Raw genomic sequence first — 230,686 nt, forward strand, 5'->3', positions numbered from 1 at the left:
GCGCATGCTCAGACATCGGTCCATAAGCCAGATTTTCAATGGTGTAGGTTGGCTTGCGTAAAGAGGCGGTCTCACCTTCAGAAAGATCAATCTTGATCTCTTCATAGGTGATCTTCATCTCACCTTCTCCGGGCACGCCCGGCACGCCAAAGTTCTGCAGCTGGCCACCATAGGTCGGCTCGGGAAGGAGAGGCACTTCACCGCTCTCAATCAGAGCCCGCTCTTCCGGCGTGGAAGGGGCAACTGAGAGGCGCATGAAGATGGAAACTGGGCGTTCGTCATCAACCGGCGGGAGACGGCCCTGCTTTCGGGTGACAGCTTTCGCAGGCGCGGGCATTAAACAGAGGGCCAAGACCATCAGAGGCGCGCGTAGAACTCGGGGTCGACACCCAGAATTTCTGGAACAGGCTCTCGCCCAAACGGAAGTCCTGATGCTGCTCGAAAGGGAGGTTGGCACTTGGGTAGGTAAAGACAGCGCGATTGAGAGGCTTCCGGGTCGTTGTTTTTCCCGCTTGCATCAACTCAAAATTTTCAGCTTTGGAGAAATCAGTCGGCGCCTTCAAAACCCGGTTGACTTTCGCTTTATCCCCGTCACTGAGATCGGTTCGCTGGTTCAGATCAACAGCAGAAGCGGCGGGAATGAGGAAGCTGGTAAAAGCGGCGGTAGTGGCTATCACTCCTGCACGACGGCGAAGTGTGGCTGGAACCATTCCTGGCATAACGGGTGCCTGTATTTACATAGGCCTTCGCAAAAACGCTAAAACACGCAAATGAACGCACATAACAACGCAAACAAAAGGCGAGGGGGATAAGTCCCGCACGAGGTGTCTCGTGCGGGACTGGATATCTTATTCGAATACTGCAGAAGGGTTGTCGAGGCTGTCGGAGCCTTCGAATGCAATATTTTCAAGCTTCAGCACCTGAACAGCACGCTGAATGGAAGATGTCTGGTCAACCAGACTATCGATAGCAGCCTGTACCACTGCGTTACCCTCTGTGTTTCCTTCACCAATCATCTGGTCGTAGGATTCAGTGGTTTCAGCGCGGGTTTTCATGGCTGTAAAGGTGCCGAGGGAAGCATTCAGCTTGCCTTCCAGCTCAGTTGAAACAGCAGAATCTGCCTTTGCAAGCAAGTCCTTAAGGGAAGCGCCTTCAACAACAGAACCGTCAACGCGGGTGTATTTACCCTGGAATACGTTGTTGATGCCAACCACGTCGTTGTAGTGAGACATGTGTGTGTTGTCAGAGAAGCAATCATGCTCTTCTTCAGGATCGTTCAGCATCAGGCCGAGCTTCATGCGCTCACCAGCCAGTTCACCATAAGACAGGGAACCCATGCCGGTCAGGATGGTTGCGATGCCTGCAGCTTCGCCTTTGTCAGCCAGCTCTTTACGTGCTGCGCCGTCGGTTTTCCATGCTGCGACCATCTCTTCCAGATCGGTGATAAGCAGCTTCGTTGCAGCCTGAAGGTAGTCTGCTCGGCGCTCACAATTGCCGCCGGTGCAGTTTGCAGCGTCGAAGTCAGAAGCAGGACGGTTGCCAGCACCTTTCCCCGTTCCGTTCAAATCTTGTCCCCACAGCAGGAATTCAATTGCGTGGTAACCGGTCGCAACGTTTGCTTCCACTTCACCAGCTTCCTGAAGCTGTTCAGCAAGCAGCGCAGGGGTGATTACAGTGGCGTCGATTTCTTCGCCAGCAACAGTCAATTTAGTGTTTGCAATGATGTTCGCTGCGTAAAACGGGTTCTCTTCGGACTCATTGCCGTAGGCTCCATCAACGTAGTCGATCAGACCCTCGTCAAGCGGCCAGGCGTTGACCTTGCCTTCCCAGTCATCAACGATCGCATTACCAAAGCGGTAAACTTCTGTCTGCTGGTATGGGTTACGAGCTGCAATCCATGCGCGGCGTGCGGCCTTCAGGTTGTCTTCAGTTGGCTCTGCGACAAGCGCGTCCACTGCACCCTGAAGGGTCTTCGCAGTTGTCAGAGAGTCTTCAAACGCTGCCTGGGCGATGTCGCCGTAGGTTGCAAGAACGTCAGAAGGAGTTGCAGCGACAGCAACAGTAGAAAGGCTGCCGAGTGCTACAGTGCCGAGCAAAGCGCCACGGATAAAGCTCATTGTAATCCCCTTAAATGTGCAGTGAATTCGCCTCGCGCTGCGAGCGGAAAATCCGGGCTGCACGAATTCAGTTTGCCAAATGTTGTCACGCCCTAAAGCGTGAGAAAACTGCGGCTATTTCATATTCCTGACTATTGTTGTCAAGTTTAAAAACGTGCACTTTCAGTAGTTTAGAGTATTTCTAAATATGAGTTTCAGTTGCAACTTATTGTCATTAAAAGCTTTTCCGCACTTTTGCAGTTGCAAATCATTCGCATAAATAAATGGGATAATATTGGGAAAATACGCGAATCCCTCGCTCAACTGTTACCGTTTGTTTGGCATATCTTGACTTCGCAGCACCTATGCGCTCTTACGGAACCTTCTTCAGGTACATTGCATTTAATTGGCATCAATCAGCCAGTCTGTCTGCACCAACAACGATAAGAACAGGGTATGGCAGCTCGATTAAACACGCTTGCTCAATTGATACTTCGTGGCTGGAAAGCAAACGCATTTCGCTTGCTGCTGGTTCACTATGCCTTTGTTTTTCTCGGTGCAGTTGCAATCACACCTATTGTTGCTGGTATCGGCAACTTCGTTATTGGCCTTTCCGGCAATGCAGTGCTGGCCGATTATGAGATCGCGTCTTTCTTTCTGTCGCCGATTGGGCTGCTCGGTGCGTTCTTCTTTGTCGTCGTCTTCATCGCCATGGCACTGCTTGAGCAGGTCGCTCTGCTCGCGGTGCTGGATAGGCAGGAAAGCGCGTTCCCTGCTGCACGTAATGCCCTGTTTTCAACGCTCAGCATGTTTCCCCGCCTTGGTATGTTTACATGGCGGCTGACACAACGCTTAGTGATGGCAATGATCCCGGGTCTTGTCATTATCGCACTGAGTATACTGATCTTTTTGCAAGAGCATGACTTCAGCTACTACCTCCAGTTTCAACCCGTTGAGTTCTGGATGGCTGCCTTCTTCATCGGAATTGGGGTGGCACTGGTTATCGTTATGCCACTCTACGCGATCCTCGTCTGGGGGCTGTCTTTGCCGCTCGTGGTGCTGAGAGATCATCCTGTTGGCTCCGCCTTTTCGCGGGCCCGGTTCCTCTCGCGTGGCCTCCGTCCTGTCTTTGCAGGTGCCGTCTCGCTGTGGTTGCTTCTGGACATCCTCATCCATGCGTTCTTCCTGATCTCGCTAGAACTGATCGGCTCCTACGCCATTTCGTTTGGGGAGAGCTCCCCCGAGACATTGGCAGCGATCCTGGGCAGCCTCGTCGTGCTTCTGTTGGTGGGCAATACGCTGATCAGTGGCGTGATGTCTGGCACTATGGCGTTGCTTTTCAAGGCAGCTTTGTTCGTTGCCGATGGAAAAGGGCACACGTTTTCCGAGGTGCCGCATACGCCAAAGCTGGAGAGTAAGTGGGCCAACCCACTGACACCTATGCGCCTTGCCGCTCTCATTGGAGTGGTCGGAACCATCGTGGTGCTGACAGGGACGTATTGGGTCTCAGCTGATCTGCCGCAAAAAGATGTCCTGATCATCGCCCACCGCGGGGCCTCCGCGCACGCGCCGGAAAACACCATAGCAGCGCTGGAGCGAGCAATTGAGGACAAAGCCGACTGGATTGAGGTCGATGTTCAGGAAGCCGCGGACGGCTCCGTGGTCATCGCCCACGACAGCGACTTCATGCGCCTCATCAGCAAGCCAGCCAATGTCTGGGACCTAACACTGGAAGAAATCCAGGCTCTCGATGTGGGCGGATGGTTTGGGATGGAGTTCCAGGGTGAACGCGTCCCAACGCTTCGTGAGGCGCTTGAGATTGTGAGGGGGAAGGCAGTTCTCCTCATTGAGCTCAAATATTATCCCCGCAGCCGCAACGAACACCTCGAAAACGAGGTCGCCCGCATCATCACGCAGGCTGACATGGAAAACGACATAGCAATCATGTCGTTAGAACGATCAGCCCTCTCAAGAATGCGAAAATTAGAACCAAATTGGAACATCGGCCTTCTTACCGCCACATCTATCGGTAATTTCTCCGAACTCAAAGGAAACTTCGTAGCCGTCTCCTCCGCCTCCGCCTCTTTGAACTTCATAAGAAGAACACAAGAGACCAATAAGCAGGTTTTCGTCTGGACGGTTAACAATCCGTCTACCATGTTGCGCTACATCTCCATGGGCGTAGATGGAATTATCACGGATGATCCTGCACTGGCGCGTAACACCTTGGAAGAATATAAAGAAATGAACCAGTTCGAGCGGTTATTACTTCATACTTCTGTCCTGTATAATCTGAGCTTGAACTGACACTTAGACCGTAAGAATCTAGTATATGCCGTATCTTCTAGTAGTGTTTATGGGCGCGTTGCTGACTGCCCTCTCGATGACCAATTCTGCGACTTCCAAGCCGCCAGTATTGCTGCTGGGAGACCGCGACACTGTCAATGCGATCGTTGCCGAAGTTAATCTTCCTGACGACCGTCGCGGCCTCGTGCATGTCATTTTGGAAGATGCTCGCGTCAAAGCAGAGCGCCTAGATAGCCCAATTCTGCCGATTTCTGCCAGTTCTGAACCTCTCGTAGAGCTTCCTGCAGAGAAATTTACACTTGAGCAGCTGGATGTAGAAACGCGCAGTGAACTTGTTGAAGTCCTCGACGAAGACCAAATGTCCGAGTTGCACCGCGCAATAGAAGTGGTTTTGGCGAGCACTGAAACCGTTAGCGTAGATTGATTTAAATACTACGCTATCCATCTGAAGTAACAGGCCTATTACTCATCGTCTTCGTTATCGTCCGGAATAGCAAGATCCACCGCTCCTCCTACGACACTTGTTCCAACCTTTGCAGTTGTTGTTACTGCAGTTGTGGCAACAGAGACCGCAGCTCCCCCGACTGAAACCACAGCACACCCAGAAATTCCGAGTAATACTGCAAAGATACTGGCTGTTATCGCGGTAAGTTTCATTCATTCCCCTCAAAAAACTGTCGTGAACCTCCTCAAAGGTCACCCATTTCATTTAAATTTGAGGGGTAAGAATTACGATTTCCCTACTTAATCCCTGCCCGCATGAAGCTCTGCACAAATTGTCTCTGAAACAGTAGGAACGCGATCAACAGCGGACCTGATGTCATGAGCGTTGCTGCGTTGATAACGCTCCACTCCACACCCCCATCAACCGCGGCAAAGATAGAAAGCCCAACAGTGACGGGACGCGTCTCTACCGAATTGGTGATAATCAGAGGCCAGAGGAAATTGTTCCAGTGGTGGCTGACTGAAACAAGCCCGTAAGCGAGGTAGGTCGGAATTGCCAGCGGCACGTAAACCTTCCAGAGCACCAGTAAAGGTCCGGCACCCTCAACGCGTGCGGCTTCATCCAACTCACGTGGAATGGTCTTAAATGTCTGTCGCAGAAGAAAGATTCCGAACCCAGATGCCATATAGGGCAAGCCAATTGCTACGATGGTGTCTATCAGGCCAAGGTTTCGGATCATCTTGTAGTTCTCGACAATCAGGATATCTGGCATCACAAGCAGCTGTAAAAGCACCAGGGTGAACAGGATATTTGAGCCGGGGAACTCGAAGCGCGCAAAGGCATAAGCTGCCAGAGTGCCCAAGACAAACTGCGCTATCAGAATGATTGTCACCAGCATGGTTGTGTTCAGGAAGTACTGAGCAAATGGAGCTGCCGACCATGCTTTGGTGAAGTTCTCCAGCGTGAGTGGAGCAAGTAGCTCAAAGTTGGCTTCATAAGCCGCAGGATGGAATGCAGTCCAGATCGCATAGAGAAGAGGCAGGGCCCATAAGATCGCCAGTGTCCACGCTCCGAACGTGTTGAGAGCATGATCAAAATCGAACTGGCGTGGACGGGCTGATTCAACAGTGTTGGAAAGAGATAAGTCGCTCATCTGTAGTGCACCCGACGATCCATGAAGAAGAATTGGCCGATCGCAATGATCGAAAGAAGCGCCAGCATCACGACAGTCAGCGTGGCGGCATAAGAGGTTTGCCAGTACTTGAAGGCGACCTCGTAAATATAAAAGAGCAGCAAAGACGAAGCGTTATCTGGCCCTCCGCCTGTCATGGTGAAGATGTGATCCACCAGGCGGAAGGAGTTGATAACAGCATTGATAGATACGAACAAAGTTGTTGGCATAAGCAAAGGCCATGTGATTTTCCAGAAGAAGGTCCAACGGCTCGCCCCTTCAATATCGGCGGCTTCTTTGTAAGAGGGAGGTATAGCTTGTAAGGCAGCCAAGTAGAAGATCATGAAGAACCCGGCTTCTTTCCAGATAGTCACAACCATCATGCAGATCAGTACAGTTTCCTGCTGGCCAAGCCATGAGTTCTCGGGGAGACCAAAAACACCCATGCGTATCTGGTCGATCAAACCAAAGCCCGGCGTATAAAAGAACAGCCAGATATTTGCGACCGCGATCAGAGGCAACACAGTGGGCGCAAAGAACGACATGCGCACAAGGCTGCGCCCTTTCAGCTTGTCATTCACCCAGATTGCCATCAGCAGAGAGATGCCGATGGAAGCTGGAATGGTTGCCATCGCATACCAAAGGTTATTGACCAGCACTTTCCAGAAGGTTGGGTCCGCCATTAGCTCTTCGTAGTTCCGCAGCCCAACAAACTTGGCAGGTCTGCGCCCACGAGGCGTGGAGAAGAAACTATTGATGATGGTGGTGATGGCCGGGAAGTGGGTGAACGCGAACAGCATCACCATTGCTGGTGTCAGCAACAGCCACGCGTAAGTCCACTGCATACGTTTGGTCATCTGGTAACCTCTTGGAAAATGCTGGAGCGAAGCGCAGCAGAACTGCGCCTCGCTGGATCACGTGAAATCAGAGTGGCTTAGCGGTATTCAGAGAGAATACGGTCTGCTTCTGCCTGAGCACTTTTCAGGGCTTCTTCCGGTGTTTTCTTGCCGGTGATCGCAGCATGCAGTGCATCGTTGAAGATACGGGTGACACGCTGGTTCTGGTATGTGGAGAGTTCAGCAACAGCGTGGTTCAGCTGCTCACGAGCAACCAAAGCAGGTGGGAAGTCAGCTGCATAAGCCTTCATCTCATCAGTTTCCCAAGCGGCTGGAGACGGCGCAACATAACCTGTTGCCATCGACCATTTAGCAGCCTGCTTTGGAGCGGTGATCCACTTCACGAAGTCAACGGAAGCTTTCTTCTGCTCATCACTGGAATCTTTAAAGATGTAGAAGTTACCGCCACCAGTAGGTGCGCCGCGACGTTTGTTTGCTGGCAACATAGCAACGCCGAAGTCGAACGGTGCGTTATTGCGTACGTTGGTTAGGTTGCCAGTTGAGGTCCACATCATAGCGGTGTTGCCTTCGAAGAATGCCTTCGGAGTTGCACCCCATTCGATGATACCGGGAGCCATCACGCCATGCTTGCCAGAAAGGTCGACAAGGTACTGCAGAGCTTCAACAACTTTTGGGTCGTCAAAGTTGGTCTTGTTGCCATCAGCGTTTGCCAGAATAGCGTCGTTCTCGGTGGTCAGGCCCTGGAACAGCCAGTAAGGGAAACCAGAGGAAGGAATACGCACACCCCACTGGGTCACGTTGCCGGAAGCGTCTTTCTTGATCAGCTTCTGGCCCATGGAAACCATCTCTTCCCATGTTGCAGGTGCTTTTTCTGGATCCAGACCCGCCGCTTTAAAGGCTTCCTTGTTCCAATAGAGAACCGGAGTAGAGCGTTGGAATGGAATACCGTAAGTCTTTCCGCCAGTCTGCGAGTTCTCCATGAAGGCAGGGTAGAAGCTATTCAGCCACTTCTTGTCTTCATCTGAGTTAGCAACATCATCAAACGCAATGATCACGTCTTCATCAATGAGAGTGAACATGTCGACTGACAGGATCACGGAAAGCTGTGGAGGGTTGCCGCCACGCGCTGCGGTCAGAGCTTTGGAAACAGTATCCTGATAAGAACCCGCATAAACAGCATTGATATTCACGTCAGGATGAGCAGCCGCATACTCTGCTGTCAGCTCTTCAATTGTTGTTGCGGCCGTACCGCCAACAGCCACAGGAAAATAGAATTGCAGATCAACCGCATGAGCGCTGATCGCAGTACCAAGGGATAGAGCAGCGGCAGAAGCTGCCAGACCTAAAGACTTGAAAATGGATTTCATAGGTTTATATCCTCAAATTGCCCTAGTAATTGGGGCACTCCAATGCGCTGATGCGCGTTTTTCAAGCCGGCTCGAATTGCACCTCGACCGGCTTGAATTCTTCCCGGCGTTTGCCGGTATCTCGCTGAAAACTTGCAGGAATTTCTTCATCCCAGGTCAGGCCAATGTTCTGCCCCGGGCTTAAGTCAGTGCTGCCTTTCACGCGAACGAGCAACTTTTCACCACCGACAGAGCAGTTAGCCAACGTATCTGCTCCCATGTATTCAAGGCTCAACACTTGGGCGGGAACACCGTTTTCACCAGTTAATCTGATGTCCTCTGGACGCAGGCCTAATAGACATCCCTCAGGCGCATCAGGCAGCAAAGACTGAGCAGTGGTGGGGGTAACAGCACGAACTCTGTCCAGCTCCACGATGTTCATCGGAGGCACGCCAATGAAACGCGCTGTAAACACACTGGCAGGGCGCTCATAGATGACTTTCGGTGTTGCGACCTGCTCAACTTTGCCCTTGTTCATCAGCACCACCTGATCAGCCATGGTGATAGCCTCGGTCTGATCGTGGGTTACGTAAACCATCGTCAGGCCAAGCTGCTGCTGCAGTGCTCTCAGCTCAACGCGCATTTCTTGCCGCAGCTTTGCATCAAGGTTGGAGAGCGGTTCATCCATCAGGCAAACAGGCTTTTGAGAAACGATGGCGCGGCCTAGAGCAACCCGTTGTTGCTGCCCTCCAGAGAGTTGGGATGGCTTCCGGTCCAACAACTGAGAAATCCCGAGAAGATCAGCTGCAGTCTTCAGCCGCTCATCCCGCTCCGCTCTGCCTACTTTGCGCACTTTGAGCCCGAACAGAATGTTTTCAGCCACAGAGATATGCGGAAAGAGTGCATAGTTTTGGAACACCATAGAGATGTCGCGCTGGGCGGGGGAATGGTACGTCACATCTCTCCCGCCTATTGTAATTTGCCCGGAAGTTGCCTCTTCCAGTCCGGCAATCAAGCGCAACGTTGTGGATTTACCGCATCCACTAGGCCCCAACAAAACCGTAAAACTTCCACCATCCACGGACAGGTTGACATTGTTGACTGCCGTTGAGTCTCCCCAGGACTTGGTCAGGTTTGAGAGTTCTAGGCGAGCTGGATGGTTCAGGTTGCTCATAGAGTAGGCTCCTGTTTGCAGATTATGAGCTCTGCAGATGACTTCTCAATTATTGAAAGGATTGAAGCTGGCGGGGTTTCTTCGCAAAAGATCTTCGAAACATCAGTCAGGAAGCCAGCGCGGACATGGGCGAGGCGACCGAACTTGGAATGGTCCAGAACAAGAAACGATTGACGGCAGTTCGCCAAAATGGCCTGACGGGCAGTGGCTTCATCCTCATTGAAGTCCAGAAGGGTGCCATCGCTATCCACGCCAGCAACGCCAAAGATGCCGACGTCAAACTTGTAGTTTTTGAAAAAACCTTCTGCGCTTGAACCAAGAACGTCCAGATCGCCATGACGCAATCGGCCTCCTGCAATCGTAACTTCGCTGGAAGTGTTCCGTAGTGCTGCAATGGCTACGTTCATGTTGTTCGTGAAGATCTTCAAACCTTCATGGGTATCAAGAGCCTCTGCAACAATCTCGGGCGTCGTGCCGATGGAAAAAGCAAGTGTTGCACCATCGTCGATGTACTCCGCAACAGAGTTCCCAATCGCGTTCTTTGCTTCAAAATTGAGGATCTTTCGGGCTTTGTAGGTGATGTTGCCCCGGTTTGCCGGAACCTCGACGCCACCATGAACCCGTCTCAAAAGCCCCAGCTCGCTCAAGCGATTTATGTCTCGACGGATCGTCTGGGTGGTAACCGCAAACTGCTCCGACAACGAGTCTACGCTCGCGAAACCATTGGACCGCACGAGAGAGATGATCTCTGATTGCCTTGTACTGAGCGCTGTTTCCATCACAAAAGTCTGCTTCAATCTGCAAATATGCTGTTCATATGAACGTCTACTATGTTCATATGAAACTTATGTGATATCTCAGGCTAATAAAAGCGAAGCTTGTTTTGGCTGGTTTTCTAGGTACTTATACCGACTCATTTAAACAAAAAGCGCGCCCTGTTAGCAGAATGCGCTCCAAATCACCCAGATTTTTACAAGACTCAGGTGAGTTGAGTGAAGAATTTTAGGCGAGCCTTATGGGCTTCTGCTATGTGGTGACGTGCAGCTTTGTCAGCACGGTCACAATCCCGCTTGGAAATTGCATCCACAATCTCAGCATGTTCTTCAATCGCAAGACGACGACGGTCATCATCCGTCAGGGTCGTGCCCGCAAGCAGCAGCAAAGATAGGCGCATATGATCAATTTGCTCAACCAGATAGCGGTTGTGGGAAGCGAGGTAGAAGCGGCGATGGAACTCGCGGTTGGTCTTGATCAGGCGCTCCGCATCCGCAAGGTTTTGCATGTCGGATTCGACCATTTCCTGCAGAATTTCGATCTCAGCGCTCGAGGCGTGCTGCGCAGCTAGACGACCAGCAGTTCCTTCCAGCACTTCGCGCAGATAGTACAGTTCGCTGATCTGGTTGTGGTCCAGGCTAGGAATGACCATGCCGCGGTTCGGTTCATGAACAGCAAGCCCTTGCGCCTCAAGGCGCTTCAGGCCTTCCCGGATAGGTGTGCGGCTGACACCGAATTTCTCTGCCAGTTCAGCTTCTCTCAAGCGACTGCCGGGTTTCAGCTCACGGCTCTCAATCGCTTTAATGAGACGGCGGTAAATCTCAGCTCCATTGGGTGAATTGGCAGTCACATCTTATTCCCGGGATTAGTAAAGGCTTAGTTTGTAGCTTCTACATGCCAGCCTTCTTAAGGACGGGCAGGGCCACATAGGGGTCCTGCCAGTTTCTGTATCAAATTTCAATCAGGCATAGCACAGCCTAGTTAATAACTAGCATGCCTAAGTTGTATCTGGCTTACGCGCCACCAGCAGGCCAAGGGCCATGGTAGCCGGAACCTTCTTTGTCCGTACGTTCAAAGCCATGCTGACCAAAGAAGTCCCGCTGACCTTGAATCACATAGGCAGCAGTCCGCTTCTGACGGATCATGTCAAACGAACCAAGCGCTGCTGAAAGAGCAGGCGTAGGCACGCCGTTGGTGATGCTCAGGCTCAGCATATCGCGCAGACCAGGAACAGCATCTTTCATACGTTCAGCAATAGCAGGAGCCAGGTAGAGAGATTTCAGGTCAGGATTTGCATCATATGCCTGCGCAATCTCATCCAGGAATCGTGAGCGGATAATACAGCCCTGACGCCAGATGCGAGCGATGTCACCCATTGGCAGATCCCAGCCGTTTTCCTTGCCGCCAGCAGCCAGCACAGCAAAGCCTTCAGCGTAGGCTGCAATTTTGCCGGCAATCAGAGCACGTTCACAGGCATCAATGCCTTCCTGCTTGAGTTCCCAAGTCAGCACTGCATCAGACTGCGGATATAGTTCTGCAACTTCCTGACGGAGTGCGCGACTTGCAGACATGCAGCGAGCTGCAACAGCTGCATCAATACCAGTTGCGGGAACACCAAGCAGATGCGCTTCGACAGCAGACCAGCGACCAGTGCCTTTTTGACCAGCAGTATCCAGAATAACATCCAGAATTGGCTTGCCGCTCTCTTCATCAATCACACCCATAACGTTTGCGGTGATCTCAATGAGGTAAGACGCCAGCGGGCCTTCATTCCACTTGGAGAAGATCTCGGCTTGCTCCTGAATGCTCAGGTGAAGAGTCTCGGTGAGAACTTCGTGCACTTCAGCAATCATCTGCATGTCAGCGTATTCAATACCGTTGTGCAAAGTCTTCACAAAGTGGCCAGCGCCTTCAGGACCCATCAAAGCAACACAAGGTTCATCATTGTGCTTTGCTGAGATCGCTTTCAGGATAGGCTCGATACGCCCGTAAGCGGCTTCAGAAGCACCAACCATGATGGATGGGCCAAAGCGAGCGCCTTCCGCACCACCAGAAACGCCCATACCAACAAAGGTGAATGGCGTGTCGGCCAATTCTTTGTAGCGGCGATTACTGTCGTGGAAGTCGCTGTTGCCTGCATCAATCAGAATGTCACCGTCTTTCAGATGGTCTTTCAGAACAGAAATCTGCTGATCAACTGGCTCGCCTGCGGGAACCATCAAAATGATAGGACGAGGGGCTTTGATGTTCGCTACCAGCTCTTCTGTGCTGTAGCAGGGAATAAACATGTCTTTGAGGTGTCCAGCCTTCTCCATGAAAGCTTGGGTTCCCTCTGCAGTACGGTTGAACACCGCTACTTTATAGCCATTGTCTGCGATATTAAGAGCCAGATTGGCTCCCATGACGCCTAGTCCAACAAGGCCGATATCCGCCTGTGTCATCAATACTCTCCGCGCTGCAAGTGGTGCACAGACGCGCGCAACAAACCTAATCCAATAGCTAACTTGGCGATTGTATGCGCTTGTGCATCAGAAACTAGGTCTGTGGCATAGGTGAAAAACAGGTTTTTGCCAAGGTGAGAATAAGAAAATTCCGCAAAAGCCTAATAAAACTGCCGAAATAAAGCTATTGCGGGATCAGCACTATTTCAGGTGTTTGGAAAGCACTTCTTTTGCCGCTGTTTCCAAAGCCACTGCGGACGCTTGCAGCTGACTGCGTTCCAACTCATCCATACTAGGGAAGAGGGTAGCTTCAATACCATCAGCACCCAGCACTCGCGGCACTGAAAGAGCTGTATCCCTCACCCCAACAATCTCTTCATTGACGATGGAAAGGCTGATGACAGCATGTTCATTTGTCACAATAGCCTTCACAATGCGGGAGAGCCCTGCGCCAATGCCATAGTTGGTTGCACCCTTGCCTTCGATGATCGAATAGGCAGCGTAACGAACACCATGGTCAATACGGTCACGAACATCTTGAGTGATTGGCTTGTTGATCTGCTCGGCAAAGGTAAACAACGGCGTGTTGCCTGCCTTCGCGCCAGACCAGACAAGCACTTCACTGTCACCGTGCTCACCAAGCACATCTGCATGTACAGAGGTTGGCGTGATGCCCAGATGTTTACCCAATAAAGTACGGAAGCGTGCAGTATCCAGAATTGTACCTGAGCCGATAACGCGATTGCGCGGCAGACCAGAAATCTCGGTCGCAACCTGAGTCATGATATCAACCGGATTGGTTGCGATGATCAGGATCGCATTTGGTGCATATTTCAGCACCTCAGGAATGACTTTTGCAAACACACCAGCATTGCGTGCCAACAGCTCAATCCGGGTCTCTCCCGGTTGCTGGTTGACACCAGCTGCAATCACGACGACTGCTGCATCCTTCAAGTCACTGTAATCGCCACCAATAACACTCATCGGGCGCGCAAATGGGGTCGCGTGAAGAATATCTTCTGCTTGGGCAATAGCGAGTTTCGGATTGTAATCGACGAGCACAATTTCGTTGCCCACACCGTTCATGGCCATGGCGTAGGCTGCAGTACTTCCAACAGCGCCAACACCAACTACACCGATTTTCATAGGGCCATCCTTTTCTCGCCGTTTGCAGGGCATCCTGCTGGCTTTTATAATATTATGCCTGTCTCCTAGACAGTTGCTCTAGGGAATGCAATTCCCTCAAGCGTGACATATCAGCTCGCATGCTTACTTCTGGCATTTCGGACAAAAGAATGTTGAGCGCCCATTCTGGACCTTCCGCTCAATGACGCCAGCACACTTGGGAGTTCGGCAAGCTTCTCCCTCACGATCATAGACAGAGAAGTTGTGCTGGAAATATCCGAGAGAACCATCCGCTTGTCGGTGATCCTTCAGGGACGAACCGCCGGATTTTATCGCTTCCTGCAAGACTTCCCGAATGTGATTGGAAAGTTCATCAGCCTTTTTAAGCGGCTTGCCGGATTTGCCTGCAAGTGTGGATGCGCTGTTGAAAGGACTTAACCCCGTTCTCCAGAGTGCTTCACACACATAAATGTTACCCAGTCCTGCGATGAACTTCTGATTGAGCAAAGCTGCTTTGAGAGAGGTTTTCCGGTTCTCAAACAGCTTGGCTAGGTAAGCTCCATCCAGCTCATTGCCAAGTGGTTCGATCCCCATATCGACAAACATCGGGTGTGTCGCCAGCTCGCTGCGAGGGATGAGCACCATAAATCCAAAGCGCCGCGGATCATTATAAATGATCTTTACGATCGTCTCCTGATCAGCTGGGCGAACATGGAAGACGACATGGTCATGCTGAGGATGCTTGCCTTTTGCATGATATATTTCAACGGCTTGTGTTGGTTCTCGATCATCAGTTTCGATCCAGCGGAACGAGCCTGACATGCCAAGGTGCATCACCAAAACATCACCACTGTCCAGATCAAGCAGTAGATATTTCGCACGGCGGCTGAAGGAAACAACTCTGCGATTTTCCAGACGGTCTATGAAATCATCGCCAAAAGGAAAACGAAGATCAGGTCGGCGTTGTTCAACTCTGCAAATTGTTGCATTGTCAAAAAAAGTTGCTAGTCCGCGACGGACTGTTTCAACCTCCGGTAATTCAGGCATAAGATATCCGTTGGTACAGTGGTTTGCTGCTGGGCAAAGATTACGTTCAACAATAGCGCTTTGTAACAAGCTGTACTATGTTCGCCCGCGAAATGGAGTGATTTGATTATGGCGCGTGAGTTCTCAACCCCTGAGCAGGCATCCGTAACAGACCCGACTGAAATGGCAACTAGCTTCGGGTTTCGCACAGTTCGCGAAGGTGAAAAGCAGGATCTGGTGGATGATGTTTTCCACAAAGTGGCGTCTCGCTATGACCTGATGAACGACCTCATGTCTGGTGGAATGCATCGTCTCTGGAAAGATGCGATGGTGTCCAGCATGAACCCACCAAAGAATGGCGCCCGTGAATGGCGACATCTGGACGTGGCTGGTGGGACTGGAGACATCGCAACCCGCGTTGTTGAGCGTTCTAACCGGACAATCAAATCAACCGTCTGCGATATCAACGGATCGATGCTGGGTGTTGGCAAAGACCGTGCGAGCGCTGCTGGCCTTTCAGAAAACATCGAGTTCATTCAGGGGAACGCAGAAGAGCTGCCTTTCCCGGACAAGCACTTCGATGCCTACACCATCGCATTCGGTATCCGTAACGTCCCACAAATCGAAAAAGCACTGCAAGAGGCTCACCGTGTACTTAAACGCGGCGGTCGCTTCATGTGCCTTGAGTTCTCTCAGGTAGACGTGCCAGCACTTGATAAGGTCTATGATCTGTTTTCCTTCCACGCCATTCCAAAAATCGGACAGGCGGTGACAGGTGACGGAGACCCATACAGCTATCTTGTAGAATCTATCCGCAAGTTTCCAAATCAGGAACGTTTTGCGCAGATGATACGTGATGCAGGTTTTGAGCGTGTCACCTATCGAAACTACACCGGCGGTATCGCTGCACTTCACTCCGGCTGGAAAATCTAACCAGTTATGATCGCAAATATTGTGCCATTTATGCGTCTGGTTTTCGCGGGTTATGTTATGGCCCGCGAAGGTGTGTTCGGACTCGTTTCTCTGCCAGATCTCCCTCCCGGACCGCGCTTGGCTATTGGCGTCGCACGTATGCTTGAGCGTCGTGGCATTGAGAAAAAAGATGCTGCAGCACGCCTGACAGATGCGCTGAACCGCCTTGGTCCCTCCTACATTAAGTTGGGGCAGTTTCTTGCGACACGCCCGGATGTGGTTGGTAAGGAAGCGGCAAAGGAACTATCTGCACTTCAGGACAATGTTCCGCCATTTCTGACGCAGTACGCACGCAAAACAGTCGAAGAACAGCTCGGCAAAACAGTCGAAGATCACTTTGAAGAGTTTGGTGAACCAGTCGCCGCTGCGTCGATTGCACAAGTACACCCTGCGTACTTCCGAAACCGCGATGGCGAACTGGAAAAAGTAGCTGTTAAAGTGCTGCGCCCCGGTGTCGAGCGCGGGTTTAAGCGCGACTTGAAGAGCTTTTACCTTGCAGCGCGGCTTGCTGAACGCTTCAGTCCGGCAAGCCGCCGCCTTCGTCCGCTTATGATGGTTGAGACCTATGAGCACGCTGTCATTTTGGAAATGGACCTGCGTATGGAAGCCGCAGCTCTTTCTGAAATGGGTGAAAACAGCAAGGACGACAAAGATTTTCGCGTTCCCAGTGTGGACTGGCCCCGCACCTCTCGTTCCGTACTCACCATGGAATGGATTGACGGTGTAAAGCTTTCCAATCTGGAAGGTATCGAAGAAGCTGGCCATGACCTGGCTGAACTAGGCAATAAAGTGATCCAGACTTTCTTGCGCCATGCCGTACGTGACGGTTTTTTCCACGCGGACATGCATCAGGGCAATCTCTTCATTGAACCGGATGGAACTCTGGTAGCAGTCGATTTAGGGATCACAGGGCGTTTGGGGCTGTCTGAGCGCCGCTTCCTGGCAGAAATTCTCTATGGCTTCATAACTCGCAATTACCTGCGAGTTGCCGAAGTTCATTTTGAAGCTGGGTATGTGCCTGCAGATCAGGACGTGAATATATTCGCGCAAGCAATTCGGGCGATTGGTGAGCCGATCCATGGGCATGATGCCAGTGAAATCTCAATGGCGCGTTTGCTGACACAGTTGTTTGAAGTGACTGAGATGTTCAACATGCACACTCAGCCTCAGTTGATCTTGCTACAGAAAAACATGGTTCTGGCAGAAGGTGTCGCCCGCTCGCTGAACCCGCATCTGGATATGTGGAACACGGCTGATCCTGTTGTAACCGGTTGGATTCAGAGAAACCTTGGCCCTATGGGACGCATCACAGACCTAGCAACAGGCGTGACTGTTTTGGGTCGTCTGGCAAGTGATTTGCCGATTATTGCTGACCGTGCGAGCAAGTTTTCCAATCAACTGGAGTCGATGGCAAACAACGGCCTGAGATTCGATGAGGCAACCGCAGATGCGATTGGCAGATCGGAAGCGAAGCATAGCCGGTCTGGACGTGTCGCACTTTGGGTCATTGCAATCGCTCTTTCAGCAATTGCTTACGGCATCCACCTCTAAGACATTCTGAGTTGAAACTATGAAAAGCGGGAGTTGTTACGCTCCCGGTTTTTATTGGTTAGCCGGCTATATGTGAAAAATCTAGAAATAATTGGATCATACTAAGTTACTGCATAAATTTATCTAAGTTTTATATAGTCATTGCAATTGATGATATGAATTGTAGGCGGGTTGTTGCTCAATAAAACGTGCTAAAAGCAAGATAGCTTAAGAGAAGTATTTGAGATTTCTAAGGGTCTACTCAAAACCTTTAGAGAGTTCTCAAAACAATTGTAAACTATCTTCCTGGAGGTGCCGCTGTGCCAGACAGTTCTGAACTGGGGACCCGTGAACGGTTACTTGATGCCGCAGAACGCTTGCTCGCTGAACATGGTCTTGCGGAAACTTCTGTAAGAATGATCACCGAAAAAGCCGATGCCAATGTTGCTGCAGTCAACTATCACTTTGGCAGCAAAGATGATCTCGTCAGGGCAGTCTTTATGCGCCGCCTTCGCGAAATTGACGATATGCGCATGCAGCGTCTGGATGCGCTGGAAGTTGGCGGGCGCGAACCCGATCTAGAAGAGATAACCCGAGCATTTATGGAGCCCTTGATTGTACAAGGGATCTCAAGAGACACCGGAAAGCTGGTGCCGTTTGTTGTTCTCATTCGTCAGGTCTTCTCTGATCCAGAGTCCGGCCAGAAGATCATGCACTCATGGGAGCCACCGAGGATTATCCTTCGCATCACAAAGGCTCTGGCAAAAGCCACGAAGAGTGACATCCCAACAGGACCTCGTGCTCAGTTGTTGATGATGCTCATGCACAGCGCAACGTTAGAGGCGCTTTACGTTGTGACCGGAGCTTCCAAAGGCCCTTACGATGAAGAAATGGATCAGGACGAGATAGTCGAAGGCACTATTCGTTTCGTGTCCAGCGGCATTCGTGCCTTCTTTATGGCTGGTGCGCTCGAAGAGGCCTGATGCTCTAGCTAAAATGGCGAGATGCGGCGGAGAGTCAGATTTAATCTGCCTCCGTCCTTAAGGAGGCTTGAGCTCCCACCCTGGATACGGTCAATGCCGTGGTAGCACAGTCGCGCTTCTCCTCCGAGTACAACAACGTCTCCTGAATTAAGCTTGAGTGATTGCGTCGGGCCCCCGCGCTTCACACCGCCGAGCCGGAAAATTGCTGTGTCTCCGAGGCTGACCGAAACAACAGGAGCTTCAAACGTTTTTTCATCTCGGTCTTGATGCAGGCCCATTTTTGCTGTTGCAGCATAATAATTCACGAGGCAGGCTTCTGGCGCTGCTGGGCAGTCGCCAACCTTGTTCCAAAGATCCTGCAGGACCTCAGGGATAACAGGCCAGGGCTGACCAGTCTCAGGATGTTGAGATTGGTAGCGATAACCACTCCTGTCAGACACCCAACCCAATGTTCCAAGATTGGTCATCCGAACAGAAAATGGCTTTCCTGTTCGTGGCATCACGGGAGTGAACAATGGAGCTTCTTTGACGAGATATCTGAGTGTATCGACAAGTTCCTTTTGCTCTTCCGAAGAGAAATATTCGGGCAGGTATTTGAAACCTTTAGGAAAGTCATCGCTCAATCGCATCTCGATATCTCTTTTAAGCCGGGCATATCTGCTGAAAAGACCGCTTATAAAAACGGAAAACTTGGAGAGATTTGCCGAAAGTGAATTTAACCCATATTCCTCAAAATAGTGGTTTCCCGGTTAAGGAGAACCACAAATGCACCTTCTACCTCCACTGCTTTCGGCTGTACTAAATATTTTTGCAGCATTTGTTTCACTCCTAATTCTGCTCGCGGTCATTGTAGCCATCGTTCTTTATGTAGTTGATCGACGCCAACACAAAGACGCGATTCGGCATAATTACCCTGTTGTGGGCCGCTTCCGATCACTCTTCGCGTATTTAGGTGAATTCTTTCGCCAGTACTTCTTTGCAATGGATAGAGAGGAAATGCCGTTCAACCGTGCCGAACGAACTTGGATAGATCGCGCATCCAAGGCTGAAGGCAACACAATGGCATTCGGGTCCACAAAAAACCTCAACTTGCCGGGAACAGCGCTGTTTGTGAATGCTCCTTTTGCAAAACTGGAGAAGGAGATCGACGAACCAGAACCGCTTCTCATTGGTCCATATGTCGAAAATCCATATGTGCCACCCAGTTATTTTAATATCTCCGGCATGAGTTACGGTGCAATTTCCCGTCCTGCGGTTCTCGCCCTCTCGCGAGGTGCAAAGATGGCAAAGTGCTGGATGAACACCGGAGAAGGCGGCTTGTCTCCCTACCATTTAGAAGGTGGCGCCGACATCGTCTTTCAAATCGGAACGGCAAAAAATGGTTGTCGGAATGATGACTCCACGCTCAATGAAGACAAGCTGAAAAAAATAACGGACAACGCTCAGGTCAAGATGGTCGAGATCAAACTCGCTCAAGGCGCCAAACCTGGGAAGGGCGGCCTCTTGCCTGGTGGAAAGGTGACACCTGAGATCGCAGAAATTCGGGGGCTCAAAGTCGGGCAACCCTCGCATGCCCCAAATCGTCACCCTGAAATCAGCAATACAGGTGAGCTTTTAGACTTCATCAGTCGCGTTCGCAGCATTGCCAAGAAGCCAGTTGGATTCAAGACCGTGATTGGATCAAGCCTTTGGGTGGAAGAGCTTTGTCGTGAAATCAATCACCGTGGAATCGAGCATGCACCTGATTTTATCACCATCGATTCGGCAGATGGAGGTACTGGTGCAGCGCCAATGCCCCTCATGGACAACGTAGGCCTAAGGATCTCAGAGGCCCTTCCAATCGTGGACCATGTCCTGCGAAAGCATGATCTGCGTGATCGTATTCGTATCATTGTTTCTGGAAAGCGAATTACGCCCTCAGCCGTTGCTTTGTCACTGTGTGAAGGTGCCGATTTTACGGTTACAGCTCGCGGTTTCATGTTCGCGTTGGGCTGCATTCAGGCTATGCGATGCAACAAGAACACATGCCCAACGGGTATCACCACGCACAATGAAGCGCTTCAGGCCGGCCTTGATCCAACAGAGAAGAGCCACCGTGTTGCTGCCTATTGCCATAGTGTGCGGATGGAAGTCGATATGATTGCCCATGCATGCGGCGTCGACGCGGCAAGGCAGCTTTCACGGGAGCACGTGCGCATCGTCCAGGAAAGTGGGCACTCTGTCTCTCTTGAAGAGCTCTATCCACAAACACCCTCTTAGAAATGGGGGTAACGTAGAAAACCGGGATGCAATAGAGGTGTTTTCTGTGGTTTTCCAAAGAAAAGTTCATTTTCTTAACTCAGAAAATGGCTTCGGGTAGATCTTGTGTCGATATATCGGGTCCTGTCCCTTGCAGGGGCAAGGGACCCCTCTTATATAGCCAATTGAAGTTTTCTTGCGTGTTTGCGACAACTCACGCAAGTGCAATGTATTGGGGACCGGTCGGATGTTGATCCGACATTATCCGAAGGCCTTTGGGGTTCGGGCGGTCTGCCGAAAGGAGAGTGAAAACATGGCAAAGGTCATCGGTATCGACCTCGGCACGACAAATTCGTGCGTATCTGTAATGGACGGCAAGGACGCCAAAGTAATTGAGAACGCAGAAGGTGCGCGTACTACCCCTTCTATGGTTGCGTTTTCTGACGATGGTGAGAAGCTTGTAGGTCAGCCAGCGAAACGCCAGGCTGTAACCAACCCAACAGACACCTTGTTTGCTGTTAAGCGTCTCATCGGTCGCCGTTTTGATGATCCGACCGTTGCAAAAGACAAAAAGCTCGTCCCATACGAAATCGTAAAAGCCGACAACGGCGACGCATGGGTTGAAGCTGAGGGTGAGAAGTACTCCCCATCCCAGGTTTCTGCTTTCATCCTGCAGAAGATGAAAGAAACCGCTGAAAGTTTCCTTGGTGAAAACGTCACCCAGGCAGTTATCACCGTTCCTGCATACTTCAACGATGCTCAGCGTCAGGCAACCAAAGATGCCGGTAAGATCGCTGGCCTTGAAGTTCTGCGTATCATCAACGAACCAACTGCAGCTGCCCTTGCATACGGCATGGACAAAAACGATGGTAAGACCATCGCAGTTTACGATCTTGGTGGTGGTACTTTCGACGTTTCCGTATTGGAAATCGGCGATGGCGTATTTGAAGTGAAGTCCACCAACGGTGACACCTTCCTCGGTGGTGAAGACTTTGACATGCGTCTGGTTGACTACCTTGCGGGTGAGTTCAAAAAAGAGCAGGGCATCGATCTTAAGAACGACAAGCTCGCATTGCAGCGCTTGAAAGAAGCTGCTGAAAAAGCAAAGATCGAGCTGTCCTCTTCTTCTCAGACTGAAATCAACCTGCCGTTCATCACAGCAGATGCTTCTGGTCCTAAGCACCTTACACTTAAACTGACCCGCGCTAAGTTTGAGCAACTCGTTGACGATCTGGTTCAGCGTACTGTTGCTCCAATGAAAGCGGCTCTTAAAGACGCAGGCCTTGCAGCTGGTGAACTCGATGAGGTTGTTCTCGTCGGTGGCATGACTCGCATGCCTAAGGTTCAGGAAATTGTTAAGCAGTTCTTCGGCAAAGAACCTCATAAGGGCGTAAACCCTGATGAAGTTGTTGCAATGGGCGCGGCAATTCAGGCTGGCGTTCTGCAAGGTGATGTTAAAGACGTTCTGCTTCTCGATGTTACTCCACTGTCCCTCGGCATCGAAACCCTTGGTGGCGTGTTCACACGTCTGATCGATCGCAACACCACAATCCCTACCAAGAAGGGCCAGGTGTTCTCTACAGCTGAAGACAATCAGACTGCAGTGACCATCCGTGTCTTCCAGGGCGAGCGTGAAATGGCTGCGGACAACAAGATCCTCGGTCAGTTCGATCTGGTTGGCATCCCACCAGCACCTCGCGGCGTCCCACAGGTTGAAGTAGCCTTTGATATTGATGCCAACGGTATCGTGAACGTGTCTGCAACCGATAAAGGCACAGGTAAAGAGCAACAGATCCGTATTCAGGCATCTGGTGGTCTGTCCGACGCTGACATTGAGCAGATGGTGAAAGACGCAGAATCTCACGCTGAAGACGATAAGAAGCGTAAGGATCTGGTTGAAGCCAAAAACCAGGGTGAAGCACTTCACCATTCAACAGAGAAATCCGTCAAAGAGTACGGCGATAAGGTTTCAGACGAAGACAAGTCTGCAATCGAAGGCGCTTTGGCTGCATTGAAGGTGTCTCTGGAAGGTGAAGATCTGGAAGATATCACTGCGAAAACCCAGTCTCTTGCAGAAGTTTCCATGAAACTTGGCGAAGCTATGTACAAGGACGCTCAGGCAGAAGAAGCCGGAGAGGGTGCTGAAGACGATGGTGAACCAAAGCCAGTTGACGATGTGGTTGACGCAGACTTCGAAGAAGTTCGCGACGACGACAAAAAGTCCAGCTAACTAATACTTTTACCTCGCAAGCTCCTATGGGCTTGCGAGGTAAACTTTATTCAAGTATTTCCCGACTGTATGGAAGATTTTAGTCGAAGAGAACCTTTTGGGTGCAATTGCATTTGAGAGAGCTGCTTCCTACATATGGGTAGTTGGTAATGTGTGCGCTGCGCTTAAAGCTGCACCTCAATCACCGACTGAACAGTAAACAGTTTTGTTTTGAAGATGAGTGCAGTTCACGAGTGAGTTCGTTGCGAAGCAAGAATTAAACTCGACTGCCCACAGTGACCTCAGACTGAGCTGATGTTCTCCTGAGGCTTCAAAACGCAAATAGACATCACGTCTTTGGAGCTTATTTCATAATGTCTAAACGCGACTACTATGAGGTGCTGGGGGTAGCACGGGAGGTCGACGAAAAGGCACTTAAGAGCGCTTATCGCAAACTCGCGATGAAATTCCATCCTGACCGAAACCCTGGTAATGATGAAGCGGAAGCAAACTTTAAGGAAGTAAGCGAAGCTTACGAAACCCTGAAAGACCCGCAAAAGCGCGCTGCCTACGATCGATTTGGCCATGCAGCCTTTGAAAACGGCGGCTTTGGTGGTGGCGGCGGAGCAGGTCCGGGCGACTTTGCTTCCTCCATGGCAGACATCTTCGATGAGTTCTTTGGTGGCGGTGGTGGACGTCGTGGTTCTGGTCGTGAACGCGGCGCAGATCTGCGCTACAACTTGGAAGTCTCTCTTGAAGAAGCTTACGAAGGTAAGTCTGTCGAGATCGAGGTTCCAACCTCAGTAACATGTGAGCCGTGCAGTGGCTCCGGCGCAAAGTCCGGAACCCGTCCGTCTACCTGTCCAACCTGTGGCGGTGCTGGGCGTGTCAGAGCGGCTCAGGGCTTCTTCACCATGGAACGTACCTGTCCGACCTGTCAGGGTCGTGGTGAGATCATTACAGATCCATGTGACAGCTGTGGCGGTACTGGCCGGACAACGAAAGAGCGCACGCTCTCCGTGAATATTCCGTCAGGCATCGAAGATGGCACGCGTATTCGCTTGTCAGGCGAAGGTGAAGCCGGTGCTCGCGGTGGTCCCGCAGGCGATCTTTACATCTTCCTGTCCATTCGTCCGCATGAGTTCTTCCAGCGTGACGGTGCTGATATCTTCTGCCGCGTGCCAATTTCAATGACAACTGCTGCTCTGGGTGGTCAGTTCGAAGTTCCGGCATTGGATGGCAATACAGCGCGCGTGAAAGTTCCTGAGAGCACTCAGACCGGAAAGCAGTTCAGACTGCGCGGTAAAGGTATGCCGATTATGCGGTCTAGCCAGAAGGGCGACATGTATATTCAAGTTGCCGTGGAGACACCAGCAAATCTTACGAAGAGGCAGAAAGAGCTTCTTTCAGAATTTGAAGGTGAATCCTCTGGAGAAAATCATCCGGAATCTACTGGCTTTTTTGCAAAGGCAAAAGATTTTTTGGAGAATTTCAAGGCATAGCTCTTTAAATTGCCACCAATCAGTAATATCTCAGTAGTACCCTTTGTTGATGCTACGGAGAGTTGAATGTTTCACGAAACGAGGTCACGGGCAGAAAATGCCTTGAACAAATTTCGTGAGCCTTCCAAATTTCTTCGGGCGTGGGTGGAAGCACCACTCACGACCGGAGCGGTCGCCCCGTCAGGCCCTGTTCTCGCCCAGAGAATGGCAGAATTCGTTCCCGTTGAGTCAAATAATCCGGTTTTAGAGTTGGGACCTGGCACAGGCCCGGTCACAAAAGCTATTCTTGAAGCAGGTATCTCTAAAGACCGTCTTACCTGCTTGGAGTACAGCACAGACTTCTGCGAGCATCTCAGTGACAAGTTTGAAGGATTGAACGTGGTTCAAGGTGACGCTTACAACATGCGTCCCAGCCTTGAGCATATCGCGCCAAACTCACTGTGTGCTGTGGTTTCGAGCTTGCCACTTGTGTCCAGACCGATGGAGTTTCGCTTAAAGTGCATTCGTGATGCCTTCGCTCTTATGAGGCCCGGTGCTCCCTTCATCCAATTCTCTTATTCCTTCGCGTCTCCGGTAACACTGAAATCCAAAATGTTCAGCTGGTCGAAAACCGGATGGATCGTGAAGAATATTCCGCCAGCTCGTGTCTGGATTTTCCGAAAGCCCTTTTGATTTCTCAAAGGCAGGCGTTTAGCGGTCAATCACCTAAAAACACACATCTTCCATAAACCTTACGCTTGGGTAGTATAGGGTACTCTTCGTGCCGACTTTACCAGAGATCATGCAGCTCTTGAACGAGAGGTTGCAGAGCCATGTCGTGAGGATAGCCCTATGAAGCCAAAGATACTCGTTTTTTCAGGTTCAACCCGCAAGGGATCCTACAATAAAATGCTGGCAGAGCTGATGGCGAAACACCTGACGATCGCCAATGCAGAAGTAACCACAATCAGCCTCGCCGACTATCCTCTGCCTATTTACGATGGTGACCTCGAAGATGATACAGGTATCCCTGAAAATACATTCAAGCTCAGGAAGCTCATTGAGACCCATCATGGGATCTTCATAGCCAGCCCGGAATACAACTCCTCAATCACCCCATTGCTGAAGAATACACTGGACTGGATCAGTCGCATCCAGTTGCCAGAGGAAGAACCGCTTCAGCTCTTCCACAAGTCGATCTATGCTGTCGGCGGGGCTTCTCCCGGTGCGCATGGCTCTTTGAGAGGTCTCATGCACCTGAGAACGATCATGGAAGTGTCTTTAGGGTGCCTTGTCCTGCCAGAAATGGTCTCTATTAATTTTGCGGGCAAGTCCTTTGATGAAAATGGCGACCTTACAAAAGACCATCAGATCAAGCGATTGCATAAGCTTGTTGACCGCTTCGTCAGTGAGGCAAGTCACGTAAAGCTACAGGATAACTGAGTTTTTTTGGCTTGCTGCATTGGCAATGCGGCAAGGACTACATACATAATACCGCAGACACAAATTTGAAATTGAGTTGCGCGGGAGTTTGCTCCGTTGCCGATAGAACTCTGGAGAAAAATGAATGAGTGAACCTGAACAGTGGCACGGCACAACCATCTTGACCGTGCGCAAGGGCGGCAAAGTCGTAATTGCTGGAGATGGTCAGGTGTCTCTTGGATCAACGGTCATTAAAGGCACTGCACGTAAGGTCCGCCCACTGGCAGGCGGTAAGGTTATTGCCGGCTTTGCAGGCGCGACTGCTGATGCGTTCACGCTGTTTGAGCGCCTTGAAGCCAAGCTTGAGCAATACCCTGACCAGTTGATGCGTGCATGCGTTGAGATGGCAAAAGACTGGCGTACAGACCGCTACCTTCGCCGTCTGGAAGCCATGATGCTGGTTGCCGACAAAAAGCATTCTCTGGTGCTGACAGGTACCGGCGACGTGCTTGAGCCGGAAAATGGTGTGATGGGTATCGGCTCCGGTGGCAATTTCGCGCTGTCCGCAGCACGTGCACTGGTTGATATGGACCTGACCGCAGAAGAGGTTTGCCGCAAGTCCATGACAATCGCAGCAGACATCTGCGTCTACACAAACAGCAACGTTACCGTCGAAGTGCTCGACGAAGAGTAAGGATAGCGACAAGATACGACTGGAGATCAATAATTTTCGATCTCCAGTTCTGCGTTCAAGACACTTTTAGATCAGCTTAATTTGCTAAGCCAAGGATACTTGAAGCTTTTAATGTTCCATTTGGATTTGACGAGGAACTGATGATATCAAGAGCATCTCTTACTGGAGCCATCTCCGCAGGAATTATCAGCGCAGATCAAGCTGATAAGCTCGTCTCCTATTTATCTCTTCAAGCAGAAAACATTCAGAACCAACAAACGACTGATAGCCTCCATGATCCGGAAGAAGTTCGGTTTACACGCGGCTTTCATGATATTTTCATTAGCCTTGGTATCCTAATTCTTTTTGCTGGCTACGGTGTTGGGTTTGGGGACACGCTCACTCAAGGCGGGCTTCCTACAGCTGCTGTTGCTGGCGCAGCTGCCATCATCACATGGGTGCTGGCTGAATGGTTTACCAAGATCAAGAAGCTCGCGCTTCCTTCAATTTTACTGACAGGATTGTTTGGAGGTTCAATTGCGCTTGTTGGATTTGGCCTGTTCACACCTGATGTTCTGAACAACGACTCCGAAGCCATTCAGGTCATTCTGAGTTCCATCTTCGCTTTAGTGGGCGCTTCGTTGTTTTACTGGCGCTTTAAGGTGCCAATAACACTGACCGTCATTGTTGCGGGGATCATGGGCTTGATCGTAGGCGCATTGACACTAGTGACTGACACGAAAATTCTTGACTATCTGTCCTGGGTTTCGCTGGTCTGCGGTCTGTTTGCATTCGGTTGCGCGATGTATTTTGACACCAAAGACACCAAGCGGGAAACACTCAACACAGACAAGGCCTTTTGGCTTCACCTGCTTGCTGCCCCGCTTATCGTTCATTCCATCTTGAGTGGAATGTACTTTGAACAGCAGACAGAAGCTTATGCCTTGGTCTCCATTGCTGTTGTCCTGGCATTTGGTGCGGTCGCTCTCATCATCGACCGTCGTGCAATGCTGGTTGCAGCGCTGAGTTACCTAGGCTTCGCATTAGCCTATTTGCTGGAGTCTGCCGACTTTTCTGCATCGCAGCTAACTGCTATCTCCCTTGTATTACTTGGGAGTTTTGTTTTGCTACTCGGTTCAGGCTGGAACGTGGCGCGACGGATCGTTATGCGCCCTCTTGCAGGAACCACACTCACTACATATCTGCCACCTATCCGGAACTAGAAAGTAAGAAAATGACAAATTTCTCTCCTCGGGAAATCGTTAGTGAACTCGATCGCTATATCATCGGCCAGCATGACGCGAAACGCGCAGTGGCAATTGCACTGCGCAACAGATGGCGTCGTCAGCAGTTGGATGAAGAGCTGCGCGAAGAAGTTCAGCCAAAGAACATTCTCATGATTGGCCCAACCGGTGTTGGTAAAACTGAGATCTCTCGTCGCCTTGCTAAGCTTGCGAATGCTCCTTTCACAAAAGTTGAAGCAACCAAGTTTACCGAGGTGGGATACGTTGGCCGTGATGTAGAGCAGATCGTTCGTGATCTGGTCGAATCCAGCATCGCACTTGTGCGTGAGCAAAGCCGCAAAGAAGTCGAAGCAAAAGCACATGTTCTTGCTGAAGAGCGTGTTCTGGATGCATTGGTCGGCAACAATGCAAGCCCGGCCACCCGTGATACATTCCGCAAGAAGCTGCGCGAAGGTGACCTCGACGACAAAGAAATTGAAGTTGAGGTGCGTGCCAACCCACAGATGCCAAGCTTCGATATTCCTGGCATGCCAGGGGGCAGCGTCGGTGTCATGAATATCTCTGACATGCTGGGTAAGGCATTTGGCGGTCAGACCAAGCCGAAGCGCACAAACGTCAAAGATAGCCACAAGCTTCTTCTGGCAGAGGAGTCCGACAAGCTTCTCGATGAAGAGAAGGTTGTTCAAGAGGCCATCGAGCTGGTTGAAAACTCCGGCATCGTTTTCCTCGATGAGATCGACAAAATCTGCGGGAAAGATGGCCGTAATGGTGGCGATGTTTCCCGTGAAGGCGTTCAGCGTGACTTGCTGCCACTGATCGAGGGTACTGTTGTTTCAACAAAACATGGCCCGGTGAAAACAGACCACATTCTGTTCATCGCATCTGGTGCATTCCATGTGTCAAAACCATCAGACCTTCTGCCTGAACTTCAGGGTCGGCTTCCGATCCGTGTTGAGCTGAAAGCGTTGACGAAAGAAGATTTTGTCAAGATCCTGACAGAAACCGAAGCCAGCCTGATCAAGCAATATGTTGCATTGATGGCGACGGAAAGCGTGAGCATCGAATTTACCGAGGACGCAATCGACGAGATTGCGACAGTTGCTGTTGATTTGAATGCGACGGTCGAAAACATTGGGGCTCGCCGCTTGCAGACTGTGATGGAGCGCGTGCTGGATGAGATTTCCTTCGTCGCACCAGACAAGTCTGGTGAGCAGGTCACAATTGATGCAGCCTACGTGAAGTCGAATGTGAGTGAACTGGCCAAGAATGTCGATTTGTCTCAGTTCATCCTCTAACTGACGAAAAAATCAGTCGGAAAAAGAAAACCTAACGGAATGTGGCAAGGAAAAATACTTGCCGCATACCACCTCAAGTGGCAGCATGCCGACATGGTAGCTATTCGCAAAAGTAATGAAGAAGGTCACGACCGAAAGTTTCTGGTTGTAGTCGATGACACTCCAGAATGTGGTCGAGCCATCGTTTATGCCTCAAAGCGTGCGGCCCGTACCGGCGGCGTCGTTCTCTTGCTCTTTGTCATTGCACCCGGAAACTTCCAGCATTGGCTAGGGGTTGAGGATATCATGCGCCAGGAAGCGCGTGATAATGCAGACACCATTTTGGCCAAAGCTGCCGAAAAGGTGAGAGCTGCTGCACGGACAGAGCCAGAGCTGGTTGTGCGCGAAGGTCACCAGTCAGATGAGATCATTGACCTGATTGAAGAAGATGCAGACATTGCGATTCTTGTATTGGCAGCAGGAACCAGCAAAGAAGGCCCAGGGCCTCTTGTTTCATCCATTGCGGGCAAATCGGCAGGAACATTCCCGATTCCGACAACCATCGTACCAGGTAATTTGGACGATGATGCACTAGATGCTCTTGCCTGATCAGGTTTACCTATCATATAGAACTTGAAAACAGTCATTGCTGAAGCGTTAAGTAGTGTAAACTGTGCTGCGACTGCTTGCGAAAGCTCTTTGGCATAAAAATCGGAAACAAAACCATGTTCATTCAGACCGAAGCGACACCAAATCCGGCAACTCTCAAGTTTTTGCCTGGCCGCGTAGTCTTGTCGGAAGGCACACGCGATTTTCGCTCGGCAGGAGAAGCCACAATATCGCCGCTGGCGGAGAAGCTTTTTACTATTCCAGGCGTTGTTGGCATCTTCTTTGGTCATGACTTTATCACCGTAACCAAGGATGAGACTGACTGGCAGCATATGCGCCCGGCTATTCTTGGTGCGATCATGGAAAACTTCATGGCCAACACCCCGATCCTGAAAGGTGAGGAAGCTGGTGATGGCGATACAGGAGAAGAGTTCTTCGACGCAGAAGACGAAGAAACCGTAACCATGATCAAAGAGCTCCTCGAGACCCGCGTACGCCCTGCAGTTGCTCAAGATGGTGGTGACATAACATTCAGGGGATATCGTGAGGGTATCGTTTATTTGAGCATGCGCGGCGCCTGTGCAGGTTGCCCATCCTCAACAGCGACACTGAGCCATGGCATTCAGAACCTGATGCGGCATTTCATCCCAGAAGTTCAAGAAGTTAGACAGATGTAGTTTCTGCTAATGTAAATCTTCTGAAACAGGGCAGCACCAGCTGCCCTTTTTGCTGCAAGGCCAAAAAATACTCCGGGTGTTAAACGAATTGGTTGCTCGACAACCAGCTGCCCTAACGATAAGCCGAACTTATGAAGTTGCTTGCTATTGATACCGCACTAAGTACCTGTGCTGCCGCCGTTTTAACCGATGAAGGCGGTACGCCGGATATTGTCTCCCAATGCGAAGATCTCGGACGGGGTCATGCCGAACGCATTATGGGCATGGTTGCGAGTGTCATGACGGACTCCTCGACAACGTTTAACTCACTGGACCGCATTGTTGTGAATGTTGGTCCGGGTAGTTTTACAGGTCTGCGTGTCGGTCTTTCCATTGCGCGTGGGTTTGGTCTCGTTCTCGAAAAGCCTGTTGTCTCGGTCACAACATTGGCTGCAATCGCACACGAGTCTTTGGACGCTGCTCCCGTCAGAAAACCAATTCTGGTGGTTCTCGATGCGCGTCGTAATGAAGTCTACTGCCAAAAGTTTGATGAAGCTGGCGCTCCGATTGGAGAGGCCCGCGTTTCAACCGTCAAGGACCTAGCACACAGTCTCGATGCTGAGACCATTCTGGCAGGCTCTGCTGCACAGGCTGTCGCCAATGCTGCAGGCGTAGATAAGTCTCGCGTTTGCAATGATGCCGCTGCTGCATCGATTGACTACATCGCAAAGCTCGGTAAAGGTGCAAAGCGTCAGGATAAAGCTCCGATGCCACTCTACCTTCGGGCTCCTGATGCTATTCCGGGTGAGAAAGGAAAGGTTCGTCGTCAATGAAGTCCTGGTGGACATCAGAAAAGCCGCCGGTTATCGAGCGCGCTGAGAAAGACGACCTGCCTAAACTGGCGAAACTTCATGCCGAGTGCTTCAAGCTGAATTGGGGTACAGCAGAACTTGCCGCAATCTTTGAGCAAAAAGGCGTTTTCTTCCTGTCTGCCCGCACATCTGGTGTGACTGGAATAGCCGATCTGGGCTTTGTCGTGATCCGTTCGATTGCAGGTGAGGCCGAAGTTTTGACTATTGCAGTCTCCCCGAAGCATCAAAAAAAGGGGATAGGGCGGAAACTTATGGAAGCCGCCATCTTCCAGCTTTACTCTGATCGTACCGAAGCACTGTTCTTGGAAGTGGATGACACGAACAGCTCCGCACTGAAGCTTTATAAAAACTTGGGCTTCAAGCAGGTTGGAGAAAGAAAAGCGTATTATGCGGCTAGCGAAGGCAGTGGAACAGCGCTTGTTATGCGTTGCGATCTCGTTTAAGCGACACTACGCATGTGAGATGAGGCTTTTAGCTCACGCTCAAACCGCGTAACAGTGAAACTGGTTCTTTTCTCTCACAGTGTTGAGGGCTAGGATACCAACGCAGACTGGAACTGTGGTGCCTGTGTGATTTTGAGGAATTGGGGCAAATGACGGCAGAAGAAAAAATGACGCTGATTGAAATGTGTGCTCATAAGGGTATGCGGATGACAGAACAGCGCCGCGTGATTGCTGATGTAATTCAGTCTGCTGAAGACCACCCAGATGTGGAAGAGCTTTACAGAAGAGCCTCCAAGATCGATCCGAAGATCTCTATCTCAACTGTTTATCGCACAGTGAAGCTTTTCGAAGATTCCGGTATTATTGAACGTCATGATTTCCGCGATGGTCGCTCCAGATACGAAACCGTTTCTGATGAACACCACGATCACCTGATTGATTTGCGCACGGGCGACGTGATTGAGTTCCGCAGTGAAGAAATCGAAAAAATGCAGGAAGAAGTCGCGCGTAAGCTGGGCTTCAAACTGGTTGATCATCGCCTGGAGCTTTACGGTATTCCGTTAGACGAAAAATAGGGGCCGTGCATGGCAACTGTCAGAGCAATTTGCATACTTGCCGCACTAACACTCTTAACGCTAACCCTCGTTCCCCCTCAGTGGGTCGCAATGAAGTTAGATTGGCCCATTCAGCGGCAAATCCCTCTGCTCTGGCATAAAATCGCGTCTCGTCTGATTGGACTGCGCATCCAGCAGCATGGGGAAATGGCGTTGGAACGCCCTCTTCTTGTAGCGTCCAATCATTGCTCCTGGCTGGATATTGTCGTTATCGGATGCACCAAGCCACTGAGCTTTATCGCTAAGTCTGAAGTTGCTGGATGGCCGATATTTGGTCAGTTTGCTAAGCTTCAACGGACAGTCTTTGTCAATCGACAGCGCAGAACTGATACCGGTCGTGTCGCTAAGGAAGTCGCTAAGCGCATGGCTCAAGGCGATGCGATGGTGTTGTTTGCCGAAGGCACATCCAGCAATGGCAATGAAGTACTGCCATTCAGATCTGCACTGGTTGGTGCCGTTCATCACGCAATGAATGTCGGTGAAAAAGATGTTGCTTATGTGCAGCCACTCTCAATTGCCTATACGCGCCTGCAAGGCATGCCAATGGGACGTTTCTGGCGCGCTCATGTTGCCTGGTACGGCGACATGGAACTCGCTGGGCATCTCTGGTCTGTCATTAAAGAAGGCGGGTTAGATGTTGATTTGACATGGGGAACTCCCGTTCCTATCGAAAAAGCAACTAATCGCAAACGCTTAACGCGCGATTTGGAAGAGCAAGTCAGAGGGATGACCATAGAAGCATTGCAGGGAAATGGTCCCAAACAAGAAGAGCAGGCTCAAACCTGATCAAGACAAGGCTTCTCTTTCGGCGTAAAACAGAGTAAAGCTCTCCGAAATTCTGAAAATGACGAGCTGGCGTTGCTGATGAAACAGGCAGGTGCGCTCGAATTGCTGGGCATTAGAAAAAGAAGATACTCCGGCAGCAGATCCACTTGAGGATTTAATGGATAACCTAGTAGAAAACGAAAACCTGAGCCAATCCGAAAACACTGCGGAGGCGCTCGAAAAAACCGAAGCGACCCGTAAAGTTTTCATCAAGACCTATGGCTGTCAGATGAACGTTTACGACTCCGATCGTATGAACGACGCGCTGAGCAACGATGGTTACGTTAAAACAGAAAATCCGGATGATGCGGATCTGGTTATCCTGAACACCTGCCACATTCGCGAGAAGGCGGCAGAAAAGGTCTACTCTGAACTTGGCCGAATCCGTAAGTTGAAAGAAGCGAAAGCTAAAGACGGCAAGCAGATGATGGTGTCTGTCGCTGGCTGTGTCGCTCAGGCTGAAGGTGCGGAGATTTCCCGCCGAGCGCCTATTGTTGACCTTGTTGTTGGCCCGCAGTCTTACCACCGCCTTCCAGAGCTGTTGAACCGTGCATCGAACGGATCAAAGGTCGTTGAGACAGAGTTTGATATTCAGGAAAAATTCAAGCACCTCGCGACACCTTCCAAGGAAGCAGTACGCAAGCGTGGTGTCACAGCATTTGTGACCGTTCAGGAAGGCTGCGATAAGTTCTGTACCTTCTGTGTGGTGCCTTACACTCGCGGTGCTGAAGTCTCCCGTAAGGTAGAGCAGATTGTCATGGAAACCGAGCGCTTGGCAGCTGCTGGTGTCCGTGAAGTGACCTTGCTCGGCCAGAACGTCAACGCATGGCACGGTGAAGGTCCAGATGGCCGTGAATGGGGCCTTGGTGAACTTCTGTTCCGCTTGGCAAAGATCGACGGCATTGAACGCCTGCGCTACACCACGTCCCACCCAAGGGATATGGAAGACAGCCTGATTGCAGCTCATCGCGATCTTGATATTCTGATGCCTTATCTGCATTTGCCAGTTCAGTCTGGATCTGATGCGATCCTGAAGGCAATGAACCGCAAACACACCCGTGATGACTACTTCCGTCTGATCGACCGCATTCGCGAAGCGCGTGATGATATCGCACTCTCCGGCGACTTTATCGTTGGTTTCCCGGGTGAGACTGATCAGGATCACAAAGACACTCTGGATCTAATCCGCCGCGTCACCTATGGCTCTGCATTCTCCTTCAAATACAGCCCGCGTCCGGGTACTCCGGGTGCAACACTGGAAGAGCAGATCGACGAGCAGGTGAAGTCCGAGCGTCTGGCAGAATTGCAAGATCTGCTCAGCACCCAGCAAAAAGACTTCAATGCGTCATTGATTGGCAAAACAATTGATGTACTGTTTGAGAAGGAAGGCCGCAGAGAAGGTCAACTTGCAGGTCGTTCACCTTGGCTCCAGCCAGTTCATGTAAATGCGCCGTTGGACCTGTATGGTGAAATCAGATCAGTAGAAATTGTCGCTGCCAGCGCAAATAGTCTGGAAGGCCGCCTTGTTTAGGTGCATGATGCTCCCAGATTCTCGCGTAAAAGCGAACGGAGGCATTATTTGAAGGGCAGAGCCCAGACAACGTCCGCTTCAAGGACGGCCATGCGCCCCATTGCGGCATCAGATATGATGCATGTGGTATTGGCATTCGAAGACAATAGGCTTGTGAGCGATCTGTTCGGTCAGTTCGACCAGAACCTTGCGCTGATTGAACAGCGGTTGGGGGTTGAGGCAGTTGCACACGGCAATCAGGTCACCATTCGCGGCAATAAAACGTCAACAGAGCAGGCTAAGCTTGCTCTGGAGTCGCTTTATACGCGTCTTCAGGGTGGTCACGACATCACACCTGGTGATGTTGATGGCGCAATCCGTCTGGCAGAAGTCGCTGAAGCGCAGCTTTCTCTGCCAACGATGGAACCCAAGTCCCGTATGGCATTTGCGCAGATCGCCACGCGCCGCAAAACACTGGTCGCCAGAACAGCCGCTCAGGATGCTTATGTCCGGGCAATGGACCGTTCTGACCTTACCTTTGGCGTTGGCCCTGCTGGTACAGGTAAAACCTTCCTTGCGGTTGCATACGCAGCTGCATTGCTGGAGCGTGGTGAGATTGATCGTATGATCCTGTCTCGCCCAGCTGTTGAAGCTGGCGAACGTCTCGGCTTCTTGCCGGGCGACATGAAGGATAAGGTCGATCCGTATCTGCGCCCGCTTTACGATGGCCTCAACGAGATGATGGCACCGGAAAAGCTGGAACGCGGCTTGGAAAGCGGCATGATTGAAGTCGCACCCCTCGCATTCATGCGTGGTCGTACGCTCTCCAACGCGATCGTTATTCTCGATGAAGCCCAGAATACGACGACGATGCAGATGAAGATGTTCCTGACGCGCTTGGGTGAAAACTCCAAGATGATCGTGACAGGAGACCCGAGTCAGGTCGACTTGCCTCCGGGCCAGATGTCCGGCTTACGTGAAGCCTTGAAAATTCTGAGTGGCGTCGAAGGTATCTCTCGCGTGGATTTCACAGAGAGCGATGTTGTTCGTCATGAGCTGGTGGCACGTATCGTAGGCGCTTACGACAATGATAGCCGCCGCCGGTTGGAAGCCAAAGAACGCAGGCAAGCTGAAGAGATTGCCAAGGCAAATGAAGAGCAAGGCTCCCAGGAATGAACACAGCTTGCCCGGTACACATTGACCTGCTGATTGAAGCAGGCGATTGGGAGAGTGAAGAACTATTGGAAGCGATTGCTGAAAAAGCAATCGCCGCCGCTTTTGAAACAAGTGAGCTGAGTGTAATAGAAAACACAGAAGTTTCTCTTGTCTTCACCGATGATGCCCATATTCAGGAACTGAATAAGGTGTGGCGCGAGAAGGACAAGCCAACGAACGTCTTGTCTTTTCCGGGAGACGATAGCGAAGAGCCGCCATTCGGCCCGCTATTAGGTGATATTATTATTGCAAAAGAGACGGTAAAGCGCGAAGCTATAGAGCTTGAAATTCCATTTGAACACCATCTGATTCACCTTATTGTTCATGGAACCCTTCATCTTTTTGGATATGATCACCAGATAGATGAGGAAGCGGAAGAAATGGAAGCGGAAGAACGCCTGATTTTGGCGAGCCTACAAATCCCCGATCCATACAAAGATGCGCCATTATCGGCAGATAAATAACCCCTGGTATTCACGGTGAGTACAGGGAACAACGAGAGAGAGATGAGCCCGGAACCTCGAAGTACAGAAGGTGCAAGCACCTCCGCTCAGGCCGAAACTGCAGAGCCTGCAAGTAGTACCGGCACAGCTGTTGCCGAAGATACCTCTGAGCCACAAGCGATGAAGCCTGGTGTCCTGACCAGGCTGAAATCAAAACTGAACCCGTTTAGAGGTTTCCGAAGAAGCGCGGCTGTTTCATTGCGCGAAGATTTGGAAGATGAACTCGCCCGCGATAGTGAAGGTGCTGATGCTGCTTTCACGAAGGAAGAGCGCGAGTTGCTGACAAACATCCTCCAAATGCGCGAATCTCGAGTTGAAGATGTCATGATCCCACGGGCCGATATTGAGGCCGTGGAAGATACAACGACAATCGGCCAGGTGATGGCCTTGTTCAGGGCATCCGGCCACTCTCGCATGCCTGTCTATCACGACAATCTGGATGATCCGCGAGGCATGGTCCACATCAAGGACTTGATGTCCTACTTCGTCGAGTTGGCTGTAAAAGCCAAGAAGACTGATGTGCCTTTGACTTTGGTGAAACCAGAAAAGAACTCCTCTGAGAAGTCGACAGAAGAAAAGTCGCTGCTCGATTTGTCTTGTGTTGATCTCTCAACACCGTTGAACGCAACAGGCCTGATCCGGCCTCTGCACTTTGTGCCTCCATCCATGTCTTCCTCTGACTTGATGAAGAAGATGCAGGTAACCCGTGTGCAGATGGCGCTTGTGATCGATGAATACGGCGGAACCGACGGCCTCGTGTCACTTGAGGACATCGTTGAGACAGTGGTCGGCGACATTGAAGATGAGCATGATAAGGACGAAGAAGAACTTATCATGAATGTCAGCCCGGGTGTTTGGGTAGTTGACCCTCGAATTGATCTGGAAGACCTTCAGAAAGAGCTCGGAGCGGATTTCAAGCTCGTCGAAGAGCAGACGGAAGAAGTGGACACGCTTGGTGGTCTGCTGTTCTCTATTCTGGACAGAGTTCCGGTTCGCGGTGAGTTGATCATAGATAAGACCTTGCCAGCTTTCGAGTTCGAAGTAATTGATGCTGACTTGCGCCGCATTAAACGCCTTCGTATTTCCAAGCGCCGGATTGATCAGCGCGTGGCAGTTCAGAGAATACGCCCACGCAGGCCGGAAGCTGCAGAATAAGCAGCGTAAATTTGAATTTTTACCTATGATATTCGGGAGTGGGGAATGGTCTCTGCCATTGATAAGTCTCGAACTCTGATAAGCAGTCTTCGGGAATTATCAGGGTGGAGACGTGGACTTCTTGCTTTTGCAGGGGGAATAGCATCTGCCTTTGCGTTCCCTCCCTACGGTGCCTTTCCCATCCTTTGGGTGACGCTGCCACTACTGATCCTTCTTCTTGATGGGGCAAGGGATCAAACCGCAGCTCGACGTAAAACCCGTTTTTTTGCGTTCTTTCGTGTTTCCTGGGCGTTTTTCTTCGGGTTCTTCCTGATCGGATTGTTCTGGATTGCCGAAGCGTTTCTCGTCGACGCTAAGAGCTACGCTTGGATGATCCCTTTCGCGCTGGTCATACTGCCCGGTGGTCTTGCATTGATCCCGTCATTGGTGCTGAGCGGGGCTTCCTTATTCTGGACGCATGGGGTCTCTCGTATTCTGCTTTTTGTGGTTGCTTTGGCTCTTTCCAACTGGCTGCGTGGACACATACTCACAGGCTTTCCATGGAATGTGTGGGGCTATGCTTTTGCCGAAAACCTGACGCTGATGCAAAGCTTCTCTGCCTTGGGAATTTACGGTGTCGGTTTTCTTGTGTTGTTCCTGTTTTCGATGCCTGTTGTGCTGATTGACCAGAGGCGTAAGGCTGCTGCTGCCTATATCTCCGCGTGTGTGCTGGTATGGGCCGGCGTGGTTGCATACGGAACGAATAGGTTGCAGGCTCCTCAACAGACGGTTGAAGGGCTTCAGGTGCTGGTAATACAACCCAATGTACCTCAAGCGGACAAGTGGAAGCCCGAGAACAGACAAAGACTTCTACCGCTCTATCTTCAGCAAACACAGCAGGCGCTTTCCGAGCTGAAACTGGATACCGAGACCCTCATCTTCTGGCCTGAATCAGCTTTTCCATTCCTGCTGGATGAGGAACCAGGGGCTCTGGAGGCTATCGGAGCCACGCTTCCCCAAAATACTATGTTGATTACAGGTGGTATTCGCCGCGAACTGTCCGAGAACGGGAATCTCTTTTTTAACAGTACTTTTGTTGTGTCGGACGAAGGTGCACTCATAGATATCTATGACAAAGTGCGGCTGGTTCCGTTCGGGGAATATTTGCCAAAGCGCTGGCTTCTACAATCCATTGGTGTGGAGCGTCTCGTTCCGGCTCCAGCAGATTTTACTGCAGGGACGCGGCACAAAAAAATAGATTTAAAAAATTCACTTAGTTTTCAGCCCCTGATTTGTTATGAGGCAATCTTCCCGCAAACTGTTCTGCCTGTATCTGAGCGACCTAACTTGCTCGTAAATCTAACGAATGACGGATGGTTTGGCGAAACAGCAGGTCCATACCAACATTTGGCACAGGCAAGAGTTAGAGCAGTTGAACAAGGCGTGCCGTTGGTGCGAGCTGCAAATACTGGTATTTCCAGTCTAGTAGATTCCAATGGTAGAATACTCGCAGAAGTTGTTCTAAATAAAAAAGGTAGTTTCAATAGTGAATTGCCTAAAATACTAAGACCCACGCCTTACGTGAGGGTGGGTGATTCAATTTTTTGGGGAATTATTCTAGTAGTTGTTAGTATCCTATTGGTGATGGAGAAATTATTACCTACCCGTAGAGATTGACGAATGCACGCAAATGTCGTCATCTAATACACGTAAAGGTTTTCGTCTGGATCGTCAGATTTGGCCTCAAAAAAACCTTATGGGCCTGCCACCGATGCCTCTGTCAGAGGTTGTTTTGGCAATAGTCGAAATGCAGGTTTGATGAATTGCGTTCTTGCGAGAGTTGCTGAAATGCGCTCTCGTTTAAATAAAAACCCACGGTAAGGCACCGTAAAAAACCAAAGAAGAGGGCCTTTGATAATGCCCAGCAAAAAAGCACCAAACCCTATCGATATTCATGTCGGCAGCCGTGTACGTTTGCGCCGCATGATGCTTGGCATGAGTCAGGAAAAACTTGGCGAAAGCCTTGGTATTACATTCCAGCAAATCCAGAAGTATGAAAAAGGGACCAACCGGATTGGTGCAAGCCGCTTGCAGCACATTGCGACCATTCTGAAAGTGCCTGTCGCCTTTTTCTTCGAAGATGCTCCGGGAACCCCGGATGAGACGCCTGGTGTTGGTGATAATCCACAAACCACATACGTCGTCGACTTTTTGTCATCTTCTGATGGTTTAGCTCTCAATAAGGCTTTCGTTCGCATAGAAAACCCGAAAGTTCGCAAAAAGGTTGTAGAGCTCGTCAAGAGTCTTGCTGGGGATGAAGATTAAGTTTGTGATCCGTAAAATTTCGCAATTCTCCGGCAATTTTGATCTAAATCTCTTGACGTAATCGACATTCCTTGTTTGATGTAACACCAGAAGCGACGGATATGCCGTCGCTTCAATTATATTTTTCTTCCCAGAAGGACGTTTGCCAATGGCTCGTCAGAACTACGTGTTCACGTCGGAATCGGTTTCAGAAGGCCATCCCGACAAAGTCTGCGATCGCGTTTCAGATACGATCGTAGACGCATTTCTAAAGGAAATGCCAGAAGCCCGTGTAGCGTGTGAAACGCTTGCAACAACAAATAAGCTTGTTATTGCAGGTGAGACCCGCGGCCCGGCCTCTCTCACAAAAGAATATTTGGCTCACATTGCCCGCCTTGCTGTAAAGGATATCGGGTATGAGCAAGCCGGCTTTAATTGGAAAGACCTGGATGTTCAGGTTCTTTTGCATGGCCAGTCCGCTGATATTGCTCAGGGCGTAGACGCTGCTGACAATAAGGACGAAGGCGCCGGCGATCAGGGCATTATGTTTGGTTATGCATGTCGCGAAACTGAAGAGCTGATGCCTGCTCCAATCTTATACTCCCATAAGATCCTGCGTTTGCTGGCAGATGCTCGCAAATCTGGCAACGAGCCGATGCTCGGCCCAGATGCGAAGAGCCAGGTTTCCATTCGCTATGAGGATGGTAAGCCGGTAGAGGCAACATCCATCGTGCTGTCCACTCAGCATCTGGATGAAACCATGACCTCTGACGATGTGCGTGCTGTTGTCGAACCTTACATCCGCGCAGCACTGCCGGGTGACTGGGTGACCAGCAACACCATCTGGCACATCAACCCAACCGGCAAGTTCGTGATCGGTGGTCCTGATGGCGACTGTGGTCTCACAGGTCGTAAGATCATCGTGGATACATACGGCGGCGCTGCTCCACACGGTGGCGGTGCGTTCTCGGGTAAAGACCCAACCAAGGTTGACCGCTCTGCCGCATACGCTGCTCGCTATCTCGCGAAAAACGTTGTGGCCGCTGATTTAGCAGACAAGTGCACCATTCAGCTGGCTTATGCAATTGGTATCGCTGAACCGCAATCTGTCTTCGTCAATCTGCATGGTACAGGCCGTGTTGAAGGCGAGCGCGTTGAAGCTGCAATCCGTGAAGTCATGAGCTTGACCCCGCGCGGCATTCGCGAGCACCTCAATTTGAACAAGCCAATCTACGCACGTACAGCAGCCTACGGCCACTTTGGCCGCGAAGCTGAAGGTGATGGTGGTTTCTCTTGGGAGAAAATCGACCTTGTCCATAACCTACGCGATGCTGTAGAGAAAGCCTACGCTTAACCTCTAACGCTAGAGAATGAACAGCTGGCCGGGGCAACCTCTGGCCAGCTTGTGTTTATGAGAACGATGGTAGATCACTACAAAGGCTCTTTTTTCGGCCGCCGCGTCGGAAAGCCAGCAAGTCCGCGACAATCGCAGTTGCTTCAGGATGTTATGCCACAAGTGGCGTTGGACCTGACACAAACACCTCCAGAAAATCTGGCAGAGTTATTCCCCGTCCCAGTAAAAAGCGTTTGTCTTGAAATTGGCTTTGGGGGATCTGAGCACCTAATTCATCGCGCCAGAGAAAATCCTGAAATCGGATTTATCGGGTGTGAGCCGTTTAGCTCTGGCATTATCAAGGCTGTCTCCAGCATTGAAGAACATGGTCTCAAGAATATCCGCTTGTTTGATGATGACGCGGGTAAGTTGCTCGACTGGCTTCCGGCTGCATCATTGGATATGGCTTATCAGCTTTACCCAGATCCATGGCCAAAGAAGAAGCATTGGAAGCGTCGCTTTGTGAACCAGATCAATCTGACGCGCATTGCACGTGCTCTAAAGCCGGGCTGTGAATATCGATTTGCCAGCGATATCGACACCTATGTGGATTGGACGCTGTCCCATTGTCGCAGGCACCCGGCTTTTGAGTGGAGTGCCGAATGTGCTTCTGACTGGCGTACACCATGGAACAATTGGCCAGGTACGCGGTACGAATGCAAGGCACACCGTGAAGGTAGAATTGGCCGTTACCTGACATTTTTACGGGTTCAAGAGACGAAAACCTAAAGGGGACTCGCTTTTGTCTGCGTTCATCTTTGATTTTCTGTTGCATACAGTGGTCAAATGACTATATTGCAGAGCAAGAGTTCTCTATCGGCTCAGTTAAGAGCATTGAGGAGTGGGCCCCGAAAGGACCCGCTCTTTTTTATTAGCTAAGTCGGTAGTGATGCCTGACTGTCGAAATTCAGGTATCCGAAATAACTGCCAAAGACACTAAGCATGTCTTTGCATTAAGACGATAGGTACCAAGTGGACGAAACCGATCCCCGGATTATAAAGGAAAAGGGCCTAGAAGCCCGCGTAGCTGAAATTGTCGAGCCGGTCGTTGCTGATCTGGGCTATCGGCTGGTGCGCATCCGTGTAAACGGAAACAATGGCTGCACCCTTCAAATCATGGCAGAGCGCCCGGACGGGACGATGGCTGTTGAAGATTGTGAAGAAATCAGCCACGCAGTTTCCCCGGCGCTGGATGTGGACGATCCAATCTCTGGTGCCTACCATCTCGAAATTTCATCTCCAGGTATTGACCGCCCGCTCGTTCGCGCAGGCGACTTCGAACGCTGGGTCGGACATGTTGCGAAAATCGAAATGTCTGTGCCGCAAGCTGGGCGTAAGAGATATCGTGGACACATCATCGGTGTGGAAGATGGATGCGCACTTATCAGAATGACCGATGTACAGGAAGGTCAGGATGAGGCAGCTCGTCTTCCGTTGGATGAGATTGGGTCAGCCGTATTGGTTTTGACTGATGAACTGGTCGATGCGGCATTGAAAGCCGATAAAGCCGCAAAAGCAGCCCGTGGGGAGCCTACGGACGACGACAGTTACCTCAATCACTGATTAGCTGTTCTTGTTGCGCAATGGGTTATGGGCGGTTCCGGTTTTAAAGAGCCACCCTTTTGTTTTGATGTTCCTGCTGGTGTGAAGGAAGGCAGGGCGTGGAAGGAGTTGACGAGGAATGGCTATCAGCGCAAACCGTTTGGAGCTGCTGCAGATCGCTGAAGCGGTCGCCCGCGAAAAGTCGATCGACCGTAGCATTGTGATTGCTGCTCTTGAGGATGCAATCCAAAAAGCCGCTCGCTCCCGTTATGGCACCGAGACTGAAGTTCGTGCCGAGATTAATCCGAAAACCGGTGAAATCCGCCTTCAGCGTTTGCTGCAGGTCGTTGATGTTGTCGAGAACATCTCAACTGAAATTGCTCTGGTTGATGCGCAGGAGCGCAACCCGGATGCAACAGTCGGCGATTTCATGGCAGATCCATTGCCGCCGCTCGACTTTGGACGTATTGCTGCTCAGTCCGCTAAGCAGGTCATCGTTCAGAAGGTCCGTGAAGCTGAGCGTGATCAGCAGTACGATGAGTTTAAAGACCGTATTGGTGAAGTGCTCAACGCTGTTGTGAAGCGCGTTGAATATGGCAATGTTGTTGTCGACACCGGTAAGGGTGAAGCAATCGTTCGCCGTGACGAACTGATCCCGCGCGAAATCTTCCGCAATGGTGATCGTATTCGTGCGCTGATCTTTGATGTGCGCCGCGAACAGCGTGGTCCACAGGTCTTCCTGTCTCGTACACACCCTCAGTTCATGGCAAAACTGTTCGCGCAGGAAGTGCCGGAAATCTATGACGGCGTTATCGAGATCAAGGCTGTTGCCCGTGATCCAGGCTCCCGCGCTAAGATCGCAGTCCTGTCTAACGACAGTTCTATTGATCCGGTTGGCGCGTGTGTTGGTATGCGTGGTTCCCGTGTTCAGGCTGTTGTTGGTGAGCTTCAGGGTGAGAAAATCGACATCATTCCTTGGAATGATGATGCGGCAACCTTCATCGTAAATGCACTTCAGCCTGCTGAAGTTGCTAAGGTTGTTCTCGACGAAGACTCCGAGCGCATCGAAGTTGTTGTTCCTAACGATCAGCTGTCCTTGGCAATTGGTCGCCGCGGCCAGAACGTACGTCTTGCTTCTCAGCTCACCGGCTGGGGCATCGACATTATGACAGAAGCGGAAGAATCCGAGCGTCGTCAGAAGGAATTCCAGGTTCGTTCCGATCTCTTCCAGAATACCTTGAATGTTGACGAGATGGTTTCTCAGCTTCTCGCATCAGAAGGCTTTACTTCTGTAGAAGAAGTCGCGTACGTTGACCTCGACGAAATCTCGTCCATTGAAGGCTTCGACGAAGAAACAGCCGACGAAATCCAAGCTCGTGCACGTGAGTACCTGGAAGAGCAGGAAGCAAAACTCGCAGAAGAGCGTCGTCAGCTTGGTGTTTCCGATGAGCTGGTTCAGGTCCCAGGTCTTACATCCGCAATGCTTGTTGCATTGGGTAAAGACGAAATCAAAACCATGGAAGACCTCGCAGGCTGTGCAGCTGACGACCTTGTTGGCTGGACGGAACGCAAGGATAAAGAAACCATTCGCGTGGAAGGTACTCTGAGCAGTTTCGATCTGTCTCGTGCTGATGCGGAAGCTGTCGTGATGTCAGCACGTGTTGCTGCTGGATGGATCTCTGCGGAAGACCTTGTGGAAGTCTCTGAAGAAGAGCTGGAAGTCGAAGAAGAAGACTTCGAAGGCGAAACATTTGAAGAGACTGTGGTTGACGCCGACGAGGAATTGGCGCAAGAGAGCGGTGCAGAAGACGCAAAAGGCGAGCAGTCCTCTGAATAATCTGTAGCCGCTTGACTGCAGAAAAAAGTTTTATACGGGGGTGTGTTGAAGTTGCAGCATAAGGCTGCGGGTTTCTACATCCCCGTAACTGAATGAAAAATAACAACAATAGTAGGGTTGGGAATACGAAGTGCCGAGAAAAAATGAGCCGACAGAACGAACCTGCGCGGTCACGCGTGAAGTTCTACCGGTGACAGACCTTCTCAGATTCGTTATGGCTCCTGACAAAACTGTTGTAGTTGATGTGAAAGGCACCCTCCCGGGACGTGGGGTTTGGGTGTCGGCAAAGAAGTCTGTTTTGCAGGAAGCGATAAAAAGGCGCGCTTTCTCGAGAGGCTTTAAGGAGCAGGTAAACGCTGAAGACGGTTTGGCCGACCACACCGACAAACTGCTGGAGCAGGCAGCTCTGGGCGCACTGTCCATGAGCCGAAAAGCTGGCAACCTACATGTTGGCTTTTCGAAAGTCGAGGCAGCTCTCAAAAAGGAGAGTGTTCTTGCTCTGGTGCACGCCACTGAAGCCTCTGAAGATGGTGTGCGTAAGTTGGCGGCCCTAGCCGCTTCTAGATTTGGCAAGGTGGATCGTCTCAGCGTGATCCGCCTGTTTAACTCGGAACAGATGAGTACGCATCTGGATCGGGATAACGTTATACATGCTGTACTGCTGGCCGGCGAGGCAGGCAGAAACTTCGTGAAGCACGCGCAACGCCTTGCGCAATTCCGGGAAGTTTCTGTCATGGCTGACGACGACGGTACAAAGGGTGCAGTGGCGCAGGACTGAAGGCAATATGAGCGATACCAAAGACAACCACGACAATCCCACCGGCGGGGAAAAGAAAACGCTGGGCCTCAAACGCGGAGGCAGTGTTGAGAAGGGCACTGTTAAGCAGAGCTTCTCCCACGGCCGCTCCAAGGCAGTCGTCGTGGAAAAGAAGAAGCGCCGTGTAGTTGTGCCGGGCCAAGAAGGCTCCGCGGCACCTGCACCTGCTGCAGCTTCCTCTTCAACTCCTGCAGCCTCCCAGTCACGCCCGGAAAAGCGTCAGGGACAGCAGCAAGAGCGCGGTCCTCAGCAAGCTCGCCGTGGTGCGGGTGATGCTCAGAAGCGCGGTGAAGGCGGCGGTCGCGGTGGCAACCGTAACAACAATAACAATCAGCGTGGCGGTCAGCGTCGCGGTGGTGGTGGCGGTCAGGGCGGTGGTGCCGTTCTGAAAACCTTGACCAAGGGTGAAGCAGACGCACGTCTCGCAGCACTTAAAATGGCTAAGGTTCGCGAAGTCGAAGATGCTAAACGCCGCGCTGAAGAAGCAAAGCGTCAGGAAATCTTGGCTGCACAGCGCGCTGTAGAAGCAGAAAAACAACGTGTAGAAGACGAAGCTCGCGCTAAGCGTGAAGCTGAAGAAGCTGCTGTACGTGCTAAGGCCGAAGCTGAAGCGAAAGCGAAGCGTGAAGCTGAAGCGGCTGCAAAAGCTGCTGAAGCTCCAAAGCCGGCACAGCGCGAAGAGCGTCCGGCACGTTCTGGTGATCGCCCTCAGCGCAGTGGCGATCGTGGCCCTCGTCCAGGTGGCGACCGTGGTCCTCGCCCAGCAGGTGATCGTGGTCCACGCCCGGCAGGTGATCGTGGTCCACGCCCGGCAGGTGACCGTGGTCCACGCCCGGCAGGTGACCGTGGTCCACGCCCAGCAGGTGATCGTGGTCCTCGTCCAGGTGGTGATCGTGGTGGTCGTCCACCAATGCGTGATGGCAAGCCGCCAAACCTGAATGGTCCTCGTCCAGGTGGCGGGCGTCCAGGTGGAATTTCTGCAGCTCCGGCAGAAAGCATGGAAACTGGTAAGGAAGTGAGCAAAAAGGCTCTAAAGCCTGCGCTACGTCCTAAAAAGCCTGTTGTGGCTGCTAAGCCAACACCTAAAGGCAACGATGACCGCCGTAAGTCAAAACTAACGATTACCCGCGCCACTGGTGGTGATGAAAGTCGTAATCGTTCACTGGCATCCATGCGCCGTCGTCGTGAGAAAGAAAAACGTAAGGGTCAAAAGGTTGTTCGTGAGAAGGTAGCGCGTGAAGTTGTGCTTCCGGAAGTGATCACCATTCAGGACCTTGCTCAGCGTATGTCTGAACGTGCTGTTGACGTCATCAAGCTGCTGATGAAGCAGGGCCAGATGATGAAAATCAACGACGTGATCGATGCTGATTCCGCTGAACTGATCGCCGCAGAGATGGGTCACACCGTAAAACGTGTGTCTGAAGCTGACGTGGAAGAAGGTCTCTTCACCGTTGAAGACAACGACACTGATCTGTCCAACCGTCCACCGGTTGTTACAATCATGGGTCACGTTGATCATGGTAAGACGTCCCTTCTCGATGCGCTCCGCAAGGAAAACGTTGCTTCCGGTGAAGCTGGCGGCATTACACAGCATATCGGTGCATACCAGGTCGAGCAGAATGGCCAGAAGGTCACCTTCATCGATACCCCTGGTCACGCAGCGTTTACTCAGATGCGTGCTCGTGGTGCTAAGTCCACTGATGTTGTGATCCTCGTGGTTGCTGCTGATGATGGTGTGATGCCACAAACCAAAGAAGCTATTGTTCACGCAAAAGCTGCTGGCGTTCCGCTCATCATCGCGATCAACAAAATGGATAAGCCAGGCGCTGACCCTTCCCGCGTTCGCAACGACCTTCTTCGTGAAGATCTGGTTGTAGAAACCATGGGTGGTGACGTTATCGATGTTGAGGTCTCTGCTAAAGAAGGCACTAACCTAGATAAGCTGATCGAAATGATCCTGCTGCAGGCTGAGGTTCTTGAGCTGAAAGCTAACCCTAACCGTGCCGCTGAAGGTACCGTTATCGAAGCTAAGCTTGACGTAGGTCGCGGTCCAGTTGCTACTGTTCTGGTTCAGAAGGGTACACTCCGGGTTGGTGATGTTGTCATTGCTGGTTCCGAATGGGGTCGTGTTCGTGCGATGCTTGATGAGAATGGCAAGCCAGTTAAGGAAGCTGGTCCTTCCAAACCGGTTGAAGTTCTTGGCTTCCAGGCGACACCATCCGCTGGTGACATGGTTGCAGTTGTAGAAAACGAAGGCCGTGCTCGCGAGATTTCCGAATATCGTCACCGCCAGAAGCGCGACAAGATGGCAGCACGTATTGCTGGGTCTCGTGGTTCTCTGGAAGCGATGATGAAGGGCTTGCAAGAAGAAGGCAAAAAAGAATTCCCGCTCATCATCAAATCCGATGTGCAGGGTTCCGCCGAAGCAATCCAGGGTGCGCTTGAAGAACTTGGCAACGACGAAGTCGGCGCACGTGTTGTGGCAGCTTCCGTTGGTGGTATCACCGAGAGCGACATCACTCTGGCGATTGCGTCCAAAGCACCAATCATGGCGTTCAACGTTCGTGCAAACAAACAGGCTCAGGAAGCTGCACGTCGCGAAGGCGTCGAAATCCGCTACTACAGCGTGATTTACGACCTCATCGATGATGTGAAGTCCACTATGTCTGGCATGCTTGCTCCAGAACGTCGCGAAACCTTCCTCGGTTACGCAGACATCAAAGAAATTTTCAACATCACCAAAATCGGTCGTGTTGCAGGTTGTCTGGTCACCGAAGGTGTCGTTCAGCGTGGCGCACAGGTTCGCTTGCTGCGTGACAACGTCGTCATTCACGAAGGTGAGCTGGGTACACTTAAGCGCTTCAAAGACGAAGTCAAAGAAGTTGAATCCGGTGTTGAATGCGGCATGAACTTCACAAACTACAAGGATATGCGCGTCGGTGATGTCATCGAGTGCTTCCAGGTAGAAGAGATCGCTCGCTCCCTCTAACAGAGTGAAGAGCTAAACGAGCGAAATGAACATTCAGCAGCGCCGGCGCGGATTTATCCCCGTCGGCGCTCTGTTGTTCCAAACTCAAAGCAAATTGAGAGATAAAAATGGCAAAAGCACGCGATGAATTTGCAGGTCAGCCGTCTCAGCGCCAGTTGCGTGTAGGTGAGATTGTCCGCAAGGAACTGTCAGACATTCTGACACGTGGTCGGATCACCGATCCGGACCTCGATGGTGTTATTATCACGGTCCCGGAAGTACGCATGTCGCCTGATCTGAGATGGGCTGACGTTCTCGTCATGCCTATGGGTGGTCGCGATATTGATGTTGTCCTCACTGCACTTAAACGCAACGCGAAGTACCTTCGTGGGCAGGTCGCTCGACGCGTCACAATGAAATATACTTGTGATCTACGTTTTGTAGCCGATACGCGTTTTGATGATGATGATCTGATTACTCGACTGCTGCATGAGCCTAGCATCCGCAAGGACTTTGCTGATGGCGGCATCGATGACGATGATGATCAAGGTGATGACCGCGACTAAGCTTTACAGAGCAGATTGCCAAAGAAGAAGTCGTGGGTTTCAGACCAGAGTACGCGCTCAGAAGCGCAACGCATGCAAAGAATTAAGAGCTGAGAAGTATGGCGCGCAAACAGCAGCGACGTAGACCCCGTTTCCCTGTAAACGGATGGCTTGTGTTGGATAAACCTCTAAACCTGACCTCTAATGATGCATTGGGGCAGTTGAAGAGGATTTTTCATCCTGAAAAAGTCGGACATGCGGGAACGCTTGATCCGCTTGCGACCGGCTGTCTGCCTATCGCTTTTGGTGAGGCCACCAAAACAGTTCCATACATCATGGATGGACGCAAGGTTTACCGCTTTGAGGTGACCTGGGGCACGCAAACCACCTCTGATGATGCTGAAGGCGAACCGGTCAAGACCTCCGATGTGCGCCCAACGCAAGATGAGATCCTCGAGGTTCTGCCTGAGTTCCGTGGTGCCATTGAGCAGGTTCCACCAATTTTCTCCGCAATCAAAGTTGACGGGAACCGCGCTTACGATCTTGCCCGGGAAGGCGAAGACGTAAAGCTGGATGCACGTAAGATTGTGGTGCATCGCTTGGATCTGGTCGAGTGTCCAGATGTAAACCGTGCGGTTTTTGAAGCTGAATGCGGCAAGGGAACCTATGTTCGCTCACTGGCCCGTGACCTTGGTGAGCGCCTTGGTACATGTGGCTATGTCACTGACTTGCGCCGGTTGCTGGTAGGACCCTTCGGTGAAGAGCAGATGGTTACCCTGGATGAACTTCGTGCTGCTAAAGAAACTATGGCGGTAGAAGTTGAAGAAGGGGAAGAACCACCAGTTCTCGACCCTCACGAAAATTCAGAACTGATCGGACACATCAAGCCAGTTGAGGTCGCACTCCACCAGTTTGCAGAGGTGCCAATCACCTCTGATGCTGCTGCGAAGGTAAAGCGTGGTAATCCTGTTTTACTACGTGGTGCGAATGCACCGATTGGGCCCGAGGAAATCTATGTGGTTTCTGGAGGCAAGCTGATTGCTTTTGGTGAAGTCTCAAAAGGTCAGTTCAAGCCAAAGCGAGTTTTCAATCTCTGAAGCCTTTCTGAAAGTGGAGCGCCACACGTGAATGTAAATCATCGCGGGGCGCAATCGCTGAAAGGCAAACTGTTCTACTGGGATTTATGGCTGCAAGCCTCTTAAGATTCTTCTGGTTTTTTGATAGTTTTTCAGTCATAGTCCCGCCGCTGGGAAGCTACTGCTTACCCGGTTATTATGTGTTGGCCTGACCCTGCTAGACGACATCTTGGCACGGCCCGAGCTCAATACATAGCTCTGTAAAAGAGCGCATGCCTTTTGGGCATTTAATAAGAGGCAGTATGACTGCCATTAGATAAGGAAAAATCGATGTCGATTACGCCTGAAAAAAAAGCTGAACTGATCAAAGAATTTGCGATCAAAGAAGGCGACACTGGCTCTCCGGAAGTACAGGTTGCTATCCTTACGCACCGCATTACAGTTCTGACTGACCACTTCAAGGGTCATAAGAAAGACAACCACTCACGTCGTGGTCTTCTTAAAATGGTTGCACTTCGTCGTAAGCTCCTTGACTACGTTAAGGGTAAAGACGTTGCTCGTTACCAGTCCCTGATCGAGCGTCTGGGCATTCGTCGCTAAGACGAAGAATTCAAAGCGCGGCAGCGAAAGCTCGCCGCGTTTTCCTTACCCTCTCCTATTTCCAAGGTATTTCGGGAAATTGCGAGAGGTATATTCTGGATCAGATCGTTCTCTTCCAGAATGAACGCAGGCGAATGAAGACCTGGCAGGATTGCCAGAAGCTTACAGCGTATCTCCCAAAAGTGGAGACCGGTTTTTGGTCAAAGGTACGCACAATCAAACAAAAGCTTCTCGCTGTCTTGCCTGCAATCGTTCGACCTGAAAAGGCATCGCGCCCTTGGTACTCAAGGAGTTGGTGCGCGCATTGCCGGCAAATGACAGCCTCAAGTTTGATGACGACCATCAGGCACTGAGGCGAACGTTAGGATAAAGATATGTTTGATATACATCGCGTGGAAGTAGATTGGGGCGGACGTCCGCTCATCCTTGAAACCGGCAAGGTTGCCCGTCAGGCAGACGGCGCAGTCATCGCAACATACGGCGAGACAAAAGTTCTCGCGACAGTCGTGTCTGCGAAGACCGCAAAGCCAGGTCAGGATTTCTTCCCACTTACCGTAAATTATCAGGAAAAGGCATACGCTGCTGGCCGCATTCCAGGTGGCTTCTTCAAGCGCGAAGGCCGTCCTTCCGAGCACGAGACCCTGACATCCCGTCTGATTGACCGTCCGATCCGTCCGTTGTTCGTAGATGGTTACAAGAACGAAACTCAGGTTGTTCTCACTGTTCTGTCTCATGACCTCGAGAACGCTCCAGACATTCTGGCAATGGTTGGTGCATCCGCAGCACTCACCATCTCCGGCGTTCCATTCATGGGCCCAATCGGTGGCGCTCGTGTTGGTTACATCAACGGCGAATACGTTCTGAACCCAACAGTTGACCAGATGGAAGAAACCGATCTGGACCTGATTGTTGCAGGTACCAACGACGCTGTTCTGATGGTTGAGTCCGAAGCTCAGGAACTGACCGAAGAAGTAATGCTCGGCGCTGTGATGTTTGGTCACAAAGGCTTCCAGCCAGTGATCGACGCTATCATCCAGCTTGCTGAAAAAGCTGCTAAAGAGCCACGTGAACTGAACCTGCCAGATCATTCTGAGCTGTTCGGAAAAGTTCAGGAACTGGCTGCTGAAGAACTCGGCGCTGCTTACTCCATCACTGTTAAAACAGAGCGTAAAAACGCTGTTGATGCTGTGAAGGCGAAAGTTGTTGAAGCTCTTGTAACCGGTGAAGAAGGCGCTCCTGAAGCGACTGTCATCTCTGACCTGTTCAAGAAAGCTGAAGCTGCAATCGTTCGTGGCCGTATCCTGGATACTGGTTCCCGTATCGATGGCCGTGATCTTTCCACTGTTCGCTCTATCGTTTCTGAAGTTGGCATGCTGCCACGTGCACACGGTTCTGCCCTGTTCACACGCGGTGAAACTCAGGCAATGGTTGTTGCAACACTGGGTACAGGTGAAGACGAGCAGTTCGTTGACAAGCTCGAAGGCACCACCAAGTCTGCATTCATGCTGCACTATAACTTCCCTCCATACTCTGTAGGTGAAGCTGGTCGCATGGGTTCCCCAGGACGTCGTGAAATCGGTCACGGTAAACTGGCATGGCGCGCTGTTAACCCAATGCTGCCTGCACACCATGATTTCCCATACACCCTGCGTGTTGTTTCCGAAATCACTGAGTCCAATGGTTCTTCCTCCATGGCTTCCGTTTGTGGTGCATCCCTGTCCCTGATGGACGCTGGTGTTCCTCTGAAGGCTCCTGTGGCTGGTATCGCAATGGGTCTCATCAAGGAAGGCGAGCGCTTCGCAGTTCTCTCCGATATCCTTGGCGACGAAGATCACCTCGGCGATATGGACTTTAAAGTTGCAGGTACTGCAAACGGCATCACTGCGCTGCAGATGGACATCAAGATCGACGGTATTACCGAAGAGATCATGACTGTTGCTCTGGAGCAGGCTAAAGGTGGTCGCGTTCACATCCTCGACGAAATGGCAAATGCAATCACCGAAGCTCGTTCTGAGCTGGGTGAGCATGCTCCACGCATCGAAGTGATCAAGATCCCAGTAGATAAGATCCGTGAAGTGATCGGTTCTGGCGGTAAAGTTATCCGCGAGATCGTTGAAAAGACCGGCGCGAAAGTGAACATCGAAGACGACGGCACCGTTAAGGTGGCTTCTTCTGACGGTAAAGCGATTAAAGCTGCTCTCAACTGGATCAACTCCATCGCTGCTGAGCCAGAAGTTGGCGTAATCTACGAAGGCACAGTTGTTAAGACTGTTGACTTCGGTGCATTCGTAAACTTCTTCGGCGCACGCGACGGTCTGGTTCACATCTCCCAGCTGGCTCCACGCAAAGTTGCGAAAGTAACTGACGTGATTAAAGAAGGCGACAAAGTCTTCGTTAAGCTGATGGGCTTTGATGAGCGCGGTAAAGTTCGCCTTTCCATGAAAGTTGTCGATCAGGAAACTGGCAAGGAAATTCCTCGCGAAGAAGCTGCTCCAGCTCCTGCAAAAGACTAAGCTTTCCTAGCTAAGTTCAAAAAGGCCGGTCCAGAAATGGATCGGCCTTTTTTTCGTTTTAAGCTCGCTCCCTCAACTCCTTAGAGGTCTGCGCTTTAAGTCGTGAATGACCTGCCAGAATATACAGCCCGCTCAATACGATAATCGCGGAGCCTGCCAGTGTCATAGCGTCTGCGGTCTCATCAAAAATCAGGAACCCAAGCAGGAGGCCGAAAAGCAATCGGGAATATCGGAAAGGGGTGACGACGGACACCAACCCGGTGCGCATGGCAACAGTGAGCGAATAATAAGCGCCAATGCCGACAAGAGTGCCCGCAGCGATGACCAATCCGCTGAAGAGATCCGGCCAGACAAATCCGCCAGACCAGAATGAGTAAGCTGCACCAGTTGGGATAAGCACCGCAAAGCCGTAAACACCAAGCTGCATGTTGGAAAGGGCTGGAGGAGCCGCTCGTGTTGCCAGGTCACGACCAGCAAAGCCGATCATGCCGATGATGGCGAGGATTGAAGTCACCTGAAAGCTCTCTGAACTTGGTTGGATGATCATCAGCACGCCGATGAACCCGATCAGGATCGCAAGCCACCGCTGCCAGTTCACGCGCTCCCCAAACAACACGGCAGCGCCCAGAGTGACTGTAATTGGAGTGGCCTGAAGAATAGCAGAGGTGCTGGAAAGTGTGTTCAGTGCCAATGACAGCAGGAAAAACAGCCGCCCCGTAATTTCAAAAACCGCACGCGTGTAAAGTGTCGCCTTCAACGCTTCCGGTGTAAAAGCCCGTTCACCGCGTCTCCAGGTCAATAGCAAAAAGCCGAATGTGCCGCCGATACCAAACAACATCAGTGTTTGCCCAACGGGTACTGAAGCCGTCGCCGTCTTGAGCAGCGTATCTTCAATGGCAAACCCCAGCATTGCAAGCACCATCCAGGCGCTGCCGCGAATATTATCCATAATAGTATCCCCTTGCGGGAGCAGCTGCCTGGGTCTCGGAAACGCGTGAAAACGCAACCCTGCTGCATTTTTAAGTTCTGTAAAGATGAGAGCGCATTCTCGAAAACAGATCTTGGTTTTCGAGCAGGAGTACGCGTTAAAACAAAGATTTAGAGTCTGATGCGTGCATGGTGTGAACACACCGTACTCTGAGTAAGCTATCTGCTATCTTAGCGCAAGAATATGAGTTTCACGCGGGTTTCTATTCAGGTGGACTTGAGAATTCCTCATAGCTGGAGCGATTTTAGCACCGCGCGGCTTTGCCGGCGGTGTTGAGTTGAACCCCGAAAGTTCGGGAGTGAGCAAGGCGAGCAGGCAGTGCCTGCGCATTGTGAGTAAATTAGTTTCTTCGGCATTGGCTGCTCGCCTTGCCCGGGCGTTTTTGTATGAAACAAGATCTCCTCCGAAAGGCATTGGGAGCAGGCACTGTCAACGATGCACACACTTGCCAGAGACAGGTGTGATTGTCGGTGATAGCTAAACGCCTGCCAGTGTAGACGCCCATCGGGTGACCAGCTTCCGCTTGGTCCCTGCACTAAAGACTTTCAAGGGGTGTTTCAACGAACCCGCCGGGTGATGCGTTACTTCACCCGGTAGCTCCGCCCAGCCCACGCCGCACTGATGGACGGTCCACCAGCTGCCCGAATACGTGAGCACAGCACTGAGAATAAGCGGGCTTGAGGGCAGGGGGATAAGTTTTTTCAGATTTTTACGCACGTCAGGCTGTCTGCGAACATGCATAAAACGAGAACCAGCTGCGCGAGACAGAGCAAACTCTGGGACACCAACTGCCATATGAGTTTGAAACTCTTTAGTGCGCCTGCTATACCCCTCCACACTATAATTTGAGGGGCTTTCGTAGGCTTGGGGGACGTGATGAGTGACATGCGACTGGTTGTTGTAGGTGCAGCAGGCCGAATGGGGCGTGCGCTGGTACGCACAGTGACCGAAATGGACGGGGTTGTGGTGTCAGCCGCGATCGAGCGCAAACACTCCCAGTTTCTTGGCACAGATGCTGGCGAACTCGCAGAATGCAGTAAACTCGGCGTTGCAATCACCGATGATCTTGAGGCTGCATTTGCTGATGCTGATGGCGTGCTGGACTTCACCGTGCCAGAGGCAACGGTTGAATTTGCAGAAGCTGCAGCGCGTCATTCTATTGCGCACATTATCGGCACAACGGGAATGACGTCTGCCCAATCTACCGAACTTGCTCACGCCGCGACATCAGCCCGCATTGTAAAATCAGGCAATATGAGCCTAGGTGTTAACCTGCTCGCATGCCTCATTAAAAAGGCCGCTGCAGCTCTGGATGAAGATTTCGATATCGAAGTCCTGGAAATGCATCATCGGCATAAAGTTGATGCCCCATCAGGAACAGCATTGCTGTTGGGTGAGGCGGCTGCTGAAGGCCGGGGAATTGATCTTGAAACCCATAGTGTTCGCACACGAGACGGCATTACGGGTGAACGGAAAAGAGGCGACATCGGCTTTGCAACATTGCGGGGTGGATCTGTCGTAGGTGAACATACGGTGATGTTTGCGAGCGAGGGAGAGCGTATAGATCTCTCACATATCGCAACGGATAGACAACTGTTTGCTCGCGGTGCCGTGAAAGCAGCCCTCTGGGCGCACAATCAGCAACCGGGCCTGTACTCAATGGCTGATGTTCTCGGCCTGAATGATGAGTGACACACAATGCATGCTTGCTAGAGCGTGTTCTGTTTGATTGGGTCCAATCAAATGACAAGACTTCGCTCCAACAAAGATGTTGGAGCGCGATGCGCAAACGTACATGAACGCGACGTGCTCTGATGAGCGATGAGCAAGACATGTGAAATGAGACTTGAAACAGTCCTTCCAAGACAACTGTTTTCAAGCAAACATAACCTCCTTAGGAGAGCTTAATGGAACGCCTTTTGGTTCTCGTCCGTCACGGACAAAGCGAATGGAATTTGAAAAACCTGTTCACCGGCTGGAAAAACCCAGACCTGACAGAACAGGGTGTTGAAGAAGCAACAACAGCTGGTAAAAAACTCAAAGAAATGAACCTGACATTTGATCTGGCGTTCACTTCTGACCTGCTGCGCGCTCAACACACTCTTAAGCTGATCCTTGGTGAGCTTGGTCAGGAAGACCTACCAACATCAAAAGATCAGGCTCTGAACGAGCGTGACTACGGTGACATCACCGGCATGAACAAAGACGAAGCTCGTCAAAAATTTGGTGAAGAGCAGGTTCACATCTGGCGTCGTTCTTTCGACGTTCCTCCTCCAGGCGGTGAAAGCCTGAAGATGACTGCAGAGCGCACCCTGCCTTACTACCGTTCTGACATTCTTCCTAAAGTTCTCGAAGGTAATCGCGTGATTGTTGCTGCACACGGCAACTCCCTGCGTTCCCTCATCATGGAACTTGAAGGACTTTCACCTGAAGAAATCCTCAAGCGCGAGCTCGGCACAGGCAAGCCTGTTGTTTATCGCCTTGATGAAGAAGGTAAGGTTCTTTCTGTTGAGGACCTGGCAGAAGTTTAAGCCACCCTCAAAATTCAGAATCATAAAAAGCGGCTCTTCGGGTCGCTTTTTTATTTGGCTGAGTTGAGTTGCTCTGGAATGGCTGAATTAGAATTGTAAAAATATAAATATTATTCACACAAATAGTCTTTGTTAAAATACTAAGTATGTGAAATTAAATACACTTAAAATTATCAATAATAGATAATGCATGCGTCATTATTATTTGCCTTGCGCTACGTAAGATTCGATGCAAGCCTCTCCATGCATACAGAAAATGTATGACCGCATTAATATATTAATTGAGAGGACAACCTATGAAGTTTTCAGTAGCAAACGACGGTCGCCCAGCATCTGCTCAAGCAAAGCCAGCAAAGTTGAATGGTGGTCTTGCTCCAAAAGATGAAGAGAAAAAACCAAAATAATTTAATGTGTGAGGCAGTTTAGGCTGCCTCGCTTCATTTTTGCAGAGTGTTTTATCTGCGAGGGAATTCCTGTGAAGTTTGTAAGAATGGTCAAATCTGCCCCGGACGTTGTTAAGGCAGATGGAACGAACCTTGGCATGATGCCAGCCCGGGCAATGAAGTATTGTGAACCCCTCCTTACTGCTTCTCGTCAGGGCTACTATGTTTACCCGCCAGTAGATTTTTATCTGATGTGGACCGGATCTGAGGTCCTCTATCGGCTTGGCGCCGACGGCGAGTGGACCCTGCTGGATCGGTTGTATCTTACAGACTTCGTGGAAGACTACCAAAACTCCTGTCCGGAAGGGCTAGAGGACTACTACCCCCCATTTCTGGATGTGTTCCCTGAAGGTGACATCGTTCAGATCGGCGCTGGCTACAGCCTGATCGGTGATGAAGGCCAGTGCCATTGGGTCCGCGGCCCAATCAACCTGCCGTCCAATGCAGGCTATGATTGCTTTGAAGCGATGATTGACTCCAGCTGGTTCTGTTCACCGCTGTTCATCAATATAAAGCTGCGCAAACAGGACGTCCCAATCAGCTTCCCACGCCACCGGCCTTTGTTGCAGGTTTTACAATTGCCCAACACGATCTTGCCGAAAACACCGATTGTCCAACCGGAAATCACCGAGATGGACGGCAGCTCCCAAGAGTTCTGGCAGGCCTGGGCAAGAAGTTACGACAAACGCAATGGCGGACGTTCTGGCAGCTACGCCAGCGAACAGCGCCGCATCAACACCCAATATGCAGTCGCCGACTAGTCGCTCCTGAAAAGGCATCAGAAAGCCGATGATCGTAGCCAAAAAACTGAACCGCAGATTTCGTCAGCACATCGAAGAGCAATCAATGTTCTTCGTCGCAACAGCTGCTGCCACAGGGCACATCAACCTGTCCCCCAAAGGCATGGATACGCTCAGAGTTTTAAGTGACGAGCGCATCATCTGGCTGAACCTGACCGGTATTGGCAATGAGACAGCCACCCACGTGCAAGATGATGGCCGCATGACGCTCATGTTCTGTTCGTTTGGCGAGCAGCGCCTCACGCTTCGGGTGTTCGGAACGGCAAAGGTCATTCATCCAAGAGATGAGGACTGGGCCAAACTGGTCGCTCAGTTCCCCGACCTGCCGGGGTGCAGACAAATCTTCGACCTTGATATCGAACTCATTCAGACCTCATGCGGCTCAACAGTCCCGCGCATGGATTTGGTTGATACGCGCGTTGAAAAAGAATTCCTGCCCTACTACGAGACGATGGATCGTGACGAGTTGGAGAACTACTGGCGCAAGCACAACGCCACAAGCCTGGACGGCCTGCCCACCAACATTCTGGAGCCGGCCTGAAATCATCATTGGATGTTTTAACGAAAGTCGGGTTTAGAGCTGCAATTGAACCTATATAAGACACGCACACAAAGAAGATCTGAGAGGCGTGTTTTATGGGATTGTTGGTGTTGGTGCGCCACGGGCAAAGCGAATGGAATGCGCTGAAGGTTTTCTCAGGACAGGCCAATCCTGAGCTGAGTGCCAAGGGCATCGATGAAGCCCGAAACGCAGGTCGTACTCTCAACTCTCAGGCAATCCAGTTCGATCTGGCCTATTCATCAGGCCTTAGGCGCGCCCGCAAAACACTGGATCTCATCCTTGAAGAAGCTGAGCAATCTCATCTGCATGTCATTGAGGACAAGCTCTTCAATGAAAGGGCCTACGGTGATCTCACAGGCCTTCCTATCGAAAGCGCAGTTCAGGAACACGGCGTGGAGCAAGTGCACCAATGGCGCCATTCATTGCACGCTGTGCCACCCGGTGGTGAAAGTGTGGAGATGACGGCCAACAGAGCCCATGGTGTGTTCAAGCACCGTGTTCTGCCTCAGCTGATGAATGGAAAAAACGTCATCATCTCCTCGCACAGAAATACAATCCGGGGACTGATCTCTAAGATCTGCAAGCTTAATCAAAAAGAGACCGAGCGCATGCACATCGGCACCGCACAGCCGCTCTTCTTTCAGATAAACAGCGCAGAAGATATTCAGCAGATCAGCAAATAAAAAAGGCGGCCCGCAAGCCGCCTGAATTAAAATTTGCAATTCGCTCGAGCGTATTCCCGAAAAGTGGTTCCGGTTTTCAGATAAGAATACGCATGAAAATAAAGGGCTAGACCTTGAGCGTGAAGCCAGTCTGCTCTGCAATCTGATTAAGCGGCTTTTCAGGGCGCGCACCAACGTGGCTGATAACTTCACCAGCACAAAGGCAACCCAGCTCGGCACAATCGCTCAGGCTGAAATCACGCGCCAGACCAAAGAGGAAGCCAGACGCAAACAGGTCTCCAGCGCCTGTCAGGTCACGCACACCGCCAATAATAGCGGAAGCTGGCACATGTACAGTTTCCTCGCGAGAAATCGCCATAGCGCCTTCTGAGCCCAATGTCAGCGCGGTCAGTGTGCAATCCTCGCGCACCATCGCAATCGCAGTTTCAATGTCAGAGGTCTGGTAGAGCGCTTTGAGCTCATGCTCATTGGCAAACAGAATGTCGACTTTGTCTTCGCGGATCAGCTCCAGGAACTCATCCCGGAAACGATCAACGCAGAAACTGTCTGACAATGAAAGCGACACCAGCTGCCCTGCTTCATGGGCAACCTTGGAAGCTTCAAGAAACGCATTTTTCGCCGCTTCTTCGTCCCAGAGGTAACCTTCCATGTAGGTGATCGCAGAATTGGCAACCACGTCGCGGTCGATATCAAACGCAGTCAGCTTGGTCGCTGCACCCAGATAGGTGTTCATGGTCCGCTCACCGTCCGGGGTGATCAGGATCATGGAGCGGCCAGATGCAAGATCATCCCGCAGCGGGCCTGTGTTGAAGTGGGCACCAATGCTGTTCATGTCATGGCGATAAACGTCCCCAACTTCATCAGCTGCGACTTTGCCGATAAAGGCAGGCGCACCACCAAGCGAAGCGATACCAGCAGCAGTATTGCCTGCACTGCCACCGGAGATGCGCGTTGTTTGACCCATCAGGTCATAGAGGCGCAGCGCTTCGTCTGTATCGACCAGGCGCATGGAGCCCTTTACCAAAGACTGCTCAACGAGAAAGCTATCTTCTACATGAGAGAAGACGTCAGTGATTGCATTGCCGATGCACAATGCATCAAACTTGAATTCAGACATGTAAAGTCCTTGTAACTAGCCCGGATCACAAGCGCCCGGAACGATACATAGGTGACTCACCGTTGGAGCAAGGCCTACAACTGTTATTTCCCTGGTGTAGGACGCAAAGCACGGTTAGCCTCAGGTTCCCGAATTTTTTCGCGGAACGGGCTAGCGTTGTACACCCCAAGAATATTCAGTTCAGTCGAATAAAACGCCAGCTCCTCAAGTGCAAGGGCTACGTTGGGTTCTTCTGGGTGTCCTTCAATATCTGCGTAAAACATGGACGCGAAAAACTGACCTTCAAGCTGATAGGATTCCAGCTTCGTCATGTTGACGTTGTTGGTCGCGAAACCGCCTAACCCTTTGTAAAGAGCAGCAGAAACGTTTCGAACACGGAAAATGAAGGTCGTGATGATCGGTTGGCCAGTGTTCGCAGTCTGTTTTTTCTCGCGAGAGAGGATCACGAAACGGGTCGTGTTATGGGCAGCGTCTTCACAATCACGTGCGAGGATATCCAGACCATAAACATCAGCTGCAAGCTCTGGAGCAAAGGCCCCGATTGTTTTGTCGCCACCTTCAACAACCTGGCGTGCGGATCCAGCTGTGTCAGCGCCAATAATCGGCTTAAGGTTATGATCGCGAATGAAGTTTCGGCATTGTCCAAGCCCCATGATATGGCTTTGAACACTCTTCAGCTCTTCCAGCTTGGTGCCTTTGATGCCCATCAGCTGAAACCGAATCGGCATGAAGTATTCGCCGATGATGTGCAGATTGCTGCGAGGAAGCAGGTGGTGAATGTCTGCAACGCGTCCTGCAACCGAATTTTCGATCGGGATCATGCCAAGTTCTGCTTCTCCGGTCTCGATCGCGTGGAAGCAGTCTTCAAAAGTCGCGCAAGGGATAGCTTGGTACTCTGGGTAAACGGCGTTGCACGCCATATGGGAGTTAGCTCCCACTTCTCCTTGAAACACGACTTTGCGCTGATCTGACATCACTATACTCACGGCAATTTAGAAACCTGATACATTTGAGGCTTCGCCAACAATCGCGAAAAAGCCCCTCGCACAAATTGCCCTAGATGTGAGGGATTGCAAACCTTAATAATACTCAGAGGCGAAACTTAAGGTGAAAAGACCTCAAGAATGAACGCGTTTACGGTCCTGTTGAGTGCTCTGCAATGAAATCCCCAGATCTAAAAGCGCTCTGGTGTGATATTTTGTCGCATTCTCTTGAGTTCAGGTAAATTGGTTGTTCTGCGCCTTCACTGCAATCTGAATTGGCCTGAGCGGGATATCCTCGAATAAATCAGTAGTTTATAGCCATTTTAAACTGCTGACCGGCGAGAGTTGTTGTGTTCCTTGGTTTTTTGAGCTCTCAAACATCAACCTGTGGTCCACATCACTGCAAAAGACCTAGGAAAAACACTAATTAAATTATGGACAAGTGCCCGAAAATAACTGTAGTTTCCCAGCAAAATACACATATCGAGTTAGGTGCCGTGCCTGCTGCATGAAGGCTAGCCTAACCAAATATTCGGAGCGTGTGAGCTATGAATTCGTTTGAACTGAACAAAATTGCCGGCGCAATTCTGTTCGCCTTGGTTGTATTCATGGGCCTGAATGTTTTGACGGAAGTCATCTTTGCGCCTCATGGAAACGAGAAACGCGGTTTTGAGATTGAAGTCGCTGGTGCCGACAACGGCGCAGGTGATGAAGCTGCGGAAGAAGTCAAGGTTGTCTCAATTGAAGAGCTGCTCACCACTGCTTCTGCGGATGCTGGTGCGAAACAAGCTAAAAAATGTGCAGCTTGTCACACCTTCGATCAGGGTGGAAAAAACAAAGTTGGCCCGGGTCTCTGGGGTGTTGTAGGTCGCGCACCTGCATCTCATGATGGCTTCTCTTATTCCTCAGCGATGCAGGAATTTGCGGCAAACAATCCTGAGTGGTCCTTTGAGCAGCTCAACGAGTTCATCAAAGCACCTAAGAAACATGTTTCTGGTACATCCATGGGCTACGCTGGTCTGAAGAAAGACAAGCCACGCGCTGACCTGATCGCTTACCTGCGTTCACTTTCAGACAACCCAGTACCGATCAATTAATATTGAATTGATATCTCTCCCACATATGTGAGGGTAGAATTGTTAAAGAGCCGGGATTTGATCCCGGCTTTTTTATTGTCTGAATTTGCGTGAATGCTAACCTTTTCCTCGTTTCTTCCAGTTAAATTTTTGTCATCTTGGCAAAAGACGTTGTAGCGGAAGTGTTTTCAGCCGTAATCTTAGTTTAAGTTTGGCTGAAAGCTGCAAGAAAAGTTCAATTTTCAGCGCGTGGTGTTTTTTCTACGCTAGAACTACTGATTGTATTTATGGAGGAATGCTGTGCGTACCAGACTATATAGCTCACTGACAGGTTTGGCGCTTGCCATTGCAAGCCTGACATCCTCCGCAGCAATTGCTGAAACCAGTGAGCCTGGATGGCGGTATGCGACCTCGCTCATAGGTGAGCCGAAAATGCCCGAGGGATTTGAGCAGTTCCCTTATGTAAATGCTGATGCTCCTAAGGGGGGCAGAGTTCGTATGGCTTGGACAGGGACTTTCGATAGTTTGAACCTTGTTCCTAATAAAGGTGTGACACCAGTTGGCCTTGGTCTGATCTATGACACGCTGACAACTCCCTCTGATGATGAAATCTCGACGGAATATGGCTTGATCGCCGACGCGCTAAAGTATCCTGAGGATTTCTCCTGGGTTATTTTTCGCTTACGGTCAGAGGCTCGCTGGCAGGATGGCAAACAGATTACCGCTGAGGATGTTGCGTGGTCCTTCGATAAACTGCGAGAACTGAACCCAATTTATAAGAATTATTATGAACATGTTACTGGCTATGAGATTTTAAGCCCAACAGAAATCAAGTTCAGTTTTGATGAGCCTGGAAATCGAGAAGCACCACAAATTATGGGACAGCTCGCTGTTCTGCCAAAGCATTGGTGGACAGCAAAAAACAATGACGGTGAGCTGCGAGACGTCTCAAGAGGCACACTAGAAGTACCGTTAGGTTCTGGCGCTTATAGAATTAGCGATGTCGTACCTGGACGGTCTATTTCATATGAACGTGTGAAAGATTACTGGGCCAAAAACCTGAACGTAAATGTTGGAAAAAACAACTTTGATCTGGTTACTTTCGAATTTTATCGAGATGAAACTGTAAAACTGGAAGCGTTTAAAGCTGATCGGGTTGATTGGCGCACAGAAGCTACTGCCAAGAATTGGGCAACAGCCTACGACATTCCGGCGGTTAACCGAGGGGATATTGTAAAAGAGAAGTTTCCGCAAACCTTCCGTGGGATTGGTTTGATGGCGGGCTTTATCCTCAATACTCGGAAAGAGAAGTTTCAAGATCGACGTGTGCGTCGGGCACTGAACTATGCCTTAAATTTCGAAGAAATGAACCGCACGATCTTTTTTGATCAATACAGCCGGATCACAAGCTTCTTCAATGGAACAAATCTTGCCTCGTCGGGCCTACCAGAAGGTCGTGAATTGGAGATCTTGAAATCTCTGAAGTCGCCCGTGCCTCAAGAGATCTTTACTGAACCCTATGTGAACCCGATTTCAGAAGATTCTCGGCAGGAGCGCTCAAATCTGAGAACGGCGATTGGTCTACTGAGAGAAGCCGGATATGTACAAAAGCAAGGCAAGCTCGTCCATAAAGAAACTGGAAAACCATTTACTATCGAATATCTGATGAATGGTGGCCGCTTTGAGCGTGTTGCTCTTCGCTATAAGGCCTCGCTGAAGAAGCTTGGCATTGACCTGCAGCTGCGCGTCGTCGACAGCTCACAATATGTCAACCGCGTTCGTAGCCGTGATTTCGGTATGATTTACAGCAGTTGGGTGCAAACTCTTTCTCCGGGTAATGAACAACGAGGTTATTGGGGATCTGAGTCTGCTGATGATCCGATCTCACGCAACTATGCAGGAATTAAGGAACCCGCAATTGATGAGTTGATTGAGATCATTGTCAATGCAAAAGACCGCGATGAGCTGACAGCAGCAACTAAGGCACTGGACCGTATTCTGATGTGGGAGCAATACGTTGTTCCAGGGTGGACATCGCCATTTAGCCGAGTTGCCCGTTGGGATCGCTTCTCTCATCCAGATCAACTTCCTGAGTACGCCGTCGGCTTCCCGACCATCTGGTGGTGGGATGAAGAAAAAGCCAAGAAGATAGAGGAGGCCGATTGATGACGCTTAGCCAAATCAGTAGACGTAGCTTCCTGCACTTCAGCGCGGCCACTGCGGCAGCCTTTCTGGTGCCCGGTGGAGCCCTGCCGGTTCAGGCGGGAACCTTAAGCCACGGCCTCTCTGTCTTTGGTGATCTGAAGTACCCAAAGGATTTCACGGCGTTTGACTACGTCAATCCCGAAGCTCCGGTTGGTGGCAAAATCGCCATGACTGCGCCGAGCTGGGGCTACAATCAGAACCCGCAGACCTTCAACACGTTCAACACCTTCATCCTCAAAGGAGATGCCCCACCGCGTATGGAGCTCTGTTTTGATAGCCTGATGGTGCGTGCCTATGATGAGCCGGATGCCGTATATGGTCTGGTGGCCGAGAGCGCTCTGGTCTCTGAAGACGGCAACTTCGTCACCTTCAAAATTAGGCCAGAAGCCCGGTTCCATGACGGATCAATGCTTAATGCAGAAGATGTTGCCTTCAGTCTGAACCTTCTGAAGGAAAAAGGGCACCCGATTATCAGTCAGTCCATCAAGGAAATGGTCTCTGCGACCGCACCGGATGAATACACTGTCACGGTCGCTTTTTCAGGCAATCACAGCAGGCAACTTCCCTTATTGATAGCAACTCTCCCTATCCTCTCAAAAGCGTACTACACCCGCTACAACTTCGAGGCGTCAACGCTGACACCGCCGTTGTCCTCGGGACCATATATGGTCGGACGCTATGAGATTGGCCGGTACATTGAGTACAAAAAAGTAGAGAATTACTGGGCAAAAGACCTGCCAGTCAACAATGGCCACCACAATTTCGAGATCATTCGCCTCGACTTCTTCCGTGATCGACAAGCAACATTTGAAGCCTTCAAGAAAGGCCGCTTAACGTTCCACGAGGAGTTCTCCTCCAAAACCTGGGCGACGGAATACAACTTCCCTGCATTGACAGAGGGACGTGTTGCCAAGAAGGAATTTGCCATCCGCCTCCCATCAGGAGCGCAAGGCTGGTTCCTCAACACGCGCAAAGAAAAGTTCTCCAATCCCAAGGTCCGTGAAGCGCTCGGCTATGCCTTCGATTTTGAGTGGTCAAATTCCGCGCTGTTTTATGATCTGTACACCAGAACCCAGTCGTTCTTCGAAAACTCGGAGATGAAGGCTGTTGGTCTGCCAAGCGATGCCGAACTGGCCCTGCTTGAGCCTTACAAGAAAGACCTGCCAGATGGGGTCTTTGGCGAAGCGATCACGCAACCGGTTTCCAATGGTTCAGGTCAGGATCGCAAACTCCTCAGAGAAGCCTCGCTTCTGCTCAAAGAGGCAGGCTACTACAGACGCGGCGAGCAATTGATCGGGCCTGACGGAAAGCAGCTGCAAATGGAATTCCTTTCCAACTCGCCTGCTTTCGAACGAATTGTACTGCCATATGTCAAGAATCTCAGACTGTTAGGCATTGAAGCAAGCTTCCGCGTCGTTGATCCGGCACAGTTCCAGAAGCGTGTAGATGATTTCGATTATGACATTGTCGGGCACCGTTTTTCTCTGACACCAACACTTGGGCCGAGCATCCGTAACTTCTGGACATCGGCCTCTGCTGAAACCTTCGGATCTTACAATCTCTCGGGCATCAAGGTGCCTGCTGTCGACGATTTGGTGGATAAGGCGCTGAATGCCTCCTCGCGTGAGGAAATGATAACCGCTGCTAGAGCATTGGATAGAGTTCTGCGCGCAGGCTATTACTGGGTGCCGCAGTGGTTCAAAGCCTTCCACACAGTAGCTGTCTGGGACATGTTCGGCATTCCGAATGATATGCCGGCATATGCCTTCCCCGTAGAAGCGACGTGGTGGGTGGATTCAGAAAAAGCCGCTCGCATCGGCAAGGAAAATTAGGGACAAAAGAAGCCCATGGGCGCCTATATTCTGCGTAGATTGCTTTTGATGATCCCGACCCTTATCGGCATCATGGCAATCAACTTTGTCATTATTCAGTTCGCACCAGGCGGACCGATTGAGCAAGTTATCGCTCAATTGCAAGGGGATAGTGTATCCGCAACCAGCCGCATTTCGGGTGGTGGAAGTGATTTTGGAAGTTCTGCTGCAGCCAATCAGGGCGGCGGAGACAGTGCAGGATCGAAATATCGAGGAGCACAGGGCCTTGATCCGGAGTTCATCAAGGAACTCGAGGTTCAGTTTGGCTTCGATAAGCCTCCTCTGGAGCGTTTCGGACGCTTGATCTTGGATTACGCGACCTTCAATTTTGGTGAAAGCTATTTCCGTGACATTGCTGTTGTTGATCTGATTGTCGAAAAGCTACCGGTATCCATTTCGCTGGGCCTATGGATGACGCTCATCTCCTATGGCATCTCGATTCCCCTCGGTATTCGCAAAGCAGTAAAAGACGGCACCTCGTTCGATGTCTGGACGTCCAGCATCATCATTGTTGGCTATGCAATCCCGGGCTTCCTGTTCGCAATCATGCTGATTGTTCTCTTTGCCGGTGGCTCCTTCTGGGACTTCTTCCCGCTCCGAGGCCTCACCTCAGAGGGCTGGAGCGATATGTCATGGCCACAACGTATCCTCGACTACTTCTGGCATCTGGTTCTGCCGCTGACTGCAATGGCACTCTCCGCTTTTGCAACAACAACGCTTTTGACGAAGAACTCTTTCCTCGATGAAATCCGAAAGCAGTACGTTCAGACTGCTCGCGCCAAAGGCCTGACAGAGCGTCAGGTGCTTTACGGTCACGTCTTCCGCAATGCAATGCTCATCGTGGTTGCTGGCTTCCCGGGTGCGTTCATCTCGGCGTTCTTTGCAGGCTCGCTCCTCATTGAGACGATCTTCTCGCTTGATGGCCTTGGCCTGTTAGGCTTCGAGTCAGCGCTCAACCGCGACTATGCAGTTATGTTCGCCACGCTTTATATCTTCTCGTTGATGGGTTTGATTGTGAATCTGGTTTCAGACCTCACCTACACCTGGATTGATCCCCGGATCGATTTCGAAAGCCGGGAGGTGTAACGAGCAATGGACACACAACTCGAAAAACGCCTTCAGGATCAGGGCTACGAAACAATCAATCCGCTGCCAGAGCAGACGCAACCGCCTGAAAAGCGGCAAAAACTGTCACCGCTCAACCAGCGTCGCCTGCAAAACTTCAAAGCCAACAAGCGTGGATACTGGTCCCTTTGGATTTTCCTCGTCCTGTTTGTGCTCGCACTGGGCGCAGAATTCATCACCAACGACCGCCCAATCCTGGTTTCCTATAAGGGCGAGCTGCTCATGCCGGTCTTTACGGACTACCCGGAGGAAAAGTTCGGCGGTTTCCTTGCAACAACGGATTATCGTGATCCATTCATTCAGGAAGAGATCGACGCCAACGGCTGGATTCTCTGGCCTCCGATCCGCTATTCCTACCAGACGGTCAACAACGAAATCCCGGTCCCAGCACCAGCTCCTCCAAGCTGGATGATGGATAAGGAGCTGCGCTGTGAGCGTTATGCTGAGGGTGTAAACGACCCAAACTGTACAATTGGCAACTGGAACTGGCTCGGCACTGATGATCAGGGCCGTGATGTCCTCGCTCGCCTTGTCTACGGTTTCCGTATCTCCGTGCTCTTCGGCCTAGCGCTAACACTGGCATCCTCCGTCATCGGCATTGGGGCCGGCGCCGTGCAAGGCTTCTACGGTGGTTGGGTTGACCTCGGTTTACAGCGCTTCATTGAAATCTGGACGGCAATGCCGACGCTCTACCTCATCTTGATTATTTCGTCGGTACTGACGCCAGGATTCTGGATCCTGTTCTCAATCCTGCTCGCCTTCTCATGGGTGGCCTTGGTTGGTGTCGTCCGGGCGGAGTTCCTGAGAGGCAGGAACTTCGAGTACATCTCCGCTGCGCGAGCTTTAGGCGTTTCCAATGGTACGATCATGCGCCGCCATCTGCTGCCAAACGCGATGGTCGCAACGCTTACATTCATGCCGTTCATCCTGAATGGGTCTATCTCCACGCTGACAGCGCTGGACTTCCTCGGCTTCGGCTTGCCTCCGGGCTCCGCCTCGCTGGGTGAGCTGCTCAAGCAGGGCAAGAACAACCTTCAAGCGCCATGGCTTGGCATGACAGGCTTCTTCGTCCTGTCGATTATGCTCAGCCTGCTGATCTTCATCGGTGAAGCAGTTCGCGACGCCTTTGATCCACGTAAAACGATGAACTGAAGAAGGGAGGATCGCATATGACTGATAATCAAACGCTCCTCTCTGTTGAGGACCTTTCCATCGCCTTCCAGCAAGGCGAAAAGGAAAATCTCGCCGTTGACCAGATCTCTTTCGACATCAAGGAAGGCGAGACCGTTGCACTTGTGGGCGAAAGTGGCTCAGGCAAATCTGTTTCAGCACTGTCCGTGCTCAAGCTTTTGCCTTATCCGTCTGCGAGCCATCCAACTGGCAAGATCGTCTATCAGGGCGAAGACCTGATAGCTGCGACCGAAGGTGAAATGCGCCGTGTGCGTGGCAACAAGATCTCTATGATCTTTCAGGAGCCTATGAGTTCACTGAACCCGCTACACACCATCGAACAGCAGATCGCGGAGATTCTGAAGATCCACCGTGGCCTCGGTGAGACGAATGCACGAAAGCGGGTACTAGAACTTTTGGATCAGGTCGGTATTCCAAATCCGGAAGAACGCCTGAAGTCCTATCCGCACCAGCTCTCCGGTGGTCAGCGTCAACGTGTCATGATCGCCATGGCATTGGCAAACGAGCCGGACTTGTTGATTGCGGATGAACCGACAACAGCACTCGATGTCACGGTTCAGGCGCAAATCCTGCAGCTGCTGAAAGACCTGCAGAAGAGCACAGGCATGGCCATGCTCTTCATCACGCACGACCTCGGCATTGTTCGCCGGATCTCTGATCGTGTTTGTGTGATGACACAAGGCAAAATTGTCGAACACGGCGATACCGAAGATATTTTCGAAAGCCCTCAACACGAATACACCCAGCATCTGCTGGCAGCAGAACCTAAAGGGCATCCACCTGCCGGCGATACCAGTCAGCCAATTGTCATGGAAGCCAAAGACCTCAAGGTCTGGTTCCCCGTCAAACGCGGCTTTCTGCGTAAAACAGTCAGCCACATCAAAGCAGTTGATGGCATTGATGTGACCGTTCGCGCTGGGCAGACACTGGGCATTGTGGGCGAAAGTGGGTCAGGCAAGACCACGCTGGGCCTCGCGATCCTGCGTATGATCTCCTCAAACGGTCAGATCAGCTTCAATGGCTCTGATATTCAGGAACACTCCTGGAAACAGATGCGTCCGCTGCGCCGGGATATGCAAATCGTGTTTCAGGATCCATTCGGCTCCCTGTCGCCGCGTATGTCAGTCTCGGAGATTGTTGGCGAAGGCCTCAAGATCCACATGCCCAACCTCACGGCCAAAGAACGGGAAGCCAAGGTTGCAGGTGCGCTGGAAGAAGTGGGGCTGGATGCTGCTACAAGGTTCCGTTATCCGCATGAATTCTCAGGCGGGCAGCGTCAGCGTATCTCGATTGCGCGGGCAATGGTGCTTGAGCCAAAGTTTGTAATGCTGGACGAGCCAACGTCAGCGTTGGATATGAGCGTTCAGGCACAGGTCGTCGACTTGCTTCGCGATCTGCAAAAGGCTCATGGCTTGGCGTATCTGTTCATCTCGCACGACCTCAAGGTCGTCCGCGCACTTGCCAATGATGTGGTCGTTATGCAGCATGGCAAGGTGATGGAAGCGGGGACGTCAGACGAGGTCTTTGACAATCCGCAGACCGAGTACACCAAAGCCCTGATGGCTGCTGCATTCCGTCTGGAAGCAATTGAGGGCGTCATTAGCTCTTGATGCGCTGCTGCCTCAGCTCAATGAGCAATAAAAACTTACCCATGGCCGAATGTTCGGCCATGGTCACAGCAAGTCTACGGTGGAAGTAAGGAACTAGGTTCCGACAACAACATCCTTGCCGACTTTTAGCGTAACCTTACCACTCGCTTCCATCAGCTGGATTGGCGTCCGCTTTGCAGCTTCCTTCAGTGCTTTTGTGAAGCCGCCATCCCCTTTTAAAGATTCAGCCTTGAAGTTCTTAATTTTGGAGTCGTTGTTCACTTCATCCAAAAATTTGCCTTCCGCACGTTTCTTCTTCTGGTTCAGCTCTTTCATGAAAGCATCCTCGGTCTTTTCGTCAACCTTGGCTTTCTTCAGGTTTGCTTTGATTTTGCTGGTTTCTTTGTAAACCTGATCGATATCATCAAACTTCATAAGCACGGCCATCAGGATCTCCCTTTTGTTGTTTCTTTTGGATCAACGGCCAGTATCACGCTAGGGACACTACTTGTGCATTCTTACCATAGGGTAACAAAAGGAAGTGGAGGTTGAAGCATTTAAAGCAAAGCGCTTGTGCATCGTGCGGAGAACTTACATCCAGCGCCGGACGCGTGCTTTGTAGGCAAGGTACTCTTGACCAAAGTTCTCTTCTAAAAGGTTTTCTTCCGGTTTGATCTGGAACAGGGTGATATAGACAGCAAAACCCAGAGCAACTGGAATAGCGAACAAGTTCCCCTGAAAGACGGCCCATCCCAACAGAATGAACTGCAAGCCCAGATACATCGGATTGCGTGTTTTGGAGTAAATTCCGTCAGAAACAATCGCGCTCGCATTTTCAGGATGTGTAGGGCTTGTTGTTGTCCGCGCTCTGCGGAACTCAGAGAGCCCGGTCACTCCAAAATAACCACCAGCTCCGATGCCAATCACAAGAAATGCTGTCTCTGCACCATGCAGATTGATATCTCCGGGAAGCAGTGTTGCAACCATCCAGATGATAACCGCAAAGCTAAAGAAGACAGCCACAGGCGGGAACCTGAGTTTTAAATTTTCCATTGTGTTCCAGTAGTTTGTTGTTCCAGAAATGCAGGAAGCCTATCAGTTCTCAGAAAGTGCCAGCTTAACACCAAGCGCGCCAAACGTAGCTGCAAAACCTCGTTTGAGCCAAGCCATAACTTTTGGGCGGTTGATCACATAATCGCGGGCCAGCGACGCCATTGCGCCGTACCCAATGAAAACAACAAATGTAAGTGCCATAAAAACAAAGGCATGGAAGAGCAGAGCAGATGTTGTATTTTCACTGCCAGGAGAAACGAACTGAGGGAGGAAAGCGAGGAAAAACAGCGACAGCTTTGGGTTCAGCACATTAAGCAGAATACCGTCGAGTGCGGCGCGATAAAGAGTTCTCTCGCGGCTTTCACCACTCACTTCCAGCGCGCCACCACCGCGCAAAATGCTCCATGACATGTAAAGCAGATAAGCAACCCCAAGATACTTCAGGATCTGAAAAGCAAGGGCGCTGCTATGAAAGATCGCTGCCACCCCAACAATACTTGCCAAAGCCGCAGGAACAATCCCGAGCGTACAACCAAACGCAGCAGCAACACTTGGCTTAAGCCCTTTCCCAAGCCCGATAGCAATCGTGTAAAGCACACCTGTGCCGGGCAACAGAACAACAATGAAGCAGGTCAGAAGATACTCAAGTGTCATGGAAGAGCTCACAAATTGATAGCACGGCAACAGAAGCACCAGTCTATCTGATTGCCCTGGCGTGTCCAATGAACTTGAAGAAAATGACCTGAAAGTAGGTAGGAGTGGAAAGGCGAAGGACGCCTTCCCAAATCACACAGCTTAGTTAGTCTTGCTCGTGGTCTTTGCCAGCAATCGCTGCTGCAAAGTCTTTTGCTGAGAATGGCTCAAGGTCTTCTACGCCTTCACCCACGCCAATGAAGTGCACTGGCAGGCCGTATTTACGGGCAATCGCCACCAGAATACCGCCGCGGGCTGTACCGTCCAGCTTGGTCATTACAAGACCAGTTACACCAGCAACCTTGCCGAAAATCTCTACCTGAGAAAGAGCATTCTGGCCTGTGGTCGCATCAAGGGTTAGCAAAGTGGTATGCGGTGCATCAGGAACACGCTTGCGGATCACGCGAATGATCTTCTCAAGCTCATCCATCAGCTCAGCTTTGTTCTGCAAACGGCCAGCGGTATCAATCAGCAGCACATCAGTATCGTTGCTGAGAGCGGCATCAACGGCATCGTATGCAAGGCCAGCAGCATCTGCGCCAGTATCGCGCGCCACAACTTCAGCACCAGTGCGCTCACCCCAAATTTTCAGCTGTTCAACAGCTGCAGCGCGGAATGTGTCGCCCGCTGCGAGCATCACTTTCTTACCCTGCTCATGCAGCAGAGATGATAGCTTACCGATTGTGGTGGTTTTGCCTGTACCGTTTACGCCAACCATCAAGACGATGTGTGGTTTATGACCGCTTTCAAGGTCCAGCGGTTTAGCAACAGGTTCTAAGACGCTTTCAATTTCTTCAGCAAGGATACTGCGGACTTCCTCGCCTGAAATTTCCTTATCATAGCGACCATCAGATACACGGTCGGTAATCGCAATCGCTGTATCAATGCCAAGGTCTGCTTGAATCAGAATATCTTCCAGCTCTTCAAGAGTATCTGCATCCAGCTTGCGCTTGGTGAAGATCGAGCTGATGCCCTCGGATAGGGCATTAGAAGAACGGGAGAGGCCAGCTTTAAGACGCTGGAACCAGCTCGTCTTTACTGGAACATCTTCTCCAGTTTCCGCAATTCCCGGAGTTTCTCCAGCTTCTTCAGCCTCTCGGCTCTCTTCGACCGCTCCAGTTTCCTCGTCTCCTCCGGATCCTCCGCTTTCCCGAACACTTTCAGAGCTTCCTGCTTCTTCAGGTCCTTCCGCTGTTCCTGATGCTTCAGTGATCTCATCTGTGAGAACGGGTTGTCCATCGGCAGTATCCTCAGCAACGGGCGCAGCATCATCGCTGACCTTTGGGGAAAGTATATCTTGCTCAGGCTCAACGTCTGCTGAATTTTCTTCATGCAGATCGTCATTGTCCAGGTAGGCGGTCTCTTCTAGGGCTTTGGTTTCTGCCTCATCCAAATCATGAGGCTTATCAGAAACTTTCTCTTCAGTCGCAGGCTCCAACTCAGGTGTGAGCTCTGGATTTTCCAGATCAAGAGTTTCATCTGCGATTGCTTCAGCCGTTTCTTCAAGGCCTTTAACAGGGTCAAGCGGAACGGATTGAACGCCTTCTAAAGACTCACGCAGCTCTGCACTGTCAGGAGCTTTTTCCTCCTGAAGGCTCTGTGTTTCTTCTGAGGAACCGCCAAACAGGCGACTGAAAAAACCGCGCTTCTTTTCGCTCATGCTGGAAAGATACCTTTGAAATGTAAAAGCTTAAGCTGCTTTGCCAAGTGGCACTGCAATTAGATGTCTTTCGGTATGCCCTGTAATGCGTGCGGAGACAAGGCTTCCGGCAACATCCGCATCCAGTTCAACCTGAGTAAATTGCTCAGTGCGACCAAGTCCCTCACGCTCAATCAGGATCTCGCGCTTCTTGCCCACTTCGGCACGAAGGTGAGCCAGCAAAGCTTCCTGACCTTTTTCACGAAGGCGTGCAGCGCGCTCTTTAATGATCTTGCGATCGAGCTGCGGCATACGGGCCGCTGGAGTACCTGGACGTGGAGAAAACGGGAACACATGCAGATGTGTCAGCCCACACTCATCAACGATGCGCAGGGTGTTCTCAAACATCTCATCGGTCTCAGTCGGGAAACCGGCAATAATGTCAGCGCCAAAGACAACATCCGGACGCATCTTACGCACGTCTTCGCAGAACTGGATCGTGTCTTCGCGGGAATGACGGCGCTTCATGCGCTTGAGGATCATATTGTCGCCAGCCTGCAAGGAAAGGTGCAGATGCGACATCAGGCGATGATCATGCGCGATTACGTCCATCAGCTCATCATCAGCTTCAATGCTGTCGATGGAGGACAGACGCAGGCGCTTGAGATCAGGCACCATCTTCAAAATCTTGGAACAAAGCGTGCCAAGTTTAGGCGTTCCCGGCAAATCTGCACCGTAGGACGTAATATCAACGCCAGTCAGAACAATCTCGCCATATCCGTTGTCGACAAGGCGTTTGATCTGGTCAATGACAACACCCATCGGCACAGAGCGGGAGTTACCACGGCCATAAGGGATGATGCAGAAGGTGCAGCGATGGTCACAGCCGTTCTGAACCTGAACAAACGCACGAGAGCGTCCTTCCAGCCCATCAATCAGGTGACCTGCGGTCTCGCGCACGCTCATAATGTCGTTAACGCGCACCTTCTCGGTTTCTTCAATGCCAAACTGAGCGACACGGCCATAAGAGGCGCGTTCCAGCTTTTCAGAGTTACCAAGAACCAGATCCACTTCGCCCATCTCGGCAAAGGTTTCAGATTCTGTCTGTGCTGCACAGCCAGTCACGATAATACGTGCATCTGGATTTTCGCGGCGGGTTTTGCGAATGGTCTGTCGTGCTTGACGGACAGCTTCGTTGGTCACGGCACATGTGTTGATCAGCACGGCATCCTTAAGGCCCGCGGCCTCTGCTTCGCGCTTCATCACTTCCGACTCATAAGCGTTCAGTCGGCAGCCAAATGTCACAACATCAATGCTCACTGCGTAGGCTCCATTGCCGCGTCCCCCGAAGCGGTCTTTGTGTAGGTGAGGGTGTCGAGATTGAGCTCGCCCTCGAATTCAATTGCGGTTTCACCGGTCATCATGATGTGGTCGTTGTCCTCACGCCACTCAATACCCAGCGGTCCTCCCGGCAGATGGACGGTGCACTTTCGTGCGGTCCGGCCTGTCCGTGCTGCTGCAACACCTGTTGCGCAGGCTGCAGTGCCACAGGCTCGCGTCAAGCCAACACCACGTTCCCAGACCTTCAGGCGAATTTCGTTTTTGCCGATGATCTGAGCAAGAGAGATATTCGCCTTTTCAGGGAACATCGGATGACACTCAAGCAAAGGTCCAAATCGCTCAAGGTCGTGGGCTTCAATATCATCCACCCAGAAAATCGCATGCGGATTACCAACATTCACAACGCTTGGCGAGTGCAGAACCGGAGCATCAATCGGCCCGATCTGTAGCTCAATGGCGCGCGTATCAGCAAACTCTTCTGCCAGTGGAATCTGATCCCACTCAAGGCGAGGCCTGCCCATATCAACGCTCACCAGCGTCTCTGTGTCAGAAGCATGTGCAATCAGCAAACCAGCGTTGGTCTGAATAGGAACGCTTGGAGTGCTTGCTTCACCCATTAGCAGACGGCCAATGCAGCGTGTTGCGTTACCGCAAGCATCGACTTCGCTGCCATCGCGATTGTGGATGCGCATAAAGGCATAAGCATCAGAACTTGCAGGCTCGACCGTAATCATCTGGTCAAAACCAATACCCTTTTCGCGGTCTCCGATAGCTGCAATTTGCGCCGGAGTTAAGACAACCTTCTTTGCGCGGCCATCAAACACCACGAAATCATTGCCTAAACCGTTCATTTTCAAAAAGGGAACCAGCGTATCCGCCATGAGCTTGCTTCCATTCATGCGTAATCCGTCAAGAAGGCACTATATGGATTAAATTACTTTAGATTACTAGGGAAAATGCAGGGAAAAACCTTGTCTGAGACGATTGTGAGGCCAGCTTTAAAGCCTCTCTAATCGAATTCTCTGGTTTTGCACTAATCCGCACAGACTTCCAGCATGTCACCGGGCGCCATTTCCTTCAGGATTTCGCGCATCACTTCCGGATAAACCGCAACGCATCCCTCTGTCGGTAAAAAGCCTTCTCGTGCCACGTGAAAGAAGATTGCGCTGCCTTCGCCTTTGACCGCCGGATACATATTGCAATCCAGCACGACAACAATGTCGTAAAGCCGGTCATCTCGCCACATCTTCTCATGGCTGGGCTCAAACGGCAGATCGACGGGGCGGTTATAAAGAGCAACCTGAGGAGAATCACACCACCCGTCGCTTTGAGACAGGGGTGAAACTGGCAAATATGTGACTGGACAAGAGCTGCGATCCGAGCGGTAATACACATTCAGCAGTTCAAAACGCCCAATCGGAGTTGCGCCGTCACCTTCGCGCTTTGTGTGCGTCAAACCAGATCGTCCAAGTGCACACGCAAATGTTACTGCGCCTAGCGTCAACGTTCCTGAGTGAGGCTCATCACCTGTATGCCGCACAAATAGGGTCTTCTGGGTCTTCTTAAGTAGCTTTGCGGGGGGAGTGGGTACTGCGAGAGGAAGCATCTATGAACCTGTTGTCCTGCGGAAAACACCGGGAGAAACACTCCCAAATAAAGCGGGGGTCACTTACGCGTGAAGTAGATTTTACGAAAAACTTTGAGATTTACCACGTTTTTGCTCGCCTTTTTTTCGGCAACCCTTCATGTATTTATGTGAGATAAGTTTTAGGGCTAGCACCAAAGATTGGTGATTGGGTGAGAATATGACTGCACGTAAAATTCTGCTTGTAGATGACGATAACGATCTGCGCGAAGCGCTCGTTGAGCAGCTGTCGCTTTATGATGAATTTGAAACCACTCAAGCTGACAGTGCTGCGACTGGCATCAAAAAAGCAAAAGAAGATCACTTCGACCTGGTTCTGATGGACGTTGGTCTGCCGGACATTGATGGCCGTGAAGCTGTGAAGTTGCTGCGTAAAGCAGGCTTTGGCGCTCCAGTCATCATGCTCACCGGTCATGATACAGACAGTGACACAATCCTTGGTTTGGAAGCTGGTGCAAACGACTACGTCACCAAGCCATTCAAGTTCGCTGTTCTGCTTGCTCGCATTCGTGCGCATCTGCGTCAGCATGAACAGAGCGAAGATGCTGTGTTCACCATTGGCCGTTATTCCTTCCAGCCTGCTGCAAAGTCCATGCAGGACGATAATGGTGGGAAGGTTCGTCTGACCGAAAAAGAAACTTCTATCCTGAAGTTCCTCTACCGTGCAGGTGAAAAGCCAGTGACACGCGACGTGCTGCTGCATGAGGTTTGGGGCTACAACTCCGGCGTCACCACACACACGCTGGAAACTCATATTTACCGTCTGCGTCAGAAAATTGAGCGTGATCCGTCCAATGCGGAGCTGCTCGTGACAGAAGCTGGTGGATATAAGCTTGTGCCTTGAGGCATAAGCAGCTAATCCAAGAACTATGAGTCTAGCCCGCGACATCGAAATCTTAAGACGCGTTCCTCTCCTCTCGCAATTTTCAGAGGACCAGTTGCGCCTGCTCGCATTCAGTGCGGAAACCATGCAGGTGTCTAAAGGTGGAACGATTTTTAATGAGGGTGAGCGGGCAGACGGTGGCATTGTGCTGACAATCGGCAAGGTGCAGCTGGAAACCGGTATGGGGCGCGACGCGCGTCCCAGAGGCACCTACGGCCCCGGTACTCTGTTCGGCGAAAACGCGCTGATGGCTGAGGGCAAACGTCCGGCCCGCGCTGTCGCACTTGAAAATTGCGAATTGATCCGCGTCCTCCGCTCACTCTTCTCCCGCATGCTGCAGGAATTCCCAGAAACGGCACAAAAGCTTTATGTCGATAAAGCTAACCAGTTTACGACAGCTGCTGCCGCTTTGGCGCGCGTTGGTCGCAAGTTGGACGAAGTGGACGCTCTCAATGAGCGCCATAAACAAGAAGTTGCTGCTAAGCGCAGTTAAGCCAGCAGCCCTTTAAAGCGGCTTCTGCACACGGCTCTCTTTAAAATCATAGATAATCGAGCTTTCGATCTTGGTGATGTAGGCCCGCTTTGTGAACTTCTCAAAGGCAAGGCTTTTCAGGTGATCGATATCGCGAACACGCAGATGGGCGACGATATCGTATGCTCCACTGATGAGCGTGACGGATTTTACTTCCGGTAGCCCAACAACCTCCTGCATGAATTCCTCCACCAGAAGTGCTTCGTGTCTGTCCAGCTGAATGAAGAACATTGCCTCAAAGCCCACTCCATAGGCTTTCGGGTCCACAACCGCATGGCTACTCTGTAAAATACCACTGTCTTTCAAGCGCTTAATACGCTCATGGCAAGCAGATGGGCTCAGGTTAACCTCTGCAGCTACCTGTTTATTGGGAAGCAGTGCATTATTCTGCAAAATTTCCAATATGACGAAGTCTGTTCGGTCGAGATGGTGAGAAGAAGTCATTTTTCGGAATCAATTCGATATTCGGAGGATATGCGCCGCAGTATATTCGGAGAAAATTTGGAATAAAACCTCTCATAAGAAAATACTCTCAATGGCAGCGAATACCCTTCTCTTTTTGATCACCATCCTAAGTCTGATTATCGTGCCCGGCCCGGATATGCTGTATGTCACCAGCAGGGCACTTGCGAGCGGAAAAGCCGCTGCCCTCAAAGCATCTCTCGGAATTTCAGCAGGCTATCTCGTGTTTACCGTTTTGGTTGCTGCGGGCTTTCAGTCTCTCTTTCTGGCGGAACCAAGGCTGTTTCAGGCAATCCGCTGGGTAGGTCTGGCCTACCTTATGTACCTGGCCTATCGCCTCTTCTTCGCAAGCGGCATGTGGACTTCAGAAGATGAGCAACAAGCACCAGCAGATACCAATGATCTGAAGTTCGGCTTCCTCACCAGTTTGCTGAACCCAAAGGGAATGCTCTTCTATTTCTCCCTGCTGCCGCAGTTCTATGTGCCGGAGGTTATGCCTTTCTGGCTCTACGCGTTGGTTTTCGGCATGGTGGCAAGCCTGCTCTGCCTGATTGTTTACTACGGCGTTGGCAGCCTCGTTTCCGGCCCTGCCCGCGTGTGGCTGGCAAACAGCAACAACGGCAAACGCGTCTCCATGCTCGCCAGCCTTTGCGTGTTTGCTGTCGGCATCTCTATGGTCGTTGCCGATATAGCGTAAACACATCTGCACGATCTTTTGAAAAGCGCATTGTAAATCAAGCCGTCCGCTTGTGATATGACTGCATGTCGCCTTCATGCAGTCATAGTTTGCCGCTTTGACTGAGCCAACCAACGTCTCACTCAAAGAGGAAATTGCTTCCATGCCAAACACAGTCAGTAAAGTACTTGCAGGAGCCGTTGTGGCTACACTGCTCACGCTGGGTGGGCTAAACTCTTCTGCGCTTGCTCAAACTTATACAGAGCAAGACGTTTTTGCTGCAGTAGAGGCGAATGACATGAAGGCATTAGACCAAATCGCAAAAGCCGGAGCGTCGCTGGATGCCCGTGACAGATCTGGTGATACAGCGGTTATCGTTGCAGCCAGACGTGGAGACCTTGAGCTGGTCGAGCACTTGGTCAAACTCGGCGCTGATATCAATCTAATGGACGCCAAAAAGCGTGATGTGCTGAACATCGCGATCACCACGAGTAACCCTGAACTGGCACGGTTGGCTCTGGACTTAGGGATCGACCCTTCCATGGTGACATCTGTCTATGAAGGCTCTGCACTCATCTACGGCAGCCATCAGGGGTCTGTCGAGATTGTTTCCATGCTGATTGATGCTGGCGCACCGCTTGATCATGTCAACAATCTGGGCTGGACTGCCCTTCTTGAGGCCACCATTCTTGGCGACAGCAGTGAACCTTATCAGACGATCGTCAAGAAACTCGTTGATGCCGGAGCTGATAAAACCATCGCTGACCGTAACGGCGCCCTCCCAATCGACCACGCCCGCAACAAAGGCCACACAGCAATCGTGCAGCTCTTGGAAGACTAGGCTGGTTAAGCTGACAGAGATTGGTGAGGAGACAAGGCTCTTTAGCTTAAGCCTCTTTAAGCAGCTTTTCCCAGTTGGACCAAGCTTTGGAAGCTGGGTCCTCACTAATCAACCGCAAGATCAGCCCTTCAAATCGCTTTCTGCTAGAATACCCAAGAGATGAAAGAGGGGATCGAGTGAGCTTTTGGCCTGTGCGCTTATGGAAGAATTCCAGAAAGTCGTCATTAGCTTCAATGCGCTGAGCCAACTCAGGTAATGGAATGCCGGTAGCCTTCTCTATCGCGAGCCTAAAGTCCTCAATTGCTTCTTGCGAATGATCGAGGTGACTAAGTGCAATGCCGCGTTCTAAGTACAACATCGCAAGTTTCTTTTCTTCAGATGCGATGAGGGTATTCAAGAAACCTGTTGTGATGGAAATGCTGCAGGCGCGGACTTTTCTCTCTTCATCAATACCAGGCTTCTGACAAGTTCCGGCAAAAATGCTGGCAGTGAAGCCTAGAATCCAGACTGGAAGGAATAAGGCTGCGAAACTCCAAATAAATGTCGCCTTCAACGAGAAGCTCTTGCCAGCGTCTTTATTCATTCAGATCTCCAAGGATTGCACCGTGCGGAGTCCATATAGCAAGGGCGCCACAAGGGCGCCCTGAAAAATTTGCTTTATACCAACTTAATCAGTGCCAAGGATGGCTCAGTCCCAGTTTGTCTTCGTAGCTGTCGATGTGGTGGGTCTTTTCAAAAGTCTGACCAATGTCGTCAAGGCCGTTCAGCAGGCAGTGCTTGCGGTGTGGGTCCAGATCAAACTTGATTGAGCCGCCATCCGGGCCGCGAACTTCCTGTTCTTCCAGATCAACTGTCAGAGTCGCATTCGCACCGCGGGATGCATCGTCCATAAGTTTGTCGAGATCTTCCTGACTCACCACGATCGGCAGAATGCCGTTTTTAAAGCAGTTGTTGTAGAAGATGTCAGCAAAGCTGGTGGAGATCACACAACGAATGCCGTAATCCAGCAGAGCCCACGGCGCGTGCTCACGGGAAGATCCGCAGCCGAAGTTGTCGCCAGCAACAAGGATCTGGGCATTCTCGTAGCTTGGCTTGTTCAGCACAAACTCTTCGTTTCTGGAACCGTCGTCGTTGGTACGCATCTCATGGAAAAGTGCAGTGCCAAGGCCTGAACGCTTGATGGTTTTCAGAAACTGCTTCGGAATGATCATATCGGTGTCGATGTTGACCAGTGGCAGCGGCGCAGCAACGCCTGTCAGTGTACTAAACTTTTCCATGGAATACTCTCCTCGGATCTCTGGAATTCTCTAATTTTTATTAGGCTACAGCGAGATCAATGCTCTCGTTCAGGCCCATCATAATATTCAGGTTTTGGACGGCTGCGCCGGAAGCGCCCTTGCCAAGGTTGTCATAGATTGCGACCAGCAGAGCTTGGTGCCGGTCATCATTGGCAAAAACGTGCAGCTGCATTTTGTTTGTACCGTTGAAGATTTCCGGGCTCAGGTCCTCAATTGCGTTGACGCTTTCAAACGGTGCGACCTCCACATCGCCAGCAATGCTGGAGAAATGATCATCAAGCACAGCGTGCAGGTCTTTGCCTGTCGATGCGTTACGCAGTTGTCCCAGCTGCAACGGCACAAATGTCATCATGCCCTGCGCATAGTTGCCAACTGCTGGCTGGAACAATGGTGCATGGGCAAGGTCAGCATACAGCTGCATTTCCGGCAGATGCTTGTGTCCAAACTGCAAGCCGTAAGGCCAGTAAGAAGACGGCTTGTCGCTGGCCTCATACTTTTCAATCATCTGACGGCCACCGCCAGTATAACCGGAAACTGCGTTCACAGTGAGTGCGTGGGTGGACGGAATAACCCCAGCTTCCAGCAGTGGCCGCACAGTCGCGATCACGCCTTGCGGGTAACAACCCGGATTGGAAACGAAACGCGCGTTGGAAATGATCTCCGCCTGATCCTTCGTCATCTCAGGGAAGCCATAGGCCCAATCTGGATTAACACGGTGCGCAGAAGATGCATCAATTACGCGGGTGCTGTCATTCTTGATGAGTGACACGCTTTCCAGTGCAGCTGCATCGGGCAGGCACAGGATTGCAACATCAGCAGAATTCAAAAGCTCGGCACGAGCTGCCAGCTCCTTGCGGCGCTCCGGAGCGATGCTGAGGATCTCAATGTCACGGCGCCCGGCCAGACGCTCGCGGATCTGTAGACCCGTCGTTCCGGCTTCTCCATCAATGAACACGCGCACTGACATTTTCGACTCCTTGGAGCTTGTAGTTGGAATTAGGTTCAGGGGTTGTACAACGTCCATCACCCATTGTCACAGAATAGGGCGCGTTTTTTTAGGCCTCTGTCCTCAATTGGCAGTTGAGGGGGGCTCAAGCAACTTCAGGTTCACAGGAAGAGCTTTTCGAATATTACAAGAATTCCCGTATGTCGCTCACATCCGAACACATTCTACTGAAAACGATGTTTTTGCGGGATTCTTGTCGCGTTTCGCATTGAAATATTGAGTAAATGCACCTTAATAGGTTTCAAAGGCATAGGCCGCGTCCATGTGGCATGTTCGCGCAGCCTGTGCCGACTATAATGTTGGATGAGGAACGCCTGAATGTCTGTAACGACAGCCGAGGCTAAAGCTGGGCTTATTGCCGATACCTGTGCACTGCTAATTGACGATAACGAAGACGAAGCAAGGTTTGCTGAAGACCTCTTCTCTCACGCCGATGCAGAAGATCTCCTGAACTATACCCCATCAGAGCTTGCGGTCGTATCGCAGGAAGCCTGGGCTGATTTCGCAAATCACCCGCTGGGGACCCATCGTATTCGTGTGTTCAACCCGCAGCCAAACGCTGACGGTAAGCAGCTCGAAGACATTACCATCGTTGAAATCGTCAACGATAACATGGCCTTCCTCGTTTCCTCCGCGATGGGGGCAATCCAGACAGCCGGCTACGAAGTCCGCCTCGTACTACACCCGCTCTTCATCGTAGAGCGTGATGATGATGGCGGCCTTCAAAAGTTCCACGGCACGGTTGGTCTTGGAGGACCATCTGTTCGCCGCGAAAGTCTCATCCACATCCACCTTACACGTTTGAATTCTGATGAGGACATCAAGAAACTCGAAGAGACTCTTGACCTTGTTCTCAATGACGTCCGTCAGGCCGTGCAAGACTGGCGCCCAATGCGCGATAGAATCCAGCTGGCGGTTGAAGAATACCAGCAGGTTCGCGCAAAGGCAGACAACAAGCAGTTTGACGAAGCAATCGCCTTCCTTGAGTGGATGGCGGCTGATAATTTCACCCTCTTGGGGATTCGCGAATTCATTTTTGATGACACCAGTGAAAACAGCGAACTCTCTCTGATCGAAGGCTCTGGTCTCGGCATTCTGACCGATCCGAAGGTCCGCGTGCTCCGCAAGGGTTCTGAATTCGTTGTTATGACACCGGAAATCAGAGAGTTCCTGCTGAAGCCGGAACCACTGATCATCGGTAAAGCCAACATCCGCAGCCGCGTTCACCGTCACGTGCACATGGACTATGTTGGGGTGAAGCTGTTTGATGATGAAGGCAAGCTTCGTGGTGAACTGCGCGTTGTCGGTCTCTTCACCGCAACAGCATACACCCGCTCAACCAGCTCTATTCCTTACATTCGCCATAAGACCGCGAAAGTAATGAAGAAGCACGGCTTTGATCCGGAAAGCCACAGCGGTCGTGCACTTCGCAACATCTTGGAAGGTTATCCGCGTGATGATCTGTTCCAGATTGATGTTGAAACCCTCTCCAACTTTGCAGATGCGATTCTTCAGCTCAATGAGCGGCCACGTGTCCGTGTTCTGTCCAGAACCGACAAGTTCGACCGTTTCGTATCGATCATCACCTACATCCCGCGTGATCATTTCACCACGAGCATTCGTGAGCGGGTTGGTAAGTATCTGGCAAATGTCTACGAAGGCCGTCTGTCAGCTTGGTACGCAACATTCCCTGAAGGGCCTCTCGTCCGCGTCCATTATATTGTTGGCCGTTATATCGGTGATACGCCTCAACCGTCTCAGGCAGAGCTGGAAGCCTCCATTCAGGTCATTGTCCGTACCTGGACAGACAGCCTGCGAGAAGCGCTCCGCTCAGTCTATGGCAACGCCATCTCTGGCGCACTGTTGAAGCGGTATGGCTCTGCGTTTGATGGTGAATACACCTCCGCGACACCAGCGGTGACCGCGACCAAGGATATTCGCCGCGTTGAACAGCTGGGTGAGAAGCGCCCGCTTGTCATCAGCTTCTACAAGCGCGAGCGTGAAGGCAAGGGCCAGATTTCTCTGCGCGCCTACCACCTCAACAAACCGATTCCGCTATCTGCTCGTGTGCCGATGCTCGAAAATCTCGGGTTCCGCGTCATCAATGAGAGAACCTACCGGATTACACCGTCGGATCGCGAACTCAGCTACCTGCACGACACCACGCTGCATCTGGATGAAAACCGCTTCCGCAACTTCACAGAAGCAGACATCGAGCGCCTTGGTGCATTGTTCCTCGCAGTCTGGAACAAACAGGCTGAAAACGATGGTTATAACGCCCTCGCACTGACAGCAGGATTGGCATGGCGCGACATTGCTATGATCCGTGCGCTCTCCCGCTACTTGCGTCAGGCTGGAATCCTCTATTCTGAAGATTATATGTGGGGAACTCTTAACCGCTATCCACAGATCGCTCAGCAGCTGGTGCACCTGTTCCATACACGCTTCGATCCTACACTCGGAACGTTTGAACGTTCGGGTAAGGAGGGGCGTCTGATTGATGAGATTTCCGCAAGCCTTGATGAAGTAACGAGCCTGGATGATGACCGTATTCTCCGTCGTTTCCAGAATTTGATCCTGGCGACACTGCGCACCAACTTCTTCCAGTTGGATGATGCTGGCCAGCCAAAACCAACCTTTGCATTCAAACTTGACCCACATAAAGTGGAAGGTCTGCCAAAGCCGCTGCCGTACCGCGAGATCTTTGTGTACAGCCCACGCGTTGAAGGCGTGCACATGCGCTTTGGTCCGGCTGCTCGTGGTGGCCTGCGTTGGTCCGACCGCGCTCAGGATTACCGCACAGAAGTGCTGGGCCTTGTGAAAGCACAGCAGGTCAAAAACGCTGTGATCGTTCCTGTTGGCTCAAAAGGTGGTTTCCTGCCGAAACAGCTTCCAAAAACAGGCAGCCGTGACGAGTGGATCGCAGAAGGAACTGAAGCCTACAAGATCTTCATCTCCTCCCTGCTGGATCTGACAGATAATCTGGACGCTGACCTCATCCTGCCACCAGAGCTGGTTGTTCGTCACGATCAGGACGACCCATACCTCGTTGTGGCAGCTGATAAAGGCACCGCGACCTTCTCAGACACCGCAAACGCGATCTCAGAAAGCAAAGGCTTCTGGCTGGGCGATGCATTCGCGTCCGGCGGCTCCGCTGGGTATGACCATAAGAAGATGGGCATCACCGCACGCGGCGGTTGGGAAGCTGTGAAACGTCACTTCCGCGAAATGGACCGTGACATCCAGAAAGAACCATTCACCGCATGTGGTGTTGGTGACATGTCTGGAGACGTGTTCGGCAATGGTATGCTGCTTTCAAAGGCAACCAAACTCGTTGCTGCCTTCGATCACCGCGACATCTTCCTTGACCCGAACCCGGATCCAGCTGTGACCTGGGAAGAACGCAAGCGTATGTTCGATCTGGGGCGTTCGTCCTGGCAGGACTACAACAAGGAACTGATCTCAGAAGGCGGCGGCATCTACCCACGTTCTTCCAAGTCTATTCCTCTGACCATTCAGGTTCAGAAGATGCTCGGCCTCAACAAGTCGAAAGCATCTCCTCAGGAAGTCATGACCGCTATCCTGAAGATGCAGGCAGACCTGCTGTGGTTCGGTGGTATCGGCACATACATCCGCGCTTCTGATGAAAACAACAGCGATGTGGGCGACCGCGGCAACGACGCAATCCGTATCACAGCAGCTGAAGTCGGTTCGAAAGTCATCGGCGAAGGTGCAAACCTCGGCATCACTCAGAAAGCTCGTATCGAGTTCTCTCGTGCCGGTGGTCGCTGTAACTCCGATGCGATTGACAACTCCGCTGGTGTGAACTCCTCCGATATGGAAGTGAACATCAAGATTGCGCTGGGCGCTGCAGTTAAGAAGGGTACGCTGACCACTCCGGACCGCAACGTTCTGCTGGCAGATATGACAGACGAAGTTGCTCAGCTGGTGCTGCGTAACAACTACCTGCAAACTCTGGCAATCTCCCTTTGTGATCGTCGTGGTCTTGAAGATTTGGGCTATCAGGTCCGCATGATGCGTCAGCTCGAATCTCAGGATCTGCTGGATCGTGTTGTTGAAGATCTGCCAGATGATGTGACCATTGAAGAACGTGAAAAAGCAGGTCAGCACCTGTCTCGTCCAGAACTGGGCGTGCTGCTGGCATATGCTAAACTCACGCTCCATGATGAGTTGCTGAACAGCTCCGTTCCTGATGATGCCTACCTCGCGAAAGAGCTGTACCGCTACTTCCCGAAACAGATGGCAGAGACCTACACTCAGGAAATCGAAGGACACCGTCTGCGTCGCGAAATCATCGCAACAATGCTGGCGAACTCCATCATCAACCGGGGTGGCCCTGCATTCCTGACCCGCATCATCGATCAGACCGGCGCGTCTGTCGCTGATGTAGCACGTGCCTTCGCCGTAGTGCGTGATGCCTTTGGGCTGACCCAGCTGAACGAAGAGATCGACCGTCTCGACAATACCATCTCCGGTGATCTGCAGCTAGAACTCTACACTCTGGTTCAGGATTTGGTGCTGGGTATGGTGATCTGGTTCCTGCGCAACGTCTCCTTCGAAGACGGTTTGGAAGCAGCGATCAACCGCTTCCGCGATACCGTCAAGCGTCTGTCTCCACGTCTGGAAACATTCCTTTCCGAAGAACGGGCAGCGACGCTCAAAGCGGAAACTGATCGTCTGGTGGAAGCTGGTGTTCCAATCATGATCGCGGCTCGCATCGCCCGTCTCATCGGCGAAATGGTGATCCCGGATATCGTTCTGGTCTCTGAAAAAGCCAACCGTGACGTGGATGAAGTTGCAGCCTCCTACTTCCGCGTGGCCGAGCACTTCAAGTTCGGTGCGATTGAAGAGCTGGCTCGTGAGTTTGTCATTCGTGATTACTACGACGGATTGGCACTCGACCGTTCCCGCTCCATCCTGGCAAATGCTCTGCGTGATCTGGCTGCTCAAGCCCTTGCGGACGAAAAAGGCTTTGATGGCTGGCTGGAACGCAATGGCGGTAAAGCTGAAAGAACACAGCAGGCAACCAACGAGATTCTGGAGAAGAACCTGTCGGTTTCCAAGTTCTCTGTGGCAGCTGGCATGCTGGCAGAGCTTGCAAACTAAGCTCTGCGAACAATACAAAAAACAAAACCCCGGTGCAGCACCCTGCACCGGGGTTTTTCTTTGCCTGAGATCAGAATTATCTGTTCTTGGCGTTCTTCTCTTTTTCCATCGCCAGCCGCATTTCAAGGTCGGAGATATGCTTCATTGCGGCCTTTTTGTCCTCATCGCCGGTAGCAGCGCGGTACTTCTCACGCGCTGCGGCAATATCATGGGTCAGCTGCACTTCGCGAGGGGCGGCAGCACGATCAAGCACACTCTTGTCTACGCCTTCGATGCGCTCTTCTTCGACCTTGGTTCCTGACTTTGAACGGAGCGCTTCCAACTGCGCTTTGAGTTCCTGTTGGGCGGCGGCGTTCTTATTGTTTTTATTGAGGTCGAACATGCTGGTTCCTTCTCACGTGTCAAAACATATCGTCCCCATAGATATGAATTTAAACCAGCGTCTCTGTCTATTACGTCCTGAAAGGTGTGCTGAACCTGAGCTTAATGCTGTGGGCCTCTATCTATTCAAATCCGACCATTCTGTGCGCGACCTCATTTATAGATCAGCTTGGCGGTCACAATCGCACCAACCGCGATAATGGAGATGATATTGCCAACAACAAGCGGCCAGGCCTCCATCATGATGCCATAGACAAACCAGAGCACTACAGTGCTCAGCACAAGAAGGTTTGCAGCAAGGGAGAGGTCTTTTGTCTCGCGAGACCGCCACGTTTTCACGGTCTGAGGAAGCCAGCATAAGGTGCCAATAATGGCAGCGAGATAGCCGATGTAATCTGCATAAACGAGCATAGTGATAATCGCATTTGTAATGTGAGATAAGAAAAGCTTGGGTAGGTGAAAACAGAGTAGCACAACATGAAATCTAGCGTAATAGGTGCGTGTGCGGCAGGTCTTCGCACAAAAAAGCCTCGGGCGCACCGAGGCTTCATCATCATTAGATCGGCTAAGAGGTCGTTAAAAGACTCGGACCTCTTCTCGTGCAACCAGTTCGGACAGCGTTTTGATGCGCGCGCCGTTTTCCTTGAAATTCGCAGGCGAAAGCCATTTTTCAAAGGAGGCACGCAAAACGGGCCATTCGCTATCAAGCACTGAGAACCAGGCCGTATCCAGGTTCTTGCCTTTGACAACGGATGCCTGACGCAATGTTCCCTCGTAGCTGAAGCCAAGGCGTACAGCTGCTTTGCGAGACACTTTGTTCAAGGCATTACACCGCCATTCATAACGACGGTAGCCCCATTTATCGAACACTCGCTGCATCATCAGGAACATCGCTTCCGTACCACCGCACTTGCGTTGCAGCAGGGGGGAGAAGTGGATGTGCCCAACTTCAATGCTGCCAGTTTCAGGCACAATGTTCATATAACTCGCAACACCAAGAGCTTTCCCGCCTTCTTGTTCAATGATAGCAAATGAAAACGGGTCGTTCCCGGCAGCCAACTCCTTGATGTATTGCTCAAAGCTTTCAAAGTCTGGAAAAGGGCCTTCATCCAGATAGGTCCAGTTGCGGCCTTCTGTATCAACGCTGAACGCCTCATACAGGTCTTGCGCATGCTTTTCGGGATCCAATCGCTCCAGTCTGCAAAAGTGACCGACCATCGTCTCGTCTGTCGGCAGCTGAGCCGGAGCCCAATCCAACATATCTTCGCCCACGACCTGCCCCAGTTCATTCTGGTTTTGAGAGGGATCCTTTTCGGATTTCTCTGCGGATTTCAGTGCAGCTAGATATGCAAGCATTTTAGGCCTCCTCGGAATGTCCCGATCTGGAAAGTTTAAAGCACCAAAATGACAAAACCCCGACCTTTCAGTCAGGGTGTCATCATCAGGTATTAAAGGCGTTCAGAAGGATCGTTCTTTCTTACAAGAGCAGAACTTCCGCGTTCATTGTCGTCCTCTTCTTTCCTCGAAGACGTAAACGCCCAGAAACTCCGCTTAATGTCACCTTTGGCAAAACAGTCGTAAAAGTCGCGACGTCCATACATGGAGTTCTTGCTACAGCCGTAGCCGTACCAGTAGCAGGTATCGCTTTTCTTCACTTCAATGTGGCCGTGGCGATTGCGTTTGTCGCGGTTATAAACGCAGATCGAGCCATCTGGCGCACGATCAGGGCTGCTCACGCGCAAGCGTTTGAAGCCATATTTCGGGAGAGACTTGATCGCCATGTAAGCCGAGCCACCCGGAATGTAGGTGTCTACCAGACCTTCAGAAATCAGATGCTTCTTCACATAGCGGTAGCAGTAGGTCATGCCGCGGCGGCGACGAGCAGAGCGAACAGTGCCAGAGCTTGCAGCCAGCACTGCGCCAGCATAGCCAATATAGCTGTCTTCTTCGCTACCGGCGATCTTGTCTGCTTCGTCACGGCTGAGTTTGGCAACTTCAGTCAGCGTGTAAGTAGAAAAATCTGCTTTGGAAACGTAAATGTCAGAGGTGATGCTGCCGTCTTCATCTGGCTGGTCAACACCCAGACGAACCAGCTCGCCTTTGGTTGGGTCAGTCGCCCAGTCCAATACGCTCAGCTGTGCACCAACAGGTAGGATTTGTTGAAGAGAGGAGCCTGCCTTGCCGTCTTCAGCTGTCACCCAGCCCTTAGCAAGAATTGGCTTGGCAACATTATAGTTGCCGGAGGTGGTCATCTTGTTTTGCGGAAGAGTATCTTTGCCGGAGAGCAGAGAAATTGGTTCCTCAGACAAGGAAAGATCACCAAAAGAAGCGTTTGGCCCTGCAGCAACTGCTGTAGTGAGAACCAGAAAACTAAACCCTGCATACGCGGATACTTTTGCAAGCTGTAGCATAATTCCTCCGAAAGCCCTTTTTAGGCACAGCGGCACCGGTTCCCGCGCGCGTTGCATGCGAGATTGCTGGAACTTGGCAATAAGAAACGGTCGAGGCGCTCACACGCTTCGTGGTTCATGCCAGTCTGATGATGGTGCGCAGCTGTCGTTTTACTGACGCAAGCTCCTGCTCGGGGGCATCTTGCACGCCGGCAGGCAAAACTTTCCAGCAAGCTTTCCGGGGAAGGCCTGCAGGCACTCAACGCTCAAACACATGCAATACAGGCTGGCGCCTGCCTCTCGGTGCCAGTCTGTCAGTCAGCAATGTAAGAGCGCGTTTGCTCGTTTAGATCTTGCGCAGCGCCACGGTTTCGATGCTGTGGTCTGTTCCCTTTGTCAGGATCAGATCAGCGCGTGGTCGCGTTGGCAAGATGTTCTGGCGAAGGTTCTCCAGATTGATGTTTTGCCAAAGGTCCTTCGCGATCTCTTGCGCCTTATCATTCGAAATTGTGGAAAATTTATGGAAATATGAACCGGGATCTCGGAATGCCGTCTCACGCAGACGCATGAAACGCTCCAGATACCAGCGTTGCAGCACTTGCTCTTCCGCATCAATGTAGATGGAAAAGTCAAAGAAATCAGAGACAAAGGGCACTGCCTTTGCCGCTTTTGGCTGATGTGAAGTCTGCAAAACGTTCAGCCCTTCGACGATCAAAATATCTGGCTGTTCGACTGTGACATGCTGTCCCGGCATCACATCATAGAAGAAATGAGAGTAAATCGGGGCACGAACTTTGCGCTCTCCGCCCTTGATGTCTGTCAGGAATTTGAGCAGTGCAGAGCGGTCATAACTCTCAGGAAAGCCCTTCCGACGCATCAATCCTTCTGTTTCCAGAACAGAGTTGGGATACAAAAAACCATCAGTGGTGATCAGGTCAACTTTCGGACTGGCAGGCCAGCGTGAAAGCAGTGCCTGTAACAGGCGGGCCGTCGTTGACTTGCCGACAGAGACCGAACCCGCAATACCAATGATGAACGGCGTTCGGGTCAGCTGCATGCCCAAAAAGCGCTTCGTTGCAAACTGAAGGCTTTGGGAAGCTTCCACGTAATAGGCAAGCAGACGAGACAGAGGCAGGTAAATATTCTTCACCTGCTCCTGAGACACAAAGTCATTGAGCGATTGCAGGTCTTCAATTTCCTGCATGCTCAACGTCATTGGTGTGCCTGCGCGTAAAGACGCCCATTCAGTCTCTGTAAAGACAGAGTAGGGGGACAGGTCCAGCTCTTGCACTGGAGCGATTTCTTTATGCATAGCGTTAGCGCTCAAGGCCCCTCGTGCCTCCCACTTCGCGTGACTGGAAGAAAACTAGTCGTCCGTACGAGACGCTTTTTCTTCCAGTCCGGTTTGGCCGGTGCGTGCTGCAAGCTTAGCTAGAACTTCATCCAGCGACACATCGGAAACCTTCATAACAACAAGTAGATGATAAAGCAGGTCAGCTGCTTCAGAAGCAACGCCGTCCCTATCACCTTCTACGGCTGCAATCGCAGTTTCAACGGCTTCCTCTCCAAGCTTCTGTGCACACTTGGAAACGCCCTTTGAAATGAGTTTGCGGGTATATGACATTTCATCGTCACTGTTCGCACGTGCAGCAACAATAGCCTCTAGGTCCGAAAGGGTAAAATTGGTCATTTGGCTAGCCTTGTTGAGGCCGCTTCAGGATTACTCTGAATACCTGAGCGAAATTTACTTATCCAGACGCATAGGAATTCCAGCATCTGCCATGTGTTGCTTGGCTTCTTCAATGCTGTAAGTCCCAAAATGGAAGATTGAAGCAGCAAGCACAGCAGTCGCGTGTCCATCACGAACACCCTCAACCAGATGATCCAGAGTTCCAACCCCACCGGAAGCGATCACAGGTACATGTACAGCATCCGCAATTGCACGGGTAAGCGGCAAATTGTAGCCCTCTTGCGTGCCGTCACGATCCATTGATGTAACAAGCAACTCACCAGCGCCAAGGTCCACTGCCTTACGCGCAAATTCAACAGCATCAATGCCGGTTGGTGTACGGCCACCATGGGTGAAGATCTCAAAGCGCTCTTCTTCGCCTTCAGCAGAAACGCGCTTAGCATCAATGCTGACAACAATACATTGGCTGCCGAATTTCTGGGCTGCTTCCCGAATAAATTCAGGATTTTTCACCGCTGCGGTGTTGATTGAAACTTTGTCAGCTCCGGCGATCAGCAGCTTGCGGATGTCTTCAACAGTGCGCACACCGCCTCCAACAGTCACTGGCATAAAGCAAGCTTCAGCAGTGCGTCGCACAACATCATAGATCGTGTCGCGATTGTCGCTGGAGGCTGTGATGTCAAGGAACGTCAGCTCATCTGCACCAGCTGCGTCATAAGCTTTGGCTGCCTCAACAGGGTCGCCAGCATCAATCAGGTCAACAAAGTTGACGCCTTTCACGACACGGCCATCCTTCACATCAAGGCATGGAATAATGCGAGCCTTCAGGGTCATGCGAGGCCCTCACGGCTTTTCTTGATCAGATCAAGCGCTTCAGCAGGGTCAAGACGACCATCATACAACGCACGACCAGAGATCGCGCCCTCAAGAATATCGCAGTCTGTTTGCACCAGACGCTCAATGTCCTTGATATCTGCCAAGCCACCGGAAGCAATAATCGGAATGCTCACTGCATTCGCCAGCTCCAGTGTACTCTCAATGTTCAGGCCCTTCAGCACACCATCACGGTCAATGTCGGTGTAGATGATCGCTGCAACGCCAGCATCTTCAAACTGCTTCGCCAGCTCAATCACGGTCAGCTCAGAAGTCTCTGCCCAACCTTCAACAGCAACCTTGCCACCTTTTGCGTCGATACCAACAGCAATGCGGTCAGGGTACTTCTTGCAAGCTTCCTTCACCAGCTCAGGGTCACGGAGAGCCACGGTACCAAGAATGACGCGTGCAACGCCTTTCGCCAGCCAGTTGTCGATGTGTTCCATGCTGCGGATACCGCCGCCCAGTTGAACCGGGTTGGTGGTGTTGGCAAGGATCGCATCAACAGCTTCGCCGTTCTTAGTCTCACCGGCAAACGCACCATCAAGGTCAACAACGTGCAGCCATTCAAAGCCCTGGTCCTGAAACGCCTTCGCCTGTGCACCCGGATCATCGTTAAACACGGTTGCCTGATCCATGTCGCCCAGTTTCAAACGAACGCACTGGCCACCTTTAAGGTCAATCGCTGGAAAAATAATCATAATTCTGTCCTTGGACTTGTCTGTGTCACTGAAAGCGGGCAGCCGTTACGGCGCCCAGCTCAGGAAATTGGAAATCAAAGAGAGACCGAGCTTCTGGCTCTTTTCCGGGTGAAACTGCGTACCAACCATGTTGTCTCGTCCCACCATCGCAGTGAACTCACCCGCATAGTCAAAGCTTGCCAAACGGTGTTCAGGGTTCTCGGTCGCAAAGTGATAGGAGTGCACGAAGTAAGCGTGCAGGCCATCACCGCCGGTTTTGATGCCTTCAAGCACCGGATGTTCATCGCCGATGACGTTGATGGTGTTCCAACCCATGTGAGGAATTTTCAGCTCAGGATTAGCTGGTTTCATCGCGGTGACATCACCACTGATCCAGTCCAGCCCTTCCGCCTTCTCAAATTCAAGCCCACGAGTCGCCAGCAACTGCATGCCTACGCAAATCCCCATGAAGGGCTTGCCGTTGGTGAGCACAGCTTCCGCCAATGCCTCTTCCATGCCATCCAGTGCCAGCAGGCCACGGCGACAATCTGCAAATGCACCAACACCGGGCAGAACGATACGGTCAGCCTTGGCAACAACTGAAGGATCAGAAGTCACCGTAACCTCATGAGCATGATGATGGTTATGGGCTGCATGCTCAAACGCCTTTGCCGCGGAGCGCAAGTTGCCAGAACCATAATCAATAATTGCCACACTCATGAAGAAACCCCTGTTATCGCTTGAGTGTCATTCCAACGACGTCAGTGTCGCTGGTGTGTGGGGCCACTGGCCCCTGTGGAAGCCGCACTTCACTTTTAGTTTTGGAAATGCGGTCGAAGAAACGAATTTCTGCCTCATCCAGATTGGCAGCAGAGATAAACCCGACAGTCTGCCAGTTTTTGCGGCGCAGGCTCCAGCTTTTCAGGAACCCGGCTTCCATCGCAAAAAACAAAGTGGCGAGCACGGTGATAAAGCCGCCAGTGGTAGACCCAAAGGCTTCAGCTACAAACACCAGTGCAATGATAGCTGCCAAGTAACCGAGGAAGACCAGCCACATCCGGTTGTACAAAGACCAGAGCAGCGGGAAGAGCATCGCCCACCACGAGAAACCGTCTTTCACGAACTTGATGTTTCGTGCGTCCTCGTCCTTCAGGTGGTCAAGTGAAACCCCTGGTTCGGTCATGACATAATAGACAGCCAATTGCATTCTCCCTGAACAAGCAGAGCTGCGGGCCGAAAAGGTTAGCCGCCAAGCTGACCTTTTGTAGTTGGCACGCGTCCACTCTGACGTGGATCTGGTTCGATAGCTGTGCGTACAGTACGCGCAACTGCTTTAAAGCATGTTTCCGCAATATGATGGCAATTGGTGCCATAAAGGTTTGCAATGTGCAGAGTAAAACCTGCATTCATGGCAAACGCACGGAAGAACTCCTCAAAAAGCTCAGTATCAAACGTGCCAACCTTGTCCCGTGGGAAATCAACCTGCCAGACAAGGAAAGGACGACCGGAGACATCCAGAGCCACACGGGTCAGGGCTTCATCCATCGCAAGGTGCGTGTCTGCATAGCGGGTGATGCCACTCATGTCGCCAAGCGCTTCTTTAAACGCTTGTCCCAGAGCAATGCCCACATCCTCGGTGGTGTGGTGGTCGTCAATATGGGTGTCACCATCTGCGCGGATCGTCATGTCCACGAGCGAATGTCGGGAAAGTTGTTCCAACATATGATCAAAGAAACCAACACCGGTTTTGATGTCGTACTTGCCTGTGCCATCCAGATTGATGGAAACAGAGATCGTCGTTTCTTTTGTGCCGCGGGCAATAGTGGCCTGACGCATGGGATGTCCCTTGATAAGTTTATAGTCCTTATACTCATGCAAAACCCCTGCACAAGCATTTAAAGACGCGCCGTTTTAACAGGCTAAGGGATCGCTGAAAATACCCAAAGATGAAAAAGCTAGGATCTGCTACTCCCTCTGGTATTTCTCGGCACAAACTGTTAGGAACTGAGCCGTTTATCTAGCAGATATTTGGAGCCTCGCATGTCTTATCGCCCAGCAAGTGCAGTCGATCGCCTGATCCTCCCTCTGGATGTTCCAACAGTTGATGAGGCCCGCCAGCTCGTCAAACAAACACAAGGACTTGTCGGCACTTACAAAATTGGCATGCAACTCCAGTTCGCAGGTGGTCTTCAGTTTGCTGAAGAGATGGCGAAGGAAGGGCATTCCATCTTTCTGGATGTGAAGCTTCTGGATATCGACAACACCATCACCAGCGCAGTGAAAAACGTTGCAAAAATGGGCATGAAGTTCATGACCGTGCACGCTTACCCGAAAAATATGCGCGCAGCCGTAAAGGCACTGGAAGAAGTCGGCAACAAAGACCTCTGCCTGCTGGGTGTCACCGTGCTCACTTCGATGGATGAGCAAGACCTCAAAGACGCGGGCTACGTCGGCCCTACAGCAACCTTGGTGGATCAGCGTGCGCTTGATGCGGTAGCTGCTGGCGTCGGTGGCATCGTCTGCTCGCCAATGGAATCCGCCGCCATGCGTGCCAAAGTTGGCGACAAGCTCTGCATCGTGACACCAGGCGTACGCCCTAAAGGCGCAGATGCAGGCGATCAGCGCCGTGTGATGACACCTTACGACGCCATCAAAGCTGGTTCCGACTACCTCGTCATCGGCCGCCCAATCTACCGCGCCGAAGATCCACGCGCAGCAGCCGAAGCTGTCGTGGCAGAAATTGAAAGCGCTCTATAAAGTCACAAACTAGGGAGCCTCTGTCATGCAGAGGCTCTTTTTGCTTCATCTGTCTTTGTCTCTTGAACAAAGGCTTAAGCTGCTCTGGGTACCATTTGCGCGATCTGAACGAGAGGGAGCGCATTTTATGGAAACCATTCTCATCACAGGCTTTGGCGCCTATGCCAATACGCCCACCAATCCGGCAGAAAAGCTTGCGCTGGCACTGGATGGTGAAGAGATCGCTGGTGCTAAAATCGTCTCCCGCATCGTCTCTGGCAGCTATTTTCACTGCATAGAAGAAACCGTTGCTGCCATGGAAGAGCTGAAACCCAGCTCTGTCCTCATGCTGGGCGAATATGGTGGTCGCTCCATGATCACTCTGGAGCGCCTCGCACAAAACCTCAACGACTGCGCTCGCTATGGCGTAACCGATACCGCAGGTGTCACACTTCAAGGTGAGCTGACCGTGCCAGATGGGCCAGTTGGCTACTACGCAACGGTTCCTCTTCGGGCTATGACGCAAGCCATGCGTGATGCTGGGGTGCCAACGGATATCTCGGATTCAGCTGCCACGTTCTGCTGCAATCATCTCATGTACGGCGTCCTGCACCACATCGCGAAACACAATCTCCCGGTTCGGGCCGGTTGGGTGCATCTGCCTCATTTGCCGGAGGTTGCCGCCATGATCCAGAACCTCGGCGCACCAAGCATGTCAGTCGACACTCTGGTCAAAGGTATGCGAGCCGGAATTGAGGCGTTACAGGCCAATCATCAGGACCAGAACATCAACATCATCTCCAAGATGCTGATCTGAAAAGGACACACCCGAGCACCAAAAAAATGACACATCGGGCATAAAAGCGTCTCTCAACACTTATCCATACCCTCTGACGCCGAGTTCAGCAGATGTGATCAAGTTGGGTTGTGTTTTGCAAATTTCACAACTCATATGACTGCCTTCGCAGTTTTGCGGGTCAGCCCAGATCACAGCGGCGTTATTTAGGTGGTAAGACTGACGATTTCTGCACGCACATCACGGCTTTGTGTCTCATAGAAGACAGTTTCTGCCCTTATTCCAATTCATAGTGGTCACTGGAACTTCCTGCCTCAAAAACGGGGAGCTCTTAGGAGAATATTCGATATTTTCCGCCACTATAGAAACAAATGGATTGGATGGTTTGTCTTGCAGAATATGACACCGCAAACACTTATGAATAAGGTTGCATCGGATGGCGGCATGGAAGCGCCTGTCTTTAATACAGACGGTGAGTGTACGCTGAATGCTGATGATATTGAGATCCACATGCGGGCCTGCGACAAGCGCCTGAAGATGATGGCTTACCTCTCAGAGGATGCCGATGTACCGCAACATGTCATGGTTCAGATGCTGCACGAGAACCATACCGCAAAGAACCGCTTTACCTTCATTCGTGTTGCCCTTGGCCAGCCTGCCGTTGTTTCCTGCATCGCTCTTGAAGAGCTTGATGCCGCAGAACTCAAACTGTTCCTCGCAGAATTTAAAGAAGTTGTCCGTGCGTGGAAGCCAAAGTTCACCCCTGCCTCCCAACGTCAGTGCGAGCGCAAAATGAAGCGCGATGGTGTCTGTCACTCGCAGGATAGTGCCAAGGCAAAGTTGGAACTGCATTAATAAGCAGCCAAGCTGACAATCCATCCCCCACCATAAAAGAAAAGGGCAGAAAACTGCCCTTCGATGGATCAATCCAGCTGCGCCAACCATCCCTTAATGTCGGTGATGACTTGCTCGACCATGCTGTCCCCTCCGGCCCCCTTAAAGGAGTGGGTCATGTCCGGATAGGATTTGTAAGTAATATTGGTCTTGCTCAACTCCGCGAGTTTCGCAATCTGTTGATCAACAGCTTCAGGTGAAACATTGATGTCTTTGCCTCCTTGCACGATCAGAAGTGGATTATCTACCTGCGCAAGAATTTCCAGCTGGTCAGAATCAAGCATATATCGCCACCAAGCATAACCGTGATCGCCCATGTTTAATTCGAATGGCTCACTGTTCATCACGTGCATCGCAAAGCCGGTAAAGCCCTCTGTATCTTCTTTTTCCTGCTCTTTTGAGTTGGAAGTGTGTTTGATATTATAAAGGATTGTATCCAGAAATTTACGGCCACCACCATTCAGAGCAACACTGGCCGTCACAAAATCAGTTTTTGCGGCAATCATGTTGGCGACCATTGCGCCTTCACTTCCGCCAACTAAGAACACACGCTCGTAAATCCCGCCTTCTTTCAGCTGATTGATAGTCTTGATGTAATCTGCTGTCCGACGTTCCGGTGAGTCATTTTCGATGTAATCCGCTGGGCAGTCCGTACGCTTATCGCTGCGATCCCATGAAAGATCCGAGGTGATGCCGTATTTTTCAACGGTCAACACATCCGCTTTTGGCAGCACCTGCGAGAATTCCTCATTGATCAGCTTGTTGTTCGCAACGCTGTTGCAGTCAGAACCCTGAATGAGAACAAGGAGGTCTGTCGCGTCCTTCGGGCTTTGGGATTTCAGATAGATTGTGATCTCACTGCCGTCTTCACGCACAAGATAAAGGCCTGATGCAAAAGCGGCCTGAGCAGTGAAGAGAACGGAACACCCAATAGCAACACGAAGCAAACTAGATTGCATAAATTCCCCCATGAGCAGACACAGCAAGCGCACAGAGCCATACAGAAAAGCCTGTCTTGCTGTACCTCACACTCAACGTGATCTGCCCGTAATATAAAAATAGAAACACCGAACTGGTGCAAGGAAAAGTGTGCTGCAATCATAAGGCGAGAGTGTGGCGCCTAAGATATATAATTATAGTTTCAGGCAAGCTGCGTAACAGGATCTAATCCGTTGTCTATAAAAGTACTTTAGATTATTCTAAAGAGATGGTCACATTAGTCATGGCTGCATTGAAGGAGCATCAGAAATGCCGGAAATCTCATCCCTCCCGGTCCCTCAATTGGTTGCTCCACGCGAAGAGCTTAACTTCTATCACGCCAATTCTTTGAAGATAAGCGCACAGCCAACCGCATTTGAAGTCTACCGTGCGTTGTTCAGCAAACGCTCCGCTTGGCTCAGTGCTGCGTTTTGGGTGAGAGACCAAATCTCCGCATTAGCGGGCGTCACAAAGATAAAAGGATTTGGAGACAAACGTGCCGCCACACCGCCAGATGTGGGAGATCATCTAGACTTCTTTTTGGTGGAACATATCGAGGATCGCGAGTTAGTGCTCACCTCAAGAGACAAGCACCTCTCAGTCATGACCACCCTTAGTGTCGATGCCGCTAATGAAGGGACGCTGGTCCGCATCACGTCCTCAGTCATCACCCACAACTGGTTCGGCAACCTCTACATGCTGCCCGTTGGTCCGGCCCACAAGTTCATTTCCTGGCGCATGCTACGTAACGTAAGTCGTGCATTTTGCTCGTCTAAGTAAAGCGCTTAATCAGAGTGTATTAATCTCTTGAATGAGGCGTTTTATTTCGAATCTCTGCTCTGATTTAAGTTTGCCTGCGAATAATTGTTGATCTGATTAATCAGTTTACTGATATATCTAATGTTTGTTTTTAAAGAATATACGAAATAACTAATGTTTTTATCTGATTAACAAAAGGACTTTATTTCCAGAAAAAGAATTTCTGAACAAGGCTCTATCAAAAGTGTAGCTTTCACACGATTCCAAATGCTACTCGCATGCATGAAATCGGCCCTGTATCGTTAACTGGCCGTAAATAAACAAGGGAAAATGCTTAGCTAGATTTCAGCGGACCCATATTATCATGTTTGCATATTTAGCTAAGCTCAGAATTGTTCATACCATTACACTGCTCTCAATTATTCCAAGTATTGCAGCTCTCGTTTTTCTCTATCAGCTCATCAAGGTGGATACTGAGGATGAGCAGAAGCTGGCAGCACTGTCTCAGCTCACGCGCCTATCGGTCAAAATCGGCAGTCTGGTGCATGAGCAGCAAAAGGAGCGCGGAGCCACTGCCTTGTTCCTCGCCAGCAAAGGCCAGCAGTTTGCAGTTGACCTGAAAGAGCAACGCCGAGCAACCGATACAGCGCGCATCGACTACCTGCAGTTCCTAAAAGCCTTTGACCTGACCATCTATCAGCCAGAATTTGCAGCAGACCTGGAAGGCATCAACGCGCAACTGCAAAAGACACCAGCCATGCGTTCTAAAGTAGATGACCTCAACGCGCAGATTGGAGAGGCTGTCAGTTTCTACACCCAACTAAACTCCGAGAAGCTGGATATCATCGGTTCCATGAGCGAGCTCAGTCCCAACGCGGAAATTGTAGATCGCATTGTGAGTTATCATGCCTTCCTTCTGGCAAAGGAGCGGGCAGGGTTGGAGCGGGCGGTTGGTGCTGCTGGCTTCGCAAGCAACGCGTTCCCACCTGCAGCTATGAAGAAGTTTCAAAAGCTGATCGTGGAACAAGAGGCCTTTACCCATATCTTCCAGACCTATGCCACACGTGAAATCTTTGCAGACTTCACAAAGGTGCAGGAAGGGGCTGCCAACACGAAGCTGAACACCTACCGCAGCATCGCGCTGGATGATGCAAACTCCACAACTGACCTGGAAGCAATAAGCGGTCCGGAGTGGTTTCAAACAGCTTCCCAGAAGATCAATCAGCTCAAGACACTGGAAAACACCATCGCCGCAAGCCTGATCACAGATACGGAGCACCTTCAGGCCAATGCCAACGGACGTCTGACACTGCACATGAGCATCGCAGCAGCTGCCTTCCTACTGGTGTTCCTGATGTCTTTCATCCTTATCAAATCCATCCAGCGCTCCTTCGCAGGTATCATTGAGGCCATGGAGAAACTTGCGAGTGGCAATCTGAACATCAAGCTGCCGGAGCCTGCTAAAAACGAAGTGGGCCAGATGATCAAGGCGGTATCCGTATTCCAGGAAAACATGATCCTGGCGCGTGATCTGAAGCACGAGCAAGACACTCAGCACGCGGTTCAGCTTGAGCGTGGCGAGTTTCTGGAAGGGCGTATCGCCGATTTTGAGCAGGCCGTCTCATACGTGCTGGAGACCATGGGCCGCAACTCGCAGACCATGCAGCTCTCCTCTCAGGAAATGTCGAATATCTCCGAGCTCACAAGCTCCCAATCCAAAGCCGTGGCGTCGGCAGCTGAAGAAGCGTCCCGCAGCGTCCAGTCCGTCGCCTCAGCAACGGAGGAACTCGACAGTTCTGTCGCTGAAATCGGTAACCAGATGCACCATTGCCGAAAAGCAGCCTCAGAGGCCGTAGAGCAAGTGCACAGCGCCAATTCCGACGCAGCAGAACTGCGCAAGGCTGCGCAAAGTGTGGGGGATGTGGTCAGCATCATCACAGATATTGCCGAGCAAACCAATCTGCTTGCGCTCAACGCCACAATAGAGGCCGCGCGGGCAGGGGTGGCAGGCAAGGGCTTTGCAGTGGTGGCAAGCGAGGTGAAGTCGCTGGCAGAGCAGACATCTCAGGCCACCGCACAGATCCGCAACGAGATTGCAGATATCCAGCGCGCAACAGAGGGCTCTCTCACGGCAATGGAAGACATCGACAAGATCATTCGTGAGATCGACGAACGTGCCAGTGCTGTCTCCAGCGCAATCAGTGAGCAAAAGTTCGCCACGCAGGAAATTGCAACCAACGTCAGCGAAGTTGCAGGTGGAACGGCGGAGGTCACGGAAAACATCTCCAAGGTCAACGAGGCTGCCATTCAAACCGGCGTAACCTCCAAGCAAGTCCTCATCGCTTCCGAAGAACTCCGCACAGAAGCTGACCACCTCCGCACGGAAATCGACCAGTTCCTTGGTGACATAAAAGCGGCTTAGGGAGACTGAAACAACAAACCAAAGGCAGTTTGCACATCAGTGTAGGCTGCCTTTTCCGCTGCCCAACACATCATGAAAACCGCCTGCACAGAAACTGCACAAATCTGCACGCGATCTCATGTGTTTTGCCCAACTCCCTGCAATCGAGGTCTCTAGATCTCCCCCAACTTCATTCTTTCAAGTGATTTTGGGGCAAAATCAATGTTATCGACCTTTCGCAAACAACTGCCATGGATGCCTGTCCTTGGCATTCAGGCGCGTCTTATCCTCGGCCTGGGGCTCTGTCTGCTCGCAGATTTCTTATTCTTTGGCCACCGCGCAGAAATTGGCTTCAGCATCTTCATCGTGGCCGTTGCCTTTGCAATTATGCTGGCGGGTGCGGGCAGGGTAAGTGCTCACCGTGCATGGATCGCAGGACTGACAGTGATGGCTGGCGTTGCTCCAAGCGTGCTCCAGTGGGATTTCCTCAGCGGCCTTATTGCGATCCTATCATTAGCCATAAGCGCACTGATCATGAACTTGCGCATAAACGCCTTCGACCTGAAGTTACTAAGAGTGCTGCTCATTTTCCTGCGCCGCTGGCCGCTGGGCTTTGTAAAGGACATGATCACCCTAAGTCGTGTGAAGCGTCGCAAGCGGCCATTCTCCAACTACGCAAAACTGGCGTTCACCTGGTTCTTGCCGCTAACGCTGTTCCCGGTCTTCCTCTACCTGTTCAGCTCATCAAACCCGGTCATTGAGCAGTGGTTGCTCAACATCAATCCTGGAAAGTTCTTCGAAAAACTGAACATGGCACGCATCGTGTTCTGGTCTATTGCCTTTGCTCTGGTCTGGCCGTTTCTGCGGGTCAAGTTCAGAAAAAAGCTGAAGAAAGAGAAAACTACTGTGCCGAGTGTCAAAACACCGGAGCAGGAAGTCGTTCAGGCCTATCAATCAGTGATGGATGATCTCTTTGGCTACAAGGCAGTGGTTCGCTCACTGGTCCTCTTCAACGGTCTCTTCGCCCTGCAAACGGTGTTGGATGCTGTCTACCTGTGGGGTTCTCAAGAACTCCCAGCAGGAACCACATACGCCAATTACGCACACTCAGGCGTTTATACGCTCATCATCGCCGCTCTGCTTGCTGCAATCTTTGTGTTGTTTGCCAGCCGTTCAGGGGCTGCGACCGCAAAATCCAAGCTCGTGCAGGTGCTGCTGCTCGCATGGACAGTTCAAACCACTCTGCTTGTGGTCTCCTGTCTTGCGCGCCTTGGCAATTACGTCAGCGAGTATTCAATGACTTACCTGCGCTTTTACGCGTTGATCTGGGTGATGCTGGTGCTTATCGGGGTGCTTAGCATTGTTGTGAAGCTCGCGCTGAAGCGTGACAACAGCTGGCTTGTTCGGGTGAACATGCTTGTGGTCGCGGTGATCCTGTATTCCCTCAGCCTCACAAATACAGCCGCTTTCATCGCAAACTACAATGTGACCTACGCCGAGGGCACCAAGTTTGACCATTGGTATCTGATCAAGCTTGGTCCGCAGGCAATCCCCGCAATTGATGCTAAGATCAGAAGCGAGTTGGACCGCGAAAGTGAAGGCAAAAGTAAGTATCTGATAAAGTTGCAGTCCTCCCGGCGTTATATGGCTCTCCACGTGCGGCTCGACGCAAGGGACTGGCGCCTTTGGAGCCTTAGAAATCAGTTGCTGCTCGATTATCTGCAAGAGAATGAGGTCCCGGTCGAATTGCAAACCCCGACTGAGTTGCAAACGGCACCAAGCGACAGTAAAACTCGATATCGTGACGATCCGGGCCTCTGAAAATGCAAAATATTCTCGTAGTTGATGATGACGCTCATATTCGCGACGTCATCACCTTCGCAATCGAAAAAGCCAATTACAAAGCAAGCGTTGCTCAAGATGGGTTCGAAGCTGTCGCCCGTTTCAGGAACGAGCCGGTAGATCTGATTGTTCTCGATATAGGCATGCCTGAAATGGATGGCTTTGAGGTATGCCGGGAAATCCGCAAGCACTCAGAAGTACCAATCCTGTTCCTGTCAGCGCGCGATGAAGAAATTGACCGGATCCTCGGTTTGGAGATGGGCGGTGATGACTACGTCACCAAGCCATTCAGCCCAAGAGAACTGGTCGCGCGGATTGGTGCGATCCTGAAAAGAACGAAAGGCCCCAAGCTCGCAGAACCGGCAAGCTCTGCTCAACGAGAAGCCGGAGGCGTGCAACTGGATGCCGCGTACCGATCCGTGACGTATCGCGGGCAACCTGTGGAGCTGACGTCAATCGAGTTTGAGATCCTGAAACTGTTTCTCGACCGTCCAAGAATAACGTTCTCACGCGACAAGATCATAGATCTGGCATACCCGCCAAATATCCATGTCTCCGATCGCACCATCGACAGCCACATCCGCAATCTGCGCTCGAAGCTGACAAATGCAGGGGCTCCCAATCTCATCGAAACCGTTCATGCCGTCGGGTTTCGGTTAGCAGCCATGTCTGCTGCAACATGAAGGCTGCCACAACCCGCAAAAAGTGGCGCCCGACCCTGAGCATGGTTGTCGTTGCCGTGTTGCTAAGTGTGCTTCTGCTGCCATTCGCCATCATCTTGTTCTTCCGCATCTTTGAGCATCAGATTTTCCAGCAAACAGAAAATGCACTGATTGCCCAAAGCGCTGTCCTGTCTGCTGTCATGTCTCGCATGGTGGCTGAGCAAGAGGAGATAGAGCTCGGTGAGTTTGCAGCCATTGAACAAACCATCTCCATTGAGAATGGTCCATACAAGCCAATCGCCCCCCGCACCTATCTGTTTTCTGCAAAAACATACCCACGCCGGGCAAAAGCACGTCCTTCAGACGATCCTTCGAGCAACATTATGCAAGAGATCGGGAGCCGCTTGTCTCCCTTGCTCGTAGAAACTCAAAAGGTCACTTTGGCCGGTTTCCGGGTGCTGGACCACAAAGGAAATGTCATCGCTGGGCGCAGCGAACTGGGGCTCTCTCTAAGTCACATTGAAGAGGTTCAGGCAGCTCTTTCGGGTGAATACAAGAGCGTTTTACGAGAACGCATTTCAGATGAACCCGCTCCAGCTTTCTCATCCTTAAGCCGCGGAACGGCAACGCGTATTTTCTCCGCAATGCCAGTCATCTTGCACAACAAGGTTGTCGGCGTGATTTATGCGTCCAGAACCCCAAGCAACACAATGCGACAGCTCTTCAAGCAATGGGAAATTGTTGCCATAGCAAGCGCATTCACATTGCTGGTGACAGCGCTGATTGGCTTTGTCTTTCTGCGGGTAATCACGAAGCCAATCCATGAGCTCATAGAGCGCACGCAGCGAATCAGTACGGGTGATGCAAACGCAATCGCCCCGCTCAAACACAACGGCACACGTGAGTTTGCATCGCTGGCAGATAGCTTTCTGTCTATGGCGCGCAAGATATCCGAGAGAGCAGATTACATCTCAACATTTGCCTCACACGCCGCGCATGAACTGAAGTCTCCGATCACAGCAACCAAGGGCGCGGTAGAGCTGCTGATGGAGTCTGGTGAGGACATGTCGAAGGAACAGCGAAACCGCTTCCTGAATAACATCCTCAAAGACTCCGACAGGGTGACAGCTCTGCTGGATCGCTTGCGTCATCTGGCGCGTGCAGACAACCCGAAATCAACGGGTCAGTTGGATCTGGAAAACCTGCTCAACCACCTTCAAAATCAATACGCTAGTCTTGAAGTGAACTGTAAGAGCCAATCTTCGGTCCAAGTGCCGATCACGCTTGAAAATGCAGAAATCATCTTCTTCAACCTGGTGGACAATGCGATCAACCACGCGGCCACGAAACTTACTATCCAAATCGAAGAAACGCCGACAACACTGCGATTCTACATTTGCGACAATGGAAGCGGTATTTCTGAGGGGAACGCAGGGAAAATTTTTGACCTGTTCTTCACAACCCGTCGCTCAGAAGGTGGGACCGGAATGGGCCTTGGCATCGTGCAGTCCATGGTGAAATCTCACTACGGCTCTCTCACCTTTTTAGCGGATCGTGCAGAAACAACCTTCTGTGTTGAGCTGCCCAAAGTCCTGCCACAGGACGCATAATCCCGAATCTGTGCGTGACTTCCCCCTGCTTCGCGGGGAGCGTCTAGCCTAAAAAAAAATCTTGCGCTGTTCTTTATAGGACAGCTTGTTTCATGGATCCGCGCGACACTCATCTAAAGCAGCTGCAAAAACAAGGCTGCCACACCGAATACGGTATTGCAGCACTGCATTCGGTTAAAAAATAGGTGAGCGTCACCACTTCGGTCAGACAGCAAATTTACCGAGTGGATAAGCCTCCCGAGGTCTTTGAAGTTGCCTCAACACAACAACACTTCAAAGACATCTGGCCGACCTGCGGAAACTGCCAAATTCGTGGGTCGGCTCCCCCTTGGAAATATAAAAAAACGCAAGAAACCGCCCTTATGCACTCCCGCAAACTTACATCCACGAGAGTGCATGTCATGAGTGTCAGGCGTCGCCTTTCATATGTCGGTTACCGCTTTGTACGCGTTTGATCATTTTTGAGAAGTTTTTTGAACGGGACCGGGACTGCGCAACAGTCTCAGTGTTGTATTGCTCTTCCCGCACCAGCTTCTGCCAGCGTTTCAACCGGGCAGCATCCAGCTCACCCGACTCAATCGCAGCCTGAATGGCACACCCAGGCTCTGCATCATGGCTGCAATCACCAAATCGGCAGTCCTCAGCAAGATCAACCAGATCCTGAAACACCGCCGAAACGCCTTCGGAAACCTCATAGAGCCTCAAGGCACGCATACCCGGCGTGTCCATAAGCCAGCGTCCTTCACCAATCGGGTAAAGGCAGCGTGCGGTCGTTGTATGCCGGCCTTTGGCATCATCTTCACGAATGCCAGAGGTTTTGGCGGAAGACCCGCTCAAGCTGTTGAGAATAGTAGACTTACCAACACCAGATGACCCAACCAAAGCTGCCGTCTGTCCGGCTCTCCACCAGTCAAAGAGCGGCATGATTTGAGAGGCATCGCGGGTATCAAGAGCTATGACCGGCAACAAAGGATCGATCTTCTGTACTTGCACTTCAAAGTCCCGCGTGTCCTCCACCAAATCGGCTTTTGTCAGCAGCACAACAGGTTGAATGCCGGCTTGCTGGGCAACAGCCAGATATCGCTCAAGGCGCGCAATGTTGAAGTCTTTGTTGCAAGAGGTGGTTATGAACAGCACATCCAGATTAGCCGCAATCAGCTGCGTCCGTGCATCTTCCCCCGCGGCCCGTCGTTCCACGACAGTAAGGCGGTCAAGAACACGCGTAACCTGAAACTGAGAATCATAGATCACCCAGTCACCAACGGCATAAGAGCCGGTAGAACCATGGCCTGGGACGCTCAAAGAAAACTCTCCCTCACTGCTGATGGCGACCATCTGGTTCCTATGAACCTGAGTAATACGCGCAACAGAAAGGGTTTGCAGCTCGTCATCGCGAAGCTGCATCATAAAATGAGCCGACCAACCCAGCTCAATCAATTTATGGGACATTTATCTGCCTGAAATAGAACAGCACCAAAGGGTCGCCGTAGCCATCGCATACGGACCCCAAAGTGGGTCAGGCAGGTAAGGCGTGTTGCCTATTTAAACGAACCTGCCTGAGGCACCTTTATTACAATCATCAAACACCTCCTTTGGTTACGTTTCGGGCATCACACTCTTGTGCAACATCTATGAGCTTATAGAGCTACCGGGTGTTTGGCAAGCAGGATTCCCGTGCGGCATAATGGCCAAAGCCCGTTGTGTCTGATTGGCTTCAGTCAAACTACAAGAAGTCGCTGCACTAAAGATTTTGGAGCGCGATGTGCTCTAAGAGTTCGACATGGCTTCGAGCGCCAGATGGATCATTTTCGCCACGTCCAGCACGTCATCATTCAGCGCTTGCTCAACCAAGCTGATGTCCACTGTCATGTCATAAAGCTCGCCAAACTCGTCTGTAAACGGACTGTTCTTGTATGTGTGGCTGACAACAAATGCACACGGGGAGCTGACCTTCAGCTCGCACGCCTTCTTTTTCTTCTTCAAGCTGATAAAGAAGCCATGCCCCCAGTCATTGGTAAAGGGAAACACAATTTGCCCCCGCAGCTTGGTATTGAGATAAAGCTGGGCCGGGATCGTTGTTGTGCCATAGCAAAGGTAGACCCGGTCTAACGGCGCACCTTTGTAATCTGCATGAACGTTCGCAATGGACGCCAGATTCTCGCGACACGGATCATGCAGTTTGTCATGCGGTTCATCGAAGTAGACAACGCCTTCAGCGCCAACCACATGAGCAATGATGGCAGTGAAATAGCCAAGGCCAGAACCTGACTCAAAAACCGCCATACCCGGCTTGAGGTCTGACCAGTTGAAGATCTGCGCCCATAAAGACGGCTGACCAGTATTGATATTGGCCTCGTGCACAAGCTCTACCAGCATGTCCTGATAAAGGTCCTCTGGATCCTCCAGAACCGCCCTGCGGCCATATCCCTGCGTTGTGATAGCGACACGCCAGGGAGGAGGAAAGAGGAAATCTTCTTTGCGAACAGTGGCAAACGCATCCATCAGCAATGCCCGGTTCCCACCGCGCAAATTGTAACAAACTTCTTGCGCGTATGCGTTTTCAGACATCGCAGAAAAACCGCCGCCTCAAGAGAAGAGAGAAAGTATGACCCATGCGACCGGATTCAATCAAACCGCATCGGTCTACTCAAATCAAATAATAGAGCGCAGCACGTGAGTGCCACAAACTCCAGGACAGACTAACTTTTCCCAAGAGCAATTGAAGACCAGTTGAAATAAGGGTCCAAACTTTAACGGAGCCCTATTGCGCGGAGCTGGTCCCAAGGCTTGCAAGCTTCTTCGCAGAGGGAGCCCGCCAAACTTGGTAAAGGCCATATCCAATCAATGGGATATAAATAGAGTTTTCAACGAAAGGAGAATTGAGAAGCCAGTTTATTACCTGATCTTTTTCCAAAAGAAATGTAAGCGTAAGCGGATAGTACAATGAAAAGAGTAAGCCGTAAAAACCGATGGTAAATGTAATTCCAAAATAAATAAAGACAAATATTATAAGACTTATTTTCTTTGGTGCAGAAATAAATCCTAGAAAAGAAAATATAATTACACAGGAGAGGAGGATTTTTTTAATAAGTAGATCGAATATTTCTGTCTCAGTAACGATTGAGATGACGTATTCATGTAGTAAAGCTAGCAGGGCCTTTGAGGACAGGACAATAAAAGCATAGCATAGGTATGTGCGGATTAGTTCAGCACGGCTGACACTGAACATTGCGATGTCAGGACGAGGCTGTCCTGCTGGTTCTTCTGGTGTTTTCATAAATCAATATTTCAGTCTGATAAATGCAAATTGACCGATGAGACGGTCCGTGAAATTGCGGACCATCTTATGTTCTATACATGCATATGCAACCTAAAGTGCAAAATCTAAGACTTATGGTAGTAATAGGAAGCGCAGAACCCGGCTCGCCTGATCAGAGGCTCCGTATTTTGCACAATGCTTACTTGGGTACAATATGGAGTTTCTTATCTAGGCATTTCATAGCTGTAAGAAGCGCAGAAATTGGATTGGCTTTCCATGCCTTCTACCGTCATAGGCGGCATATCACCGTCAAAAACATCGATTGCCAGCATGTTCTTGCTTGGGTAGCTGAGAACGAGATAGCCATCTGTCGTGTCTGGCAAACAGAGATTGTTGTCACGGATCAGCATGAGCATATCAGCGCCCGTAAAGCGGTAGAGATTGGGAACTTCGCTGGTTACAGGCTTAATATGCAGTACACTTCCTGTTGCCATCGTGATGGAGGTCATCCCCACGACGATGTCACCGGTAATACTCGTCGCGGTGGTGCTGGAGGCACCCCATTTTTTATCAGGAGCCTCGCCAGCATAAGCAAGCGGAATAGAAGCAAGAGACAAGCCCATAAAGACAGAAGTAATCTTGATTTTCATTTGGAACTACCTTGATTGAAACAGTCAGGGCGTAGGTTGCCCTACGACTTGTTGTAGGTAAACGAGCCGCAGAACCCGGCTTGCTGATCAACGCTCTTGCCAGCTTCAGGCGGCACATCACCTCCGAAGACATCAATCACGAGAAAATCTGGCTGCGACCGGTCGATGATCATGAAACCTTTATCGACGTCTTTCTCGCAGAAAACTTTGCCCTCTGGCAGGTCGAGAGACGTTGCGCCAGTGAAGGAGAAGAGGTTGGGGGTATACCCTTCAACGCCCGTGATTGTCAGAATTCCAGATTTGCCCATCTCGATCGTCCCGGGAGCCAGAATAATGTCTCCGGTGATCTGCTCAGCTGAAAAGCTGTAGGCGTGCCAGTCTTCAGGGCCGGCAATTTCCGGCTCGTCCTGAGCAAGGGAACCAACAGGTGTCATCATGAGGGCAACAATGCCCAGAGCACCAGCGATACTTCGTAAGTTTGGATGCCGCATCTTAAGTCTCTTGAGGCCTCTCTCCGTTTATCGCGGAGATCCTAGGCGGCGAAAATAAATATCTTCCTAGATCGAAATATCGAATTGCAGGCAAAACAAAAGCCACGCTGGAAACCAACGTGGCTTTGTCAAAGTACCGACGGAATGCCGGAAACTTAAAATTCTTAGTTTGGCTTCGCTTCGCCGTTTTCGCCTGCAGCAGGTGCCTGCTGAGCAGCAGCAGCCTGAGCGAGGTTCTGACGGTACAGAGCTGCAAAGTCGATTGGATCGAGCAGCAGTGGTGGGAAGCCGCCATTGCGTGTGGTGTCTGCAAGGATGTTGCGAGCAAACGGGAACAGCATGCGTGGGCACTCGATCAGGATGAACGGGTGCATATGCTCCTGAGGAACACCGGTGATCTGGAATACGCCACCGTAAACGAGTTCAACAGCAAACAGAACCTGCTCAGGAGTGTTCGCTTTTGCGTTCAGAGTAATAATAACTTCGAACTGGTCTTCGCCAATTGGGTTCGCACCAACGTTTACGTTGATGTCCAGCTTTGGCTGTTCACCTGGCTGAAGAGACTTTGGAGAATTTGGGTTTTCAAAAGAAAGGTCTTTAATGTACTGAGCCAGGATGTTCATGCCTGGTGCAGCTGCTTCACCCTGTTCACCAGCAGTATTAGCTTCACTCATATCGTTTTTCCCGTGTCGCAATAACAATCACTGGTACAACACACTGTCACTCTTAAGTGTTTGTTTGCCGTACCTGCGCAACTAGATGGTGGCTAGCATGCCCCAGAGGCGGATACAAGGCTATGCTAACATTTCAGCGGCAAAACAAGATAGTTCTGCCACATAACCCATTGGCAAGTGGATCACCTGTGATTTATGAAGGGCATCTGTGACATATTGGAGCAAGATTAAATGATGAGCACACCGGAAGGGCAGTCGCGACTGTTAGACCCGCAGATCAAGCTGGATACGCTTGTGCGCCTGCGTTGGTTGGCAGTGGCAGGACAAACTGTCTCTTTGCTTGTGGTGCACTATCTGCTCAACTTCCCGCTGCCCATCGGTTACAGCTACGTTCTGGTGGCCGCATCCGCCTGGCTCAATGTCATTCTCAAAATTCGCTGGCCATCAAGCACGCGCATTTCCAAAAATGCAGCAGCAGCTCAGCTGGCCTACGATATCATTCAGCTCGGTGGCCTGTTCTACCTCACAGGTGGTCTGGGCAACCCGTTCTGTTTCCTCATTCTTGCACCTGTTGTCGTCTCTGCAACCGCGCTCTCTTCCCGCAACACCATCATTCTCGGCGCGCTGGCCGGAGCAGTCGTCACGCTGCTCACCGCGTTCCATATGCCGCTGCCATGGTATGATGGCACGCAGATTGATCTGCCGCCGCTCTACCTTGTCGGCGTCTGGTTCTCGCTCATGTGCTCCATGTTCTTCATGGCAACATACTCTTTGCGGGTTGCTGAAGAAGCTCGCCAGCTCTCCAATGCATTGGCAGCCAGTGACATGGTCCTGGCGCACCAGAAGCACCTGTCCGCGCTGGACGGCCTTGCAACAGCTGCCGCGCACGAACTCGGCACACCGCTGGGCACCATCTATCTGACGGCCAAAGAGCTCTCCACCGAGTTTGAGAAGGGCGACCCACTGCGTGAAGATGCTGAGCTGGTTTATTCTCAGGCCGCGCGTTGTCGTGAGATTCTGAAGAAGCTCACAAGCCTGTCCAGTGATGCCGATCAGGTGTTCCAACGCATGCCGATTTCGCTGCTGCTGGCAGATGTATCTGAGCCGCACCGAGGTCTCGGCATTGAAATCAATATCAAGGCTGAAGGCGTTGGACCGGAACCTGTCGGTGTCCGTGATGCTGCCATCAGCTATGGCCTCGGCAACTTGCTCGAAAATGCCGTAGACTTCGCAGAAACCACCGTTCTTTTTGAAGCGAAGTGGGATGAAAAGCACGTCGAAATCTTCATTCTGGATGACGGCCCAGGCTTTGCGCCGGACGTGCTTGCCAGAATGGGCGAACCCTATGTTTCCAAACGCTCTGCGCCTGCAATTTCAGAGGATGGCGAGGAAGAATTTGACGACGAAGCAGAACGCCAATCAGGCGGTGGCTTGGGTCTTGGCTTCTTCATTGCCAAAACATTGCTGGAGCGCTCTGGCGGAAGAGTGAATTTTCATAATCGAAAAGATCCTGATCGCGGAGCTTTGGTTCATATACGCTGGCTACGTGAAACTATGGATCAGGGAGCGCAAACTCCAGAATCCTGAGAGTAAATCTCTAGGTATCCTAGTAAAAATACTTTAGCGAAATCTGGCTATAAAAGCCCATGGGAACTTCCCTTAACTGAAAAATATACTAAAGTGTCCTGTGAATACCGTAGATTAATCGGACCTGCAAAATGACAGAACCAGAAGTTGCACCTCTTGGACGCCTTCTAATCGTTGATGACGATCGTGCTTTCCAGCAGCGCTTGGAACGTGCGATGCAGAAACGAGGGTTTCACACGGAAACCGCTGACGGCGTAAGAGAAGCGCTGAGTAAAGTTGCAGCACAGGCACCTGATTATGCTGTCGTAGACATGCGCCTCGAAGATGGCAGCGGTCTGGACGTGGTTGAAGCCATCCGCATGAAAAAGCCGGACGCGCGCGCAATCATCCTGACCGGCTATGGCAACATCGCAACTGCTGTAACAGCAGTAAAGCTTGGTGCCATTGACTATCTCGCAAAGCCAGCTGATGCTGATGATATTCTGGCAGCGCTGACCCGCCGTCCAAACGATAAAGCCCCACCACCAGACAATCCAATGTCTGCTGACCGGGTTCGTTGGGAGCATATCCAGCGCGTTTATGAGCTGTGTGACCGCAACGTTTCAGAGACAGCCCGTCGCCTGAACATGCACCGCAGAACGCTCCAGCGCATCCTGGCAAAGCGCGCACCGCGCTAATCCAGAGCTTAGACTACAGAAATACAAAAGCGCGGCTCAAACCGCGCTTTAATTTTGTCTGTACTTGGGAAAGTGAGAGAGCTTTAGCTCTTCTCTTCGCTCTCTAAGCTGTGCTTTTGGATCAGCGGAAGCTGCATCATGGTGAAGACCATGGTGATTGGCATGAAACCAAAGACCTTAAAGTCCACCCAGAAGTCCGTTGAGAAGTTGCGCCAGACAAACTCATTGATCAGCGCCAGCACAAAGAAGAACAGACCCCAGCGCATAGTCAGCTTGCGCCAGCCTTCCGCATCCAGCTTGAAGGCGCTGTCAAACACATATCCCAGCAGAGATTTACCGAAGAACAGCCCACCCAGCAGGATGGAACCAAACAGGGTGTTCACGATGGTTGGCTTGAGTTTGATGAACAGATCGTCCTGCAAATACAGCGTCAGTGCGCCAAACACGAGCACCACAACACCAGACACCACCGGCATCACCGGTAGATGACGGGTGAGGATGTAAGATACGGTGAGGGAGATGGTGATTGCCACCATAAAGGCAGCTGTTGCAATAAAGATCGGCTGACCAAGAGCACCCAATGCAGGAAACATCTCGGCAAGCTGTGCGCCTCTGGAGTTGGCGATGAAGAAAACGCCCAATGGACCGAGCTCAAGGGCCAGTTTCAAAAGTGGCGAAACGTCTTGGCGCTCAGTTGTCTGCGTAGAGCGTTCTGAATTCATCTGCAAAGGCTTCCTTTTGTTGCTTTTCTCCCGACCTGAGAGATTTAAGCAGCAATTTTGCTATTAAAAGGGCAATTAAGAGCGAAATTGCAAAATCGTCAAGTTTTATGGCACCGATATAGCCGTTTTGAGGGGCTATAGCCTTAATTATGCGTTCATCTTGCAAAACGCGAGGTGTTACAGCCAACTAGGAAGTAGCAGTTTGTTTGCTAGTTAGTGCTGAAATTTGGATTGCATTAGGTATTCTAAGCAATTTATGAGTGTTTTGTAACCACATTTGATGTGTCTATTTGATTTTACTCATGAATTACAAATGGCAAAAAGCAAAATTTATCAATTAGTTCGCGATGAGTTTTCGTCGACAGAGTGTTTTGAATCTCATATTTATTAAAATGCTGCACATGTTGATGTGTAGTGACGATATATCCAAATTCATCTGGAACTAAATATTATGAAAACCACTCTCAAATGCCTCGCAGCTGCACTTCTGCTTAGTGCTTCTACACAGTCTGCCTTTGCTGGCCCTATTAAAGATGCAATGATCAAGCACGCCACCATCGCGAGCTTCATTGGAGCAGAAAAAAGCTGCGGACTCATTATTCCTGATGCAAGGGGCAAAGCACTGCTCGACGAAATCAAGAGTGAAGATGAAGGGTTTGTTATGAGTGTAGTCATGATGTCTATGGTGCATGAGCAAGTTGTTCAGAAAATCGAAGATCCTGCCGCTCGTGAAAAATATTGCTCTGAGCTCATCGCCGAAGCGCGCGAGCAGGGCGTGATTGACTAAGTCAACATTTAAGCGCTTGCTCACCAGATCATATGTTTGAGGCTGGGAGCACTTGCAAGTCAGTCGTGATTGAGCATTCTAAGGCGGCGCTTGGATTAATCCTCAGCTCCGCCTTTGCTGTTTCTGATGACATGTTCAGAGTTGCAGAGCAGCCTATCTGATTTCAAATGCAAACCTGGAAGAGATGCGAACAGATTGTGTCGCACTCTAAACACTAGAATTTCATTTCGCCCGCAACCTCTGAATGAGTTATGCTTTGTGCAAGTGGGAAATCCGGGAACGATGATATTCAAAGGTCTTTCTAAAATGGCTGTTATTGCAATTCTTCTGGTCGCGCTTGTGGTTGGCGTCACTGTAAAACTTATTTGGCAAAACTCTAGAGTGCCGGATTATGTTGGCGTGCATGATGGTCAGTTTGCAGCCCTGCCCAACTCCCCCAATGCCGTCTCTTCTCAAACAGAAGATACAGCCCGCCGTGTAGAGCCTCTGTCCATGCTCTCCTCCTTTGAGATCACACAGGCAGCTCTCACCAACACCTTACAGGAGATGGGCAAGAACAAGATCAGCAAGGTAGAAGGATCATACCTCCACGCCGTCTTCACGAGCTCAAGCATGGGTTACAACGACGATGTAGAGCTCTGGATCGATGAAGAAGCAGGCGTCGTGCACTACCGCTCTCAATCCCGCGTTGGCTACAGCGATATGGGCGCCAACAAGGCTCGCTACGAGCGTTTCAGAAGCATTTATTCCACATTCACTGACACTGAGAATTGACTCAGAGGCAACTAACACACCTGTGAGTTTCGCAGAGTCAATATCTCCTTGAAATGACTCATGAATCTACCCGACTGCATACAGCGCACTGACTCTGCGGGAGATAAACCGCAGAAACATTGAGACTCACAAAACTGTAAGTAGCCAGTGAGTCTGAAGCGAGTCAGGAGGGCGGCCTACTTGCTGCAGTGGCTCTGGCATTTGAAAAAGATGAAGCTCGGATTCTTCTGCAGCTTCTCATAGTGGATTGGAGATTTTTCCTTCATCTCGGCAGCTGGCATCCCTTCGCGCAGGTCCACAACACACATTCCGGCAGCTGAGAGCCACCCAAACAGCATGGAGAGTGGGCGGCGATAAAAACTCACCTTCACCGGCATACCAATGGTGTTCCATTCCTCCGTCACATGTTCCTGACGCAGATAACTACCGCTTGGAGAGCACTGTGCATCCACCAGCGGATGATGGGTTGAGAACACGAAGTAACCACCCGGCTTCAACACGTTCCCGATGTCTCTGAAAAGCTTGTTCAGGTCTTCGACGTAATGGATCATCAACGGACAGATCACGATATCAAACGTGCCTTCCAGTTTCTCCGGCAACCCATTAGACAGGTCAGAGGTGTAGCACTTTACGTTGTCGTCCAGCTTCTCTTTCACCAGCTTCAGCATCTGCTCGGATTCATCAATGCAGGTTACATCAGCTCCGTGATCATAGAGAAACTGCGCATACACGCCGGGGCCGCACCCAAGGTCCAGCACCTTCAGCCCTTGCAGCGGCGGCAGCATGCCAAGCAGGGTGGGGCGCTCTAAAAGAGCGTTGTAGATGTTCTCCTGAATGGCCTCATCATACTGCTCGGCAAAATCGCTATACAACCGAGATGTCATTCACGTACTCCGCATCAAACACATGTTCCCGAACAAGACCTCTGATCAACGCCTAGGAATATGCGACAAAACCATAATTAAAAGCAGCCGAAACCAACTGGAATAAAGGTAAATACCTTTCAAAATCCGTGTTTCTGCCATGCTGCCAGATGGGCCTTGTATGAGTCTAACGCGAAAAAACTGTGTCGTGATGACGGCAAGCTCAAGCTCATATCGCAGCGACAACGAGGTGTCAGAACCCCTGAAAAACGGCAGAGCTACCGCTTTTCCCGTAAGAGCCAGATAAAGAAAATCCCGCCAATAAGCCCGGTAATGATGCCAATCGGCATGTCTTCCGGCTTCATCAGCGTCCGTGCAGCAGCATCTGCAAGCAATAGGAAGATCGCCCCAAACAGCGCTGAAACAGGGATCAGGCGTCGATAATCGCCGCCAACAAACAGCCGCACAATATGAGGCACCATAAGCCCCACAAACCCGATCATGCCGGAAAACGCGACCATAACACCCGTAATCAGCGCACCAATCACAAAGGTTTCCAGCCGGAAGGCACCAACGGATATGCCAAGTGTTGTCGCCGTCTCATCGCCAATTGTCATCGCGTTGAAATGCCCTGCGCGAAACCACAGCCAGAGCCCGCACAAAGCAAGCACCACCAACGGGTAGGCGAGATGTGCCCACTGCGCCAGCCCCAATCCGCCCAGCATCCAGTAAACCACAGTATGCGTCGCCCGTGGGTCTGCCAAAAAGATGAGGATATTGGCGCCTGCCATCAGCACAAAGCTCACAGCTACACCCGTCAGCACCAGACGGTCGGCACTGGTAGCGCTTGTAAACTTCGCCACCCCAATCACCAGCAGCGTTGCCCCAAGAGCACCCAGAAACGCCAGCAAAGGTACGGTGAGCATCCCCAAAAACAGCCCCGTATGCAGCAGAGCCAACACCGCCCCAAACGCGCCACCAGCTGAAATGCCGATCAAATGCGGGTCAGCTAGCGGGTTGCGGGTGACGGATTGAAGGCAAGCTCCCACGATGGAAAGCCCGGCCCCCACCATGATCGCCAGCAGCGCACGGGGCAGGCGGATCTCCCAGAGAATGCTCTCCCGCCCCAGCGACCAGCTCGGCTCAACCGTGCCCGGCACCAGTTTGTTGGCAAGAACACCCCATACAGTCTCCATGGAAATGGAAACCGCCCCAACGGAGACCGCAAGGCAGACAGAAAGAACCAGCGCAGCCAATCCCACGCAGCAAATCTGCAGCAAATGATGAGAAGAGCCCTCTTTGGGGGCTACAACAACGCCGGTTCCTTCGCTCATTGTTAGTTACCCCAGAATGCGGTTGCGAGTTTCTTGATCGCCTTGATGTTCCGTGGTCCCGGAGTTGCTTCAGCATATTCCAGCGTCACGAACCGGTCATTCTTCACCGCATCCATATCCGCAAAGGCGGGGTTGTTGAGCATGAACTCACGCTTCTGCGCAGCAGTCACTTCGCCGTAGTTGATAATCACGATCACTTCCGGGTTGGTCTCAACCACAGCCTCCCAGTTCACGCGCACCCAGCTCTTATCCAATGTATCCGTCACGTTGGTGCCGCCAGCAGCCTCAATCAGCGCGGTTGGCATCCCATAACGACCAGCAGTGAACGGAGAATCTTCACCTCCGTCATAAACAAACACACGCAGAGGTGTGTCAGCAGCCTTCAAGCCAGCTTTGAACTGCGCAAGGTCTTCGCGATAAGCCTGCACCAACGCTTCCGCCCGCTCTTCAACATCAAAGATGCGGCCAAGGTTCAAAAGATCATTGTACATGTCATCCATGGAAACCTTTGGCTTCTCGCCAATATGGATGCAGCTCTCGGTCAGCTCATAAACCTTGATCCCGAACGGTGCCAAAGTTTCCGGCGTAACTGGGCCGCCAACCTTCATGCCGTAATTCCATCCGGCAAAAAAAAAGTCTGCATCAGCCCCAATCAACACTTCTTTGCTTGGGTATTTGGGAGCAAGCTCCGGCAATACAGCCACCTGGTCTGTCAATTCAGCATCCAGCGTTTTCCAGCCAGAAATGCCAGTGTAACCCGCCATGTTGTCCTGCAATTCCAACGCTAGCATCATCTCGGTGAGATTGGAATCGTTGGAAATGGCCCGCTGTGGCACACCATCAAATGTGACGGTGCGGTTACAGCTCTTGACGGAAACCTCTGCCAGCGCAGCAGAAGAGGAAAGCAGCGCCACAGCCAGCGCCAAACCAAGTTTTTTCATGAAAAAATACCCTTAAGAATGAAGATCGAATGTCAGAAGAGAGTGTTGTCGGTCCATCAGCTGATCGCGTGTCGTACGCACCTGAAAAGCCTTGGAAACCAAAGCGGGGGAGAGGATTTGCTCCGGCGCCCCAAAGCCAAGCATCTGCCCGTGGTCCAGCAACAGGATCTGGTCACACACCTGCGCCGCCATGTTCAGGTCATGCAAGCTGGTGATGATCGTCAGATTCAGCTCTTCAATAAGCTTGAGGATTTCCAGCTGATGGCGAATGTCGAGATGGTTGGTCGGCTCATCCAAAATGAGCAGCTCCGGCTCCTGCGCCAGTGCCCGCGCCACCATAACCCGCTGTCGTTCCCCGCCAGAAAGCGTGCCAAACAACCGTCCGGCCAGCCCATCCAGCTGCAAAGCGCGGATAGCACGGTCCACCACCTGCCGGTCCCGTTCGCCAGAAGCCGCCAATCCACTGCGATAAGGCGTGCGCCCCAGCTCCACGATCTCACGCACCTTCAGCGCAAAGTCCGTCGGCTGCTCTTGCAGCACCGCCGCCACCCGCTGCGCCGTCACTTTGGCGGAGAGGGACCAGATATCATCGCCGGCAACACAAATCTGCCCGCTCATCGGCTTGTTGAACCGATAGAGCAGCCGCAACAGCGTAGACTTGCCAGCCCCGTTCGCGCCAACCACGCCAAGCACTTGCCCCGCAGCCAGCTCAAAACTCAATGGCTGTAAAACCAACGAACTCTTACGATCAGGCGCCCACGAAACATCGCGAACAGAAACAAAAGCCGCGCTCATGCCAAAACACCCTTGCGCAGCTCAGCCCCAATCGGGCAACTGAAGGTGCCTAAATGATGAGAAACAGGATCCAGCATCGTACCAACCCACCTGAGTGAAACGCTACACATCATCAATGTAACGTTATAACGTTACATTGATTGTCGAATCCTGAGGCAAAAGTCAAGCGCACACGCGCGTCGACTATCAGCGGTTCGCCAAACGATCCGGGATAAAGTTTAAGTCTTGAGGAAACAGGTAACATAAGGCCCTCCGCGCAAAGGCAGGGGCAAACAGAAACCGGATATGTGACAGGCTTTCGCCGATTCAACCATTATGGCCTCCTTCCGGGACGCCCCGCCCGGGTTGAAGTGAAACATAATGGCAGGTCTCCTGACTCGCGGGTCTGTGCTCAGCCAGCCTTCCCGGATCTCTCCAGTGGCATGCTTGGCCTCGCTCTCCGCTTACAGTTGCGGGGGCAGTCACGGAATTAGCGCCTGTTGGCTACACTTCACCGTGTTCCCTTTTAATCCCGAGGCCTTTCGCACCTCAGAAACCATAGGTGCGCATACTGAGTATTGAGCCCCCCAATTGCAAGAGGTTTCGCAAACGAACTCGAAACACTGTTGATAGCAGCCTTACCCACCCACCGTCATCCCGCACTCGATGCGGGATCCAGATCGGCGAGCGTCAGAACCGCTAGCCCTTCACTATCCTGTTCTTGATGACTTCACCGTGCATCCAATGTGTGTCGCTCTGAACGTGATCAGCTCGCACATATTTGGCCATATGTGTTGCCATATCAGTCTCTTGGAAACTCGCAGTGGTTCTGACGACAAAGCCTTCCTGCTTGTTCAGATCCAACTTATTCAACACAGCTTCGACGCTGGTTGGAGTAAACAAACCCCTGTGCAGCACCGGAACAGGGGTAATGCCAAGCTCTGCAAAACGGCCCAATGTCGCATCCCAGCTTTGTGTGACGCCATCAACGATCCAGGCAAAACCCAGAAAGTAAGTGGGTAAGCTGTCATAGATGACGGAGTGCTGTGCGAAGAGATACTCACCAACAATCCGCTCATCTTCAGCAAGGCATGGCGAAACACCTGCCGCAAAAGCTTTCATCCAATCACGGGAAGGGTGATACCCACTGTCAGGACTACGCGCATGGCATCCATTCTGCAGAATAGTTGTGTTCTCACCGTCCATCTTCTCGGTAAAGACAACTTCTGCGGCGCTTGCCAGAGCCGTCGAATCCTTCAGGATCTTGTCATCGCTCATAACACCGGGAGAGCTGGGCAAGTGATAGGTGCGGCCATACTTTTTCATCAATCCCGCAGCTCCTTATCTTCAAAGCTAATAAGGGAACTCTGATTGTAATTCCTATGCTCATTGAGCCAGGACATTGCCCCTTCTTCTTATCGGGAGGTGATTACAAGCTTTAACGAACAACCACAACCACCCACCGTCTTCCCGAACAAGCGCGACTAACTACATCCTTGTCAAAACTACCAGTTTGACAGGGTAATTACCTCATCCCATCCTCATGCATGAAGCGCACAAGCCCTTTGTTATGGGCGGGAGGGTGGTGAATAAAATACTCTTTCGAGGGGAATAAACTCGCCTGTCTGTTTGCAGGTTTCTAGCCTCCCGCCCGCCAAAGGGTTCTCACGCCACCCTCCGTCTTCCCGGACAAGCGCAGCGCAGATCCGGGATCCAGAGCGACACGCTCAGACATAAGCCACGACACAAACACCTCGCTAACCCCGCCATCCACATCCTTGTAAAAACTGTCAGTTTGACAACCGTCGGTTTTCATTCCACATTCACCTGTGAGGCTTCGAAACCTCCTTTAGACAGCGGTAACCGCTCCCGTTAACTAGCGGATTTTTTGTGCCTTTTTTCTAAGGGCGCAGACCCTTTGCTATGAGCGGGAGGGCGGTGAATACAATACCTCTTTCGGGAGGGAATAAACTCGCCTGTCTGTCTACAGGTTTCGAACCTCCCGCTCGCCAGCGGGCCGTCGAAAGCCTTGTTGTCGCGCGGTTGTTCAACACCCTATAGACAGAGGGATTGAGAATGACCGACTCCGCATGCGCCTGTGGCGCCACAAATACTTTCCAAAATGAAATTGACGAAGTCATCGTCGCTGTTTCGGATTTGCAGAACCTCTCGTATATTCAGCACCTTGTGCTGACAGAGAGAATGCAGCACTCCAGTGAGCGCGATGCCCTGTTCACTTTGCATCACGCCTTCCACGATCGCCTCGAAGCGCTGGGAAAAAGCTGCGGAATGTTAGAGCGAGTCGCTCATCCGCAGCCAATAAACACAAAAACTCCGCTTCCTGATTAAGCCGTATGACGCTTTGCTCGCAGGCACCCTCCCGAAAACCCCATCGGTTTTCGATCAGGGAGATGCACAGGAGCAAAGAAAAAAGCCAGCCTCGTAAAAAAGGACTGGCTTAGAAAATGGCTTAATCGTGCAGCGCGCTCTACGTGATCGGTACCCCTGACCACGCAGAGCTCGTTCAACAGCACTGTGATGGGTAAATGGCACAAACCCGTGCCACTTGCCTCCGGTACCAATGGCGAAACGCAAATCCACCCCGCATCCTCGCCAATCGGTGCCCTGCTGGTCTGCGGCTATACCACCCGCCGCAGGTCAGCGCCTCCTTAAAAATACCAGTGCCAACAGCAGCGCGTCTACCCCATGAAAAATCAGGGGTAGTATTCCTTCTACCGCCCCACCCACTGGATCCCGCATCAAGTGCGGGACGACGGCATTGAAGCAACCGCAACAACCTCACCAATACATTATAGTTACATCAGATAATCAAAACGCAGATCTCAACGTCTCTTTTGCTCGGACTGGGTACGTGGGCTCTATGAGGCATTCACAGAGGTAAGGCGTGATTTCGATAAACTGAGCTAAGTAGTAATGGCCAGTTAATTTACTTCCCCAATAACGTGTGATATCCGCCGGTATATTACCTATGGGGAAGTGTTATGAAAAAGCAATTGTTCGCTTTATGCGCTGCTTCTATGTTGATTGCTGGCTGTTCTAGCAGTGGAAGTAATAGTGTAGAAGTCCGCGCTCGAAAGGCTGCCAACCTTTCTATCTGGAAAACCCGTCAGGAGGTTCGCTTTGCAGGGAAGCCATTTGAGGTGGCCGTTGCAAAAGATAAAGCCTTTTCATTTGTTGCTCCCAAAGGCTCAGGATTTCCTTATTCGCCTGCTGAGGTTGAAGGCGTTGCACGCGCTGTAACTGGATGTAAAGCAGAATTTGGGGCAGGAATACTGGCTTTTGTTGGTGGCTTCTCAAAGAAGTCGGATCTGCGAGAGATTCAATCTAAATATTCAGGCTTTGATTATTGGCGTGTGGATCTCAAATGTTAAAAATATTGAAAGCGGTGAGCCTAACTGTTCCATTTATTATGATTGCAGGACTAGTTGGGTGTTCTAATCAATCTCGACCAGCCTTTGAAGATGTGGTGAACCGCGAGATAGTATTTCCTGAATACCCGAGTAGTGGTTGGACTTATTTAAGTTTCTCTCAGGCTCATGGATATCAGGTCAACTATCTTGGCAAAAATGGTCGTGCTTGGTTATGGTATCCGGGGAACTCAGTGGTAGTCCCGGAGGAATGGAAGCGTGATACTGTTGCAGGACAAAAAGCTGTTTGTTGGCGGCATCCAGCGAAGAGCTATAACCCAGTAACGAAGCGATATGGTGGGTCTTTTGCATGCCAGTCGCTGGCATTGTCGCAACGAAGAATCATCGCAAGACTAAAGGGTGATCCTTTCGCGCTTTCTTCTGACAAAATTCCTTATCGGCTCTCGAAGTGTTCCGCACCTAAAGAGTTTGACTTCAATCGTGACCAGTTTCGATGCTGATTAGCGATTGAGCTCTGTGTTTCTGGCTGCAGGTTGGTTTAGGTAAGCGCAAATAATCCAGCACAACCTGTTGCCAACTCACCCCAAATCAAACCGCTTACAAATCCGGTCTACCGGTGTCCCATCAGAGAGCGGCACGGCTTCCAGCACTTTGTAGTCTTTGAAGCCGCGGGAGGTGTAGTAGGCGAGGCCGCCGGTGTTGTCGGCGCGGATGGTGGCGTTGATGGTGGTGAGGCTTTTGCCTTCCAGATTGGCAAGTGTTGTTTTGAACAGCGCACTGCCGATGCCGCTCTTGTGCAGCCCTGGTTTTACGAAGGTGCCGATATCAACCCAGTCAGCGGGGATATCTCCGTAATGGCTGGCGATTTGAAAGCCAAGCGGCTCGCCGCTCTCACGATCAATCGCGCAAACAGTGCTCTCCAGAATATCCGCTTCAAGAAACCACTCGATGAACTCACCTTTGTTCAACGGCTTCTCAAGCGCAGTTGTCCCCCCGGCCTCAATAATCCGGTTGAGCAGAGCGAGCAGTTCGTCCACATCGTTGCGCTGGGTTTTGCGGATGAAAAACTGGGTTGGTTTGGCGGAAGACGTGTCCATTTCTAAAAATCCTGTTCAACGCAATAAATACGCAAATCTTTCAAATCAACGCACATAGCAACGCAAACGACTTATGTGACGGAAATACCCGCATAAGTGCCGAGCAAGAAACCTGCTAAAACTTTGTTCTTGCTCGCAAAGCCTGCGCCAGCGTGCCCTCGTCAAGGTAGTCCAATTCGCCGCCAACCGGCACGCCATGGGCAAGACGGGTCACTTTCACATTCTCAAATCGCGCAAGCTGGTCCGTAATGAAATGTGCAGTGGTCTGTCCTTCAACGGTCGCATTAACAGCGAGGATAACTTCGCTCACCACACCGCCTTCAATCCGCTCAACCAGCTTGGAAATGTTGAGGTCATCCGGCCCAATCCCGTCCAGCGGAGACAGAGTGCCACCGAGGACATGATAATGCGCGCTCACAGCGGATGCCCGCTCTAGCGCCCAAAGGTCAGAGACGTCCTCAACCACCACAATGGTTGCTCCATCCCGGCGCGGATCAGAGCAAATGGTGCAAGGATCACTGGTGTCGACGGTGCCACACTCAGAGCAGATGCCGACCTGATCAACCGCCACGCCCATGGCTTCAGCCAGCGGGATAAGCAGTTGATCTTTCTTCTGAACCAGATGCAAAGCAGCACGTCTGGCCGAGCGCGGGCCGAGGCCGGGCAGCTTGGACAGCAGCTGTATCAGGCGTTCAATTTCGGGACCAGCAACCCTGCGTGTACTCATCTAAAATCTATGCTCTCTGCGAGAAAGAAAAGGCACCCGCAAAGCAGTTTTGCGAGACAATGCCAGATAAACTATGCCCGCCTGAAGAGGCGGGCAAGAGGGAATAAATCCGTTTCAGGTCTACCGCCAAATCTGCGCAGGGCCGCGGTGATTTGGCAACAGATAGCCTTGAAGATATTAAGAGCCGAACGGGAGTTTCATGCCAGCTGGCAGACCCATGCCGGACATCATGTCCTGCGTACGCTCCTGCACCAAAGCCTCGCCTTTTCCCTTAGCATCGTTATGCGCAGCGAGGATAAGATCTTCCAGGATCTCAACTTCATCCGCATTGATGAGAGAAGGATCAATCTTCAAACCAGTCATTTCACCTTTACCATTCAGCGTAACGGTGACCATGCCTGCGCCTGAGGTTCCCTCAACGGAAAGGTCGTTTACAGTCTCCTGAAGCTCGCCCATCTTTTCCTGCATCTGCTTGGCTTGCTTCATCATTTTAAGAAAGTCCATCGACTCGCTCCTTAAACGTCTCTTGAGCACACATCAGCGCTCTTTCAATTCGGTTCATAAGGTTTCATAGCACAGAAACCTTAGAAATCTTGGGTGAAATCCATAGAGTCCATGTCTTCTATGTCGACAGACTCGGACGCCGCTTCAAGGGGGAGATCTTCCTCCTGCTTCAAAATGCGCACGTCAACAACCTTAGCTCCGGGAAAGGCAGAAACAAGTTTCACCACTTCCGGATCAGAATGTGCATCAGAAACCAACTGTCTTTGGTTAGCTTCTTTTTCCTCATGCAAAGTCGGTCGGCCTTGGTCACGACTAACCGCAACAATCCAGCGACGACCCGTCCATTCTGTCAGTTTTCGGCCCAGTTCTCCAGCTGCATCAGCTGTCGCAATCTCAGTCGGCTGTACTTCAATACGGCCCGGTTGGAAGTTGACAAGACGCAGCGCGCGTTCAACTGAAACCTTGACTGGAATGTCCTTCATGCGGGCTGCAAGTTGAGCAACCTCAGCCCAGGAGCGGATCGCAATCTTCTCTTTAAGTTCCTCGGCCTGCCGCATCTGAGGGGCTGATTGCGGTGCAGCGCCAATAGCTTGTGCCATCGGCTGGCCACCAGCCACAGCACGTAACTGAGGGGCTGAGCCGCCACCGGATGGAACAGCGCTGGCGCTTGATCCGCCACCGCCCTGCGGCGCGTTACCCGCAGGCGCATTGCCGCCAGCAGGGGAGAACTTGCCAGCCTTCAGCAGCTTCAGCGCCTCTTCCGGATCAGGAAGATCAGAGGCGTAGCACAAGCGCACCAAAACCATGTCAGCCGCAGCCAATGGTTTCGGCGCATTCTGTACTTCGTTAATTCCCTTCAGCAATATCTGCCATGTCCGGGAAAGAACACGCATCGATAGCTTTTCTGCAAAGTCCCGCCCACGCTGCCGCTCACTCTCAGTGACAGAGTTCTCTTCACCCGCCTTCGGCACTGCTTTCAGGCGAGTCACCAAATGGGTAAAGTCTGCAAGGTCAGAGAGGACAACTGCCGGATCGGCGCCGACATCGTACTGGGCTTTGAGCTCATCAAGAGCGCTGGCAATGTCGCCGCGCATCACGTGCTCAAACAAATCTATCACCCGGCTGCGGTCAGCAAGGCCCAGCATCTGGCGCACTTCGTTCGGCTCAATGCGACCCGCACCATGCGCAATAGCTTGATCCAACAGAGATAAACTGTCTCGCGCAGAACCTTCACCAGCGCGGGCAATCAGAGCCAGCGCCTCATCAGAAATTTCTATGCCCTCTTTACCGGAGATCTCGCGCAGCAGAGAAACAAGCGTAGAGCTCTCAATCCGGCGCAGGTCAAACCGCTGACAACGGGAGAGGACAGTCACAGGAACCTTACGGATTTCTGTAGTCGCAAAAATGAATTTCACATGCTCCGGCGGCTCTTCCAGCGTCTTCAACAACCCGTTGAATGCCGACTTGGAGAGCATATGCACCTCATCGATGATGTACACTTTGTACCGTGCACTCGCCGGACGGTACCGCGCTGCTTCGGTAATCTCGCGAATGTCGTCAATGCCAGTATGAGACGCAGCATCCATCTCGATCACATCGACATGACGGCCTTCCATGATCGCCTGACAGTGAACGCCGGGTTTGTCTAAGTGTATGGTAGGTTTATCAATTTCGCCTGAGATCTCGTAGTTTAGGCCACGGGCCAGAATACGCGCAGTGGTCGTTTTACCGACACCGCGAACCCCGGTCAGCATCCAGGCTTGAGCGATACGTCCAGTCTCAAATGCATTCTGCAGAGTCTGAACCATCGGCTCCTGACCATAAAGATCATCGAACGAACTAGGTCGGTATTTACGGGCGAGAACGCGATATGCACCATCGCTGCTGGAAGAATTATCTTCCGCGCCTGTTGTTGTCTGGTGCTCGTCTTGAAGGTCTATTCCGTCCATATCGCCCAAATCCTCAGCCACTTCAAAGGCAAGGTAAAACTTACTCCCGGCCATTCAAGACGAAGACCGGCCGCTTGTCGAGTATGGGCGCGGGGAAAATTAGGTGGGAGGCTGGCACGATGACCCGTGCCATGGACTCGTTAGGGCTGCTTCCTTCCGGATCTGACCCGGTTGGCGAGTGGCTCGTCCACCACCAACCTCCCGATCGTGTATATGGTCGCTTTACCTGTATTTTGCAAGCGTTCATTGATGTTTACCTCTTGCTACTGTGGACGAGACTGTGAATCTTCGAAGAGTTCTACCAAATCCGAATTCAGAAAATGTCGCCACAACATTGCATTTCAGTGCTATCTCGGGTTCACTTTACATAAGTTTATAATTTAAGGAATTCGAAATGCTGGCCGAAACAGCTGAGGTGTATGACGCCTCTGCAGCTCTTTGTTATTCTGCCAACTCGCTTAATCGCTGTGGTGAAAAACGTAAAGATACTGAATGGGTTAACTCGCTAAAGACGAGTCCGGGTGCCCGCTTTTTAATTCAGTCAAACGACGCTTTCATCTTCAATAAAGAGGTCATGACTGAGCCTTTCATCCATCCCGTTGAGATGCTCAGAACTCTGAATGTCACTGATCCGACAACCATCTTTCTTGGCATTGACGAAACTGACGGAGACCGCCCATACTTTGGCGTGCGTTACACAGTGGATGCTGAAACGCTTGAGGAGGAACTGGAAAAACTCGGAGCATTCGCGGCATACGGACTGCGCGGAATAGCGATGAAACGAGCAGCCAGTCAGGAAGTGCTTGGAATGATGGCACAGGCTGCTTCTGTAGGCCGCTGGCATTCCTCCCATAAGATGTGTTCTCAGTGTGGACAGCCAACGGAACTCGCCGAATCTGGTTATCGGCGAGATTGTCCGTCTTGCTCTGCGCAGCACTTCCCAAGAACGGACCCAGCGGTGATAATGTTGATCACCCACGGGGACAAATGCCTGATGGGGCGTCCTTACCATCTGATGGAAAATGTCTACACAACACTCGCCGGGTTTGTGGAACCAGGCGAAACCTTTGAAGACGCCGTCCGCCGAGAAGTTTTTGAAGAAGCAGGCGTTAAAGTCGGCAAAGTGGAATACGTCGCCAGCCAGCCTTGGCCATTCCCATCAAATATTATGATCGGGTTCCACGGTGAAGCGCTGACGACTGACTTGAATATCGACTATGAAGAAATGGAGGATTGTCAGTGGTTTTCTAAAGAGGAGACACTGAAGATGCTCCAAGGCGAAGCAGAGTCGGGATTAATTTGCCCCCCTGACATCTCTATCGCGCATCATTTGATCAAGAAATATATCGAGGAAAAATGACCCATGGACGAGTAGAGCCAGTGGTTATTTAACAGGTGCCTGATGGCACCGGGGAGGTGCCATGACTTACTGTATATATTTGACCCACCCAAATGTTGACATCGACCCGGCAACCCCAGTTCCGCACTGGGATTTGTCGGATAAAGGTCGCGAGCGTTTAGAACAAGGTCTACGCCAACCGTGGCTTTTGGAAATTGACCATGTCATTTCCAATCGCGAAAAAAAGGCCATCGAAACTGGTCAGATTATCGCGAGCCACCTGGGTATGGAGCTGATCACATCCGCAGGCCTTCACGAAAATGATCGCAGCTCAACCGGTTTTCTTGAGCCAGATGAGTTTGAGCTTGTCGCTGATGAGTTCTTCAGTCGCCCCGCAGTGAGCGTTCGTGGCTGGGAACGGGCGCTGGATGCGCAAAGTCGTGTCGTCACTGCAATTAAACAGGCGCTCACCGCGATTCCAAGTGGCGAACCTGTTCTATTTTCTGGCCATGGAGGCGTGGGAACGCTGCTCAAATGCCACCTCGCCAACAATGCAATCGACCGCGCCTTCGATCAGCCTCCAAATGTTGGAGGTGGTTGCTGGTTCCGGTTTGATCCAGTCGATCTTGAGAAGTGTTCCGCTAGTCTCGAGAGCCTGAAGTGGCAGCTGATCGATGAGATGGAGCTCGCGCAGTAAACTTGGGAACGTTCCGGCGCAAAGAACTGAAGCAGCCTGTTGATCCTGATGGGTGGCAAGCTGCTTTACAAGCGTCAGCTCTTGTTGCGGCTCGGGGAAATGCTTATCTAAGTGCCATCTGTTTTCATAAATTTGGCACAAGAGATGTTATCGGCAGCAATAAAATCATTTTCGCAGGTTTTTGAACCGCATTTCAGAAGCATCTTTTTCAAAGCCTTAGGGTTAACATTGCTTCTTCTTCTTGTCGTCTGGATCGCTATTCAAGGCGTAGTCGGGTATTTCATAGACTTACCACAAGACTGGCAGGACACGACGGTCAGTATCGTAACAGGCATCGGCGCATTAATCGGTCTCGGCTATATCCTGGCTCCGGTTTCAGCGATGGTCGTCGCCTTCTATCAAGATCAGATTTCCGAACTTGTTGAAGAGCACTCTTATCCCAATGAAAGGCGAGGCAAAGCGCTGCCGCTTGGCGAGTCTATTGTAACAGCTCTCCGTTTTGTCGGCGTTATCATTGTCGCCAACATTTTCGCTCTGATGCTGTTCTTCATTCCCGGTATCGGCCAAATCGCATTTTTGCTCGTGAATGGCTATCTGTTGGGCCGTGAATATTTTGAGTTTGTGGCAATGCGCTTTATGTCGCCGCAAGAAGCAAAAGCTTTTCGTAAATCGCAAGGCGGAACCGTATTTGCAGCCGGACTGATCGTTGCGTTTGTTCTAGCAATTCCAATCGTGAACCTGATCACTCCACTCTTTGCGACGATCTTTATGGTGCACGTTTTCAAGACATTGCGAACAAAACGCAATCTATCCGTCTAGACTCAATAATAACTACAATTTTAAGAAATAACAGGAAGTAGCTGCGTTGCCTATTCGAAGCTTTATTGCTGACGATCTAACCTGGACGCACGCTCTGAACGAAGAGCATGCTGTCGAATTGTCCTCTATGACACGTGATGGCTTTGCAGAGCTGATCAAGAAAGCAACCTATGTAAGGATTGCTGACAAGGAAGCTGGTCTTCTCATCACATACGATCAGGGCGGCGAGTATTCTTCAGTTAATTTCAAATGGTTCTGCGCAGGCTATGACAACTTTCTCTATGTCGATCGGATTGTAATTTCTAAAGCTGCACGAGGACAAGGCATTGCAGGCAAACTCTACGATGACCTGTTCAACTTCGCGAAGGCAAAGGGATACGAGCGCATTGTATGTGAAGTAAACTCAGATCCTCCCAACCCGGCATCAGACGCATTCCATGCTTCACTAGGCTTTCAAATCGTCGGGGAAGCTAAGCTGGAAGGAAAAGGAAAGACCGTCAGATACATGGAAAAAGCGCTCTGAAGAGTGTTGTTCTATGAGATTTAAGGGAGCGAAGCTTGGCTGTCCTTTGTTACTCAAACATCACATCAACTCTCTTTTCCCCCCATTTGACTGCTCTTCGTTTCGTGCAGGTTGATCCGGAGAGAAATCTGTTTCAGCATGTAATCCGGCAATGAGGAGGACTCTGTCGGTGAACAACTAAGGCAACTCAATTCTGTTGAACAGCACTCCCACAATCAACGTGGGTGGTGTTTGATGCCTGTCTGTTTTTGATGGAGTCTTTATGAGACGCGTTATCTATGACGTCGCCGTTAGTCGCGACGGTTTTATTGCTGGCCCGAATGGCGATGTTTCAATCTTCCCCCATACTGGTGATCATGTAGACGCTTACAAAGAGCGATTAGCGACCTATGATACTGTGATCATGGGACGCCATACCTATGAGTTTGCCTACCAGTATGGTCTTCCCGCAGGCGCTAAAGCTTACCCGCATATGCGGCATCTGATTTTCTCAGAAGGAATTCAGCTGCCTGAAGACACTCAGGTTGAGGCAGTGCGAGCAGACTTCACCACGCACATCTCTGCGCTGAAGAATGAGCAGGGTGGCGATATCTACCTGTGCGGAGGAGGGATGTTTGCAGGTTTGCTGGCTGCGTCTAAACTAATCAATGTCCTACGCCTGAAAGTTGCACCTGTCATATGCGGGGTGGGGACACCGTTATTTGCAAATGTCTCTGAGCTGATCGATCTCAAATGCACCTCTTCAACGCTGTATGATAGCGGCGTTGAGTATTGTGAGTTTGATCTGCAGTAGCTTATTACCAACACGGGGCAGGCCATACCTGCTCCGTCTCTTTTTACCAGTGAATAGAGCACGGGATAGGTGCCTAAACTGGAAATCAAGATCGGCTGCTCTAGATTTGAAGTAGAGGGTCGCGTCAGCTCGCTCACATTAAATAAAGTTTACGTAAACGTAATTTGACTTTAAGTGATTTTCTGAAAAATTTCGCACAATTTCAGTAAATTAAAATATGACTACAAAACTCAAGATAATAAGCTACCAGATTCTTGTTACTTGATCGGGTAGAAACCAACAAAATTTACACCGCAAAATCTAATCATTTCGGCCAATTTTAAGGGCAAACCTAGTAGAAAAAGCATTTAGTCGCATAGGATGCTTTGACGCACCCCGAAACTGAAGGTATTAGAACCTCATACAACGCCTTGTTTTGTTACGTTTACGTAAGCGTAACTGTAACCAGGGACGGGAGAGAGATTTATGGCGAACGCTGACCTCAAGGCCAACCGGCCATTATCGCCCCATCTTCAGATCTATAAGCCGATCGTGACGATGGTGATGTCCATTCTACATCGCATCACCGGGGCGGCGCTTTATTTTGGAACGATTTTGATGGCGTTCTGGCTCATCTGCGCAGCAGCAGGTCCTGAGTCCTATCAATTCGCAATGGACGTTTTCGGTTCCTTCCTGGGCCGTCTGGTCCTCTTCGGCTTCACATGGGCACTTGTGCACCACATGATTGGCGGATTGCGTCACTTCATCTGGGACATGGGGCATGGCTTTGAATTGTCTGCAGCGAACTGGATGGCTCGCGCGACAATCGTAGGCTCTGTTGCTCTTACCGTGATCCTCTGGATCATCGGTTTCATCGTCGCTTAAGGAGAGATCAATGACCGATATGCGCACTCCGCTCGGGAAAGTTCGCGGCCTTGGCTCAGCTAAGGACGGCACGTCGCATTTCTGGCGCCAGCGTTTGACCGCTGTAGCAAATGTGTTCCTTATTTCCTTCTTTGTTATCCTCGTTATCGCGCTGCAAGGCGCTGATTATGCGAGTTTCACTGAAGCACTTCAAAACCCGATCATCTCCACCTTGCTGCTTTTGGTGATCTTGGTCGGCTGCCTGCACATGAAGCTGGGCATGCAAGTCATCATCGAAGATTACTTCCATTCAGAAGGGCTAAAGCTTCTTCTTCTTATGGGAAACATTTTCTTCGCTTCTTTTATCGCACTCGCTTCCGTGGTTGCAGTGCTTAAAATCAGCTTCGGAGGCTGATCTAGATGGTTGAACAGACCGGTGTATCGACAGCGCCAAGCCAGAGCGGCAAGGCCTATGAGTTTGTAGACCACAAGTTTGACGTTGTGGTTGTAGGTGCTGGTGGTGCTGGCCTTCGGGCAACGCTCGGTATGGCTGAGCAGGGATTGAAAACAGCTTGTATCTCCAAGGTGTTTCCAACTCGCTCCCACACTGTGGCAGCACAGGGTGGTATTGCAGCAAGCTTGAAGAACATGACGCCAGACTGCTGGCAGTGGCATATGTATGACACTGTTAAGGGCTCTGACTGGCTCGGTGACACGGATGCGATGGAATACCTCGCGCGTGAAGCACCAAAGGCAGTTTATGAGCTTGAGCACTACGGTGTGCCTTTCTCCCGTACGGAAGAAGGCAAGATCTATCAGCGCCCATTCGGCGGCCACATGCAGAACTACGGTGAAGGTCCCCCAGTACAGCGCACCTGTGCTGCTGCTGACCGGACTGGTCACGCGATCCTACATACGCTGTATGGTCAGTCTCTGCGCCACAACGCTGATTTCTTCATCGAGTACTTCGCACTTGATCTGATCATGTCAGAAGAGGGCGTATGTGAGGGCGTGATCGCCTGGAACCTCGATGACGGCACAATCCACCGCTTCTCTGCGAAGATGGTTGTTCTGGCCACTGGTGGTTACGGACGTTCATTCTTCTCCGCAACATCTGCCCATACCTGTACAGGTGATGGCGGTGGCATGATCGCTCGTGCGGGTCTGCCTCTGCAGGATATGGAGTTCGTTCAGTTCCACCCAACCGGTATCTACGGCTCAGGCTGTTTGATCACGGAAGGTGCGCGTGGTGAAGGTGGCTACCTCGTAAACTCCGAGGGTGAGCGCTTTATGGAGCGTTATGCTCCTTCCGCGAAAGATCTCGCCTCTCGTGATGTTGTTTCCCGTTGTATGACGATGGAAATTCGCGAAGGTCGTGGCGTTGGCAAAAACAAAGACCACATCTTCCTGCATCTGGATCACCTTGATCCTGATCTGCTGGCAGAACGTCTTCCAGGTATCTCCGAAAGCGCACGCATCTTTGCTGGTGTTGACGTGACTAAGGAGCCGATCCCGGTTCTGCCAACTGTTCACTACAATATGGGTGGTATTCCAACCAACTATTGGGGTGAAGTACTGAACCCAACCAAAGAAGATCCAAACGCAATCGCGCCGGGTCTGATGGCTGTTGGTGAAGCTGGGTGTGCGTCCGTTCACGGTGCAAACCGCCTCGGTTCAAACTCCCTGATCGATCTTGTTGTGTTTGGTCGTGCAGCAGCAATCCGCGCTGGTGAAGTTGTTGATCGTGAAGCTCCAATTCCAGAGCCTAACGAAGCTTCCAGTCAGAAAATCATGGCTCGCTTCGATAAGCTGCGCTTTGCTAAGGGCTCTACCCCAACGGCTGAGTTGCGCTCCAAGATGCAGAAGACCATGCAGGAAGATGCGGCTGTGTTCCGTACTCAGGAAAGCCTGGAGCAGGGATGTAAGCGCATCTCCGCTATCTGGGATGAAATGAGCGAATTGCACGTTTCTGATAGCTCCATGATTTGGAACTCTGATCTGGTCGAAACGCTTGAGCTTGAAAACCTTATGGCCAATGCAATCACCACTGTTTATGGCGCTGAAGCGCGTAAAGAGAGCCGTGGTGCTCATGCTCGTGAAGACTATAAAGATGGTCCTCTCGGTGGTCGTAATGATGACGAGTGGCGCAAGCACACCATCTCTCACCTCTCTGAGGATGGTAAGGTGACCTTGAGCTATCGTCCGGTTGTTCTCGAGCCGCTGACTACCTACGATCAAGGTGGCATCGACATGAAGAAGATCGCACCGAAAGCCCGCGTCTACTAAGGCGCCGAAATCTGGAGTAACTGTTATGGCTGAATTCAAACTGCCACAAAACTCCCGGATGGGAGAGGGCAAAGTCTGGCCAAAGCCGGAAGGCGCCACTAACACCCGTGAGTACCGCATCTACCGCTGGTCTCCGGATGACGGACGCAATCCACGCATCGACACCTACTACGTTGATGCGGACGATTGTGGCCCAATGGTGCTGGACGCGCTCATCTACATCAAGGATAAGGTCGATCCAACATTGACCTTCCGCCGGTCTTGTCGTGAAGGGATCTGCGGATCCTGTGCGATGAACATCGACGGAACCAACACACTGGCATGTACAAAGGGTGCTGACGAATGCTCTCACGAGATCGTCAAAATCTACCCTCTGCCGCACATGCCTGTTGTGAAGGACCTTGTGCCGGATCTGACACGTTTTTACGCGCAGCACCGCTCTATCGAGCCATGGTTGAAAACCACGACACCTGAGCCTGAGAAAGAATGGCTGCAGTCCTATGAAGATCGCCAGAAACTGGATGGTCTTTATGAGTGCATTCTGTGTGCTTGCTGCTCCACCTCTTGCCCAAGCTACTGGTGGAATGGTGATCGCTACCTCGGCCCTGCAGTCCTTCTACAGGCTTACCGTTGGTTGATCGACAGCCGCGATGAGGCAACTGGTGAGCGTCTGGACAATCTTGAAGATCCGTTCCGTCTGTACCGCTGCCACACCATCATGAACTGCTCTCAGGCATGTCCAAAGGGTCTGAACCCTGCAAAGGCAATTGCTGAGATCAAGAAGATGATGGTCGAGCGTCGCGTTTAATCAACGTGTGAGCACGTTGTAAAATCAAGAAAAGCCGCCTCACTGAAATGAGGCGGCTTTTTTCATTTGAGGCTAATAGCCTAAAACTTATAGGAAACACCGATCCGGATAGCGTCGCTGTCAATGTCTTCCTTGAAGCGCGTTCCACCAACGGTAAAGCTACGACCGGGAAAGACAATGCGCTCATAGTCCAGGCGTACAATCACTCGCTCTGTGACGAACATCTCAAGGCCAGCACCGCCAACCCAGCCAAGCATGGTATTGCTGTCGGAGCCAGGACCGAAATTCGGGTTAGAGGCACGGAAGGTGGAAACAGCTGCACCACCAGTCACATACGCCATGAACCAATCGTAGGTGAGGCCGGCCCGGATCTTTGCGGCAGCGAAGTAATCAGAGCGCAATGACATTTCACCGCGAGAACGCTCACCAAAAGACCAGTAAGCGCCTTCGCCTTCTACGCCGATCAGAATATTCTGATAAGTGTAGTTGTAGCCGCCATATAACCCAACGGTCCCGCCGTTATACTGCGTACCACTGTTGTTGAAGCGGTTCGTGCCATGAAGGCGGGCCCAGCCACCCTGCACACCAAGATAGAAGCCATCCCAGTCATATTCAGGTGGGGTGATCAGCCCATCAACAACTTCTTCCTCGTAAACTTCATAAGGCTCTTCCACCTCTACACCAGGTGGGTATTCAACAGCATAGGAATGGCTGCTGAAGCCGAGCAATCCCAATACCGCAAACGCAAATACTCTTAAGCGACTCATTGGTTCCCCCAAAATACGCAAGAGGATGACACGGCTAAATAATCAGACGTGATAGGTAACTTGATACAAATAAGTCTAGAACTCTGATCTTTATAAATGCTTGATTTTAAAAAGGAAAATTTGCGTTAAGGCTAGTTGAAATTGACAAGCACTGATGTGCTGATTTCTCAGTTTCAAGGGGGGAATATCTGCAATCCCTACGAAACCGTCAATGAGCTCATAGCAGGTTTACGAAAAAGTCAGCAACTCTCTAGCGTCGCTCAACGCCTCGCAGAACCAGCTTGATAACGCCAATGCATTCTTTGCGCTGTATCTCATAGGGTTCGTGGCTGTGCAGTTGAGGAAAGCGGAACTTCATCGTTGCAGCGTGAATGTGTCTTGCCACCTGACTGACTTCTCGTAGGTCAAATTCCTCAGCAAGGTTGCCGGAATGCAGGATAGTGTGCATTGGTTGTCGCACAAGCCGGAACAGTTCTTCAAAGTCTTCCGGGCGCTTCTGTTCCAGCACCTGCAAGCAGTCTGCCAGACCCTTGTTGAGTTCCAGCAGGCGATATGTCTCTTCAAATTCCATCATGAGAAACTTGCTCAGACGTGCTGAGGCACTGGCGTTGGGGTCAGTCGCTGTTTCAAGGCGCGCAACCAGCTTCACCACCTCTGCAGCGACAACAGCACAGGCAAGGTCTATCTTGCTTGGGTAGAAGTTATAGATGTGTGCCATTGAGATACCTGAGGCATCTGCAATCTCGCTCACCGAGGTTTTCTTGTACCCTTGGGTGAGGAATGCATCACGGGCGGCAGCGAGCAGGTCAGCAGCCCGGCCCTTTGCAGTCAGGATTTCTGCGATGGACATATCAATTTCCGAAAATGAAAAAACGAGAGTTCCTTCAGTAATCATAGCTGAGTAGAGATTGCAATGACGTATGCGTCATATTAACGGGCAAATTATGTAAAAACACGAATGATATTAATGCGCTAAGCGCGATTTCTTTGATTTTAGTCATTGTTGGATTTTTGCGAATTATTAGTATTAGTAATATCTAATATAAAAGGAGTCGAAGCATGGCTGTAGAAAATTGGCAAGAATTCCTCACCCAAACGGATGGTCGCATCGCTGAACTGCGCCCGGGTATTCCTGGTGTGATGAAGGGATTTGGCGAAATCGCAAAGAGTGCGATTGGAACTGGTGCTCTTGAACCGAAGCAAAAAGAGCTCATCGCGATCTCCATCGGTGTTGCTGCACGCTGTGATGCCTGCCTTGGATACCACGCAAAAGCCTGCATCAAGTATGGTGTAACCCGTGAAGAGCTGATGGAAGCTCTCGGTGTTGCTGTTTACATGGGTGGTGGACCTTCTCTCATGTACGCAGCAGAAGCGCTCAGTGCATTTGATGCTCTGTCTTCAGAAGCAAAATAAGAAGTGACGTATCTTCACTCAATCTCTCTGTTTTCCTAAAACTTAGAGAGCAAACTGCTTGCGTGCACTTGCCCTGAATTGCGTTCAAGGGTAAGTGCAACGAGGGAAAGCCTCTTAGATTTCAGGTAGGCAATATTGGTGGGTGCGCCTTCACAGGTTGGTTCGGAAAGCTCTTCTGTTTTTATGGAGCTGGAAAAGAACTTTCGTGACTTGGAAAACGAAAGAAATCTGCGTGTTCTGCACGCGGGCGATCTTTCGCACCTGTATCTTCATAAAAAATCTGAAGCTCACTACGCCAATTGTCGGTTCATCTACATTCGATCAATTGAGCACTACCTTTCTCTTTTTCCGGTCGATGAGACGGTAGACGTTGATGTGAATGTCCCGGCAAATGTGTCTGGTTGGGACTTGAAAAAAACGCTCATTGCGCTGTTAAAAGGCAATCCTGAACCGCTAGATTGGGTTCAGTTGAAGGATCCATATGCGGGGCATGACGAGTTTCCGAAGTCGTTGATCTCCTTTGCCCTTGAACATTGTGATCCGGTTCGCTTCGCACTTTATCATTACAATCGGATTGAGCGACAGAAGCACCGATTTGACGGTGTGTCACTCGGCGAGATCGTGCCTGAACGCTTGTATGACCTCATCCGCTCATCACTGGTGCTGCGCTGGTACAACCAGAATCGCTATCAGGGTGTTCCGCCTTCTCGCCTCTCAGATATTGCCGAGGCGACCTTTATTCGCCCTGTGCTACGTGGTGAGATTGAGGAGTTGGTAGAACGTAGCGAGGCTGGGATGATCAAGGATGTCGTTCGCCCTGCTGGCGCTATCAATGATCTGATCCTGGCTGAATTGGAGGCTGGCCCTGCATTGCTGGCCCGCCGTCGTCGCCAGTTTACTCAGGAAACGGCTGCCCAAGCAGATCGTTTCTTCCTGAAATGGGCGGTCATCCCTAAAAACTAAGGGTCTCACAGGGCCTTCTGTTTACTTCTCTCACCTGTAGTCCTGCAGAAACAGCAGAACCGTGCCAGTTTGCGTGAGAAAGATCTTTACCTTTCTCACAATACCTTGAAATCGCGGGGATTATGACCCCCAGCGCTTGCTGTTATGACCACGCCGGAGACGTGAACAGCGCAACGGCGCAAATCAAACCAACGAACCAGACAAGAGAACGCAGGGTGGCGCGGTTAAGCCAATAGCATGCGACGAACAGCACGCGCATTGCGATGAATAAACCGCACAGTCTTTCAATCCAGTCTGGGTCACCGCCATAGGCGAGGGCAACGAGCACAGATACTGCATAAAGAGGGAAAGCTTCGAGGCCGTTGATCTCTGCGGAGCGCGCGCGCAAGCGAAATCCTTCTTTCCAGTACTCTGGGTCTCTTGGGTTTGAGTTGTCGAACTTGCGGGAAAATTTGGCAGGAAGAACAGAAAGCCATGGCATCAGACCGGCAATCAGTATGGTCCATAAAGGGAAAGACATTGTGCAGCTCCAAATAAACTCAGAAAAATCGGAGCCTTTATACAGGCATAGAGAAACAAAGTGAACTGAGTTCACTTAGGTTTGAAGCCTCCACTGCGATTATTTCCGCACATCGGCTTCGCTCATTCCAATTCTAATCGCAATTATTTTAAGCGCATCGTCTGGTTGTCATCTATCCGAAGAAAAAAGGCACTATGAAGTGCTGGAATCGAGTGACACCGAATGATTGGACATTGTCCGGCGCTCCAGTGGAGACGTGCCTATGACTAAGGCAAATGTACTGTTTGTTTGCGTAGATAATTCATTTCTGAGTCTGGCCGCAGAAGCCTACTTAAACCAAACCTCAATGGGAGAGTTGCGTGCCTTCTCTGGTGGCCCCTTGCCCCGAGAGGAAATGGTTTCGCTTACCAAGAAGGTTCTTTTCGCCAACGGTATGGATGAGGGGGGATTGCATCCGAAGCCCTGGACAATTTTTTCGCTACCCCATGCACCTCAACCTGACTATATAATAAGACTTCAGACAAGTGTGCTTCTTGACAAGCAACCAATGTGGCCCGGTCATCCAGTAAAGTTGAACTGGGATATTTGCCTAGATGAAGATGTTCCCCGGAACATAAAAGAGGCAACAGATGCATTCCGCAAAATTAAAGAATCTATAGATCTTGCAACCTCCTCTAAGGTTTTTTCTAGTGATTCTCTAAATTGGCGTGCAGCTTGTTAAGGTTGGCTGGCCCAATGCTTTATGAGAGTTGTCAGATTTTCCCATGTTTCCCTTAGGAAATAGGGGTTTCAGTGGGAAACTCACAATTTTTTGAGTGGTAAACCTTTCACCTGCCTTGTTTTAGGGGCAGTTTCTTAAGGTCTTTATGGTTAATACGCCTTAATTCACAAGGCTGGGATGACACCACTATGAATCGTAGTTTGACGATTGCATTTGTTTCTGTAATTGCACTTTCCACAATAGCGTGCCAACGGACGACGTATACCCGTAGCTATGTCTCTCCGTTGCCTGCTTCTCCGATCTCACCAATCGAGGGTCAGACCCTGTCGCCGATCACTCCTGGTCAGCCAGGCGCTGAAGGCCAGATCTTGGTTGACGGTCAGGACGCGAACGCTAATTCGCAGGTTGTTTCTGCACCTCCTGCTCCAAACGTCAATGCAACAGGTGGCTCTGTGGGCCGTACCGATCTGCTTGGCGGCTGGAGCGTCTCTTCAGGTGGCGACAACTGTAAGCTCTTCATGACGCTGACCAAGTGGAGCGGCGGTTACCGTGCAAATACGCGCGGCTGTAGCGATGCAACGCTCTCTCAGATTTCTGCATGGAATCTGAATGGCAGTCAGGTTGTCTTGAAAGACGCTGGCGGCGGAAACGTTGCGACCCTCTCTGGGGCTGGAACCAACTTCTCTGGTCAAACAGCGAACGGCGCTCCAATCAACTTCGCCCGCTAATCATCATCTGATGATCCTATAAGTTTCGAAGCGTTGCGCCGATATCAGGTGCAGCGCTTTTTGCCTTTGTTTAAGTGCGCCGCAGAATTTGATCAGATGTGAGACGTTGGTTTTACGAATAAACCCTATTGTACTTGCGTCTGGGTAGCGCTCTCCTTTATGCCATGGGCAAATATAGCCCATCGGATCGGCGTGATTTGCCCTCTGAAATACAGCTTAAGGAATGTGAGCTCCGTGCTTGAGAATACGTCTAACCTAACAACCGTCCTTGCCCACTACGAAGCGATGGTGGCGCGGGGCGACCTGGAAGCCGATCCGGCGCAAATTCAGGTGGCAAAGTCTCTGGATGCTTTGACTGCAGAAATGGTGCAGCGAAAGCCGGAAGAAAAGAAGGGGCTGTTAGGTCGCCTGCTTGGAAAAAGCAAGGAAGAGCCAGACTACATCAAAGGCCTGTATATTTGGGGATCTGTAGGACGCGGCAAAACCATGCTCATGGATTTGTTCTACGATCTAAGTCCTGAACCTAAAAAGCATCGTTCCCACTTCCATGAGTTTATGGAGGAGATCCACGATCGCATATTTATGGTCCGCAAGAAGATCAGTGCTGGGACGATCAAAGACCGCGATCCGATCATCCCGGTTGCTGAGGAGATCATCAGTACAACGCGGCTCCTGTGCTTTGATGAGTTCACTGTAACCGACATCGCAGATGCCATGTTGCTCGGGCGGCTTTTCGGCAAATTGTTCGAGGCTGGCGTTGTCGTCGTGTGTACCTCAAACGTGGTGCCGGATGAGCTCTATAAAGACGGACTGAATAGAAATCACATTCTTCCATTCATCCGTTCTTTGAGTGAGCGAATGAGTGTCATCCATTTGGATGCGCCGACGGATTACCGCCTCGAGAAGCTCTCTGGCTCCGACACGTATCTTGAGCCGCTTGGTCCTGAAAGTCTTCAGAAAATGGAGAAACTTTGGGCTAGTATGACTTATGGCCTTCAGTGCCATCTTATTGAGTTGGAAAATAAAGGCCGGAAAATACCCGTGAGCCGCACCTGTAGCGCGATTGTCTGGTTCACATTTCAGGAATTGTGTTGCACCCCGCTAGGGCCCTCTGATTACCTGCGTATTGCACATGCTTTCAACACAGTTTTCCTCGAAGGTGTACCTGTCTTGGACAAGGCGCGTAGGAACGAAGCAAAGCGATTCATCAATCTGATTGATACGCTCTACGACAATCACGTTCATCTCGTGATTCAGGCAAGCGCAGAGCCGCAGGAGCTCTATGTTGCCTCATCTGGAACCGAAGCATTTGAGTTTGATCGGACAGCTTCGCGCTTGATCGAAATGCGTTCGGAAGAGTACTTGATGCGTGAGCATAATATCGAAACCTGAAAAAATTTAATTTTATTCAGAAATGACGTATTGAGAGCTTATCCAAACTGCTAAAAAAACGTCATTTTACGGAAAATAACGCGGATGTGTGCTTCATTTGGGTTGCGCACATCCGTCAAAACCGCTACCCACTGCGACAAATAGGCACCATATATCATGGTTCTATGTTACGTAAAGGGGAGCTCCTCATGGCGCGCAACAAGATTGCTTTGATTGGATCCGGTCAGATTGGTGGCACACTTGCACACCTCGCTGGTCTGAAAGAACTGGGTGATATCGTTCTGTTCGACATCGCTGAAGGTATGCCTCAGGGCAAAGCTTTGGACCTGGCAGAATCTTCTCCAGTTGACGGCTTTGACTCTGGTCTGTCTGGCACAAACACCTATGAAGGCATCGCTGGTTCTGATGTCGTCATCGTGACTGCAGGTGTTCCTCGTAAACCTGGCATGAGCCGTGATGATCTGCTTGAAATTAACCTGAAGGTTATGGAGCAGGTTGGCGCTGGTATTAAGAAGTACGCTCCAGACGCATTCGTAATCTGCATCACCAACCCGCTCGACGCGATGGTTTGGGCTTTGCAGAAATTCTCCGGTCTTCCAGCAAACAAAGTTGTTGGCATGGCTGGCGTATTGGATAGCGCTCGCTTCCGTTACTTCCTCGCTGAAGAATTCAAAGTATCCGTAGAAGACGTAACCGCATTCGTTCTTGGCGGTCACGGCGATACAATGGTTCCACTGACACGCTACTCCACTGTTGCTGGCGTTCCACTCACCGATCTGGTGAAAATGGGCTGGCTCACTGCAGAGCGTCTCGAAGAAATCGTTCAGCGCACCCGTGATGGTGGCGCAGAAATCGTTGGTCTTCTGAAAACTGGTTCCGCATTCTACGCACCAGCTGCATCTGCTATCGCAATGGCAGAAAGCTATCTCAAAGACAAAAAGCGCGTTCTTCCATGTGCTGCATACCTTGACGGCCAGTATGGTCAGAAAGACATGTACCTTGGCGTGCCAACTGTTATTGGCGAAAACGGCATCGAACGTATCATTGAAATTGATCTCAATAGCGATGAAAAAGCGATGTTCGACAAATCCGTTTCTTCTGTAAACGGCCTTGTTGACGCTTGTAAGAAAATCCAGCCTGCTCTGGCATAAGCCACGCAAGCTATGATCTGAAAGACTGGCAGCACTAGGCGTTGCCAGTCTAGCTCCCTGCTTCGGCAGGGCCCCTTAGAATGGGAAGGGCAGATGAACATACATGAATACCAGGCCAAACAGGTCCTGAAGGAATACGGCGCACCTGTTGCTGAAGGTGTTGCAATTTTCTCCGCTGATGAAGCTGAAGCCGCTGCAAAAAGCCTTCCAGGCCCGTTGTGGGTTGTGAAGTCTCAGATCCACGCAGGTGGTCGCGGTAAGGGTAAGTTCAAAGAACTCGGCCCAGAAGCAAAAGGCGGCGTTCGTCTTGCATTCAACTTGGATGAAGTAAAGTCCCACGCTGCTGACATGCTCGGCAACACTCTGGTGACTGCACAGACCGGTGATGCTGGTAAAGTCGTAAACCGTCTTTACATCGAAGACGGTGCGGACATTGACCGCGAACTGTACCTCTCTTTGCTCGTCGACCGCACATGTGGTCAGGTTGCTTTCGTAGCATCCACTGAAGGCGGCATGGATATCGAGGAAGTTGCGCACAATACGCCAGAGCTTATCCTCACTCTGCCAATCGATCCGCTTCAGGGCGTGACCGAAGACAAAGCATCTGCTCTTTGTGACACCCTCAAGCTTGAAGGTGAAGCACGCGCGGATGGTATGAAGCTGTTCCCAATCCTCTACAAAGCATTTGTAGAAAAGGATATGGCGCTTCTCGAAATCAACCCATTGATCGTTATGGAAAGTGGTCGTCTGCGCGTTCTGGATGCGAAAGTATCCTTCGACGGCAACGCACTGTTCCGCCACGAAGACATTGTTGCCTTGCGCGATAAGACCGAAGAAGACGAAAAAGAGATCGAAGCTTCCAAGCACGACCTCGCTTACGTTGCTCTTGACGGTAACATTGGCTGCATGGTGAACGGTGCTGGTCTGGCAATGGCGACCATGGACATCATCAAGCTGTATGGTGCTGAGCCTGCAAACTTCCTCGATGTTGGCGGCGGCGCTACCAAAGAGAAAGTAACTTCTGCGTTCAAGATCATCACGTCCGATCCAAACGTACAGGGCATTCTGGTCAACATCTTCGGTGGCATCATGCGCTGTGATGTTATTGCAGAAGGCGTTCTGGCTGCTGTTAAAGAAGTTGGTCTTCAGGTTCCTCTCGTTGTGCGCCTCGAAGGCACCAACGTTGAGCTTGGCAAAAAGATCATTAGCGAAAGCGGCATGAATGTTATTCCTGCTGACGATCTCGACGATGCAGCTCAGAAAATCGTGGCTGCTGTGAAGGAGGTCGCATAATGTCTATCCTCGTCGACAAAGACACTAAAGTCATCGTTCAGGGTCTGACCGGTAAAACCGGCACATTCCACACTGAGCAGGCACTGGCATACTTCGGCACCCAAATGGTTGCCGGTGTACACCCTAAAAAAGGCGGCGAAACCTGGTCTTCCGGACTTGAATCTGCTGCTGAACTGCCAATCTTTGCTTCCGTTAAAGAAGCGAAAGACGCAACCGGTGCAAACGCTTCTGTTGTTTACGTCCCACCAGCAGGTGCAGGCGCAGCAATCATCGAAGCTATCGACGCTGGCATTCCTTTCATCGTTTGTATCACTGAGGGTATCCCGGTTGCAGACATGGTGAAGGTTAAAGCTCGCCTCGACGCATCCGACAGCCGTCTTCTCGGTCCAAACTGCCCAGGCGTTCTGACACCTGAACAGTGTAAGATCGGCATTATGCCAGGCTCCATCTTCCAGAAGGGCTCTGTAGGTATCGTTTCCCGTTCAGGTACACTTACTTATGAAGCAGTCTTCCAGACTTCGCAGGAAGGCCTCGGCCAGTCCACTGCAGTCGGCATCGGTGGTGACCCTGTAAAGGGCACTGAGTTCATCGATATGCTGGACCTGTTCCTGGATGATCCAGAAACAGAATCCATCATTATGATCGGTGAGATCGGTGGTTCTGCAGAAGAAGAAGCAGCTGAATGGCTCAAAGAACAGGCTGCAAAAGGCCGTTCTAAGCCAATGGTTGGCTTCATCGCTGGTCGTACAGCGCCTCCAGGCCGCACCATGGGTCACGCAGGTGCTGTGATCTCTGGCGGTAAAGGCGGAGCGGACGACAAGATCGCTGCAATGGAAGACGCGGGCATCCGTGTATCTCCATCCCCAGCTAAGCTTGGCAAGACCCTTGTTGCTCTTCTCGAAGAGTTGAAGCAGGGTGCTTAATAATTACACCTCCTATACCATTTAGGAGGCATACTAAATCGACTGTCGGTGAATCACTTTCATCGACAGTCTTGAGAAGGCAGTAAGTCCCCAGGCTTGCTGTCAGTCGCGGGACCCAAGGGTATGTGGTGTGTGACACCCGCCCAAAGAAAGTAGGGCGGATCAACAGTCCGCTTAAAAACGATGGCTCGGCAGGACGCGAACAACGTATTCGCGCTGACGTCGTTTCTTTACGGCGCCAACGCTCCTTATATTGAAGAGCTTTATGCTCAATATCAGGAAAACCCGAATTCACTCGACCCCGAGTGGAAAGAATTCTTTTCTTCGCTTCAGGACAATCCAGAAGACGTAATCAAGGAAGCTCGCGGAGCAACCTGGCAGCGTTCTGATTGGCCAGTTCCAGCAAATGGTGAACTGGTTTCAGCTCTTGATGGCGACTGGCCCGCTGAAAAAGAAGTCAGCAAAAAGATCAAGTCCACGGCCAAGAAGAATGGTGTTGAGCTAACCGAAGATCAGGTGCTGCAGGCAACTCGCGATAGTGTTCGTGCGATCATGATGATCCGTGCTTACCGTATGCGCGGCCACTTGCATGCTGATCTTGACCCGCTCCGCCTTGCTGTTCCTGGTGACCATGAAGAGTTGCATCCCGCGACCTATGGCTTCTCTGAAGCGGACTGGGATCGGAAGATCTTCCTGGACAACGTTCTGGGCATGGAATTCGCCACCATCCGTGAGATGCTGGAAATTCTGAAACGGACCTATTGCTCCACCCTTGGTGTCGAGTTCATGCATATTTCTGATCCAGCTGCAAAAGCATGGATCCAGGAGCGCATTGAAGGTCCGGACAAGCATGTTGCCTTCACACCGGAAGGTAAGAAAGCGATCCTCAATAAACTTGTTGAGGCCGAAGGCTTCGAGAAGTTCCTTGATGTGAAATACACCGGTACAAAGCGTTTCGGTCTGGACGGTGGTGAAGCACTGATCCCGGCGCTTGAGCAGATCATCAAACGCGGTGGTGCTCTTGGTGTTAAAGACATCGTTCTGGGCATGGCACACCGTGGTCGTTTGAACGTTCTGTCTCAGGTGATGGGCAAGCCACATCGCGCGATCTTCCATGAATTCAAGGGCGGTTCATATGCTCCTGATGATGTGGAAGGCTCTGGTGATGTGAAGTACCACCTCGGTGCCTCTTCTGACCGCTCCTTCGACAACAACAACGTTCACCTGTCTTTGACTGCGAACCCGTCTCACCTTGAGATCGTAAACCCGGTTGTTCTGGGTAAGGTTCGTGCCAAGCAGGACCAGCTTTCTGATTGGAAAGAGACATCAGAAATTGACCGCAGTAACGTCCTCCCATTGCTTCTGCACGGCGATGCTGCGTTTGCTGGTCAGGGTGTTGTTGCTGAATGTTTCGGTCTGTCCGCGCTTCGTGGTCACCGCACTGGTGGTTCGATCCATGTGATCATCAACAACCAGATCGGTTTTACAACCAACCCACGTTTCTCACGGTCTTCACCTTATCCGTCTGACGCCGCGAAAGTGATTGAAGCGCCGATCTTCCATGCAAATGGTGATGATCCGGAAGCTGTGACTTTTGCCGCAAAGATTGCAACTGAATATCGTCAGAAGTTCGGACGCCCAGTCGTGATTGATATCATCTGTTATCGCCGCTTTGGCCATAACGAAGGTGACGAGCCTGCGTTTACGCAGCCAATCATGTACCGCAAGATCCGCAAGCATGAAACAACCCTTCAGATCTATGCTGACAAGCTGGTCAAAGAAGGTCTGATGTCTGCTGAGGACGTTAATAAAGCAAAAGCTGATTGGCGTTCGCATCTGGATCGTGAGTTCGAAACAGGCCAAACCTACAAGCCAAACAAAGCCGACTGGCTTGATGGCCGTTGGTCTAAGATGAAGATTGCTAAGGAAGTCGATGAGCCGCGTCGTGGTTCTACTGGTCTTTCAATGGATGAACTCAAGGAACTTGGCGGCAAGCTGACTAATGTTCCTGATGACTTCAATGCACACCGCACGATCCGCCGCTTCATGAACAACCGTGCCAAAATGATTGAGACCGGTGAAGGTATCGATTGGGCAATGGGCGAAGCAATGGCATTCGGTGCATTGCTGAAAGAAGGCCATTCCGTTCGCTTGTCCGGTCAGGATTGTGAGCGCGGTACCTTCTCTCAGCGTCACTCTGTTCTGTATGATCAGGAAGACGAAGACCGTTACATCCCGCTGAACCACGTTGGTGAAAAGCAGGGTCGTTACGAAGTCATCAACTCAATGCTTTCTGAAGAAGCAGTGTTGGGCTTTGAATACGGTTACTCGTTGACAGAACCAAATGCGCTGACCATGTGGGAAGCACAGTTCGGTGACTTCGCAAACGGTGCGCAGGTGCTGTTTGACCAGTTCATCTCCTCTGGTGAGCGTAAATGGCTTCGAATGTCCGGTCTGGTATGTTTGCTGCCGCATGGCTATGAAGGTCAAGGGCCTGAGCACTCCTCAGCACGCCTTGAGCGTTTCTTGCAGATGTGCGCGGAAGACAACATGCAGGTAGCCAACTGTTCGACACCGGCTAACTACTTCCACATCCTTCGCCGTCAGTTGAAGCGTGACATTCGTAAGCCACTCGTTCTGATGACGCCAAAGTCTCTGCTCCGCCATAAGCGTGCAGTTTCCAAACTGGAAGATTTCGGCGCAGACGAAAGCTTCCACCGTCTCCTTCACGATGATGCTCAGACGAACCCAGGTTCAACTGTTGAGCTGAAGAAGGATGAAGACATCCGTCGCGTGATCCTGTGTACAGGTAAGGTCTACTATGACCTGCTCGAAGAGCGTGAGAAACGTAACATCAACGATGTTTACATCCTCCGCGTTGAGCAGCTCTATCCGTTCCCGACCAAGTCCTTGTGCGTAGAGATGGGCCGCTTCAAGAATGCAGACGTAGTCTGGTGTCAGGAAGAGCCAAAGAACATGGGCTCATGGTTCTTCATTCAACAGTACATTGAATGGGTTCTGGAGCATGTGAATGCAAAAGTGCATCGCCCGCGTTACGTTGGCCGTCCACCAGCTGCTGCAACAGCAACCGGCTTGATGTCAAAGCACTTGGCTCAGCTACAAGCTTTCCTCGACGATGCATTCGCCGAGTAAGTACCTCGTAATCAGGTAAGTCCGACAGGCCTTTTAGGGGCCCTGAAACGAAAAGAGATAGAGACAATGGCGACGGAAATTCGAGTACCCACTCTGGGTGAATCCGTAACCGAGGCAACAATCGCTCAATGGTTCAAAAAACCGGGCGATGCGGTGAATGCAGATGAGCCACTGGTTGAGCTGGAAACAGACAAGGTAACTGTTGAAGTGCCTGCACCTGTAGCCGGTAAACTGGACAGCATTGATGTGAAAGAAGGCGAGACTGTTGAAGTTGGCACCCTTCTTGGTTCCATCGCAGAGGGCGCAGCTGGTGCTGTGTCCGCTCCTGCTGCCGAAGCTGCACCGGCTGCTAAAGCAGCGCCTACTGCAGCTGCTGAAACAGTTGAAGTTCTGGTACCACACGCTGGTGAAAGTGTTACCGAAGCTGAAGTTGGCGAATGGTCAGTTAAAGTTGGTGACGTTGTAAAGGCTGACGATATCCTCGTTGAGCTGGAAACAGACAAAGCTGCTCAGGAAGTACCTAGCCCAGTTGCTGGTACCGTGGTTGAAATCGCTCAGGCAACTGGCGCAACTGTTGAGCCTGGTAACCTGCTCTGCAAAATCGCTAAAGGCGACGGCGCAGCTGTTGCCGCTGCTGCTCCGGCAGCTGCCGCAACAGCTCCAGTGGTTTCTGGCACAAGCATGCCAGCAGCACCTTCTGCAGCAAAGATGATGGCTGAAAAAGGTCTCTCCGCTGATCAGGTTGCAGGCTCCGGTAAACGCGGTCAGGTTCTTAAAGGTGATGTTCTCGCAGCTGTTGCTGCTGGCGTTTCTGCTGCTCCGGCAGCCGCTCCAGCTCCTGTTGCAGTGCGCGCCGTTTCAGCTCCGACTGACGAAGTGCGTGAAGAGCGTGTTCGCATGACCAAGCTGCGCCAGACGATTGCGCGCCGCTTGAAAGATGCTCAGAACACTGCGGCTATGTTGACCACTTACAACGAAGTGGACATGAAGCCGATCATGGACCTGCGCAAGCAGTACAAGGACATCTTTGAGAAGAAGCACGGCGTAAAGCTCGGCTTCATGGGTTTCTTCACCAAAGCAATTACCCATGCTCTTAAAGAAATCCCGGCTGTAAACGCTGAGATCGATGGCACTGACATCATCTACAAAAACTACGCTCATATCGGTGTTGCTGTTGGCACTCCGAAGGGTCTCGTGGTTCCTGTTGTTCGTGATGCAGACCAGATGTCTATTGCTGAAATCGAAAAAGAAATCGGCAACCTCGGTCGTAAAGGCCGTGATGGCAAGCTCTCCATGGCAGACATGCAGGGTGGTACCTTCACCGTTTCTAATGGTGGCGTCTACGGTTCCCTGATGTCCTCTCCAATCCTGAATGCACCGCAGTCCGGTATCCTCGGTATGCATAAAATTCAGGAGCGTCCGGTTGCGATCAACGGTCAGGTAGAAATCCGTCCGATGATGTATCTGGCTCTGTCTTACGATCACCGTATCGTTGACGGCAAAGAGGCAGTGACCTTCCTGGTTCGTGTTAAAGAGAGCCTTGAAGATCCACAGCGTCTGATTCTGGACCTCTGATATAAACGTGCCCGGCACTGGCCGGGCACATTTGTTTTAAGGGAAATTGGCGCACTTCTCTTCGTTGCAGCCTTCTCCCGTCTACTTACAGGGATTTGCAAATGTCCTACGATCTCGTCGTCATCGGTACCGGCCCAGGCGGTTATGTTTGTGCAATCAAGGCAGCTCAGCTCGGCATGAAAGTTGCTGTGGTTGAGAAGCGTAAGACCCATGGTGGTACCTGCCTGAACATTGGTTGTATTCCATCCAAAGCTCTGCTGCATGCCTCTGAAATGTTCGAGGAAGCAAACCACAGCTTTGAAGCCCTTGGCATCAAAACGTCCAAGCCAAAAGTGGACTGGAAGGCAATGCTGGCGCACAAAGATAAAGTGATCGACGGCAATGTGACCGGTATCGATTACCTCTTCAAAAAGAACAAGATCGACGTTCACTTTGGTACTGGCCGCGTGCTGGGTGCTGGTCGCGTAGAAGTAAAAGCTGAAGACGGCTCTACTTCCATCGTTGAAACCAAGAACATCGTTATCGCAACAGGTTCTGACGTGATGCCTCTGCCAGGTATCGAGATCGATGAGAAAACTGTCGTCTCTTCAACTGGCGCCCTGTCTCTGGATAAAGTGCCGAACCGTATGACAGTTGTCGGCGCTGGCGTTATTGGTCTTGAGCTTGGTTCTGTCTACGCCCGTCTTGGTGCTGAAGTGACCGTTGTTGAGTTCATGGACAAGATACTCGGCCCAATGGATGCAGATGTTTCCAAGCAGTTCCTCCGTATGCTGAAAAAGCAAGGCCTCAAGTTCAAGCTGTCCTCGAAGGTAACTGCGGTTCAGAAAAAAGGTCGTGCTCTGGAAGTGACCGTTGAGCCAGCAGCAGGTGAAGCCGCCGCCGCTACTCTGGATGCAGACGTGGTTCTCGTCGCGATCGGTCGCCGTCCATATACGGAAGGTCTTGGTCTGGCAGAAGCAGGTGTTGAGCTGGACGAGCGTGGCCGCGTGAAGACAGACAACCACTACAAAACCAACGTTGACGGTATCTTTGCTATCGGTGATGTGATTGCTGGCCCGATGCTTGCGCACAAAGCGGAAGACGAAGGTGTTGCAGTTGCAGAAATGCTCTCAGGTCAGGCTGGTCACGTAAACTATGACGTCATTCCTGGTGTTGTTTACACCTCTCCTGAAGTGGCCAGCGTCGGCAAAACTGAAGAAGAGCTGAAAGCTGCTGGCATCAAATTCAAGTCCGGCAAGTTCCCGTTTTCCGCAAATGGTCGTGCAAAAGCAATGCTGCACACCGACGGTTTCGTCAAAGTGCTGGCTGACGCTGAAACAGATCGCGTGCTTGGTGTTCATATCGTTGGCTTCGGTGCTGGCGAAATGATCCACGAAGCATGTGTTCTGATGGAATTTGGCGGTTCCTCTGAGGATCTGGGTCGCACCTGTCACGCGCACCCAACCATGTCCGAAGCAGTGAAAGAAGCTGCTATGGCAACATTCGCCAAGCCAATTCATATGTAATCTGGAATTTCTGGATTAAAAAAAAGCCGCTTCAGGAAACTGAGGCGGCTTTTTTGCTACTGGCGGACCAGAATATAACTGCGGGTCTTGTTGGGAATTGTTGGATCATGGTTTTCGGTGCGGACATATGCCTGAATGCGCTCTCCCATTGGCCGCAGCTCAATATGCTGGGCTTTGAAGAAACCACCGAACCGGAACGTGAGTACGCCAGAAAAGCTAAGCTGTCCTGCAGCCCAACCCCATTTGCAATCGCGAGGAGAGCAGCTGGTGAAGGCACGAGCACGCACAACCAGTTGGCCGTCAAGGCATTGCCCTTCAACTTCAATCTGAGAGAGCTCTTTCAAACGTGCTTTGGGATTTTCCCAATCCCCCAGCTCCGCCATTTCTGATTTGCGGACTTCACAGGCGGTTTGCGCTTGAGCTGCAGAAACAAGAAAGGCAAACGTGCAGAAGAATATGCACAAAAATGATGTTTGTCTAAGTTTCATGACTAAAAGCTCCCCGCCTAGTCCTCTCATATATCAATGTAGATGGGCTCTGCGAGGAGTAAATGCGTGTTTTATCCTATCACCCTAGGTCTTTTACGCTTTTGACGATGTCCTGAAGCTTGCGCGTAGCTGCGGATGGACTGGATGCCCCACAGATTGCTGAAATAACTGCAATCCCATCAGCTCCAGCTTTGATCACCTGATCCGCATTAGCAAGCGAAATTCCGCCAATTCCAACCACAGGCAACTGAGATTGAACCGTTAAACCGGCAAAGCTCTGCATACCCATGTCAGCCGCATCATCCTTACTGTTCGTCGGGAAACAGGCGCCTATGCCAAGGTAATCACAGGCGGAAATATCCGCAGTATCCAGCTCGTCCTGAGTGCTGACCGAAAGACCTAGCAGCTTATCTGAGCCGATCAGCTCCCGGGCTTTCGTGGCATCCATATCATCCTGCCCAACATGAACACCGTCCGCATCAACCGCTAAGGCAACATCTACACGATCATTGACGATTAGCGGCACATTCAACGGTTTCAACGCTCGCATCAACCGCTCTGCCAGCTCAATTTGCTTGCGCGTGCTGCCAGTCTTGTCACGAAGCTGCACAACAGTAGCGCCGTTTTGTGCGGCTGCGATTGCTATGTCGACGGGATCCTGACCGGGGCAGTCTTGCGGCCCCAGCACCAGATAAACGGACAGATCAAGCAACGGTTTCATGCATTTCAATCCGTGCTGTTGCGTTGAGGATATCGCTGTTCAGCTGATAGAGGCCGTTAATGATATCCAGCTGCAAGCTTGCTGGTCCTGCTGAATTTTTTGCAGCAATTTCACCAACCACTCCGAGGAAAACCATTGCATCAACAGCAGCATCAAATGGGTCATCGCAAACTGCCAGTGTTGCGCCAGTCAAAGCCGTTGCCGTACAGCCAAGACCAGTCGCATAAGGCATCATCTTATCCCCGTTGGCGACTTCAGCAGTGCGCGCACCATCAGTGATGAAATCGACCGGACCAGAGACAACAACAACAGCGCCCGTCTGCTTCGCCAGTTCTTTCGCTCCTGCGAGAGCAGCCTCCGAACTATCGGTGCTATCAACGCCTTTTCCTCCTGCACCCTGACCAGCAAGTGCCATGATTTCAGAGGCATTGCCACGAATGACGCTCGGCTTATTCTCCAGCAATTCACCAGCTAGCTTGGTGCGGAAGGTCAGCGCTCCAACAGCCACCGGGTCCAGCACCCAAGGGCGACCAGCTTTGTGGGCAGCAGCAGTTGCCAGCTTCATCGCCTCTGCCTGAGCAGGGGTAACCGTGCCAACGTTGACCACTAATGCACCTGTAACACTTGCAAGTTCAGGGGCTTCTTCTGGGCCATCCACCATGGCAGGGGAGGCGCCAATGGCCAGCAGGGCGTTCGCTGTGGTGTTGGCCACCACGATGTTCGTCATGTTATGGACGAGTGGACTGTTGTCACGAATTGCAGAAAGAGTTGCGCAAGCGCTTTCGACACGACCCATTTTTATCCTCGGTCTTGTTGTGCGAAAGAGAGCTGGTATCAGGGACTTGGCAAACTGCCAGACAATCTATCCCCCAACACGGCGTGAGTGCTCCCTTCGCTGGAATTATCCAGAGCAGGTTCTTCGAGTATGATCTCAGCCACAACACACGTGTCGGGCACCCCGTTTCACATCGACGAACCTAGGGGATCTGCTAAGGGAGATCAAGGTGATGTGAGGGAGGGGGACAACCTATCAACGACGCGGGTGTGCCTTGTCATAAGCGTCCAACAGCTGTGCACTGTTCACTTCCGTATAAATCTGTGTGGTAGAAAGGCTTGCGTGCCCCAGTAGCTCCTGAATGCTCCTCAAATCCCCGCCTTCAGAGAGCAAATGAGTTGCAAACGAATGGCGTAAAGCGTGAGGAGTTGCGGTGTCTGGTAGACCAAGAGCACTGCGGATTTTTTGCATGGCCAGCTGGATCATACGCGCATTCAGCGGGCCACCACGAACGCCGCGAAACAGCGGTGAGCTGCCCGACAGATCATAAGGGCACTGCTTTTTGTAGGCTTCAATAGCTTCTATTACCACTGGCAGAACCGGAACAAGCCGTTCTTTGTTGCCTTTACCGCGAATCTTCAGCGACTTATCCCCCTCCTTCGGCGCTGAGGCCGATGTCAGAGACAGCGCTTCAGAGATACGGAGACCGCAACCGTAGAGCAGTGTGAACACCGCTGCGTTGCGGGATTCAACCCAGGGAGTGTCCTCAAAAGCGAGATCGCTGCTGACAATCGCTTTGGCTTCCTCAACGGGGATAGGCTTGGGCAGGCTGCGGGGAAGTCTCGGCGTACGAACAGCTGCAGCACCAGCCGCATTCACCTCACCGCGCTCCTCCAGAAACGAGAGGAAGGAGCGGATGCCAGCCAACCCGCGGGCAAGCGTCCGCGTCTGCGCGCCATCCCTCCGACGCGTCGCCAGAAATGCGCGAAAGTCCTTTGGTTTCAAAGACTCCAGATGCCGCAGGGCAACCGGTTCGCCTTCATAACTGGTCATGAAGCGCAGGAACTGACGGGTGTCGCGCTCATACGCTTCCAGTGTCCGTTCAGCCAGTCGCCGTTCAGAGCCCAGATGATCAATCCAGTCTTCTATCGCTGCGGTAACATCTGGTTTGCAGATGATGAGTAAGTCTTCGCCGCTATCAAGGGAATTTGCCATTCGCAAAGTGTAAGCGCCAAATCTGGCTGAATGGTTACCAAAAGATAAACATACACGCCTTTGCGAAATGCCTGCGCAAATTCAGTTGATGACGATTGGCTGCCCGTGATCACTGATGATCCGGTCAATTTCCTGCCGAGCGGCCATCGCAAACCGTTTCTGGTTCTCGGTTGGCACCACAGAATCCCCCAAAACGACGATGTTCTCGTCATTAAACCGGTTCGCCGGGCCTGTGTAATTGAAGCTGCCGACAATCATAATGCTATCATCAATTACCATAAGCTTATGATGAAGCTTACCAATTCGGCTTGAACCGCGAACGAAATGCAAATCAGCACCAGCTTCTGCTAAAGGCTGAGTGGCTGCCCAGTCCTGTCCGCCTTGCCGGGCATCAAGCGCACCACGCACCTTTCGCCCAGCCTCCATCAGCAGCAACATGGCATCATCAATGCCGGAGCTTTTGGAGAAGGTGAAGATAGCAAAGTCCACTCGTTCCTTAGCTTTTGTCATCTGTTTGGTGACTTCCATCTCTGGTGCGTGGTCCGGTGCAAAGCAAACTTTCACGCGGATGTCGTCAACAATCACTTCTTTCGGTGTGTTCTCGGCTTCGTTGTCATCAACGCTGTATCGGCCAAATCGCCCCCGTTTAATCTCCCTGAATTCCCGTTCAAAGATATCGGCAACCTTCTCATTCTTGATGATGAGAAGATGGTTCAGGTTGCGATGTGTGCCGGTCTCAGTGAAGTTTGTGGAGCCGGTCAGAACAGCATTGCCATCGCGAATGATGAATTTCTGATGGAATATCCGTGGGTTAAAGTCAGTCCGAACCCACACCTTAGAGCGCAGCAACGCCGCGTGAAGTTGCCGGTTCACCTCGTTCTCAACACGAGGGTCGCTTGAGTGCGGGTCGTCTGCTGGCTCATCTACGCTCAGGTAATCCGCCTCGGACACCACTCGCACCCGCACCCCGCGTCGCTTTGCGTTGATAAGTGCGTTGGTTATGCGTTTATTGTCTATTTCTTGAATTGCTATGTCGAGCGAGCGCTCTGCAGCATCAATAAACCCGATAATCTCTCCCTCAAGATCATCCAGCGGGTTATCCGGTAAATGATCGAGGACTGTCTTCGGACCAACAAGGAATTTAAGATTCTCAGTTTCAACTGCCATTGTACCCTCCCACCGTCATAACACCTTACCCTAGGGTAGATGATGTGTCGGTACACAATTATGACGGTAGGAAGCGAAAAGAGGACCTAGCTAGAAACCAACCGAAATAAGTGGATTGGTGTTGCCTTGAATTTCCAGGATGCGAGCATCACGCAGCTGCTCTTCTTCAGAGACCGGATCCTCTGCCATCCAATTGTTGAACATCTCCACTTCAGTCTCTGTCAGAGGCATGCCGTAGGTGGTCTGCATGTACAGATAGATCCGCGCAATATCACCGCGCGTCTCAGCCATCGGCTCGGCAACTTTCCGGCTGCTGTCAATCTCAAAGTCACAAGCACCGTAAGTCCGGTCTTCGCCAGTAATAACGGCCATGCGATAATTGGAGCGGTCTCCGTTTAACTCACCAACGGCTGGAACGAGGTTATGGAGATCAGCTTCCATGCGCTTGAAATCTGCATCAACTTTAGAGCAGCACCGGCGGCCCTTATAGGATTTGCCCTTCTTGGTGGTGCAGGCAGGGTCGCCTTCACTCCAGCAAGCCCGGGTTTTGCCAAAACGGGAGGCCGGAACAATATGCTCCCACTCAATCCGCTTGCCGCGCTTGGCGTTTTTGCGCGGAGTATACCCGCAACTGTCCGCATCAACCTGCTTCTTTCCATTGTAGGTGCAACCACAATAGAAGGTCTCGCGATACTCTTCTGACGGATAAATATGCTTCTCCAACAGGCGCTTGGCCTGAGAGAAGCTGGTTGGCGGCGCAGAAAAGGCTGCAGTTGTCCAGATGCAAGCTAAAAGGGCAGCAGAGAATACGATGAGGTTACGCATGAAGGAGTCTTTCGCAAGCGTATCCCTGAAAAGTGGTCTCCGGTTTTCAGATAAGGATACGCATTAATAAAGATCTTGAATGAGGCGCGTGAATGAAATGCACGCGACATATTCAAGTTCACCATCAGAAACTGGCGAGGGAGAGTTAAGAAAACCCTGCCAACACTGTTTGACGCGGTGGATACTGGTTTGTGCTGGTCCACTTTGACCGAATGAATGGGTGTGAACCTTGCCAAGCAAGATGAGGGGAGGAGAGATTGAGGGTTAAACGGAGGTTCTAAGAGCGCAATCGCGCTGCTAATTCACGAATTTGATGCTGAGCAAATACCTCAACGCCGTTCTTGAGCAGATCAGCAGCGACGACACCCAGGCCAGAACGAGTTTGCCCATCATGATGCCCACTATAGATAAAAGTGCTCCCGCAGGATGGGCTGCCATCCGTCAGCAAAGCAAAACGGCAACTTTCTTCAAGAGCGGTCTGTACCGCGATGCTAGCACCAAGGCGAAACTGGTTGGTGACGTCGCGCCCATTGTCTTCAAAAATTCCGCCATGGCCTTCGAGAACATCTGTGCCCAATTGGTTCTCTTCAATCTCAGCTGGTGGGCGCGGTGTTGGAAATCCTGCTGCGACTTCCGGGCAAAGGGGCACCAGAATACCGGCTTCCTTCCAACCAGTTAGAATACTGCTTTCAAGTGGTAGGCCACTGCCGTTGTAGCGGACTGGCTCACCAAGCAAGCACGCACTTATCAGGATTTTCGTGGTCATACTGCGGATACCTGAATTTTAGATAGGCTTGGGCTGGCTGAGACTGCACGATAAAACAAAAAACGCGGACTCAATGGCCCGCGCTTAATATCATCGCGATATGCGAAAACGAAATGAGCTTAAACGATGCTCTGACCGGTTGCTGCCCAGTCCTTCATGAATGCTTCCAGACCTTTGTCGGTCAATGGGTGCTTCACGAGGCCCTTCAGTGTTGAAGGTGGGATAGTTGCAACATCAGCGCCGATGAGCGCGCAGTCTTTTACGTGGTTTGCGCTACGGATAGAAGCTGCAAGAATTTCGGTGGTGAAGCCGTAGTTATCATAGATCTGACGGATTTCAGCAATCAGGTCCAGGCCTTCAATGTTGATGTCGTCCAGACGGCCAATGAATGGAGAGATGAAGGTCGCGCCAGCTTTTGCAGCCAGAAGAGCCTGGTTTGCAGAGAAGCAAAGGGTCACGTTGGTCTGCACGCCTTTGTTCGCCAGAACGCGGCAAGCCTTCAGGCCTTCCAATGTCAAAGGCAGCTTGATGCAGATGTTATCTGCAATTGCGATCAGCTCTTCAGCTTCTTTCAGCATGCCTTCAGCGTCGGTTGCGACAACTTCAGCAGAAACAGGACCATCCACAAGCTCGCAGATCTCTGCGATGACTTCTTTCATTGGACGGCCAGATTTCATGATAAGAGATGGGTTAGTGGTAACACCATCGAGAAGACCGGTTGCAGCCAGCTCTTTAATGTCGTTGGTGTCAGCAGTATCAACGAAGAATTTCATGCCGGAAAGGCTCCTGATTTCTTAGTAGCCTCTCGTAGGGTACCGGAGGCCTAGGGGGGAATTCCGGTATGTGTTTAGCCCAGAGTGTATAGAAACAACAAGAGTAAAACCCGCTAAAGCGTATTCCCGAAAACTGGATTTCGGTTTTAGGATAAGAATGCGCGGCAAAACCAGCAAGTGCTCAACAAGGAATGGAGTTTCGTGAGTCAGCAAACTGAGTTTTTTGGCAACGGCCAGATGTGTGAACCAGAGGTTATTGTACCTGTGCTGGTTCCTGTCGCTGTCGCAGGTGCTTATTCCTATAAAGTACCCGCTGACATGGACGTACGCCCCGGTTCCATCGTGCGTGTGCCTCTTGGCCCGCGTGAGGTGATCGGTGCCGTTTGGGATGGAGAACCAGACACAAAGGTTAATCCCAAAAGGCTGAAAAGCATCCTGCATGTCTACGATACGCCCCCAATCGCTGAAGATCTTAGGAAATACATAGACTGGGTTGCCGCATGGACGCTGGGCGCTCCCGGCATGGTTTTGCGCATGGTGCTGCGTTCTGAGGAGGCTTTGGAACCAGAAACGCTGCTCTCTGGTGTGCGCTACATTGATGGCATGCAGCCGGACCGCATGACACCTGCGCGCTCAAAAGTCATGGAACTCGTCGAAAATGGCATGGCATGGACACGCCCCGGTTTAGCGGGAGCTGCTGGTGTCAGCTCCTCGGTCATCGACGGCCTTAAAAAGCAAGGCGTGCTGGAAGAAGCAATGCTGCCAGCAACCCCGCCACTACCGGATCCTGATCCATCTCTTCCGGGCAGAAAGCTGACAGATCTTCAGGAAGGTGCCGCGAATCAGTTGTGTGAGTCCATCGGAAAAGGCTTCAAAGCCTTCCTTATCGATGGGGTGACAGGGTCAGGAAAGACCGAAGTTTATTTCGAAGCCGTCGCCGAAGCTCTCAGAAACAACGAGCAGGCTCTGGTTCTCATCCCCGAAATTGCGCTCACCAACCAGTTTTTGGAGCGGTTTGAGCAGCGATTTGGGGTCAGACCAGCCGAATGGCACTCGCAAGTACCTCCAAAACGACGCGCAAGAACGTGGCGGGGAGTCGCAAATGGCGAAGTGAAGGTCGTTGTAGGTGCGCGGTCAGCACTTTTCCTTCCTTTTCACAGGCTAGGTTTGCTGGTCGTGGATGAAGAGCATGATACGGCCTACAAGCAAGATGATCGCGTTCCCTACAACGCTAGGGATATGGCCGTTGTTCGAGGGCATATCTCTGGTTTCCCTGTCGTGCTCGCCAGTGCAACACCATCTGTGGAAAGTCAGGTAAATGCAAAGCTCGGCCGATACACGAAAATTGTGCTTCCAGTGCGTGCTTCCGGTGCGGAAATGCCAGTAATCAAAGGCATTGATATGCGCTGTGATGGGCCTGAGCGAGGCAAATGGCTGGCACCTGCACTGGTCAATGAGATTCAGGAAACACTGACCAACGGTAATCAGGTTCTGCTCTTTTTGAACCGTAGGGGTTATGCCCCACTGACCCTGTGCAGAACCTGCGGCCATCGGTTCCATTGTGAAAACTGCTCAGCTTGGCTTGTGGAGCACCGCTTTAAGGGCAAATTAGTATGCCACCACTGCGGCTATTCACAGCCTATGCCGGATAAATGCCCCGAATGCAGCAAGCCCGATACGCTGGTTGCGTGTGGTCCTGGCGTGGAACGAATTGCTGAAGATGTCTCAGCGTTATTTCCCGAGGCGCGCGTCCTTGTTCTCTCCTCGGATTTACCGGGCGGAACAGAGCGCATAAATCGCGAAATGAAGCTCGTTGAAACGGGCGAAGTTGACATTGTCATCGGCACGCAATTGGTCGCCAAAGGGCATAACTTTCCATTAATGACCCTTGTAGGGGTGGTTGATGCTGATTTGGGCCTGGCAAATGGCGATCCAAGGGCAGCAGAGCGCACTTTCCAGCTTCTGGCTCAGGTGACGGGACGTGCTGGCCGAATACACGGAAAAGGCAGGGGATTGCTGCAAACTTACAACCCTGACCAACCCGTTATAAAGGCACTTCTCTCCGGAAATCCCGAGGAATTTTACGCTGCGGAAATCGAGTCGCGAGAAAACGCCGGCCTGCCTCCATTCGGGAGACTCGCAGCATTGATTATCTCTGGAGCGGATAGAACTCTCACCGAAAAATTTTCCAAAACTCTTGCAGTAAATAGTCCTAGTTCAGAAGGCGTTCAAATCCTCGGTCCGGCAGAGGCTGCAATGGCGTTGGTGAGGGGCAGATATCGGTTCCGTTTGCTCGCAATCGCACCCCGGAGTGTTGATTTACAAGGCTTTCTGAGAAGCTGGTTGTCTGCCGCTCCCAAGCCAACTGGCGGTATCAGAGTGCAGGTTGATGTTGACCCCCAAAGTTTCATGTAGTGCTGCGCAGAAAGTTTGATACCTCAATGTATGCGTTGGAATACCTACGCCATGTTGCAAGGTGTTCAAGCGTGTGCTATGCGAAGCGCGGCTTTATCGGCACGGTTATCTCAGATTGTGCCATTCAAATTGAATTAGACGCGACTTATCAAGGATTTGGATTTCCGGCGAGCCAGCCGCCAGAATCTTGTATGCGCGGGAGAGCACGGATCCAGTGACTGACAACGTATCTCTCATTTCGGGCGTGGCCTTGCGTTATGCTTCTGCGCTGTTGGACCTTGCTGAGGAGCAGGGTGCGACGGCAGAGGTGGAGAAGGGTCTCGACCAGTTTGAGGCACTCTTGAACGAGAGTGCTGATCTTGATCGTCTTATCAAGAGCCCCGTTTTTAGTGCAGACGCTCAATTAAAGGCGATCTCTGCTATTTTGGAAAAGGCCGGAATTTCCGGCCTGACCGCAAATTTTGTGAAGTTGGTTGCCCAAAACAGGCGCCTCTTTGCCGTTCCAGGCATGATTCAGGGTTTCCGTGAGCAGCTTGCTGCAAAGCGTGGAGAAGTTACTGCTCTAGTAACCTCTGCAACGGAATTAAACGCTGAGCATGTCGCAGCTCTTAAAGAAGCACTCAACGCTTCTACGGGCAAGAATGTGAAGATTGTAGTGAAGGTGGACTCATCCATTCTTGGTGGTTTGATCGTGAAGATCGGCAGCCGGATGATTGATACGTCACTGCGAACCAAGCTCAACTCTCTTAAGTTCGCGATGAAAGAGGTCGGTTGATGGATATTCGGGCTGCGGAAATTTCCGCTATCCTCAAGGACCAGATCAAGAACTTCGGCCAAGAAGCTGAAGTGACTGAAGTTGGTCAAGTACTTTCCGTAGGCGACGGCATTGCCCGCGTTTACGGCCTGGACAACGTCCAGGCGGGTGAAATGGTTGAATTCCCAGGTGGTATCCGGGGAATGGCATTGAACCTTGAAACTGACAATGTCGGTGTTGTTATCTTCGGTAGCGACCGTGACATTAAAGAAGGCGACACGGTAAAACGTACCGGCGCTATTGTGGAAGTTCCAGTAGGTAAGGGTCTGTTGGGTCGCGTTGTCGATCCACTCGGGAACCCAATCGACGGCAAAGGTCCGATCGAATCTACTGAACGTCGTCGCGTTGACGTGAAGGCACCAGGCATTCTGCCTCGTAAGTCCGTTCACGAGCCAATGTCTACAGGTCTTAAAGCGATTGATGCTTTGATTCCAATCGGACGTGGTCAGCGCGAGTTGGTGATTGGTGACCGTCAGACCGGTAAAACCGCTATCATCCTCGACACCTTCCTCAACCAGAAGCCTTTGCACGCATCTGACGACGAACACGAAAAGCTGTACTGCATCTATGTTGCGGTTGGCCAGAAGCGTTCAACTGTTGCTCAGTTCGTGAAAGCTCTGGAAGACGCTGGTGCTCTGGAATACTCCATCGTTGTTGCTGCAACAGCGTCTGATCCTGCTCCATTGCAGTATCTGGCACCGTTCGCAGGCACCACAATGGGTGAGTACTTCCGCGACAACTCCATGCACGCTGTGATCGGTTATGATGACCTTTCCAAGCAGGCTGTTGCGTATCGCCAGATGTCCCTGTTGCTCCGTCGTCCACCAGGACGTGAAGCGTACCCAGGTGACGTGTTCTACCTGCACTCCCGTCTGCTCGAGCGTTCTGCGAAGCTGAACGAAGACCACGGCCTCGGTTCTCTGACCGCGCTGCCTGTGATCGAAACTCAGGGTGGTGACGTTTCTGCGTTTATTCCGACCAACGTGATCTCCATCACCGACGGTCAGATCTTCCTTGAAACGGATCTGTTCTTCCAGGGCATTCGTCCAGCGGTTAACGTTGGTCTGTCAGTTTCTCGTGTGGGCTCTTCCGCTCAGATTAAAGCGATGAAGCAGGTTGCTGGCCCGGTTAAGGGTGAGCTGGCTCAGTACCGTGAAATGGCTGCGTTCGCGCAGTTTGGTTCTGATCTGGATGCAACCACTCAGAAGCTTCTGAACCGTGGTGCACGCCTGACCGAATTGCTGAAACAGCCGCAGTTCTCTCCGCTTAAAACGGAAGAACAGGTTGCAGTGATCTTCGCTGGTGTGAACGGCTACCTGGACGATCGTCCGGTTGGCGAGGTTCGCGACTTTGAAGCTGGCCTGCTGCGCTTCCTGCGTGCAGAACATGCAGACCTTCTCTCCGCTATCTGGGAGAAGAAGGCACTCGACGCCGATTTGACAGACAAGCTGAAAGCTGCAGTGGAAGCTTACGTCAAGACCCTCGGTTAATTCGAAGCAACGGGATAAGGAACGAGAGCGCCCATGGCGAGCCTCAAGGACCTAAAAAACCGCATCGCTTCGGTCAAAGCGACGCAGAAAATCACCAAGGCCATGAAAATGGTGGCCGCGGCGAAACTGCGTCGTGCCCAGGATGCTGCAGAAGCAGGTCGTCCCTATGCTGAACGCATGGGGACAGTACTTGGCAATCTTGCAGCTGGGTTCGAAGGTCGGGATGATGCGCCGAAGCTGATGACGGGTACAGGACGGGATCAGACACATCTGCTCCTCGTCTGCACAGCAGAGCGTGGTCTCTGTGGTGGTTTCAACTCGTCGATAGCACGTCTGGCACGTGAGCACGCAGACAAACTTCTTTCCGAAGGTAAGACGGTCAAGATCGTCACCGTTGGTAAGAAGGGGCATGACGCCCTGAAGCGTGGCTACGGTCAGTACATTGTAGAGAATATCGAACTACGCGGCCTGAAATCTGTTGAATTCAGCGACACAAAGCACATCGGCGATCTCGTCATGGAAATGTTCCAGGATGAGAAATACGATGTTTGCACACTGTTTTACGCGCAGTTCCAATCGGTAATCAGTCAGGTTCCGACCGCCAAGCAGCTCATCCCAGCTCAGTTTGAAGCGAAAGATGAAGCTCAGGACGGTTCCTCTGAGGACGCGCTTTATGAATACGAACCAGGTGAACAGGAGATCCTTGAGACTCTTCTGCCACGTAACGTCGCTATTCAGATTTACAGCGCAATCCTTGAAAACGGTGCCTCCGAGCAGGGCGCGCGCATGGCCGCTATGGACAGTGCAACGCGTAATGCCGGCGAGATGATCGACAAACTGACAACGACGTACAACCGTCAGCGTCAGGCACAGATCACGACGGAACTGATTGAAATTATTGCGGGCGCGGAAGCGCTCTGACCGAGTTGAGACGAGGATTTAAGTGATGGCTGACACGAAAGTCGGACAGATCACGCAGGTAATCGGCGCTGTTGTCGACGTTCACTTTCCAGGTGAACTCCCTGCAATTCTGAACGCTCTGGAAACTGACAACGGCGGTAACCGTCTGGTTCTCGAAGTTGCTCAGCATCTGGGCGAAAATACAGTACGTACAATCTGCATGGACGCGTCCGAAGGTCTCGTTCGTGGTCAGGAAGTACGCGACACTGGCGAACCTATCGCAGTTCCTGTTGGTGACGGCACTCTGGGCCGCATCATGAACGTGATTGGTGAGCCTGTTGATGAAGCTGGTCCAATTGAACATGATGCCAAACGCGGTATCCACCAGGAAGCTCCGGCATTTGTAGAACAGTCTACAGAAGCTGAGATCCTTCCAACCGGCATTAAGGTTGTTGACCTTATCGCTCCTTACGCAAAGGGTGGTAAGATCGGCCTGTTCGGCGGTGCGGGCGTTGGTAAAACCGTTCTCATCATGGAACTGATCAACAACGTTGCTAAAGCACACGGCGGTTACTCCGTATTCGCTGGTGTTGGTGAGCGTACTCGTGAAGGTAACGACCTTTACTGGGAAATGATCGAATCCGGCGTTAACAAGGAAAAAGGCGGCGAAGGTTCTAAAGCTGCTCTTGTTTACGGTCAGATGAACGAACCTCCAGGAGCACGTGCACGTGTTGCTCTGACAGGTCTGACCATCGCGGAAGACTTCCGTGATAAAGGCCAGGACGTTTTGTTCTTCGTGGACAACATCTTCCGCTTTACGCAGGCTGGTGCTGAAGTGTCCGCACTTCTCGGCCGTATTCCTTCTGCTGTGGGCTACCAGCCTACACTTGCTACCGATATGGGCGGCATGCAGGAGCGTATTACGACCACATCTAAAGGTTCTATCACTTCCGTTCAGGCCGTTTACGTTCCTGCGGATGACTTGACTGACCCTGCACCTGCTTCCACATTTGCTCACTTGGACGCGACTACGGTTCTTAACCGTGCGATCGCTGAAAAAGGCATCTATCCTGCAGTGGATCCACTGGATTCCTCCTCTCGTATGCTTGACCCGCGCATCATCGGTGACGAGCACTACGAAGTTGCGACCCAGGTCCAGGAAACACTTCAGCGCTACAAAGCACTTCAGGACATCATCGCCATCCTTGGCATGGATGAACTTTCTGAAGAAGATAAGCTGGTTGTTGCTCGCGCACGTAAGATCGAGCGCTTCATGTCCCAGCCGTTCTTTGTTGCTGAGGTCTTCACTGGTTCCCCAGGTAAGCTGGTTGCGCTCGAAGACACCATCAAAGGCTTTAAAGGCCTTGTTGCTGGTGAATACGACCACCTGCCAGAAGCTGCATTCTACATGGTTGGCTCTATGGAAGAGGCAATCGAGAAAGCGGCTAAGCTGGCTGAGGACGCTGCTTAATCTCGGTTCTTACGAACCGGTGACTTCTTTGGGTGACGCTTCTGGCGTCACTCTTAGAAACGGATAGAGGATGAGCTAAATGGCTGAAGCATTTCAGTTTGAGCTGGTTTCACCAGAGCGCCTTCTGCTCTCGGCAAAGGTTACTGACGTAATCGTGCCAGGCACTGAAGGTGAATTTGGTGTTGGCGCTGGTCACTCGCCGTTCTTGTCAACCATGCGTCCGGGTGTTGTTAAAGCGCTCAGCGAAGATGGTTCCAAGCACGAATACTTCGTGCGGGGTGGTTTTGCTGACGTTTCCGCGTCTGGCATGACTGTTCTGGCGGAACAGGCGATCCCGATGGCCGATCTTGATGCAGGTTACATCGCACAGCAGATTCAAGATGCGAGTGAAGATGTAGCTGATGCTAAGGACGAAGATGCACGTCAGGCTGCACGGCTGGTACTTTCCCAGCTGCAAGAGCTGCAGGCAGCTATCAAAGCTTCCTGATTGCACTTCGATGCCAAGAAAAACAAAAGCCTCGGCAGTGCCGAGGCTTTTTTGTATCTGCCTATGCAGAAAGCAGGCTCTTTAAACCGTTAGCGGGAGAAAAGAGCGCAGGATGAACGAGCAGCCCAGTCGATTAGGCTGCAAGTCTCTTTTTATTTGCTGCTGCGTTTGCAGCGCGCATTTCCTCAGCACGCGCTTTGCGCTGCTCTGGTGTCTCGTAAACTATCGTGCGATGGTGGTCGCAATAAGAGCCATTTTCAGCGCGGTTCTTGCAAGGGAATGTATAGCTCCCGCTGTCACCTTCAGTCCACTTACACTGACCCGCCTTAGGCATAACTGGTGCTTTCATTTACCTACCCTTGTTCTTTGGAGCCAGTCGATCAACACTTGCATGCACGCGGGAGGAGCGTGAATACCATGCTCGCCGTTGGATCGTTGGAACCATTTTTGATTATGGGATCACCGGAATTTTCTTTTGCTACATTAAAAGCAAACAAATTTACCGGACGGGAAAAAGATTATCTCTCCCCTTTCCAAATTGCTAGATATTTTTAGCTGTGTAAAAATGCTTACACAAGAAAATCTGGATAAAATATTTTTCTGATTTTTAATTGTGTAAGTAAAACAAATAGATAACAGAGTGGATGTGTATGCGCCAATATTAACCACCACGTGAATTCTGCTGAATTGTTGTGGTTACTGCACCAAATTGATTCATCAATTGTGGCGAATTATGGTTTTTCAGAGTGCCTTCCCAGCACACCACCGGCATTGTGAAGTGCTTCGGGAACATCCAAATCACGTCGCGCCGCTTCTCCAAGCTCCACGGTGTAAACCACCGAAGGATTCTGCTGAATGATTGGTTTGCCGCCAATATCACCTCGCAGACTGAGGAGATCATCAAAAAACGCACGATCCCAAAGCACTGGATTGCCTCGTTTGCCATGCGTTGTAGAGACACCGATCAGCTGATCCTGCTTGGAATCGTGATTCTCCAAAAGTTTGTTGATGTCATCCGTGGATACGAAAGGCATATCACCGAGCAGAATGAGTGCAGCCTGTGATTGGTCGTTGACGCTCTCGATTCCTTTTTTGACGGAGGATGAAATACCTTCATCGTACTCAGCATTATGTCTGAACCGGATCGGCAACCCGGAAAGCGCCTCTTCCACCTTAGAGGCCATCGCACCTGTGACGACAATCAGCTCATTCAACTCACTCGCAAGCGCATGCTCGGCAACAAGCCGGACGACAGGCTTCCCATCAATAAGCGCCAGCAGTTTGTTGTGATCCCCCATGCGAGAGGAGTTACCTGCGGCAAGTAGAATACCGCTGCAGGTGGCTTTGTCAGCCTCCTCAGAGAGAGGATGGTCTCGGGGCTGAGGACGACTATGGATTTCTTTCAAAAGCCCACCAACCCCCATCGACATGATGTCTCTGCTGGTAACGCGGATATTGGCCAGCAAGCGCTGCAGGATCCAGTCAAATCCGTTCTCTTGCGGACTCCGCGCACATCCTGGCGCACCAATAACTGGGATGCCATTCAGCTCCCCAAGTACGAGCAGGTTGCCCGGATCAACCGGCATCCCAAAATGGATGAGCTCACCACCAGCTGCTTGAAGAGCTGCAGGAATAACATCTCCTTGATCCACCACGGCTGAAGCGCCAAACACAACAATCAGATCAGCGTCCTGCACTTGCTCTGTGCCAAGCGCATTCGTGAGAGCCTCTTCTTCGTGGGGCACACGCACATCCGCAGCAATCGTGCTTGCTGCAATGTCCAACCGCTCCTGCAAAACACGAAGGCTCTTCGCAATAACTGTCTCTTTCAGATGCGGAAGCGTCGTGGAAATGACTGCAACCGATTTCGGCGCATAAGCAGCCACGGAGATAGCCTCGGAAATCTTATTTGCAGCGCTCTGTGCCAGCTTCTGATCAACAGCCAACGGAATAATCTTCGCAGTCGCAAGCATGCGCCCTTCGCGAACTTCTGTGAACGGAGGCAAGCAGGCAAACGTGATGGCCGGATCAATCAGGTTAGCTTCTGTCACTTTCTCAGCATCTACCTGCAAAATCCCGCTTTGCGAGGCATAAAGATTGGACCGTCCTGTAAAGGGGGGAGAAGCAGAAACAGCTGCGCCGCAAGCATGGTTGGCCAGCAAAGCAGCGGCGTCATCTTCGTGCAAATCAGTTGCCTCAACTTGCGCAACAATAACCTCCGCAAACCCTGCTGCAATCAACTGTCCCACATCCGCATCACTGAGCTGATGTCCTTTGGAGAGGGAGAGGCCATTATGTTTGATGGAGTGGGCAAGGTAACATCCTGCACTCTCTGCGGCTGATCTGCTTCCAAATTTCACGTCAGCTTGCCTTCTTCTGGTTTGCCTTGGTCCCACGCAGGGTCACAATAATCTCCGCAAGCACGGCCACTGCAATCTCAGCTGGGTTGGCGGCGCCAATATCAAGACCAATCGGCGCTTTGATGCGGGCAAAGTCCTCTTCACTCACGCCAGCCGCGAGAAAGCGCTCACAGCGCTTTGCATGTGTCTTGCGGCTTCCTAACGCGCCGACATAAAAGCAGCCCGCTTTCAGCGCTTCCATCAGCGGCACATCATCAATTTTCGGGTCGTGGGTCACCGCAGCAACGGCGGTGAAAGGATCAAGCTTCAACTGCGCCATCACATCTTGCGGCCATTCAGCCAGCAACGGCACCTCGGGGAAGCGCTCTTCAGAGGCAAACGCAGTGCGTGGATCGACTATCGTAATGTCAAACCCTGCCGTTTGTGCAATTGGAACCAGCGCCTGTGTAATGTGAACAGCGCCCACCACCACAATCCGCGTGGCCGGAACCTGCATACTCAGGAAGTACTCTTCGCCGTCTTGCGCCTGTACTCGCCCAGATTTGCCACTGCGAACACCGTTTTCAAAAGCAGCGGCAATGGCACCATCCTCTGCATCATCTCCATAAAGCATCACAGAGGACAGACCGGTTGCCAGATTAGTGAGCAGCGCTGCAGGTTGGCGTGCAGCTCTGGAAGTGTTCAGCAAGCGAACATGTCCGTGATCCGCCTCTGATGTCAGAGGCTCCAGATAAACGCCAATCTTGCCACCACAGGAAAGGCCAACGCGCCACGCAGTTTCATCAGCGACACCAAACTCAATCTTTCGCGCTTTGCCATCTTCCAGCACATCCATGGCCTCAGCAACCACAGCGCCTTCCACACAGCCGCCGGACACTGATCCCTCGAACTCTCCACTCTCATCAATAATGAGATGGCTACCAACAGGGCGCGGCGCTGAACCCCACGTCTCAATCACCGTCGCCAGCACCAGTCTGCGCCCTTCTGATTGCCAGCGCTCAGCAACACCAAGGACGTCGAGGTTTTTGGAAAGCTCTTGAGGCAAAGTGGAAACAGACATGACAGGCTCGCAAATAAACAGGGTCCCTAAGCGTCCTCCTATGCGAAAAACCTGAGAGATCTCGCGTAGGACGATGCCCTAATAGAATGAGGAGCCTAGCCTGCTTGTTCAAGGGGATGCAACAACAGAACAGTGTTCAGTAAAACAAAAAAGCGCCGGGGCTTTCGCTCCAGCGCTCTCTTCGGGGGACTGATGATTACTATTCAGCAGCAATTTTGGTGATCGGGCCTGCATGAAGGACCAGATCATCAACGTGATCCTGGAAGATTTGGAAGTTTGCAGCGAACATGTCGACAAGCTTGCTCGCCTGCACGTCATACTCAGCCGGATTGCTCCAGGTGCTCCGTGGATCAAGGATACTGGTATCAACACCTGGCACCGCAACAGGAACCATAAAGCCGAAGTTCTCATCCTTGCGGAATTCAGCGGTGTTCAAAGAACCGTCCAATGCAGCACGAAGCAGGGCACGGGTTTCTTTGATTGGCATACGGTGACCAACACCATACGCACCACCGGTCCAACCGGTATTCACCAGCCAGCAATCCACGCTGTGCTCACGGATCAGATCTTTCAGCAACGCACCATATTCTGATGGATGACGCGGCATGAACGGTGCACCAAAGCAGGTGGAGAATGTCGCCTGCGGTTCAGTGACCCCACGCTCTGTGCCAGCAACTTTCGCGGTATAACCGGAAAGGAAGTGGTACATCGCCTGAGCATCACTGAGCTTTGCGATTGGAGGCAAAACACCAAACGCATCAGCCGTCAGCATGATGATGTTCTTAGGGTTTGGCGCGCGGCCACTTTCACTTGCATTCGGAATGAAGTGAATAGGGTAGGAGCAGCGCGTGTTTTCCGTTTTGGAACCATCGTCAAAGTCTGGAACACGAGCCTCATCCAGCACAACATTCTCAAGAATGGTGCCGAAGCGCTGCGTGGTCGCAAAAATCTCTGGCTCGGCTTCTGCAGAAAGGCGAATGGTTTTTGCGTAGCAGCCACCTTCAAAGTTGAAGATGCCTTCTGGCCCCCAACCGTGCTCATCGTCACCGATCAGCGTACGGGCTGGATCAGCGGAAAGCGTGGTCTTGCCGGTGCCGGACAGGCCGAAGAAAACAGCAGCATCGTCGTTATCGCCAACATTCGCGGAGCAATGCATTGGCATCACACCGTCTTCTGGCAACATGTAGTTCAACATGGAGAAGACAGACTTCTTCATTTCACCGGCGTAGGCAGTACCGGCGATCAGAACGATCTTGTTGGTCAGATCACAAGCAATAACCGTCTCGCTCCGGCAACCATGACGCTCTGGGTCAGCCTTGAAGCTTGGCAGATCGATGATGGTCATCTCTGATTCAAAGCTTTTCAGCTCTTCGCGGGACGGGCGAAGCAGCATGTTGCGAATAAAGTGGTTATGCCATGCCAGCTCGTTATAAACGCGAACGTTCAGCTGATGCGCAGGGTCAGCGCCTCCATAAAGGTCCTGCACATACAGGTCCATGCCTTCAGCGTGGGCCAGCATGTCTTGCAAAAGAACATTGAAGTTCTCCGGGCTCATCGCGCCACTGTTGTCCCACCAGATCGTATCTTCGGTCTTGGTATCACGAACAACAAACTTGTCTTTTGGAGAGCGTCCTGTGTGAGCACCTGTTTCGGCACAAAGAGCACCGCCAGCGGCGATCTGTGCTTCACCGTTCCTGATAGCATGCTCATAAAGTTCAGCTTCGGTCAGGTTCCAGTACACACTGTTGAGGCCCTTCAGTCCGAAGGTGTCACACCCAAACGCGGAATTCCGTAGTCCGAACTCGTTCATGTTCAGTAGTCCTTAATCGGCTCACTATTTAGCTTGCGTCATTCAATGGCACTGTGCCAGTGAATTTAGCGATAACGCCCCTTGGATGGGGCAGTCATGCTTACAAAAGCAAGACCAGAAATCCTGCGTTTTTCTATTAAACCGATTGAAATACGACCTTTTGCTGGCATAGATTTATTTTGCTTATAAAAATAAACTCTACACAAACTTGGTTTTCACTTTTAAGCGTTTAACGATACACTTCATGAAGAACACGTGGCACTTGGCAGGCGAAACCTTGTCAAAAGTAGCGCTAAATAAGGAATTTTTCCGAGTATCTTGCTAAAACAGGGTTTTGCCTTATTTCGAGGTTAGGGATCGCGCAAGTTAATCTCAAATCCCAACTAAGTAGCGAAACGTGCAAGAGAGGAATAAGGTCTCTGATATGCCAACGATTGCTCTGGTCGATGACGACCGTAACATTTTGACATCCGTCTCAATAGCTTTGGAGGCCGAAGGATATCGGGTCCAGACCTATACAGACGGAACAGTCGCACTGGAAGGGCTCCAGGCCGACCCGCCGGATCTTGCCATCTTTGATATCAAGATGCCGCGTATGGATGGAATGGAGCTGCTGCGCCGTTTTCGCCAGATGTCCGATCTGCCTGTGATCTTCCTCACGTCTAAAGACGACGAGATTGATGAGTTGTTTGGCCTGAAAATGGGCGCTGACGACTTTATCCGTAAGCCATTCTCTCAGCGTCTGTTGGTTGAGCGTGTGAAGGCTGTTCTGCGCCGTGCTGCACCGCGAGATCCTGCAAGTGCTGCGACTGAGACTTCCAAGTTGCTGGAACGTGGCAACCTTGTCATGGACAAAGAACGCCATACCTGCACATGGCTTGCAAAGCCGGTCACGCTGACAGTGACAGAATTTCTAATTCTCTTTGCTCTCGCTCAGCGTCCAGGCGTTGTGAAAAGCCGTAATGCGCTCATGGATGCTGCCTACGATGATCAGGTCTATGTTGACGATCGCACCATCGATAGCCATATCAAGCGCCTTCGCAAGAAGTTCAAAGTGGTTGATGATGACTTTGATATGATCGAAACACTCTACGGTGTAGGTTATCGCTTCCGCGAGAACTAGTCTTAAGCAGCTCGTACAGGGCTGTCTGAAGGTTGGAAAACCTGAGAACACACGTTCCTGAGAATTCGATAAGAGCGAATGTCGGAAAATAAAGAAGAGCAAAAGCGGGAAGACATCGAAGCAGACGACGCTTCTGATACTCTTGACCCGCAACATACAGGTGCGTTCCGTTGGCTGGGACGCAGGCAAGTACGCCAACGCGTCTTTACGCGCTGGATCTCGCTCGCCGGTATCTATGCCTTTTCTTCTTTGACCCGCCGCATTCTGGTGCTCAACCTCGTCGGTCTTCTGGCGATGGTGATCTCCATTCTGTACTTGAACCAGTTTCAGGCCGGTCTGATCGATGCACGCGTTCAGTCACTGCTGGTTCAGGGCGAGATCATTGCAGGTGCCATCGCGGCGTCCACCACAAGCGATGGCGATTCTCTTATGGTTGATCCGGAGATGCTGCTGCGTCTGGAAGCTGGAGAATCCACCAGTGCTCGCTCAACGCTGGGAAGTCTGGACTTCCCGATCAACCCTGAGATTGTCGGACCTATACTCCGGCGACTGATATCGCCCACCAAAACACGGGCCCGAATCTACGACCCAGAAGGCATGTTGATGCTGGATTCACGCCAGCTCCATGCCCAAAACCAGATCTTCCGCTTCGACCTGCCACCACCGGACGAAAGCAAGGATCCCTTCTTCCAGAAGATGTGGGAGGAGCTGAAACTCTGGATCCGTCGTGGCGAGTACCCGCCATATAAAGAAGTAGGACGGACGGAAGGACGCGAATACCCTGAGGTCGAGGCCGCTCTGGCTGGTTCCCCTGCATCCGTTGTACGTGTTGGCGCAAAAGGCGAAATGGTTGTCGCCGTTGCCGTGCCAATTCAACGTTTCCGCGGTGTTCTAGGTTCACTGCTCCTGTCGACACAAGGCGGAGACATTGATGATATCGTCGCCGCAGAGCGCAATGCGATCCTAAAGATCTTCCTCGTTGCTGCTGTTGTGGTGATGATCCTTTCCGTGCTGTTAGCCGGCACCATCGCAGGGCCAGTCCGCCGTTTGTCAGAAGCTGCGCAAAAAGTGCAGTCTGCGATCAACACCCGAGAAGAAATCCCTGAGTTTGAAGATCGTTACGATGAGATTGGTCATCTGGCGCGTGCGCTGAGGAATATGACCAAGGCTCTGTATGGCCGTATGGATGCGATTGAGAGCTTTGCCGCAGATGTGGCACATGAGCTGAAAAACCCGCTGACATCCCTTCGAAGTGCCGTTGAAACACTGCCTTTGGCGAAGAACGAGCGATCACGCGAACGCCTGCTTGAAGTCATCCAGCATGATGTAAAACGTCTTGATCGTCTGATCACGGACATCTCTGAAGCATCGCGGATTGATGCGGAAATGTCTCGTGCAGAATCTCACGATGTTGATATGGCAACGCTGTTGCAGGCTGTCGTATCCATTGCCAATGAACGCGCTTGTGATGATATCGCCCATGTCGATTTGAAGTTTGAGCCATCCAAGACTGACAAGAATTTCCAGATGCACGGCAATGACCAGCGTCTCGGTCAGGTCATCAATAACCTGATCGACAATGCGCGCTCATTTGCACCAGAAGGAACTCCTGTTACAGTTACGGCCAAGCGCAAGAGCAACCAGATTATCATCTGGGTCGAAGATTCTGGTCCTGGTATCAAAGAAGAACTCCGCGAACGCGTCTTTGAGCGCTTCTATACGGATAGACCGGAATATGAGGGCTTCGGAAACAACTCCGGCTTGGGTCTCTCGATCTGCCGGCAGATTATCGAAGCACACCGGGGTGAAATCTCGGTCATGAACCGAACCTCTGAGGAAGAGGGGCAAGAGCCGAAAGTGCTTGGTGCCCGGTTCGTGATCAAACTGAGGGCCAAAACAACCTCATGACGACACTGGATCAGAAGCAAAGTGTACAGGCAGCAGAAGGTCAGGCGATACACGCGACCTGTCTGGTGGTTGGCACGAAAGGCATTCTGATCCGCGGTCCCTCTGGAACCGGCAAATCAGCGCTGGCGCTGGAATTGATACAGCGCGCGCATCTTAAAGGCAGTTTTGCAGCCCTCGTTGCTGATGATCGTGTCTACATTGCTGAGAAAAATAGTCGCTTAATAGGGTCTTGCCCAAATCCAATTAAGGGAAAGGCCGAGCTGCGAGGCTATGGCGTTGTCGATGTTCCTTACCTCGATGCTGCAGTAATCCATATGGTTCTGGATCTGAAAGCCCGAGAGGAAATCGATAGATTGCCGGAGGAGCAGGCGCAGACCTGTGAACTTTGCTCAGTCAAATTAATTCGACAACAAGTACCTAAAGAAGATCATTTAGCCGCTCTTCGGCTCGCGAATGCACTTATTTTTACTAATCCAGTGCACAACTATTAGCCCTCTGTGTATGAGCATGCTGATTTTTCTTGCACTGCAGCGTGTCCTTCAACAAAGTAGGATTGGAATAACCTAAGAGTAGACACTCTGTTAGTTCGCGGGAAATATATGATTGGTCTAGTTCTTGTCACCCATGGTCGGTTGGCAGAAGAGTTCAAATCGGCTCTTGAGCATGTTGTAGGTCCACAGGACCGGGTAGCAACCATTAGCATCGGCCCAGATGACGATATGGAACAACGTCGTCAGGACATCCTGCGTTCCGTTGAAGCTGTCAACGACGGCTCTGGCGTTGTCCTTCTTACCGACATGTTTGGCGGTACGCCTTCTAATCTCGCTATTTCTGTGATGGATGGTGGTAGCGTTGAGGTCGTAGCTGGTGTAAACCTGCCGATGCTCATAAAACTGGCAAGCGTTCGAAATGAAAAATCGCTCGCCGAAGCGGTAGAAGAAGCCCGCAGTGCAGGACAGAAGTATATCTCCGTAGCTTCGCAGGTCCTGTCCGGGCAAGGCTAAGAAAATATGGATGAATGCACAGTGTTAGCTCGCGATCTGACCATCGTGAACACCCGTGGTTTGCACGCGCGCGCCTCAGCTAAGCTGGTCAAGCTGGTTGAGACTTTTGATGCCCATGTAAAAGTTTCCAAAGACGGCCAAACTGTTGGTGGAACCTCCATCATGGGACTGATGATGCTTGCAGCCAGCACAGGCTGCTCGATCCACGTTGTCGTAACCGGCAATCAGAAAGAAGAAGCCATCTCCGCGATTGCGCATCTGGTGGAAGATGGTTTCGGTGAAAGAGACTAAATAAGTCAAGCATCTAGAGGATCGCATGAAAAAGCGCCCAGCTTCACGTTTGTTGGTGGTTGATCCTCAAGACCGAATTCTCCTCTTCAATTTCAAGTTCGATAAAGGCCCTCTCAAAGGCCAGGACTATTGGGCCACCGTTGGCGGTGGTATTGAGCCGGGTGAGAGTTTTGAAGATGCCGCCCGCCGCGAACTTCTGGAAGAAACCGGAATCACCGAACCTGTCGGTGAGGTGATCCACGTCAGAAGAGCGGTTTTTCAGACACCATCCGGTGAGATGGTAGATGCTGAAGAACATTTTTTCTTTGTCACGGTTTCTGACTCGAAAATCGACTATTCCAACCACACAGAGATAGAAACTCAGGTAATGAGAGAGCATCGCTGGTGGACGCGGAAAGAACTCGAGACAACATCTTTGACAGTCTTCCCTGAAAATATCCTAGAAATTCTAGAGCCTTATCTACCCAGAAGCGCATAAAGCATTCTGCGCGCCTGCGTTTGTTTGTATTTTAGGCTGATATAAAGAAACCTTTATATCTTTATTGCTTTCTGACTTCTCTGTGATGTATAACAGCATGCAGTGGGCGCTCATTTTGCGAGCACTCATCAATCACGCGGGAGGGGACTATGGGCCCGGGCTTTCAGGAAGATTTAATGACTGCGTCTAACGATTACTACGTCAAAGACATCTCACTTGCAGAGTGGGGTCGTACTGAAATTGAAATTGCCGAAACCGAAATGCCAGGCCTGATGGCTTGTCGTGAGGAATATGGTGCAAGCAAGCCTCTCAAAGGCGCACGCATCGCTGGTTCCCTGCACATGACCATCCAGACAGCGGTTCTGATTGAGACCCTCATTGAGTTGGGCGCAGAAGTTCGCTGGGCATCTTGTAACATCTTCTCCACGCAAGATCAGGCTGCGGCTGCAATCGCGGCAGCTGGTATTCCGGTGTTCGCTGAAAAAGGCGAAACCCTTGATGAATACTGGACATATGCGGACAAAATCTTCGATTGGGGCGACGGCCAAACCGCAAACCTCATTCTGGATGATGGCGGCGACGCAACTCTGATGATTCTTCTCGGCGCAAAAGCAGAGAAAGACCCATCCGTCCTCGACAACCCGTCTAATGAAGAAGAAACCGCTCTCTTCGCAGCGATCAAGCGTCGCCTCGAAAAAGACCCGGGCTTCTACTCCAAAGTTAAGGGCAATATCCAGGGCGTCTCCGAAGAGACAACCACGGGTGTTATGCGCCTTTATGAAATGCAGAGAAAGGGCGACCTGCCATTCCCTGCAATCAACGTGAACGACTCTGTGACCAAGTCCAAGTTCGACAACCGCTATGGCTGCCGTGAGTCTCTTGTAGACGGTATCCGCCGTGGTACCGACGTAATGATGGCTGGCAAGGTGGCTGTTGTTGCTGGTTACGGCGACGTTGGCAAAGGCTCTGCGCAGTCTCTGGAAGGCGCTGGTGCCCGTGTGATCGTGACTGAGATCGATCCGATCTGTGCGCTCCAGGCTGCTATGGACGGCTACGAAGTGAAGACGATGGAGCAGGCCATCGGTGAAGGCGATATCTTCGTCACCACCACCGGCAACAAAGATGTCATCACAGCTGACCACATGCGCGACATGAAAGACATGGCGATCGTCTGTAACATCGGTCACTTCGATAACGAGATTCAGGTTGCTGCACTGCGTAACTACAAATGGCGCAATGTGAAGCCACAGGTCGACCTGATCGAGTATCCAGATGGCAAGCGTCTGATCCTTCTCTCCGAAGGCCGTCTGGTTAACCTTGGCAATGCGACAGGTCATCCATCCTTTGTGATGTCCGCCAGCTTCACCAATCAGGTTCTGGCGCAGATGGAGCTGCACACCAAAGGCGACGACTACAAAAACGAAGTCTACGTGCTGCCAAAGCATCTGGATGAGAAGGTTGCGCGCCTGCATCTTAAGAAGCTTGGTGCAACCCTGTCTGAACTGACTGACGATCAGGCCAACTACCTTGGTCTCGACAAATCCGGTCCGTTCAAGGCAGAGCACTACAAGTACTGATAAGCGTCCATCGCAATTGCTGTTAACGCTAAGGGACTTAGCGTTAACAGCTCCATGAATTCTACTAGGCCCAATAAGCGCACTTTCAATATATTGGGGGTGCGCTTGTTGGGCTTACTACAGATTGTAGTGGATGATTATTTCGCCCACAGAATTTGTTTACTTTTTGTAAAGATCCTCTTCTTCCCAAAAATCAATCAGGTTATGTTGATTGTCGAATCAGTCGTTAAGTTAGGCAGTTGAGCGACTTATTCGCGATTCGTGACACCAATGCGGCGTGTGATGCGAATCTGAGGCGGCGAAGAAAGGGGCACAACATGCCAGCATCCTGGCATAAACACGCGCGTGTTAACGTGCTGTGGCGTAGAAGGTTTAGACTCGTTCTGAACCTGATGGGCGTTGCTGTGTTTGCTCTCCTGGGTGCTGCTGGTTTCTCTCAGGCTATGGATATTCTGCCAGCTCTTTCAGGTAGTTCTGTTGACGCCTTCAAGGTTGTCTGGGTCGCGGCAACGGCCGGCATCGCCTTGTACGCAGTCGCAGCCTCCGTTGTGCTTGTCCGCATCCGCAGGAATGACTCTTTGTCCATCCTGCAATTGCGTCAGGACCGAGCCGATGCGATGGCGCGCATTGACCGCCTTGAAAGCTTGCTGGAAACAGAAGACAGTCTCCTTTTAGTCTGGGATGGTGAGGCCAAACATCCCGGTGTTGCCGGGCATCTACCTGAAAACCTTGAACTTGCAGGCGGCCTTTCGCAGCTCGTCGAGTTTGAGACATGGTTGGACGTCAAATCCGCCGAGGCCCTGCGCGCTTTCTTGGAGCATTTGCGCGGCCATGGTGAAGTCTTCCGGTTAACCTTAACGACCACCGACGGGGTCTATCTGGAAGCATCCGGCCATACAGCAGGTGGATTGGCAGTCCTGCGCCTGCGTGATTTGACCGGAGACCGTCAGCTCAGCGCCCGCCTTGCTGAGCAAAACAAAGAACTGCGCGAGCAGATCTCCTCGCTTCATAGCCTGTTGGATGCACTGCCGGGGCCTGCATGGCAGCGCGACAACCATGGCCAGCTCGTCTGGGTCAACTCAGCTTATGTGGATGCTGTCGAGGCCGAAAGCACCCGCACTGTGGTTGATGAACAGATCGAGCTTCTGGAAGCTAAAGGCCGCAACAAACTCAACATGATGCGCCAGACTGACGGTGTCTATCATTCGCCAATGCCAGTTGTGGCAGCGGGTGAACGGCGCGTCTTTGAGTTGACTGACGTGAATTCTGAGCATGGCAATGCCGGTCTTGCTCAGGACATTTCCGAGCTTGAACGTGTACAGGGGCAGCTTCGCCGCACACTAGAGTCCCATACGCGCACGCTCGATCAGCTTCAAACACCTGTGGCCGTGTTTGGCGCTGATCATCGTCTCCAGTTCTACAATGCAGCCTATCGCTCCCTATGGGATATCGATCAGAGCTTCCTGGAGACCAAGCCGGAAGAAGGCGAGCTGCTCGACGCCCTGCGCGCAGCTCGTAAACTGCCAGAGCAGGCTGACTATCGTGGTTGGAGAAACAAACATCTGGAATGCTACCATGCCTTGGATGCACAGGCGTATTGGTGGCATTTGCCAGATGGACGGACCCTCCGCGTGATCGCCAGCCCGCATCCGCAAGGTGGTGTGACGTACTTCTATGAGAACGTGACCGAGCAGTTGGATCTGGAAAGCCGCTTCAACGCACTCACCCGGGTACAGCGAGAAACGCTCGACCACCTGACAGAAGCTGTCGCCGTGTTCGGCTCCAACGGACGCATGCGCCTGTCTAACCCGGCCTTTGCCGAGGTCTGGGGCCTGTCTCAGGAGTTCCTCGAAGCAGATCCGCATGTCAATGACCTGCTGGACACCTGCAAGGAGCTGATGGGTGAGTCCGATCGTTGGCAAGAGCTCGCCCGTGGCGTAACAGGCCTGTCCGACAACCGCACCAGCGTTTCTGGTCGCATGGAGCGGATCGACGGGTCTGTTATCGACTACGTCACCGTACCGCTGCCAGATGGTGGCACGCTACTCACCTTCGTGAACGTCACTGATACGGTCAACGTGGAACGTGCCCTCCACGCCACCAATGATGCGCTTCAGGAAGCCGACCAGCTCAAGAACGCCTTTATTCAACACGTGTCTTACGAGCTGCGATCTCCGCTGACCACCATCATCGGCTTCGCTCAGTTGTTGGGTGATGCCAAGTTCGGCGATCTGTCTCCGAAGCAGGAAGAATACACCGACTACATCCTGTCATCCTCGTCTGCTCTGCTGCACATCATCAACGACATCCTTGATCTGGCAACCGTTGATGCCGGCATCATGGAACTCGAAATCTCCGAGGTCGATGTTGCGCAGACGGTATCTGAAGCTGTCGAAGGCCTGAAAGATCGTCTGGTCGAATCCAACATCACGCTCCGCACCCACATGCCTGAGGGTATTGGCCATCTCAAAGCAGATGAGCGTCGATTGCGTCAGGTTCTCTTCAACCTGCTCTCCAACGCAATCAGCTACTCCAACAAAGGCGGCTTGGTAGACATCAGCTGCCAGCGAGAGGAAAACGAAATCCGCTTCCGCATCAAGGATCATGGTGCAGGCATCCCTCAGGAGATGCTGGATCAGGTCTTCTCGCGCTTTGTAGGCCGCGGTGCAGGTGGAAATCGTCAGGGCGTTGGCCTTGGCCTGTCGATCGTGAAAAGCTTTGTCGAGCTCCACGGCGGTAAAGTCGATATTTCCTCCGCCGAAGGGCAGGGCACCACAGTGGATTGCACCTTCCCGCTTGAGCCGCATGTCCATTCGCTGGAAGCGGCGGAATAACTCATCCTTCAGTTTTCGGTCAGATAAATGCCTCTGGGGCTTGAGTTCCCTTGCTGGTTTTGGCAAGTGCTTACACTTGAGGAATTCCGAGCGCGTCGTGTGTCTGCAAATGAACGCGACCTGCTCTAATAGATTGGTACGTATCCTTGGTAAGTAAGTTCAGTCTTTCTTTAAGGGGACGCTTGGAAAGTATAGATTAGAGCATTCTGCGTGAGCGCGATTATGTGCAGCTGCTCTTGAGGCGAATTGTATGAAGGTACTTCTCGACAATCAGAGAGCAACAGAGCTCTTTGCTGCGGATTTGGCTGAGCTGCTGAAAGAGGGAGACGTACTTGCTCTTTCCGGAGATCTGGGCACGGGCAAATCCACTTTGAGCAGAGCACTGCTGCGGCATCTGGCAGCTGACCCTCATCTGGAAGTCCCAAGCCCCACTTTCACGCTCGTTCAAACCTACGACCTGCCAAGAATGTCCGTCGCTCATCTCGACCTCTACCGCATTGAAGAGTCGGAAGAGCTGGAGGAGCTTGGGCTCGACGAATATCTGGAAGCCGGAGTCGCGCTGATTGAATGGCCAGAGATGGGAGATCCATCCTACTGGCCGGAAGCGCTGGACCTGAAGCTGACAGAAGGCACCGAGCCAGACACCCGCGAGATCACCCTCACAGCCAACTGCGAAAGCTGGCAGAACCGCCTTGACCGCCTCGCCGCCCGCCGCGCTCTGCTGCAAAAATCTGGCTGGATTGATGCCGAGCGTGAGCATGTGCAGGGCGATGCCTCCATGCGGACCTATTTTCGACTTCACAAAAACGGTGAGACAGTCGTCTTTATGGATAGTCCGCCAACTGGGCCAGAGCCGCGTCTGCCCACTGGCAAAACCTATGGCGAAACCGTGCATCGCGCCAGGGACGTTACTGCCTTCTTCGCCGTCGGCAACGCCTTGGCGGATCATGGGTTCCGCGTACCAAAACGACTGGCCGCCGACCCGGAAAACGGATTGGCGCTGCTGGAGGATTTCGGCGACCAGATTATCACCGAAAACGGTGAGGCGGTTAAAGAGCGCTACGAGCTGGCCATTGATGATATTGCCCGACTCCACAGCTGCGACTGGCAAACAGGGCTGCAGGCGGATGGCAAACCCCATCAGCTGAAACCCTGTGATTTCGAAGTGCTGATTACGGAAGCTGACCTCTACCTCCAATGGTATCTGCCTTACGCCAGTGGAGAGCCTGCAACTGAACAGCAAGGCCGCGACTACGTTGAAGCGTGGCGAGAGCTGCTGGAGCCAGTCCTTCAGAGTGAACCGACGCTGCTTTTACGGGATTACCACAGCCCGAATATCATGTGGTTGCCAGAAGCATCAGGCCTCAATAAGCTGGGTCTTATTGACTACCAAGATGCAATGATGGGCCCCGCGGCCTATGATGTCGCCTCGCTCGTGTACGATGCACGCGTGGACATGCCAGCCGGCCTGCAGGAGCATTTACTGCAGCGATATTGCGACTTGGCAAGAAAACATAAACCCATTTTTGATGAAATGGCGTTTCGGAATGCTGTTGCTGTGTTGGCGTTGCAGCGCAATGCCAAAATCCTTGGCGCGTTTGTACGTCTTGATAAGCAGCTCGGAAAACCTAAATACATGGAGATGCTTCCTCGCATCCGCAATTATGTGCGGCAGTGCTTTGCACAATTAGGGGAAGTAAAACTCAAACCCATGTTCACTGTCATACTCTCGTCAAATGAGACGAGCCAAAGTGGCGACTGAAACAAGAGAACAAAACGACAGAGACAACGAGATGCCTAAAGAAATTTCCTTCCACCCCAAATCGGCAATGGTTTTGTCCGCAGGGCTGGGTAAACGTATGCGGCCCCTGACGGCGACAACCCCAAAACCTCTCATCGAGGTGGACGGTAAGTCGATGTTCGCGCGCGCAGCATCACGTTTGAAGGATGCTGGCCTCGAAACCTGCGTTGTCAACGTGCACTACCTCGCAGACCTTGTAGAGGCCCATGCCCGCAGGTTTGAAGGCTTGGATGTCAAGATCTCAGATGAACGCGAAGAGCTTTTGGATACCGGCGGCGGCATTAAAAAAGCCCTACCAATTCTGGGCACCGATCCGTTCATCCTGAAAAACTCCGACAGCTTCTGGCTGGAAGGGGTAAAGCCGAATCTGGATCTCCTCGTAGAAACCTGGGATGACAATCAGATGGATATGCTGATGCTGCTCGCACCAGCCGTCAATGCGGTTGGTTACGACGGCAAAGGCGACTTCCTGATGGACGATGAGGGCAAACTGGAACGCCGCGATGAGCGCTCAGTGGCACCTTTCATCTACTCCGGTACCGCGATGATCCATCCACGGCTGTTCAAGGATACGCCGGAAGGCCCATTCTCCCTCAATCTGCTGTTCGACAAAGCGATTGAAAATGGCCGCCTCTTCGGTGTCGAAGGCGATGGCCTTTGGCTGCACGTTGGAACGCCCCAAGGCCTCGATGACGCCGAACGCGCCATCGCCAACAGCGCAAACTAATCTAAAAACAGGACAGGCCCGCCAAATTGTGCGGGCCACCTCAGCCAACCTCCCCCATAGCTGATGCGCCAATACTCAATGTATTTGGGAAACTTCCACAAACACCTGGGCTCTGGATACCGGATCACCGCTCCGCTCGTCCGGCATGACGGCAGAGGATAAATCGTGGGACTGAGTGATTCCATTCAGAAAATGCACCCTCTATGACGTCATCCCTGACTTGATCAGGGACCCATAACCCCTTGAGTTTGCGGATTAACAGAGCACATCCCACAAAGAATATGCCCTAAATCCAATCCCCATCAACGCATCAAAAAACACACACGCAAAACGCTGGCCTGCGGGCACACTTCGCCCGGCCGCAGACCAGCAGGACACTCATGAAGGGCTGTGCAAGGGTAGCTGAGGCAGCCCTTGGAGTGCCGTTCACAGTGATCTAATCAAGAGACACAATATTGGTTTCGACCGGTGGTGGAGAGGCGACGCTGCGTGTCGCGTGACCGGAAAGTCCTTTAGGGAAGGACGTGCCGGACAACGCATCGGTTAAAATTCCGCAGGTCTTATCAAGTGCCTCTAGGCGGTCAGATAATGCATGGTGCAAAGTGAAGAGAACGTCACGTTCACTGCTGTTCTTCATCCGCTCGCTCAGCACCAGATGCTGCATATAAGCAAGGTTCTGAAGATCAGAAACAGCAAAGTTCACGTCGTCAATTTCATTCTGAAGAGTATTTGTGGCGCCACAGGCGCATGCAGTGTCGTCCATAATCAAAGCCCTCACGTGGTTGGCTGTTGAATGAACCGCACGACATTGGGCTTTCGAAGGCCCGCTGGCGAGCGGGAGGTTCGAAACCTGACCACGGCAGGCGAGTTTATTCCCTCCCGAAGGAAGTATTGTATTCACCGCCCTCCCGCTCATAGCAAAGGGTTTGCGCCCTCAGAAAAAAGGCACAAAAAATCCGCTAGTTACGGGAGCGGGTACCGCGTGGAAAGAGGTTTCGAAGCCTCACATATGAATGTGGAATGGAACCGCCCACCTGTCAACGAAAAGTTGCAAAAGCAAAAGAACTGTTGCCGCTAGGATACGCTGGACACCAGCCAGCCTCTCCCTCGTCATCTCGCACAAGCGCAGCACGATGCAGGACCCTGAACCCCGTTAACAACACCAGCCCCCATGGCACTGGGTACCGGATCTCCGCTTCGCTTCGTCCGGCATGACGGTGATAGTGAGGTTTGGAAAGACTCGCACCCCTCCCGCCGTCTTCCCGCACTCGATGCGGGATCCAGAACCCCACCCACTAACACCAGCACTCATGGCACCACATAGCGGACCTCCGTCCCGCCAACGCGCACGCAGACAGGACCAGCCAACATGCTCACGTGCCACCCACACCAGCAAGACACGCTTCAATCTCTGCGACTGCAGTACCCACGCCGTCTTCGCTTTGCAGGTGCAAGGCAAGGTCACTCGCGTTTTTCTTCAGTGAAGCGTCATTGACTGCAAGGTGAATGGAGTGTGCCAACTTGTCAGCAGTTAAGGCTTTGCGGGGCACAGGTGGGGCGCCAACGCCCAGAGCAACACTCTTTTGAGCCCAGTAGGGCTGATCGCCGAAGAAGGGGCACAGAACGCAAGGCACGCCTGCGCGGAAACCTTGAGCAGTGGTTCCCATGCCGCCATGGTGCGCCACAGCTGCCATCTTCGGAAACAGCCACTCATGCGGAACATCAGAAACACTCAGGATATCGTCGCTCTCAATGGCATCAAACCCAGCCCAGCCAGTTGAGAGGACACCGCGAACATTCGCCTTTCGCAGGGCCTCAACAAGAACCTCTTGCAACGCTTTCGGGTCCTCAACTGTCATACTGCCAAACCCAATGTAAACGGGTGGAGGTCCACGCTCGAGGAAACTGCGCAGATTTGCTGGTGGCTCATAGTCCCCGTCAGACTTCAAACTCCAGTAACCGCTCATAACCGCCTCATCCGGCCAGTCCTTTGGCCGGGGAACAACCCACGAGCTGATCGCATGAAGCGTCTTGATTGGTAGGACGCCACGGGGAAACAAAACCTCATTGCGATGCCGGATTGCTGGCAGTTTCAGAGCCTTCGTGCGCAATTGATTGATTGATTTACGAAAAGCCGAATAAGAGAGTTTGACGAGTGCGTACCCCAGCTTGTTGTAGCCCGGTATTGGCAAGCGGGGCATCCCCGCCACAGGGAACTCGTTTGTTGGAACGATCATCGGCTGCAACAACCCCATCACAGCCGGAATGTTCAATGCTTCTGCAATATGAGGCGCAGCCATCACTTTGGGGTGGAAGACTATAAGATCAGGCTGAACGGCTTGGGCAGCCTGCCACGCATCACGGTTGAGCCCATCGTTCAGCCGTCCGGATTTCTTCGCGAGCCGTGTACCTGCTGCAACTCTCTTTAAGAGCCCGGATGATCCCTCCAGCGCCGCAATCCCGTCAGGAGTGGTCATCAGATCAATCGTGTCGTTCGAAAGTGGCTCAAACGCCAGACCGAAACTCTTGACCCAGTCACCATACTTTTCAGCACTGCTGAGTGTAACCGTGTGACCACGAGCTGTAAGCCCGCAGGTCAATGCGATAAAGGGCTCCACATCTCCGCGAGAGCCGTAGGTCAAAATGAGAATCTTAGCAGGCTGCAACATCCGGCAGAGTATAGACCGCTTTCAGTGCAATGCCATCAGGTTAAGCCCCGCCTTGCAAAGCTTACGCTCACCTCAATGGGACACTGGTTTTTCAGTTGCCCATTGAGGTAAGCGTGTAATTGGCACTTGTATCACGCAGGCACAGTCAGGTCCTGTGCCAACATCATCGCGTTGCCGTCTGGGTCGTAAAACGTGGCTGTGCTTACCATGCCCTCGATGGTTTCGGTCGCACCGTCAAACTTCACACCCGCAGCTTCCAAAGCACCGCGCGCACTCTCAATATCACCAATGCCAAAAACAGGAACGGTATTGCCGGGGGTAGGCTTTGTCTGTTCACCCAGCCCAAGTGTGACGCCAGCAGTTTTTGTCTTCATCTCACTCCAGCCAGCCTCATCAATGTGATGGATCAACTCAAAGCCGAGCATGGAGCTGTACCATTCAGCGCTCACATGGCGATCACGAACAGAAATGGCGAGGGTAATCGTATTTTCCAAAGAAACTAAGGACATCAAACTTTCCTTTTGTGAAAAAATAAAGTAACTATACTTTATGGACATTTCGACACTTGTCAAGCTCACTTCTCGGGCTTGGTCTCTAAACATTCTGGCCCTATTACATTCAGGGGTTCCCGGCAGGCAGGCTCCGTTGCTGGCCGCATCTGGTGCTGGCCGCACGTCATTCGCGGCCAGTCTTGAGCATCTCACCCAGCTCAAACTCTTGGAGAGGAACCCGGGCCATGGCCACCCACTCCGCCCGGAGTTCCGCTTGACCCCAAAAGGTGTCAAAGCCGCCGAAATCGCCAGCAGGATCGTGGCCGCAGTTCCCGATGAAAAGGAATTTGCCTTACTGCGCAAAAGCTGGACGGTTCCCATTCTGGCACTCACTGCTACCCCCCAGCGCTTCTCGGGAATAAGATCAGACCTGACGACAATCACCGACCGCGCATTGTCAGCCTCGCTGGTTCGGCTGGAAGAGCGGGAATGGATCAAACGCGACATCAACATGTCCGAGCGCCAACCATTCCCCACCTACTGTGCTGCAAACACCGGCATCCAAATCAACCACGCAATTGACCTGCGGGCGTGAGTGAGGCGTGGGATTGGCCCCTGAAAATACAGGGACACAAAACGCATTCCTGCAGTTGCGTATTGGCGATGTGTCATTGCAACATGAATAAATTACAAGCCCTCACACAAGGGCCACCAAGTGATTTAGTTGAATGGATTTCTCGTAGAGACGCGTATGCAACCAATTTTCAGCGCAATATTAAAGGATCAGATTAATTTTCTTCTGTTCCGCCCAATCAAGCCGCCACTGGGCAGGTCTTATTCAGCCTACTTAGCTTGGGGCTTGCTCGTCACCTGGTTGGTGGGCATCGGTCGTTATTGGGATCATCCCTCCGCAGAGCTGTGGCAATATGCAGGCTTAGGCTCGGTTTTGTATATCTATGTCTTGGCTGGTCTGGTTTGGGCTATAGCGCAGCCTTTGAAACCTAAGAACTTCAGCTATAAAAATATCCTTCTATTCATCAGCCTTACCTCACTCCCTGCCGCTCTTTACTCCATTCCTGTTGAGCGCTTTATGTCGCTAGGAAATGCGAAAGTTGCGAACATGCTATTTCTTGCTGTTGTCGCAAGCTGGCGAGTCGCATTACTGGCAGTCTTTTTGCAAAGAGTTGCCAAACTTAGTGGCAGAGCTGTTTTCGTGGCAACCGTTCTGCCTTTAACATTGATTGTGACAGCGCTTGTTGCCCTCAATCTGGAGCACGCTGTATTCGAGGTCATGGGTGGGTTACGTGATGAGACATCGAATGATGCCGCCTATTTCATCATGATTGCAATCAGCACTCTGTCCATAATAGCAACACCTATTTTCGTGATTTGGTACGGCTTCTTGGTTTACTTTGCGCATAAGAAACCAGCTTCACCATGAAACTCGCGGGGATATAAAACCGCGCCGTGCTTTTTGCTGTGTGATCCGCTGAAAACTGAACTAAAAAGGAGCATTCGGTTCTGTTCAGGAGGCTCCGGTGGCGGCCACCCCAAATATTTTCAGCGTTTCCCCATCCACGCCATTTCTGCAGGCAACTGTGGAAGCGTTGCTCTCTGGGCAGTTGATCCCCGGATTTCAGGCGGACGATAACCCGCTGGCGCTGGCTGACGTCACCATCTACGTGCCAACCCGCCGTGCTGCCAGAACTCTGCCAGATGTCCTGCGCAGAGCTTTAGGCTCTAAAGCCGCCTTGCTGCCAAAGATCCTGCCACTTGGTGATGTGGACGAGGAAGAGCATATCCTGAAAGGTCATGGAGACGGCGAGGCGCTGCCACCCGCAATGTCCACCATGGAACGAAAACTGGCCATGACCCGCCTTGTCTGGGCGTGGAAAGGCCAGCTCCGTCGCCAGATCCTTCAGCTTAAAGAAGATGATCCTGCCCGCGTTCCAGCGTCCTCCGCTGATGCTGCATGGCTTGCGGGCAACCTGCTCACGCTTATGGATGAAGTGCAGACAGAGGAAGCCAGCTGGGCAGAACTGGGCAGTCTTGTCCCTGACGACCACGCCGAATACTGGAAGATCACGCTTGAGTTCCTGAAGATCGTCACCGACCTGTGGCCAGAGCACCTCAAAGCCATCGGCATGATGGATCCGAAGGAGCGTCGCTCAGCCCTCATCCGCGCAGAAGCCGCCCGCCTGCGCACAACATCGCCACGCGGTCCGGTAATTGTAGCTGGTGCAACCGGTTCCTTCCCAGCCACCGCCGAGCTGATGAAAGCCGTGCTGAGCTTGGAGAACGGAGCCCTTGTGCTTCCGGCGCTCGATATGGGCATGGATGCCGAAAGCTGGCAGGCACTTGGCAGCCCGACAGAACCACAGCGCGTTCCCGGCCACCCGCAGTACAGCCTCCGCCAACTGCTCCTTGCGCTGGGCATAAAACGAGAAGACGTCACACAGCTGGGCGCACCGCAAAGCGAAGCTCTGCGTTTGCGCTGCGAGATCGTCAACGAAGCACTCCGTCCGGCAGAGACAACGGAAGAGTGGCAGAACTTCTTCACCTCCCAGCTGGCAGAGCACAGAGAGACCGCCTTCGCAGGCACGCAGCTGATCACAGCGCGAAACGAATCCGAAGAAGCGCTCTCCATTGCGCTGCTGCTGCGTGAAGCGGTGGAAGCAGGCAAAACAACCGTGCTGATCTCACCGGACAGAACACTGGCCCGCCGTGTGGCTTCAGAGCTGACCCGCTGGGGCATCATCGTGGATGACACCGCTGGTCGCCCGCTGGAGCAAACACCGCCCATGGTGCTTGCCATCCTCACCGCAAAGCTCGCCCTGCAAGGCCTCGATCCCGTCAACCTGCTGGCTCTGCTCAAACATCCGCTCGCCTTCCTCGGTATGAAGGCCAAGGAAGTCCGTTCCGCCGCCCGTGCATTGGAACGCGGTGTCCTGCGTGGCCCGCATCCAAGGCCGGGCCTCAGTGGTCTGCGTGAAGCAGTGGCCGCAGCTCATGATCTGGCCATGGAAAAGGCCGACAGACCAGTTTCCCGCTGGCGCAAGCTGGTGGAAGAAGACTGGAACGCTATCAACACCCTGCTGGACCGTCTGGAACAAGCCCTCGGCCCACTGGAAGCCCTGCTGCAAAACCCAAATGAGATCCCGGTCGAAGACATCATCAAAACCCATGTGGATGCAGTCCTGCTGCTTGGGGCTGATGAAAACGGCTCCACGGAAGAACTGTTCAGTGGCGAAAACGGAAAGGCGCTTGCCGAAACCCTGACGTCCTTGCTGGAAGCTGATGCAGCTGGCCTCTGCGTGCCTGCCAATGAATGGCCCGGCGTGTTTGGCGCTCTCATCACCGGTGGGTCCGTCCGCTCCCGCACACCTGCCGATCCCCGCATCCATCTGCTCGGACCCATGGAAGCCCGTTTGCAGCGCTATGACCTCGTCGTCCTCGGCGGACTGAACGAAGGCACATGGCCGCAGCGCACCCGTAACGACCCATGGCTCAACCGCCCCATGAAAGGCCAGATCGGCCTCGATCCGCCAGAGCGTAAAATAGGCACCTCCGCCCACGATTTCCTCTGGAACCTCGGCGCGCCGGAAGTGGTGCTCTCCCGCTCTGAGCGTGTAGATGGCTCCCCAACCGTCGCCTCCCGCTGGCTCCAGCGCATCGTCACGCTGGCAGGCCAAAGCGTAGAGCAGCAAATGCGCGCCAAAGGCAAGCGCTACACCGAGCTGGCTCTCGTGCTCGACCGCTCCGAAACACCAGTCCGCCCGGCCAAGCGCCCTGAGCCAAAACCGCCAGTGGAAGCGCGTCCAGTCCAGCTCTCCGTGACCGCCATCGAAAACCTGATCCGCGATCCGTACCTCATCTATGCCAAAAACGTCCTGAAGCTGGATGAAGTTGACCCAATCGGCGGCGAACCGGGCGCTGCCGACAAAGGCAACATCATCCACGATGCCCTCGCAAACTTCCTTGAGGATTGGGATGGGCCATTCGACGACAAGGCAGTTCTAGCACTAAAAACTGAAGGTGGCCGTCTGTTTCGCCCACTGGATGCCTTCCCAGCCATCCGCGCCCTGTGGTGGCCGCGCTTTGAGCGCATTGCAGAAGAGTTTGTTGCGTATGAAGGTGAAGTCGCACCCAAAATCTATGACCGTTTCCTTGAGGAGTACGGCAAAGTGGAAATGCAACGTCCGGAGCGCAACTTTACGCTCACAGGTCGTGCAGATCGCATTGACCAGTTGAAAGACAACAGCTTGCGCGTGGTGGACTACAAAACCGGCCAGCCGCCCTCCGCCAAACAGGTGGAAGCGCTGCTCTCACCACAACTGCCACTGGAAGTCGCCATGATCCGCCGTAAGGGTTTTGAGGATCTGCCCCACGACATGCCCATCTCCGACATGCTCTACATCCAGCTCAAAGGCGGCAGCGATGCTGTGAAGTTAGAAAGCCGTGTGCCAAAGGAAAGCACCGCCGAAGAATTGGCAGAAGAAGCATGGAAACGCTTGGAACAGCTCGTCGCGGCCTATGAAAACCCACGCAAAGGCTATCTCTCCAGAGCACGTGTGCTGAAGGAGAGGGAATGGGCCGCCTCCTATGATCACCTTGCCCGCGTGCAGGAATGGTCCCTTGGAGAAGACGGGGAGGATGCATAATGGATATTCCGGCAAAAACCCTCGACAGCCAGCAACGCGCAGCGCATCCTGAAAATTCTGCATGGGTGAGTGCAAACGCAGGCTCCGGCAAAACCTTCGTGCTTGCCCGCCGCGTAGTCCGCCTGCTGCTGTCCGGCACTGATCCATCCCGCATCCTCTGCCTCACCTTCACCAAGGCAGCAGCGGCGGAGATGGCAACCCGCGTATTCGATTCCCTCGCCAAATGGACACAGCTGAGCGATGCTGAGCTGTCTGCTGAGATTGAGGACATCGAGGGGCGTCCAACCTCTACCAAGCAGCTGGCCAACGCCCGCCGCCTCTTCGCCAAAGCACTGGAAACACCGGGCGGTCTGAAGATCCAGACCATCCACGCGTTCTGCGAAGCGCTGCTGCACCAGTTCCCGCTGGAGGCCAATGTCGCAGGCCACTTCTCCGTGCTGGATGACCGTCTTGCGGAAGAGCTGCTCAATGAGGCCCGCGCCAGCGTTCTGCACAGCGCAGAGATTGAGCCGGACTCCGACATCGGGTCAGCTCTGTCCCAGCTTATCGAGCTATTACCGGATTCAGGCGTCGAGAAAGCTCTCTCCGAGTTGATCAGCCGCCGCGATGCGTTTTATCGCTGGGTTGCTCCTTATGGTGACCTGGAAAGCGCTGTTTCCGCGCTATACGCTGATTTCTCCGTCATGCCGGATGATGATATATCTGGCTTTGCATCTGCGTTGCGACGGAATGTTTCTCTCTCTGACGACGAAGTAAAAGCGTTTGCGGAAGCCTTACGCGTCGGCTCCAAGACAGATCAGGACCGCGCGGCTGCTCTGGATCAGGCCATCACGCACAAAAGCGACGAAGCCTGGCGCATCGCATGGTTGAAAATCTTCCTCACCGGAACCCTTAGCCCGCGCAAGTCTCTCGCCACCAAGAAGGTTCAAACAGCCTTCCCGGAAGTGGTCGAGCGCTTGTTTGCCGAGCAAATGCGCGTATTGGAGGCTCTGCAGCACCTGAATGCCGTCATAACGGTTTCTGGAACCAAAGCGATCCTCACCCTATCAGATGCGGTTCTACGCTATTACGAGACGGAAAAACTCCGTCGCGGTTATCTCGATTTTGAAGATCTGGTGGTTAAATCTGCGCAGCTCCTGTCCCGCGCTGAGGCCGCTCAATGGGTGCAGTACAAACTGGACCAAGGCCTCGACCACATACTAGTTGATGAAGCACAGGACACCAGCCCACGCCAATGGGAGGTAATCCGCGCGCTGGCAGAAGAATTCTTCGCTGGAGACAGTGCACGAGAGAAAGTCCGCACCATCTTCGCGGTGGGGGATGAGAAGCAATCCATCTACTCCTTTCAGGGCGCTGTTCCGGCTTACTTTGCTGAGATGCGCAAGTTCTTCGCCCGTCGGGCTCAGGAAGCACAGAAGAACTTCGAAGGCATCGAACTCAACCTGTCCTTTCGCTCTACACCGGATGTGCTGGGCGCGGTCGATAAGGTGTTCGACACACCGGAAACCTATAAAGGCCTGTCACAGGACAACGTAGCGCCCGTGCATGAAGCCATCCGCCACAACGATCCGGGCCGCGTCGAAATCTGGCCACTGGAAGAAGCCGTAGAAACGCTGGAACCAGACGACTGGACCCAGCCGATTGATGCCATCGGCACCGGCAACCCCATGCTGCGCCTTGCCACCCGCATAGCAGAGCAGATCAAGGACTGGGATCAACGCAAAATCGCCGGTCCGGGGGATGTTTTGGTACTGGTCCGCAAGCGCGGCCAGTTTGTGGAAGCGCTCAACCGCGAGCTCAAACGCTTAGATGTTCCCGCAGCCGGTTCTGACCGCCTCGTCCTCACAGACCACATCGCCGTCAAAGATCTCGTTGCGCTGGGCCGCTTTATTCTGCTGCCAGAAGATGACCTCTCTCTCGCCTGCGTCCTCAAAAGCCCGCTCTTTGGCTTGGTTGATGATGATCTCTTCGAAATCGCCCACGAAACACCGGGTGTCCCAAGACCGGGCACCCTCTGGCATGAGCTGCTGAGAAAATCCGAAAACAGCGAGAAGTGGCAGGAAATTCGCAAGCAGCTGGTTGTCTGGCGTGACCGCGCCGACTTCGTTCCACCCTTCGAGTTTTTCGCCAAGATCATGGGAACCGACGGCTATCGCCAGAAGTTCCGAGAGCGCCTCGGCACGGAAGTCGATGACGTGCTTGATGAGTTCCTTTCATTGACGCTCACCTATGAAAAGAGCGGCACCCCCGGCATGGAAGGCTTCCTTGCGTGGCTTGCCGAAGCGCCAACTGAGATCAAACGCGAGCTCAACGCCGCCAAAGGTATGGTCCGCATCATGACGGTCCACGGCTCCAAGGGATTGGAAGCGCCCTACGTTATTCTCGCTGATGGCTGCAACGCACCCGTCTCCAGCCTGCATGCGCCGGTGATGGTTGAAAAACAGCGGGCAGGGGATACGCAGGCCGCACCCGCTCTTGTCTGGTTGCCCAACAAGGCACAGCGCACCGAATGGCATGAAGAAGCGCTGGAACTGCTGGCAGAAGAGCAGAAAGAAGAGTATCGCCGTCTGCTCTATGTAGCGCTCACCCGTGCCAAGGATCGTCTTGTCGTGTGTGGCTGGTCACCAAAGCGTGGCCCGCATGATGAATGCTGGTACACACTTACCCGCAACGGTTTGATTGAGGAAGCACGCGAACAGACAGATGCCAACGGCGAAGTGTCAGCGTGGATCTGGACCAAGAATGGCATAGAAAAGCCAGAGCCGATCCTGCCGCAAGCTGAAAAGATTGAGAGCCGGAAACAGGCTGTTATGCCGGACTGGGTCTCGACAAACGTCAGCACGCCTGAGCGTATCCGCCGCGTAAAACCATCTGCCGCCTTTGAGGAGATGGAAGCAAAAGAGAACATCGAGCAGCAAGATCCGAAAGATGCTCTGGAAGCAGCCCGCCAGCCAGAAGACTGGCCGCTGGTCCGTGGTCGTATCGTTCACAGACTGCTGGAGTTCCTGCCCGATCTGTCCGATGAACAACGCGTGGCATCTGCTGAAAGGTTCCTTGCCAGTTCCCTGCCAGAACGGTTCGAGGACAAAAAAGAACGTCTGCTGGATGATGTGTTGGGTACGCTGAGCAACCCAGAGTTTGCAGAGCTGTTCAGCGCCAATGGCAGAGCTGAAGTTCCAATACAGGGTATGCTCACGGGAGAGGATGGCAAGCCGGTTGAAATCTTCGGTCTGATTGACCGTTTGCTGGTCAATGACAAAGAAGTGATTATTCTCGACTTCAAGACAAATGCCTACGTCCCAAGGAGCGTGCACGAAGTCTCCGAAACGTATGTTGCGCAGCTGGCTGTTTATAGAAAATTGCTTTCTGAGCTTTATCCTGATCGGAGAATAAGAGCGCTGCTCCTCTATACGTCAGGTCCCCATTTGGTAGAAATACCAGTGGAACTGATGAAATCTTTTAAATTCTAGTCGAATGTTGAGAATTCGTTCGCTTGACGCTCGGCACTTGCGTTCTTACTTTCAGGGCAACAGAGTTTGCTCAGTTGGGGCGACTCAACCTGCACTATGAAAAGAGGCAAAAATGGCCACTGTGAATGTTGAAGACGGTAACTTCGAAGCTGAAGTACTCCAGAGCTCGACCCCTGTTCTCGTAGATTTCTGGGCGACCTGGTGTGGTCCTTGTAAAATGATTGCGCCGTCCCTGGAAGAAATCTCTGAGGAAATGGCTGGTCAGGTCAAAGTTGCTAAGTTGGATATCGACAGCAACCAGCAGAGCGCAATGAATTACGGCGTTCGTTCTATCCCAACCATGATCCTGTTCAAGGATGGTCAGCCAGCTGCAACCCTCGTAGGCGCACAGCCTAAGGGCAAAATTGCTGATTGGATCAAGCAGTACTCTTAATTTTGAGGGTATCTGCAACGAAATGCTGAGTAAAATCGGGCATTCTGAGGATCTCCGGTCATGGAAGTGGCCGGAGGTCTTTTGTTTTTGTCAAACAGCGACTAAATAAAGACCGGATAGATTTTTGCGCGGGCGCCTTAGGGCAGCCCTTGCAGTGCTTTGCTCCATGGTAAAAAGAGCAAGTTTTAAGAGACGGGATGACGATGAGCGATCAAAATAAAACTCCGCAGGCAGAAGAGCAGGTAAATCCGGAAGCTGTGGTTGACGAAACTGCGAATGGAGCCGAGCAGGCAGAAGTTGCTGCGGAAGTAGATCCAATCGAGGCGCTGAGAGAAGAAAACGCTGCCCTGAAGGACCGCGCTTTGCGCACCATGGCAGAGATGGAAAACCTGCGCCGTCGGACTGAAAAAGAAGTTAAAGACGCCAAAGCCTACGCAGTCGCAGGCTTCGCGCGCGACATGCTGGTGGTCAATGACAACCTTGGTCGTGCAATCGATGCATTGCCAGATGACGCACGTGAAAACGACGAAAACCTGAAGGCGCTGGTTGAAGGCGTTGAAATGGTAGAGCGCGAAATGCTCAACCATCTGGAAAAACACGGTGTGAAGCGTCTTTCACCTGAAGGCGATAAGTTCAACCCGCACTTCCATCAGGCGATGTTTGAAGTGCCGAACACAGAAGTTCCAAATAACACTGTGGTTCAGGTTGTTCAGGCTGGCTATGTCATCGGCGAGCGCGTCCTGCGCCCTGCAATGGTTGGTGTCTCCAAAGGCGGCCCAAAAATCGCTCCAGTTGCCGACAAAACAGCAGAGCCAGGCTCCACAGTAGACAAAGAAGCCTAAACACCAAAGCCCTCAAAACACCGAGGGCTTCTCAAAGAATTTCAAAACGGAGGTCGATACACGGTCTCCGTTTTTTGTTGCGGTGATGCCTGAAGCTCTGCAAGAAACGCAGGGCTGATTTGAAGTTCTCGGCGCTGTCCCCAAACGCTTCACAGGATCTAAGGCTATTTAAATCTCACAAATGAAGTAGTGTAGTTCTCCGGTTGATTTTTTAAGATGGCTGTCTAATACCAGCAGACTTGAATTCAACGACTTTGCGGGCATGACGTAGATGCATTCTGAGATCTGGCAGTACCTGGACTTTTTTGGCGTGGCCGTATTCGCCGTGACTGGTGGGCTGGTCGCTGCACGTCTGCGTCAGGATTTTATCGCTTTTCTGTTCTTTTGCTCTTTGACAGGTATCGGTGGCGGCACCCTGCGGGACACCCTGCTTGATGTGCCGGTCTTCTGGATCGAAGACGAGAGCTACCTCTATGTCTGTGTGGCCGTCTCAATTGCCATGTGGTTCATCGCTCATAAGGTCGAAGCATGGGGCCGCCCGTTGCGTTGGCTCGATGCGATTGGTGTCGCGTCCTATTCGGTAATGGGCGCTGCAAAAGCGATTTCACTGGGTGATACTGCCGCGGTTGCTGTCCTCATGGGTGTTGCTACGGCGACATTTGGTGGAATCCTGCGCGATATCATCGCTGGCCAGCCATCTGCACTGCTGCAAAGAGAGATCTACCTTGCGGCTGCGCTTGCTGGTGCGATCACATACACCTCTACGCTCATGGCAACAGGAGAAAGCAACCTCGCTGCTGCTTTGGGTTTTGCTGCAGCGATGATTTTACGTGGTGGTGCAATAGCAAAAGACTGGCATTTGCCCAGCTACACACCACCAAAGAAGAAAGACATGGATGAGCTGGACTAAGGTCCTCAGCGAGAGCGTAATCTTGAAAAGCGGCTCTGATTTGCGGACAAGACTACGCGCGCAATAAAGAACTAGAGCTACGCGCCTGCACGCCACATGCTCTAAACGCGCAAATAAACGTGTCCGGCAACGGCAAGATCAGCCAGAGCCGTGCCCGTTGACTTAAACAGCGTGATTTGCTCGTAAAAGCGCCGGCCTGCGCGGTCGCCCTGACACAACTCCGCCAGATCAGACGCAATGTCCTGCAGGCTCAGAACGCCATCGGCGAGCGGCTCTTTGAGATCACCAGCGGTTGTTGGGGTGTTGTCATAGCTGTCCAAAAACAGCCGCGCCTGTGAGATAACCGTATCATCGCACTCACGCTGATCAGCATGCATGGAGCCAACCAGATCCAGATGCGTTCCCTCTTGTAGCCATTCCCCTTGAATGATCGGCGTGTTCGCACTCGTCGCACAGCACACAATATCTGCGCCTCTGACAGCCCCACCCAGTTCCGTTGTCGCTGAAACCTTAAAAGGTTGCCCCTGCATATGCTCCACCAACTGCTGAGCAGCAGCAGGGCTTCTGTTCCAGACCAGAACCTCCTTGATGGGGCGGACAGAAGCATGCGCATCAATCAGATAAGGTGCAAGGTTTCCAGCACCCACCATCAGCAAACGGGAAGAGTCTTCGCGCGAAAGATACGAGGATGCCAGCGCCGATGTTGCAGCTGTGCGCCAGTTGACGAGCGCTTTGCCATCCAGAAGCGCAAGCGGCGTCCCCGTTTTGCCAGACTGCAAAAGATACACACCAGCAACAGCAGGTGCGTCATGCTCCAGTGATGTGGGAAGACAACTTTCCAGACGCGTGCCAATAAACCCGCGCTCAACAGTGTCTTGAGCCGCAAAGTCATGCCATGCAGAAGAGATGGTGAGAGAGCCGTTATCAAGGCCGGTTGGACGTGCAATTCTTTGTGTGTGCGGGGAAGGGGCCACCACACCAACACGAAATGCACGTCTCAGCGTCTCAAGAAGATCGCGAAAGCTCATCACCCCCTCAATGTCCTGAGCTGTGATGATCCGCATTCGCAATCCCCGTGTTAAACGTCAGGGCAGAGTAATAAAGCGGTTAGGCTGCTTTTTTATGGTCTGGTGATGGCAGACCGGGTGCAATGTCACCCTGTGCCACCTTACGCAGTGAATCCGCTTCATGTTTCAGTTGGTTCGCTTCGCGTCGTTGAACACGAGCCTCTTTACGAAACCGTCCTTGTCGCATCCAGGTCGCCACTCCGCCAAGCATCACGCCCAGTCCAACAGCGCCAAACAGCAACCAGAAAACCGGGATGTTGAACGTCAACATCGGGTCCTCTGGGTTAAAGGGGTTAAGCGAAATCAGCGTGGAATGCCGGTTCGCAACCGCAAGGACAACAAGTAGAGCTGCTATAGGTATAAGCAGCAAATTCCGAAAGAAACGAGCCAATGTATTACTCCAGGATCAGTCGTCTTCGCCGTGATCCGTACCGTCGTTCAGTCGTTCGCGCATTTCTTTGCCGGTTTTGAAGAACGGAACGAACTTTTCGCCAACTTCAACTTTTTGGCCAGTTCTTGGATTGCGTCCAACGCGTGCCGGGCGGTTCTTCACTGAGAACGCACCAAAGCCACGCAGCTCGACGCGGTCACCGCGCATCAGCGCTTCAGTAACTTCATCAAGAATGGCGTTTACGATATTCTCTACATCGCGTTGATAGAGATGCGGATTACGCTCCGCAATAGTCTGTACTAATTCCGATTTAATCATGCTTTGCCCCCCCAAGTGCTGAGACTGTTGCCGCATCCGGAGCCTGCCAAACAGACACGAGACCGTCAAGCGGTAGGCTTGAATCTACGACACTTTTTGCTGTTTTGAGAAGTGAGATGACCAAATTCTGGTTCTCACTACCCAAAAAGCCTAATAAATTTGCAGGGAACGGGAGTGACCGCTCGTCTGATTCTGGTTTCCAGTCGATTATTTCCAAATCACTGGAAAGTCCTTTTTCGTCAATAAGCCACTGATGCGCGGCCTGCTCGCCACCAATCTCATCGATCAGTTCAAGGTCTTTTGCCTGGTGCCCGGTGTAAACCTGACCGTTCGCCAGCTGAAGTGCACGCTCTTTAGAAAGGCCTCTGCGTTCTGCAACAAGTCCAACGAACCACATATAGGTATCGTCAATCAGTTCCTGCAAAGTTTCCTTCACTTCAGGCGTGGCTGGCTCATAAAAGTTTGGCTCAGCTTTCAATGGTGCGCTTTTAATCGCATCCATTTCAACGCCAATCTTTTCGAGCAACCCTTTTGCATTGCCATACTGGAAGAGAACACCGATAGAACCGGTCAAAGAGGTGTATTGAGCAACAAGGTGATCACTGGCAATTGCGGAAAGATAAGCAGCTGAAGCACCAAGCGTCGTGATGGACGCTGTCAAAGGCTTCTTCTCAGCAATCTTGCGCAGCGCATTGTAAAGCGCTTCACCACCGGAAGTGGTGCCACCGGGAGAATTAATGGAGACGATGACGCCTTGCACGGTGTCATCTTTTGCGATTGCTTCAAGCATCTCCAACTGGCGGCGATCATAGGTGATCGGTCCGTTGATTTCGATGCGAGCAATATGCTTTTCAGAACGGGCAAGCTCACCAAGGCCAGTTGCCTCAGCGCCTCCCCACAACAGCAAAGCTGCAAGTGCTAAAAAACTAACGACGCGCCAGAACGAAACTTTACGTCTCAGGCGTCTGCGATCAATAAGAACGTCACTGTCTAGACTCATGGGGTCTTCCCGGTCAAACTCATTTAAGCGACTATAGGGAAACAATACCTAAGCTTTTGAATAAGCCAAGTGTTCTTTCTCTGCAGACGGTAAAAACACGACCATAAATTAAGCTTTGTCCCTGCCAAACGGTTAATTTGGGGAAGTAGGCTCTTAATTCTCCGAAAATTTCTGGTTGTAATGCTAGTCGACTAAGATGCCAGAGAAAATGGCGATACTATGTTATTTTGCGTTTTCCTCTGCTTCCATAAGGTCTTCTTCGTGCGCAATCGCACTTTCCATCAGTGCGCGCCACATGGTCTCATAGGTCTGCGCATTCAGGCCATGCGCACGGGCATGGGCTTTTACGTTGCTGGCAACTTCCTCTACCCGGCTTTCAATGCGGGCAGACAGGCCAATTGGTTTTTTGATTTCAGCGGCGCGTGTGATGTAAGTCCAGCGCTCTGCAAACAGGGAAATCAGCTCGGAATCCAGACGATCAATTTCTGCGCGGATCTGAGTCATATTGTGACATTCGCTAGCAGAGTTCTTCATTAGTTTTTTGCTGCCTATCGGATTGAATGACGTGGCTGGGGAGTGCCACCTTTTGAAATGTCATACCCGAAATAAATGCATGGTCGCAACTAGCATATGTTTATCGCATAAAAAATCCGTTCCGTTCATCAGGAGGTGGGGGGGAGCTGAGAACGGAACGGGATCTGTATGGCCATGGGGCCAGTTGGACTTTTCGTCTTTTTTGGGCCACTGTTTTATCGATTGCTCTGAAAACCGATAGGTTCAGTGATCTTAATTCTTGACGCGAGAACTAGGGGCATAGTTCACCGCGCGCTGTTGGAAACCCAAAGCCGATTGCTGCAAGGACGGCGTAAAACGGGTTTCCAGTTAGCCCTGCGGTTTCGGGCGGACCGCTAGGGCATTCCGAAGTCTTGAAGCTGCCGGACCTTATTTTTGTTATTGGCCTCAACGATGTTTCAAGACAAACAGCACAGTGGAGTTTGAGAGAATGGGATACTCTCTTGCTCGCCATGTAAAGTAATATACAGATGTTACTTGAAGATAAATAGAAATCAGAAATAGAAAATTTCAAAAAACGACTCTATCTTAGGTGGTGTATAGCAAATTAAAAGTTGTTATCAAAACTTATCATCAATTTACTATTGCTTATCTATTATGTTTATTTTGATTAAAGTGAATTAATATTTACATTAATTAAAATTGAGCGCATGTAAATGCTCCATATCACACAATTTGCTTTGTTTCTTTCTGGTGAGGAGGAGTTGCGGCGTTAAAAAAAGGGCGTTTCCGCCCCTTTCTGATCGTACAGGTTTAAGATCTCTCCGATTAATCGAGAGAGAATGGCATCCCGCAAATTGCGATAGATGCCTTCGCAAAATTGTCCAGCCTAAATTGAGCGCGTAATTCCGCCATCAATGCGGATATTTTGTCCGGTCATGTAGCTGGAGGTGTCTCCGGCAAGGAAAGCAATCAGATCAGCCACTTCCTGCGAGGTGCCATAACGCCCCATTGGAATGCGATCCCGACGTTCTTCCTTCTCTGGCAAGCTGTCAATAAAGCCCGGCAGCACGTTGTTCATGCGAATGTTTGAGGAAGCATATTTATCAGCGAACAACTTGGTAAAAGCAGCAAGGCCAGCTCTGAACACGCCGGAAGTCGGGAAAAGCTCCTCAGGTTCAAATAAGGCATAGGTGGAAATATTGACGAAGCTGCCTTTGCCCTGAGCTTCCATGATTGGGGTAACGATGCGGGTGATACGCACCACGTTCATGAGATAGAAGTCCATCCCTCTCGCCCAATCTTCGTCGGTGAGCTCAAGGACTGGCCCTTTAGGCCCATGGCCAGCACTGCTGACAGCCGTATCAATACGGCCCCACTTGCCCATCGCAACATCAACAAGACGCTGGAGGTCCGCAGTTTCAAGGTTGGAGCCAGTCACACCGACACCACCAAGTTCCTCAGCCAGCTTCTCGCCTTTGCCAGAGGAAGAGAGGATGGCGACTTTATAACCGTCCCCTGCCAGCTTACGTGCCGCAGCAGCACCCATACCACTGCCACCAGCAACAATCAGCGCAACTTTCAAATCACTCATGAAACCCTCCTGAATTAAATCAGGACTATTCCATTTTCTGTAGGGCAATAAATCAAGTGACGATTTGTCATCACCCTGAGAGAAACCATGCTGAGGAGACAATTTTTCTAGAACTGAGGTCCCTAACGGAAATGTGAGAAATTCAAATGCTCAGATTTCTATAAAATACCTCTACTTTTAACTGGTTGAAAATAACTATGTATAAATATCAGGAGTTAGAGCGTGTTCCGTTTGATTGGATTCAATCAAACGACCAGAATTCGCTCTAACAAAGATTTTAGAGCACGGTGTGTGAATGCGAATGAACGCGACGTGCTCTAGGGCGAGAGCCACGAGATTCAGTCATTTCAAGCATATCGCCGAAAAGTAGACGCCGGTTTTCGGATAAAGATACGCAAACTGCTTTAGTTAAAGTCATTTTATGCATCAATAAGGGAGAAGTTTGTTGCAGGCAGATGTTATCACATCAGACGAGCTCGCCTCTGTGCAGCAGAGCTCTGCAACAAAAGCACTTCAAAACCCGTCTGTGTGCGTGTTGCAGTCTGCTGTTGAAGTAGCTGAACTCCAGCAACAATGGCACCAGCTGGAGCAGGCCTCCAATGGCAATCCGGTCTTTCAAAGCTATGCCTGGACCATGGCGATGCTTGAAAATCCTGCATCGGTCCAATCAGCCAAAATCTTCGCTGTCTACGACCAGCAAAGCCTGATCGCGGTTCTGCCGTTGCGCATTGAAAAGCAAAAGTCCCTGAAAGCGCTGACTGGTTTAGGAGAGCCTTTTCAGCAGTACTCAGAGATGCTGCTTACTCCCGGCTATAACCCTGCTGCCGTGTTGGATTACTTGAAGCCCCACCTTCAAAAGGCTGGTGCAGATGTTATCCACCTCCGCCAGATCAGAGAGGGCGGTGCACTCTATGAGTACGCCAGCACTCATTTCACTGAGGTCGGAGAGGCTGATGGCGCTCCATGGCTGGATCTGAACCAGTGGGATAGTTTTGAGGACTATCTGAAGTCCATCTCCGCCCGTTCCCGCAAAACCATCCGCAACCAGCGCAATCGTCTCCACAAATCAACAGGCCTTTCGCACCGCGTGATCCGACAGGAAGACCCGGAACTCGAAACCATGCTTCTACGCACTCTAAACGGGCGAGAGAACTGGGTCGAAGCCATGGGTTACTCATCGCGCGCTCTGGAAGGCGATGGCTTGCAGAACGTCCTTCTCTCATTAAGCAACGGCACGGCCAAAGGCTGCGAACTCATCGCTTTCGAGCTGAAGCATGGTGATCTGCCAATCTCTACCGAATGGGGCTTCCTGTTCGAAGGCTGCTATTCCGCTTACATGGCCGATTGGAACCCGGACTACGAACAATCCAGTCCCGGTAAACTTCACCAGATGGACGTCATCGAGGCGTGTTTTGCGCTTGGGATCGATAAGATCGATTTCCTAAAACCAGCCTCGCGCTACAAGATGACTTGGGCCTCACAGGTCGCCAGCGTCTTTGATGCCGTCAGCCCGCTTTCCTTCAAAGGACAGCTCTATGCCAGCCTCTGGCTCAAGAACCTGCGCCCTTTAGCAAAGCGCATCGTACTCGCAATGCCAAAAGGTCCGAGAGCATTCCTGATGAGCTCCCTGAAGAAGATCAGGGGTTAACTCTGCCGAGAGGCAGAACTCCCTGAAACAGGACGCTCCAAAGCTCTTTTCAGACATAAGCGCGCAAAAAAATGCGAAACAACGCAAATGAACGCACTCATCAACGCAACAAAAAAGCCCGCTCAAATGAGCGGGCTTTCTCGCAAAATCTATTGCTAGATCTTATTCGTCGTCGTTCTGCTTCTTCATAGCTGCAGCGAGGATGTCGCCGAGAGAAGAGGAAGCGTCAGAAGAACCGTACTGTGCAACCGCTTCTTTTTCTTCAGCGATTTCAAGTGCCTTGATGGAAACACCAACGCGGCGGGTCTTCTTGTCGAACTGAGTGATACGAGCTTCGATCACATCGCCAACGTTGAAGCGGGTAGGATCCTGCTCACCACGTTCACGGGACAAGTCAGCGCGACGGATGAATGCAGAGAGGTCGCCGTCTACGAGTTTAACGTCGAGACCACCGTCTTTGATTTCAGTCACTTCACACTTAACGATTGCGCCCTTACGAACAACATCGCCAGCGGATTCAAACGGATCAGCGTCGAGCTGTTTGATGCCGAGAGAGATACGCTCTTTCTCAACGTCAACGTCAAGAACGACTGCTTTAACAACATCGCCCTTCTTGTACTCTTCGATGACCTGCTCGCCCGGACGGTTCCAGTCCAGATCGGACAGGTGAACCATGCCGTCAACATCGCCTTCAAGACCGATGAACAGACCGAATTCGGTCTTGTTCTTAACTTCACCTTCTACGGTGGCGTTAAGTGGGTACTGCTGTGCGAATGCATCCCATGGGTTCTGCAGAGTCTGCTTGAGGCCCAGGGAGATACGGCGTTTGGAAGCGTCCACTTCAAGGATAACCACTTCAACTTCCTGGGAAGTAGAAACGATTTTGCCTGGGTGTACGTTCTTTTTGGTCCAGGACATTTCGGAGACGTGGATCAGGCCTTCGATGCCTGGCTCCAGTTCTACGAATGCACCGTAGTCGGTGATGTTGGTAACACGACCGGAGAACTTGGAATCCAGTGGGTATTTGGCTTCGATGCCATCCCATGGATCGGTTTCCAGCTGCTTCATGCCGAGGCTGATGCGGTGTGTTTCCTGGTTCACACGAACGATCTGCACCTTCACGGTCTGACCGATTGTCAGAACTTCGCTTGGGTGGTTGATACGACGCCATGCAATGTCGGTAACGTGCAGGAGGCCATCGATGCCACCAAGGTCAACGAATGCACCGTAGTCGGTGATGTTCTTAACAACACCCTCAACGGTCTGACCTTCTTCCAGGCTCTGAACGAGTTCAGAACGCTGTTCAGCGCGTGTTTCTTCCAGAACGGTACGACGTGACACAACGATGTTACCACGGCGCTTGTCCATTTTCAGGATCTGGAAAGGCTGTGGAGTGTGCATCAGAGGAGTAACGTCGCGTACTGGACGGATGTCTACCTGAGAGCGTGGCAGGAATGCTACTGCGCCGTCCAGATCAACGGTGAAGCCACCTTTAACCTGGTTGAAGATCTGACCAGTAACTTTTTCACCAGCTTCGAAAGCAACTTCAAGGCGAACCCAGCTTTCTTCGCGGCGTGCTTTGTCGCGGGACAGAACAGCTTCACCCATCGCGTTTTCAACGCGCTCAAGGTAAACTTCTACTTCATCGCCAACGGCCATTTCGCCGTCACGGCCTTTAGCGCCGAATTCCTTCATAGGAACGCGACCTTCAACCTTAAGACCTACGTCGATGACTGCGAGGTCTTTTTCGATAGCAACAACGATGCCTTTTACAACGGTGCCTTCAAAAAGGTCGGAAGTCGCAAAGGATTCTTCCAACAGAGCTGCAAAATCTTCAGCAGCAAAGTTTTGATTTTCCATAAAATCTCCTGATGCCATAAGAATGGCGCTCGCCGGCGGGTTTGTGTTAACACTAAAGGACAAGGGCTTCCGGTTTTCAACTCGCGTTGAAAAACAACCACTTACAAGTAAGTGGGCCGGCGAAAGCGGTCACTCTTGTCCAAATTCGGTATCGTAACAGTCGCTTGATATAACAAACGCGAACTCCGAAGGCTGTTATGAAACAGCTGAATTCCGGGCGCGTTCGACGATATCCACAGCCGCACGAAATGCGGAGTCTATATCCATTTCTGTCGTATCAAGCAAGTGTGCATTTTCAGCGGGTTTTAATGGAGAGTCTTTTCTGGTGCTATCGCGCTCGTCGCGGCGCTCCAGATCCACTAGGATTTCATTAAAATCTGCTGGAATTCCCTTGCCGTTCAACTCGTCTGTCCGGCGCTTTGCACGGGCTGCCGGAGAGGCGGTAATGAACAGTTTCGCGGTCGCGTCCGGGCACACAACAGTCCCGATATCACGGCCATCTAAAACGGCACCCGGCTCTTGATCAGCAAACGCACGCTGAAGGCTCACCAGTTCCTCGCGCAGGCCAGAAAGAACTGCAATGCGAGAGGCTACCTCACCAATTTCATGGGAAGAGAGCTGATTGCGATCCAAATTACCCAGATCAAGGTTCTGGGCGACAGAGATTGCAACGTTTTCATCACCAAGTGGCAGGCCGCGCGCAAGCAGCGCAGCGGCGACAGCACGATACGTCAAACCAGTATCCAGATGGCGGAGTCCAAAATGCGCAGCGAGCTGGCGTGCGAGCGTTCCCTTGCCAGATGCCGCTGGTCCATCCAGAGCAATAATCATGCAGCTTCCTCATTTTTATTTTCAAGCTTGCCACCCAGCTCACCAAACATGGAGAGGAAGGTTGGGAAGCTTGTCGCGATTGGCGCTGCATCATCGACCTGAACCGGTTTGTGTGCAGCGAGCCCCAGAATAAGGAAGCTCATTGCGATCCGGTGATCCAGATGTGTTGTAACAGTGCCACCGCCAATATTGTTTGCCCCACCAGTAACAGTCAGACTGTCCTGTTTTTCAACGCACGGAATGCCGTTTGCTTCCAAACCGCGCGCAACAGCAGCCAGGCGGTCTGACTCTTTGACACGCAGTTCTTCAAGACCAAGCATGACAGTGTCACCTTGAGCAAAAGCAGCAGCAACAGAAAGAATTGGATATTCATCAATCATGGAAGGTGCCCGGTCCGCTGGAACCGTAATACCCTTTAATCGCGAATACTTGGCGCGAATGTCGCCAATCTTTTCTCCGCCGCTTTCCCGTTCATTCGAGATGGTAATGTCTGCACCCATTTCAAGCAGACTAGTAATAAGTCCAATGCGATGCTCATTCAAAAGCACACCTTCAACGGTGACATCAGAACCCGGTGTGATCAGAGCAGCAACAATCGGGAAGGCAGCTGAAGATGGGTCACCAGGAACCGTAATATCCTGAGGCTGCAGCTTCGGTTGGCCTTGCAGCGTGATGATACGCTCACCGCTCTCGTTCACTTCAACCTTCAGGTCTGCGCCAAAGCCAACCAACATTTTCTCTGTATGGTCACGTGTCGCAACAGGTTCGATAACAGTTGTTGTACCAGCGGTATTCAAACCAGCCAGCAACACAGCGGATTTCACCTGCGCAGATGCCATAGGCACGCGGTAAGTGATTGGAATTGGTGTGTCACTGCCGCGGATAGAGGCTGGCAAACGGTCGCCGTTACGCGCAACAACCTGAACACCCATCTCACGCAACGGGTTAAGGACGCGGCCCATCGGGCGTCCAGACAGCGAGGCATCGCCAGTCATGGTGACGGCAATCGGGTGGCTCGCAAAAATACCCATTGCTAGACGTACGCCTGTACCCGCGTTTCCAAAGTCAATTGGAGCTTCCGGCTCAAGCAGGCTACCCAGTCCAATACCCTCAACCGTCCATGTGTCATCTTCCTGACGAACACACTTGGCACCAACCGCATTCATAGCATTTGCAGTGCCAATCACATCTTCTGATTCGAGAAGGCCAGAGATGGTGGTTTTGCCAAGCGCCAGCGCGCCAAACATCAGAGAACGATGGGAGATAGACTTGTCACCTGGAACTTTGATTTGACCATTGAGCGGAGAGCCGCTGTGAGCGGTCACAATTTGCGGTGACGAATTATGGGACATGTTCATTTCCGGGGTTGCGAGACTTAAAAAACTAGTTCCTCCTAGCACGGAAGAAAAAGACAGTCACCCTAGGGCGCATTGAACTATTGCGAAATTTCGGCAGTGAATGTACGACTTCGGGTAGATTTCTAAGATTTATCTTTGACATGATGGCCAACCTGAGGCTAAGGGGGCCGTCAACGAGATACAAACAAAGGTGAGAACCGTGGCAAGACCGGAACTCGGAACCAAGCGCCTGTGCGCGGCGTGTGGCGCTAAATACTACGATTTGAAACGTGACCCGATCATCTGTCCTAAGTGCGGCGACATGTTTGATCTGGGCATGACAGCAAAAACAGCCAAGGCTGTAAAAGCTGTTCAGAAAGAAGAAGCTAAGGAAGCATTGGTCAAAGACGATGCAGAACTGGTTTCTCTGGAAGAAGCAGACGCTGAAGCATCTGGTGAAGATATTCCTGAGCTGGAAGATGAAACGATCACTGATGATATCAGTGGTGATGACTCCGATGTGTTCCTCGACGATGAAGATGATGAAGACGCTGCCGTACCAGGCATCGTTGTGGCTCGCGACGACGACGAAGTCTAAAATTTCCACAGCTTGTGAAACTGCAGGCTGTTAAGAGAGTATTCTCTTGAAATGTGGGGGCGGCCCATCTATGTTCCGCCTCCATCGGCACACAAACTTCATTGAAGTTTCAGTGCCTAAGGAAGAAATGATGGGGCCTTAGCTCAGCTGGGAGAGCGCTTCGCTGGCAGCGAAGAGGTCAGGAGTTCGATCCTCCTAGGCTCCACCATAGACATTTTGCAAAAATGTCTGATGTTCTGCGAAGAATGTCTAGTATTTCGCGAGAAATGCACACCTTCCTTGAAGATTGCGTAGCAGGGCAACCCAAGCCCGTTTCAAATGCTACATGGTATGGGGCCTTAGCTCAGCTGGGAGAGCGCTTCGCTGGCAGCGAAGAGGTCAGGAGTTCGATCCTCCTAGGCTCCACCAAAATCATTCTGCCAAAAAATTCAGCTAAGAATATCCGGCTCTTTCAAAAAAGCTCCCAACAATGCTTTTAGTTTATACCTGATCGTCCTCTCAACGTTTTGGCTGACTTCACGTCGTTTTGGAACGTGTTTGATAAACAAAGCCAGTCTCGCGGCAATGATGCTTTGCGCACTATGAGAATTGAAGCTCTATCGCCATTGATACGCAAGGAAATTGCTATACATCTGCCGCAACTGGTTCTTTTGAGCAGAGGCTGTCGATGACTGCACCCGTTGTTATCCATTGGTTCCGTCAAGATCTTCGTTTGAGTGATAATCCTGCTCTGACTGCGGCCTGCGAGGCCGGCGCGGTTATTCCACTCTACATCCTGACTGACGGTGAAAAAGGCGCGCGCGAACATGGTGGAGCGACGCTGAACTGGCTGCACCATTCTTTAAAAGCTCTCAATAAAAGCTTGAACGGGCAGCTGTTGATAATGCGCGGTGACCCATCTGTCATTATCAAGACTCTTCTTCAGGAGACGGAAGGGACGGGCGTTTTCTGGAACAGATGCTACGAGCCCTGGCGCATAGAACATGATGCACAGCTGAAATCTGAGCTGGAAGAGACTGGCATAACTGCTAAGAGCTTCAACGGTTCGTTTCTTTGGGAACCATGGCAAGTGGCAAAGCCAGATGGTGACCCATACAAAGTCTTCACTCCGTTTTATCGTAAAGGCTGTCTGCAAGCGCCAGAGCCGCGTAAGCCCTTACCTACGCCTGAACCCATGCGGTTACATCAGGTGAGTACAAATGGAGCGCTGTCTCTTGATAAACTGGGACTGATCGACAACCGTCCATGGTCAGCGCGACTGAGCAACTGTTGGGAGCATGGAGAGCAGGCGGCGCAAAACAGGCTCTATTCATTTCTCGAAAACGGCATCTCCAATTACAAGGAGGGGCGTAATTTTCCCGCTCTCACGCATACTTCACGGCTTTCGCCTTACCTGCATTTTGGAGAGATTTCGCCCAATCAAGTCTGGTGGGCGCTCAATATGCACGAAGAGACACATGACATTGACCATTTCCGGAGTGAGTTAGGCTGGCGTGAGTTCTCCTATTCCCTGCTGTTCCATAACCCAACGCTTCCTCAAAACAATCTCAATACTAAATTCGATCACTTTCCGTGGGTTTCTAACGACCAACGCTTGTTGGCTTGGCAAAACGGGCAGACAGGCATCCCAATTGTAGATGCAGGCATGCGTGAGCTGTGGCAAACCGGTTATATGCATAACCGCCTGCGGATGGTCGTTGGCTCGTTCCTCGTAAAGAACCTGCTGCTGGATTGGCGCTCAGGTGAGGCATGGTTTTGGGATTGCCTGGTGGATGCAGACCTCGCCAACAACTGTGCAAGTTGGCAATGGATTGCTGGCTGTGGAGCTGATGCAGCCCCGTACTTCCGTATCTTCAATCCCGTGCTACAGGGCGAGAAGTTTGATGGCCACGGTGATTACACCCGTCGCTTTCTCCCGGAGCTCAAAGAACTGCCGGACAAATATCTCTACAAACCCTGGGAAGCTCCTAAAGACATCTTGAAAGATGCAGGCGTTGTGCTGGGTGAAACGTATCCGTTGCCAATCGTTGATCTCAAAAAATCACGAGATGAAGCGCTGCGTGCTTTTGAGGAAACAAAATAAAATTCAGATCAGAGTGATCTGCCTTCAATTCCGGTCAGTATAAGAACTTGTGCGCGGCAGGGTGTCGCAGCCAAACCTAATGTAATTCCCTGATTTACATCTCTGGGGAGTGGAGGGTTCTATGCGTTTATCTATGATTTCTTTTGTAAGCTCGCTTGTTCTTGCTGGATCAGTAAGTGCTAATGCAGGAACTATTGTAGAAGTAGCTCAAGGGGCAGGGCAGTTTAACACCCTTATCGCTGCAGCTCAGGCCGCTGGTTTGGACGGCGCATTAGCGAACGGTGAAAACCTGACAGTCTTTGCTCCGACCGATGAAGCGTTTGCTGCTCTTCCGGATGGAACAGTAGAAATGTTGCTGAAGCCTGAGAACAAAGATCAATTGATCGCGGTCCTGAGCTACCATGTCCTGCCACGAAAGCTCGCGTCCACTGACCTTCCAGGCCGGACAATTCATGTGAAGACAATCAAGGGCTCTGGAGACAAGACACTTTCCGTCTCAAAAACATCGTCAGGTGTGACAGTCGACAAGGCAAACGTGATCAGCGCCGATATTCCTGCAGATAATGGAATTATCCATGTGGTCGATGCAGTATTGCTACCCTCCAACTAGTTTGGGGCATATCTTCAGTCTGAAGAAGCTCAACTTGAGGGCGTGGAGCGTAAGTTTCGCGCCTTCAGTGCTGTCACAAAACGCGATTAGATGACTCTATTTGATTGAAACGAATACATTTCATCTTTTCGAGCATGCAAACTTTTGCATTAGAAGTTGCATTCGGTGAGTTGCACACAGTGCGCCTGTGGATAAGTTTGAGTGCCTTTCGCATTCGAAAAACTGCGCCTTAAAGCATTAAGACAGCTCATCCGCAGAAACGTGCAAGGCGCAATAATAGATTTTATTCGCCGTCTAGGTATTTCTCCTTTATATCAAGTGATTAGCCGACAAATCTTTGCATAATGCTCAACATTCGAAATCTTTCGTATCGAATTTTTTCGAAACAAAACTTCCAATTTTAGACACTTCAATCATGCTGAACGGCAGAAAATATTGCATAAAAAACAGTCGCCTTGGATCGGTTTCGCTTTTCCGAAACATGACAATCTCATGATAATTATGAAAAAAAACGAAGATCCAATTGCAATTCATCGAAACTTCAAGAAACTGTCATCCTAGTGTGAAACACCTAAGTGATATCGCAGATGAGGCGTAGGGGATGGATCGTCACAGCGATGGATCAGGTGTTAACTCCGCTTCGCATGTTAGATTTTTTCAACTTTCCCACTGGGGGGCAACAAAAATGACTCTTCGTAAAGCAACTGGTATCGCAACCTTTGCAGCACTCGCAATGTCTTCAACAGCATCTTTCGCTGCGACAGAAATCAACTGGTGGCACGCAATGGGCGGCCGTCTGGGTGAAGTTGTCAACGAAATCTCCACCAAATACAATGCGTCTCAGGACGCGTGTCAGCTGACCCCAGTCTATAAAGGTAACTACGAAGAAACCTTGACTGCTGGTATTGCGGCATTCCGTGCTGGCGAACAGCCAAACATTCTTCAGGTATTTGATGCAGGTTCCGCTACCATCATCGGTGCAAAGGGCGCAGTTGTTCCAGCTGAAGACCTTCTGAAAGACGCTGGTGTTGAATTCAACATCGAAGATTATATTGCTGGTGTTCGTTACTTCTACGCTGACGCAGCTGGCAAAATGATCGGCATGCCGTTCAACTCCTCTACCCCGATCCTCTACTACAACGTAGAAGCACTGGCGAAAGCAGGCGTTGAAGCTCCTAAGACTTGGGAAGAGTTCGAAGCGATCGCTCCTAAGCTGAAAGCTGCTGGTTATATTCCTTTGGCACAGTCACACCTGCCATGGATCTTCACCGAAAACTTCATGTCCCGCCACAACCTGCCATTCGCAACCAACAACAACGGTTACAACGGCGCGAAAGGCACTAAGATCCTCGTGAACAACGATGCGATCAAAATGCACTTCACAAAGGTTAAAGGCTGGCTCGACGCTGAGCTGTTCGGTTACTACGGCACTGGCTGGGGTGACAACCAGAAGGTATTCCAGGACGGTTCCGCTGCAATGTGGCTCGGTTCTTCAGGTTCCTTCGGTGGCCTGACAAAATCCACAGACTTCAAATTCTCCGCAACCTACCTGCCTCATTGGGCTTCTGTTAGCGAAACAGGCACCAACACCTTCATCGGTGGCGCTGCACTCTTCGCAATGTCCGGCAAGCCAAAAGCAGAAAACGACTGCGTTGCGAACTTCTACTCCTTCCTGACTTCCGCAGAAATGCAGTACTACTGGCACCAGGAAACTGGTTACGTGCCAATCACCAACGCTGCATATGAGCTGGCAACTAAGGATGGTTATTACGACCGTGTACCTGCAGCTGAAATCGGCATCAAGCAGCTGACACTGCCAGGTGGAGACAACACCAAGGGTTACCGCATGGGCTTCTACGTTCAGGTGCGTGACGTGATGAACCGTGAATACGGTAAAATCTTCTCCGGTGATAAATCCGTAGACGACGCATTCCAGACCATCGAAGACGAAGCTAACAAGCTTCTGGCTCGCTTTGCTAAGACGTCTAACTAAGACTTAGCATTGAGACTTTCGCTAAGACCGGAGACGCTTTTAAGTGTCTCCGGTCTCAGGTTGTTTTGGAAATAGAATGTTCCCATGCGTCAAAGAGCGCAGTGAGCTTTTCTGAACAAGCGGTCAGGCTTGCTAAGCAACCGGCCACCACAACGAAAACAGCGACCAGGCCAGTCCATGAAACGAGTTCAATTCTCACATCCATTGATGCCATACATGCTGCTGCTTCCGCAGTTGGCAATTGTTGGCGTCTTCTTTCTGTGGCCAGCCGCAGAAGCAATCAGGGCGTCTTTCTATCTTGAAGACCCGTTTGGCTTCGGCTCCACCTTTGTTGGCCTAGATAACTTTAAAGACGTTGTTTCCGCGAGCGAGTACAGCAGAACTGCATGGTTCACGCTGATCTTCTCAGCTGCGGTGACATTCTTTTCTCTCAGCATTGCTCTTTTGCTGGCAGTCAAAGCAGACAACGTTATCAAAGGTGCCTCCACATACCGCACTTTGCTCATGTGGGTTTATGCGATCGCCCCTCCCGTCGCAGGCCTTGTAGGCGTGATGCTGTTTGACCAGCACATTGGCCCACTCAACGATCTTGCCCACGCCCTCGGCTGGAACATGCAGATCGGTGTGAACTATTTTGATACTGCATTTGCTATGACCGTGATTGCGGTTTGGAAGCAAATTCCGATCAACTTCATCTTCTTCCTCTCTGGTCTCCAGAGTGTTCCAAAATCCGTTCAGGAAGCAGCTGCGGTTGATTGTAGATCTTCTTCACGTCGCTTCTGGACTGTGACCTTCCCACTGTTGGCTCCAACCAGCTTCTTCCTGCTGATCATCAACATCACTTACGCGCTCTTTGATACATTCGGTATTATCGATCTGGTGCTTAAGGGTGAGCCAGGCAACAACCCTGTAACGCTCGTTTACAAGGTGTTCCTTGATGGCTTCCGCGGAAACGACCTTGGTGGGTCCTCAGCACAGTCTGTGATCTTGATGATACTCGTGTTCGCTCTCACTGTGGTTCAATTCCGCATGATCGAACGTCGCGTGCACTACAGTTAAGGAGGGATAGATGAAACGCTCACAGTTTTGGGATCACGTGATCCTCGTTCTCGGCGCCCTCTTTATGCTGGTGCCAGTTGTCTACGCACTCATGACTTCCAGTCATGATGCTGTATCCATTTACAAAGATGGCCTTCAGCTCTCTCCAGGCGGCCATTTCGTTGACACTTATAAGCAGGTGTTGACAGAAGCTGGCGGTTTTACCAAGTCTGTGACTGGTCTGACCATGCTGTGGAACTCTTTGGTTCTCGGCCTTGGCTTTGCCTTCGGTAAGATCATCATTTCCATGCTGGCGGCTTACGCAATCGTGTATTTCCGTTTCCCGCTTGGCACGTTCTTCTTCTGGATCATCTTCTCCACCCTGCTGCTACCTCTGGAAGTGCGCATTCTGCCTTCCTACGAGATTGTGCAGGGCCTCGGTATGGCGAACACCTATTCAGGCCTGATCATCCCATTGATTGCGTCTGCAACAGGCACTTTCTACTTCCGCCAGTTCTTTAAGTCCGTTCCGGATGAGCTGGTTGAAGCTGCGCGTATCGATGGTGCAGGACCGCTGAAGTTCTTCATCGACATTCTTGTTCCACTCTCCAAGACCATGATTGCTGCAATCTTCATCATCATGTTCGTGTTTGGTTGGAACCAATACCTCTGGCCAACACTCATCACCACAGATGAAAGCCTCTTCACGCTAGTGCGTGGTATGAAGCAGATTCTGCAGGTGTGGATTGGTGCGCAGATCCCGGATACGAACCAGGCAATGGCACTTGCAGTACTTGCAATGCTTCCACCTGTTCTGATCGTGGTGATCTTCCAGTCTTGGTTTGTTAAAGGGCTCGTGGAAAGCGAGAAATAAAAATGGCAGGCATTCAACTTAATACCCTTCGCAAAATCTACGCAGGCAACGTAGAAGCGGTAAAAGGCATCTCCATCGACATTAAGGATGGTGAGTTCATTGTTCTCGTCGGCCCTTCCGGTTGCGGCAAATCCACTCTGCTGCGCATGGTGGCAGGTCTGGAAACCATCACAGATGGTGAGCTATTTATCGGGGACCGTCTGGTCAACAATGTAGAGCCCGCTGATCGTGACATCGCAATGGTGTTCCAGAACTATGCGCTCTATCCGCACATGACCGTTTACGGCAACCTCGCGTATGGCCTGAAAAACCGCAGCATCCCTAAGGATGAGATCGAAAAGCGCGTTCGCAAAGCGGCTGAAATTCTGGAAATCGGAGATTTCCTTGATCGTCGGCCACGTCAGCTTTCTGGTGGTCAGCGCCAGCGTGTTGCAATGGGTCGTGCGATTGTTCGCGAACCTGCTGCATTCCTGTTCGATGAGCCTCTGTCTAACCTTGATGCAAAGCTGCGTGTGCAGATGCGCATGGAGATCAAGAAGCTTCAAAAAGAACTAGGCACCACAAGTCTGTACGTGACCCACGATCAGCTTGAAGCAATGACACTGGCAGATCGTCTCGTTGTTCTCAGTGGCGGTGTTGTAGAGCAGATCGGGTCTCCGATTGATGTCTATGAAATGCCAGCGTCTACATTCGTTGCGACCTTCATCGGTTCTCCTGCGATGAACCTGCTGCCGCTGGCAAAGAGCGGCAATGAGTGGAAACTCGACAATGGCGCAACTGTTGACGTGAAACTGAACACAGATCTGTCTGACCTGATCCTCGGCGTTCGTCCGGAAGATCTTGTCATTGAAGAGCTGAGTGAGAAGTTCGACTCCGGACTGCACACTGCACTGACCGTGCATGTTGTTGAGCCTGTGGGCGCTGAGAGCTACGTTCACGGCACCATTGGTGAAGGTAGCGTTGACGTTGTAGTTCGTGCTCCTGGTAAGCTGCACTTCGAGCCAGGCCAGATCCTGAAAGTGACAGCAAAGCCAGAAAAGCTGCACACGTTTGACACCAAATCCGGCAAACGTATCGAGCTGGAAGGCGCACTCGAAACAGCTTAAATGCTGCTCAGATAGAACTTTCAAAAGGCCCGGCATCTGCTGGGCCTTTTTCTTGTGGTACACATGGAGGCAGTCGAAAACCTGTGCCATTTTATCGCACGTGAGCGAACTTCTCTTCTCAAAAACAAAACTTGATGTAAATACTCATATTTAGCCAGCGCATTGCGAGCCAACCAAATTAACAAAGCTAGGTTGACCGATGAAAGCTGCGCTGGAAAAGTTCTTCGCTCAGGAAACAGACGATCCTCTCCGCTATGCATTTGAGCGCCGTGGTGCCCATATGCCCGGCTCTGCTGGTGAGGCTGTGTCGGAAGGGGAGCGCCAGCTTGTTTGGCAGGAAATTCAAAAATCCAAACGGTCTGGCATGGCCGTCATGTATTTGCATGTCCCATTTTGCGCCAATCACTGCCTGTTCTGCGGGTTCTACCGCAACAAATGGCATGATGAACACTCAGCCCCATATGCTGATGCATTAATCAAAGAACTTGAGCTGGAGGCATCTTCCCAAGCTTCTCAAAGCTCACCAATCAACGCCGTTTATTTTGGCGGCGGCACTCCGACAGCTTTGCATGCCAATGACCTTGCAAGAGTGATCCGTCGTATCCGAGAACTTTATCCTCTCTCAGCCGATTGTGAGATCACAGTTGAGGGACGCATCTTTCACTTTGATGATGACAAGATTGATGCCTGTCTGGATGCAGGTGCCAACCGCTTTTCAACTGGAGTTCAATCCTTCAACACCAAAGTCCGCAAGCGGCAGGGTCGTAAGGCGAGCGGATCAGAAGCAATCCGCTTTTTTGAAGGCCTGAGAGACCGTAACCGTGCTGCAATCGTCTGTGACCTGATATTAGGTCTGCCCTATCAAACCGCAGAAATCTGGCGTGATGATTTAAGAACTGTTGTGGATCTGGGCTTGGATGGTGTCGATCTATACACACTCGCAGTCTTTCCCGGCAGTCCCCTTTCAAAAGCGATTGAGAAGGGGGCTTGTGATCCTGCAGCATCCTTGCCGCAGCAGGGAGCCATGTACGGCGAGGGTTTAGAGTACATGCACCGCCAAGGTTGGAAACAGATCTCTTCCAGTCATTGGGGCCGACAGACCCGCGAGCGCAATCTTTACAACACATTGATCAAGTCCGGTGCGGACTGCCTTGCATTCGGCTCGGGAGCAGGCGGCAACATCAACGGATATTCCTACGGCATCCATGGAGGAATCGTGGACTACATGCGGTGTCTGGAGGAGGGGGAGAAGCCATTGTCGCGTTTGCACAGGACCGACCCATTGTCTTCTCCCCTCAATTTCCTGGCTGCTGGAATAGAAGAGATGCGCCTCGACCTCGGGCATCTGGAGCGCACAGAAGTCAGCGCCCGTGGTTTTCGCAAATCCATAGACCCATTGTTGAGTAACTGGCAGTGCTCTGGCCTGATCGCGGGTGAGGAGATTATCTCCCTCACCACAGCAGGGCGCTTTTGGCACCAAACCCTTCTCACTTATCTCAAGGCTGCCTTTAAGCTGCACTCCGCAAGCTTGCAGCCAGAAACCAAAACCTATCAGGAAGAGGCAGCATGAACGCACAAATCGCAGAGCTAAAAGAGAAGCTTGCAGAAAACCCAGCAGGCATTCTGGAGAGCATTGCCAAAGAGCACGGCCTCTCAATGGCTGACACAATCCGCTGCCTGCCAGAAGAAATGTGGCGTGAACATTCAGGCGAACGTTTTGACGAAGTGATCAAGGCGATCCCTGCCTGGGGCAACGTCACAAGCATCGCAAACACTGGAGGCATGATCTTTGAAGTGAAAGGTCCGTTCCCGGAAGGCAGCTATGCGCGCGGGTTCTATAATCTTAAGCAGACAGAAGGCGGCTTCTCCGGCCATATCAAGGCAGATGCGTGCCACTCTATCATGTTTTTGAAGCGCCCATTCTTCTCCAAGCTGGCAGTGTCCATCAATTTCCTGAATGCAGATGGTAACTGTTATCTGAAAATCTTCCTTGGCCGCGATGATGAAGGCCAGATTAAGCCGGATCAGATTGAAAAGTTTGATGAACTCGCGAGCTGGTGAGCCTGTGAGACGTCGAAAATCATAGACCACCGATTTCGCTCACGGTGATCTGTGACAAGCAGAAGTCGGGGCATTGCCCCGGCTTTTCTGTTTGGCGTTGAGGATCAAACAAACATCGCCATTACGAGATAACTGGCCATCCCATAAAGGCTGAGCAAGCTCAGGCTCATAAACAAGCCTCGAAGGCCGGTTTGGGCTGATAGATAGCTGTAAGTGTAGCCAAGCCGGGCAACGGCAAATCCAACTATCCAAACCTGCACCATAAGAGTGACAGGCGAAACGATAGCCACAACAGTTGCCAACAGCAGAAAGTAGACCATGTTCTCGGTGGTGTTGCGATGAGCATTGTGACGACGTTCCAGCGCGTCACGAGCATCTTGAGCAATTGAAGACGGGCGCCCGCCTTTCTGCTCCCACTCTTCTGGTGTTGTCGCCAGATCATACTTAGCGCGCGTGAGCTCCGTGACAGTCATCAGCCAGGTATGATTGCCAAGAAGCAGGACCGCAGAGATGATCAAGGCTTCGATTGCTTCTGACGAGGGAAGAGTGATGACGAGCGGTTTAATGCCGAAGACGAACAGGTTAATGAGGAGACTGATAGCGATCAGCGCAAACGGATAAGCCTTCACCATCAAAGTGGCACGTGAGTTATCTACCTCAGCAATGTCCATTCCTATCACTCCCCTTGAGGCAACATTCTCCAAAAGCAGACGCTACGATTTCTTAAGGGGGACGTAAACCTGTCATTCCCGGCATGGCAGCAGGGAAGGGAAACGAAGGACCAAACAGACCAAGGGCTCAAAGCAGCACTGTTTAAAGTCCTGCAAGTTTACCACCCAAGCTTGTTGTGGGGCCTGAGAATACCGTTGCGATCCGGGAGAATTAATTGAGTATCATTAAGTTAACTTGAAACCTTCGCCGCTAACCGCCATATTCCAGAGGAAAGACCGAGGGCGAGATGCTCTCACACCGGATGCCTAATGAGGGTCTGGAGCTGGGTCGCTTGAAGAAGGACTTGGATTATGACGCGAGTATCTGCGTTTTCGAGCCCATTTATGTTGGGGTTCGATGATATTGAGCGCGTATTGGACAGGGTGAGCAAAGCAGCCAATGACGGCTACCCACCCTACAATATTGAACGCCTCGTTGCCACTGAAGAGAAAGGTGAAGTCATCCGCATCACACTTGCGGTTGCTGGCTTCACACGTGACCAACTGGATGTTTCTGTTGAGGAAAGCCAATTGGTAATCCGTGGTCGCCAACAAGAAGACAAAACTCGCCAATACCTACACAGGGGTATAGCTGCACGACAGTTCCAACGCGCATTTGTGTTGGCCGAAGGCATTGAGATTTTAGGGGCAGACCTGCGAGATGGTCTGTTGTCTATTGATCTTGCTCGTCCTGAGCCAGAGCGTATCGTTCGCCGGATTGAAATCTCGGCGGGGGACTGAATTAAAGGAGCAATCCTTTCTTCGCGCTGATCTGAATATTGAGCGTATCTCCGGAAAGCGGAAAACCGATTTTTGGGCAAAGATGCGCGCGACAATAAAGACTTAGAGCTTGAAGCGAAAACATGCGCAGCCTGCTCTAGTAACTCTCAAGGAGAAGGCGATGACACGCGCCCCTTCTGTGCTGGCCGACGACCCGTACGAAAATTTTGAAGAACTCGGAGCTGGTGAAGTCGCCTATGTTAGGCGCGTTTCTCCAAATGACCTGAAGAAGATGTTCCCTGATGCAGAGCTGCAGGATGCAGACCTTCCTGCTTGGGCTCTTTTGGCTGCTGACGGAACACCACTGGTTCTGACTGATACACGTAATGCAGCAATTGCAAACGCAATTGAGAATGATCTGGAAGCTTTGAGCGTCCACTAAACCAATTACTGGGAGCTCTCAGAGGGAGTAATAGCGAAGGACAGCGTTTCAAAGCGTAGAAAAGCTCTTCAAACCCAGTGAATTAGGCAAAGAAAAAGCCTGGATTGGAATGCGTCCGATCCAGGCTTTTTTGTTTTTGAGCTGACGTGCCTCAGGCTGCGTTAGGCGAAGCCTGTGGGTGGGTCAGAATAGAATAAATTGCAGCAGCATCTGTTGTTGCGCGCAGCTTGCTTGCAACATCAGAATCCCTCAAAAGTCGAGCAACACGTGCCAGAGCTTTCAAGTGGTCCGCTCCAGCGCCTTCTGGCGCAAGCAAAACAAAGATCAGATCAACAGGCTGGTCATCCAAGCTGTCGAACTCGATCGGTTTGTCCAGTCGCGCAAACAGGCCGTGTAACCCGTCAAGGTCCACGATTTTTCCATGCGGAATTGCAATGCCGTTTCCGACACCTGTAGAGCCGAGACGTTCGCGTTGCAGCAGCGTATCAAAGATATCGCGCTCAGTTTCTCCGCAAATCTCAGAGGCCCGTTCTGCAAGTTCCTGCAGGGCTTGTTTCTTGCTGTTTGCCTTGAGGTTGGCAATGACAGCCTCAGGACGAAGAAGTTCGTTCAGATCCATTCCTTGATCCGTGTCCATGCAAAATACAAAGCCGGTGAAAACCGGCTTTGTACAGGGTCGTGATGACCATGATTATCAGTTAGGAGCAGCCCCGTTAGCGAGATTTGGATCAATCCAGCCAACGTTTCCATCGTGACGACGGAATACGACATTTACCTCACCATTACCAGCGTTGCGGAACACTACAACGGGAGCTTCACTTAAATCTAGCTCCATAACTGCCATTCCGACAGTCAGTGTTTTCACTTTCGCTTCAGTTTCTGCAACCACAAGTGGGCTGTAGTCGGCGGGTACCTCTTCTTCCTGCTCAGGATCAGCAAGAACATACGATGTTGCGCCGTATGTTTCCCACTCTGCAGGGAGGCCATTTGTGTGGTGGTCGTTTAACTTTCTGTTGTAGCGCCTTAGCCTTTTCTCAATGCGTTCGGCTGCTTTGTCGAAACTTTGTCGCGGATCCTGACTGTCACCCGAAACCTGAAGCACAACTCCCGTGCTTAGGTGGACTGTGCAGTCGGATCGGAAGCCTGAGCCTTCGCGAGCGATTGTCACATGACCCGTGTATGCTCCTGGGAAATATTTATCCAGTGCATCGGAAATCCGGTCTTCAACGTGTGTCCTGGTTGCGTCACCAATGTCCACGTTCCTCCCCGAAATTCTAATTGTCATGGGAACCTCTTATGTTGTGTCGACTTATTCGCTGACAGGTTCTTCAGCCAAAGAGCAAAGAACCCTTCAACACATGTAGTTTGGACCAGCTAAGTTTAAAGTGCTACTGTTTTCGAGTTCTTAGAAAAATCTATGAGAACAGAAAAACATCCTATAGAGGTTATTAACTGATCGGGACCCTATTATGTCTCATTGAAACCATGAGAAATATCAGTGGGTTAGGTCAGGCTTTTCTTTTCTCTCCGACGCTGAACTGAGCTCGGAATCTTTAATGCTTCCCGATACTTAGCTACAGTTCGTCGCGCTATATCCACACCGTCGTCTTTTAAAATTTTCACAAGAGCGTCATCTGAAAGAATCTTCTTGGGATCTTCGGCGTCAATAAGTTGCTTAACTCGATAGCGTACTGATTCCGCTGAGTGCGATTCACCGCCCTCAGAAGAGGCAATTGCGGCAGAAAAAAAGTATTTCAGCTCGAAAATACCACGTGGCGTAGCGATGTATTTGTTGGATGTGACACGGCTGACGGTGGATTCATGCATGCCAATGGCATCTGCCACAACGCGTAGATTCATTGGCCGAAGGTGCTGTACACCATAAGTAAGAAAACCGTCTTGTTGACGAACAATCTCAGAGGACACCTTCAGAATTGTCCGTGCTCGCTGATCAAGGCTTTTGACCAGCCAGTTTGCGGTCTGCAGACTATCGGTGAAGTACGCCAGTTCCTTATTGTTTCTGGAGCCCTGAGAGATCTCGGAGTAGTAACTCTGGCTCACCAGAACCTTAGGCAGGCTCTCTGTGTTGAGCTCTACGGTCCAGCCACCATCTGAAGCAGGACGAACAAATGCATCTGGCACAATCGGCTGGGTAATTTCGGTATTGAAAGCAGCACCAGGCTTTGGATTGAGCTCCTTGATCTCAAGAATCATGTCCTTGAGGTCTTCATCATCCACTTTGCAAATACGTTTGAGTTTTACGAGGTCATGTAAAGCCAGCAATTCGATGTTCTCGACAAGTACCTGCATGGCAGGGTCGTAGCGATCTTTCTCTTTAAGTTGCAGTTTTAGGCACTCAGACAAATCACGGGCAAACACACCAACCGGATCTAGCCCCTGCAAAGCAAGAATAATGCGCTCCAGGTCTTGTTCCGAAACTCCGAGACGTTCAGACATCTCCGCACCATCAATGCGCAGATAGCCATTTTCATCAATGTAATCGACGAGTTGATGAGCGACCAGAACATCGGCAGGGTTCGTGAGCACAAAACCGAGCTGTTCCTGAAGATGCTCACTCAGCGAGGTTTCTGCGGCGACAAACGCTTCAAGATTGTAGTCAGAGGCTCCTGAGGAAGTGCTGTGGCTCGGTGCTTGCCAGTTATCCGCCTTCTGCTGAACCGGATCAACGGCCTGGTGCTCGCCATTGTCATCAGGAAAGACATTAGAGAGTTCAGAATCCAGATTGCTCGAAATTGCTTCAGGGGTTGTTTCCAGCTCGTTATTGAGCCAATCCCCTTCCTGCATCTCTGTAGGGCTACTGTCAGCTTCTGGAGTGGTTTCCGAATTGGTGGTCTCTTCAGCGGGTCCAGCGCCATCTGGGTTGTCATCTCGCTCTAGAAAGGGATTACTTTCCAACTCACTATTAACGTGTGCAATCAGGTCCACATTCGACAGCTGCAACAGCTTGATCGCCTGCATCAGTTGCGGCGTCATGACAAGCTGTTGGCTTTGTCTGAATTCTAATTTTGGACCGATTGCCATAGAGTTGTTTCGTCCTCCAAGTGCTGCAAACTAGCCTGCAACACTCTTCTACGCAATTCGGCATAGGTTGGAAATCAAAGAGTGAACTGTTCCCCGAGATACAAACGCCTTACATCCGGATCTGCAACGATCTGATGTGGCTTGCCTTCTGTCAGAACTTCGCCAGCCGCGATAATATATGCGCGATCAATCAGCCCAAGCGTTTCACGAACGTTGTGGTCTGTAATCAGCACGCCGATACCGCGTTGGGTCAAGTGGCGTACGAGCTGTTGAATGTCACCCACCGCGATTGGATCAATACCCGCAAACGGCTCATCAAGCAGCATAAAGGACGGGCGAGTTGCCAAAGCGCGTGCAATCTCAACGCGGCGGCGCTCACCACCACTGAGTGCGATACTTGGCGATTTACGCAGGTGTGTGACACCAAATTCAGTTAGAAGCGAGTCGAGATCTTCTTCACGGCGCTTCTTGTTCGGTTCCACCACTTCCAAAACAGCACGAATGTTGTCTTCAACAGAAAGACCGCGGAAAATCGAGGCTTCCTGAGGCAGATAACCAACTCCCAGACGTGCACGGCGATACATTGGCAACTGTGTCATGTCGAAGTTATCGAGGCGAATTGAACCATGATCCGGACGAATAAGACCGGTGATCATATAAAAGCAGGTTGTCTTACCAGCTCCGTTTGGACCCAGCAGTCCCACAGCTTCGCCACGCCGTACATTCAAGCTGACATGTTTGACAACCTGACGACGTCCGTAACTCTTGCCGATGCCATCAACTTCAAGTACCGCCTCCGAAGGGGCGGCGTACTTGATGCCTTCTGGCTGGTGCGTTGGGGTCTGAGGATCAATTGGGTGTGCACTCAAGAGCGTGGCCTATTTTGCTTTAGTTCTTATTTTCAAGGCTGTTCGGCTGCAAAAGCATCCGCACACGACCAGTGTTACCGCCAGTTTCGCTGGAATCCAGATTTGCTTTGCCTGTCTCCAGGTTGATCACAAGGCGCTTGCCAACAATTACGTTTGGTCCCTGGCTGAGAACAACGCGCTTGCCGGTCATCACTACAACCTGTTTGTCCATGTCAAAGCTGGCATCGTCACCAGTTGCGACCTGATCCTTAGAGGAAATCAGAACCTTGCCTTTTGCTTCAAGACGGGAAATGGACTGCTGGACGGCTTGGCCATCCGCTGTGCCATTGGCCATGGAGCCAGCATAAAACACGATCAAGCGCTGGGTTTCCAGCTTGGTTTCACCTTGGGTAACAACAACATTTCCACTGAAGATAGCGCTTTTGTCTTTGTCACGAACCTGAAGGTTAGTCGCTTCAATCTCAATAGGTTCTTTATTGTTAGAACCAAATCCGGCAAATGAATCGGAGAACGTTTGTGCGTGGGCTATGCCAGCCAGCCCGAATGCCATAAGACAAGATAGAGAGAATATTCTCATCCGGTTAATCATTGACCGTTCTCCAGTGCCCAGGGCAAAAGCTTCATCTTGACGCCCCGGCGAAAATTCAAAACATTATTTTTCTGATCAAATTCCATAGATCCAGCATCGATATAGCCACCATCAGACGTGACATCAACTGTATCGTTGGTCTGGATTGTACCTGTCTTCATATCGATATCGAGATACTCAAATTCTGCGGAATAGCCTTTGCTGTACGCAACCGTAGTCCCATTAGTGAGATTCAGGGTTTCCATTTCTGTATCAAACGTCCCGTTTCGAGAGGTAATACTAACAGTTTCCCCTGGAGCTATTGTGATTTCGGCCACAATATTCTCCAAATCAATCACTTGCGGGTTTGTGATACGCTGAATAGCTCGATCCGCCTGAACGTTGTATGAACGATCGCCATCATTTCCCGACAGATGCGGGTTGGACATGACCAGTCCTTCAGTTGTCAGGCTGATATCTCCGATGCTCAGGCCAGCAAGAATGTTCTGGAAAACAATCATGCCAATCACACCCGCAGCGATCAGTAATCCGCCAGCAGGAAGAACAAATCGAAGCAAACGAACGAGAATGGAATGTCGGCGTGCAGATTTGCGCGCTTTTTCAAGCCGTGTTTGCGCTTCATTCGCAAACTCTTTGGGCATGTTTTCCATTGTTGTCATTCATAGTCCTGGAACATTCTGAACGCGATACAGACGGGGATCGCTGTCCGGTTGCCATTTTCCGGTCTCTCGTACAGTGAGTAACCAGTATCTTACAGGCACAAGCCACTTCCGTTGATACGCAAATTTCAGGTAAAAACCCGAAAGGAAGCGGTAAGTACACACTAGCTGCCTAAATGGGGGGGCTTCAACAAATTACAAATGCTGAAGCCCATTAAACCGCAAATACTGGTAGAAAACTCGAGTTTCGCTTAAGAATGTGCGAAAATATCGTTCTCAGGCCATCCTGCAAGATCAAGCTGTGCGCGTGTTGGCAGAAATTCGAAGCACTTCTGTGCAATTTCGGTACGCTCTTCACGTTCCAGCATAAATTCAAGGCGTTCTTTAAGCTTATGGAGGTGCAGAACATCTGATGCAGCATAGGCCAGCTGTGCATCTGTCAGTTTTTCAGCTGCCCAATCAGAGCTCTGCTGTTGTTTGGAAAGGTCAACACCAATCAACTCGCGGCAGAGATCTTTCAGTCCGTGACGGTCTGTGTAGGTACGCACGAGCTTGGAAGCGATTTTTGTGCACCAGACCGGAGAAACGCAAATGTCCAGATACTCTTTCAATATGGCAACATCAAAGCGGGCAAAGTGAAAAATCTTTGGCTTGCTTTCATCTTCAAACAGCGTTTGCAAATTAGGAGCAACCAGCTGGCCGCGCTCAATCTGCACCACGTCAGCAGAGCCGTCGCCAGAGGAAAGCTGAACAACGCACAACCGATCACGGTGTGGGTTCAGGCCGAGAGTCTCAGAGTCTACTGCAACAGCGTCAGCTGAGGCATAGTTGGAAAGGTCTGGAAGATCGTTCTTGTGAAATCTGATTGTCATTGTTGCTCTCGAAGAATAAGCGCGATTTGGTATATGAGACGTGTTTTGTCTGTTCTACACCAAACGGTCAAGTTACTCTGTAGTTTTTGGGAGAGCTTTGTGAAGAAAAGATGGTGCCCAGAAGAGGACTCGAACCTCCACGCCCTTGCGGGCACTAGCACCTGAAGCTAGCGCGTCTACCAATTCCGCCATCTGGGCATATCATCTTTTTCTTTCAGAGGGTTGCTGCTTGGCAGCGCCGCTCTGTGAGGCTGGGTTCTAGTGATCTGGGCTGAGATTGTCAATCACACATTTGCAAAGAGTTTTAATTTCTCCACAGAGTGCCTTCACATCCCAAACCCTTAAGCGTATTAACATCCCATGAATTATAGCTTTTTTGAGGGTTATGCGCGCTAATACGCGTACCGCAAAATTTTGGCAAAGGTGGATGAAAATGGCGCAAGCGCTTAACGGGAAACTTATAACCGTTTTTGGCGGGTCAGGATTTATTGGTCGTCATGTTATCAGGATTTTAGCAGAGCGTGGATATAGCGTCCGCGCTGCTGTTCGTCATCCTGATCTTGCAGAGCATTTGCAGCCGCTGGGGGCTGTGGGGCAGATCATGCCTGTTGCTGCGAGTGTGCGAAACAAAAAATCTGTCGAGCGCGCTGTAGAAGGTGCCTGCGCAGTCATTAACCTTGTGGGTATTCTCTATGAGAGTGGCGCTCAGAAGTTTGACAGTGTTCAGGCAAAAGGCCCGGCAACAGTAGCAGAGGTCTGTAAAGAGCAGGGCATTGAGAAACTGGTGCACGTTTCTGCAATTGGAGCAGACGAAAACAGCCCGGCTGTTTATGCAAGAACGAAAGCTGCTGGCGAAAAAGCCGTTCTGGATGCAATGCCAGATGCAGTCATCTTCCGTCCTTCCATCGTATTCGGTCCAGAAGACGACTTCTTCAACCGCTTCGGCAGCATGGCGCAGCTCTTCCCGATATTGCCTCTGATCGGCGGCGGTCACACCAAATTCCAGCCTGTTTATGTGGGTGATGTTGCGCTCGCGATTGCTAATGCCATCGAAAACAAGGCTGAAGCTGGCAAGATTTACGAGCTGGGCGGACCTCAGGTTGCGACCTTCAAAGAATGTTTGCAGCTGCTGATGCAAGTGATCCACCGCAAACGTATGCTGGTTACTTTGCCGTTCCTGATCGCCCGTATTCAGGCAAAATTCATGCAGATGTTGCCAAAGCCCATGTTGACCGTCGATCAGGTTAATTTGCTGAAGAGCGATAACGTTGTGAGCAAGGAAGCTCAATCGGAAAAGCGCACTTTTGAGGGACTTGGCATTGAGCCGCATTCCATGGAAGCAATTCTGCCGACGTATCTTGATAAATTCCGCCCGCATGGACAGTACGACGCGAAAAGACCTTCTAAGTCATAATGATCAAGCAAATGCCAAAACACAAAGCCCCGCTTCTGGCGGGGTTTTTTAATGCCTTATCTATGAAAAAGCCTGAGGCAGGCCATACGAACTCAGATGCCAGTCTATTTTGATCTAACCTCACGAGGACAGCCTAAGCAAATATTCACCACCAGCACCAAAAGCCACCACGCTACCATGAGAGTACCGCATAATGCCGTATAATTTGAAGTCTCTGTGGACGTCGTACCGTCAAAACTTGGAATAAAAACATGCCGCTGACTAACTTGACCCCAGAAGAGCATAAATGGACAGAGGAAATGCTACGACTCCTCCGCATTAATGTGCAAGGTGGAGCCGCTGGAGGTGAAGAAGGAGCCTTGGGAGATGGTGCAGCTGCTGCGGGAGGTGAAGGTGCCGAAGCATCCGCTGATGATGCTTCGGAGTTTGCGTGGCTTGAGCAGTCTATTTCCGAACTCTATGCAAAAAGTGCTATCCTGCGGAACTATAAGAGCCTCAGCTCGACCTTCAAGAAGCTCGATAAAGCAACGCAATCAGCGCTCAAAGCCTCTGTTGCCGCAATCCATGACAAGAATGAAATAGTTGTCGCATCAACTGTTACAGCCTTACAAAAATGCATCTCGGAGCTGTCCGGTTTAATCGACGATGCAGAAAGAACCCTATCAGAACTTGGTGATGAAGTGAGTGGGCTCCATGAAGAGTACGAAACGCATAGTCAGCGTAAGGCCGAATTTGTCAAACTTGCTTATTTCAGCAAAAACAATGCAAAAAAGCTAAGCAAGTTCAATGTGGTTTGTGAGGATGTCGCTAAAGAAATCGGCAACGCAGAAGCATGTGTTCAAGCTCGCAACATTGATGATGTCAACAAGGCGCTGAAGTCATGCAATAAAGCCCTTCAAAAACTCCGCAAAGAGATGGATTGGCTCGACTCTTCAGAAGCGAGTAAACCCGAAAGCAAACGGGTGGGCGATGAAAAGCTTCAGGGTGGCCTAATTGCTGATTACGACAAAAAGAAAGAGAGCTGGCGCCCGCAGGTTTGCTACAACGCAGCAATGAAAGTTGGTGTCATAGAAGGCAACCTGCCAGAATTTTTGCGCACGAGCCTGATGGGTGCGGCCAAGGTGAATGGCTACCCGGAAGGTTATCCTGAGTTGATGGGGGTATCCACTGAAACAGTTGAAAAAGAGTTCGACCATTCTAAGGTAGAAGAGTCCGGTGTTCTTAATTTTGTTGATGACAGATCCGGTCACATCTCTCATACCGCCTATCTTCAAAAGACAGACAAAGGGACTGTTGAACTTTATCACACCAACTGCCAAACGCTGGACATGGCCTTGCTGGGAAAAGGACAGGACATCCCGAAATCAGGACTGGTGACACATTACGAGCTCAGTGATCCAGACACGCAAAATAGATTTCAGGAATGGTTGAACAAGGGATACAGCTTCAAACACACCCCAGCTTCCGACCTGAAATAAAAAAACGCCGCATGTCTGCGACGCTTTGAAGGTGATTTATAAATGCGGTTAGCTCTGGGTGAGGATCAGGCCGAACAATCCAAGCCCACCTACAATGATGCGCCACCAGCCGAATAACGCAAAGCCATGCCTGGAGACATAATCCAGCAAGCTGCGAACAACGAAGTAACCGGCAATGAAGGAAGAGACGAGCCCGATGATAATCAGGGTCCAGTCATCTTGCCCTAACGCGTCCTTGTTCTTCAGAAAGTCAAAAACAAACGCACCAACCATGGTCGGCATAGCGAGGAAGAATGAAAACTCCGCCGCAGACCGTTTGTCCGTGCCCATCAGCAACGAAGCGACAATAGTTGCGCCACTACGAGACACGCCGGGGATCATCGCCATGCACTGTGCAAAGCCGATCTTGATGTAAAGTGAAAGTGGATAGTCTTCCACGTTGGTATAGCGCGTCTGCAAAGGCATTTTATCAACCAACAGCATGATGATACCGCCGAAAATCAGCGACACGCATACCAAGGCGGGTGTTTCAAACAGAACCGCCTTGATAAAATCGTAAGCCAGCGCGCCAATCGCTGCAGCAGGCAGAAAAGCAAGCAGAACGCCTAGTGTGAAATGCCGGGCTTTTGCACTTGTTGGCAGTGCAATTGCAATTCTTGTGAGCCGTGTGAAGTAGACACTTAGGATCGCTGCAATGGCTCCAAGCTGGATCATCACTTCAAAGGCGCGACCTTCACTTTTAAACCCGATAAAATGCCCGATCAGCAACAGATGCCCAGTTGAGGAAACTGGGATGAATTCAGTCAGGCCTTCAATGATGCCGAGCAGCAGAGCGCCGACGATACTTTCAGTTGTCATTAAACGATGGTCTCCACGAACTTTCCCCAGATGACATTGGTGAGGTTGTCCCCGTATTTTCGTATGGTTTATGGTCTCAAGACTCTTTTGAGACAAATTACGTTTTTATAGCAACCTTTTGGTTACAGGTTTGCTCATAAATCAGAACAATGCTCAAGCTCTATCATCATCCTTTCTCTCCTGAATCGCGCTTCGCACGCTTAGCGCTCGGAGAATATGGAACTCCGTTTGAATGTCAGACGGAGTACCCTTGGGCACGTCGTCACGACTTCCTCATGATGAACCCAGCAGGAACGATTCCCGTTCTGAAGGAAAATGATGGCCCCGCTGTGTGCGGTCCCATAGTTATCATGGAATACTTGGACGAAACTCGCGGCTATGCGATTCCTAACAGCCGCTTGTTGCCAGATCATCCTGAAGCACGTGCAGAAACACGTCGTCTCGTCTCTTGGTTTTTGCAAAAATTCCTCGGTGAGGTTATTGGCTACATCGTGCAAGAACGCATTTACAAACAGGAGATGCCGGATAGCCAGGGTGGCGGACAGCCAGACTCAAGCATTCTTCGGATCGCACGGGTCAATATGCTGAACCACTTGCGCTACATCGGATACCTTGCTGCAACACGTAAGTGGCTGGCTGGTGATCGGCTCACATTCGCTGATCTGGCTGCGGCAAGTCTTCTCTCCTGTGCAGACTATCTTGGTGAAGTTCCATGGTCCGAGGACGAAAACGTGAAGAGCTGGTACGCGCGGATGAAATCTCGTCCGAGCTTCCGCCCAATTCTGGCGGACAAGATGCTCGGCATGCCAGCGGCAAAGACCTACGCGGATCTGGACTTCTAAAACCTCATTCAGATACACAGCTGACGGAAAAACAAGCTGCACGGGTCAAAGCGGACTTGATCAAACGCGCACGTGCAGTCGGGTTCGATGACATCCGCATCACCACAGCGGATGCAATCCCATTTGCGCCAGAGCGCTTGCATCACTTCATCAAGCAGGGTTATCACGCCACAATGGAATGGATGCCGGAAACTGAAGTCCGGCGTTCAAGTCCGTTGGAACTGTGGCCGGAAGCCCGCTCTGTTGTCATGCTGGCGATGAACTACGGGCCAGACATCGACCCGATGGAAATGCGCGACAAGCCAGACAAAGCGCACATTTCGGTCTATGCCCGCAATCGCGATTATCACGACATCGTCAAAGGCAAAATGAAAGAGCTGGCCAGCCTGTTGGTTTCCAAAGGCGGTGGGGATGTTAAGGTGTTTGTGGACACGGCCCCGGTAATGGAAAAACCTCTGGCTCATTCCGCTGGGCTCGGTTGGCAAGGCAAGCACTCAAACCTCGTGTCCAGAGAGCTTGGCTCCTGGTTCTTCCTCGGGGCCATTTTCTCAACACTGGACTTGCCACTGGATGAACCGGAAGTCGACCATTGTGGCAACTGCAAACGCTGCCTCACAGTTTGCCCGACGAAGGCTTTCCCAGCGCCGTATCAAGTAGATGCTAACCGCTGCATTTCCTATCTGACCATCGAGCACCACGGCCCAATCCCGCTGGAATTCCGCAAACCAATTGGCAACCGTATCTATGGGTGCGATGACTGTCTTTCTGTTTGCCCATGGAACAAGTTTGCCCAGTCCGCTAGTGAAGCCAAATTACAGGCCCGCGAAGACCTGATGGAACCAGCCCTTGCAGAGCTGCTGCAAATGGACGATCCAACCTTCCGCAAGTTCTTCTCTGGTTCTCCGGTTAAGCGCATTGGCCGCAACCGCTTCATCCGCAACTGCCTCATCGCAGCAGGCAACAGCGCAGAAGAAAAACTCATCCCCTACGTGCAAAACCACCTGCAAGACGAAGACGAAACCGTCCGCGCCACAGCCGTCTGGGCTTTAGCGCAGCTTGTCTCCGCTGACGAGTACAATAAGCACAAGTCAGTACTACTGGTAGATGAGCAAAGCGAAACGGTTAAAGCTGAATGGGACCAGGGCACCTCTTCCTAGTGTGCCACACCCTCAGGCATTTTCGGTGGCTTTGGGATATTGAAACTCAGTGAGTTTCTCCGAAATAACCCAGAGTTTCTCTTGCACCTTTTCGTCAATAGCTAGGCCGGAAAGCTTGATTGGGCTTGG

At 51.5% G+C, this 230,686-nt stretch carries 220 protein-coding genes, 3 tRNA genes, 1 other RNA gene and 2 riboswitches (2 of these 226 only partly in view); of the genes, 127 read left to right on the forward strand and 97 right to left on the reverse strand.

Translation table 11 applies throughout. The annotated features are described in order from the left end of the window. The 3 genes from PsAD13_RS02390 to PsAD13_RS02395 form a co-directional block, all read right to left on the reverse strand. Positions 1–337 carry the 5' end (the start) of a di-heme oxidoredictase family protein gene (locus PsAD13_RS02390; RefSeq protein ID WP_343228949.1) on the reverse strand. 824 nt of this gene lie to the left of the window's left edge, so only the first 337 of its 1,161 coding nucleotides appear in the window; its start codon is at positions 335–337; the stop codon falls past the left edge of the window. Then, positions 282–719, reverse strand: a complete 438-nt coding sequence (locus tag PsAD13_RS28560; RefSeq protein ID WP_343228950.1) for a di-heme oxidoredictase family protein — start codon at positions 717–719, stop codon at positions 282–284. The genes PsAD13_RS02390 and PsAD13_RS28560 overlap by 56 nt, the downstream gene beginning before the upstream one ends. A gap of 129 nt (positions 720–848) precedes the next feature. After that, positions 849–2,117, reverse strand: coding sequence for an imelysin family protein (locus tag PsAD13_RS02395; protein WP_063317184.1), 1,269 nt, complete (start codon positions 2,115–2,117; stop codon positions 849–851). Between the two features lie 435 nt (positions 2,118–2,552). On the opposite strand from PsAD13_RS02395, the gene PsAD13_RS02400 reads away from it, so the two are divergent. Continuing rightward, positions 2,553–4,403 carry a glycerophosphodiester phosphodiesterase gene (locus PsAD13_RS02400; protein ID WP_063317185.1) on the forward strand — a complete coding sequence of 617 codons (1,851 nt, stop codon included), beginning with the start codon at positions 2,553–2,555 and terminating at the stop codon, positions 4,401–4,403. A gap of 25 nt (positions 4,404–4,428) precedes the next feature. Further along, on the forward strand, positions 4,429–4,827 hold the full coding sequence (locus PsAD13_RS02405; RefSeq protein ID WP_057463102.1) for a hypothetical protein: 399 nt from the start codon (positions 4,429–4,431) through the stop codon (positions 4,825–4,827). Between the two features lie 38 nt (positions 4,828–4,865). On the opposite strand, the gene PsAD13_RS02410 is transcribed toward PsAD13_RS02405, so the two are convergent. The 10 genes from PsAD13_RS02410 to mutM form a co-directional block, all read right to left on the reverse strand. Further along, a complete protein-coding gene (locus tag PsAD13_RS02410) occupies positions 4,866–5,060 on the reverse strand; it encodes a hypothetical protein (RefSeq protein ID WP_057463101.1) in 195 nt (64 codons plus the stop codon). Between the two features lie 83 nt (positions 5,061–5,143). Further along, entirely contained in the window at positions 5,144–6,001 is an 858-nt protein-coding gene (locus tag PsAD13_RS02415; RefSeq protein WP_063317186.1) for a carbohydrate ABC transporter permease, read from the reverse strand. Beyond that, positions 5,998–6,876: a sugar ABC transporter permease gene (locus tag PsAD13_RS02420; protein WP_063317187.1), complete on the reverse strand. Its 879-nt coding sequence runs from the start codon at positions 6,874–6,876 to the stop codon at positions 5,998–6,000. Before PsAD13_RS02420 ends, PsAD13_RS02415 begins: the two co-directional genes overlap by 4 nt. 77 nt (positions 6,877–6,953) lie before the next feature. Then, the gene (locus tag PsAD13_RS02425) at positions 6,954–8,243 is read right to left on the reverse strand and encodes an ABC transporter substrate-binding protein (RefSeq protein ID WP_063309085.1); all 1,290 of its coding nucleotides are present in this window, start codon (positions 8,241–8,243) and stop codon (positions 6,954–6,956) included. Between the two features lie 61 nt (positions 8,244–8,304). Next, a complete protein-coding gene (locus tag PsAD13_RS02430) occupies positions 8,305–9,396 on the reverse strand; it encodes an ABC transporter ATP-binding protein (RefSeq protein ID WP_063309086.1) in 1,092 nt (363 codons plus the stop codon). Then, on the reverse strand, positions 9,393–10,175 hold the full coding sequence (locus PsAD13_RS02435) for a DeoR/GlpR family DNA-binding transcription regulator (RefSeq protein WP_063317188.1): 783 nt from the start codon (positions 10,173–10,175) through the stop codon (positions 9,393–9,395). The genes PsAD13_RS02430 and PsAD13_RS02435 overlap by 4 nt, the downstream gene beginning before the upstream one ends. A 200-nt stretch (positions 10,176–10,375) precedes the next feature. After that, positions 10,376–11,020: a GntR family transcriptional regulator gene (locus tag PsAD13_RS02440; protein WP_057463095.1), complete on the reverse strand. Its 645-nt coding sequence runs from the start codon at positions 11,018–11,020 to the stop codon at positions 10,376–10,378. 163 nt (positions 11,021–11,183) lie between these two features. Further along, entirely contained in the window at positions 11,184–12,611 is a 1,428-nt protein-coding gene (gndA, locus tag PsAD13_RS02445) for an NADP-dependent phosphogluconate dehydrogenase (RefSeq protein WP_063317189.1), read from the reverse strand. A gap of 201 nt (positions 12,612–12,812) precedes the next feature. Beyond that, positions 12,813–13,757 (reverse strand): L-lactate dehydrogenase, encoded by a 945-nt coding sequence (locus tag PsAD13_RS02450; RefSeq protein ID WP_063294320.1) that lies wholly within the window; start codon positions 13,755–13,757, stop codon positions 12,813–12,815. Between the two features lie 123 nt (positions 13,758–13,880). Then, complete coding sequence (mutM, locus tag PsAD13_RS02455) at positions 13,881–14,783, reverse strand: bifunctional DNA-formamidopyrimidine glycosylase/DNA-(apurinic or apyrimidinic site) lyase (RefSeq protein ID WP_063317190.1); 903 nt, start codon at positions 14,781–14,783, stop codon at positions 13,881–13,883. Between the two features lie 108 nt (positions 14,784–14,891). Here mutM and ubiE point away from each other — a divergent pair, with 108 nt between their 5' ends. The 3 genes from ubiE to PsAD13_RS02470 all read left to right on the forward strand — a co-directional run bounded on the left by ubiE (position 14,892) and on the right by PsAD13_RS02470 (position 18,247). Further along, positions 14,892–15,695 carry a bifunctional demethylmenaquinone methyltransferase/2-methoxy-6-polyprenyl-1,4-benzoquinol methylase UbiE gene (gene ubiE / locus PsAD13_RS02460; RefSeq protein WP_057463091.1) on the forward strand — a complete coding sequence of 268 codons (804 nt, stop codon included), beginning with the start codon at positions 14,892–14,894 and terminating at the stop codon, positions 15,693–15,695. A gap of 6 nt (positions 15,696–15,701) precedes the next feature. Further along, a complete protein-coding gene (gene ubiB / locus PsAD13_RS02465) occupies positions 15,702–17,285 on the forward strand; it encodes a 2-polyprenylphenol 6-hydroxylase (protein WP_057463090.1) in 1,584 nt (527 codons plus the stop codon). A gap of 299 nt (positions 17,286–17,584) precedes the next feature. Beyond that, on the forward strand, positions 17,585–18,247 hold the full coding sequence (locus PsAD13_RS02470) for a helix-turn-helix domain-containing protein (RefSeq protein WP_057463089.1): 663 nt from the start codon (positions 17,585–17,587) through the stop codon (positions 18,245–18,247). Positions 18,248–18,255: 8 nt separating this feature from the next. Here the strand turns inward: PsAD13_RS02470 and PsAD13_RS02475 are convergent, their stop codons facing one another. Beyond that, complete coding sequence (locus tag PsAD13_RS02475; protein ID WP_063317191.1) at positions 18,256–18,876, reverse strand: alpha-ketoglutarate-dependent dioxygenase AlkB; 621 nt, start codon at positions 18,874–18,876, stop codon at positions 18,256–18,258. A gap of 136 nt (positions 18,877–19,012) precedes the next feature. Here PsAD13_RS02475 and PsAD13_RS02480 point away from each other — a divergent pair, with 136 nt between their 5' ends. The 30 genes from PsAD13_RS02480 to pnp all read left to right on the forward strand — a co-directional run bounded on the left by PsAD13_RS02480 (position 19,013) and on the right by pnp (position 52,764). Further along, a complete protein-coding gene (locus PsAD13_RS02480) occupies positions 19,013–20,506 on the forward strand; it encodes an FMN-binding glutamate synthase family protein (protein WP_063286335.1) in 1,494 nt (497 codons plus the stop codon). 292 nt (positions 20,507–20,798) lie between these two features. Then, a complete protein-coding gene (gene dnaK / locus PsAD13_RS02485) occupies positions 20,799–22,715 on the forward strand; it encodes a molecular chaperone DnaK (protein ID WP_057463251.1) in 1,917 nt (638 codons plus the stop codon). Between the two features lie 353 nt (positions 22,716–23,068). Further along, the gene (gene dnaJ, locus PsAD13_RS02490) at positions 23,069–24,196 is read left to right on the forward strand and encodes a molecular chaperone DnaJ (RefSeq protein ID WP_057463086.1); all 1,128 of its coding nucleotides are present in this window, start codon (positions 23,069–23,071) and stop codon (positions 24,194–24,196) included. Positions 24,197–24,262: 66 nt separating this feature from the next. Further along, positions 24,263–24,868, forward strand: coding sequence for an rRNA adenine N-6-methyltransferase family protein (locus PsAD13_RS02495; protein ID WP_208980655.1), 606 nt, complete (start codon positions 24,263–24,265; stop codon positions 24,866–24,868). Positions 24,869–25,027: 159 nt separating this feature from the next. Beyond that, positions 25,028–25,618 carry an NAD(P)H-dependent oxidoreductase gene (locus PsAD13_RS02500; protein ID WP_057463085.1) on the forward strand — a complete coding sequence of 197 codons (591 nt, stop codon included), beginning with the start codon at positions 25,028–25,030 and terminating at the stop codon, positions 25,616–25,618. A gap of 124 nt (positions 25,619–25,742) precedes the next feature. Then, the gene (hslV, locus tag PsAD13_RS02505; RefSeq protein WP_057463084.1) at positions 25,743–26,291 is read left to right on the forward strand and encodes an ATP-dependent protease subunit HslV; all 549 of its coding nucleotides are present in this window, start codon (positions 25,743–25,745) and stop codon (positions 26,289–26,291) included. Between the two features lie 140 nt (positions 26,292–26,431). Continuing rightward, entirely contained in the window at positions 26,432–27,493 is a 1,062-nt protein-coding gene (locus tag PsAD13_RS02510) for a hypothetical protein (RefSeq protein ID WP_057463083.1), read from the forward strand. An 11-nt stretch (positions 27,494–27,504) separates the two neighbouring features. Then, positions 27,505–28,809, forward strand: a complete 1,305-nt coding sequence (gene hslU / locus PsAD13_RS02515) for an ATP-dependent protease ATPase subunit HslU (protein ID WP_063286338.1) — start codon at positions 27,505–27,507, stop codon at positions 28,807–28,809. Positions 28,810–28,902: 93 nt separating this feature from the next. Next, positions 28,903–29,397 (forward strand): universal stress protein, encoded by a 495-nt coding sequence (locus PsAD13_RS02520; protein WP_057463249.1) that lies wholly within the window; start codon positions 28,903–28,905, stop codon positions 29,395–29,397. A 116-nt stretch (positions 29,398–29,513) separates the two neighbouring features. Then, positions 29,514–30,074 carry a NifU family protein gene (locus PsAD13_RS02525; RefSeq protein WP_057463082.1) on the forward strand — a complete coding sequence of 187 codons (561 nt, stop codon included), beginning with the start codon at positions 29,514–29,516 and terminating at the stop codon, positions 30,072–30,074. A 131-nt stretch (positions 30,075–30,205) separates the two neighbouring features. Next, positions 30,206–30,886 carry a tRNA (adenosine(37)-N6)-threonylcarbamoyltransferase complex dimerization subunit type 1 TsaB gene (tsaB, locus tag PsAD13_RS02530; RefSeq protein ID WP_063294313.1) on the forward strand — a complete coding sequence of 227 codons (681 nt, stop codon included), beginning with the start codon at positions 30,206–30,208 and terminating at the stop codon, positions 30,884–30,886. Further along, the gene (gene rimI, locus PsAD13_RS02535; RefSeq protein WP_063294312.1) at positions 30,883–31,368 is read left to right on the forward strand and encodes a ribosomal protein S18-alanine N-acetyltransferase; all 486 of its coding nucleotides are present in this window, start codon (positions 30,883–30,885) and stop codon (positions 31,366–31,368) included. Before tsaB ends, rimI begins: the two co-directional genes overlap by 4 nt. 149 nt (positions 31,369–31,517) lie before the next feature. Further along, on the forward strand, positions 31,518–31,943 hold the full coding sequence (locus PsAD13_RS02540) for a Fur family transcriptional regulator (protein WP_057463079.1): 426 nt from the start codon (positions 31,518–31,520) through the stop codon (positions 31,941–31,943). Positions 31,944–32,033: 90 nt separating this feature from the next. Beyond that, positions 32,034–32,768 (forward strand): lysophospholipid acyltransferase family protein, encoded by a 735-nt coding sequence (locus PsAD13_RS02545; protein WP_084404620.1) that lies wholly within the window; start codon positions 32,034–32,036, stop codon positions 32,766–32,768. Positions 32,769–32,925: 157 nt separating this feature from the next. After that, on the forward strand, positions 32,926–34,338 hold the full coding sequence (miaB, locus tag PsAD13_RS02550) for a tRNA (N6-isopentenyl adenosine(37)-C2)-methylthiotransferase MiaB (protein ID WP_063317193.1): 1,413 nt from the start codon (positions 32,926–32,928) through the stop codon (positions 34,336–34,338). 90 nt (positions 34,339–34,428) lie between these two features. Beyond that, the gene (locus PsAD13_RS02555) at positions 34,429–35,493 is read left to right on the forward strand and encodes a PhoH family protein (protein ID WP_193777019.1); all 1,065 of its coding nucleotides are present in this window, start codon (positions 34,429–34,431) and stop codon (positions 35,491–35,493) included. Next, a complete protein-coding gene (ybeY, locus tag PsAD13_RS02560) occupies positions 35,490–35,996 on the forward strand; it encodes an rRNA maturation RNase YbeY (protein ID WP_063317194.1) in 507 nt (168 codons plus the stop codon). The genes PsAD13_RS02555 and ybeY overlap by 4 nt, the downstream gene beginning before the upstream one ends. A gap of 42 nt (positions 35,997–36,038) precedes the next feature. Continuing rightward, positions 36,039–37,190 (forward strand): hemolysin family protein, encoded by a 1,152-nt coding sequence (locus PsAD13_RS02565; RefSeq protein ID WP_084404622.1) that lies wholly within the window; start codon positions 36,039–36,041, stop codon positions 37,188–37,190. Positions 37,191–37,235: 45 nt separating this feature from the next. After that, the gene (gene lnt / locus PsAD13_RS02570; protein WP_063286345.1) at positions 37,236–38,846 is read left to right on the forward strand and encodes an apolipoprotein N-acyltransferase; all 1,611 of its coding nucleotides are present in this window, start codon (positions 37,236–37,238) and stop codon (positions 38,844–38,846) included. Between the two features lie 237 nt (positions 38,847–39,083). Then, positions 39,084–39,494 (forward strand): helix-turn-helix domain-containing protein, encoded by a 411-nt coding sequence (locus tag PsAD13_RS02575; RefSeq protein WP_057463247.1) that lies wholly within the window; start codon positions 39,084–39,086, stop codon positions 39,492–39,494. A 148-nt stretch (positions 39,495–39,642) separates the two neighbouring features. Next, positions 39,643–40,827 (forward strand): methionine adenosyltransferase, encoded by a 1,185-nt coding sequence (gene metK, locus PsAD13_RS02580; RefSeq protein ID WP_057463073.1) that lies wholly within the window; start codon positions 39,643–39,645, stop codon positions 40,825–40,827. Positions 40,828–40,893: 66 nt separating this feature from the next. Then, complete coding sequence (trmB, locus tag PsAD13_RS02585; RefSeq protein WP_063317196.1) at positions 40,894–41,595, forward strand: tRNA (guanosine(46)-N7)-methyltransferase TrmB; 702 nt, start codon at positions 40,894–40,896, stop codon at positions 41,593–41,595. A gap of 243 nt (positions 41,596–41,838) precedes the next feature. Further along, a complete protein-coding gene (rimP, locus tag PsAD13_RS02590; protein WP_063294306.1) occupies positions 41,839–42,429 on the forward strand; it encodes a ribosome maturation factor RimP in 591 nt (196 codons plus the stop codon). 118 nt (positions 42,430–42,547) lie between these two features. After that, positions 42,548–44,245, forward strand: coding sequence for a transcription termination factor NusA (gene nusA, locus PsAD13_RS02595; RefSeq protein WP_057463071.1), 1,698 nt, complete (start codon positions 42,548–42,550; stop codon positions 44,243–44,245). Between the two features lie 130 nt (positions 44,246–44,375). Continuing rightward, a complete protein-coding gene (locus PsAD13_RS02600) occupies positions 44,376–45,023 on the forward strand; it encodes an RNA-binding protein (RefSeq protein WP_082596804.1) in 648 nt (215 codons plus the stop codon). A gap of 7 nt (positions 45,024–45,030) precedes the next feature. Then, positions 45,031–48,051: a translation initiation factor IF-2 gene (gene infB, locus PsAD13_RS02605; protein WP_063317197.1), complete on the forward strand. Its 3,021-nt coding sequence runs from the start codon at positions 45,031–45,033 to the stop codon at positions 48,049–48,051. 107 nt (positions 48,052–48,158) lie between these two features. Next, positions 48,159–48,596: a 30S ribosome-binding factor RbfA gene (gene rbfA, locus PsAD13_RS02610; protein ID WP_063317198.1), complete on the forward strand. Its 438-nt coding sequence runs from the start codon at positions 48,159–48,161 to the stop codon at positions 48,594–48,596. A 98-nt stretch (positions 48,597–48,694) separates the two neighbouring features. Beyond that, on the forward strand, positions 48,695–49,672 hold the full coding sequence (truB, locus tag PsAD13_RS02615) for a tRNA pseudouridine(55) synthase TruB (RefSeq protein ID WP_063317199.1): 978 nt from the start codon (positions 48,695–48,697) through the stop codon (positions 49,670–49,672). Between the two features lie 309 nt (positions 49,673–49,981). Further along, positions 49,982–50,251: a 30S ribosomal protein S15 gene (gene rpsO / locus PsAD13_RS02620; RefSeq protein ID WP_057463067.1), complete on the forward strand. Its 270-nt coding sequence runs from the start codon at positions 49,982–49,984 to the stop codon at positions 50,249–50,251. A 374-nt stretch (positions 50,252–50,625) separates the two neighbouring features. Beyond that, complete coding sequence (gene pnp / locus PsAD13_RS02625; protein WP_063317200.1) at positions 50,626–52,764, forward strand: polyribonucleotide nucleotidyltransferase; 2,139 nt, start codon at positions 50,626–50,628, stop codon at positions 52,762–52,764. 58 nt (positions 52,765–52,822) lie between these two features. Here pnp and PsAD13_RS02630 read toward each other — a convergent pair whose 3' ends face one another. Both PsAD13_RS02630 and PsAD13_RS02635 read right to left on the reverse strand, forming a co-directional pair. Continuing rightward, a complete protein-coding gene (locus PsAD13_RS02630; protein WP_063317201.1) occupies positions 52,823–53,713 on the reverse strand; it encodes a DMT family transporter in 891 nt (296 codons plus the stop codon). Between the two features lie 516 nt (positions 53,714–54,229). After that, positions 54,230–54,547 (reverse strand): hypothetical protein, encoded by a 318-nt coding sequence (locus PsAD13_RS02635; protein WP_063317202.1) that lies wholly within the window; start codon positions 54,545–54,547, stop codon positions 54,230–54,232. A gap of 81 nt (positions 54,548–54,628) precedes the next feature. On the opposite strand from PsAD13_RS02635, the gene dapB reads away from it, so the two are divergent. From dapB to PsAD13_RS02660, 5 genes are all read left to right on the forward strand, one after another. Continuing rightward, on the forward strand, positions 54,629–55,444 hold the full coding sequence (dapB, locus tag PsAD13_RS02640; RefSeq protein ID WP_063317203.1) for a 4-hydroxy-tetrahydrodipicolinate reductase: 816 nt from the start codon (positions 54,629–54,631) through the stop codon (positions 55,442–55,444). A 215-nt stretch (positions 55,445–55,659) separates the two neighbouring features. Then, positions 55,660–56,283, forward strand: a complete 624-nt coding sequence (locus PsAD13_RS02645) for a 2,3-bisphosphoglycerate-dependent phosphoglycerate mutase (RefSeq protein WP_057463063.1) — start codon at positions 55,660–55,662, stop codon at positions 56,281–56,283. Between the two features lie 490 nt (positions 56,284–56,773). After that, entirely contained in the window at positions 56,774–57,487 is a 714-nt protein-coding gene (locus PsAD13_RS02650; RefSeq protein ID WP_063302628.1) for a hypothetical protein, read from the forward strand. Between the two features lie 28 nt (positions 57,488–57,515). After that, positions 57,516–58,067, forward strand: a complete 552-nt coding sequence (locus PsAD13_RS02655) for a pyridoxamine 5'-phosphate oxidase family protein (RefSeq protein WP_063302629.1) — start codon at positions 57,516–57,518, stop codon at positions 58,065–58,067. A gap of 95 nt (positions 58,068–58,162) precedes the next feature. After that, complete coding sequence (locus PsAD13_RS02660; protein ID WP_063317204.1) at positions 58,163–58,771, forward strand: 2,3-bisphosphoglycerate-dependent phosphoglycerate mutase; 609 nt, start codon at positions 58,163–58,165, stop codon at positions 58,769–58,771. Between the two features lie 106 nt (positions 58,772–58,877). On the opposite strand, the gene PsAD13_RS02665 is transcribed toward PsAD13_RS02660, so the two are convergent. Beyond that, positions 58,878–59,888, reverse strand: coding sequence for an adenosine kinase (locus tag PsAD13_RS02665; RefSeq protein ID WP_063302631.1), 1,011 nt, complete (start codon positions 59,886–59,888; stop codon positions 58,878–58,880). Between the two features lie 83 nt (positions 59,889–59,971). After that, positions 59,972–60,862, reverse strand: a complete 891-nt coding sequence (locus PsAD13_RS02670) for a prephenate dehydratase (protein WP_057463058.1) — start codon at positions 60,860–60,862, stop codon at positions 59,972–59,974. Positions 60,863–61,419: 557 nt separating this feature from the next. Between PsAD13_RS02670 and PsAD13_RS02675 the strand changes: the two genes are divergently transcribed. The 6 genes from PsAD13_RS02675 to PsAD13_RS02700 all read left to right on the forward strand — a co-directional run bounded on the left by PsAD13_RS02675 (position 61,420) and on the right by PsAD13_RS02700 (position 69,949). Further along, positions 61,420–61,968, forward strand: coding sequence for a cytochrome c family protein (locus tag PsAD13_RS02675; protein ID WP_063294296.1), 549 nt, complete (start codon positions 61,420–61,422; stop codon positions 61,966–61,968). Positions 61,969–62,247: 279 nt separating this feature from the next. Next, positions 62,248–64,113: an extracellular solute-binding protein gene (locus PsAD13_RS02680; RefSeq protein ID WP_063317205.1), complete on the forward strand. Its 1,866-nt coding sequence runs from the start codon at positions 62,248–62,250 to the stop codon at positions 64,111–64,113. Then, the gene (locus PsAD13_RS02685) at positions 64,113–65,984 is read left to right on the forward strand and encodes an ABC transporter substrate-binding protein (protein WP_063317206.1); all 1,872 of its coding nucleotides are present in this window, start codon (positions 64,113–64,115) and stop codon (positions 65,982–65,984) included. Before PsAD13_RS02680 ends, PsAD13_RS02685 begins: the two co-directional genes overlap by 1 nt. A 15-nt stretch (positions 65,985–65,999) precedes the next feature. Beyond that, positions 66,000–67,109: a microcin C ABC transporter permease YejB gene (locus PsAD13_RS02690; protein ID WP_063286361.1), complete on the forward strand. Its 1,110-nt coding sequence runs from the start codon at positions 66,000–66,002 to the stop codon at positions 67,107–67,109. Between the two features lie 6 nt (positions 67,110–67,115). Beyond that, a complete protein-coding gene (locus PsAD13_RS02695) occupies positions 67,116–68,300 on the forward strand; it encodes an ABC transporter permease (protein WP_063294293.1) in 1,185 nt (394 codons plus the stop codon). Positions 68,301–68,317: 17 nt separating this feature from the next. After that, positions 68,318–69,949, forward strand: a complete 1,632-nt coding sequence (locus PsAD13_RS02700; RefSeq protein ID WP_063317207.1) for an ABC transporter ATP-binding protein — start codon at positions 68,318–68,320, stop codon at positions 69,947–69,949. A 93-nt stretch (positions 69,950–70,042) separates the two neighbouring features. On the opposite strand, the gene PsAD13_RS02705 is transcribed toward PsAD13_RS02700, so the two are convergent. The 7 genes from PsAD13_RS02705 to PsAD13_RS02735 all read right to left on the reverse strand — a co-directional run bounded on the left by PsAD13_RS02705 (position 70,043) and on the right by PsAD13_RS02735 (position 76,194). After that, positions 70,043–70,375: a hypothetical protein gene (locus tag PsAD13_RS02705; RefSeq protein ID WP_063317208.1), complete on the reverse strand. Its 333-nt coding sequence runs from the start codon at positions 70,373–70,375 to the stop codon at positions 70,043–70,045. 144 nt (positions 70,376–70,519) lie between these two features. Beyond that, the gene (locus PsAD13_RS02710) at positions 70,520–70,981 is read right to left on the reverse strand and encodes an isoprenylcysteine carboxylmethyltransferase family protein (RefSeq protein WP_063317209.1); all 462 of its coding nucleotides are present in this window, start codon (positions 70,979–70,981) and stop codon (positions 70,520–70,522) included. 42 nt (positions 70,982–71,023) lie between these two features. Continuing rightward, positions 71,024–71,635 (reverse strand): LysE family translocator, encoded by a 612-nt coding sequence (locus tag PsAD13_RS02715; RefSeq protein WP_063317376.1) that lies wholly within the window; start codon positions 71,633–71,635, stop codon positions 71,024–71,026. 145 nt (positions 71,636–71,780) lie between these two features. Continuing rightward, positions 71,781–73,334 (reverse strand): signal recognition particle-docking protein FtsY, encoded by a 1,554-nt coding sequence (gene ftsY, locus PsAD13_RS02720; RefSeq protein ID WP_057463048.1) that lies wholly within the window; start codon positions 73,332–73,334, stop codon positions 71,781–71,783. A gap of 30 nt (positions 73,335–73,364) precedes the next feature. After that, the gene (gene mtaB / locus PsAD13_RS02725) at positions 73,365–74,633 is read right to left on the reverse strand and encodes a tRNA (N(6)-L-threonylcarbamoyladenosine(37)-C(2))-methylthiotransferase MtaB (protein WP_063317210.1); all 1,269 of its coding nucleotides are present in this window, start codon (positions 74,631–74,633) and stop codon (positions 73,365–73,367) included. Then, positions 74,630–75,535: a diaminopimelate epimerase gene (gene dapF / locus PsAD13_RS02730; protein ID WP_063317211.1), complete on the reverse strand. Its 906-nt coding sequence runs from the start codon at positions 75,533–75,535 to the stop codon at positions 74,630–74,632. The genes mtaB and dapF overlap by 4 nt, the downstream gene beginning before the upstream one ends. A 152-nt stretch (positions 75,536–75,687) precedes the next feature. Next, positions 75,688–76,194: a L,D-transpeptidase family protein gene (locus tag PsAD13_RS02735; RefSeq protein ID WP_244275091.1), complete on the reverse strand. Its 507-nt coding sequence runs from the start codon at positions 76,192–76,194 to the stop codon at positions 75,688–75,690. A 265-nt stretch (positions 76,195–76,459) separates the two neighbouring features. On the opposite strand from PsAD13_RS02735, the gene PsAD13_RS02740 reads away from it, so the two are divergent. Both PsAD13_RS02740 and PsAD13_RS02745 read left to right on the forward strand, forming a co-directional pair. Further along, a complete protein-coding gene (locus tag PsAD13_RS02740) occupies positions 76,460–77,143 on the forward strand; it encodes a response regulator transcription factor (RefSeq protein WP_063286368.1) in 684 nt (227 codons plus the stop codon). A 94-nt stretch (positions 77,144–77,237) separates the two neighbouring features. Beyond that, complete coding sequence (locus PsAD13_RS02745; RefSeq protein ID WP_208986385.1) at positions 77,238–77,675, forward strand: cyclic nucleotide-binding domain-containing protein; 438 nt, start codon at positions 77,238–77,240, stop codon at positions 77,673–77,675. A 12-nt stretch (positions 77,676–77,687) separates the two neighbouring features. Here the strand turns inward: PsAD13_RS02745 and PsAD13_RS27205 are convergent, their stop codons facing one another. Next, positions 77,688–78,158 carry an Lrp/AsnC family transcriptional regulator gene (locus tag PsAD13_RS27205; protein ID WP_082596803.1) on the reverse strand — a complete coding sequence of 157 codons (471 nt, stop codon included), beginning with the start codon at positions 78,156–78,158 and terminating at the stop codon, positions 77,688–77,690. Positions 78,159–78,249: 91 nt separating this feature from the next. On the opposite strand from PsAD13_RS27205, the gene PsAD13_RS02755 reads away from it, so the two are divergent. After that, on the forward strand, positions 78,250–78,873 hold the full coding sequence (locus tag PsAD13_RS02755) for a LysE family translocator (RefSeq protein WP_063317214.1): 624 nt from the start codon (positions 78,250–78,252) through the stop codon (positions 78,871–78,873). A 142-nt stretch (positions 78,874–79,015) separates the two neighbouring features. Beyond that, complete coding sequence (locus PsAD13_RS02760; RefSeq protein ID WP_063317215.1) at positions 79,016–79,693, forward strand: ankyrin repeat domain-containing protein; 678 nt, start codon at positions 79,016–79,018, stop codon at positions 79,691–79,693. A gap of 46 nt (positions 79,694–79,739) precedes the next feature. On the opposite strand, the gene PsAD13_RS02765 is transcribed toward PsAD13_RS02760, so the two are convergent. The 3 genes from PsAD13_RS02765 to argC form a co-directional block, all read right to left on the reverse strand. Further along, the gene (locus PsAD13_RS02765) at positions 79,740–80,276 is read right to left on the reverse strand and encodes a hypothetical protein (RefSeq protein ID WP_208986386.1); all 537 of its coding nucleotides are present in this window, start codon (positions 80,274–80,276) and stop codon (positions 79,740–79,742) included. Positions 80,277–80,364: 88 nt separating this feature from the next. Then, positions 80,365–80,970: a 3-isopropylmalate dehydratase small subunit gene (gene leuD / locus PsAD13_RS02770; RefSeq protein ID WP_063317216.1), complete on the reverse strand. Its 606-nt coding sequence runs from the start codon at positions 80,968–80,970 to the stop codon at positions 80,365–80,367. A 40-nt stretch (positions 80,971–81,010) separates the two neighbouring features. Further along, positions 81,011–81,958 (reverse strand): N-acetyl-gamma-glutamyl-phosphate reductase, encoded by a 948-nt coding sequence (gene argC, locus PsAD13_RS02775; protein ID WP_063317217.1) that lies wholly within the window; start codon positions 81,956–81,958, stop codon positions 81,011–81,013. A gap of 357 nt (positions 81,959–82,315) precedes the next feature. Here argC and PsAD13_RS02780 point away from each other — a divergent pair, with 357 nt between their 5' ends. Further along, entirely contained in the window at positions 82,316–87,124 is a 4,809-nt protein-coding gene (locus PsAD13_RS02780) for an NAD-glutamate dehydrogenase (protein WP_063306067.1), read from the forward strand. 76 nt (positions 87,125–87,200) lie between these two features. On the opposite strand, the gene PsAD13_RS02785 is transcribed toward PsAD13_RS02780, so the two are convergent. The 11 genes from PsAD13_RS02785 to hisB all read right to left on the reverse strand — a co-directional run bounded on the left by PsAD13_RS02785 (position 87,201) and on the right by hisB (position 94,974). Continuing rightward, positions 87,201–87,506 carry a hypothetical protein gene (locus PsAD13_RS02785; protein ID WP_063294282.1) on the reverse strand — a complete coding sequence of 102 codons (306 nt, stop codon included), beginning with the start codon at positions 87,504–87,506 and terminating at the stop codon, positions 87,201–87,203. Between the two features lie 152 nt (positions 87,507–87,658). Further along, the gene (locus tag PsAD13_RS02790; RefSeq protein ID WP_057463038.1) at positions 87,659–87,916 is read right to left on the reverse strand and encodes a PQ-loop domain-containing transporter; all 258 of its coding nucleotides are present in this window, start codon (positions 87,914–87,916) and stop codon (positions 87,659–87,661) included. 165 nt (positions 87,917–88,081) lie between these two features. Further along, complete coding sequence (locus tag PsAD13_RS02795) at positions 88,082–88,861, reverse strand: GNAT family protein (protein WP_057463037.1); 780 nt, start codon at positions 88,859–88,861, stop codon at positions 88,082–88,084. Between the two features lie 92 nt (positions 88,862–88,953). After that, positions 88,954–89,916, reverse strand: a complete 963-nt coding sequence (locus tag PsAD13_RS02800; RefSeq protein WP_063317218.1) for a hypothetical protein — start codon at positions 89,914–89,916, stop codon at positions 88,954–88,956. Positions 89,917–90,241: 325 nt separating this feature from the next. Continuing rightward, on the reverse strand, positions 90,242–91,207 hold the full coding sequence (gene coaA, locus PsAD13_RS02805) for a type I pantothenate kinase (protein ID WP_057463035.1): 966 nt from the start codon (positions 91,205–91,207) through the stop codon (positions 90,242–90,244). A 54-nt stretch (positions 91,208–91,261) separates the two neighbouring features. After that, the gene (locus PsAD13_RS02810) at positions 91,262–91,585 is read right to left on the reverse strand and encodes a phosphoribosyl-ATP diphosphatase (protein ID WP_057463034.1); all 324 of its coding nucleotides are present in this window, start codon (positions 91,583–91,585) and stop codon (positions 91,262–91,264) included. A 54-nt stretch (positions 91,586–91,639) separates the two neighbouring features. Then, positions 91,640–92,419, reverse strand: a complete 780-nt coding sequence (gene hisF, locus PsAD13_RS02815; protein ID WP_063302645.1) for an imidazole glycerol phosphate synthase subunit HisF — start codon at positions 92,417–92,419, stop codon at positions 91,640–91,642. Further along, the gene (gene hisA, locus PsAD13_RS02820) at positions 92,416–93,159 is read right to left on the reverse strand and encodes a 1-(5-phosphoribosyl)-5-[(5-phosphoribosylamino)methylideneamino]imidazole-4-carboxamide isomerase (protein WP_063302646.1); all 744 of its coding nucleotides are present in this window, start codon (positions 93,157–93,159) and stop codon (positions 92,416–92,418) included. Before hisA ends, hisF begins: the two co-directional genes overlap by 4 nt. Positions 93,160–93,204: 45 nt before the next feature. Further along, complete coding sequence (gene hisH / locus PsAD13_RS02825; RefSeq protein ID WP_063302647.1) at positions 93,205–93,858, reverse strand: imidazole glycerol phosphate synthase subunit HisH; 654 nt, start codon at positions 93,856–93,858, stop codon at positions 93,205–93,207. A 13-nt stretch (positions 93,859–93,871) separates the two neighbouring features. Further along, positions 93,872–94,345: a DUF2628 domain-containing protein gene (locus PsAD13_RS02830; protein WP_063286375.1), complete on the reverse strand. Its 474-nt coding sequence runs from the start codon at positions 94,343–94,345 to the stop codon at positions 93,872–93,874. 35 nt (positions 94,346–94,380) lie between these two features. After that, positions 94,381–94,974, reverse strand: coding sequence for an imidazoleglycerol-phosphate dehydratase HisB (gene hisB / locus PsAD13_RS02835; protein ID WP_063286376.1), 594 nt, complete (start codon positions 94,972–94,974; stop codon positions 94,381–94,383). A 204-nt stretch (positions 94,975–95,178) separates the two neighbouring features. Here hisB and pyrF point away from each other — a divergent pair, with 204 nt between their 5' ends. The 3 genes from pyrF to PsAD13_RS02850 all read left to right on the forward strand — a co-directional run bounded on the left by pyrF (position 95,179) and on the right by PsAD13_RS02850 (position 97,525). Then, the gene (gene pyrF, locus PsAD13_RS02840; protein WP_063302648.1) at positions 95,179–95,895 is read left to right on the forward strand and encodes an orotidine-5'-phosphate decarboxylase; all 717 of its coding nucleotides are present in this window, start codon (positions 95,179–95,181) and stop codon (positions 95,893–95,895) included. A 127-nt stretch (positions 95,896–96,022) separates the two neighbouring features. After that, complete coding sequence (pcp, locus tag PsAD13_RS02845; RefSeq protein ID WP_063294275.1) at positions 96,023–96,691, forward strand: pyroglutamyl-peptidase I; 669 nt, start codon at positions 96,023–96,025, stop codon at positions 96,689–96,691. A 396-nt stretch (positions 96,692–97,087) separates the two neighbouring features. Continuing rightward, a complete protein-coding gene (locus tag PsAD13_RS02850) occupies positions 97,088–97,525 on the forward strand; it encodes a type III secretion system chaperone (protein WP_153040667.1) in 438 nt (145 codons plus the stop codon). Between the two features lie 68 nt (positions 97,526–97,593). Here the strand turns inward: PsAD13_RS02850 and PsAD13_RS02855 are convergent, their stop codons facing one another. Further along, positions 97,594–98,523 (reverse strand): prolyl oligopeptidase family serine peptidase, encoded by a 930-nt coding sequence (locus tag PsAD13_RS02855; RefSeq protein WP_063317219.1) that lies wholly within the window; start codon positions 98,521–98,523, stop codon positions 97,594–97,596. A gap of 289 nt (positions 98,524–98,812) precedes the next feature. Between PsAD13_RS02855 and PsAD13_RS02860 the strand changes: the two genes are divergently transcribed. From PsAD13_RS02860 to PsAD13_RS02880, 5 genes are all read left to right on the forward strand, one after another. Next, positions 98,813–99,322 (forward strand): DUF2867 domain-containing protein, encoded by a 510-nt coding sequence (locus tag PsAD13_RS02860; RefSeq protein ID WP_063317220.1) that lies wholly within the window; start codon positions 98,813–98,815, stop codon positions 99,320–99,322. Positions 99,323–99,665: 343 nt separating this feature from the next. After that, positions 99,666–101,723, forward strand: a complete 2,058-nt coding sequence (locus PsAD13_RS02865) for a methyl-accepting chemotaxis protein (RefSeq protein WP_063317221.1) — start codon at positions 99,666–99,668, stop codon at positions 101,721–101,723. A gap of 201 nt (positions 101,724–101,924) precedes the next feature. Further along, positions 101,925–103,523, forward strand: a complete 1,599-nt coding sequence (locus PsAD13_RS02870; protein ID WP_208986387.1) for a DUF4173 domain-containing protein — start codon at positions 101,925–101,927, stop codon at positions 103,521–103,523. A gap of 2 nt (positions 103,524–103,525) precedes the next feature. After that, the gene (locus tag PsAD13_RS02875; protein WP_063317222.1) at positions 103,526–104,227 is read left to right on the forward strand and encodes a response regulator transcription factor; all 702 of its coding nucleotides are present in this window, start codon (positions 103,526–103,528) and stop codon (positions 104,225–104,227) included. After that, positions 104,224–105,816 (forward strand): HAMP domain-containing sensor histidine kinase, encoded by a 1,593-nt coding sequence (locus PsAD13_RS02880; RefSeq protein ID WP_063317223.1) that lies wholly within the window; start codon positions 104,224–104,226, stop codon positions 105,814–105,816. The genes PsAD13_RS02875 and PsAD13_RS02880 overlap by 4 nt, the downstream gene beginning before the upstream one ends. A gap of 408 nt (positions 105,817–106,224) precedes the next feature. Here PsAD13_RS02880 and rsgA read toward each other — a convergent pair whose 3' ends face one another. From rsgA to secB, 6 genes are all read right to left on the reverse strand, one after another. Further along, positions 106,225–107,265: a ribosome small subunit-dependent GTPase A gene (rsgA, locus tag PsAD13_RS02885; protein WP_063317224.1), complete on the reverse strand. Its 1,041-nt coding sequence runs from the start codon at positions 107,263–107,265 to the stop codon at positions 106,225–106,227. Between the two features lie 318 nt (positions 107,266–107,583). After that, positions 107,584–108,384, reverse strand: coding sequence for a protein-L-isoaspartate O-methyltransferase (locus PsAD13_RS02890; RefSeq protein WP_063317225.1), 801 nt, complete (start codon positions 108,382–108,384; stop codon positions 107,584–107,586). Between the two features lie 193 nt (positions 108,385–108,577). Beyond that, complete coding sequence (locus PsAD13_RS02895) at positions 108,578–109,093, reverse strand: hypothetical protein (RefSeq protein WP_063317226.1); 516 nt, start codon at positions 109,091–109,093, stop codon at positions 108,578–108,580. Positions 109,094–109,299: 206 nt separating this feature from the next. After that, a complete protein-coding gene (locus PsAD13_RS02900; RefSeq protein WP_063317227.1) occupies positions 109,300–109,725 on the reverse strand; it encodes a hypothetical protein in 426 nt (141 codons plus the stop codon). Positions 109,726–109,766: 41 nt separating this feature from the next. Beyond that, positions 109,767–110,216 (reverse strand): hypothetical protein, encoded by a 450-nt coding sequence (locus tag PsAD13_RS02905; RefSeq protein ID WP_063294264.1) that lies wholly within the window; start codon positions 110,214–110,216, stop codon positions 109,767–109,769. Positions 110,217–110,380: 164 nt separating this feature from the next. Further along, the gene (gene secB, locus PsAD13_RS02910) at positions 110,381–110,890 is read right to left on the reverse strand and encodes a protein-export chaperone SecB (RefSeq protein WP_063294263.1); all 510 of its coding nucleotides are present in this window, start codon (positions 110,888–110,890) and stop codon (positions 110,381–110,383) included. Between the two features lie 231 nt (positions 110,891–111,121). Here secB and PsAD13_RS02915 point away from each other — a divergent pair, with 231 nt between their 5' ends. Together PsAD13_RS02915 and PsAD13_RS02920 are read left to right on the forward strand one after the other, a co-directional pair. Further along, positions 111,122–112,477, forward strand: coding sequence for an ActS/PrrB/RegB family redox-sensitive histidine kinase (locus tag PsAD13_RS02915; protein WP_063317228.1), 1,356 nt, complete (start codon positions 111,122–111,124; stop codon positions 112,475–112,477). Positions 112,478–112,608: 131 nt separating this feature from the next. Continuing rightward, positions 112,609–113,154, forward strand: a complete 546-nt coding sequence (locus PsAD13_RS02920) for an ActR/PrrA/RegA family redox response regulator transcription factor (RefSeq protein ID WP_057463014.1) — start codon at positions 112,609–112,611, stop codon at positions 113,152–113,154. Between the two features lie 83 nt (positions 113,155–113,237). Here the strand turns inward: PsAD13_RS02920 and PsAD13_RS02925 are convergent, their stop codons facing one another. Then, positions 113,238–113,876, reverse strand: coding sequence for a septation protein A (locus tag PsAD13_RS02925; protein WP_063294826.1), 639 nt, complete (start codon positions 113,874–113,876; stop codon positions 113,238–113,240). A gap of 451 nt (positions 113,877–114,327) precedes the next feature. Here PsAD13_RS02925 and PsAD13_RS02930 point away from each other — a divergent pair, with 451 nt between their 5' ends. Both PsAD13_RS02930 and PsAD13_RS02935 read left to right on the forward strand, forming a co-directional pair. Continuing rightward, the gene (locus tag PsAD13_RS02930; protein WP_063294261.1) at positions 114,328–114,663 is read left to right on the forward strand and encodes a hypothetical protein; all 336 of its coding nucleotides are present in this window, start codon (positions 114,328–114,330) and stop codon (positions 114,661–114,663) included. A 282-nt stretch (positions 114,664–114,945) separates the two neighbouring features. Next, positions 114,946–115,437 carry a DUF1499 domain-containing protein gene (locus tag PsAD13_RS02935; protein WP_208986388.1) on the forward strand — a complete coding sequence of 164 codons (492 nt, stop codon included), beginning with the start codon at positions 114,946–114,948 and terminating at the stop codon, positions 115,435–115,437. Positions 115,438–115,613: 176 nt separating this feature from the next. Here the strand turns inward: PsAD13_RS02935 and PsAD13_RS02940 are convergent, their stop codons facing one another. The 6 genes from PsAD13_RS02940 to PsAD13_RS27740 form a co-directional block, all read right to left on the reverse strand. Next, entirely contained in the window at positions 115,614–116,321 is a 708-nt protein-coding gene (locus tag PsAD13_RS02940; protein ID WP_057463012.1) for a class I SAM-dependent methyltransferase, read from the reverse strand. Positions 116,322–116,578: 257 nt separating this feature from the next. Next, positions 116,579–117,634 carry an iron ABC transporter permease gene (locus tag PsAD13_RS02945; protein ID WP_063294260.1) on the reverse strand — a complete coding sequence of 352 codons (1,056 nt, stop codon included), beginning with the start codon at positions 117,632–117,634 and terminating at the stop codon, positions 116,579–116,581. 2 nt (positions 117,635–117,636) lie between these two features. Then, positions 117,637–118,575 carry an ABC transporter substrate-binding protein gene (locus PsAD13_RS02950; RefSeq protein WP_063286394.1) on the reverse strand — a complete coding sequence of 313 codons (939 nt, stop codon included), beginning with the start codon at positions 118,573–118,575 and terminating at the stop codon, positions 117,637–117,639. 12 nt (positions 118,576–118,587) lie between these two features. After that, the gene (locus tag PsAD13_RS02955; protein WP_063317229.1) at positions 118,588–119,370 is read right to left on the reverse strand and encodes an ABC transporter ATP-binding protein; all 783 of its coding nucleotides are present in this window, start codon (positions 119,368–119,370) and stop codon (positions 118,588–118,590) included. Positions 119,371–119,714: 344 nt separating this feature from the next. Then, positions 119,715–119,925: riboswitch (cobalamin riboswitch) on the reverse strand. Positions 119,926–120,048: 123 nt separating this feature from the next. After that, positions 120,049–120,675: an RNA ligase family protein gene (locus PsAD13_RS02960; protein ID WP_063317230.1), complete on the reverse strand. Its 627-nt coding sequence runs from the start codon at positions 120,673–120,675 to the stop codon at positions 120,049–120,051. 313 nt (positions 120,676–120,988) lie between these two features. Further along, complete coding sequence (locus tag PsAD13_RS27740; RefSeq protein WP_193777020.1) at positions 120,989–121,165, reverse strand: hypothetical protein; 177 nt, start codon at positions 121,163–121,165, stop codon at positions 120,989–120,991. A 260-nt stretch (positions 121,166–121,425) separates the two neighbouring features. Between PsAD13_RS27740 and PsAD13_RS02965 the strand changes: the two genes are divergently transcribed. From PsAD13_RS02965 to PsAD13_RS27530, 3 genes are all read left to right on the forward strand, one after another. Continuing rightward, complete coding sequence (locus PsAD13_RS02965) at positions 121,426–121,698, forward strand: hypothetical protein (protein WP_063317231.1); 273 nt, start codon at positions 121,426–121,428, stop codon at positions 121,696–121,698. A gap of 653 nt (positions 121,699–122,351) precedes the next feature. After that, entirely contained in the window at positions 122,352–122,741 is a 390-nt protein-coding gene (locus PsAD13_RS02970) for a hypothetical protein (RefSeq protein ID WP_057463005.1), read from the forward strand. Beyond that, on the forward strand, positions 122,735–123,238 hold the full coding sequence (locus PsAD13_RS27530; protein WP_153040836.1) for a hypothetical protein: 504 nt from the start codon (positions 122,735–122,737) through the stop codon (positions 123,236–123,238). Before PsAD13_RS02970 ends, PsAD13_RS27530 begins: the two co-directional genes overlap by 7 nt. Positions 123,239–123,316: 78 nt before the next feature. Here PsAD13_RS27530 and PsAD13_RS02975 read toward each other — a convergent pair whose 3' ends face one another. The 5 genes from PsAD13_RS02975 to ffs all read right to left on the reverse strand — a co-directional run bounded on the left by PsAD13_RS02975 (position 123,317) and on the right by ffs (position 127,217). After that, positions 123,317–123,835, reverse strand: coding sequence for a GNAT family N-acetyltransferase (locus PsAD13_RS02975; protein ID WP_063294255.1), 519 nt, complete (start codon positions 123,833–123,835; stop codon positions 123,317–123,319). A gap of 115 nt (positions 123,836–123,950) precedes the next feature. Then, positions 123,951–124,562, reverse strand: coding sequence for a recombination mediator RecR (recR, locus tag PsAD13_RS02980; protein ID WP_057463003.1), 612 nt, complete (start codon positions 124,560–124,562; stop codon positions 123,951–123,953). A gap of 177 nt (positions 124,563–124,739) precedes the next feature. Further along, positions 124,740–125,066, reverse strand: a complete 327-nt coding sequence (locus tag PsAD13_RS02985) for a YbaB/EbfC family nucleoid-associated protein (protein ID WP_057463002.1) — start codon at positions 125,064–125,066, stop codon at positions 124,740–124,742. An 80-nt stretch (positions 125,067–125,146) separates the two neighbouring features. Beyond that, entirely contained in the window at positions 125,147–127,015 is a 1,869-nt protein-coding gene (locus tag PsAD13_RS02990; RefSeq protein ID WP_193777024.1) for a DNA polymerase III subunit gamma/tau, read from the reverse strand. Between the two features lie 103 nt (positions 127,016–127,118). Next, positions 127,119–127,217: signal recognition particle sRNA small type (gene ffs / locus PsAD13_RS02995), an RNA gene on the reverse strand. A gap of 192 nt (positions 127,218–127,409) precedes the next feature. Between ffs and nudC the strand changes: the two genes are divergently transcribed. From nudC to PsAD13_RS03040, 9 genes are all read left to right on the forward strand, one after another. Then, complete coding sequence (nudC, locus tag PsAD13_RS03000; RefSeq protein ID WP_063317233.1) at positions 127,410–128,375, forward strand: NAD(+) diphosphatase; 966 nt, start codon at positions 127,410–127,412, stop codon at positions 128,373–128,375. A gap of 61 nt (positions 128,376–128,436) precedes the next feature. Continuing rightward, positions 128,437–129,051, forward strand: a complete 615-nt coding sequence (locus tag PsAD13_RS03005; protein WP_063317234.1) for a histidine phosphatase family protein — start codon at positions 128,437–128,439, stop codon at positions 129,049–129,051. 144 nt (positions 129,052–129,195) lie between these two features. After that, a complete protein-coding gene (locus PsAD13_RS03010) occupies positions 129,196–129,870 on the forward strand; it encodes a sulfate transporter family protein (protein WP_057462997.1) in 675 nt (224 codons plus the stop codon). A gap of 46 nt (positions 129,871–129,916) precedes the next feature. Further along, positions 129,917–130,393, forward strand: coding sequence for a GNAT family N-acetyltransferase (locus tag PsAD13_RS03015; protein ID WP_063294252.1), 477 nt, complete (start codon positions 129,917–129,919; stop codon positions 130,391–130,393). A gap of 262 nt (positions 130,394–130,655) precedes the next feature. Continuing rightward, complete coding sequence (locus PsAD13_RS03020) at positions 130,656–131,186, forward strand: dihydrofolate reductase family protein (RefSeq protein ID WP_057462995.1); 531 nt, start codon at positions 130,656–130,658, stop codon at positions 131,184–131,186. Between the two features lie 465 nt (positions 131,187–131,651). Continuing rightward, positions 131,652–132,050 (forward strand): succinate dehydrogenase, cytochrome b556 subunit, encoded by a 399-nt coding sequence (sdhC, locus tag PsAD13_RS03025; RefSeq protein WP_057462994.1) that lies wholly within the window; start codon positions 131,652–131,654, stop codon positions 132,048–132,050. Between the two features lie 10 nt (positions 132,051–132,060). Further along, positions 132,061–132,444 (forward strand): succinate dehydrogenase, hydrophobic membrane anchor protein, encoded by a 384-nt coding sequence (gene sdhD, locus PsAD13_RS03030; protein WP_063286405.1) that lies wholly within the window; start codon positions 132,061–132,063, stop codon positions 132,442–132,444. Between the two features lie 5 nt (positions 132,445–132,449). Next, complete coding sequence (gene sdhA, locus PsAD13_RS03035) at positions 132,450–134,315, forward strand: succinate dehydrogenase flavoprotein subunit (RefSeq protein WP_063286406.1); 1,866 nt, start codon at positions 132,450–132,452, stop codon at positions 134,313–134,315. 25 nt (positions 134,316–134,340) lie between these two features. Next, entirely contained in the window at positions 134,341–135,123 is a 783-nt protein-coding gene (locus PsAD13_RS03040; RefSeq protein ID WP_057462991.1) for a succinate dehydrogenase iron-sulfur subunit, read from the forward strand. An 80-nt stretch (positions 135,124–135,203) separates the two neighbouring features. Here the strand turns inward: PsAD13_RS03040 and PsAD13_RS03045 are convergent, their stop codons facing one another. Together PsAD13_RS03045 and PsAD13_RS03050 are read right to left on the reverse strand one after the other, a co-directional pair. Then, positions 135,204–135,890, reverse strand: a complete 687-nt coding sequence (locus tag PsAD13_RS03045) for an outer membrane beta-barrel protein (RefSeq protein ID WP_063286407.1) — start codon at positions 135,888–135,890, stop codon at positions 135,204–135,206. Positions 135,891–136,140: 250 nt separating this feature from the next. Next, positions 136,141–136,740 (reverse strand): TetR/AcrR family transcriptional regulator, encoded by a 600-nt coding sequence (locus PsAD13_RS03050; protein WP_057462990.1) that lies wholly within the window; start codon positions 136,738–136,740, stop codon positions 136,141–136,143. 209 nt (positions 136,741–136,949) lie between these two features. Here PsAD13_RS03050 and PsAD13_RS03055 point away from each other — a divergent pair, with 209 nt between their 5' ends. Together PsAD13_RS03055 and PsAD13_RS03060 are read left to right on the forward strand one after the other, a co-directional pair. Further along, positions 136,950–137,303 carry a carboxymuconolactone decarboxylase family protein gene (locus PsAD13_RS03055; protein WP_057462989.1) on the forward strand — a complete coding sequence of 118 codons (354 nt, stop codon included), beginning with the start codon at positions 136,950–136,952 and terminating at the stop codon, positions 137,301–137,303. A 138-nt stretch (positions 137,304–137,441) separates the two neighbouring features. Next, a complete protein-coding gene (locus tag PsAD13_RS03060; protein WP_208986389.1) occupies positions 137,442–138,266 on the forward strand; it encodes a nucleotidyltransferase domain-containing protein in 825 nt (274 codons plus the stop codon). 142 nt (positions 138,267–138,408) lie between these two features. On the opposite strand, the gene PsAD13_RS03065 is transcribed toward PsAD13_RS03060, so the two are convergent. After that, positions 138,409–138,786, reverse strand: a complete 378-nt coding sequence (locus PsAD13_RS03065; RefSeq protein WP_063286410.1) for an MAPEG family protein — start codon at positions 138,784–138,786, stop codon at positions 138,409–138,411. 262 nt (positions 138,787–139,048) lie between these two features. Here PsAD13_RS03065 and PsAD13_RS03070 point away from each other — a divergent pair, with 262 nt between their 5' ends. From PsAD13_RS03070 to lpdA, 9 genes are all read left to right on the forward strand, one after another. After that, positions 139,049–139,507 (forward strand): hypothetical protein, encoded by a 459-nt coding sequence (locus PsAD13_RS03070; RefSeq protein WP_063301662.1) that lies wholly within the window; start codon positions 139,049–139,051, stop codon positions 139,505–139,507. Between the two features lie 188 nt (positions 139,508–139,695). Next, positions 139,696–140,235, forward strand: a complete 540-nt coding sequence (locus PsAD13_RS03075; RefSeq protein WP_063294848.1) for an AprI/Inh family metalloprotease inhibitor — start codon at positions 139,696–139,698, stop codon at positions 140,233–140,235. Positions 140,236–140,469: 234 nt separating this feature from the next. Continuing rightward, the gene (zapE, locus tag PsAD13_RS03080) at positions 140,470–141,627 is read left to right on the forward strand and encodes a cell division protein ZapE (RefSeq protein WP_063317379.1); all 1,158 of its coding nucleotides are present in this window, start codon (positions 140,470–140,472) and stop codon (positions 141,625–141,627) included. Positions 141,628–141,815: 188 nt separating this feature from the next. Then, positions 141,816–142,778 (forward strand): malate dehydrogenase, encoded by a 963-nt coding sequence (gene mdh, locus PsAD13_RS03085; protein ID WP_057462983.1) that lies wholly within the window; start codon positions 141,816–141,818, stop codon positions 142,776–142,778. Between the two features lie 93 nt (positions 142,779–142,871). Further along, on the forward strand, positions 142,872–144,071 hold the full coding sequence (gene sucC / locus PsAD13_RS03090; protein WP_057462982.1) for an ADP-forming succinate--CoA ligase subunit beta: 1,200 nt from the start codon (positions 142,872–142,874) through the stop codon (positions 144,069–144,071). After that, positions 144,071–144,994 (forward strand): succinate--CoA ligase subunit alpha, encoded by a 924-nt coding sequence (sucD, locus tag PsAD13_RS03095; protein ID WP_057462981.1) that lies wholly within the window; start codon positions 144,071–144,073, stop codon positions 144,992–144,994. Before sucC ends, sucD begins: the two co-directional genes overlap by 1 nt. 183 nt (positions 144,995–145,177) lie before the next feature. Then, positions 145,178–148,147: a 2-oxoglutarate dehydrogenase E1 component gene (locus PsAD13_RS03100; protein ID WP_063317236.1), complete on the forward strand. Its 2,970-nt coding sequence runs from the start codon at positions 145,178–145,180 to the stop codon at positions 148,145–148,147. Between the two features lie 66 nt (positions 148,148–148,213). After that, positions 148,214–149,722 carry a 2-oxoglutarate dehydrogenase complex dihydrolipoyllysine-residue succinyltransferase gene (odhB, locus tag PsAD13_RS03105; protein WP_063317237.1) on the forward strand — a complete coding sequence of 503 codons (1,509 nt, stop codon included), beginning with the start codon at positions 148,214–148,216 and terminating at the stop codon, positions 149,720–149,722. Positions 149,723–149,823: 101 nt separating this feature from the next. Then, complete coding sequence (gene lpdA / locus PsAD13_RS03110; protein ID WP_063294244.1) at positions 149,824–151,227, forward strand: dihydrolipoyl dehydrogenase; 1,404 nt, start codon at positions 149,824–149,826, stop codon at positions 151,225–151,227. 56 nt (positions 151,228–151,283) lie between these two features. On the opposite strand, the gene PsAD13_RS03115 is transcribed toward lpdA, so the two are convergent. From PsAD13_RS03115 to fsa, 8 genes are all read right to left on the reverse strand, one after another. Then, positions 151,284–151,715, reverse strand: a complete 432-nt coding sequence (locus PsAD13_RS03115) for a hypothetical protein (protein WP_063317238.1) — start codon at positions 151,713–151,715, stop codon at positions 151,284–151,286. 79 nt (positions 151,716–151,794) lie between these two features. After that, positions 151,795–152,436, reverse strand: a complete 642-nt coding sequence (thiE, locus tag PsAD13_RS03120; protein ID WP_063317239.1) for a thiamine phosphate synthase — start codon at positions 152,434–152,436, stop codon at positions 151,795–151,797. Beyond that, positions 152,420–153,232: a hydroxyethylthiazole kinase gene (thiM, locus tag PsAD13_RS03125; RefSeq protein WP_063317240.1), complete on the reverse strand. Its 813-nt coding sequence runs from the start codon at positions 153,230–153,232 to the stop codon at positions 152,420–152,422. The genes thiE and thiM overlap by 17 nt, the downstream gene beginning before the upstream one ends. Before the next feature lie 72 nt (positions 153,233–153,304). After that, positions 153,305–153,407, reverse strand: a riboswitch (TPP riboswitch). A 59-nt stretch (positions 153,408–153,466) separates the two neighbouring features. Next, on the reverse strand, positions 153,467–154,426 hold the full coding sequence (locus PsAD13_RS03130; protein ID WP_063302677.1) for a tyrosine recombinase XerC: 960 nt from the start codon (positions 154,424–154,426) through the stop codon (positions 153,467–153,469). A gap of 81 nt (positions 154,427–154,507) precedes the next feature. Then, entirely contained in the window at positions 154,508–155,593 is a 1,086-nt protein-coding gene (locus PsAD13_RS03135; protein ID WP_063302678.1) for a phospholipase D-like domain-containing protein, read from the reverse strand. A gap of 90 nt (positions 155,594–155,683) precedes the next feature. Beyond that, on the reverse strand, positions 155,684–156,418 hold the full coding sequence (locus tag PsAD13_RS03140; RefSeq protein ID WP_063302679.1) for an endonuclease: 735 nt from the start codon (positions 156,416–156,418) through the stop codon (positions 155,684–155,686). Between the two features lie 277 nt (positions 156,419–156,695). Continuing rightward, the gene (locus PsAD13_RS03145; RefSeq protein WP_063302680.1) at positions 156,696–157,184 is read right to left on the reverse strand and encodes a DUF523 domain-containing protein; all 489 of its coding nucleotides are present in this window, start codon (positions 157,182–157,184) and stop codon (positions 156,696–156,698) included. Between the two features lie 119 nt (positions 157,185–157,303). Further along, positions 157,304–157,957 carry a fructose-6-phosphate aldolase gene (fsa, locus tag PsAD13_RS03150; RefSeq protein WP_057462970.1) on the reverse strand — a complete coding sequence of 218 codons (654 nt, stop codon included), beginning with the start codon at positions 157,955–157,957 and terminating at the stop codon, positions 157,304–157,306. A 237-nt stretch (positions 157,958–158,194) separates the two neighbouring features. Between fsa and PsAD13_RS03155 the strand changes: the two genes are divergently transcribed. From PsAD13_RS03155 to PsAD13_RS03180, 6 genes are all read left to right on the forward strand, one after another. Then, complete coding sequence (locus PsAD13_RS03155) at positions 158,195–160,372, forward strand: primosomal protein N' (protein WP_063317380.1); 2,178 nt, start codon at positions 158,195–158,197, stop codon at positions 160,370–160,372. Positions 160,373–160,586: 214 nt separating this feature from the next. Continuing rightward, positions 160,587–161,147: a F0F1 ATP synthase subunit delta gene (locus PsAD13_RS03160; RefSeq protein ID WP_082830495.1), complete on the forward strand. Its 561-nt coding sequence runs from the start codon at positions 160,587–160,589 to the stop codon at positions 161,145–161,147. Then, positions 161,147–162,676 (forward strand): F0F1 ATP synthase subunit alpha, encoded by a 1,530-nt coding sequence (gene atpA, locus PsAD13_RS03165; RefSeq protein WP_063294239.1) that lies wholly within the window; start codon positions 161,147–161,149, stop codon positions 162,674–162,676. Before PsAD13_RS03160 ends, atpA begins: the two co-directional genes overlap by 1 nt. 33 nt (positions 162,677–162,709) lie before the next feature. Then, positions 162,710–163,597, forward strand: a complete 888-nt coding sequence (locus PsAD13_RS03170; RefSeq protein ID WP_057462967.1) for a F0F1 ATP synthase subunit gamma — start codon at positions 162,710–162,712, stop codon at positions 163,595–163,597. A 25-nt stretch (positions 163,598–163,622) separates the two neighbouring features. Next, positions 163,623–165,047 carry a F0F1 ATP synthase subunit beta gene (gene atpD, locus PsAD13_RS03175; protein WP_057462966.1) on the forward strand — a complete coding sequence of 475 codons (1,425 nt, stop codon included), beginning with the start codon at positions 163,623–163,625 and terminating at the stop codon, positions 165,045–165,047. A 79-nt stretch (positions 165,048–165,126) separates the two neighbouring features. Then, positions 165,127–165,534 (forward strand): F0F1 ATP synthase subunit epsilon, encoded by a 408-nt coding sequence (locus PsAD13_RS03180; RefSeq protein WP_057462965.1) that lies wholly within the window; start codon positions 165,127–165,129, stop codon positions 165,532–165,534. A gap of 133 nt (positions 165,535–165,667) precedes the next feature. Here the strand turns inward: PsAD13_RS03180 and PsAD13_RS03185 are convergent, their stop codons facing one another. The 4 genes from PsAD13_RS03185 to PsAD13_RS03200 all read right to left on the reverse strand — a co-directional run bounded on the left by PsAD13_RS03185 (position 165,668) and on the right by PsAD13_RS03200 (position 170,764). Further along, positions 165,668–165,883: a hypothetical protein gene (locus PsAD13_RS03185; RefSeq protein ID WP_057462964.1), complete on the reverse strand. Its 216-nt coding sequence runs from the start codon at positions 165,881–165,883 to the stop codon at positions 165,668–165,670. A 382-nt stretch (positions 165,884–166,265) separates the two neighbouring features. Beyond that, positions 166,266–167,894: a molybdopterin-binding/glycosyltransferase family 2 protein gene (locus PsAD13_RS03190; RefSeq protein WP_063317241.1), complete on the reverse strand. Its 1,629-nt coding sequence runs from the start codon at positions 167,892–167,894 to the stop codon at positions 166,266–166,268. A gap of 1 nt (position 167,895) precedes the next feature. Then, positions 167,896–168,954 (reverse strand): XdhC family protein, encoded by a 1,059-nt coding sequence (locus PsAD13_RS03195; RefSeq protein WP_063317242.1) that lies wholly within the window; start codon positions 168,952–168,954, stop codon positions 167,896–167,898. Positions 168,955–169,153: 199 nt separating this feature from the next. Next, a complete protein-coding gene (locus PsAD13_RS03200) occupies positions 169,154–170,764 on the reverse strand; it encodes a phosphoenolpyruvate carboxykinase (protein ID WP_063294236.1) in 1,611 nt (536 codons plus the stop codon). A gap of 424 nt (positions 170,765–171,188) precedes the next feature. On the opposite strand from PsAD13_RS03200, the gene PsAD13_RS03205 reads away from it, so the two are divergent. The 10 genes from PsAD13_RS03205 (at position 171,189) to PsAD13_RS03250 (ending at position 182,507) form a co-directional block, all read left to right on the forward strand. Further along, a complete protein-coding gene (locus PsAD13_RS03205; RefSeq protein ID WP_063286425.1) occupies positions 171,189–171,887 on the forward strand; it encodes a response regulator transcription factor in 699 nt (232 codons plus the stop codon). Between the two features lie 78 nt (positions 171,888–171,965). Next, positions 171,966–173,795 (forward strand): sensor histidine kinase, encoded by a 1,830-nt coding sequence (locus tag PsAD13_RS03210; protein WP_057462960.1) that lies wholly within the window; start codon positions 171,966–171,968, stop codon positions 173,793–173,795. Then, positions 173,792–174,286: an HPr kinase/phosphatase C-terminal domain-containing protein gene (locus PsAD13_RS03215; protein ID WP_063306100.1), complete on the forward strand. Its 495-nt coding sequence runs from the start codon at positions 173,792–173,794 to the stop codon at positions 174,284–174,286. Before PsAD13_RS03210 ends, PsAD13_RS03215 begins: the two co-directional genes overlap by 4 nt. A 108-nt stretch (positions 174,287–174,394) precedes the next feature. After that, positions 174,395–174,799: a PTS sugar transporter subunit IIA gene (locus tag PsAD13_RS03220; RefSeq protein ID WP_057462958.1), complete on the forward strand. Its 405-nt coding sequence runs from the start codon at positions 174,395–174,397 to the stop codon at positions 174,797–174,799. A gap of 6 nt (positions 174,800–174,805) precedes the next feature. Further along, on the forward strand, positions 174,806–175,090 hold the full coding sequence (locus PsAD13_RS03225) for an HPr family phosphocarrier protein (protein ID WP_057462957.1): 285 nt from the start codon (positions 174,806–174,808) through the stop codon (positions 175,088–175,090). 25 nt (positions 175,091–175,115) lie between these two features. Next, complete coding sequence (locus tag PsAD13_RS03230) at positions 175,116–175,568, forward strand: NUDIX domain-containing protein (protein ID WP_063317243.1); 453 nt, start codon at positions 175,116–175,118, stop codon at positions 175,566–175,568. A gap of 176 nt (positions 175,569–175,744) precedes the next feature. Next, positions 175,745–177,145, forward strand: coding sequence for an adenosylhomocysteinase (gene ahcY / locus PsAD13_RS03235; protein ID WP_057463237.1), 1,401 nt, complete (start codon positions 175,745–175,747; stop codon positions 177,143–177,145). A gap of 317 nt (positions 177,146–177,462) precedes the next feature. Further along, positions 177,463–179,979, forward strand: coding sequence for a PAS domain-containing sensor histidine kinase (locus PsAD13_RS03240; protein WP_208981636.1), 2,517 nt, complete (start codon positions 177,463–177,465; stop codon positions 179,977–179,979). A 250-nt stretch (positions 179,980–180,229) separates the two neighbouring features. Next, positions 180,230–181,741 (forward strand): tRNA (adenosine(37)-N6)-threonylcarbamoyltransferase complex ATPase subunit type 1 TsaE, encoded by a 1,512-nt coding sequence (tsaE, locus tag PsAD13_RS03245; RefSeq protein ID WP_063317244.1) that lies wholly within the window; start codon positions 180,230–180,232, stop codon positions 181,739–181,741. Between the two features lie 31 nt (positions 181,742–181,772). Then, positions 181,773–182,507, forward strand: a complete 735-nt coding sequence (locus PsAD13_RS03250; protein WP_063317381.1) for a nucleotidyltransferase family protein — start codon at positions 181,773–181,775, stop codon at positions 182,505–182,507. 436 nt (positions 182,508–182,943) lie between these two features. Here the strand turns inward: PsAD13_RS03250 and PsAD13_RS03255 are convergent, their stop codons facing one another. From PsAD13_RS03255 to PsAD13_RS03265, 3 genes are all read right to left on the reverse strand, one after another. Next, a complete protein-coding gene (locus tag PsAD13_RS03255) occupies positions 182,944–183,270 on the reverse strand; it encodes a hypothetical protein (RefSeq protein WP_063317245.1) in 327 nt (108 codons plus the stop codon). Positions 183,271–183,880: 610 nt separating this feature from the next. Further along, positions 183,881–185,149, reverse strand: coding sequence for a glycosyltransferase (locus PsAD13_RS03260; RefSeq protein ID WP_206599759.1), 1,269 nt, complete (start codon positions 185,147–185,149; stop codon positions 183,881–183,883). Between the two features lie 158 nt (positions 185,150–185,307). Then, positions 185,308–185,685, reverse strand: a complete 378-nt coding sequence (locus tag PsAD13_RS03265; protein ID WP_063294230.1) for a VOC family protein — start codon at positions 185,683–185,685, stop codon at positions 185,308–185,310. Positions 185,686–185,821: 136 nt separating this feature from the next. Between PsAD13_RS03265 and PsAD13_RS03270 the strand changes: the two genes are divergently transcribed. The 7 genes from PsAD13_RS03270 to PsAD13_RS03300 all read left to right on the forward strand — a co-directional run bounded on the left by PsAD13_RS03270 (position 185,822) and on the right by PsAD13_RS03300 (position 195,983). Next, positions 185,822–186,262 (forward strand): winged helix-turn-helix transcriptional regulator, encoded by a 441-nt coding sequence (locus PsAD13_RS03270; RefSeq protein WP_208981637.1) that lies wholly within the window; start codon positions 185,822–185,824, stop codon positions 186,260–186,262. A gap of 156 nt (positions 186,263–186,418) precedes the next feature. Next, complete coding sequence (locus tag PsAD13_RS03275) at positions 186,419–187,108, forward strand: hypothetical protein (RefSeq protein ID WP_063306106.1); 690 nt, start codon at positions 186,419–186,421, stop codon at positions 187,106–187,108. 97 nt (positions 187,109–187,205) lie between these two features. Then, positions 187,206–190,328 (forward strand): double-strand break repair protein AddB, encoded by a 3,123-nt coding sequence (gene addB, locus PsAD13_RS03280; RefSeq protein WP_063317247.1) that lies wholly within the window; start codon positions 187,206–187,208, stop codon positions 190,326–190,328. After that, positions 190,328–193,798 carry a double-strand break repair helicase AddA gene (gene addA, locus PsAD13_RS03285; RefSeq protein ID WP_063317248.1) on the forward strand — a complete coding sequence of 1,157 codons (3,471 nt, stop codon included), beginning with the start codon at positions 190,328–190,330 and terminating at the stop codon, positions 193,796–193,798. Before addB ends, addA begins: the two co-directional genes overlap by 1 nt. 112 nt (positions 193,799–193,910) lie before the next feature. Further along, on the forward strand, positions 193,911–194,231 hold the full coding sequence (trxA, locus tag PsAD13_RS03290; protein ID WP_063286502.1) for a thioredoxin: 321 nt from the start codon (positions 193,911–193,913) through the stop codon (positions 194,229–194,231). Positions 194,232–194,428: 197 nt separating this feature from the next. Beyond that, a complete protein-coding gene (gene grpE / locus PsAD13_RS03295; protein WP_084404312.1) occupies positions 194,429–195,073 on the forward strand; it encodes a nucleotide exchange factor GrpE in 645 nt (214 codons plus the stop codon). Positions 195,074–195,344: 271 nt separating this feature from the next. Then, entirely contained in the window at positions 195,345–195,983 is a 639-nt protein-coding gene (locus tag PsAD13_RS03300) for a trimeric intracellular cation channel family protein (RefSeq protein WP_063317249.1), read from the forward strand. A 101-nt stretch (positions 195,984–196,084) separates the two neighbouring features. Here PsAD13_RS03300 and PsAD13_RS03305 read toward each other — a convergent pair whose 3' ends face one another. The 6 genes from PsAD13_RS03305 to PsAD13_RS03330 all read right to left on the reverse strand — a co-directional run bounded on the left by PsAD13_RS03305 (position 196,085) and on the right by PsAD13_RS03330 (position 200,866). Then, complete coding sequence (locus PsAD13_RS03305; RefSeq protein ID WP_063317250.1) at positions 196,085–197,047, reverse strand: ornithine cyclodeaminase family protein; 963 nt, start codon at positions 197,045–197,047, stop codon at positions 196,085–196,087. Between the two features lie 43 nt (positions 197,048–197,090). Next, positions 197,091–197,321: a LapA family protein gene (locus tag PsAD13_RS03310; RefSeq protein WP_057462714.1), complete on the reverse strand. Its 231-nt coding sequence runs from the start codon at positions 197,319–197,321 to the stop codon at positions 197,091–197,093. Positions 197,322–197,456: 135 nt separating this feature from the next. Further along, on the reverse strand, positions 197,457–197,759 hold the full coding sequence (locus tag PsAD13_RS03315; protein ID WP_057462715.1) for an integration host factor subunit beta: 303 nt from the start codon (positions 197,757–197,759) through the stop codon (positions 197,457–197,459). Continuing rightward, positions 197,752–198,759, reverse strand: coding sequence for a signal peptide peptidase SppA (gene sppA / locus PsAD13_RS03320; protein WP_057462716.1), 1,008 nt, complete (start codon positions 198,757–198,759; stop codon positions 197,752–197,754). Before sppA ends, PsAD13_RS03315 begins: the two co-directional genes overlap by 8 nt. A gap of 222 nt (positions 198,760–198,981) precedes the next feature. Beyond that, positions 198,982–199,293, reverse strand: a complete 312-nt coding sequence (locus tag PsAD13_RS03325) for a chorismate mutase (protein ID WP_063317251.1) — start codon at positions 199,291–199,293, stop codon at positions 198,982–198,984. Between the two features lie 868 nt (positions 199,294–200,161). Further along, a complete protein-coding gene (locus PsAD13_RS03330) occupies positions 200,162–200,866 on the reverse strand; it encodes an SDR family oxidoreductase (protein ID WP_063317252.1) in 705 nt (234 codons plus the stop codon). A gap of 445 nt (positions 200,867–201,311) precedes the next feature. Between PsAD13_RS03330 and PsAD13_RS03335 the strand changes: the two genes are divergently transcribed. Next, a complete protein-coding gene (locus tag PsAD13_RS03335; protein ID WP_208986392.1) occupies positions 201,312–202,514 on the forward strand; it encodes a GNAT family N-acetyltransferase in 1,203 nt (400 codons plus the stop codon). 162 nt (positions 202,515–202,676) lie between these two features. On the opposite strand, the gene rpsA is transcribed toward PsAD13_RS03335, so the two are convergent. From rpsA to aroA, 3 genes are all read right to left on the reverse strand, one after another. Further along, positions 202,677–204,374 (reverse strand): 30S ribosomal protein S1, encoded by a 1,698-nt coding sequence (gene rpsA, locus PsAD13_RS03340; RefSeq protein ID WP_063286510.1) that lies wholly within the window; start codon positions 204,372–204,374, stop codon positions 202,677–202,679. A 195-nt stretch (positions 204,375–204,569) separates the two neighbouring features. Further along, positions 204,570–205,205: a (d)CMP kinase gene (gene cmk / locus PsAD13_RS03345; RefSeq protein WP_063317254.1), complete on the reverse strand. Its 636-nt coding sequence runs from the start codon at positions 205,203–205,205 to the stop codon at positions 204,570–204,572. Next, positions 205,202–206,557 carry a 3-phosphoshikimate 1-carboxyvinyltransferase gene (gene aroA / locus PsAD13_RS03350; RefSeq protein ID WP_057462755.1) on the reverse strand — a complete coding sequence of 452 codons (1,356 nt, stop codon included), beginning with the start codon at positions 206,555–206,557 and terminating at the stop codon, positions 205,202–205,204. Before aroA ends, cmk begins: the two co-directional genes overlap by 4 nt. 205 nt (positions 206,558–206,762) lie before the next feature. Here aroA and PsAD13_RS03355 point away from each other — a divergent pair, with 205 nt between their 5' ends. From PsAD13_RS03355 to hutX, 11 genes are all read left to right on the forward strand, one after another. Next, positions 206,763–207,140 carry a TIGR02300 family protein gene (locus PsAD13_RS03355; RefSeq protein WP_063286512.1) on the forward strand — a complete coding sequence of 126 codons (378 nt, stop codon included), beginning with the start codon at positions 206,763–206,765 and terminating at the stop codon, positions 207,138–207,140. A 132-nt stretch (positions 207,141–207,272) separates the two neighbouring features. Next, positions 207,273–207,348 (forward strand) — tRNA-Ala (locus PsAD13_RS03360). 124 nt (positions 207,349–207,472) lie between these two features. After that, positions 207,473–207,548 (forward strand) — tRNA-Ala (locus PsAD13_RS03365). Positions 207,549–207,807: 259 nt separating this feature from the next. Further along, a complete protein-coding gene (locus PsAD13_RS03370; RefSeq protein WP_063317255.1) occupies positions 207,808–209,223 on the forward strand; it encodes a deoxyribodipyrimidine photo-lyase in 1,416 nt (471 codons plus the stop codon). Between the two features lie 121 nt (positions 209,224–209,344). After that, positions 209,345–209,833: a fasciclin domain-containing protein gene (locus PsAD13_RS03375; RefSeq protein ID WP_063299468.1), complete on the forward strand. Its 489-nt coding sequence runs from the start codon at positions 209,345–209,347 to the stop codon at positions 209,831–209,833. A gap of 685 nt (positions 209,834–210,518) precedes the next feature. Beyond that, on the forward strand, positions 210,519–211,826 hold the full coding sequence (locus tag PsAD13_RS03385; RefSeq protein WP_063317256.1) for an extracellular solute-binding protein: 1,308 nt from the start codon (positions 210,519–210,521) through the stop codon (positions 211,824–211,826). Positions 211,827–212,003: 177 nt separating this feature from the next. Next, on the forward strand, positions 212,004–212,885 hold the full coding sequence (locus tag PsAD13_RS03390) for an ABC transporter permease subunit (RefSeq protein ID WP_057462725.1): 882 nt from the start codon (positions 212,004–212,006) through the stop codon (positions 212,883–212,885). 10 nt (positions 212,886–212,895) lie between these two features. Beyond that, the gene (gene ugpE / locus PsAD13_RS03395; RefSeq protein WP_057462726.1) at positions 212,896–213,738 is read left to right on the forward strand and encodes a sn-glycerol-3-phosphate ABC transporter permease UgpE; all 843 of its coding nucleotides are present in this window, start codon (positions 212,896–212,898) and stop codon (positions 213,736–213,738) included. Between the two features lie 2 nt (positions 213,739–213,740). Beyond that, the gene (locus tag PsAD13_RS03400) at positions 213,741–214,844 is read left to right on the forward strand and encodes a sn-glycerol-3-phosphate import ATP-binding protein UgpC (protein WP_063317257.1); all 1,104 of its coding nucleotides are present in this window, start codon (positions 213,741–213,743) and stop codon (positions 214,842–214,844) included. A gap of 199 nt (positions 214,845–215,043) precedes the next feature. Then, entirely contained in the window at positions 215,044–216,414 is a 1,371-nt protein-coding gene (gene hutW / locus PsAD13_RS03405; protein ID WP_063317258.1) for a heme anaerobic degradation radical SAM methyltransferase ChuW/HutW, read from the forward strand. Next, positions 216,411–216,905: a heme utilization cystosolic carrier protein HutX gene (gene hutX / locus PsAD13_RS03410; RefSeq protein ID WP_063317259.1), complete on the forward strand. Its 495-nt coding sequence runs from the start codon at positions 216,411–216,413 to the stop codon at positions 216,903–216,905. The genes hutW and hutX overlap by 4 nt, the downstream gene beginning before the upstream one ends. A 104-nt stretch (positions 216,906–217,009) precedes the next feature. Here the strand turns inward: hutX and PsAD13_RS03415 are convergent, their stop codons facing one another. Further along, entirely contained in the window at positions 217,010–217,576 is a 567-nt protein-coding gene (locus PsAD13_RS03415; RefSeq protein WP_063317260.1) for an MAPEG family protein, read from the reverse strand. A 351-nt stretch (positions 217,577–217,927) separates the two neighbouring features. Between PsAD13_RS03415 and PsAD13_RS03420 the strand changes: the two genes are divergently transcribed. Beyond that, positions 217,928–218,356, forward strand: coding sequence for an Hsp20 family protein (locus PsAD13_RS03420; RefSeq protein WP_057462731.1), 429 nt, complete (start codon positions 217,928–217,930; stop codon positions 218,354–218,356). Between the two features lie 160 nt (positions 218,357–218,516). After that, positions 218,517–218,777, forward strand: coding sequence for a DUF1150 domain-containing protein (locus tag PsAD13_RS03425; protein WP_008548441.1), 261 nt, complete (start codon positions 218,517–218,519; stop codon positions 218,775–218,777). Between the two features lie 151 nt (positions 218,778–218,928). Here the strand turns inward: PsAD13_RS03425 and ptsN are convergent, their stop codons facing one another. The 8 genes from ptsN to PsAD13_RS03465 all read right to left on the reverse strand — a co-directional run bounded on the left by ptsN (position 218,929) and on the right by PsAD13_RS03465 (position 225,006). Beyond that, complete coding sequence (gene ptsN, locus PsAD13_RS03430) at positions 218,929–219,396, reverse strand: PTS IIA-like nitrogen regulatory protein PtsN (RefSeq protein WP_057462732.1); 468 nt, start codon at positions 219,394–219,396, stop codon at positions 218,929–218,931. A 75-nt stretch (positions 219,397–219,471) separates the two neighbouring features. Then, complete coding sequence (raiA, locus tag PsAD13_RS03435) at positions 219,472–220,062, reverse strand: ribosome-associated translation inhibitor RaiA (protein WP_082596743.1); 591 nt, start codon at positions 220,060–220,062, stop codon at positions 219,472–219,474. A 218-nt stretch (positions 220,063–220,280) separates the two neighbouring features. Continuing rightward, positions 220,281–221,819 (reverse strand): RNA polymerase factor sigma-54, encoded by a 1,539-nt coding sequence (gene rpoN / locus PsAD13_RS03440; protein ID WP_063317261.1) that lies wholly within the window; start codon positions 221,817–221,819, stop codon positions 220,281–220,283. Between the two features lie 74 nt (positions 221,820–221,893). Next, a complete protein-coding gene (gene lptB / locus PsAD13_RS03445) occupies positions 221,894–222,637 on the reverse strand; it encodes an LPS export ABC transporter ATP-binding protein (RefSeq protein WP_244272472.1) in 744 nt (247 codons plus the stop codon). A 70-nt stretch (positions 222,638–222,707) separates the two neighbouring features. After that, positions 222,708–223,277, reverse strand: coding sequence for a lipopolysaccharide transport periplasmic protein LptA (gene lptA, locus PsAD13_RS03450; protein ID WP_063317262.1), 570 nt, complete (start codon positions 223,275–223,277; stop codon positions 222,708–222,710). Then, positions 223,274–223,936 (reverse strand): LPS export ABC transporter periplasmic protein LptC, encoded by a 663-nt coding sequence (gene lptC, locus PsAD13_RS03455; RefSeq protein ID WP_208986393.1) that lies wholly within the window; start codon positions 223,934–223,936, stop codon positions 223,274–223,276. The genes lptA and lptC overlap by 4 nt, the downstream gene beginning before the upstream one ends. A gap of 251 nt (positions 223,937–224,187) precedes the next feature. Continuing rightward, positions 224,188–224,808 (reverse strand): ribonuclease D, encoded by a 621-nt coding sequence (locus tag PsAD13_RS03460; RefSeq protein ID WP_063317263.1) that lies wholly within the window; start codon positions 224,806–224,808, stop codon positions 224,188–224,190. Positions 224,809–224,919: 111 nt separating this feature from the next. Beyond that, a tRNA-Leu gene (locus PsAD13_RS03465) sits at positions 224,920–225,006 on the reverse strand. A gap of 229 nt (positions 225,007–225,235) precedes the next feature. Here PsAD13_RS03465 and PsAD13_RS03470 point away from each other — a divergent pair. Together PsAD13_RS03470 and PsAD13_RS03475 are read left to right on the forward strand one after the other, a co-directional pair. After that, entirely contained in the window at positions 225,236–226,222 is a 987-nt protein-coding gene (locus PsAD13_RS03470) for a complex I NDUFA9 subunit family protein (protein WP_084404625.1), read from the forward strand. A 251-nt stretch (positions 226,223–226,473) separates the two neighbouring features. Then, on the forward strand, positions 226,474–227,700 hold the full coding sequence (locus PsAD13_RS03475) for a hypothetical protein (protein WP_063317264.1): 1,227 nt from the start codon (positions 226,474–226,476) through the stop codon (positions 227,698–227,700). 48 nt (positions 227,701–227,748) lie between these two features. Here the strand turns inward: PsAD13_RS03475 and PsAD13_RS03480 are convergent, their stop codons facing one another. Continuing rightward, positions 227,749–228,558, reverse strand: a complete 810-nt coding sequence (locus tag PsAD13_RS03480) for an undecaprenyl-diphosphate phosphatase (RefSeq protein ID WP_063317265.1) — start codon at positions 228,556–228,558, stop codon at positions 227,749–227,751. Positions 228,559–228,707: 149 nt separating this feature from the next. On the opposite strand from PsAD13_RS03480, the gene PsAD13_RS03485 reads away from it, so the two are divergent. Next, positions 228,708–229,400, forward strand: a complete 693-nt coding sequence (locus PsAD13_RS03485; RefSeq protein WP_063317384.1) for a glutathione S-transferase family protein — start codon at positions 228,708–228,710, stop codon at positions 229,398–229,400. A gap of 20 nt (positions 229,401–229,420) precedes the next feature. Beyond that, positions 229,421–230,557 carry a tRNA epoxyqueuosine(34) reductase QueG gene (queG, locus tag PsAD13_RS03490; protein WP_063317385.1) on the forward strand — a complete coding sequence of 379 codons (1,137 nt, stop codon included), beginning with the start codon at positions 229,421–229,423 and terminating at the stop codon, positions 230,555–230,557. A gap of 12 nt (positions 230,558–230,569) precedes the next feature. Here queG and PsAD13_RS03495 read toward each other — a convergent pair whose 3' ends face one another. Next, on the reverse strand, positions 230,570–230,686 hold the end of the coding sequence (locus PsAD13_RS03495; RefSeq protein ID WP_063317266.1) for an oxidoreductase. 798 nt of this gene lie beyond the right edge of the window; 117 of the gene's 915 nt are visible here — the last part of the coding sequence; the start codon falls outside the window, past its right edge; the stop codon is at positions 230,570–230,572.

The sequence above is a fragment of the Pseudovibrio sp. Ad13 genome (genome assembly GCF_001623225.1).
Lineage (GTDB): Bacteria > Pseudomonadota > Alphaproteobacteria > Rhizobiales > Stappiaceae > Pseudovibrio.

Coding starts and splice junctions, on each gene's coding strand:
- PsAD13_RS02675 (WP_063294296.1), top strand. CDS start 61,420: ATGAATTCGTTTGAACTGAACAAAATTGCCGGCGCAATTCTGTTCGCC.
- tsaB (WP_063294313.1), top strand. CDS start 30,206: ATGAAGTTGCTTGCTATTGATACCGCACTAAGTACCTGTGCTGCCGCC.
- PsAD13_RS03315 (WP_057462715.1), bottom strand. CDS start 197,759: ATGATTAAATCGGAATTAGTACAGACTATTGCGGAGCGTAATCCGCAT.
- ybeY (WP_063317194.1), top strand. CDS start 35,490: ATGAACACAGCTTGCCCGGTACACATTGACCTGCTGATTGAAGCAGGC.
- ftsY (WP_057463048.1), bottom strand. CDS start 73,334: ATGAGCGAAAAGAAGCGCGGTTTTTTCAGTCGCCTGTTTGGCGGTTCC.
- PsAD13_RS02915 (WP_063317228.1), top strand. CDS start 111,122: ATGATGAGCACACCGGAAGGGCAGTCGCGACTGTTAGACCCGCAGATC.
- mutM (WP_063317190.1), bottom strand. CDS start 14,783: ATGCCTGAATTACCGGAGGTTGAAACAGTCCGTCGCGGACTAGCAACT.
- ubiE (WP_057463091.1), top strand. CDS start 14,892: ATGGCGCGTGAGTTCTCAACCCCTGAGCAGGCATCCGTAACAGACCCG.
- sucD (WP_057462981.1), top strand. CDS start 144,071: ATGTCTATCCTCGTCGACAAAGACACTAAAGTCATCGTTCAGGGTCTG.
- addA (WP_063317248.1), top strand. CDS start 190,328: ATGGATATTCCGGCAAAAACCCTCGACAGCCAGCAACGCGCAGCGCAT.
- sdhA (WP_063286406.1), top strand. CDS start 132,450: ATGGTTGAACAGACCGGTGTATCGACAGCGCCAAGCCAGAGCGGCAAG.
- gndA (WP_063317189.1), bottom strand. CDS start 12,611: ATGACACAGGCGGATATCGGCCTTGTTGGACTAGGCGTCATGGGAGCC.
- PsAD13_RS02435 (WP_063317188.1), bottom strand. CDS start 10,175: ATGGAAACAGCGCTCAGTACAAGGCAATCAGAGATCATCTCTCTCGTG.
- cmk (WP_063317254.1), bottom strand. CDS start 205,205: ATGATTATTGCTCTGGATGGACCAGCGGCATCTGGCAAGGGAACGCTC.
- PsAD13_RS02400 (WP_063317185.1), top strand. CDS start 2,553: ATGGCAGCTCGATTAAACACGCTTGCTCAATTGATACTTCGTGGCTGG.
- PsAD13_RS02975 (WP_063294255.1), bottom strand. CDS start 123,835: ATGGACACGTCTTCCGCCAAACCAACCCAGTTTTTCATCCGCAAAACC.
- trmB (WP_063317196.1), top strand. CDS start 40,894: ATGGTAGATCACTACAAAGGCTCTTTTTTCGGCCGCCGCGTCGGAAAG.
- PsAD13_RS02940 (WP_057463012.1), bottom strand. CDS start 116,321: ATGACATCTCGGTTGTATAGCGATTTTGCCGAGCAGTATGATGAGGCC.
- hisF (WP_063302645.1), bottom strand. CDS start 92,419: ATGACCCTGAAGGCTCGCATTATTCCATGCCTTGATGTGAAGGATGGC.
- secB (WP_063294263.1), bottom strand. CDS start 110,890: ATGAGTGAAGCTAATACTGCTGGTGAACAGGGTGAAGCAGCTGCACCA.
- PsAD13_RS02945 (WP_063294260.1), bottom strand. CDS start 117,634: ATGAGCGAAGGAACCGGCGTTGTTGTAGCCCCCAAAGAGGGCTCTTCT.
- PsAD13_RS03330 (WP_063317252.1), bottom strand. CDS start 200,866: ATGAGTGATTTGAAAGTTGCGCTGATTGTTGCTGGTGGCAGTGGTATG.
- PsAD13_RS02480 (WP_063286335.1), top strand. CDS start 19,013: ATGCACCTTCTACCTCCACTGCTTTCGGCTGTACTAAATATTTTTGCA.
- PsAD13_RS02635 (WP_063317202.1), bottom strand. CDS start 54,547: ATGGCAGTTGGTGTCCCAGAGTTTGCTCTGTCTCGCGCAGCTGGTTCT.
- metK (WP_057463073.1), top strand. CDS start 39,643: ATGGCTCGTCAGAACTACGTGTTCACGTCGGAATCGGTTTCAGAAGGC.
- PsAD13_RS02695 (WP_063294293.1), top strand. CDS start 67,116: ATGGACACACAACTCGAAAAACGCCTTCAGGATCAGGGCTACGAAACA.
- PsAD13_RS02500 (WP_057463085.1), top strand. CDS start 25,028: ATGAAGCCAAAGATACTCGTTTTTTCAGGTTCAACCCGCAAGGGATCC.
- trxA (WP_063286502.1), top strand. CDS start 193,911: ATGGCCACTGTGAATGTTGAAGACGGTAACTTCGAAGCTGAAGTACTC.
- PsAD13_RS02920 (WP_057463014.1), top strand. CDS start 112,609: ATGACAGAACCAGAAGTTGCACCTCTTGGACGCCTTCTAATCGTTGAT.
- PsAD13_RS02520 (WP_057463249.1), top strand. CDS start 28,903: ATGGTAGCTATTCGCAAAAGTAATGAAGAAGGTCACGACCGAAAGTTT.
- pcp (WP_063294275.1), top strand. CDS start 96,023: ATGGAAACCATTCTCATCACAGGCTTTGGCGCCTATGCCAATACGCCC.
- tsaE (WP_063317244.1), top strand. CDS start 180,230: ATGAAGGTACTTCTCGACAATCAGAGAGCAACAGAGCTCTTTGCTGCG.
- PsAD13_RS03275 (WP_063306106.1), top strand. CDS start 186,419: ATGCAACCAATTTTCAGCGCAATATTAAAGGATCAGATTAATTTTCTT.
- infB (WP_063317197.1), top strand. CDS start 45,031: ATGAGCGATACCAAAGACAACCACGACAATCCCACCGGCGGGGAAAAG.
- PsAD13_RS02880 (WP_063317223.1), top strand. CDS start 104,224: ATGAAGGCTGCCACAACCCGCAAAAAGTGGCGCCCGACCCTGAGCATG.
- PsAD13_RS02545 (WP_084404620.1), top strand. CDS start 32,034: ATGAAGTTAGATTGGCCCATTCAGCGGCAAATCCCTCTGCTCTGGCAT.
- PsAD13_RS03460 (WP_063317263.1), bottom strand. CDS start 224,808: ATGACAATCAGATTTCACAAGAACGATCTTCCAGACCTTTCCAACTAT.
- PsAD13_RS03055 (WP_057462989.1), top strand. CDS start 136,950: ATGGCTGTAGAAAATTGGCAAGAATTCCTCACCCAAACGGATGGTCGC.
- PsAD13_RS02650 (WP_063302628.1), top strand. CDS start 56,774: ATGGTCAAATCTGCCCCGGACGTTGTTAAGGCAGATGGAACGAACCTT.
- PsAD13_RS02645 (WP_057463063.1), top strand. CDS start 55,660: ATGGAACGCCTTTTGGTTCTCGTCCGTCACGGACAAAGCGAATGGAAT.
- PsAD13_RS02990 (WP_193777024.1), bottom strand. CDS start 127,015: ATGGACGGAATAGACCTTCAAGACGAGCACCAGACAACAACAGGCGCG.
- grpE (WP_084404312.1), top strand. CDS start 194,429: ATGACGATGAGCGATCAAAATAAAACTCCGCAGGCAGAAGAGCAGGTA.
- PsAD13_RS03045 (WP_063286407.1), bottom strand. CDS start 135,890: ATGAGTCGCTTAAGAGTATTTGCGTTTGCGGTATTGGGATTGCTCGGC.
- hutX (WP_063317259.1), top strand. CDS start 216,411: ATGAACGCACAAATCGCAGAGCTAAAAGAGAAGCTTGCAGAAAACCCA.
- PsAD13_RS02795 (WP_057463037.1), bottom strand. CDS start 88,861: ATGCTTGCATATCTAGCTGCACTGAAATCCGCAGAGAAATCCGAAAAG.
- PsAD13_RS02865 (WP_063317221.1), top strand. CDS start 99,666: ATGTTTGCATATTTAGCTAAGCTCAGAATTGTTCATACCATTACACTG.
- PsAD13_RS02555 (WP_193777019.1), top strand. CDS start 34,429: ATGCGCCCCATTGCGGCATCAGATATGATGCATGTGGTATTGGCATTC.
- PsAD13_RS03310 (WP_057462714.1), bottom strand. CDS start 197,321: ATGTTGACGTTCAACATCCCGGTTTTCTGGTTGCTGTTTGGCGCTGTT.
- PsAD13_RS28560 (WP_343228950.1), bottom strand. CDS start 719: ATGCCAGGAATGGTTCCAGCCACACTTCGCCGTCGTGCAGGAGTGATA.
- PsAD13_RS02655 (WP_063302629.1), top strand. CDS start 57,516: ATGATCGTAGCCAAAAAACTGAACCGCAGATTTCGTCAGCACATCGAA.
- PsAD13_RS02495 (WP_208980655.1), top strand. CDS start 24,263: ATGTTTCACGAAACGAGGTCACGGGCAGAAAATGCCTTGAACAAATTT.
- PsAD13_RS03215 (WP_063306100.1), top strand. CDS start 173,792: ATGACGACACTGGATCAGAAGCAAAGTGTACAGGCAGCAGAAGGTCAG.
- recR (WP_057463003.1), bottom strand. CDS start 124,562: ATGAGTACACGCAGGGTTGCTGGTCCCGAAATTGAACGCCTGATACAG.
- PsAD13_RS02670 (WP_057463058.1), bottom strand. CDS start 60,862: ATGTCAGATCAGCGCAAAGTCGTGTTTCAAGGAGAAGTGGGAGCTAAC.
- PsAD13_RS03375 (WP_063299468.1), top strand. CDS start 209,345: ATGCGTTTATCTATGATTTCTTTTGTAAGCTCGCTTGTTCTTGCTGGA.
- PsAD13_RS02950 (WP_063286394.1), bottom strand. CDS start 118,575: ATGAAAAAACTTGGTTTGGCGCTGGCTGTGGCGCTGCTTTCCTCTTCT.
- PsAD13_RS03255 (WP_063317245.1), bottom strand. CDS start 183,270: ATGGACGACACTGCATGCGCCTGTGGCGCCACAAATACTCTTCAGAAT.
- PsAD13_RS03065 (WP_063286410.1), bottom strand. CDS start 138,786: ATGTCTTTCCCTTTATGGACCATACTGATTGCCGGTCTGATGCCATGG.
- hslV (WP_057463084.1), top strand. CDS start 25,743: ATGAGTGAACCTGAACAGTGGCACGGCACAACCATCTTGACCGTGCGC.
- PsAD13_RS02785 (WP_063294282.1), bottom strand. CDS start 87,506: ATGTTCGACCTCAATAAAAACAATAAGAACGCCGCCGCCCAACAGGAA.
- PsAD13_RS02395 (WP_063317184.1), bottom strand. CDS start 2,117: ATGAGCTTTATCCGTGGCGCTTTGCTCGGCACTGTAGCACTCGGCAGC.
- lnt (WP_063286345.1), top strand. CDS start 37,236: ATGGTCTCTGCCATTGATAAGTCTCGAACTCTGATAAGCAGTCTTCGG.
- rbfA (WP_063317198.1), top strand. CDS start 48,159: ATGGCAAAAGCACGCGATGAATTTGCAGGTCAGCCGTCTCAGCGCCAG.
- PsAD13_RS02850 (WP_153040667.1), top strand. CDS start 97,088: ATGAATAAGGTTGCATCGGATGGCGGCATGGAAGCGCCTGTCTTTAAT.
- PsAD13_RS03415 (WP_063317260.1), bottom strand. CDS start 217,576: ATGGACATTGCTGAGGTAGATAACTCACGTGCCACTTTGATGGTGAAG.
- PsAD13_RS03420 (WP_057462731.1), top strand. CDS start 217,928: ATGACGCGAGTATCTGCGTTTTCGAGCCCATTTATGTTGGGGTTCGAT.
- PsAD13_RS02955 (WP_063317229.1), bottom strand. CDS start 119,370: ATGAGCGCGGCTTTTGTTTCTGTTCGCGATGTTTCGTGGGCGCCTGAT.
- PsAD13_RS03100 (WP_063317236.1), top strand. CDS start 145,178: ATGGCTCGGCAGGACGCGAACAACGTATTCGCGCTGACGTCGTTTCTT.
- hisH (WP_063302647.1), bottom strand. CDS start 93,858: ATGAGTGTGGCAATTATTGATTATGGTTCTGGCAACTTGCGCTCCGCG.
- PsAD13_RS03155 (WP_063317380.1), top strand. CDS start 158,195: ATGTGTGAACCAGAGGTTATTGTACCTGTGCTGGTTCCTGTCGCTGTC.
- PsAD13_RS03005 (WP_063317234.1), top strand. CDS start 128,437: ATGACTTACTGTATATATTTGACCCACCCAAATGTTGACATCGACCCG.
- PsAD13_RS02430 (WP_063309086.1), bottom strand. CDS start 9,396: ATGAGCAACCTGAACCATCCAGCTCGCCTAGAACTCTCAAACCTGACC.
- PsAD13_RS03400 (WP_063317257.1), top strand. CDS start 213,741: ATGGCAGGCATTCAACTTAATACCCTTCGCAAAATCTACGCAGGCAAC.
- PsAD13_RS03070 (WP_063301662.1), top strand. CDS start 139,049: ATGACTAAGGCAAATGTACTGTTTGTTTGCGTAGATAATTCATTTCTG.
- sdhC (WP_057462994.1), top strand. CDS start 131,652: ATGGCGAACGCTGACCTCAAGGCCAACCGGCCATTATCGCCCCATCTT.
- lptA (WP_063317262.1), bottom strand. CDS start 223,277: ATGATTAACCGGATGAGAATATTCTCTCTATCTTGTCTTATGGCATTC.
- sppA (WP_057462716.1), bottom strand. CDS start 198,759: ATGAGTCTAGACAGTGACGTTCTTATTGATCGCAGACGCCTGAGACGT.
- PsAD13_RS03230 (WP_063317243.1), top strand. CDS start 175,116: ATGAAAAAGCGCCCAGCTTCACGTTTGTTGGTGGTTGATCCTCAAGAC.
- PsAD13_RS02925 (WP_063294826.1), bottom strand. CDS start 113,876: ATGAATTCAGAACGCTCTACGCAGACAACTGAGCGCCAAGACGTTTCG.
- PsAD13_RS03325 (WP_063317251.1), bottom strand. CDS start 199,293: ATGAAGAACTCTGCTAGCGAATGTCACAATATGACTCAGATCCGCGCA.
- PsAD13_RS03250 (WP_063317381.1), top strand. CDS start 181,773: ATGCCTAAAGAAATTTCCTTCCACCCCAAATCGGCAATGGTTTTGTCC.
- PsAD13_RS03115 (WP_063317238.1), bottom strand. CDS start 151,715: ATGAAACTTAGACAAACATCATTTTTGTGCATATTCTTCTGCACGTTT.
- PsAD13_RS02450 (WP_063294320.1), bottom strand. CDS start 13,757: ATGAAAATCGGTGTAGTTGGTGTTGGCGCTGTTGGAAGTACTGCAGCC.
- PsAD13_RS03200 (WP_063294236.1), bottom strand. CDS start 170,764: ATGAACGAGTTCGGACTACGGAATTCCGCGTTTGGGTGTGACACCTTC.
- raiA (WP_082596743.1), bottom strand. CDS start 220,062: ATGACAATTAGAATTTCGGGGAGGAACGTGGACATTGGTGACGCAACC.
- ubiB (WP_057463090.1), top strand. CDS start 15,702: ATGATCGCAAATATTGTGCCATTTATGCGTCTGGTTTTCGCGGGTTAT.
- PsAD13_RS03185 (WP_057462964.1), bottom strand. CDS start 165,883: ATGAAAGCACCAGTTATGCCTAAGGCGGGTCAGTGTAAGTGGACTGAA.
- PsAD13_RS03075 (WP_063294848.1), top strand. CDS start 139,696: ATGAATCGTAGTTTGACGATTGCATTTGTTTCTGTAATTGCACTTTCC.
- lptC (WP_208986393.1), bottom strand. CDS start 223,936: ATGACAACAATGGAAAACATGCCCAAAGAGTTTGCGAATGAAGCGCAA.
- rsgA (WP_063317224.1), bottom strand. CDS start 107,265: ATGTCCCATAAATTGATTGAGCTGGGTTGGTCGGCTCATTTTATGATG.
- PsAD13_RS03425 (WP_008548441.1), top strand. CDS start 218,517: ATGACACGCGCCCCTTCTGTGCTGGCCGACGACCCGTACGAAAATTTT.
- dapF (WP_063317211.1), bottom strand. CDS start 75,535: ATGGCGGATACGCTGGTTCCCTTTTTGAAAATGAACGGTTTAGGCAAT.
- PsAD13_RS02700 (WP_063317207.1), top strand. CDS start 68,318: ATGACTGATAATCAAACGCTCCTCTCTGTTGAGGACCTTTCCATCGCC.
- PsAD13_RS03195 (WP_063317242.1), bottom strand. CDS start 168,954: ATGTCTGTTTCCACTTTGCCTCAAGAGCTTTCCAAAAACCTCGACGTC.
- PsAD13_RS02715 (WP_063317376.1), bottom strand. CDS start 71,635: ATGACACTTGAGTATCTTCTGACCTGCTTCATTGTTGTTCTGTTGCCC.
- PsAD13_RS03010 (WP_057462997.1), top strand. CDS start 129,196: ATGTTATCGGCAGCAATAAAATCATTTTCGCAGGTTTTTGAACCGCAT.
- PsAD13_RS03470 (WP_084404625.1), top strand. CDS start 225,236: ATGAAAATGGCGCAAGCGCTTAACGGGAAACTTATAACCGTTTTTGGC.
- PsAD13_RS02415 (WP_063317186.1), bottom strand. CDS start 6,001: ATGAGCGACTTATCTCTTTCCAACACTGTTGAATCAGCCCGTCCACGC.
- ahcY (WP_057463237.1), top strand. CDS start 175,745: ATGACTGCGTCTAACGATTACTACGTCAAAGACATCTCACTTGCAGAG.
- sucC (WP_057462982.1), top strand. CDS start 142,872: ATGAACATACATGAATACCAGGCCAAACAGGTCCTGAAGGAATACGGC.
- PsAD13_RS02965 (WP_063317231.1), top strand. CDS start 121,426: ATGACCGACTCCGCATGCGCCTGTGGCGCCACAAATACTTTCCAAAAT.
- PsAD13_RS02895 (WP_063317226.1), bottom strand. CDS start 109,093: ATGAAAACACCAGAAGAACCAGCAGGACAGCCTCGTCCTGACATCGCA.
- PsAD13_RS03135 (WP_063302678.1), bottom strand. CDS start 155,593: ATGGCAGTTGAAACTGAGAATCTTAAATTCCTTGTTGGTCCGAAGACA.
- hutW (WP_063317258.1), top strand. CDS start 215,044: ATGAAAGCTGCGCTGGAAAAGTTCTTCGCTCAGGAAACAGACGATCCT.
- fsa (WP_057462970.1), bottom strand. CDS start 157,957: ATGAAATTCTTCGTTGATACTGCTGACACCAACGACATTAAAGAGCTG.
- PsAD13_RS03220 (WP_057462958.1), top strand. CDS start 174,395: ATGATTGGTCTAGTTCTTGTCACCCATGGTCGGTTGGCAGAAGAGTTC.
- PsAD13_RS02540 (WP_057463079.1), top strand. CDS start 31,518: ATGACGGCAGAAGAAAAAATGACGCTGATTGAAATGTGTGCTCATAAG.
- PsAD13_RS02870 (WP_208986387.1), top strand. CDS start 101,925: ATGTTATCGACCTTTCGCAAACAACTGCCATGGATGCCTGTCCTTGGC.
- PsAD13_RS02705 (WP_063317208.1), bottom strand. CDS start 70,375: ATGGCCGTGCTTATGAAGTTTGATGATATCGATCAGGTTTACAAAGAA.
- rpoN (WP_063317261.1), bottom strand. CDS start 221,819: ATGGCAATCGGTCCAAAATTAGAATTCAGACAAAGCCAACAGCTTGTC.
- PsAD13_RS03305 (WP_063317250.1), bottom strand. CDS start 197,047: ATGCGGATCATCACAGCTCAGGACATTGAGGGGGTGATGAGCTTTCGC.
- mdh (WP_057462983.1), top strand. CDS start 141,816: ATGGCGCGCAACAAGATTGCTTTGATTGGATCCGGTCAGATTGGTGGC.
- ptsN (WP_057462732.1), bottom strand. CDS start 219,396: ATGGATCTGAACGAACTTCTTCGTCCTGAGGCTGTCATTGCCAACCTC.
- PsAD13_RS03265 (WP_063294230.1), bottom strand. CDS start 185,685: ATGTCCTTAGTTTCTTTGGAAAATACGATTACCCTCGCCATTTCTGTT.
- PsAD13_RS03180 (WP_057462965.1), top strand. CDS start 165,127: ATGGCTGAAGCATTTCAGTTTGAGCTGGTTTCACCAGAGCGCCTTCTG.
- PsAD13_RS02890 (WP_063317225.1), bottom strand. CDS start 108,384: ATGTCTGAAAACGCATACGCGCAAGAAGTTTGTTACAATTTGCGCGGT.
- PsAD13_RS03480 (WP_063317265.1), bottom strand. CDS start 228,558: ATGACAACTGAAAGTATCGTCGGCGCTCTGCTGCTCGGCATCATTGAA.
- PsAD13_RS02905 (WP_063294264.1), bottom strand. CDS start 110,216: ATGCGGCATCCAAACTTACGAAGTATCGCTGGTGCTCTGGGCATTGTT.
- PsAD13_RS03040 (WP_057462991.1), top strand. CDS start 134,341: ATGGCTGAATTCAAACTGCCACAAAACTCCCGGATGGGAGAGGGCAAA.
- dnaJ (WP_057463086.1), top strand. CDS start 23,069: ATGTCTAAACGCGACTACTATGAGGTGCTGGGGGTAGCACGGGAGGTC.
- rimI (WP_063294312.1), top strand. CDS start 30,883: ATGAAGTCCTGGTGGACATCAGAAAAGCCGCCGGTTATCGAGCGCGCT.
- PsAD13_RS02425 (WP_063309085.1), bottom strand. CDS start 8,243: ATGAAATCCATTTTCAAGTCTTTAGGTCTGGCAGCTTCTGCCGCTGCT.
- PsAD13_RS03130 (WP_063302677.1), bottom strand. CDS start 154,426: ATGGCAAATTCCCTTGATAGCGGCGAAGACTTACTCATCATCTGCAAA.
- thiM (WP_063317240.1), bottom strand. CDS start 153,232: ATGGGTCGTGTCGAAAGCGCTTGCGCAACTCTTTCTGCAATTCGTGAC.
- thiE (WP_063317239.1), bottom strand. CDS start 152,436: ATGAAACCGTTGCTTGATCTGTCCGTTTATCTGGTGCTGGGGCCGCAA.
- odhB (WP_063317237.1), top strand. CDS start 148,214: ATGGCGACGGAAATTCGAGTACCCACTCTGGGTGAATCCGTAACCGAG.
- PsAD13_RS03020 (WP_057462995.1), top strand. CDS start 130,656: ATGAGACGCGTTATCTATGACGTCGCCGTTAGTCGCGACGGTTTTATT.
- PsAD13_RS02780 (WP_063306067.1), top strand. CDS start 82,316: ATGTCTGTAACGACAGCCGAGGCTAAAGCTGGGCTTATTGCCGATACC.
- dapB (WP_063317203.1), top strand. CDS start 54,629: ATGAGTGACATGCGACTGGTTGTTGTAGGTGCAGCAGGCCGAATGGGG.
- PsAD13_RS02755 (WP_063317214.1), top strand. CDS start 78,250: ATGGCAGCGAATACCCTTCTCTTTTTGATCACCATCCTAAGTCTGATT.
- PsAD13_RS02930 (WP_063294261.1), top strand. CDS start 114,328: ATGAAAACCACTCTCAAATGCCTCGCAGCTGCACTTCTGCTTAGTGCT.
- rpsA (WP_063286510.1), bottom strand. CDS start 204,374: ATGGAAAATCAAAACTTTGCTGCTGAAGATTTTGCAGCTCTGTTGGAA.
- PsAD13_RS02900 (WP_063317227.1), bottom strand. CDS start 109,725: ATGAAAATCAAGATTACTTCTGTCTTTATGGGCTTGTCTCTTGCTTCT.
- PsAD13_RS27205 (WP_082596803.1), bottom strand. CDS start 78,158: ATGACTTCTTCTCACCATCTCGACCGAACAGACTTCGTCATATTGGAA.
- PsAD13_RS02740 (WP_063286368.1), top strand. CDS start 76,460: ATGACTGCACGTAAAATTCTGCTTGTAGATGACGATAACGATCTGCGC.
- PsAD13_RS03370 (WP_063317255.1), top strand. CDS start 207,808: ATGACTGCACCCGTTGTTATCCATTGGTTCCGTCAAGATCTTCGTTTG.
- atpD (WP_057462966.1), top strand. CDS start 163,623: ATGGCTGACACGAAAGTCGGACAGATCACGCAGGTAATCGGCGCTGTT.
- PsAD13_RS02810 (WP_057463034.1), bottom strand. CDS start 91,585: ATGACCAATTTTACCCTTTCGGACCTAGAGGCTATTGTTGCTGCACGT.
- leuD (WP_063317216.1), bottom strand. CDS start 80,970: ATGGAAAAGTTTAGTACACTGACAGGCGTTGCTGCGCCGCTGCCACTG.
- truB (WP_063317199.1), top strand. CDS start 48,695: ATGGCGCGCAAACAGCAGCGACGTAGACCCCGTTTCCCTGTAAACGGA.
- lpdA (WP_063294244.1), top strand. CDS start 149,824: ATGTCCTACGATCTCGTCGTCATCGGTACCGGCCCAGGCGGTTATGTT.
- PsAD13_RS03385 (WP_063317256.1), top strand. CDS start 210,519: ATGACTCTTCGTAAAGCAACTGGTATCGCAACCTTTGCAGCACTCGCA.
- PsAD13_RS02800 (WP_063317218.1), bottom strand. CDS start 89,916: ATGCTACAGCTTGCAAAAGTATCCGCGTATGCAGGGTTTAGTTTTCTG.
- PsAD13_RS02970 (WP_057463005.1), top strand. CDS start 122,352: ATGAAAAAGCAATTGTTCGCTTTATGCGCTGCTTCTATGTTGATTGCT.
- rpsO (WP_057463067.1), top strand. CDS start 49,982: ATGTCGATTACGCCTGAAAAAAAAGCTGAACTGATCAAAGAATTTGCG.
- PsAD13_RS02475 (WP_063317191.1), bottom strand. CDS start 18,876: ATGCGATTGAGCGATGACTTTCCTAAAGGTTTCAAATACCTGCCCGAA.
- PsAD13_RS03205 (WP_063286425.1), top strand. CDS start 171,189: ATGCCAACGATTGCTCTGGTCGATGACGACCGTAACATTTTGACATCC.
- nudC (WP_063317233.1), top strand. CDS start 127,410: ATGCTGGCCGAAACAGCTGAGGTGTATGACGCCTCTGCAGCTCTTTGT.
- PsAD13_RS02935 (WP_208986388.1), top strand. CDS start 114,946: ATGATATTCAAAGGTCTTTCTAAAATGGCTGTTATTGCAATTCTTCTG.
- PsAD13_RS02710 (WP_063317209.1), bottom strand. CDS start 70,981: ATGGAAAATTTAAAACTCAGGTTCCCGCCTGTGGCTGTCTTCTTTAGC.
- PsAD13_RS02665 (WP_063302631.1), bottom strand. CDS start 59,888: ATGTCTGAATTCAAGTTTGATGCATTGTGCATCGGCAATGCAATCACT.
- PsAD13_RS03050 (WP_057462990.1), bottom strand. CDS start 136,740: ATGTCCATCGCAGAAATCCTGACTGCAAAGGGCCGGGCTGCTGACCTG.
- PsAD13_RS02410 (WP_057463101.1), bottom strand. CDS start 5,060: ATGAAACTTACCGCGATAACAGCCAGTATCTTTGCAGTATTACTCGGA.
- argC (WP_063317217.1), bottom strand. CDS start 81,958: ATGTCAGTGCGCGTGTTCATTGATGGAGAAGCCGGAACGACGGGTCTA.
- dnaK (WP_057463251.1), top strand. CDS start 20,799: ATGGCAAAGGTCATCGGTATCGACCTCGGCACGACAAATTCGTGCGTA.
- PsAD13_RS03300 (WP_063317249.1), top strand. CDS start 195,345: ATGCATTCTGAGATCTGGCAGTACCTGGACTTTTTTGGCGTGGCCGTA.
- PsAD13_RS02985 (WP_057463002.1), bottom strand. CDS start 125,066: ATGGACTTTCTTAAAATGATGAAGCAAGCCAAGCAGATGCAGGAAAAG.
- PsAD13_RS02510 (WP_057463083.1), top strand. CDS start 26,432: ATGATATCAAGAGCATCTCTTACTGGAGCCATCTCCGCAGGAATTATC.
- PsAD13_RS02660 (WP_063317204.1), top strand. CDS start 58,163: ATGGGATTGTTGGTGTTGGTGCGCCACGGGCAAAGCGAATGGAATGCG.
- PsAD13_RS02760 (WP_063317215.1), top strand. CDS start 79,016: ATGCCAAACACAGTCAGTAAAGTACTTGCAGGAGCCGTTGTGGCTACA.
- PsAD13_RS02690 (WP_063286361.1), top strand. CDS start 66,000: ATGGGCGCCTATATTCTGCGTAGATTGCTTTTGATGATCCCGACCCTT.
- PsAD13_RS02685 (WP_063317206.1), top strand. CDS start 64,113: ATGACGCTTAGCCAAATCAGTAGACGTAGCTTCCTGCACTTCAGCGCG.
- hisB (WP_063286376.1), bottom strand. CDS start 94,974: ATGCGTCAGGCCACTATTGCCCGCGGCACAAAAGAAACGACGATCTCT.
- ugpE (WP_057462726.1), top strand. CDS start 212,896: ATGAAACGCTCACAGTTTTGGGATCACGTGATCCTCGTTCTCGGCGCC.
- PsAD13_RS03140 (WP_063302679.1), bottom strand. CDS start 156,418: ATGCGTAACCTCATCGTATTCTCTGCTGCCCTTTTAGCTTGCATCTGG.
- PsAD13_RS27530 (WP_153040836.1), top strand. CDS start 122,735: ATGTTAAAAATATTGAAAGCGGTGAGCCTAACTGTTCCATTTATTATG.
- pyrF (WP_063302648.1), top strand. CDS start 95,179: ATGTCTTATCGCCCAGCAAGTGCAGTCGATCGCCTGATCCTCCCTCTG.
- PsAD13_RS02405 (WP_057463102.1), top strand. CDS start 4,429: ATGCCGTATCTTCTAGTAGTGTTTATGGGCGCGTTGCTGACTGCCCTC.
- PsAD13_RS03170 (WP_057462967.1), top strand. CDS start 162,710: ATGGCGAGCCTCAAGGACCTAAAAAACCGCATCGCTTCGGTCAAAGCG.
- sdhD (WP_063286405.1), top strand. CDS start 132,061: ATGACCGATATGCGCACTCCGCTCGGGAAAGTTCGCGGCCTTGGCTCA.
- PsAD13_RS02630 (WP_063317201.1), bottom strand. CDS start 53,713: ATGGATAATATTCGCGGCAGCGCCTGGATGGTGCTTGCAATGCTGGGG.
- PsAD13_RS02420 (WP_063317187.1), bottom strand. CDS start 6,876: ATGACCAAACGTATGCAGTGGACTTACGCGTGGCTGTTGCTGACACCA.
- miaB (WP_063317193.1), top strand. CDS start 32,926: ATGGATAACCTAGTAGAAAACGAAAACCTGAGCCAATCCGAAAACACT.
- PsAD13_RS02525 (WP_057463082.1), top strand. CDS start 29,514: ATGTTCATTCAGACCGAAGCGACACCAAATCCGGCAACTCTCAAGTTT.
- PsAD13_RS27740 (WP_193777020.1), bottom strand. CDS start 121,165: ATGAAAACCGACGGTTGTCAAACTGACAGTTTTTACAAGGATGTGGAT.
- PsAD13_RS02855 (WP_063317219.1), bottom strand. CDS start 98,523: ATGCAATCTAGTTTGCTTCGTGTTGCTATTGGGTGTTCCGTTCTCTTC.
- hslU (WP_063286338.1), top strand. CDS start 27,505: ATGACAAATTTCTCTCCTCGGGAAATCGTTAGTGAACTCGATCGCTAT.
- PsAD13_RS02860 (WP_063317220.1), top strand. CDS start 98,813: ATGCCGGAAATCTCATCCCTCCCGGTCCCTCAATTGGTTGCTCCACGC.
- PsAD13_RS02565 (WP_084404622.1), top strand. CDS start 36,039: ATGAGCCCGGAACCTCGAAGTACAGAAGGTGCAAGCACCTCCGCTCAG.
- nusA (WP_057463071.1), top strand. CDS start 42,548: ATGGCTATCAGCGCAAACCGTTTGGAGCTGCTGCAGATCGCTGAAGCG.
- PsAD13_RS02790 (WP_057463038.1), bottom strand. CDS start 87,916: ATGCTCGTTTATGCAGATTACATCGGCTATCTCGCTGCCATTATTGGC.
- PsAD13_RS03240 (WP_208981636.1), top strand. CDS start 177,463: ATGCCAGCATCCTGGCATAAACACGCGCGTGTTAACGTGCTGTGGCGT.
- PsAD13_RS03390 (WP_057462725.1), top strand. CDS start 212,004: ATGAAACGAGTTCAATTCTCACATCCATTGATGCCATACATGCTGCTG.
- coaA (WP_057463035.1), bottom strand. CDS start 91,207: ATGCATAAAGAAATCGCTCCAGTGCAAGAGCTGGACCTGTCCCCCTAC.
- PsAD13_RS02875 (WP_063317222.1), top strand. CDS start 103,526: ATGCAAAATATTCTCGTAGTTGATGATGACGCTCATATTCGCGACGTC.
- atpA (WP_063294239.1), top strand. CDS start 161,147: ATGGATATTCGGGCTGCGGAAATTTCCGCTATCCTCAAGGACCAGATC.
- pnp (WP_063317200.1), top strand. CDS start 50,626: ATGTTTGATATACATCGCGTGGAAGTAGATTGGGGCGGACGTCCGCTC.
- PsAD13_RS02830 (WP_063286375.1), bottom strand. CDS start 94,345: ATGCAATTGGCTGTCTATTATGTCATGACCGAACCAGGGGTTTCACTT.
- hisA (WP_063302646.1), bottom strand. CDS start 93,159: ATGATTATTTTTCCAGCGATTGACCTTAAAGGTGGCCAGTGCGTTCGT.
- PsAD13_RS03225 (WP_057462957.1), top strand. CDS start 174,806: ATGGATGAATGCACAGTGTTAGCTCGCGATCTGACCATCGTGAACACC.
- PsAD13_RS03145 (WP_063302680.1), bottom strand. CDS start 157,184: ATGACCACGAAAATCCTGATAAGTGCGTGCTTGCTTGGTGAGCCAGTC.
- PsAD13_RS02765 (WP_208986386.1), bottom strand. CDS start 80,276: ATGAATAAAGACGCTGGCAAGAGCTTCTCGTTGAAGGCGACATTTATT.
- aroA (WP_057462755.1), bottom strand. CDS start 206,557: ATGTCCCATAATTCGTCACCGCAAATTGTGACCGCTCACAGCGGCTCT.
- PsAD13_RS03210 (WP_057462960.1), top strand. CDS start 171,966: ATGTCGGAAAATAAAGAAGAGCAAAAGCGGGAAGACATCGAAGCAGAC.
- PsAD13_RS03475 (WP_063317264.1), top strand. CDS start 226,474: ATGCCGCTGACTAACTTGACCCCAGAAGAGCATAAATGGACAGAGGAA.
- PsAD13_RS03485 (WP_063317384.1), top strand. CDS start 228,708: ATGCTCAAGCTCTATCATCATCCTTTCTCTCCTGAATCGCGCTTCGCA.
- PsAD13_RS02960 (WP_063317230.1), bottom strand. CDS start 120,675: ATGAAAAAGTATGGCCGCACCTATCACTTGCCCAGCTCTCCCGGTGTT.